A 229,947-nucleotide genomic window follows, 5' to 3' on the forward strand; every position below is an offset into this window, starting at 1 on the left:
CGGGCGCGGTGAAGAGGCAGACAGAATCAAGCGGGAAGAATTCCGGGCGCGTCGCTGGGTGCTCGAACGTACCCACAGTTGGATCAACCGGTTCCGTGGGCTGCTCGTTCGCTGGTCCAAGAAAGCGGAAAACTATCTTGGGCTCCTGCACTTTGCTTGTGGCCTCATTGCTTGGCGTGCAACGGGGCTACTGGGATAGGCTCTAAGTGGCATGTAGCCGAAATAGAGTTCCCTCACCAAGGCACTGGCATCGTCAGCCGTCACAAGCAGTAAAAACTCCCCACGTACTATTACGCCGACGATACGGCGCGGTATCAAAAGTGCCTGATCCTGCCTGGGCGGCTCCAGCGCCACAGGCCAAGTAACACGCTTACAAGCAATAAAATAATCAATCCGATCAGCTCATGGCGGATTTCCTGCAAAGACGCGCCCAGTTGATTCAAGGCGATGAATCCCTGTATGCCGGCGGTCGATGGGATCAGCCAGCGCAGCCATGACAATACCGGCGCCAAGGCCGTGTCCGGCCAGGTCAACCCGGCCAGGAACATGACCGGCATCGAGGTGGCGATCAGCAATTGCATGCCGCGTTCTCGGGTGCGAAATAACATGCCGAGCAGCATGCCAAAGGCCGCCAGCGTCAGGGAAAACAACACGATCAGCAAGGCCAGTCCGCCGGGATTGCCGCCGCGCGGATAGTCTTGCCACCAAAAGACGAAGCCGAAAAAATAGGCGCAATTGATCGCGGCCACCGACGCATACGCCAGCAACATGCCGCAATAGGCCGCGCCGTCGCGCGCCAATGGAAAGGTTTGACGCTGGAACCAGGTGCCGAACATCATGGTGATCGCCATCAACAAGGTTTGCTGGATGATCAGCGTCGCCACGCCCGGCACCACATACGCGCCATAACCTTCGCGCACATTGAATAAGGGCACCGGATTGACGCCGATCGGCTGGCGCTGACCGGCCGCCTGCGCGACCGATGGCGTGGCGGCGCCCAGCCGCTTGATTTCAATGCCGGCCGATACCGTGCCGATCACTTCCGCCAAGCCGTTCAGCGCGGCTTTGTTGAGCATCAGATACAAACCGTTGCCAGCCACTTCCACGTCGGCGCTGCGTCCGGACAGCACCTTGCTTTGCAAACCGGATGGGATGAACAAGATACCGGCGATATCGTTACGCCAGATTAAATCTTGCGCGACATTCAAATCCGGCGTCACGGCCACCACCTTGACCGACGGATGCGCCATCGCGTAGCGCGTGATCTGGCGCGACATGGCGCTGCGGTCCTGGTCGACCACCGCTACCGGCACTTGCTGCACGCTTTCGCGGGTATAAGGCAGCGGATAAAAAAAGGAATAGATGATGCCGCCGGCAAACAGCAAGGTCAGCGCACCCTTATCGGACAGCATCGCGCGCCAGGTCAGCAAGAATGCCTGGGACAAACGTGTGAGCCAGTTCATGTCTTGCCCCACGCAGTTGCAACACCGCCGCGCTTGCTCAACAACAGCAGGCCGATAGCCCCGCAGCCGAGCGCAAAACCTGCCAGCGCCAGCAAATCGGGCACGCCGTAGGTCCATGGTGCGCCGGCCAGCCAATGGCGGCTTTGCAATTGTAAATAATGGGTCAGCGGCAAGGCTTCAGCCCAGGTCCGCGCCAGCGGCGGCATCGCCAGCAATGGAAAACCTTGGCCGGCGTAGGCAAATGCCGGCGCGGTAATAAACGCCGCCGCCGACAAGGCGTTCCTCAGCGATAAGGTAATGCCGATCAACAACAAGCCGACGCCCAGATAAGCGAGCACCAGCAGCAACAGGCCGGCGCTCAGCGCGGCGATACTACCGGCCACCGCCCAGCCGCGCAACACGCTGAAGAACAACAGGAACAACAGCGCTTGCAAGCAAAAAGCGGCCAGTGGAAAAACCAGCTTGGCCGCCACCGCGGCCGGCCAGCTGCCTTGCGCGGCGGCCAGCCATTGCGGCACCGTGCCGTCACGCAACTCGCGGCCGATGGTGGTGACCACCGCCACCACGACGAAGATTTGCAGCATCGATGGAATCAGGGCCAGCGTCAAAAAGGATTCATAGCTGGTATGTTCATTGAACAAGGTGACCAGTTTGCTGCGCAGCGGCTCGAATTGCTGTGCCGCTTGCACTGGCGCCGCGCCGCGTTTGCCGCGCGCCGTTATTTCGATGCCAGCCGACAAGGTCGTGGTCACGCTGCGCACGTCGCGCAGCAAGCCGCCGGCATGGGATGAAAACTGGGCGTTGTAAAACCATTGCGCGCTGGCGGAGCGGCCACCCAGCAAGTCGGCCTGGAAACCGCGCGGTATCAGCAGGAAACCGTAGGCGGACCGTTCGCGCAGCAAGTGCAGCGCTTGCGGGCCGCTATCGACTTTCTCCGCCACGGCAATCCCGGGGGATGCGTCCAGCCAGCGTATCAATTGACGCGACATCGACGATTGATCTTGATCGATGATGGCGATTGGAATGTCACGCGCGATGCCGCTGGAAAAGGTCAGCCAGATCAAGCCGTATAGCAACAGCGGAATCCAGCTCAGCATGCCCATGTCCCAGCAATCGGCGCGCAAGCGCGACCATTCCCGGGACAGTCCGGTCGACAAGCGATGGCGCATGACGATCAGAACGCCGCAAACACGACCGACATGCCAGGACGCAATCCATCGACCTTGGTTGTCGGACGCAAGCGGATTTCGAAGGTCCGCAAATCGGTACCGCCCGGCCGCGCCGCGCGCCAGGTGGCGAAGTCCGGCATCAGCGCGACCGAACTGACCTTGAACGTTACTTGCCGCTTTAATGCCGGCACCTCGGCGCCATGTGTGGTGCCCATTGTAAACGCGGCCATCTCATCTTCGCGCACTTGCAGCACGGCCCATGCATCGTCCAGGTTCACCAGGGTGATGACGGGGAAACCTTGCGGCGCCAATTCGCCGGGCTGTATCTGGATCTTGCTGACTTGCCCGGCAGCGGGCGCCACGATACGGGTTTCGCTCAAGGCGATTTCCGCCTCGCTCAACACGCCGGCCACTTGCCGTACCTGCGCCTGGGCCGCCTGTTTGTCTTCGCTGCGGGCGCCCTTGCGCGCCATGTCGTATTGCGCTTTTGCGGCGGCCGCCAATTGATCTGCGGCACGCCATTGCGCCTCGGCCTCATCGCGTTTCTGGCGCGCCAGCACGCCTTGCTCGAACATTGCATCGACCCGGCCAAAGGTAGTCCTGGCCATCGTCGCGCCAGTGACGGCGCGCTGCCAGTTCAGCCGTGCCGCTTCGATTTCTTCCGGACGCGCGCCGGCCTCGGCCTTCGATGCGACCGCCTGCGCCGCCTGTTCGGCCGCCGTCGCCTGGACGATCCTGGCGTGCACTTCGGGGCTGCTCAATTCAAACAGCAGATCGCCCTGCCGCACCGCTTGTCCCAGCCGCACGTGCAGCGCGCCGACCCGGCCCGGCACCTTGGACGACACATTGACCTCCTGTGCATCCATTTGTCCTTGCAACGGCAAACGCTGCGGCTGGAACGCTTGATACAATCCCCAGCCGAGGAAAGCGGCAACGATCACCATCGCCAGTCCGGCCAGCAACGGTTTTTTCTTGGCAGTCGTACTCATATCAATGTCCATCCACGGGGAAGAGAATGTCGGCGGAGTTCGCCAGCCCGGATAATTGCCGCGGCTGGCCGCTCGCTTCCAGCAATTGGGCCAGCGCCATCACATAGTGGTAGGCGGTTTGCGCGCGCTGGGTTTCGATCCTGGCCAGGTTCAGGCGGGCGTCGATTTCATCGAGCGACGTCGCCTGCCCTTGCTTGAAAGCCGCCGCTTGCAGTTTGATGTTTTCACGCGCCAACTCCACCGACGAAGCACTGGACATGAACTGGATGCGGGCGTTTTCCAGCGCGCGCCACTGTTTTTCGATCAGCGTCGGAATATCGCGCCCGGCTTGCTGCGCCGTCACTTCCACCCTCTCCTGGTCCAGTTTGGCGGCTTGTATCATTTTTCCGGTATCGATGCGCCCCACCAGCGGCACGCTGACGGCGACCCCGACCATCCAGTTCGATTGCACCAGTTTTTCACTGCCGCGATTCAAGTTGTAATTCCCGACCGCGAACACGGTCGGGCTGTATTCCTTGCCTTGCAGCTTCAGCGATTCTTGCGCCTGATGACGCTTGCTATCGATCTTCTTCCAGGCCGCATTCTGGCGCATGCCGGTATCGATGAACGATTGCAGCGAACCGACCGGCAAGCTATGCACGAACAAGGGTGTACCCGGCTGCACGGTGGCAGTCACATTCAACAAGCGGTTCAGTGCGACCTGGGCGATTTCAAGGTCGCTGCGCGCCTGCGCCTCGTCACTGCGGGCGCCAGCCAGCGCCACATCGGCACGCAATCGTTCGGCCCGTGAAATCAAGCCGCCCAGCTCCAGCTTGCGGGCATTGCCTTGATGTTCGGCAATGCCGGCCGTCGCCTCGGCCCGTACGGCGACGACGCGCTGGGCCAGCAATAGTTGGAAATAGCGTTGCGCCACCGAGGTCGCCAATTTCTCTTCGGCATCGATCTGTTCGGCCTCGGCTTCCTGGCCCAAGCCGGCCGCCAAGCCCTTGATCGCGTCGAGCCTGCCGCCGGTGTAGAGCGGCCAGATGCTGCGCAAGCCGAACGATGACAAATTCACGGCGACATTGCGGTCGATGGCATTGGGAATGTCCGGCACCGGCAAGCCGGGCAGCGCCGCCTCGACGCCGCCCGCAATGCCGGACAAGCGGCTGGTATCGAGATTGACGTCGGTCGACAGACGGCCGCGAAAACCGGTCAAGTCCAGCGACGGACCATCGATGCGCGACAACGCTTGCGCTTTCAAGGTCTTGGCGCGGGCATCCAGCGCCGCGCCCTGCACCGCGCCGGAAGCGGCGCTGGCTTGCTCCAGCGCATCGGCAAAGCTGAGTCGTACTGTTGGTGCGCCCGCCATCGCCGGCGCCGGCATGATGGCGATGGCGCCCAAGAACGCGATTTTTCCGTACCGTGCAAGCATCCAGGCATCCCTGTTCAACGAACGTTTATTATTTCGCAATAGTAATATAAAGCAGGCGGACACTCCCGTTCGATAGCGTCGGGCCAATGTTGCAGCTGGCAATAGTTGGTGAGATTTGGCAAAGGTAAATGTGAGTAAGATGCAACGGCCGAGGCCGTCGTGATGACAACGCTAGCGGCGCACATTCCGCGAGGTCATGCAATGCGCAGCAATAAAAATTTCCCGCATTCGGTACATTTCCTCACTCGTAATAAGGTGCAAAACAGGGCTTGCTTGCTGTAAGGTGTAGGCTGTGCGCGTTGTGTCGAATTTCTTCATGACAAAGACGCGTGCAGGCAGTCCGATTCAACCGATAAAGCGTCACACATGAATGATTTCACCCCGCAACAACCAGTACCACAAGCACTACACTCCGACATCTTGTACGGGCCGGCCCAGCCGGAATTGCTGCGTGAAGAAGTACTGGCCGATTTGCTGGAAAACACGGCAAGACTCACCCCGGACCACCTTGCGCTGATCGATGGCGCACAACGTCTCAGTTACCGCGAACTCGATCAGCAAGCCAGCCTGGCCGCCGGCCGCCTGATCGATGCCGGCGTAAAACCCGGCGACATCGTCGGTTTATGGTTGCCGCGCGGCATTACCTTACTGGTGATGCAGGCCGCCATCGCCAAGGCCGGCGCGGCCTGGCTGCCAGTCGATGAAGATACTCCTGTCGAACGCCTGCAAGTCTGCCTGGACGACGCCAGTGGCGCCGGCCTGGTCAGTTGCGAACAATTTTTGCCGCGCCTGAACGCATTGGCCGTCCCGCTGGCACGCCCGGTATGGACCGCAGAAAGCTTGCTGGCGACGCCTTGCGCAAACCACCAGGTGACGCGGCGCGGTCTCGTCTCGCCCGATCAGCCTGCCTATGTGATTTACACATCCGGTTCGACCGGCAAGCCGAAAGGCATCTTGATTTCGCAGCGCAGCATTTGCCATTTCTTGCGCAGCGAAAACGCGGTGCTCGGCATCCGCAGCGACGACCGCGTGTATCAAGGGTTCTCGGTCGCGTTCGACATGTCGTTCGAGGAAATCTGGATCGCCTACCTGGTCGGCGCCACCTTGTGGATAGGCGCCAAGGAAATCAGTGGCGATCCGGAAACACTGCCGCGCATGCTGCAAGCCAACAATGTGACGGTGATCCACGCGGTGCCAACCTTGCTGGCCCTGTTCAGCAGCGACGTGCCGAGCTTGCGCCTGATTAACCTGGGGGGCGAAATGTGCCCGGAATCGCTGGTCGAGCGCTGGGCCAGCCCGGGTCGCTTGATGTTCAACACTTATGGCCCGACCGAAGCAACGGTGTCGTGCAGCCTGGCGCAACTGGTGCCGGGCCAGCCGGTGACGATCGGCACGCCGTTGCCGAATTACGGTTTATTGGTGATCGCCACGCCGGACGACAGCCACCCCGGACAAGCATTGAGACTGCTGCCGCGCGGCGACACGGGAGAGCTGTGCATCACCGGGCCGGGCCTTGCAGCAGGCTACCTCGGGCGGCCGGATCTGACGGTGGAAAAATTCCTGCCCAATCCATGGCGCAGCGGCGCCCACGACGCGCGCCTGTACCGCACCGGCGACCTGGCGCGCATCGATGCCGACGGACAAGTCTTGTGCCTGGGCCGCGCCGACGACCAGGTCAAGATCCGCGGTTTCCGCGTCGAGCTGGGAGAGATCGAAGCCTTGCTGGCGCAACAAGCCGGCATCGGCACCGTCGCGGTGTTGCTGCGTAAGGATGACGGCATCGACCAGTTGGTCGCCTACCTGGTGCCGGAAGCGGCAGCGGCCGACGATGCCGTTTCCGCCAAGACCTTGCGCCATGCGCTGAACCAGCACTTGCCGCCGTATATGGTGCCGGGCCGCTTCGAAGTGCTCGACAGCATGCCGCGCTTAACCTCCGGCAAGATCGACCGCAAGGCATTAAAGGCGATGCCGCTCAGCGCGCCGCCGGCCGGCAGCGCGGGCGATTCCGATATGGCCGAAACGCCTGCCGAAGCGGCGCTGTTCGCGGCACTGGCGACGCTGTTTCCCGGCCAGCCTATCGTGCGCAACGCCGATTTTTTCAGCGACCTGGGCGGCCACTCGTTCTTTGCCGCCCGGCTCGCCTCGACGCTACGCGCCGACCCGCGTTTTGCCCACATCACCGTGCGCGACATTTATCATAACCGGCAAATCGGCCGCATCGCCGCCGCGCTGGCCGATGCGCCCGAAACCCAAACCGCGCAAGCCGACTGGACGCCGCCGTCAAGCGTCAAACGGTGGCTGTGCGGCCTGGCGCAGGCAGTGGCCGTGCCGGGCCTGGTCACCTTGCGCATGGCGCAATGGATGGCGCCGTTTTTCACGTACCACTTCTTTACCGGCGATCCCGGCGACTCGGTGCCGCGCGCAATCGCCGCCTCGCTCCTGATCTTCATGCTGGCCACGGTGATGGAATTTGTAATTGCCATCGCCGGCAAATGGCTGATCGCCGGGCGCCTCAAGGCTGGCAATTACCCGCTGTGGGGCTGGACTTATTTCCGCTGGTGGCTGGCCGACCGCCTGGTCGAAACGGCGCCGATCTACCTGCTCAGCGGCTCGTCGCTGTATAGCTGGTGGCTGCGCGCCTTGGGCGCCAGGATAGGCAGCGAAGTCATCATCGGTTCGGTCACGCTGCGCTCGCCGGATCTGCTAACCATCGGCAACAACGTCAGCATCGGCAACGCCGTCAATTTTGAAAACGCGCGAGTTGAACGGGGCCGCTTGCTGCTGGGCCAGATCACGCTGGGCGACGATAGCTGCATCAGCTCTTTTGCAGTGCTTGAAGGCAATACCACGATCGGCCAGGCCGGCCATCTGGAAGGCCAGTCGGCGTTGGCCGATGGCGCCAGCGTGCCGGCCGGACGCCTATGGGGCGGTTCGCCGGCGCGCGACAACGGCGCTTTCGATGCAAGTGTGCAAGCGCCACGGCCACCGGTGACGCGCTTGCGGCTGGCGGGCGAAGCGTTGTTCTTCCTGTTCGGCATCGTGCTGATCAATGTGCTGTTCTTCATGCCGGTATTCCCGAGTTTTGTGCTGATCGACTGGTTCGACGAACACGACTACATGCCCTGGCTGCAAGGCAATGACATCAGCGTGCAACTGACGCGTTATTTTATCCTGGCCTTCCCTGCCAGCGCGGTGCTGATCGTCTTGACGGCGCTGGTGTCGGCCGGCATCCGCTGGAGCGCCTTGCCGCGGCTAAAACCGGGCCGCTCACCAGTACACAGCAATCTGTATTGCGCCAAATGGCTGGTCAGCCACATCCAGGAAGCCAGCTTGAACGTGCTGCACGGTATCTATGCAACCGTTTTCGCGCCCTACTGGTATCGCTTGCTGGGCGCCAAGGTCGGTCGCGGCGCCGAAATTTCGACCGCGCTCGGCGTGGTGCCGGACATGCTGACGCTGGGCGATGAAACCTTCATCGCCGACGCCGTCATGCTGGGCGACGAACACATCGACGGCGGCTGGATGACGATGCGTCCAACCGTGATTTCGCACCGCAGCTTTGTCGGCAACGGCAGTTATATTCCAGACGGCACCACCCTGCCGGAACATGTGCTGATCGGCGTGCACTCGTACGCGCCGACCAATACCCAGATGCAGAGCGGCGACACCTGGCTCGGTTCGCCGCCTATCCATTTGCCGGCGCGCGAGCAAGTCAGCGGTTATCCGGAAAAACTGACGTTCCGGCCGTCGCTGATGCGCCGTATCGGACGCAGCCTGATCGAAGCGTTCCGCATCGTCGCGCCGCACGCGGTGGTGATCGCGGTCGGCTACACGCTGGTGCTGGACGTAATGCCGCTGGCCGGCGCCGGACGCTGGGGCGAAGTGGTGGCCGACCTGGCGATTGCCGGCCTGGCCTACGGCATCGGTAATTACATCGTCGTGTTGCTGCTCAAATGGCTGCTGCTGGGACGCTACAAAAAACACGCGGCGCCGATGTGGACGCCGTTTGTCTGGTTGTCCGAAGGCGTGACCAATTTGTACGAAGGGATCGCGATACCGAACTTCATGCGCTACCTGCGCGGCACGCCGATGTTGCCGGTAGCGTTCAACTTAATGGGTTGCAAGATCGGCCGCGGCGTTTACCTGGACACCACCGACATCACCGAATTCGATTGCGTGACCATCGGCGACTACAGCGAATTGAATGCGCTGTGCTGCCCGCAAACCCATTTATTCGAAGACCGCGTCATGAAGATCGACCATGTCGACATCGGCAGCAAGGTGTATATGGGACCGCGCAGTGCGGTGTTGTACAGCGCCAAGGTCGGCGATAACGCCAGGCTGGGGCCATTGACGCTGGTGATGAAGGGCGAACACATTCCAGCCTCCGGCAACTGGGCCGGCTGCCCGGCGGCGCCGGTGCGTTAAAAGTCAGGCCGGCTGGATCGCAATCGTGCGCGCGGGGTTGATGGCGGCGCGGGCGCGCAACTGGCCGCAGCCGCCCTCCACGTCTTGCCCGGCCGAATCGCGCAACTTGGTCAGCACGCCACGGCTGTGCAACTCGGCCGCAATCGCCCGGGCCCGCTCCCAGCTTGGCCGTTTAAAGGGCAAATCGTCGATGGTATTGTAGGGAATCATGTTCAACACCGCATACTTCCCCTTGAGCAGTTCGACAATGCCATCCAGCTCATCCGCGCCATCGTTGATGCCGTCGAGCAAAGTCCACTGATATTGCACCGGATATGCGGTCAAGCGCGCATACCGCTCGCCCAGCTCGACCAATTCGCGCGGCGCCAGACGCGGCGCGCGTGGCAATAATTGGGCGCGCAATTCCGGCTTGGTGGTGTGCAAGGACAAGGCCAGCGCCGGCTTGACCGGCCCTAGCGGCAAGCGTTCAAACACGCGCGGATCGCCGACCGTCGAAAAGACCAGGTTCTTGTGCCCGATATTGCCCTCGGTACCCAACAGGTCGATGGCTTCCATCACATTCTGCAAATTATGGGCCGGTTCGCCCATGCCCATGAATACCACCTTCTTGACCGGCCGCATGGTGCGCGCCAGCACCACTTGGGCGACGATCTCGCCGCTGCTGACCTGGCGTATCAACCCATCGCGGCCCGTCATGCAAAACTGGCAGCCGACCGCGCAACCGACCTGGCTCGACACGCACAAGCCATCGCGCGGCAGCAACACACTTTCGACCGTCTGGCCGTCATGCAAGCCGACCAGCAGCCGCGCCGAACCGTCTTCGCCGGGATGCGAACTGATCAGCCGCACCATGCCTTGCATCTCGGCATCGAGCTGCGGCAAGATGTCGCGCACCGCCTGCGGCAGGAAATCATCGGCGCGGCGCCGGCCCTGGTCGTGCGGCATGGCGCGTATCCAGTCGCGCAACACGCGCTGTTCGTGCAGGGGTTTGGCGCCCAAGGCGCGCAGGCGCTGGCGCAGAGTATCGATTTGCATAGGGGATCATCAAAGACTGGCTGCCGGCATACGGGACCGCAGCGAAAGGCCGCAGTATACCGCCTGGCGGCGCAGGCTGGCTTTTTTGGCTGGCTTGGCTGGCTGGAATGTGATACCGCCGAGGTCGGAAATGGAGCGCCAGCGTTATCTCAATGGCGCATCGGAAGAAAGCCCCGGCGTCGGCTGCGCCAGTGGGAACACCCACGTACCATCGAGGATTTCGGCACGTGGACGGAACATGCGCACGACATAACTCCAGCCGTCCGTGATCGGCAGGCAGTTCGGCATGCCGCCGTCGCAAGCGCCCAACTGAATCGAAACGTTACCATCCGCCCCGGCCTGCGCCGTGATGCTGTTCAAGGAATAGGCCTGATGGCTGTTCGGCACCAGATAGCCGTCGCTGTTATAAACCGTCAGCGACCAAAAGCCGTCGACAGGCACCTCCCCGACCGTGAGCTGGTAGACGGTCCTGCCGTCATTCTGTGCCGGCGTGATCGGCAGGTAGAGCGCATCCTTCTCGGGATTGCCGCCCCATAACATCGCACTGCCAATCAGGTGCGTCACGGGATTCACCTGCTGCGCGTTGGCGCCGAACATGCCGCGCGTGTCGGACAGCGTGCTGCCAAGCTGCTGCAGCGCGGTCCGCACCTTCTTCAGGCTCGGCTCATCCCAGTGCGGCATATCGAGTGTTCCGGCCGTCTTTTGGCTGAACTGAATCGCATCCTGCAATGCATGGACCTGGCGGACGTCGTCCTGGTCCGAAAAATCGACCAGGAAACGCACGATGGCAACCGCGTAGCGCGTGCCGATCTTCTCCCGTGTCAACGTATGCGTGCCGGCGCCATAATAGGTGCCGAAAGTATATTGATCCTGGTCGACCACCTGCATGCCCATGAAGCGCTGGCCGGCGTCCGGCGTCGTGATCCTGGCCGGCCCGGCGTCGAGATCGATCAGTACAAACGAATACAGGGTGTCGCGGTTGGGGCGAACGATACCCTGCTGGACCGGGGCAGACAGTTCTCGCCCATGGCTGAATTTGCCGAAACCGCCACTTTTCGCGATCCCGGCGAAATTGACATCGGTTTGCGCGCGGTTGTAGTTATTGACGGTGACCAGCGCAGGCGTGACGTCGGGTGTCTGGGCCAGGGCGGCCGGACTGGCCGCGATTGCGATCAAAACCGCCGAGATTTTCGCAAGATTCTTTTTCATAATGCTCCGAATGAGAGAGTGATCAATTTGTCACACCCGATTATAGGTTGGTCAAAAATGGAAGAGAATGGCCTATTTTGGCAAGTAGCCAACCATATATGGTAATCTCTGCCGATGGATCTCAACGCAGCCCAAATGTTCGTGGTAGTCGTCCAGGCGGGCAGCCTGTCGGCGGCGGCAGTCCGCCTCGGCGTGCCGCTTACCACGCTGAGCCGCCGGATTCGCGATCTGGAACGGCAATTGAATGTGCAGTTGCTGGAACGGTCGGCGCGAGGAACCAAGCTGACGCACGCCGGCACCAAACTGTACGAGCATGCCAGCCTCGGCATCGAAGCATTGCGCGAGGCGGAGCAAGCCGTCATCAACGACCAGGCCCAACTGAACGGACGCCTGCGGCTGTCGCTGCCCCAGTCGCTCGAACCATGGTGGGATTTGCTGGCGGCTTTCCAGCGCCGCTATCCTGGCGTCGAAATCAGCATCCACTCGACCGAGCGGCGCATGGATCTGATCGAAGACGGCATCGACGTCGCGGTTCGTGTCGGCACCATCGTTCACGAAACGATGGTGGCGCGGCGCCTGATGTCCTGGCGCCACATTCTGGTGGCCAGTCCGGCATTGATAGAGCGATATGGCATGCCGGCACAACCAGACACGCTGCATCAATTTCCATGCGCCGCGTGGGCGTCGCGCATTGATGACGTAGCCCGATGGAAATTAGGCAGCCATACCGTCGCGCCAAAGATGATGCTGCGTGTCAATGACTACCAACACTTATGCCATTGGGCGCTCGACGGTCATGTGATCACCGAGCTGCCGCCATTCCTGGCCGCCCCTCACATCAAGGCGAAACGCCTGCTGCCATTACTGACGCAGCACCCGCTTCCCGAGGTCGACATCAACTTGCTTTATCCATCCCATCGCCACCCATCTGCCATCGTGCTGGCGTATCTCGATTTTTGCCGGATCTATTTACCGAATATCTTGCGCAGCTGTGACATCGACTCAGCCTGTTGATCGCACAGGTCCTCGATCGGGAGGGTATTACTGCCGCTCCCGAATAAACCTCGCTACAGGCATGAGCAACACGCGAAAAGCTGGCGATATCTCGAAGTCACCCGTGGTTTATCCTCGCAGGCGCGGGGAACACAACAACGTCAACAATTTGTCCGCGATACGGCGCGGTTCATCCCCGCAGGCGCGGGGAACACGATGGCGCGCCTCGCATGGATACGTCATCAATAGGTTCATCCCCGCAGGCGCGGGGAACACCGGCACCAACGGATTATGAGACACATCATCTGCGGTTCATCCCCGCAGGCGCGGGGAACACAAAAAACGCGGAGGCGCGCAATGATTATCTGGCGGTTCATCCCCGCAGGCGCGGGGAACACGTCAGGCAGGCGACCACCGATGGCCTTCATGACGGTTCATCCCCGCAGGCGCGGGGAACACGGTGTTTCGTCTATATCGTCCAGCCATCCTAACGGTTCATCCCCGCAGGCGCGGGGAACACATTTGCGAGCCGAGATAAGGGAATACGCCAACCGGTTCATCCCCGCAGGCGCGGGGAACACCTATTAGGCTGCGTTTCCGCTATTTGAATGGCCGGTTCATCCCCGCAGGCGCGGGGAACACGCAATGATACAAACACCAGCTACATCACGCGACGGTTCATCCCCGCAGGCGCGGGGAACACACCAATTATAAGTCATTGATTACAATGGCTTAAACGACAGGTGAATTTTCTACCGATTTCAGGGGGGAGATTTTGATTGTTAGAGAGCGGTGCGATTGGCGCGTTGGACTACTCTGACAAGCCATCGTCAACCGGGAAAAACGACACCAGTTTGGCGCCATCCATTTCGGCGGTCATGCGCCGATTTTCGCCGAGGGTGACGAAGTCGAAGCCCGCTTCGTTGCTGGCGCGCCATGCCATCACGGCGTTGCCGGTTTCCAGGCCTTGCTCGACTTGCAGCCACATCTGCTCGCGCAATTTCCTTGAATAGTTGCCGACGTAGACGCCGGCGCGAATTTCCAGCAGCCAGATGGCCAGCCTGCCGCGCAGGCGTGGCGGCGCGTTTTCAAGAACGATGACCAGCATCGCCGATACTTTCAGGATTGGGGATGGCTGGCGGCATCGATTCTTCGGACGGCTCGGGCGCCGTCAAACCACCTGCCGCGAGGATGGTTTCAATATCGGGGATGATGCGGTCAAGTAATTTGCTTTGCCTGAACGCGTCGCGGCAGCGTATCCGCACTTCACGTTCGATGTTTTGCACCGGTTTGGCGGCCACGCTGAACGCAATCGGCACCACGGTGTCGAATTTGTACAAGTCGGCGATATCGTAGACAAAGGACAGCGGCTTGCCGCTATGAATAAAGCCGATGGCGGGTGCATAACCGGCCGCCAGCACCGCCGCCTCGGTAACGCCGTACAGGCAGGAAGTCGCGGCCGACAGGCAACGGTTGGGAATATCCGCCGCATCCCAGTCTTGCCGGTCGTAATTGCGCGCAGTCCATTCCACGCCATATTGTTGCGCCAACAATTGGTACATTGAACGCACCCGGGCGCCTTCAATGCCGCGCAATTGTTCTACGCTGCGCCGCAACGGCGGCTCTTCCTGGAAGCGCAGTTTGTACATGGCGCGCACCACTTTCAAACGCGCCTCATCGTCGAGCGCCAGTCTGGCCTGGTACAACAGGCGGTCCGCGCGCGCACCGCCCGGCTGGCCGGACGAATACACCCGCACTCCGCCCTCGCCGACCCAGACCAGCAAGGTGCCGACCCGCGCCGCCAGCGCACATGCCGCGTGCGACACCCGCACACCCGGTTCAAGCATCAAACACGCCACGCCGCCAACCGGGATATGCATGCGCACGCCGGTGACATCGACGGCGACAAAAGCGCCATCGATGACATCAAGCTGGCAGCGTTCGACAAACAAGACCGACAGGCGCTCCTTGATCGGTATCGGTTTTAAGGGCAGCAGCATGCTTTAATCCAGGACACTTCTCTTGACCAGCAACAAGCCGCAGCCAAACGCCTTCGCATGACCCAGCCCCTGCCGCAAGGTTTGCAAGAACAAGGCCACATCCGTCACCTCCAGTTCGCCGGAAAAATCGACGGTGCTGAACTCGATTGGCTTGTCAGCCCCCTTCTTTTTTTCTTTCTGCTGCCGGTAGGAATCGACATCGGCGGCCAGCACCTTGAAACCGCTATCGGGCGCGCGTCTGTTCAGCCATTCCAGGCAAGTTTCCCGGGCCAGTGCATACAGGCCCGGCTTGTCTTCGCTATCTTTCCAGTCGCGCCATTTGGCATCAGGGGAAAAACCTTTTTCAAGTAACAACCTTTTTTTCGCATCGATAACCACGTCATGACGACGGGATTTTCCGGCCGCATTTTTTTTACTGACGACCGGGTTGGCGCGCAATTCAAACGACAGCTTCTGGCCGGACTGTAATTTTGGATCATAGCTGCGGCTGTCAACCAGCCACGCATCGCTGAATGCGACCGGAGGACGCGCCGAGACGACATAAAAGCGCGGAATCAGCAGCGGCTCATGGCTGCGCGTACTCTCGACCTGATGGCGCCGAAAAATGAAATCGCGGGCTTGGTCTTTTGCGCTCGGGAAAAATTGCCACAACCATTGATGTTCGGTATACGGCTGTTGCGCCAATTCATGGCCCGCTTGCCGCAACAAATCTTCTTGCGGGGTAATCACACTAAAATACATGGCGTTTATTCCTCTTCTAACACGGCGATGTGTTCATACCGGTCGGCAAATTGCCATCCCTGACGGCTGATTACCTGGTCTTTGCGGAGAATGCTGAGCGTGCGTTGTTTGCCGATCGTCGCCGTGTCTGCACCGACAAAGTCATCGCCCCAGGCAATTTTCTGAACCGGCAAACTTTCCGGCACCAACTGGTCTGGCAATTTTTCTTTCAGCAGCGATCTCAGTTGCTGCTGGTAATCGGCAAAGGCGGCGCTGACGGTGCCGGCCTGCGAAATGCGGGGATGCAGCGGCACGGCCAGCGGACACGCTTTACGTCCCAGGTACAGCACGAATTTCGGCGCTTTCAAGGCGGCAATCAATTGTTCCAGCGAGTATGGCGCGCCGGTATTGGCTTGCAACGCCACCAGTGCCGACGCATCCTGCCGATAATCGCGGCTCGACAAAATCGTATTCAAGTCGTGCTTGGGCAACGACAATTCATCGCGGCGGGTGGCGTGCGGCCGCTTTTTCATGTCGGCGCGGCTCGGCACCTGCGCCGTATGGTAGTCGCGCAACAGGCGTCCCGGACTCAGCACGCCGACAGCCAGGCGATAAGCGGCACGCAAGTCCGCTTGCCCCGCACCGTCGTTGCGGTCGACGCCCAGCGCGGCGCCCAGCAAACCGTGCAGCGCGGACTGGCTCGGATAGTCAAAGCTGGGCCGGTATTCGCCGACCGCCGCCTCGCCCCACGACGACAGCGGCGCTTGCAATTGGAAAATCAGGGTTTCCATGGTATTTATTTCGCGACAAATGCAATCAGCTCGTCGAGACTGCCTTGCGCCGTTTCCACATTCAGGAATTCGCTGCTATCGGCGCATGCGCCATATACCTTGTCGAAGTTGTCGCGCCGGTCAGTCAATGCTTTTATCGCGCTGCCCAGGATATCGCTTCCGTGGATCGGTTTCAAAAAGGCTTGCGCCAGGGTGCGTGGTTGCTGATCGCCTTTTTCAGCCAGGATATAACCGGCATAGGCGCGCGAAGCAAAACTGTTTTGCTTGCCCGACGGCGCCACCTTGGCGGCCGCATTCAACAAGGCCGCCAGTGTTTTTTCGGTCAATGCCGCATCGCCGCCCAGGTTATGCCGCAGTAAATCGCGGTCGATGCACAGATAAAGATAAAACACGCCGGCGCCAAAACCGAGTTCGCCGATATGCGCGGCGCCGCGGTCGGTCTGGCCATCGTTCAAATCATCGACGGCGATAAAATAATCGTCTTCCACCGCCGCCTTATGCACGGTGATCGCATGCGCGACTTGCACCGCCGCTTCGGTATTGAGTCCCGGCGAACCGGCCAGCATGCGGCCGAACATCGCGATATCGGCGGCGCTATGCTTTTTGCGCAGCAGATTCAGATCGGTTTCAGTCGGCTCCGTACCGCTCGCCGCCAGTTGCTCCACCAGCGCATCGATCGCGATGCGTTCATCCGGACTGAAATGCACCAATTGTTCGACGTGCAGGTCTTCGTCGTTCGCGGTCTTTTTTTCGGACTTCAATTTGCCAAACTTGATGGCGATCTTCTTGGTCCATTCCCGCGCATTTTTCTCGCTGACGCCTTTTGCCAGCAGCGCCTTATAGATGTCGATACCGATTTCCTTGGTGCGCGTACCGATATGGCCTTTCAAGCTGGACTCGAAGGTATCGGAGGTACGCCAGGCGCGCTTCAGGCTTTGCGAAGAAATGCGCAAACGGGTGCAATCGCCGACCAGCGCCGTTTTCGGACGGCCGGTATCGTCGCGGTTCAAGTTCGATGGCGGATAGCTGGTCAGGATGTGCAACTGGATAAAACGGGACATGGGGTTTCCTTAAATGGGATGGCAATAAAATCAGGTCGACTGTTTGGCTGGCCAACGATAGGCATATGCCCATTTCTTGCGGGTTTGATCGCTCCACCAATACACATCGTTCACAAGATGCTTGATGTGGGCTTGATGCTTAATCAGCGGCAAGACGCTACGTAAGCCACGATAGACCTCGTCGGTAGTTTCCACTCTTAACAGATTGCGGAAACGCAATTCCGATACCAGCGGTTTGTCTCCGTCCAACTGCGACATAGTTACCGGCAAACGCTCATCATCCGTCTTCTTGACATGGACAAGCAAACCGGCAATGGCCGCCAATTTGTCGTTCTTCCACGACGACGCATCTTCCGGCCATGCCTTGCAAGCCAGCAGATAACGATAAAACTGCTGGTACGCCGGACTGAGCACTACTTCATCCAGCGTGGCGCAGCGCCGTAATATGGCGCGGCTGGCGCGGCCGTTGCCGGTCTCGTCCAGCGTGGACCACCATTCTTTGAGCGTTTCAAAAAAATGCTCGCTGAGCAGATTCTCTTTTTCTTGCATGACATCCTCCTACACGTTCGAATGAGCTTGCGGTTCAACCAGGGATTGCTTTTTCCTGGCGCCGGCCTTGCTGGCCTTTTCCTCTTGTTCAGGCAATGGCAGGCGCAGAATCGTCCTGATCGCCTTGCCGTCGAAGTTACGCTTCAATTGGTTATGCGCTTCAGCAATACGGCGCGGGTCTTGCTGGGAAAAAGAAGAGGCGCCGACGATATCGGCATCGAACAATCTCATGCCGGCCGAACGCAACGCATTCAGCCACGCTGTCCCGTACTCTTCAAGCAATTTGCTGTCATCCATATCGATGCCGCCATCCTGCTTGGCCAGCTCGACCCATTTCAGTAATTGCTTATAAAAAAGCGGCTCGGTACTATCCCAGAAAGCCTTGTCGATAAAACTCAAGTCGCCGCGCATATCGGCCTCGCCAAACCACGCTTGCTTGACAGCTTGCCGCGTATAAAAAACCGCCTGCTCGGACGCTTCGATCATGTTCTTGACCAAACCTTGCAGGTTTTCACGCGCAGCCGGCCTGGCGGCTCCCAACGCATACAAGGGGAACGTGGTTTCATACCAGCAACGCGCTTTCATATTGTCGAGATCGTATCCAAACATCCATAAGCTCAACTCACGAGTGCCTGCCAGCGCATGCCCGACCACCGACGCGGCTTGCACTTTCTTCTTGTTTTGTTCGCTGCCGAATACCCAGCCCAGCCAATTTTTATAACTGAATCCGCCAGGCTGCGGATGCACCGGCAACCAGCCTTCCTTGGTTTCGTAATACGGCGAAAACGGATGGCGCCACGGCCCCTTGTAATTCAAGCCTTGCGGCCGGCTGATATAACGGTGCAGCAATTGGGTCGACGCGCGTTTGCAGATGTCGCAATTTCCCGTTTTTACATCGGCAAAATCCAGGCGGATGCGGCGCGGCATGGCCCAAAACACATGATGCGGATGCACTTGCACAGGCTGCGTTTCGCCGCCGCCGGCCTGGATTTTGGTGATGTCTGCCAGCCACGGAAACGTAAAATGCCGGTCCGTCTTCCTGGCGTCGCCGCCATGCTGTAAAAAGGCACGCTGCGGTTTGACGTTCAGCCATAAGTCGTGCCACAGGCTGATCGGTTTTGCGGCCACCACCAAGGTCGTCAACGGCCCGCCGCCGCGCAAGCTGGTGCGGTTACCGGCCCCTCCCGCCGGCGCATTGGTTTGCAGGGTGAACAAGGCGATCGCGGCGCAATGCGGGCACATGGCGCCGACCGTGCCGCGTTTGACAAAATGATCGGTATTTTTATCGATGGTGGAACTGCCCGGCGCGTCGATCAGCAAGGCATCGATCGTCGTTTCAACGCCTTCGGCCAGGCTGAAGTCCTGCATGAAACGGGCCTTGTCGCCATCGAGCACAAACGCATCGGCATGCGGCGCAAACCAGCGCTGCAATTCGGCCGGCGACGGCGGCGCGTCCAGCGCATCTTCCCAGGCGCCATCAGTAGTGAGCGGCGTACTGGTTTGCAGCCAGCCAATCATCATTTGCGCCAAGGCGCCATTAAAATCGGCGCGGCTGGCGGCAAAACCGACGATGTCCGGCTCAACGATTTGGTGTGGAGCAACCCAGTCCAACTGCCCGGAGCGGCGTCGAACGGGCAGCCATTTTTCTTCAAGCAAGGAAATCATGCCTTCTCCATCAAGCGAATTGCGATTAGTCCGGGGTGGTTGCGCTGTCAGTCGATTCCTGCAGCCGCAAGCCAAAATCGGCGTCGTACAGCCAAGTCAGCAGCTTGGGCGATTCTTTCTTTTTCTCATTACCGGCAGTCCATCCCTGCCCTTGCCACACACCATCGGCACCCGGCGACAAGGGCAGTAAAACGCACCACTCGCCCTGGCTCGGTAAAGTTTGCTTCAAAGCAAGGTAGGCGGCTTCTTGAGCAGCCTGCGACGGCAGCTCCGCCTTGGCTAACAGGTGCGCGGCGACTTTCACCATGCTGTAGGGCCAAGGGCCTGCGTCCCAGCGCAGCAATTTGCCATCGGCCCACTTCGCCAGCATCACGTCCATCGTCGCCGCGCCCAGGCGCGACGGGGTCTTGGCTTCACTCCACCAATCGCCGATCTCGCCCCGTTGATAACCATTCTCCAGGTTCAAGGTATTTTGCTGTGCGATGCTGGCTTCGGACATCTCCTGCCCTTGCGCCTTGGAAGCATTCTTGAGCAGCGAGTCGGGCAACATCTCGGCATCCGAATACACGGCCTCAATCAACTCCCTGCCCTGCGCGGGCATGCTGAAGCTACCTTTTTGCAATACCTTGGCGCTCAGCCATAGTTGCCCGTGATGGTCATAGACATATTGGCCTTTTTTAAACACCGCGCCGTACCAGTCTGCCGGTGGCTGCTCCGTCCATGACGGACCGTAGACCCACAAACATGGCGCAGCACGCTGATCCAGCGCATCTTTTTCACGCAGGCGATTGCCGTATTTGTCACGCACATGACGCTGCAAACGCCCGGCCCGTTGCAATACCCGGTCGATCGGCGCCAGATCGGTAATCAATACATCGAAGTCCACATCCAGGGATTGTTCCGCAACTTGGGTCGCGATCATCAACCGCCCCTTGCGCTGGTCCGCCGTGCTGTTATTGCCGAAACAGGCAAGTACCTGCTCCTCTTTATTCAAGCGGTCCCGCAACGCAAAACGGGCATGGAACAAGGTGATTTTCTCGGGCTCAACGTTAAGCGATAAGCGCGCATACGCCTCCATGGCGTCCGCCACCGTATTGCGTATCCAGCCGACGCACAGCCCTTGCTGTAACGCTGCATTGATATGCGCAAAGATTTTTTCCGGATCGGCTTCATAGTGCACCTGGACAGTCCTGGAAACATTGTCGCGCGACTTCAGCGGCGCTTCCAGCAAATCGGGCTGGCCATCGTGCCAGCGGGTTGCCAACGGATAAGCACTGGACGACACGGCCGGTGCGCTGGCTTGATTGCGGCCAACGGCATAAGCGTCAAGCAAAGTTTGTTTCATCGCATTCGGCAACGTGGCCGACAGCAAGATGACCGATCCACCACTGCGCGCATGGAATTGCAACACAATGCACAGCACACGCAACATATAGGCATCGCAGGCGTGTACTTCATCGATGATCAGTACCTTGCCGAACAATCCCAGCAACCGCAAGGACTGGTGCTTGCTATGCAAAACAGCCAGCAAGACTTGATCGACGGTGCCGACGCCCGCCGGCGCCAGCAGCGTGCGCTTGTTATGGTCTGCCAACCATGCCGTGCAACGAGCGGTCGCGGTTTCATCCAGCTGGGCCTTGTCATTTTCCGGCGTGTCCGCCGGCAAAACCGATGCCGCAAATTCCTCTACCAGCTTTTTAAAGCCATGACCGAGACTTAAACTGGCGTCACCGGCAAACAATTGGCGATATACGTCGCTGACACGCTGATACATCGCGTTCGCGGTGGACATGGTCGGTAATCCGATAAAGAATCCATCGGCCAAACCTTGCGCCATCAAACGGTAGGCCAATATCATGGCGGCTTCCGTTTTGCCGGCGCCGGTCACGTCTTCCATCAGATACAGTTGCGGAACGACGGGAATGTCCACCGACGCGGCCCAGGCCTGCAATGGTGAAGCCTCCTTGATGTAAGGAAAAAAGTCGGTCAACCGCTTGCCTGTCGCCGTACCGCTGCGCAATACGCCGGAATGCTGCAACGCCTTGCCTGCTATTTTCTGGACAGCGCGCCAATACTGATCCAGATCGGAGGGCTGGTCATGATATTGAAAGAAATTGGTATCCGAACCTATCCAGTCGGCCAATATCGTCACGCCGGAAAACCACCACGACAGCATCTGGCTGATCTGCTCAAACCTGTCACCGGCTGTCAGTGGAATTTGGCGAGCTTCATCGGTCAGCAATAAAGACGCCAGCCTCCGGACAAAATCACTGACAGCAGCTTTATCTTCCTTGCAAAAGAAAAAATCGACAGTCCCGCTGGGTTTGGGAGGCATTCCATGATGGCCTGTTACGGCTTGCATCCAATAACGAATAGCCCGTTGATTAGATTTGGAAGAAAAATTGGAGATTCCAATTTCCTTTAATATGTCATCGTCCAGCAGCAGCCGCTGCCACAGCCAGAATCCGAGGGAGTCGTGACGTTCACTATATATTTTATTAGAATGGCATGGACGGCCCTTCAAATCTTTGACCAGATCGCCGCGTTGCGATTGAAATGCCTCGCTGAATTTTCCCAAATCATGCAAGGCGATGAAAAAAGCCGACCACGATAAGAAAGCCGATTCAGAGCAATTCAACAAATCGGTAAATGGCTTCAGCAGAGACGGAGATTTTTCAAGATAAACGCGACCAACCGCGGCTACATCAAGGCAGTGAAAAATCAACAAATGAAAATCGGCTTGTCCTGCCTCGGACGGTTTTGCCTTACCCCAATAAGGGTAATACAACGCTTCCCTGTTCAATGGCTTGCTCTCTCATTTAAAATCAGCAATCGATATTAAACGATTGCCAATCAAATCATCAAGCAAATAAAATATTAGGGCTATTGATATATATCACTACAAATGCTTTTACTGACTGCACCGAGAATGTTTAGACATGCATCAATATTCTGCTGAGGAATGCATACTGTCCGAAAAAATCTCGATATGGCGCCTCTGCACCTCAGTACCATTGCATAAAAATTTAGAGCCTATCCCAGTAGTGAGCGTCTTCTGCTGGCAGCGCATCAGCAGCGCGGACCAGGCGTGAGGAGGAAGCGTGGCGAGCCACGCGACGACGAGCAACGCAGTCCCCGCTACTGAGGGGCGCCAGAAGAGGGCGTATTCATCTACTGGGATAGGCTCTTAGTGTAGCGGTGGTACTCGAACTCGCGGCCGATTCATCCCTGCAATCGCAGGGAACACCGTATGGACCGTATCCAAACCATACTTTCCCTCGGTTCATCCCCGCAATCGCTGGGAACATATAACGATTACAGATCATAGCGGTTTGTCCTCGCTTACGCGGAGGACACTTGCTGGTTTGCCGAGCTGCATCAAAGATGGTTGGTTCATCCTCGCAGAAACGGGAACACATCACGTCGGCGGCGTAGGCATCGCTACTGCCCGGTTCATCCCTGCCTGCGCGGGGAACACGCGGAACGATTGATGGACAACTCCGATTACCACGGTTCATCCCCGCCTGCGCGGGGAACACTTTGGGTGATGACGCTGAGCGCATGGTTTTGACGGTTCATCCCCGCCTGCGCGGGGAACACGCCGACGCTTCGACGTGCTCGATGGCCTGGGCCGGTTCATCCCCGCCTGCGCGGGGAACACTCGTTGTAGACCCACAGGTCGTACTGACCCCACGGTTCATCCCCGCCTGCGCGGGGAACACGTGCAGGTGCCTTATTTTCCTGATGATGCCGCCGGTTCATCCCCGCCTGCGCGGGGAACACCGCATCAACGCGCAGTTGGGCGGCGTCCAGTACGGTTCATCCCCGCCTGCGCGGGGAACACCACCAGGCGGCCGTGGAAGACAAGCCGGACAACGGTTCATCCCCGCCTGCGCGGGGAACACATTGCGCGACCTACGTTCCGACATACCGCCATACGGTTCATCCCCGCCTGCGCGGGGAACACACCAATTATAAGTCATTGATTACAATGATTTATATGACAGGTGAATTTTCTACCGATTTTTCAGGGGGTTTAAATCATTAAAGAAGCACGCCACTTTGATCACCAAAAACAAGCACCCGCCCATAATGAAATTTGTCAATAAATAAAATAATTTCATATAATCAATCATGCAACGGCACATTGGTATGCCGTGAAAACAATAATCTCACGATGAACCTGCGCCGCCTGCTTGTCATACTGCTGCTTGTCTTTTCTCCTTATTCCCTATCGTCAGTCGAAGCCAGGGACAGTAAATCACCTGCTTACGCGCAAAAGGCCGAACCCAACGAGGCCGACTTGCAGCAGCATGGTCATTACAGGAATAAGGATGGCGAGGAAGTACATTCGCCGGCAAAAAGCAAGACCGGCAAAGTGCCACAGGGAGCGTCGGCCTTATGCCGCGACGGGTCGTATAGTTTCAGTAAAAGCGCACGGGGAACTTGCTCGCACCATGGCGGCGTTGCGTCGTGGCTTTAAGCTGACGGATTAACCCCACGGTGCAAATCCGCCAGCAGGCTGGCGTGCAATGCAGGCGTATGTTGCGACAAGCCAAATCCGCGCAACACGCCCTGCTCATCGATAAAACGCGACACCGTGCGCTCGCCATCGTGCTCATCGCTCCAGCGGCCATTGACACCAGGCAGCGGCGGCGACAAGGCCAGTGTATAGCTCGGCGTCTTGACGATCACCGCTTCGGCCTTGAATGCGATCGCCGTTGCCGTGCCGGACAAGGTCGCGGCAATCGCCCGCGCCGCCGTCATCAGCGGCGCCACATACGGCAGCACCGCGCTGCCGCCGGCGCTCGCATATTCGGCGCAATCGCCAAGCGCATAAATGCCGGGCACGCTGGTTTGCCCGAATTGATCCACGATAATGCCGCGTCCGGTAGACAAGCCGGCCGCTTGCGCCAAGGCGATAGCGGGACGCAAGCCGACCGCCGACAGCACGATATCGGCATCAATTTTTTCGCCATTTCCCAAGGTAACTTCCAGCATGCCGGATGGTGTCCGGTACACGCCGCTGGCGCTGGTGTTCAGTTGCAAGGCAATCGACCGGCCACGCCACGCCGCCGTCAATCCCAGTGACAAGGCCGGTGCGGCCAGCGCCGACAACGGCCGCGGATTCGGATCGACCAGCGTCACGTGATGGCCGGCCGACGATAAGTCTTCGGCAAATTCGGAACCGATCAGTCCGGCGCCCAGGATGGCGATGCGCGCCGGACGGCCCAGCTTGGCCAGTTGCGCGCGGAACCCGGCGTAATCGTCCAGGTGGTTGATCGACAGCACTTGATCGGCGCCATCACCGGCCAGCGGCAAACGGATCGCTTGCGCCCCCAGCGCCAGCACCAATTTCTCATACGCATATTCGCCGCGTTCGGTACGGATGATTTGCCGGGCGCTGTCGATCGCCGTGACCCGGGTGTGGTCCAGGATTTCTGCATCAAGTTGGGCCGCCATTTGGGCGGCGCTGTGCGACACCAGTTGCTGCGCTTCTTTGTTTAAGGCAAAGGCGTTCGACAGCATCGGCTTGGGGTAGGCATCGGCGCTATCGGCCGAGACGATCAGCAGCCGGGTGGTCTGGTCGCGTTTGCGCACTTCGCGCGCCAGGCTGTAGGCGGCCATGCCGGCGCCGATGATGACGATGGGAAACGTAGCCATTCAGAGCTCGACCATGTCGAAGTCGGCCTTGGCGATACCGCAATCCGGACACGCCCAGTCGTCCACGATATCGGCCCATTGGGTGCCGGCGGCAATGCCCTCTTCCGGCAAGCCCAGGCTTTCATCATAGATAAAACCGCAAACGAGGCACACATAAGTTTTCATGGCGAAACTTTCTGATAAGTGGAGAACAATAGGAAAACAGTAGTTCTGTGCTGATAAGAAAGTATAGTGTGCGGCCATAAAAAGTCGCAGCTTGATGTCCGGGCATTTCTGCCAATCGGGCCGGATAGTCGGCCAAGCATGCACCTGCCGCGCGCGGCAATGACGCCGCTGCGCGGGCAAGGTTTCTGCTACTGTCAATGCGCCAACAGTCGGCTCAATTGTTGTTCAAGCTGGCTATGCGACGCATAGCCCGGGCTGACAGGGATGAATTCCTTGCCGGTATCGAGCAGCAGCGCCGGGAAACTGCGCACGCCGATGGCACGCGCGCGAGAAAAGTCGGCGTGTGTTTCAGCAATAACTTCCGGCGTTTCCCATGTCGCGTGGAACAAGCCGGCATCGATCGCATACCCCGCCGCGTTCAGTGCCGCGGCAGCGATGTCGGCCAGCACACGGCCATCGGTGGTATCGCGGCCATCGACATAAAACCCTTGTTGCAAGGCACGGAACACCGCCAGCAAGTCCGCTTGCGGGACCAGTTTGCGGGTAGTGACGACGGCGCGGCATACCGGTTCGGTGTCGTAGACAAAGTTTTCCAATGCCATGAAGGCCGCGCGGTTAAACGGCAAACCGCTGTTTTCCTCGACGCGCGCCCAGTGGCCAAGCCGGAATTGCTTGCCGCTATCATCGAGCACATCCTTGGCGCCGGCACGGACACCGCCGACAATAATTTGCAGCGGCAATTCCGGATGTTGTTGCATCAAGGCAGTTAATTCTTTGCCGAAGCCGTAGCACCACGAACACATCGGGTCGCCCACATAGACCAGCTTCATTGCGGAATTCACCTTGGCTGGAGGCAAAGTGTCGGTATGGTTGATGCGGACAGGTATCGATGTCATGGCGAAGTCTTTCAGATCAATATGATGGGGTGGGTTCAACAGGGGATGTTATGTATCCCGCTGTGAAACATCATACTGATGCGAAACAGCATCAAAAAGACTGGTTTTCGCAAATCATTCCATACATGGTGTAATCAATCCAAGGTACCGGATCAGGTGCGCGGCGCCAGCCTGGAGGTCAGGAAATCGACAAAGGTCCGCACCCTCAGCGACAGATGGCGCGCATGCGGATACAGCAGGATGAACGGCCGCGAAGTGCCGCCATGTTGCGGCAGCAACTCGACCAAGCGCCCGTCCGCCAGGTCGCGCTCGACGATAAAACGGTAGGTTTGCACCAGGCCGGCGCCATTCAGCGCCAGCGTGACGATCGCCAGCACATCTTCGGAACAGGTATAACCGCCTTGCGTGGCCACATCGACCGGCTTGCCATCGATGTTAAATGGCCATGGTATCTTGCGGCCCGTGCTGGGCAGCTCGAACTGTATGCATTCATGTTTTTGCAAATCATCCAGCGATTGCGGCGTGCCGGCCCGTTTCAGGTAAGAAGGCGCCGCCACCAGTACCAGTTCGGCATCTTCCAGCTTGCGCGCGATCAGCGACGAATCGGCCGGATCGCGGCCGCGCACCACCATGTCGTAGCTTTCGCCGACGAAATCGATATTGCGGTTGCTGACGTGAATTTCGACGGTCACGTCGGGATACAGCTGGCGGAACTCCGGCAGCAAGGGCAACAAGCGGTAATGGCCATACGGCGTCGGCACGCTGATGCGCAGCGGACCGGCCGGCGCGGCCTGGCCGCCGGTCACTTCGCGTTCGGCTTCCACCAGTTGCGACAATGCTTGCCGGCATTGCTCGTAATAAATGCGGCCGCCGTCGGTCAGGCGGATCTGGCGCGTGGTGCGCACGAACATGCGCACGCCCAGCCGCTCTTCCAGCCGCGAGACCGAACGGCTCACCGCCGCCGGCGTCACGCCGGCGATACTGGCGGCAACGGTAAAGCTGGCCGATTCCGCCGCCAGGCAAAACAGTTCGATGCTGCCCAGCTGCATATCGTCAAAGTTACGCTTCATTGTTTTTCCAAATGTGATCTGTGGCCGCGAGTGCAGGCCAGATTAGCGCGCAGCGCGTAATCCGGCCCCGCCAACCGGGCTTGCCGGCTTACGCTGCCTTACGGTATTTTTGCGTCATTATGCTTGAAATGCTGGCGCAAGGCCTGCGAAATCCACTGTCCCCGCCTGGTCGCATTGCCAGGCAAGGGTTCCCGTCTTGGCCGGCGCTAAAGTCACCTGCCAGGCTTCCGCCTGCGCCAACTGATGATGCACTGGCGACGGGCTACATCGCCGTGGGTGGCTGTTGCGAAATAAGAATCGATGCGGCTAAAACAGCACCCAGCAACAAGAAACTTTCAATCCGCAGCGCCGTGCGCACCAGCCTCAGGCCGCGCTGCGAACGGCTGGCGGCGGGCAAGCCGATAAATTTGTTATAGCCCCCCAGCAGCAGCGCGGCCAGTACCAGCGCGGCCTTGGCCAGCAGTGTCATGCCATACACGGTATGCAACAGATGGTCGGCCGTGCCGACCCTGTGCCATGCGCTGTACATGCCAGTGACGGCAATGCCAGCCACTGCGGCCAGCGCGGCTTGCGACATCAAGTCCAGGTAGCGGTCGGCCGCGCCTATGCCAAAGGCGGCGATCCGCGTGTCATTCAGGGCGAACCAGGCCGAGACCAGCACGGCGCCGCTCCATAATCCGATGGCGGAAAAATGGACGGCTTCCGCCAGCAGGGGCATGCTCCAGAATCCCTCTTCGCCGGCGTGTCCCATCGATGCGCGCGTCACTGCGAATGCAAGCAAGGCCAGCGCCACCGCCATGTCGCTGGCGCGCGTGGCGCCGCCGCTCCAGCGGATAATGAACAGGATGATCATCGCCGCCGTTGTGACGCAGCCGGCGTGTCCGTAGTCGGTACTGGAGATCATCATCCACAACATCGGGCAAGCCTCGCGCAGGCCGACGCCGCCCATCACTTCCGTGGCGGCCAGCATCGCCGCTGCGCTGCCGGCCGCGCCCAGTCCCGCCGCACACAAGTCGAGCTTGCGCAGGACCGGCTCGACATCGCCGCGGCTGCCGCCGTTGGACTGTATCCAGTAGCGCGCACACCACGACCCGAGCAGCCAGGCAAAGCCGAGGTTCAGCAAAAATGCCGACGCTGCCTGCAGCAGCGAGACCTCATCCATTCATTTCACCGTAAATTTGAAATCGCCCTTGCGGCGGTGGCCGTCATGGCCGGCAACGGCCCACGTCACGCTGTAGGCGCCGGCCGGCAATGGCGGCACTTCCAGGCGCAGGATCGCCGGGTTGGTCGCGTCGATCCTGGCCTTTTCCGCAACTACTGCCTTGCCCTGCGCATCGGCCAGCGTCATCGTGCTGAAGGCCTCTTCAATTTTTTCGTTGAAGGTCAGCGTAATGTCACGCGGCGCCGCGGCCAGGACCGCGCCCGCCTCCGGGCTGGCGCTTTTCAGGCTGGCGTGCGCCGCAGCAAACGGGCTGGCCAACGTCGCCGCCGCCATGGCGCCGGCAAGAATCATGGTGTGCACTGCTTTCATCTTCAACTCCCCTTGTTAAGATTACTTGACTGCTACGATTGAGGTGACCATCAGCACGCCGCCTACCTTGTCTGCGACAAAACGGACTTTGTCGCCCTGCTTGACCTTGTCGAGCATTGCCGGGTCCTGGACCTTGAACACCATCGTCATGCCCGGCATGCCCAGGTTTTTCAATTCGCCATGCTTGATGGTGAGCTTGCCGGCCTCTTGGTCGACTTTCCTGATTTCGCCATCGCTCATCGCCGCCTGGGCGCTTGACGCGGGCGCCTGCTGTGCGTGGGCCAGGCCGCCGGCCGAGACGAACGAAAAGCCGATGGCGGCGGCGAGGATAATTTTGTGCAGTGCATTCATGATGCTTCCTTTCAGGTGAATAAAAAATTAGTGCTCGCCATGTCCCGACGGTTTGCGGACCGTCATCTCGACATTGGGCTGATGAATGACCGGCATCGACTGGCCGCCGGCGCCGCTGCTGCGCTCGGGCTGCGGCAGCGCGCCGGTCCATTCGCAGGCCAGTGTGCCAGCCGGATGCCGGTACCAGCCAGGATCCGAATAATCGCCGCGCGGCTGGTCCTTGCGCACCTTCAGCACGGTAAACATGCCGCCCATTTCGACCCCGCCGAACGGCCCTTCCCCCATCATCATCGGCAGCGTATTTTCCGGAAGCGGCATCTCCATGCCGCCCATCGAGCCGCCCTTGTCACCCATCACCATATAGTCGGGCACGATCTTGCTGATCCTCTCGGCCACGCCGCGCTGGTCGGCCCCTATCATGGTCGGGACGGAATGCCCCATCGCGTTCATCGTGTGATGCGACTTGTGGCAATGGCAGGCCCAGTCGCCCAGGTCGGTGGCGATAAACTCAAGCGCCCGCATCTGTCCGACGGCGACGTCGGCAGTCACTTCCGGCCAGCGCGATGCGGCAGGCGTCCAGCCGCCATCGGTGCCGGCCACCACGAACTCGTGGCCGTGCAAATGAATCGGGTGATTCGTCATCGTCAGATTGCCGACCCGGATGCGCACCTTGTCGCCCTGCCGCACGGGCATCGAGTCGATGCCCGGGAACACCCTGCTATTGAAGGTCCACAGATTAAAGTCCGTCATCGTGTTGATCTTGGGCGTATAGGTTCCAGGATCGATGTCATATGCATTCAGCAGGAAGACGAAGTCGCGGTCCACCGCATGCAGCGCCGGGTTCTTCGGGTGCGTGACCCAGAAGCCCATCATCCCCATCGCCATCTGCACCATCTCGTCGGCGTGCGGGTGGTACATGAAGGTGCCTGGACGCTTGGCGACGAACTCGTAGACGAAGGTCTTGCCCGGCGCAATCCCCGGCTGGGTCAGGCCCGTGACGCCATCCATGCCGTTCGGCAGCCGCTGTCCATGCCAATGCACGCTGGTGTGCTCGGGCAGCTTGTTGGTCACGAATATGCGCACCCGGTCGCCCTCCACCACCTCGATGGTCGGCCCGGGCGACTGGCCGTTATAGCCCCACAGGTTGGCCTTCATGCCGGGCGCGAATTCGCGCACCACCGGTTCGGCGACCAGGTGAAACTCCTTGACGCCGTTATTCACCCGCCATGGCAGCGACCAGCCATTCAGCGTGACGACCGGATTGAACGGCCGGCCATTCGGCGGTGGCGGCGGAACGTGCGTATTCGCGCTATTCATCAGCATCGCTTCGGGCAGCGACGCCGCGCCGGCCTTGCTGACAGCCGCGGCGCTGACCGCAACCGCGCCGGCGCCTTTAAAAAAGTCTCTCCGTGAAATCATGGCTTGCTCCTTGTGTCGGTATTGCCGCCGCCGTTGATGGCACTTTGCAGCCTGGTCTCGGCGATCCAGAAATCACGCTGGGTTTCGATCGCGGCATTGACGCTCGCAAGCTGCTCGCGCGAGTCGGCCAGCAGTTCAAATACGCTGGCCAGCATGCCGTTGTAGCGGCTCAGCACCTGGTCCGAAATTTCCTTGCGCAGCGGGACCACGTCGTCGCGGTAGTGGCGCGCGATGTCATACGTGGTGCGGTACGAGGAATAGGCTTCGCGGACTTCGGAACGGGCGCGCACCGCGGCGTCGGTGGTGCGGTGCACCGACTGCATGTACACCGCCTCGGCGCGGGCCACCTTGGCGCCGCCCCAATCGAAAATGGGCAACTCAAGAGCAACCTGGTAGCCATTCTGGCGCGGCAGCCCCGCCTCATTCTTGTTTGCATAACCGGCGTCGAAGACATTGATAAACGCGGTCGCCTTGGTCAAGCCCAGCGCCGACGCCGTCGCGTCGATGTCGCGCCGGGCCGCCAGGATATCGAGGCGCTGCGCCATCGCCTGCGCTTCGGCATCGTTCATCTCTTGCGGCCGGGAAGGCAGCTCGGGCAAATGGTCAGGCAAGACGAATTCCTGCCGCGCGCCCCACAGGCCCAGCAGCCGGACCAGCTGTTCGCGGCTGGCGCTTGCCACGTGCCGGGTACGGGCCAGCTGGATCAGGGCATCCTGGTAAAAGGCCTGCTCGCGGGCCTGGTCCAGCTTGCTCCAGTTACCGACCTTGGCCATGCTTGCCGCCAGTGCCGACGACGCCTCCGCGGCGCCGCGCACTTGTTCCGCGAACGCAGCGGATTGGGCCGCGGCCACCGCGGTGAAATACGCGCCGCGCGTGTCTGCCGCCAGTTGCACGGCCTGCGCCGCGGCTTGCAGCTTGGCTTGCTCGTAACGTCCATGCTCAATGCGCTTGCGGGCCGGCAGCGTCAACAGTCCGACGACGTCGAATACGACGCTGCGCTCGATTTCTCCCTCGCCGGCGCCGCTCACGCGGCTAAAGCTGAAGCTCGGATTGCGCATCCGGCCGGCCTGGACAAAATCGGCTTCCGCCACGCCCAGCTCGGCGAACGAAGCCTTCAGGCCCGCGTTATTGAGCAGTGCAATCTGCACCGCCGATTCAGCCGTCAATGGCTGGCCCAAAAGCTCTTGCAGCTTCGGCTGATTGCCGCCGGCGTCCTTGGTGAAGTGCGCAGCCTGGCCTATCCGCTCTTGCGTCAGCGAGGATACGTCGTTCAGCCCGCCATCGGACGACAGGCTGGCGCACCCGGCAAGGAATACGACGCAGAGTCCGGCCGCAGCCCTGCCGAAGCCCGGCATAGGTAGTCTCGGCATGTGATTGCCCCTTCTTGATCATGTGATGCGCTGGCCGCGGCGCGGCGGAAGCCTGCCGCCATCGGCAAGCCTGGCTGCCAGCTGGCGGCCAGCGGCCAGCGCGAATGTTAGTTGCGATAAAGGGGATTCTGCGCCACGTAGATCCGCACGCCATGGGTATGCACGCCCTCTGGCGCGATGGCGGACAGTTCGAAGCGCTCGCTGTCGCGCAGCGTGCCGAACTGCCAGGTGAAGGTTTTTCCATCGACCTCGAAGGTGACGACGTCGCCGTTATCGACATTGACGGCTTTGGTCGCCGGCGAAATCAGCACCGTGCGGGTAGCGGCAACAGCCGGCGCGGTACTGCCGAACGCCTGCTTCGCCTGCGTCCCGCCTTGATGGGCCATGGCGGCGAGCGGCGCCAGCGTAGCGGCGATGAACATTGCTGCGATGTTGTTTTTGATCGATTGCATGATAAGGTCCTGTTCAGGGTTGGCTGGCTGCGTTTGTGCAGTCAATGAAGCTATTCTACGGAGCCAAGCCGCACGCCCGCATGACCCGAACATTACATTTACATTGCAGGATTTTTTGCCAATAATTCGCCGGTTTTCGCTGCACGGCGTGGCGCGCAGTGCAGCATCCGTCCGGTCCCCGGGAACAGCAGCGAGAAGCTGGTCACGCCGCCTGGAGTGCTGCTGACGCCGGCGCTGCCGCCATGCAGCGCCATGATCGACTTGACGATCGCCAGCCCCAATCCCGCCGACGACGACTTGGTGGACCTGGACTGGTCGGAGCGGTAGAAGCGGTCAAATAGCCGCGGCAAGTGCAACGCATCGATGCCCGGCCCCGGATTGCTCACCACTATCGTGGTGCCGGCGGCGTGCTGCAGCGCCGCCAGCGAAATCACCGCGCCGCGCGGCGTGTAGCGCACGGCGTTCGCCACCAGATTGCCGACCGCCCGCCGCAACAGGTGCGCATCGGCCAGCACCTCGCCAGTCGCGGCAATTTCGAATGCAACGCCCGCCTCGGAGGCCGGCCCTTCGAAATATTCGGCAATGCGCGCCAGTTCAGTGGCGGCGTCGAGCGCTTCGGTGCTCAGCGCAATCTGGTCATGGTCGGCGCGGGCCAGGAACAGCATGCTCTCGACCATCCGCGCCAGGCGTCCGAACTCTTCGTAATTGGAGGACAGCAGATGTTGATACTCTTCCGATTCGCGCGGCTGGGACAGCGCGACTTCGGTCTGCACCATCAAGTTGTTGAGCGGCGTGCGCAAATCATGTGCGAGGTCGTCGGCGAACTGGGACAGGTTGTTGAAGCTGCTCTGCAAGCGGTCGAGCACTTCATTAAACGAATCCGCCAATACCCGCAGCTCGGCCGGCGCCAACGCTGCATTCAGGCGCATTTCCAGGTTGTGGGCGCTGACCTGGCGGGCTTGCGCAGCCAGGTCCCGCACTCTGCGCAAGCCCTGGCGAGACAGCAGGAAGCCAAACAGGGCGGTCAGGGCCGCGCCCGCGAATGCCGCCGCCAGCACCTTCATCCGATAGGCGGCCAGCACCGCGGCGCGGTCGTCGGCGGTGCGCGCCAGCGTGACGCGCACCGCCACGCCGCTGGCGCCGACCAGGCCCATCGCGGAGATCAGGCGCAGCCGGTCGCCATTGGCCAGCGCCGCGGGCCTGACGTCGGCGGTCGACAGCTGCGCCCCGGCCGCCAATGAGCTTCTGGCGTGGCGCAGCGGGCGCTGTTCCGTGTTCCGCATCAGCAGACGTCCATCCTGGCGCTCGATGACGAGCAGCAGGCCCCGCCGCAGATCAACCGCATCCAGGAAGCGATGCGGCTCGGCGCGGATCGATTCCAGGTCCGGCGTCTCTTCCAGCAAATGCCTGATGTGCAAGACCCGGTCGACCAGGTCAGCGTCATCGTGCTCTTGCAGTTGTATCACCAGCGCCTGGTACAAATAAAATCCGACTATCGAAAAGACCACCACCGCCACGCAGGCGAACAACGCGCCCAGTTGCGCCGTCAGGGAGCGGCCGGCCTTGCTCATCCGCGGTCTTCCAGCACGTAGCCCATGCTGCGGATGGTGTGGATCAGCTTGAGCGGGAAAGGGTCGTCGATTTTTGCGCGCAGCCGGCGCACCGCGACGTCCACGACATTGGTGTCGCTGTCAAAATTCATGTCCCACACCTGGGAGGCGATCAGCGGCCGCGACAAGACCTGCCCAGGCCGCCGCGCCATCAGATGAAGGAGCGCAAACTCTTTCGCCGTCAAGTCGATCCGATTGCCGGCCCGCGTCACGCGGCGTTTCGGGACATCGATTTCCAGGTCGGCGATGTGCACCACGTCGGCTTCCTTGATCGGACCGCGGCGCAGCAGGGTACGAATGCGTATCAGCAGTTCGGCGAACGCGAACGGCTTGAGCAGATAGTCGTCGGCCCCCAGTTCCAGCCCTTTTATGCGGTCGTCCAGCGCGTCGCGCGCGGTCAGGAACAACACCGGTGTTTCCACCGTCTTGCGCAGCTCGGTCACGATTTGCCAGCCATCGAGACCCGGCAGCATCACATCGAGCACAATCAGATCATAGTAGGCGCTGGTGGCCGCATGCAGCCCCTCGGGCCCGGTCTGCGCCCAATCGACGATAAAACCGGACTCGGTCAGGCCCTTCTGGATATATTCCCCCGCCTTTTGCTCGTCTTCCACCACCAGTAATCTCATGTCGCCCTTCCGCTTCCATAAACTTTCACCAGTCCCAGGATGGCAAAATGCCATTGCCGGGCAGCGGTCAGTCTACCTTGGAAAGATGACGCCAGCCTAACGCCAGCATTACATTCGTGTCAGAATCGGGCACGAGTCGGGCACGAGCCTGACAAAAAGCGGTCTCGCGCAGCAAGCTTATTGTCTAGACCACGATGGATGGAATATGCTGGCCTGCCCAACAGGAATCGAACCTGTGACCCTCAGCTTAGAAGGCTGATGCTCTATCCAACTGAGCTATGGGCAGTGTTTGTAAAACACGCGAAGTATGAAGAGCTGGAATGCTTCATACAAATGAAAATGGGCTGTCATCGCTGACAGCCCATTTAGAACTTGGTCGGAGTACAAGGATTCGAACCTTGGACCCCCTGGTCCCAAACCAGGTGCGCTACCGGGCTGCGCCACACTCCGAAGACAGGATAATAACGCTACGCGCGATTTTCGTCAATTGCCGGCAGCGAATTTAAGCGAAATAACTATCGCAACGATACTCTGTCATCCCCTTCCTCATCCTGCCGGCCAGGCTCAGGCCGCAACCTTGTCGGCGATGCGGCGCGCCATCGTCGCGGCGTCGCTGGCGTCCTTGGCCTCGACCATCACGCGTATCAATGGTTCCGTGCCGGAAGCGCGTATCAATACGCGGCCCCGGTCGCCCAATTCCTTTTCCACCAGCTCTTTTTCCGCCACGATGGCGGGATGCTTGAGCCAGTCGAAACCGGCCGCCACTTTCAGGTTGATCAGGGTTTGCGGGAACAGCACCAGTTCGCTGGCGCATTGCTGCAAGCTTTGGCCGCTACGCTTGAGCGCGGACAATACTTGCAAGGCAGAGACGATACCGTCGCCGGTGGTGTGTTTATCGAGGCACAGCAAATGGCCGGAACCCTCGCCGCCCAGGATCCAGCCGCGCTCTTTCATCACTTCCAGCACGTAGCGGTCGCCGACCTTGGCGCGCGCAAAGCCGATGTTCATTTCCTTGAACGCCACTTCCAGCGCCATATTGGTCATCAGCGTGCCCACCGCGCCCGACACCGGACCGGTCGCCATGCGGTCCTTGACCATTACGTACAGCAGCTCATCGCCATTGTAGACGCGGCCGGTGGCGTCGCACATGATCAGCCGGTCGGCGTCGCCATCAAGCGCGATGCCGAGGTCGGCCTTGTGTTCGCGCACGGCAGCCGACATCGCGCCCGGTGCGGTGGCGCCAAAACCGGCGTTGATGTTGAAGCCGTCCGGCTTATTGCCGATAGCGATCACTTCGGCGCCCAGCTCGTGGAACACATGCGGCGCAATGTTGTAGGCGGCGCCGTGGGCGCAATCGACGACGATTTTCAAGCCGCGCAGGTCGAGTTCGTTCGGGAAGGTGCTCTTGCAAAATTCGATGTAACGGCCCTGGGCGTCGTCCAGGCGCTTGGCGCGGCCCAGCTTTTCGGACGGGACGCAATCCATGGCCAAATCCAGCTGCGCTTCGATGGCGTGCTCGACCGTATCCGGCAACTTGGTGCCCTGGTCGGAAAAGAATTTGATGCCATTGTCATGGAACGGGTTGTGCGAGGCCGAAATGACGACCCCGGCCGACAGGCGCAGCGCGCGCGTCAGGTAGGCAATCGCCGGGGTCGGCATCGGTCCGGCCAGCATCACGTCGACGCCGGCGGCGGAAAAGCCGGCTTCCAGCGCCGCTTCCAGCATATAGCCGGAAATGCGCGTGTCCTTGCCGATCAAGACGGTCGGCTTGACGGTGGCGCCCTGGGCATTGGCCAGCACCTTGCCGGCGGCATAACCGAGCCGCATGACGAAGTCGGGCGTGATCGGGGATGCGCCTACCAGGCCGCGGATGCCATCGGTACCAAAATATTTACGTGCCATATTATTCTCTTATAGTTGTATGTCTGCTGAATGTGATTCTTAATGCGCCGCGCGCCATACCTTCAGCGCATCGGCGGTCTCCGCTACATCATGCACCCGGATAATTTCGGCGCCATGCGCTACCGCAGCCAATGCGCCTGCGATGCTGCCGGCCAGGCGCTGCTCCACTGGTTTCCCGGTGACCGCGCCTATCATCGATTTGCGCGACAAGCCGGCCAGCAACGGCAAACCCAATTCTTCGCGGATACGGGAAGTGGCTTTGAGCAAAGCGTAATTATGCTCTACCGTCTTGCCAAAACCATAGCCGGGGTCGATACAAAGACGTTCGCGCTCGATACCGGCAGCCATCATTTCCTCGACGCGCTGGCGCAGGAAGGCGATCACTTCGGCCACCACGTCATCGTAGTGCGGTTGCCGCTGCATGGTTGCAGGCACGCTTTGCATATGCATGATGCACAGCGCACAATCGCTATCCTTGACGGCGGCAATCGCGCCAGGGGCGCGGAAACCGTTGATATCGTTGATCATGTCGGCGCCGGCCAGGATCGCTTCGCGCATCACCTCGGGTTTATAGGTATCGACCGACAACGGCTTGCCGCAATCGCGCAACGCATACAGCACCGGCATCACGCGGTCCAGTTCTTGCTGCAAAGGCAGGCTGGGCGCCCCCGGACGGCTCGACTCGCCGCCGATATCGATCAGGTCGGCGCCATCGGCGATCATTTGCTCGGCGCGCGACAAGGCGAATTCCAGCGACTGGAAACGGCCGCCATCGGAAAACGAGTCCGGCGTGATGTTCAGGATGCCCATCACCAGCGCATGCCGGCCCGGCCCGGACAGATTGTAGCCAAATCGGCCACATTGAAGATAGTGTCGCATTGGAACTCAATGAGTGTCAAAGTAAGGCGGCCCACAAGTAAAAAAGGGGCAAGGATTACTCCTCGCCCCTTTTTTACTGTGCCGCCGGAGCTGAATCAGGCCGGTGCAGTGACGTTGGGCGAAATGCCGCCGGTACCGCTGTCGCCGGAATTGCGGCGCGGTGGCACGCCGGCTTTCGGCAGGCGCGGTTCCAGGCCAGCCATGATGTCGTTGATCTGGTCGGCGTCGATGGTTTCCCATTCGAGCAAGGCCTTGGTCATCACTTCGACTTTGTCACGGTTTTCTTCCAGCAACTTACGCGACAGCGCATATTGCGTGTCGAGGATGCTGCGAATCTCGGCATCGACCTTTTGCTGGGTCGCTTCGGAAATCGTCTTGGTCGCGCCACCGAAGAACCCTTCGTTTTCGCTGTCTTCGTACACCATCACGCCCATGCTGTCGGACATGCCGAAGCGGGTCACCATCGAGCGTGCCAGCTTGGTGGCGCGCGAAAAGTCGTTCGATGCGCCGGTCGACATCTGGCCGACAAAAATTTCTTCTGCAATACGACCGCCGAACAAGATCGAAATCTCTTCCAGCATCTTGTCTTTATAGGCCGACAGATTGTCATGTTCCGGCAATTGCCAGGTCAGGCCCAAGGCCCAGCCGCGCGGCATGATGGTCACTTTATGCACCGGATCTGCTTTCGGCAGCAACTTCGCCACCACCGCGTGACCCGACTCATGGTAAGCGGTATTACGGCGCTCTTCTTCGCGGATGATCATCGACTTGCGCTCAGGGCCCATGTAGATCTTGTCCTTGGCGTCTTCGAAGTCCGACATTTCCACCAGGCGCTTGCTGCGGCGCGCGGCGAACAAGGCGGCTTCGTTGACCAGGTTGGCCAGGTCGGCGCCCGAGAAACCAGGGGTGCCGCGGGCCAGGATGTCGGCTTTCACATCGGTACCGATAGGCACTTTGCGCATGTGCACGTTCAAGATCTGTTCGCGGCCGCGGATGTCCGGCAAGCCGACCGACACCTGGCGGTCGAAACGGCCCGGACGCAGCAGCGCTTTGTCCAGTACGTCGGCGCGGTTGGTGGCGGCCACGACGATGACGCCGGAGTTCGCTTCAAAACCGTCCATCTCGACCAGCAACTGGTTCAAGGTTTGTTCGCGTTCGTCATTGCCGCCGCCCATGCCGGCGCCGCGGTGGCGGCCGACAGCGTCGATCTCATCGATGAAGATGATGCAAGGGGAATGCTTTTTGGCGTTTTCAAACATGTCGCGCACACGGCTGGCGCCGACGCCGACAAACATTTCCACGAAGTCCGAACCGGAAATCGAAAAGAACGGCACTTTGGCTTCGCCGGCGATGGCGCGCGCCAGCAAGGTTTTACCGGTACCCGGAGGACCGACCATCAGCACGCCGCGTGGAATGCGGCCGCCCAGTTTCTGGAATTTGCTTGGATCCTTGAGGAAGTCGACCACTTCGTTGACTTCTTCCTTCGCTTCGTCGCAACCGGCGACGTCGGCAAAAGTGACGGTATTGCTCGCCTCATCCATCATGCGGGCTTTCGACTTGCCGAACGAGAACGCCCCGCCCTTGCCGCCGCCCTGCATTTGACGCATGAAGAAAATCCAGACGCCGATCAGCAACAGCATCGGGAACCAGGAAACGAAAATTTGTTGCAGGAACGATGGTTCCTCAGGCGGACGCACATCGAAATGCACGCCGTTGTCGCGCAAGTCGCCGATCAGGCCCTTGTCGAGCACGGTCGCAGTGGTGCGGACCTTGGTATCGTCGATGCGGGTGGCCGTGATGGCGCCGCCTTCGATGACGACATCCTTGATGCGCTTGGCCTTGACGTCATCGAGCAAATCGGAATAAGCGATAGGCTTGCTGCCGCCCGCGGCGCCGTGATTTTCAAACTGCTTGAACAGCATGAACAGCAGCAGCGCGACGACTACCCAGATGGCAGATTTGGAAAACATGTTATTCACGAAGACTCCTTGGATGCTGTGCGCATCTTTTACCTATAGCTAGAAACACGATTTTACTCGCAATAAGCGGGCCGTGCCAAAGGCCGCCGATCCGTGCGCGCAAAAAAATACTGCGTCCTGGCCGCAAAACACCTAATTATTTATACGTTTTGCGGCCTTCAGGCCAGGCAGCTTGCCCTATACTTCTTTATCCATGTGTGGCTTGCCTGTTAAATATCAAGAGCCGAATCATCCGCAAGCGCATTATTTTGCACCGGATGCTTCACGCCGCGCCCCAGCAGGAAGATTTCCGACGACTTGTCGCGGCTGGCTTTCGGCTTTTTCTGCACTACCACCTTGAATTCGGCGCGGAACTTTTCAACGATCTGGCTGTAACCCATGCCATTAAAACACTTCACCAGCAACGCGCCGGACGGTTTGAGGTGCAGTTGAGAAAACTCAATCGCCAAATCGATCAAGTGTTCCATCCGCGCCGCATCCGCGGTAGCGATACCGGACAGATTAGGCGCCATATCCGATAATACAAGGTCGGCTTTGCGTCCTTGCAACACTACTTCCAGTTGACGCAAGATTCTTGCCTCACGGAAATCCCCCTGGATGAAGTGAAAATCGGCGATCGGCTCCATTTCCAGCATGTCCAGCCCGATCAGGGTGCCGTCGATGCCGCCGCCATCCTTGCCGGCCAGCTTGCGCCGGGTGTACTGAGCCCAGCTACCGGGCGTACAGCCGAGGTCGACGATGACCTGGCCCGGCTTGATCAATTTCTCGTCTTCATCGATTTCTTTGAGCTTGTATGCGGCCCGGGCGCGGTAGCCCTCTTTCTGCGCCAACTTCACATAAGGATCATTTATGTGGTCGTGCAACCAGTTTTTGTTTAATTTCTTCTTTGCCATTCGCGTAGAATACTGCTTTTAAGGGAATTACTAAAAATTATTATGCTAAAACTTACACCCGTAGAGCGCAGCGCACTGCGCGCCGAAGCACACGCGCTGAAGCCTATCGTCATCATTGGCGAAGCGGGCTTGACACCTGCTGTACTCAAAGAAATCGACCTGGGCCTGGATTCGCATGGCTTGATTAAAGTTCGCGTGTTCGGCGACGACCGCGAAGCCCGCGTCGGGATGTACGAGACCATTTGCGGCAATCTCGGCGCCGCCCCGGTACAACATATAGGCAAACTGCTGGTAATCTACCGTCCGAAAAAAGAAGTGATTAAGGAACGTGTCAGCTCCGGCAAAGGCTTGCGCGAAGTCACGATCGTCAAGGCCAGCGCCAGTGGCACCAAGCGCCCTTCCGTGACCAAGGTCATGATCAAGGGCAATGAACGGGTGACCGAAGGCGGTTCCATCAAGCGCGCCAAGCCGCGTCAAAAGAGCGCCAAGAAAAGCGCGCTCGGCAGCAAGTAAGCACCCCTGAACCGGGGACCGGCCACGATTAACAGGCAAGAGATTGCTGCGTCATCGTGGTCGGTTCCCGGTTTTTTATTGCAGCTTCCAGATCAGCAAACCGGCCAGCAAGCTTTGTAGTAAATAAATCACACTGGAAATACCGTGCAACATGCCGAAACGGCTTTTGGCGGCGGATTCCATCACACCGCCCGGCCCGGCCGCGGCGCGCAAGTCCGCCATCAGCGGTTGCAGGCCGAAATGGCTGATCAATGTGCACAACAGCATCAGGAGCACCGTCACCAGCAGCAGGCGGCGCCGTTTTGCGTCGATTTGTTTCGCTGCCGACAACAAGCCCAGCAACAGCAGCCCGCACACGATAGCCAGCCACGCCTGGCGATGGAACATGGCGCCGGCGATGCTGCCCGCCAGCACCCGGTCGGAGAGGGTGACGAACAAGGTCGGCGCCACCAGATAGCCGACAGTCCACTGGCTGCCTGCCCACAGGGTGGCGATCAACAGGCGGATGCGGGCCGGGCTGTTCATCAGATGTACAGTACTTCCAGGATTTCGTATTCGCGCGGGCCGGACGGCGCTTGCACCTCGACCACATCGCCGGCGTATTTACCGATCAATGCACGTGCGATCGGCGACGTTACCGATACTTTATTCAATTTCAAGTCAGCCTCATCGAGGCCGACGATCTGGTACGTTACCTTGGCGCCCGATTCCAGGTCTTCCAGGTTGACGGTCGACGCGAACACCACGCGGCCTTCCGCGTCGAGGCTGGCCGGGTCGATGATTTGGGCCGCGCCCAGCTTGCCTTCCAGCTCGGCGATGCGGCCTTCGACAAACGCCTGGCGTTCCTTGGCCGCGTCGTATTCTGCATTTTCCGACAAGTCACCGTGCGAACGCGCCTCGGCGATCGCATCGATGACGATGCGGCGCTCTTTGGTCTTCAAATGATGCAGCTCTTCCTTCAAAAGTTCTGCGCCGAATTTGGTAAGTGGGACTGTGGTCATGTTTTCTCTGCTATCTGCTAAACGTAACCGGTGCAAGCCTCGGCGCGGCCCAACCGCAACCGCGCCCATGCAACCGGTCTAACAAGTGAAAACCACAGAGGCCGCGCGGTGTTTTGCGCGGGACTCTGTGGTTAAAAGGTACTACCTGATGTTGCCAATAGCCTTAGTGTAAGGTTTTATGCAGACCTTGTAAATCATACACACGCAACTCGTCCAGATGGCGGATGCCTTCGACCGCCGCTTCGGCGCCGGCGATGGTGGTATACGTCGTCACGCGCGCGGCCAGCGCCGAGGTGCGGATCGCCCGCGAATCGACGATGGCGCTGCGTTTTTCTTCGACGGTATTGACCACCAGCACGATCTCATGGTTCTTGATCATGTCGACCACGTGCGGACGGCCTTCGATGACCTTGTTCACCGGCGTGACCGGAATACCCGCTGCGGCGATGACCGCGGCGGTGCCCTTGCTGGCCACCAGCGAGAAGCCGGAATCGACCAGGTCGCGTGCCACCTGCACGGCGCGCGGCTTGTCGGATGCCTTGACGCTCAGGAACACTTTGCCGGACTTCGGCAAGTTGACGCCGGCGCCCAGTTGCGACTTGACGAACGCTTCGCCGAAGGTCGTGCCCACGCCCATCACTTCGCCGGTCGATTTCATTTCCGGTCCGAGGATGGTGTCGACGCCAGGGAATTTAACGAAGGGGAATACCGCTTCCTTGACGCTGAAGTATGGCGGCACCACTTCCCTGGTAATGCCTTGCGACGCCAGCGACTGGCCGACCATGCAGCGTGCGGCAATCTTGGCCAATTGCAAGCCGGTGGCTTTCGACACGAAAGGCACGGTCCGCGACGCGCGTGGATTGACTTCCAGCACATAGACTACGTCGCGCAACTGGCCTTCAACTTCCTGCTTCTGGATCGCAAACTGCACGTTCATCAAGCCGACCACATTCAAGCCCTTGGCCATCAGCGAAGTCTGGCGCTTCAATTCATCGATGGTTTCCGGCGACAGCGAGTACGGCGGCAGCGAGCAAGCCGAGTCGCCCGAGTGGACGCCGGCCTGTTCGATATGCTCCATCACGCCGCCGATGAAGGTGGTTTCACCGTCGGAAATGCAATCGACGTCGCACTCGATCGCGTCGTTCAGGAAGCGGTCCAGCAGCACTGGCGAATCGTGCGACACTTTGACCGCTTCGCGCATGTAACGCTCCAGGTCGCGCTGTTCGTGGACGATTTCCATCGCCCGGCCGCCCAGTACGTAGGAAGGACGCACCACCAGCGGATAACCGATTTCCTGTGCCAGTTGCAAGGCATCGGCTTCGGTGCGCGCGGTGCGGTTAGGCGGCTGGCGCAATTCCAGCTTGTGCAGCATTTGCTGGAAACGCTCGCGGTCTTCGGCGGCGTCGATCATGTCCGGCGACGTGCCGATGATCGGCACGCCGTTCGCCTCCAGGTCCAGCGCCAGTTTCAGCGGCGTCTGGCCGCCGTACTGGACGATCACGCCGACCGGTTTTTCGATGGCGACGATTTCCAGCACGTCTTCCAGCGTCAGCGATTCGAAATACAGGCGGTCCGAGGTGTCATAGTCGGTCGATACAGTTTCAGGGTTGCAATTGACCATGATGGTCTCGTAACCGTCTTCGCGCATCGCCAGCGCCGCGTGCACGCAGCAATAGTCGAATTCGATACCCTGGCCGATACGGTTCGGGCCACCGCCCAGCACCATGATCTTTTTCTTGTCGGTCGGGTTCGATTCGCATTCTTCGTCATAGGTCGAATACATGTACGCGGTGTCGGTCGAGAATTCGGCCGCGCAGGTATCGACGCGCTTGTAGACGGGACGGATGTTCAAGGCATGGCGCTGCTGGCGCACGGCCGTATCGGTGGTTTGCAGCAAGAAACCCAGGCGACGGTCGGAAAAACCTTTTTGCTTCAACTTGTACAGCGTGGTCTTGTCCAGACTTTCCAGCTTCTGGGTGTCCAGCCACAGTTCCAGGTCGACGATTTCCTTGATCTGGATCAGGAACCACGGGTCGATCTTGGTCAACTGGTGCACTTCTTCCAAAGTGAAACCTTGGGCAAACGCATCGCCGACGTACCAGATGCGCTCAGGACCAGGCTCGCCCAGTTCTTCTTCGATCTTTTCGCGGTCCTTGGTTTTTTCATTCATGCCGTCGACGCCGACTTCCAGGCCGCGCAACGCTTTCTGGAACGATTCCTGGAAGGTGCGGCCGATCGCCATCACCTCGCCGACCGATTTCATCTGGGTGGTCAGATGGTGGTCGGCGGTCGGGAATTTCTCGAACGTGAAACGTGGAATCTTGGTGACCACGTAGTCGATCGACGGTTCGAACGAGGCCGGGGTCGCGCCGCCGGTGATTTCGTTGCGCAATTCGTCCAGGGTGAAACCCACGGCCAGCTTGGCCGCGATCTTGGCGATCGGGAAGCCGGTGGCTTTCGACGCCAGCGCCGACGAACGCGACACGCGCGGATTCATTTCGATGACGATCATGCGGCCATCGACCGGGTTGATCGAGAATTGCACGTTGGAACCGCCGGTGTCGACGCCGATCTCGCGCAGCACCGCCAGCGAGGCATTGCGCATGATCTGGTATTCCTTGTCGGTCAGCGTTTGCGCCGGCGCCACGGTGATCGAGTCGCCGGTATGCACGCCCATCGGGTCCAGGTTTTCGATCGAGCAAATGATGATGCAGTTGTCCGCCTTGTCGCGCACCACTTCCATCTCGTACTCTTTCCAGCCCAGCAGCGATTCTTCGATCAGCAGCTCTTTGGTCGGCGAGGCTTCCAGGCCGCGCTTGCAGATGGTTTCGAATTCTTCTTCGTTGTAGGCGATGCCGCCGCCGCTGCCGCCCATGGTGAACGATGGGCGGATAATGGTCGGGAAACCCACTTCGCGCTGCACCGCCCACGACTCTTCCATCGAGTGCGCCACGCCGGAACGGGCCGAACCGAGGCCGATCCTGGTCATCGCGTCCTTGAATTTCGAACGGTCTTCGGCCTTGTCGATGGCTTCAGGCGACGCGCCGATCAGCTCGACATTGTATTTCGCCAGCACGCCATTGTTGTGCAAGTCCAGCGCGCAGTTCAGCGCGGTCTGGCCGCCCATGGTCGGCAAGATCGCGTCCGGACGTTCCTTGGCGATGATGCGCTCGACTACCGACCAGGTGATCGGTTCGATGTAGGTGACGTCGGCCATTTCCGGGTCGGTCATGATGGTCGCAGGGTTGCTGTTGACCAGAATGACTTTATAACCCTCTTCGCGCAGGGCCTTGCACGCTTGCGCGCCGGAATAGTCGAATTCGCAGGCCTGGCCGATCACGATCGGGCCGGCGCCAATAATCAGAATACTTTTAATATCTAAACGTTTAGGCATTTTTCTTTTTCTCCTCCGCAGCCATCAAGTTGATGAAGCGGTCAAACAGGTAAGCAACATCCATCGGGCCAGGCGACGCTTCAGGGTGGCCCTGGAAGCAGAACGCCGGCTTGTCCGTGCGGGCAAAGCCTTGCAGGGAACCGTCGAACAGCGATTCGTGGGTGACCCGGCAATTGGCTGGCAAGGTCGCCGCATCCACCGCGAAACCGTGGTTTTGCGACGTGATCAGCACTTGTTTCGTGTCCAGGTCTTGCACCGGATGGTTGGCGCCGTGGTGGCCGAATTTCATTTTCAGCGTCTTGGCGCCGGAAGCGAGCGCCATGATCTGGTGGCCGAGGCAAATGCCGAACACTGGAATGCCGCGTTCGATCAATTCCTTGGTCGCTGCAATCGCGTAATCGCATGGTTCCGGATCGCCGGGACCATTTGACAGGAAGATGCCGTCCGGATTCAAGGCCAGCGCATCGGCGGCCGATGCCTGGGCCGGCAATACGGTGACTTTGCAACCGCGCGCGGTCAGCATGCGCAAGATATTGCGCTTGACGCCATAGTCGAACGCCACCACGTGGTATTTCGCGTCAGCATCTTCCAGCTTGCCGTAACCTTCACCGAGTTTCCACTCGGTTTCGCGGTATTCATACGCCGCCTTGGCCGACACCACCTTGGCCAGGTCCATGCCGGACAGGCCGGGGAAGGAACGCGCCAACTCCACCGCTTGCGCGGCGGATGGCTCATTGCCTTGCGTACCGACCAGGATGGCGCCGCTTTGCGCACCTTTTTCGCGCAGGATGCGGGTCAGCTTGCGCGTGTCGATGCCGGCGATGGCCACCACGTTTTCAGCTTTGAGGTAATCGGACAGGGACTGGGTGGAACGGAAATTGGATGCCAGCAAAGGCAGATCGCGGATGATGAGGCCGGCGGCGTGGACTTTGGAAGATTCAACGTCTTCCGGGTTGACGCCGGTATTGCCGATATGCGGATACGTCAGCGTGACCATCTGGCGGCAATAACTTGGGTCGGTGAGGATTTCCTGATAACCGGTCATCGAGGTATTGAATACCACCTCGCCAGTCGTATGACCGGGGGCACCGATGGAAAAACCTTTAAAGATCGTTCCATCAGCAAGCGCTAGAATGGCTGGAACGGCAGGGCCAGAAAAAAATGGCGGCAAGGGCAACTCCTGATAAAGTTACCGTAGCTGCGCCACGTCAGACCGACCGTCAGACAACCCGAGCAGGTGCGCTCACGGGCAGTTGACGATCATTTTGAATGAGGGGATGGGTAGTCGCTACGGTATATGTGTGATTGGCTAAACCTTTGAATTATAACCAAAAGGAAGCTTTTCGGCAAGGACGAAAAAGCGGAAGGGGGGCGAAAATTTTGCTCTTGCGCAGCTGATATGCCGCGCCGTACAACAGCGTTAACATTGATGCAAAAGAAATGCCGCCGGACTGGCGTCGGGCGGCATCGGTATGACTTGCACTACGATATCAAGGCATTTCAGCCCAGCGCGGCGATCCCCGCCTTGGCGATTTGCGCATCTTCCGCCGATTTGACGCCGGATACGCCAACCGCGCCGACACAATGGCCGTCGACAATAATCGGCACGCCGCCTTCCAGCAAGCCATCGATTTCAGGCGCGCTGAGGAACGATACGCGGCCGCCATTGATCATTTCTTCGTAGATCCGCGATTCGCGGCGGCCCAGCGCGGCGGTCTTGGCCTTGGCCGGCGCGATGTGCGCGCTGATCGGCGCCACGCCGTCCAGGCGTTGCAGCCACAGCAAGTGACCGCCATCGTCGACGATCGAAATAGTCACCGCCCATTTGTTGGCAACAGCTTCCGCTTCAGCGGCGGCCGCGATTTTTTTAATGTCTTCCAGCGTCAAGATTGGTTTCGATTGCATCATGCATCCTTATTAGATTGAATGTGAATTGTACGACAGCAACATGCCTCTCGCCTATGGCGCCGGCGCTTCGCGCCTGGCCTTCAATTTTTCCTTGATTTGCGCCATCACGGCAAAGGTCGCCTGCTCGCCCGCCAGGATCGCCTGGTTGCGGCTGTTGAAATCGTTGCCCTTCATGGTGCCCAGGCTCGGCTGTATCACCACGTCGGCGTCCTTCAGCTCGAACTGATTGATGCGCTGGCCCATGATGGCGAAGGTTTGCATGATCACTTCCATCGAGCTGATGGCTTTTTGCGCTTCCGTTTGCGACGAAATATTGACCGCGATAATAAAATCGGCGCCCATCTCGCGCGCGGCGCGCACCGGCACCGGTGCCACCAGCCCGCCATCGACATAGGTACGGCCGGCGATCGTCACCGGCTGGAACACGCCCGGCACCGACGACGACGCGCGCACCGCCATGCCGGTATTGCCACGTTGGAACAGGATCGCCTGGCCATTCTTCAAATCGGTGGCGACCACCCCGAATGGGATTTTCAGTTTTTCCAGCGGCACATTGTTGACCGCCTTATTCATATAGCTTTGCAGCGCCTCGCCCTTCAGCACGCCGGACGATTTGCCGAACAGCGGCATGGCCCAGTCGGAAATCGCCGCTTCATCCATGTCGAAGGCCATCTTTTGCAAGGCGAAGCCGGAATTACCCGCCGCATACAGCGCGCCGACCACGCTGCCGGCGCTGGTGCCGGTAACGATATCGGCATCGATGCCTTGCGATTCAAGCGCCTTGATCACGCCGATATGCGCGAAGCCGCGCGCCGCGCCGCCGCCCAGCGCCAAGCCGATCCTGATCTTGCGCGGCACCGGCGCCGGCAGTACCGCGGGCGTCAGGACAGGCGTGATTTTGGGCGCGGTGGCTTCGCAGCCGGCCAGCACGAAGGCTGCGATGGCAATCAGGGAAAGGCGTTTTGGGTGCATGGTGTCGTAACGATGGGAGAATCTGCGCAAAATAGCGACGCCGATTGTAACGTACTTGTGCACGAGCCTGGTGCATTGCGCCACCGCAATCCAAGTCTGCCCCGCCAACGGCGATGAGAGGCACGCCGGCCTCCCATACGAGCCCATGAACCGGCTTCATCAATTACTTTCCAGAAATACCCTTGACAAGCAGTCGCCCGATCCCTTACATTAAAGCCATGTCCTCCTTCCAACATCCAACCTCTTCCCTGCTGTCGCTATCGCGACTACTAGCACGCGCATAAATTTGCCGCAGTGTTACGCCAGCCATACGCCGGCGCGTTTTAAACCTCAGGAAGGTTATCCGATGTTTGCACCATCCCGTTTCGATCACCTTATTCACGTTATGGCCATGCGCACCGGCGCACGTCCTGGCTGCGTCCGCGCTTGCGCCCGCCTGTCGCCGCTACTGCTATCGCTAATGACCGGTTGCCTGGCCTAGCGTAACGTGGCCGCCCGGCAGCCTGTCGCCACACTCTTCGCTTTACCGATTTCCACCTCATTTCAGGAGTACCCGATCATGATGTTGCAAAACCCAGCTTCCAAATACCGCGCCTTTCCACCTGTGCAATTGAGCGACCGCCAGTGGCCGAACAACATCATCAGCAAACCGCCGATCTGGATGAGCACCGATTTGCGCGACGGCAATCAGTCGCTGATCGAACCGATGAGCGCGGAAAAGAAACTGCGCTTTTTCGAGATGCTGATCCAGATCGGCTTGAAGGAAATCGAAGTAGGCTTCCCTTCGGCGTCGCAAACCGATTTTGACTTCGTGCGCAAGCTGGTCGAGGAAAACCGCATTCCGGACGATGTCACCATCATCGTGCTGACACAGTCGCGTGAAGAATTGATACGCCGCACGGTCGACTCGGTGGTCGGCGCCAAGCGCGCCATCATCCACTTGTATAACTCGGTGGCGCCGGTGTTCCGCAAGGTGGTGTTCGGCATGTCGCGCGAGGAAATCACGCAAATCGCCACCACCGGCACCACGCTGGTCAAGCAACTGGTGGCGCAGCATCCGGAAACCGAATGGGGTTTCGAATACACGCCGGAATCGTTTTCGACCACCGAACTGGATTTCTCCAAACACATCTGCGACGCCGTCAGCGCGATCTGGAAGCCGACTCCGGCCAACAAGATGATCATCAACTTGCCGTCGACCGTGGAATGCAGCACGCCGAACGTATATGCCGACCAGATCGAATGGATGTCGCGCAAGCTGGCGCGACGCGACTCCATCATCATCAGCGTGCACCCGCACAATGACCGCGGCACCGCGATCGCCTCCGCCGAACTGGCCGTGATGGCCGGCGCCGACCGCGTCGAAGGCTGCCTGTTCGGCAATGGCGAACGCACCGGCAACGTCGACCTGGTGACACTGGCGATGAATTTGTATACCCAGGGCGTGCATCCGGGCCTGGATTTTTCGGATATCGACACGGTCCGTAAATGCGTCGAGGAATGCAACCAGTTGCCGGTCCATCCGCGCCACCCGTACGCCGGCGACCTGGTGTTCACCGCGTTCTCCGGTTCGCATCAAGATGCCATCAAGAAAGGTTTTGCCAAACAGCAAGCAAACTCGATCTGGGAAGTGCCTTACCTGCCGATCGATCCGGCCGACCTGGGCCGCAGCTACGATGCGGTGATCCGCGTCAACAGCCAGTCCGGCAAGGGCGGCATGGCGTATTTGCTGGAACAGGAATACGGCCTGGTGTTGCCGCGTCGCTTGCAAATCGAATTCTCGCGCGCCGTGCAGGCGGTCGCCGATGAAACCGGACGTGAAATCGCCGCCAAGGATATTCATGAGATTTTCGCCAAGGAATATTTAGAACAGACTATTCCTTACGCCTACGGTTCGCACCGCATGGTGGAAGACACCAGCAGCGACGAATCGGTACAGATCGACATCAGCCTGACCCACCGCCAGTCGCCGCTGGCGCTGCAAGGCGGCGGCAATGGCCCGATCGACGCCTTCGTCAACGCGCTGGGACTGGATATCAAGCTGATGGATTACCATGAGCACTCGATCGGCACGGGCGCCAATGCACAGGCGGCCTGCTACGTCGAATTGCGCCTGGACAATGGTCCGACGCTGTTCGGCGCGGCCATCGACAGCAATATCGTCACCGCCTCGTTCAAGGCGGTGCTGAGCGCGGTCAACCGCCAGTTGAAAATCAATCAGAACACCGGCACCACAACGGCCCAGGTCGCGGCTTAAGCAGCGACCTCGGTTCAGCGCGCCAGCCGTATCCCTGAAAACTGCCAGCGTGCGCCGGCCGGAAAGAAATTCCGGTAACTGGCGCGCGCATGGCCGGCCGGCGTGACGCACGACGAACCGCGCAGCACATACTGGTTCAGCATGAACTTGCCGTTGTATTCCCCCAATGCCCCCGGCGCCGTGCGGTAGCCGGGATACGGCCCATAACTGCTGCTGGTCCATTGCCAGCAAGTACCAAACATTTGTTGCAACCCACTCGATGGCTGCGCAGCGGACGGATGCAATTGCCCGCAATCGATGGCCAGTCCCTGCGCCGCGCATTCCCATTCCGCCTCGGTTGGCAGCCGCGCGCCGGCCCAGTGGGCGTAGGCGTCCGCTTCGAATAGCGACAGATGGGTGGCCGGCCGCTGCAAGTCCAGCGGCAACAAGCCGAACAGCGTGAATTCCAGCCATTGCCCCTGCTCATCCTGTTGCCAGTACAGCGGACACGTCAGCCGCTGGCTGCGCACCCAGTCCCAGCCCTCGGCCAGCCACAGTCCGGCATCCTGGTATCCGCCAGCCTGGATGAAGGCCAGGTATTCGCCGTTGCTGACCAGGCGCGCCGCCAGAGAGAATGGCGCCACGTATTGCGGGTGGCGTGGCAATTCATTGTCGAAGCAAAAGCCGTCGCCATGGTAGCCGATCTCGGCCAGGCCGCCGTCGAAGGGCAGCCATTGCAGCGCCGGGGCGGTGGCCGCCACATCAAAAGGCACATCGAAATAGGCTGGAAACAAAGCGCTTTGCGCCAGCAAATGCTTGACGTCGGTCAGCAGCAGTTCTTGATGCTGCTGTTCATGTTCCAGGCCCAGCGCCAGCAGCAGCGTCAATTGCTTGCGCCGCTGCAGCGGCAAATTACTGGACAGCAAACGTCCGATGCGGGCATCGACATCGGCGCGGTAGGCGCGCACCTGTTCCATGCCGGGCCGGGTCAGCAAGCCGCGTTGCGTGCGCGGGTGTTTTTCGCCGATGCCGTTGTAATAAGAATTGAACAAGACCCGGAACGCCGGATGGAAAGGCGTGAAATCCGTCTCCATCGTTTCCAGAATAAACGTTTCGAAAAACCAGGTGGTGTGCGCCAGATGCCATTTGACCGGGCTGGCGTCGGGCATCGACTGGGCGCCGCAATCCTCGTCGCTCAACGGCTCGGCCAGCGCCAGCGAACGCTGGCGCACAGTGTGGTAATGAGTATCCATAAGTGATCGTTAATCGCGGTTGACGCGGGCGTGGATGACGGCGAACCACTGCTGCGTATCGGTCCACATGTTGTTGGCAGAAAAGCCCGCCTGTTCCAGCAAGCTGACAAAACCTTCCCTGCTATATTTATAACTGTCTTCGGTATGAATCCGCTCGCCCCGTTCGAAACGCCGCCGCCCGCCCTGCCAGTTGACGGTCAGGCTGCTGCGCGCTTCGAGGTGCATTTCAACCCGGCTCTGCGCGGCGTTGAAAAAGCCGTGGTGCGCCCACTGGCGCACGTCGAAGTCGGCGCCGATCAGCTGGTTCACATGGCGCAGCAGGTTCAGGTTGAAGGCGGCGGTGACGCCCAGCGCATCGTCGTAGGCGTCGTCGAGGATGGCGCTGTCCTTGATCAGGTCGACGCCGATCAGCAAGCCGCCGTCCGGCCCGGAATTGGCCCGCAGGCGGCGCAGGAAATCCACCGCCTGTTGCGGCGCAAAATTGCCGATCGATGAACCAGGATAAAAGAACACCCGTTGCGCGGCGCGCACAGTGCCGGGCAAGTCGAGCCGGCTGGAAAAATCCAGCCCCAGCCCGGTCATTTCAATGTGCGGAAAGCGTTGCTGCAAACGGCTCAACGATTCCCTGAGGAAATCGTAGGAAATATCGACCGCCACGTATTGCGCCGGATGCAACAAGGGAAACAGGCTGGCGGCCTTGGCGCAATTGCCGGCCCCCAGGTCGATCAGCGTGCTGCCCGGCCCGACCGCGCGGGCGATCTCGGCGCCGTATTGCGCGAAGATGCCCGCCTCGGTGCGCGTCGGATAGTATTCCGGCAATTCGCAAATGGCTTCGAACAGCTTGGAGCCGAGCGCGTCATATAAATACTTGGGCGACGTGCTGGCGTTGAGGGCCGTCAAACCGGCGCCGATTTCGGTGAAATCGGAGACTGGCTGGCCGGCATCCGGCCCATGCTGAGAGAGTGGCGCAGGAGAGAGTGGCGTAGTCATGGCTGGCAGTCGATGGCTCGCAATGGTGGGTAGGTAACCGCCATGCGGCAATCCAGCAGCTTGCCGCACCACTTGGCATGGTCCAGGTCGCTTTTGCCGATGACATTTTTTCCATCATAGCCGATTATCACAATCGCGGAGGCACGCCTGAGCATCCGCCTGTAAAATGGCGCCTTGCAATACCACTTTCTTGATTTTCAGACAAAGGCTCCCATCATGCACCGTTCTCCCCTCAAATCCTGGCTATCGGCCGGTCTCGCCGCGCTGATGATGTTAGTCGCCAGCACTACCCATGCGCAAACCCCGGCCGTGTTCCGCGTGTCGGCGATTCCGGATGAAAATCCGACCGAATTGCAGCGCAAGTTCAAGCCGCTCGGCGACTACCTGGAAAAGAAGATCGGTATCAAGGTGGAATTCACTCCGGTCACCGATTACGCCGCCTCGGTCGAGGCGCTGATCAACAAGAAAGTGGACATGGTGTGGTTCGGCGGTTTTACCTTCGTACAAGCGAAGGACCGCAGCAAGAACCAGATCACGCCGCTGGTGCAGCGCGCCGAAGATGAAAAATTCCAGTCGGTCTTCATCACCACCAATAAAAACATCAACAAGCTGGAAGACTTGAAAGGCAAGACGCTGAGCTTCGGTTCCGAATCGTCGACCTCCGGTCACTTGATGCCGCGCTCTTACCTGCTGGCCGCGCACATCAATCCGGACACCGACTTGAAGCGCATCGCGTTCTCGGGCGCGCATGACGCGACCGTCGCGGCGGTGGCGGGCGGCAAGGTCGATGCCGGCGCGTTGAATATTTCCGTTTGGCAAAAATTGGTCGCCGAGAAAAAAGTCGATCCTGCGCTCGTGCGCGTGTTTTATACCACGCCGGGTTATTACGATTACAACTGGAGCGTGCGTTCCGACATGGACCCGGTCCTGCGTAAAAAGCTGACCGACGCCTTCCTGGCGCTGGACCCGAAAAATCCGCAAGACAAGGCGATTCTCGACTTGCAGCGCGCCAGCAAATTCATCCTGACCAAGCCTGAAAACTATGGCGCGATCGAGGCGGCGGCGCACAACGCCGGTTTGCTGAAAAAGTAATCTCGCACAATAAAAAACACGCATGACAACTTATAGCTTGCAACAATTGACGGTGCGCCATTTGGCCGCCGGCAAGCCGGCCGCGCTGCACCAGATCGACTTGCTGGTGGCGCAGGGCGAGCAACTGGCATTGATCGGCCCATCCGGCGCCGGCAAGACCACCTTGCTGGCGACACTGGCGTGCGCGCACCGCCCTGCGTCCGGGGCGTTTGCCCTATTCGGCATCGATCCGTGGGCGTTGCCGGAACGCCAGCGCCATCGCATGCGCGCACGGCTGTTCCTGGCGCCGCAGACGCCGCCGCTGCCGCCGCGCCAGCGCGTGGTGACGACGGTGCTGGCGGCGCGCTTGCCGGCCTGGAGCTTGTGGCGCGCGCTGCTGTCGCTGATCAAGCCGCGCGAAACGGAAGCGGCCTGGCAAGCATTGCAGCGCTTCCAGCTCGGCGATAAATTGTATGCGCGGGTCGACCGGCTGTCCGGCGGCGAGCGCCAGCGTTGCGGCCTGGCGCGCCTGCTGCTGTCGTCGGCGCAGGCGATGCTGGTCGATGAACCGTTGTCGGCGCTCGATCCGAGCCTGTCCGAACTGACGCTGACTGTGTTACAACAGGAAGCGGCGGCGCGCGGCGCGACGCTGATTTGCAGCCTGCACCAGGTCGAGCTGGCGCGCGCCCATTTCAACCGCATCGTGGCGCTGAAAGACGGCCGCATCGTGTTCGACTTGCCGCGTGAAGCTGTCACCGACGCGATGATCGCGGCGCTGTATCACAATGCAGTGCAAACGCCTGAGCCCGCTCCAGTGGCGCACAGCTGCGTCGACATGCCGGCCGGCGTCTGCTTTTAATCCGATGCCGCAGACACATACATCGATGGCCGCGCGCCATCCCGATCCGGCGTGGTCCGGCCGCGTGGGCTGGACCTTGCTGGCCCTGGTCCTGCTGTGGCCGATGCTGGTGGCCAGCGAATTCAAGCCGTTCACCTTGCTCGACAGGCAAAGCCTGAGCGCGACCTGGCAATTCCTGTCCACCTTCTTTCCACCGGCCCACTCCGCCGACTTCCTGTGGCTGCTGTTGCGCGAAACCTGGCTGACCATCGCCATCGCCACCGCCGGCCTCAGCCTGGCCTTGCTGGGCGCGATACCGGCCACGCTGATCGTCACCGAACGGCTGTCGATTTCCCGGCTCGGCAGCGGCCGCATGCGGCCCTTGTCGGCGGCGTTGCGCCAGCTGGTGCGCTGGCTGCTGGTATTGCTGCGCAGCGTGCCGGAACTGGTGTGGGCGCTGCTGTTCGTGCGCATCATCGGCCTGGGGCCGACCGCCGGCGTGCTGGCCATCGCGCTGACCTATGCCGGCATGCTGGGCAAGGTCTACGCCGAAATCCTCGAATCGTCGGAAGCGCACGCCAGCAATGCGCTGCTGGCCAACGGCAGCGGCCGGCTCGCGGCGCTGTTGTACGGCGCCTTGCCGGAAGCGGCCTCGGAACTGGTGTCGTACACCGTCTACCGCTGGGAATGCGCGATCCGCGGTTCGGTGGTGATGGGCTTTGTCGGCGCCGGCGGACTGGGCCAGCGCATGGATGAATCGATGAAGATGCTGGCCGGCGATGAAGTGTCCGCCATGCTGCTGGTATTCGTGCTGCTGGTGGCCGGCGCCGACCTGGTCTCGACAATACTCAGGAAGAAACTCGCATGACGACCCGCCTCTCCGTTCCCGAGTCGCCGATGCCGGCCGCGCCGGCCCGCTCCTGGTCCGGCTTGCTGCTGGCCGGCGCCCTGCTGCTGCTGATCATCGCCAGTTTCGCCAGCCTGCCGCTGCAATGGGCGGCGTTTTTCAGCAGCGACGCGGTCTCGGGCAGCGTGGAATTCCTGGCCGGTTTTACGCCGCCCGAGTTTTCCGCAACATTCCTCGGCAAGACCGCGTGGGCCACGCTGGAAACGCTGGCCATGTCGGCGCTGGGCACCTTGCTGGCGGTGGCGGCAGGCATGCTGTTCGCGCTGCCGGCCGCCGGACGCTTCGGTCCGCTGCTCCGCGCGCCGGTGCGCATGCTGCTCAATTTTCTGCGTTCGGTGCCTGAGCTGGTATGGGCGTCTATCTTGCTGATAGCCGCCGGACTGGGTCCGTTCGCCGGTACGATGGCGCTGGCGTTTCACACCGCCGGCGTGCTCGGAAGGCTGTTTGCCGAGGTGCTGGAAAATGTGGTACCGCTTCCAGAACAAAGCTTGCGCGCCAACGGCGCGACGCCCCTTGCGGCTTTTTTCTACGCAACATTGCCGCAAGCATTAGCGCAAATGCTGTCATATACTTTATATCGTTGGGAAAACAATATTCGCGCCGCGGCCATCCTCGGCGTGGTCGGTGCAGGCGGACTCGGCCAAATGCTGAAATACCATCTGTCGCTGTTCCAGATGCAGCAGGCGGCCACCGTCATCATCGCCATGCTGTTGCTGGTCGCCCTGGTCGATGCACTCAGTTTTGCCATGCGGCGCGGCTTGACGCGCTGAAACGTAGTTACTGTTACCGTGAAGTGTCCCATGCTTGAATTACGCCACCTGTCGAAATCGTATGCCAGCGGCCGCCCGGTCCTGGCCAACCTGTCGTGCCGTTTCAAGGCCGGCGAATTCATTGCCATCATGGGCGATTCGGGAGTCGGCAAATCGACCTTGCTGAACTTGATCGCCGGGCTCGATGCGCCCGACGCCGGCCCGGAAACGAGCCCGATCCTGATCGACGGCATCGCCATGTCGGGGCTCGACGACGCGGCCGCGACGCGCTTGCGGCGGGCCCGCATGGGCTTTATCTTCCAGGCCTTCCACGTGCTGCCGCATTTGACGCTGCTGCAAAACGTCGCCCTGCCGCTGCTGTTGAACGGCTTGCCGCAGGAGCGCGCCGAAAAGATGCTGGAAGCGGTCGGCTTGAAGGGCCGCGGCGGCGATTTCCCGCATCAATTGTCGGGCGGTGAAATGCAACGCGTGGCGATCGCCCGCGCGCTGGTGCATAAACCGGCGCTGGTGCTGGCCGATGAACCGACCGGCAACCTCGATCCGGATACGGCGCAAGGCATCCTGGCATTGCTGCGCAATGAAATCAAGGCCAACGGCAGCTGCGCCATCATGGTCACCCATTCGCACGCGGCCGCGGAAATGGCGGACCGGACCATGGTGCTCACAAAAAGCGGACTTCAAAATACAACAGACGTCAACCAGATTGGACAAACAAACGTTATATTTAATTAAGAAGGTTGTTTAAATATTTTTTATCGTAGTATTATTGAAACATCTTGCTTGGTTATCAATATTATTGGATACGCGCTACGCCAAAAGCTGAATCGTGTTGGTTGACTAGGTTGCCGTGGAGAAATAATTGTAAGGCTGCGTTTTTGACGCTGCTGTCAGTTGTTTTTTTACGGTGACTTATAACCGGGGCACCCGCCCCGTCACTTTCCATAACCTGAAGGAGGAGTAAATGAACGTACGGCAAAAGAAGTTGGAAATGATCGAGGCGATGAACCGGGCTCGCGCGCTGGAGCCATCGAGTTTTGTTCCTAACAAGCTACTCGACACGCTGATCGAAAAGATGAACTTGAAAAACGACGCCGAACTGTGCCGCGTCCTCGAAGTTCAGCCGCCGATCATCAGCAAGATCCGGCACCGGAAACTGGCGGTGGGAGCGACGATTTTATTGCGCATGCATGAAAAATCGGAACTCAGCATCCGTGAATTGAAGGAATTGTCGCTCACCGCGACGCACTGACCAGATCTGCCCGATCCATCACAGGCATTGCAGCATGCCAGCAAGCGCCATGCAACCGCGCTGACTGAACCATCTCCTGCCACAGCCTGGCCCCTCACAGAAGCTCAGCCCAAACCACGCTGAACGTTTCTACCTCGCCCTCCCCTGTCCTTGCTCCCTACTGACTAGATTCTCGCTAGCGTGTTTTGTCGCGCCGCGTAAAGATTGATGCGCCTCAAGGCGTCGGCCCGCATCTCGCGCCAAGGTCATCTTTTAAGCCGCACTCGACCCGCATGGACATTCCCGACGACTCCGCGTCGCCAGCATCGCTGTTATTACGGTTGACACGCGACCCGCACGCCAGCCTGAAGACCAGCCATGCGGCCCCGGAATGGCAAGTATCGACCTATGTGCTGTCGGGCGCGCGCGGTTTCGGCAGCGACCAGCTGACGGTGGCGCTGGGCCCGCTCGACGTGACCGAACTGATACTGGCCGACGGCAGCAGCCTGCTGGCCAGCTGCGACAGCCTGCCGCGCTACCTCGGCACGCCTAGCGCCGCCGGCAACGGCGCTGCGCCGCTGATCGAGGTCGGCCAGGCGCTGCGTCCGTCGGGTCCGCGCTTGCCGCCCGGCGCCAGCGGCGACGGCGTCGGTGCATGGATGCTGAAAGCGCTGCGGATTTATCGCGGCGGCGGCAGCGGCATGACGGCGCTGGCCGCCGCCGGCGCCTTCCAGGACCGCCAGCTGGATCACCGGCTCGGCCTGTACCGCTGCGCCACCGAACGCTGGGAATTGACGCCGGCGGCGCCGCTGGCGCCCGCCAGGGAGCCGCTGTTGCTGCTGCTGCACGGCAGCGCCTCGTCGACCGAGCGCTGCTTTCGCGGCCTGTGGGACAACGGCCTCGGGCCGCAACTGGCGGCGTTGTACGGCAACCGCATCTACGGCTACGAACACCGCACGCTGAGCGAAGGGCCGATCCACAACGCGCTGGAACTGGTGCGCCTGCTGCCGCAAGGCGCGCTGCTGCATGTGCTGAGCCACGGCAGCGGCGGCCTGGTCGGCGAATTGCTGGCGCGCGCCCAGCGCAGCGCCAGCCGCGGCGCGGCCGACCTGGCCGGCGACGGCATCGAGCGGCTCAGCGAAAACACGGTTGGCGGCGAGCCGTTCAACCGCCACGACATCGACCATTTCACGTCCCAGGCGATGCTGACCGGACGGCTCGGGTATGCGGCGGACGCGGCGCGGCTGGAACAGCTGAACCTGGAATTGAAGTCGCGCGCGATCCGGATCGAGCGTTTTGTGCGGGTCGCCTGCCCGGCGCGCGGCAGCACGCTGGTGTCGGGCCGGCTGGAGCGCTGGGCCAGCGTGATGTTCAACCTGCTCGGTTCCGGGGCGACAGCGGCGCCGCCGCGCGCATCGGGCGAAATCGTCGACGCCGGCGCCTCGTTTTTCCTGGCGCTGGTGCAGCAGCGCTGCGACGCCCGCCTGCTGCCCGGCATCGAGGCGATGATGCCCGATTCGCCGCTGGTGGCGCTGCTCAACGCGCCCGACGTGCGCATCGACGCCAGCCTGCATGTGCTGGCCGGCGATTGCAGCGGCCACGGCTTGCTGAAATGGCTGGGCGACAGCCTGTCCGGTCTCGATTACGGCGGCCAGAGCGACCTGCTGGTGAACAGCGCGTCGATGAGCGGCGGCGCGGCGCGCCAGCCGCCGCTGCGGCAGGTCTTCCTGCGCGGCCCGCACGTGCACCACTTGAATTATTTCGAGCGGCCGCACTCGGCCGCGCTGCTGCTGCGCGCGCTGGCCGGCGTGCCCGAGGTCCAGTTCCAGCCGCTGGCAGGCATCGAACACGGCGCCGTGGCGCGCGGCGGCGAAGCGCCGAAGCGGCGCGACGGCGCACCGATCGTCTTGCTGCTGCCGGGCGTGATGGGCAGCCACCTGCAAGTCGGCAACAGCCGGGTCTGGTTCGATCCGGTCAACCTGGTCGAAGGGCAGATCGAACGGCTGGCCGTCGGCCAGCCGCACATCGTCAGCGCCGGCTGGGTCGAGCCGTATTACGAACCGTTCGCGCAATTCCTCGCGCAAAGCCACGAAGTGCGGCCGTTCACCTACGACTGGCGGCTGTCGCTGCTGGACAGCGGCGCCGCCTTCGAGACGGTGCTGGACGCGGCGATGGACGACGCCGAACGGCGCGGCCAGCCGCTGCGCATCGTCGGCCACGGCATGGGCGGCCTGCTGGCGCGCTGGGCGCTGCGCGAGCGCTGGCCGCGTTTCACGGCGATTTCCGGCAGCCGGCTGCTGCAGGTCGGCACGCCCAACCGGGGCACGCATGCGATGGCCGCCGTGCTGCTGGGGCGCGACGAACTGGTGCAAATGCTGATCAGCTGGATCGGCTGGAAACACACGGCGCGCCAGTTCCTCGGCTTTATCCGCGCTTTCCCCGGCGTGCTGGAAATGCTGCCATGGCCAGCCGACGGCCAGACGCCGCTGGCCAACGACGGCATCGATTATTTCGACCCGGCTACCTGGAAGCTGTGGCAGCAGGACGACCGCGAAGCCGGACTGGCCAACGGCTGGCACGCGCCGCTGGCGGCCGCGCTGCAACAGGCGCGCAGCAGCGCCGCGCTGATCGCCGCCACGCCGCTCAATGCGCGCCACACCAGCTACCTGGCCGGCTGCGCCGCGACGCCGCTGGCGGTGCGGGTGCGCGCCGGCCGGCTGGAAATCGCCTACGGCATCGAAGGCGACGGCCGGGTCGCGTGGGACGGCGGCATACCGGCCGGCATCAAGGCCTGGTATGTGGCGGCGGCGCATGGCGACCTGCTGCGCCAGCAGGCCTTATTTCCCGCTTACCGGCAATTGCTGGAAAACGGCCATTGCACGCAGCTGGCCGACAGTCCGCCGAACTTGCGCGGCAAGCACCCGCCGCAATTCCATGCCCGCGAGCCGGAAGCGTTTCCCCTATTTCCGACGCCGCAAGAAACGCTGGCGGCGGCGATCGGCGGCGCCCGTCCGTCGGTGCCGCCGCCGCTGCTGGCGGCGCCGCGGGTGACGCTGGAAATCATCCACGGCAGCATGGCCTCGGCCGACGCGCCGGTAATGACCGGCAGCTACGCCTATGAATCGCTGCGCGGCAGCATGACTTTCCTCGACCGGCTGCTCGATGGCCGGCTGCAGGAAATCCATGCGCTCGGCCGTTACCCGCAGCGGCCCGACGAGGCGCTGGTAGTGCTGCAGCCGGAACTGGCGCGCCGGCCCGGCGGCGCGATCGTCATCGGCCTCGGCGCGCTGGGCGAATTGACGCCGGGCGAACTGACGCGCGCGTTCGCCGGCGGCTTGCTGGAGTATGCCTGCGTGCGCGAACAATTGCTGGCCGCCGGCCAGCGCAACGCGCCCTGCCCGCCGTCGCGCCAGGAAGCGGCCGGGCATGGCACCGACAGCCTGCGGGTGGCCAGCCTGCTGTCCGGTTCCGGTTACGGCGGCCTGTCGATCGCGCTGTGCATACGCTCGCTGATCGACGGCGTGCGCAGCGCCAACCGGCGCCTCGAAGACGCCGGCCTGCGCAGCCGCATCCACCACATCAGCATTTATGAACAGTCGGAGGCGCGCGCCATCGCGGCCGCCATCGCGATCGAACAGGTGATGTGCGAAACGCGCTACCAGAGCGCGCTGCACTTCGACCGGCGCATCAAGCACAGCCCCGGCGGCTACCGGCGGGTGCTGCCGGTGCTGAGCGGCGACAATGGCTGGCGCCGGGTGCACATCGTCGCCGCCGACCTGTCCGGCGCATTGCGGTTTACCCTCGTCACCGACCGCGCCCACAACAGCGTCGATGAAGAACCGAACCAGCGCCAGGCGGTCGACGGCCTGATCATGGACGCCACCGACAACACCACCGACCAGCCCGGCCTGTCGCGCGCGCTGTACGAACTGATGCTGCCGAACGGCTTGAAGGCGGCGATTCCGGAAATGCGCGGCCTGATCCTGGCGGTCGACCAGAGCGCCGCGATCTATCCGTGGGAATTGATGCGCGACGAGGCCGACCGCGAAGAAAGCCCGCTGTCGACCCGCATCGGCATGGTGCGCCAGCTGGCCTCGCCGCGCGAACTGCCGCGCGGCATCAGCCCGGCCAGCAACAGCGTGCTGGTGGTCGGCGACACCGATTCCGGGCTGGCCGAACTGCCGGCCGCGCAAGCCGAGGCGCAACAGGTGGCGCGCATGTTCGGCGCCAGCGGCTACCACGTGGTCGACCTGTACCGGCCCAAGGCGCAACAAGTGCTGGTGCACCTGTTCGATGAAAAATACTTCGCCATCCACCTGGCCGGCCACGGCGAAGTCGAAGGCGCCAGCACGCCGCTGACCGGCCTGGTGCTGGGGCCGAAAACCCGGCTGACGGCGGCCCAGATCAGCAAGCTGAAACGGGTGCCGCAATTCGTCTTCATCAATTGCTGCCACCTGGGCGACATGCGCCCGGACGCGGCGGCGCCATGGTCCAAGCTGGCCGCCAACCTGGCCACCGCCTTCATCGAAATGGGTTCCCAGGCGGTCATCGCGGCCGGCTGGCGCATCGACGACCAGGCCGCCAGCACCTTTGCGCGCAGCTTTTACAAGGGCATGATGAGCGGCGAATATTTCGGCGACGCGGTGCGGCTGGCGCGCGAGGCGACCTTCCTCGGCTTCCCGGCGTCGAACACCTGGGGCGCCTACCAGGCCTACGGCGACGACCGCTACCGCTTCCCGAACACCGAGACCAAGCAATGGCTGGCGCCGGACTATCACTACCACGGCCAGTTGCTGGCCGACCTGGAAACGCTGCATGCGCGCATCGCCGGCGCCGATGCGGCGCGCCGCAAGAGCATCCAGGACAAGGTCGGCGCGATCGAGGAATCGGCGCGGCTGCGCTTTTACGGCTACGCCGACATCCGCGAAAAAATGGCCGACACGCGGGCCGGGCTGGGCGGCATCGACAATACGCTGCGCGCGATCGAGCATTACCGCGCCGCGCAAAGCGCCACCGACGGCCAGGTCAGCATGCGCGCGCTGGAACGGCTGGCCACGCTCGAAGTCAGGCAGGGTGCGGCGCTGCTCGGCATCGCCGCCGGCGATGCCGTCGAACAGCCGGCCGAGCCGGCACAAGGCGCGGCCTTGATGGACAGCGGCCGGCGCCGGCTGGAATTGCTGATCGAACTGGCGCCGACCGCGCAGCGCCTGTCGCTGCTGGGCGAATACTGGAAGCTGCAGGCCCGGCTGGCGCGGTTGCACGGCGCACCGGCCGAAGCGGCGCTGCTGGAAATGACGGCCGCCTACCGCCGCGCGCTGGACGAGTCGGCGCTGCGCAGCGGTTCGGCCGACTATGAAATCGTCTTCAACGCGCTGGCCGGCGCTTTCCTGCTGAAGGCCGCCGGCCATGGCGACGCATGGTCGGTGCTGCATCCGGTGCTGGCCGACGTGCTGCAAAGCGCGATCGCCAACGCGCACCAGCGTTACGCCGAGGAGCGCAAGTCGGCCGATATTTGCGTCGAGGTGCAAGGCGCGCTGATCGCCACGCTGTGGGCCTGTTATGAAGCGCCGCCCACGCCCGCGTCCAGCGTGTTCGGCGCGGCCCAGCGCGACCAGATCATCGCCTTGTACCACGACGCGCTGCGCCGTTTCGGCTCGATCGGCGAACCGGAAGCGCTGCTCCTGCCGGTGCGCTTCATGCTGGAAATGATGCCGCCGGGCGCACCCGAAGGCAGCCTCGAAGCCCGCTTGCGGGCCTCGCTGCAAGCATTCGTGGCGCAACTGCCGGCACTGGCCTGACGGATTTACCGCGCCGCGGTCTCGACCCCGTAATGCCTGGCGTAGCGGCCATCCAGGTTGGCCAGCGGCATCATCAGGAAAATGTCGGCGCTTTCGAAATCGGGGTCCCAGGCCGGTTCGCCGCACAGCCACGCGCCGGAACGCATATAACCCTTGATCAGCTGCGGCACTTGCGGTGTCAGCGCCGCTACGACCTGCTGGATCGGGAACGGCAAATGCGGCGTGACGCGGTATTCGGCCAGTCCCTGCCACAGCAGCATGATCACGCTGCCGCCGCGGTATTTCGGATGGATGCAGGCGCGCCCCGCTTCGACCATGCGGCCGCGCACATTGTTCAGCCGCCCCAGGTCGAATTCGTTTTCCGAATACAGGCGGCCGATCTTGCGCGAACGGGACGCGCTCAGCACGCGGTAAGTGCCGACCACCTTCAGCGTGTCGGCGTCGCGCACGATCAAATGATCGCAATGCTCGTCGAATTCATCGCTGTCGAGGCCATCGGCGCGTGCCAGCGCCGACAAACCCATGTTCTCGATAAACACTTTATAACGCAGGCGCTGCACTTCGCGCAGCTCTTCGGGCGTGCTGGCCAGGCTGGGCACCAGCTTGACCGGATTGGCCTTGACGTCGGCCGAGGTTATCAGGTTTTGCATGCTTCATCCTAAATCCTGGCGGCGCCACGCCTGTGGCGCAACGCCGAATTCAGGCATAATCAATCCAGGCTATCGTTGGGATCATCATGGACAAGCACAATACCGAAGGACATATCGCCGCCTACCCGCACGCGGCGGCCGGCTGGGGCGCGCTGAAATACGTCGCGCTGAACCTGCTGAAGGAAAAGGTCGAACCCGGCAAGCTGAAAGCGCTATTGGCGCAAAACCAGCCGGACGGGTTCGATTGCCCCGGCTGCGCCTGGCCCGACCGCGAACACACGTCGACCTTCGAATTCTGCGAAAACGGCGCCAAGGCGGTGGCCGCCGAAGCCACCAGCAAGCGCGCCGGACCGGAGCTGTTCGCCCGCTACACGGTATCGGAACTGCTGCAGCAATCCGATTATGAGCTGGAGCGGCATGGCCGGCTGACCGACCCGCTGGTGTACGATCCGGCCAGCGACCGCTATCGGCTGATCGGCTGGGACGCCGCGTTCGCGCTGGTGGCGCGCCACTTGCACGCGCTCGACAGCCCGCACCAGGCCGCCTTTTACACGTCCGGGCGGGCCAGCAATGAAGCGGCGTTTTTGTACCAGCTGATGGTGCGCATGTACGGCACCAACAATTTTCCCGATTGCTCGAATATGTGCCACGAAGCGACCAGCCGCGGTTTGCCGGCCACGGTCGGCATCGGCAAGGGCACGGTCACGCTGGACGATTTCGAGCATGCCGACACGCTGCTGATCTTTGGCCAGAATCCGGCCACCAACCATCCGCGCATGATGGGCGAATTGCGCGAATGCGCCAGGCGCGGCGCGGCGATCGTGTCGATCAATCCGCTGCGCGAACGGGGCCTGGAACGGTTTACCGATCCGCAAAGCGCGCTGGAAATGATCAGCAACGGCAGTACCCGCATCAGCTCGATGTTCGTGCAGCCGGCGCTGAGCGGCGACTTTGCGCTGCTCAAGGCGCTCGCCAAGCGCGTGCTCGAACTGGACGACGCGGCCCTGGCGAGCGGCGCCCCGGCCGTGATCGACCATGGCTTCATCGCCGAACATACCAGCGGTTTTAGCGCATTCGCGGCCGACCTGCGCGCCGAAAGCTGGGACTTGCTGCTGCGCGAATCGGGCGTGGCGCGCGACAAGATCGAAGACCTGTGCCAGGTCTACGTCAACGGCCAGCGCGTCATCGCGACCTGGGGCATGGGCCTGACCCAGCACAAGAATTCGGTCGCGGCGATCCGCATGCTGTCGAATTTGATGATGTTGCGCGGTAATATCGGCCGCCTCGGCGCCGGCCTGTGCCCGGTGCGCGGCCATTCCAACGTGCAGGGCGACCGCACCGTCGGCATCGAGGAAAAGCCGGCGCCAGCCTTCCTCGACCGGCTCGGCAAGGTATTCGGTTTCGAGCCGCCGCGCGAGCATGGCTACGACGTGGTCGAAACCATCGCCGCGATGCTAGACGGCCGGGTCAAGGTATTCGTCGGCCTGGGCGGCAATTTCGCGGTGGCGACGCCGGATACGCCGTTGACCGGACAAGGCTTGCGCAGCTGCGCGCTGACGGTGCAGATCGCCACCAAGCTGAACCGCAGCCACCTGGTGCATGGCAAGCAGGCACTGCTGCTGCCGACGCTGGGCCGCACCGAAATCGACCTGCGCGGCGGCCGGCCGCAAGGCGTGACGGTCGAGGATTCGATGAGCATGGTGCATATCTCGTTCGGCAGGAACCAGCCGGCCTCGCCGAACCTGCTGTCGGAAACCGCGATCGTGGCCGGCATCGCCCAAGCGACGCTGGGCAGCAAACTGGTCGACTGGCACTGGTACGCCGACGATTACGCGCGCATCCGCGATGCGATCGAAAGCGTGTTCGACGATTTCTACGATTACAACGCCCGGGTGGCCGAACCGGGCGGCTTCCACCTGGACGTCGCGTCGCGCCGGCGCGCATGGCGCACCGCCAGCGGCAAGGCACAATTCCTGGTCGCGCAAATCGACCTCGACAGCCCGCTGCACCGCGCCAGGGCCAAATACGGCGCGCGCCTGATGACGTTGATGACGACCCGCTCGCACGACCAGTACAACACCACCATCTACGGCATGGACGACCGCTACCGGGGCGTGTTCGGCATGCGCCGGGTGCTGTTCGCCAACCGGCTCGACCTCGGCATGCTGGGGTTCAAGGCCGGAGAATGGGTCGACTTGACGAGTGTCTGGGAGGACGGCGTCGAGCGCCGCGCCGAGCGTTTCCTGCTGGTCGATTACGATATCCCGCGCGGCTGCCTGGGCGCGTATTATCCGGAAACCAATACGCTGCTGCCGCTGGCCAGCGTGGCCGACGGCGCCGGCACGCCAACCTCGAAATCGATTCCGGTGCTATTAAGCCTGTCGGCGCATCAAACGCCGAACGCCAGCGCCGGCGTGTAATCGACAAAACCGTCCTTGCGGCAAAAGCTGACCAGCTTCATGCCGGCCCGCTGCGCGATATCGATGGCCAGCGAACTGGGCGCCGATATCGTCGCCAGCATCGGAATGTGCATGCGGCTGGCCTTGCGCGCCAGTTCATAACTGGCGCGGCTGGACATGAACACAAAACCCTGGCGCATGTCGATCCGCTCGCGCGCCAGGTGGCCGATCAGTTTATCCATCGCGTTGTGGCGGCCGACGTCCTCGAACAGTTTCACGATGGCGCCGTCGGCGGCGCACCACGCGGCGCCGTGCACCCCGCCGGTGAGCGACATCAGCGCCTGGTGCGACGCCAGTTCGGCGCTGGCGCGCGCCAGCGCCGGCGCCAGCGTTATCGGCAAGCCGGAAGCAGACATCGGTTCGGGGTGCAGGTCGAGCAATTCGAGGCTGTCGATGCCGCACACGCCGCAGCCGGTGCGGCCGGCAAGCGTGCGGCGGTGCTGCTTCAGGCGCATGAAGTCTTGCTGCGCGATCGTCACGATCACGGCGGCGCTGGCGGCGCCCAGCTCCACCTCGATATCGTAGACATCGGCAGCCTGGCGCACCACGCCCTCGGTCAGCGCGAAGCCGAGCGCGAACTGTTCCAGGTCGCGCGGCGTGGCCATCATCACGGCATGCGAAATACCGTTGAACACCAGCGCCACCGGGACTTCTTCGGCGACCGTATCAAGACCGGCCGATTGCGCGCCGCCGCGATGGCGGGCGATGGGACGCGCGACGTGGCCGTCGCGCTGCGGGTCTGGATCGGCGGGCATAATTTCCATCAAAAAAACAAAAGTCAGGGAAGAAACCCTTGATTTTAATCTTTTTTCGGACGGCCGGTTTTCAGCTGCGGCAAACCGGCCAGCACGCTTTGCAGCGTGGCCAGGTCGATCTGGCTGATCAGCGCCACGCCGATGCGCAGCAATTCGCTTTTCTTGATTTCGAAACCGGCTTTCAGGCAGGCTTTCTTGACCTGGCCCAGCACTTCATATTCGGCTTCCGGCATCGTGAAGCTGTCGCGCACCAGTTTCGGCTTGCGGGCTTTTTCCCTGGCGGCGACAGCGGCGTCGACCTTGGCCGGCGCCTTGGCGGCTGGCTTGGCTGGCGCCTTGGCTACCGGCTTGGCTACCGGCTTGGCGGCGGCTTTGGGGGCTGCCTTGGCCACGGCTTTCGCCTTGACGGCAGGCTTGGCCTTGGCCACGGCCTTGGCCGGCGCGGCTTTGGCAACGGCGGCCTTGGCCGCAGGCTTGGCCCGGGCTGGTGCGGCAGCCTTGGCGGCGGCTTTTACCGGCGCAGGCTTGGCGGCGGCGGTTTTCCGGGCTTGCGCCTTGACCGATGCGGTGGTAGGGAAAGGCGACGCCGGCACGTCGGCGGCTGGAGCTTTTGGCGGGGTGGCTTTGGTCATCATGGGTCCAATTCAATAAACAATATAAACAATATATACCATACTCGGATAAATTGCTTGACTCTCATCAACATTAAAAATCGCTGCAACCGGCTCAGGCACTGGCGCGGATGCTGAAATCGACCCCTACGTCATCCCAGAATTCCTGCTCTTTCTCCATCCAGAACGACACCGTCGGATGGTGCGCCACCCAGTCGCGCTTGATGTCGAGCTCGATGCGGCTTTTCATGCGCAGGCGCAGTTCGCTGAAATCGGCTTCGATGCGCGCGTGCATGAACAGGATCGCCAGCCGCAGCGCCAGCACCGCCTTGGCGAAGTCCGGTTCGGCCAGCGCTTCGCCGATCTTGCGCAGGTTGCCCTTCTGCGCCATGATCAATTTGCTCATGGTGCGCTGTTCGCGGGTGGTAAAACCCGGCAAATCGGCGTTTTCTATGATGTAGGCCGCGTGCTTGTGATACCCGGTCTGCGACACCACCAGCCCCACTTCGTGCAGCAAGCCGCTCCAGCGCAGGCATTTGCTGAGTCCGTCCGAAGCCGGCTTCAATTGCGCGTACATGGCCAACGCGTGTTCGGCGACCCGGCTGGCGCGGCCTTGGTCGACGTGGAATTTTTCCATATAGCCGCGCACCGACTGTTCGCGCCGGTCGCGCTTGGTCGAGCGCAGGTACAAATCCCACATCACGCCCATGCGCAAGCCCGCCTCGATCGGCTGCATGACCTGGATATCGAGCTCGCGCACCAGGCCGATCAGGATCGCCAGGCCGCCGACGATGGTGCTGGCGCGGTCCGGCCGCAAGCCCGGCATGTCGATCTTGCCGACGTGGCCGAATTCGATGAAGCGCTGTTTTAATGCATCCAGGCTCGGGCCGGACAAGTCCCCGCGTCCCAGGCTGTTGCGGGCGATGATGTCGGCGATGGTGCGGATGGTGCCGGACGAGCCGTAGGCGCTTTTCCAGTGCTGCGGATGGTAAGGCGGTGCGGCGTCCTCGAAATGGCTGCGCGCCGACAGGATCGCCGCCTCGAACGACGGGCCGTCGATACGGCCGCCGATGAAAAACGACAAACTTTGTTTGACGGTGCCGAGGCTGAACGATTCGACCCGCTCGATATCCTGGCCGCGGCCCAGTATCAGCTCGGTCGAACCGCCGCCGATATCCATCACCAGGCGCCGCTCGCCGGGAATGACCAGCGCGTTCGCGACGCCCATGTAGATCAAACGGCCCTCTTCTTCACCGGAAATGATTTCGATCGGGTAGCCAATCGCCTGTTCGGCGGCCGGCAGGAAGGCCGAGCCGTTGCGCGCCACCCGCATCGCCGACGTGGCGACCACGCGCACCGCGTCGAGCTGGTGGCCGGCCAGGATGGCGCGGAAATTCTTCAGGCAATTGAGCGCGGATGACATCGCCGCGTCGGTCAGGTTGCCGTCGGCATCGAGGCCGGCGGCCAGGCGTATCGGGTCGCGCACGCTTTTCAGCACGCGGATGGTTTCGCCATCGTGCTTGCCGATGTGCAGACGAAAACTATTGGAACCCAGATCAACCGCAGCGTACATATTTATAAGCCTTTCATTAAACTTCACCGCGAAGGCTTTCACTTCTTTCCAGTCCACCGGACCTTGATATATATCAAAAATCCTATCACACTACAGGGAATTTATGACCGGCCGATGACAATTTAACCGTCGAGCGTGACAGCAAGGGCTTCGGCCACTTGATTGCGGCCTTTTTGCTTCGCTTGCTGCAACGCTTCATCGGCGCGCTTGAACAGGCTGACGGTGCTGTCTTCGGCGCGGATGACGGTCACGCCGAGGCTGGCGGTCAGGTTGATCACCGCCTTGCCGGTCTTGACCGGCAGGTTTTCGATCGCGGCGCGTATCCGTTCGGCCACCAGCAGCGCGTCGCCCAGGCCGGTGCGCGGCAACTGGATGGCGAATTCGGCGCCGCCGAGGCGGCCCATCATATCGCTGTCGCGCAATTGTTTTTTGCACACGTCGACCATCGCCTTCAACACCATGTCGCCGGCCGAATGACCATAACTGTCATTGATGCGCTTGAAATGGTCGAGGTTCAGCACGATCAGCGCGGTCGGCAAGCCGGGCCGCCGCGCCAGCGCCATCCACGGCGCCAGTGCATTATAAAAGCCGCGCCGGTTCGGCACGTGGGTGACCACGTCGATCATTTCCAGCCGTTCCATGTCGCGCTGCAATTTCTCGCGCGACAACAGCAAATAACCGAAGGCGTTGCACAGCATCATCAAATACAGCGCGCCGAAACCGGTCGCCTGCATCAAGTCCGGATCGAATTGCGGATCGATCGCCGTGAACAGGCCGCGCGCGGCGATGGCCAGCGTCAGCACGCTCATGCTGACGATCAGGAAACGCCGCAACATGCTGCCGCCGCGCCAGCCCTTGCCGACCAGCAGCGCGGCGATGCCGGCCGCGAAAAAGCCGCTGACGATCAGCGAACCGGCGCCGCTGCGCAAGGCCGGTGCGATATCGAAGCCGTAGCAACAGGCAAACAGCGCCAGCGCCAGACCCAGCGCGTAACACATCGGCCGGCGCCACGCCATGCGCCTGGCGCTGTCCCACAAGGCGCCGGCGTCCAGCGCCATGCCGGTGAAAAGCAGCGCATTGCCGAGCAACACGGAAAGAAAATCGGGGATGACGCCACGGAAATACAGCAAGCACCAGGCCGCCGCCTGGCATTGCTTGGCCACCGCCCAGGTCGACATGCTGAGCGACTTCTTATGCTCGTATTCGAAAAAGAACAAGGCCGCGCACAGGCTCAAATTACCCAGCGCCAAAGCGAGTACCAGCGTTTTAATATCCATGAGCGATCGTGTCAGCTATCGTATTAGCGGGGCGTCAAGGGCAGCCATCAGATTTCATGCTCGACATTCAAACTGCCGTCGCCGATCTTGCTGGCCCACGCCAGCACAAAGAAATTCTTTTCATCTTCCGTCGGCGCTTCATGCCAGAACACGATCAGCGTCCCCTTGTGGTCGTGAATCTGGGCAACTTTTTCAATGAAGTGCCGGTTGCCGGCCCGGTCGGCCAGCGCCGCCGTGTAGCCATACACGCGGGTCAGGCGCTCGATACGGTCAGGCTCGGTAAAACTGTTGGTTGCGGTAATCGTCGGGTGATCCAAAAACATAGTTACTTCTCTCCATGGTGACCGCCAGTGCAAGACGCCGTTTTCTGCTGCGGCGCACACCGTTGATCGTTGTCCCACCATGCAGTACGGCATGTATCTAGACCATCGGCATGCCGAAATCAGGTATGCTCAGGGGCATCTGGTCAGCTGTCGTGGAGCTTATCAGAATTCTTTAGCGGCAACAAAATATCCACCCCATTCACGCCCCTGAACCAGCCCCAGAGCCATGCCCCGTTGCGCCGATCAAACTTGCCCGCCGCCCCTGGTGCTGACCCGGGGCGACCGCCGTTCACTGGAATTCAAGCCGGGCATGATTCAGAGCGAAATGCGGCTGTCGCGCCCCGACCAGCTGGTGCTGCGCTATGCGCGCGCGATGATGTGTTTTGCGCTATTCAATCCGCAGCCGCGCCATATCGTCATGGTCGGGCTGGGCGGCGGTTCGCTGGCCAAGTTTTGCCACCGCCATTTCCCATCGGCCCGCATCACGGTACTGGAATTGCGCGCCGACGTGATCGCGCTGCGCGACCATTTCATGATCCCGCCCGACGACGCCCGTTTTCGCGTGATCCATACCGACGCGGTGACGTATATCCGGCGCCATCCGGGCAGCGCCGACGTGCTGCTGGTCGATGGTTTTGACGAAAGCGGCTTGCCGCCGGCGCTGGGCAGCGCCCGCTTTTACGCCGATTGCCGGCGCGCGCTGGTGGCCGGCGGCGTGCTGGCCGCCAATATCTTCAGCTATGACCCGCATTACGCGGCCATGCTGGACCGGCTGGAAGTGGTGTTCCGGCGCCGCGTGTGCGCGCTGGATGGCATCGCCGGCAATAACCACATCATTTTTGCGGTCAGGCAGGATGCCGGCGCCGCAGCAACCCGGGCCGGCAAGACGCAGCGCCTGCTCGCCTTGCGGCGCCGCGTCGGCCTGCACTGGCTGAACCGCATCCTGGTGCGGCTGTTGATACTCCAGCTATCGAGGCGCCGTTAAGCCTTCTTGCCGCTGTGCAGCCGGTGCATTTGCTGCCGGGTCTGCTTGCGCAGCTTGGCTTGCTCGAAGCGCGCCACCTGTTCCGGCGTCGCCAATTCCAGCGGCGGCACGGCCACCGGCTTGCGGTTGGCATCCACCGCCACCATCGTGAAGTAACAGCTGTTGGCGTGGCGCACCAGGCGCTGCTGGATGTTTTCAGTCACCACGCGGATCCCCACTTCCATCGACGTGGTGCCGGTATAGTTGACCGACGCGAGGAACGTCACCAGTTCGCCGACATGGATCGGCTGCAAAAACATCACCTGGTCGACCGACAAGGTCACCACATAGCTGCCCGAATAACGGCTGGCGCACGCATACGCGACGCTGTCGAGGTATTTCAAGATGGTGCCGCCATGCACATTGCCGGAAAAATTGGCCATGTCGGGCGTCATCAGGACCGTCATGGTCAGCTCGTGAGCCGACCAGTTCATTGCGTTTTCCAAGCTGACTCTCCACAGTGGGAAGGTAAATAAAAACCGGCGCCGTGATTACGGCGCCGGTGGTCGGCATTACAGTCCGAGGGTGTCGATATCGGCCAGCGAAGCGCTGCCTTTTTCCGAGATGTCATAACCGTCGCCGGCGTCGCGCGCAATGATGTGGGCTTTCTTGCCGAGGAAATAAGCCACGTCGTCGTCCAGCCTGGCGGCCGGATTGTCGGCGATCGCGCGCAAGCCGTTGATGCAGCGGCGCACGAACAGCAATTGTTTGGCTTTGTCGGTGATGGATAAACGGCCGTCCTTGCTAAAACTAAATAGTTTCAAGCCAGACAAGCGTTTGGTATTGCGCGCCACGCAAGCGGTGACGCGGTCACCTCTGATACCACGCGCAACTTGTTCCAGCGCATCGTATTCATCGGTCGTTAATTTCTCGTTCTTCATTACTTTTCCATAAGAGGCCAGGTGTTCGGCCCCCATGGTACGCGCCCGGCGGCGCATCGGCAACAGGCAACGCCTTTTATCAGCGGCGGCCGGCCCCCGGCCACGCCGCTTATATGGCTTATTTCAGCGTGCGCAGCACCAGCCAGACCAGGCCGGCGCTGGCCACGCCGGACAGCAGCACCAGCGCGGCGAGACCACGCGCATTCCAGCCGGGAGAACGGCGTCCGAGATAAATTTTGTTATGCAAGGAATTGCCCATGACGGTCTCCTGTACAAGAATTATTGTGATGACTCATTATAAGAATAGTTTCATGACGACTGCATGACACTCGACAGTTCGGGTATCTTTTGTGTCCACAAAGCAACAATTTTGTTGTTGAAATGTCTCAGCTGAAAAACAATCGGTGACTATCGTTTTCATAGGGAAACGCGCGCCACCCGCGCGGGGCATTTGCTAGCATCAGCGATATCGAGCAACACACTCTGGAGGCTTGGATGGCCCAGCAAAAACAGCCGCGGCAAGACCCGCGGCACCTGTCGGACGAAGCCGATATCGGCAGCGGCGAAGCAACGCCGGGCCAGCACGATACCGAAGAATGGATACGCCAGATTCCACCGCTGCCGCCGCGCCATGACGCGCCACCGCCCGGTCCCGGGCGGGCGCCGGAAAAACTCAAGCCTTGATCGGCACCTGGTGCGGTATCGGTTCCTGGATCGGCACCGGGTCGATTTGCGGCACTTCCTCGGGCTGTTTCGGCGGGTCGGGATCGCCCGCGGGCGGCGGCGGGATATCCGGCTCCGGCGTAGTATGGGCGCGCAGCAAGCCGGGCTGATGCAGGTCATGGTGCATGTGTGGGTTCATGTGTGCCTCCTGATTTTACGCAACGTAAAAAATCATCATACGAGACGCAGATAGGGCGCGCTTGTGAATTATCAAGCGTGCGGAACGTGCGTTGGCGCACACAAAACCGGTATTCCTAGCGCCGCCATGGAACCAGGCGATAGCGCCGAGGTCGAATCCATTCCAGCCCGGATCGTGCTGCAGCGAGCTGAGATGGGAGGAAATCATGATGGCGCGCAAAAAAATCCTGTTCCTCGCCGAAGCGGTGACGCTGGCCCATGTCGGCCGCCCGCTGGCGCTGGCCGCGCTGCTCGACGCGCAGCGTTTCGCAATCGAATTCGCCTGCAGTCCAGGCTGCGATGCCTGGTTCAGGGATAGCGGCTGGGTGCGCCATGACGTGCACAGTATTTCTAGCGCGCAATTCTTGAAGGCCTTGGCCGATGGCAAGCCCGTGTATGACGCGGCCACCCTCGCCGCCTACGTCGAAGACGACTTGCGGCTGCTGGACACGCTGCGGCCGGATATCGTCATCGGCGATTTCCGCCTGTCGCTGTCGGTCAGCGCGCGGCTGGCCAAGGTGCCGTATGTCGCGCTGATCAATGCCTATTGGAGCCCGTATGTACGGCAGCATTACAGCGTGCCCAGCCTGCCGCTGAGCGCGCTGCTGCCGATTCCGCTGGCCAACGCCCTGTTCAAGCTGGCCCGTCCGCTGGCCTTCGCCGCCCATACGCTGCCGCTGAACCAGGTGCGGCGGCGCTATGGCCTGGCGCCGCTGGGCCCGGATTTGCGGCGCATCTACACCGATGCCGACCGCACGTTATATGCCGACGTTCCCGAGTTGTTTCCGCCGCAGGCGATGCCGGCCAGCCACTCCTACCTTGGCCCGGTGACCTGGTCGCCGCCCTGGGCCGAACCCGGCTGGTGGCATCAATTGCCGTCGGACAAGCCGCTGGTCTATGTCACGCTGGGAAGTTCCGGCCAGGGCCAATTGCTGCCGCTGGTGCTGCGCGCGCTGGCGTCGCTGCCGGTCAGCGTGATGGCCGCCACCGCCAACACCGTCGAGCTGGGCGACGTACCGCCGAACGCCCATGTCGCGCCATTCCTGCCCGGCGAGACGGCGGCGCGCCGGGCCAACCTGGTGATTTGCAACGGCGGCAGCCCGACCAGCCAGCAAGCGCTGTCGGCCGGCGTCCCGGTGATCGGCATTTGCGGCAACCTCGACCAGTTCCTCAACATGCACGGCATCGCCGCGGCCGGCGCCGGCACGCTGCTGCGCGCCGACCGTTTCAGCGAAACGGCGTTGCGCAACGCCACGCAACGCATGTTGAACGATGCAGCAAGCAAACAGGCGGCACAACGGATTGCCGGCTGGTTCGCCAGCTATCCGGCCGGCCCTCGGCTGAGCAAGGCGCTCGACCAGCTACTGCGCTAGAGCCCGCGTCGGCTTTTTTTACAGGGACCGGCAGGAATTCTGAAAAAAATCAACATTTTAAAGTCAAGTCGTTGATTCATAAGGGAATACAGCACGTGGCACGGGAGTTGCTGAGTAATCGTCGTGGCACCGTCCTATCGGCGCCAGGAAAACAACTCTTGATTAACCAAAATCCAAGTGAGGTATCCCAAATGAAACTCTTGAAACTCGTTCCGCTGCTGGCAACGCTGGCCATGCTGGGCGCGGCCGGCAGCGCCAGTGCCGGAGGCTACGGTTATTCCTACAATAACATCTTTGGCTTGACGATTACCAATCCGACCGGCGTTATCACGGTAGCCAGCACCACCAATATTTCGCGCTCCACCGCCACGTTGAATGGCGTCAGCGTCATCAATGGCGGCACCGGCGTGCTCGACTCGCCGCAAGCGGCGGTCGGCGCCGTCACCAAGGGGGAAAACGACTTCACCCAGCAAGGGCCGACCGGCACTTACTCGCGCGGCGATGCGCAAATCGTCAGCACCCAGTTCCCGCCCTTCCCGCCCGGCGCCACCAGCACCCAGGCCGTCAATGCGGCCGAAGTCCACCTGGGCACTACCGGCACCGGCGATGCGTCGGGCCGCAACGGTTCGACCACCGGCTTCTCGGTCAACTTCGTCGTCGGTTCGCCCACCGCATCGCTACTGTTCGATTTCCAGGCCGATCCTTTCATGCAAGTATTCCTGCAATCGAACGTCGGCGCCGGCTCGTCGTCCACTGCCAACCTGGTGGTGACGTTCACCATCACCGATGCGACTGGCGCCACCGTGTTCAACTGGGCGCCGGACGGCTTGCTCGGTTCGGGTATCGCCGGCGGCACTGAACTGGCCGACGCCGCCAACCTGAATACCGGCCTGGCAACCAATACGCTGACCAAAGGCACGCTGTTTACCTATGATCCGACCGGTTGCGGCGCGCCGACCGGCACCGGCATCGGCACCGGCTGCGGCGGCACGTTCACCGCGCTGACCAATGCGCTGGCTGCTGGCAACTATACCTTGACGCTGAACGCGGTCGAAAGCGTCGATGTGATCAAAACCATACCGGAACCGACTACGCTGGCCTTGCTGGGCCTCGGCCTGGCCGGCCTGTGCTTCGGCAGCCGCCGCAAGGAAACCGTATAAGAACATGAGTTAGCTGGGCGGGGAGTCCATCGGCACTGGCGGGGAGCGATCCCCGCTTTTTTTCGTCCATCTTTTTAGATATGCGGCTGGGCATGCTGTCGGAATACTTTACAGTCACGGCCGATATGCACGGCTTTTCAAAATTTTTCGGATGTAAATGCTTGATTCAAAAGAAAATATTCCTTCTGGCAAGGAAGTTGCTAAGTAAAGCGTACAGCCCCGTTTTGACAGGCTGACCCGCTTACTCCCCGACTCACCTCACCAGAAGAGGATCATCATGAAACTGTCCTACCTTCATGCGTTTTTCGCGGCGGCGCTGGCCATCATGCTGCTCGGCTCCAGCAATGGCGCCCATGCTACAGCCTACGGTTATTCGCACAACAACATCTTTGGCTTGAGCATCACCAATCCGACCGGCGTGATTTCAATCGCCGGCAATACCGATATCTCGCGCGCCACCGCGACGCTGAACAACGCCAGCATGATTACCGGCGGCGCCGGCTTCATCGATGCGCCGCAAGCGAAAATGGGCGCCGTCACCAAGGGGCAAAACGATTTCACGCAGCAGGGCCAGGGCGGGCCCGCTTATTCGCGCGGCGATGCGCAAATCGTCAGCAGCCAGTTTCCGCCCAATCCGCCGGGTGCGACCACGACCCAGGCGGTCAATTCGGCCGAAGCGTTCCTGAACAATTCCGGCACCGCCGATGCTTCCGGGCGCAATGGTTCGACCACCGGCTTTTCAGTCGACTTCGTGGTCGGTTCGCCCAGCGCGACGATCTTGTTCAACTTTAGCGCCGATCCATACATGCAAGTATTCCTGAACGCGCTGGCCGGCCCCGGTTCGGCGGCGACCGCCAATCTGTCGGTGACCTTCACCATCACCAACGCGGCCGGCGCCACCGTCTTCAACTGGGCGCCGGACGGCACGCTCGGCTCGGGCATCAGCGGCGGCCTCGAAATCCTCGACGGCGCCAACCTGAATACCAATCTGTCGACCAATACGCTGACCAAGGGCACGCTGTTCACCTACGATCCCAACGGTTGCGGCGCACCGGCCGGCACCGGCATCGGCACCGGCTGCGGCAGCGCCTTCGCGGCGCGCACCAATCCGCTGGTGGCGGGTAATTACACGTTGACCTTGAATTCGGTCAACAGCGTCGACTTGGTCACCACGCCGCTGCAAGTCATTCCCGAACCGGCCACGCTGGCCTTGCTGGGGCTGGGCCTGGCCGGCCTGTGCCTGAACAGCCGCCGCAAGCCTGTGTGACGGCAGCCGGGGCCGCGCGTGCTTGAACGTTCAAGCCGCCGCGGCGCTGGCGCCTTTTCTTTTCAGCAACCGTGCCGGTATGCCGCCCCAGATTTCATCGGCGCCGATGCGGCTATCCTTGGTCACCACCGCGCCGACCGAGACAATCGCGCCATTGCCTATCGTCACGCCCGCCATCACCACCGCCGTCGCGCCTATCGTGACGTTGTCGCCGATATGCACCGACTTCAATTCCAGTCGCTGTCCCTCGATCACATGCGCAAAGATCACCGCGTCATGGCCGATGATGGTGTTGCTGCCGATATGGGTCAGCGGCGGATCGAGCAGTACGCCCGCGCTGTAGGTATTGCGCCCCAGCCGCGCCCCCAGCGCCAGGTAAATCAGGCGCAGCAAGGGCACTGGAATGAAATGGGTGCGGATCAGCGAATTGAACAGCAACAAATAAAACAGGATATTCACATTCGCCACCAATTCCGCCCGCGTGCCATGCGGCACCACGCCTTCACGCAGCGGCATCAGCAGCAAGAACAAGCGGTACACGATCAAGGCATAGCCATACAGCAACAGCAACGCGACCACGAATAACAGCACGCCGCGAAACTCTCCCAGCGGCAGCGACGACAAGCATGCCTCGCTGGCGATCACCAGCACCACGATCAAGGCCAGCAGTGCGATGAAAAAAGCGATATGCGCCGGTTTGATTTCTCGCATGATATCTCTCCCCTGGAGTCCGCTTAGCGGATCGCGTCCTGGCCGCTATCGTGATAGTGATCCGGCTCCGCTTTCGGCCCCGGCCCGAGGTTCTTGCTCAAGATTAAATCGGCCAGCGGGCGCCGCGTCGACCGCGCCCTGGCCGCCGGGCCGGCGCCGATGCGCCCCATGAACACTGCCCGCTCCAGCCGTTCCGCGCCGATCAGCGCGGCGCACTGCTGCGATAATTCGCGCGCATCTTCCTGCATGCCTTCGGTCGCCGAAAAGATCCGCGCATCGCGCACGTAGCGCGAAAAGATCAGCGGCGTCAGTTCCGGCTGCAATTGCAAGCCGAGCTGGGTCGCAGTCAGCCAGAAGCGCTGCACCGCGCGGCCGGCCGCGACATAATCGTCGATGCCGTACGGACGTTCTTCGGCCAGCAGCACAAAATGCGCCGCGCACGACAAGCCCGGTATCACATCCATTTGCAGCCGCGGCGCCACGGTGCCGGCCAGGAAGGTATTGAAAAAATCGACGCGGCGCCAGCTTTGCATGATCCAGCGCATCAGCCTGGCGGTCAGCGGATCGACGCCCAGCGCCTGGTCGGGAATCCGGTCGCGGCTGAACTGGGCGTTCCATTCGATCACGGCGCGGTGTACTTTGTGGGCCTCGGGCATGGTCAGCCGCAGCCGGGCATTGTTCGACATCAGCATCGCGCTCGCCCACCGTTTGCGGAAACCTTCCAGCCACAAGACCCGGAAATCCACCGGCAGCGCCGCGGCCAGCGCGTTTTTCTCGCTGCTGCGCAAGCTGCGCGTGCTGAGCTTGCGGCGCTGCACGCTGCGCTGCAAGATGAACGCGGCCAGCGGATCGGCAACCAGTCCGGCCTGCTCGCTAAAAACGATGTCGAAGGTCGGCCGGGTATCGGGCAGGCTGGCGCGCCGCTGCGCCTGCATGACCAGGCCGAAGGCGCTGGCGGCAATCGCCATGCTTTCCAGCAATGCGCCCAGCGAAATCTGGCTCGGGTGGCCATCCAGGTCATACACGCAGTGGCTGCGCGTATCGAAGCCATGCACCACCAGCCGCCGCGCATCGAGGATTTCAAAGCGCCAGGGCTGGGTGTTGTCGCCGCTGGGCGCCCAGCGCGCCAGCTCGAGTATCTGTTCCAGCACGGTATCGATCGTCATCTTGATTCCCCTTGCGCGGCCCAGCGCCGCTTGACGATGGCGATCGCCAGCCGCTGCAGCGGATGCCGGTTGCCGCCGGGACGCCAGGTATGCACCAGCCGGTTGCGGTAAGCGTCGAAATGCCAGCCGTGCGGCGCGGCCCACACCTTGCCGCGCGCCAGCAATATTTTCAACGCCTCGGTGGCGGCCACGCCGGCGCACAACTGGCAGCCCATGATGGTCGACGGCCCGCGCTGCTCCTTCAAATTGATCGCCGACGGATCGACCAGGTAGGCGCCATGCAAGCGCGACGGCGCCAGGCCGACCAGGAAACGCAGTGCCTTGTCGGCGTCCGGCAAAGCGCCCCAGCCGAAATACTCTTCGAACGTCATCTTGCCAGGCAAGAAATTGAGCAGCGCCGCGCCCATGCCCAGCGGCGCGGCGGTGATCGCCGGGATGCCGAGCCGGGCGCACATGGCGAACGTCGACTGGCGCGCCGCGAAGGCAAAAAAATCCAGGCCGTCGACATACAGGTCGACGCCCTGGAAAAACGCCGCCAGGTTAGCGTCGTTGATGCCGTCGGGAAAACGCTGGATCAGCAGTTCCGGATTGATATCCTTGGCCATCTGGGCCAGCACGTCGACCTTGGGCTGGCCCAGCGTGGACACGGTGGCGCCGACCTGGCGGTTGAAATTGGCGATGTCGAAGCGGTCGAAGTCGGCGAGATGGAAGGCGCCGATGCCGAGCCGGACCAGGGTCAGCAGATGCACGCCGCCGACCCCGCCCATGCCGGCGATGGCGATGCATTTGCCGCGCAATATCTCTTGCTCGGCTTGCGTGACCCAGCCGATATTGCGCGCAAATGCGGCGTGGTATGAAAAACTGTCTGTCATGGTCACCTCGTTTGGTGCAAACGCTAGGCTGATGCTCCTTGTGCTGCCGAGGCTGGCGCCCGGCCTAAGGAGTTTTGACAGAGAATTTTGAGGGAAGTTCCGTAAATGAATAAAGAGCGTTTGCGCGATGGCAAACGAGGCAAACGCCCTGGGCGATTAATTCAGAAGAGTCCGCTTAACACCCGCTTGCACCGTATGGCCATGCTTGCCGGCAAGCTGGTCCAGCTTGAACACGCTGACAATCTGCGCCAGGCCGGCGGCCTGGTCGTTCATCGCCTGCGCGGCGGCCGAAGCCTGCTCCACCAGCGCCGAATTTTGCTGCGTCATATTATCCATGTCGACGATGGCATGGTTGATTTGCTCGATGCCGGCACTCTGCTCCTGGCTGGCCGATGCGATCTCGGCCACGATATCGGTCACCTGCCTGACGCTGGCCACCACCTTGTCCATCGTCGCGCCGGCCAGCGCGACCAGTTTTTCGCCCGCTTCGACTTGCTCGGCCGAACTGTCGATCAACTGCTTGATTTCCTTGGCCGCCGCGGCCGAGCGGTGCGCCAGGTTGCGCACCTCGGTCGCCACCACCGCGAAGCCACGGCCCTGCTCGCCTGCCCGGGCCGCTTCCACCGCCGCGTTCAAGGCCAGGATATTGGTCTGGAACGCAATGCCGTCGATGACGCTGATGATGTCGCCGATTTTCTTCGACGACGCATTGATCGAGCCCATGGTATTGACCACCTGGCCGACCACGCCGCCAGCCTGGCTCGCCACCTCGGACGCGGAAATCGCCAACTGGTTGGCTTGCCGCGCATTGTCGGCGTTCTGGCGCACGGTGGACGTCATTTGTTCCATCGTCGAAGCAGTCTCTTCCAGCGAACCGGCTTGCTGTTCGGTGCGCGACGACAAGTCATGGTTGCCTGAGGCAATTTCGGCCGACGCGGTGGAAATCCCATCGGCGTCGCGCCGCACCTGGCCGACGATGGACGCCAGGTTGTCGCGCATCGCCTTGATCGCAAACAGCAGGCTGGCATTGTCCTCGGGCCGGGTCTCGATATGGGTGGTCAAGTCGCCGTTGGCGATCTGGCCGACGATCGCCGCAGCATGGTCGGGCTCGCCACCCAGCTGGGCCACGATGCGGCGCAGCATATGCCAGGCCAGGCCGCCGACCACCACCATCAGCGCAACGCCGATGGCCAGCAAGGTCAAGGCATGGCGCCAGAATTCATGGTTGATGTCGTCGATATAGGTGCCGGTGCCGACCAGCCAGTCCCACGGCGCGAACTTGATCACCGCATACATCTTGGCCACCGGCCCCTGCACATTCGGCCGGGTACCATCGGCCTGCACCACCCCGATGCGGCTATGGGCCAGCGACGCGCGGTAGCGGTCGCCCGATTCCTTCATATTCTTTTGCGGCGTGCCGACCCGCGCCGGGTTCGGATGCACATACAGTAAATCGGTACTGTAATCGCGCACGAAATAATACATTTCATCCTTGACGAAGCTGCCGATCGCTTGCTTGGCTTGCTGTTGCGCCTGTTCGCGCGTCAGCTTGCCGGATTGCTCCAGCGCATAAGCTTTTTCGATCGCCGCATTGGCCAGCTCGACCATGGTGGTGATCTGTTCGGTGCGCTCCGTCATCATGGTCTGGCGCAGCGAGTACAAGGAAACCGAGGCGATGCAAATAATGCCCAGTAAGGTGCTGACGCATAACAACAGAATACGGGAACGGAGTTTCATAGGCTTTTTAATACACGCAATTTTATTGTTATAAAAAAATGGCGGCGCCTCGGCGCCGCCTCTTTCATTTATTGCATCAGGCCAAGGCTTCCTTGGCGGCTTCCTGCGGCGTCAAACCATCATAGAATTGGTCGGTGAACCACTCGACCTGCTCTTCGATATGTTCTTGCGCCTGCTCCAGGGTCGCCCCGCCGGCCACCAGAAAGCCTTCCACTTCGATACACCAGTGAATCAACGCCAGGGTTTCTGGATCGAGTTCTTCTTTCTTCTTAGCCATCTTGCTGCCTTTACAAGTTGTTATCAGTTACCTGTAATAGTTTAGCAGCAAGCAATACAGTTTCCACAAGATACCTTATTTTGCCTTGGCCAACGCCATTATTTTCTTTTCCGGATACAACACTACCTGCACATAATTATCCAGATTAAAATAGTGACGCGCCGCCTGCCTCAAGTCGTCGGTGCTGATCGCATTGACCCGCTGCGCATAATCGAGGATGGAACGGGGATCGGTGCCTTGCTGCACCGCGCCTTGCAAACGGTTCAGCCAATAACTGTTTTCGCGCAGCGACTTGCCCTGGTTCTTGATCCAGTTTTCCTTGACCTTGTCGAGATCCGAGGCCAGCGGACCGTCGGCCTGCATTTGCCGGATCACGTCGAACGTGGAAGCGATCACCTGATCGACCTTTTCCGGTCCGGTCGGCAAGTTGGCGCTGATGGTGTAGTGGCCATACGGGAATTTCGACAAGTCGGCGCGCAAGCCGCCGCCATAGATCAAGCCCCGTTTCTCGCGCAACTCTTCGATCAGGCGGATATTCATCACCTCGGTCAGCGCCATCAGCTTCATATTCGCGTCTTCGCCATACGCGGCATTGCCGGTGAAGGTGATCGATACATCGCTCTTCGCTTCGGCGCCGGCGAATACCTGTTTCTTGACCACGCCTTCGACCGGGCGCACGCCCAAGTCCTGGTAGGTGGTGCGGATATTGCCGGCCGGCAAGCTGGCCAGATAGGTCGCGATCAGCGGCTTGATGCGGGCCAGGTCAAAACTGCCGACGATAAAGAAGGTCATGTCCTTGGCGCTGGAAAAGCGCTGGCGGTAGATTTCCAGCGTGCGGTCCAGGCCGACCTTGTCGAAATCTTCCGGACGCGCCACTTTCGCCACCCGCGGATTGTCATTGAACAGCGCGCTTTGCACGGTATCGGCAAACACCGCTTCCGGCTGCGCCATATTGTTCCTCGCCATATCCTGCTGCCTGCTGATGAAGGATTGATACACCGCGCTATCCTTGCGCGGCGCCGTGAAATTCAGGTACACCAGTTGCAGCATGGTTTCAATGTCGGCGCTGCTGGAGCCGCCGCGCAAGCTTTCGCTCAAGTTACCCAGCGACGCGCCCAGGTAAACGGTTTTACCAGCCAGCATCTTTTGCAAATCGAATGGCGAGAAAGTCTTCAAGCCCATCTGGCCCGCGATCGAAGCGGCGTAGCGCGCATTGAACACATCGGCATCCGGAAACAGCGACTGGCCGCCGAAGCGCGTCGCGCTCATCAAGACCTGGTCGTTCTGGAAGTCGGTCGGTTTCAGCATCACCTTGACGCCATTGCTCAGGGTCAATTCGGTGACCCCGAGTTCCGCGATGGTTTTTTCCGATGCGATGGCGCCAGCCGGCGGCGGTGCATCCATCAGCTGCTTGCTAAGCACTTTTTCTTGCCGGGCGACTAGCGGCAAGCGTTCGGCGGCATCCACCGCGGCCAGCAGCGACGCGCTGCCCGGCACGCCATCGCTATTGGCGCCGTGCTCGGTGCCCATATACACCACCAGCTTTTTCTGGCCGGCCGGAATTTGCGTCGCCGCCACCTGGTTGACTTCGGCCAAGCTCACTTGCGGCAGCAATTCGCGGGCATAGCTGTATTCGTTGGCGATGCCCGGGATCGATTCGCGCTCCAGGAAGTTGCGCATGAATTCCGCCACATAAGCCGAAGAATCGGACTTGTCGCGCTCCTTGTACATGCGTTCATAGTTGCGCAGCATATTGGCGCGCGCCCGGTCCAGCTCGGCCTGGCTGAAACCGAAACGGCGCGCCCGCTCATCCTCTTGCACCAGCGCATTGATAGCAGGCACCACCCCCGCCTTGCCGATCATCGCGTAGGCGCTGAACGATTCATAACCGCGCACCAGCTTGCCGATCCCGCCGCCGCCCTGGATGAACGGCGGATTGGCTTGCTGCGTCAATTCCTGCATGCGCGCGCCCAGCATGCCGCCATACAGGTTTTCGATCATTTTCTGGCGGTAATCGGCGATCGTCACCGGCTCCCTGGCCTCCCGGATCGGGTAGCGGATGAACACGCTGTTGCTGTCGGCTTCCTTGTCGGTGATCACCAGCGCCTCGGTCTGGTCGCGCACCGGCACCTTGGCGTACAGCCGCGGCCGCTCATTGACCGGATTGGTCAATTTGCCGAAATGTGCCTGGATCATTTTTTCAGCGGCGGCCGGTTCGATATCGCCGACCACCACCACCGCCATCAAGTCGGGCCGGTACCAATCCCTGTAAAAGCGCCTGATCGCATCGTAGTGAAAATGCTGGATGATGTCTTCCTTGCCGATCGGCATGCGCTCGGCATAACGCGAGCCGTTCAGCAATTTCGGCAGCAAGACCTTGTTCATGCGGTCGCCGGCGCCCTTGCCGAGGCGCGCCTCTTCCAGGATGATGGCACGCTCGCTGTCGATGTCGGCGTCGTTGAACGACAAGCCGTGCGCCCAGTCTTCCAGCACCAGGAAACCGCGCTCCAGGTTTTCCTTCTTGTCGGTTGGAATCGGCAACACATACACGGTTTCATCGAAGCTGGTGTAGGCGTTCAAGTCGGCGCCGAATTTGACGCCGATCGATTGCAAGTAAGAAATCAATTCATTGCGCTTGAAATGGGTCGAACCGTTAAACGCCATGTGCTCGGTAAAGTGCGCCAAGCCTTGCTGGTCTTCATCTTCCAGGATCGAGCCAGCCTTGACCACCAGCCGCAGCTCGACCTTCTTTTCCGGCTTGCCATTCTTTTGTATGTAATACGTCAAGCCATTCGCCAGCTTGCCGACCGTGACGTCCGACGACAGCGGCAGCGGATCGCCGAGGCGCACCTCGGCATGGGCCAGCAGCGCACAGGCCAATAACAAGGCGCCGGCAATCGTTTTGAGGGGGCTGGATTTCATGTTGTCTCGTGAAAACTAAAATTAGCCATACAGTACACCGATTTCCCTGTGCTCATCCTTAAAACAAACTGATGATGGCGGTCTTGATGCCGGCCTGTGCCGGATTTTTCGGTTTCTGCTACACTGGCGGCGCCGGTCGAGTGACCGGTAACCATACGTCTTCGGGGCGGGGTGCGATTCCCCACCGGCGGTAAAACCGGCAACGGTTGAGCCCGCGAGCGCTTGCGGTGCGATATTAATACGGCAAGGTCAGCAGATCTGGTGCGAAACCAGGGCCGACGGTATAGTCCGGATGAAAGAAGATGTGCAGTAAACGTGGACACCGCTGACAGCGGTGCGGCCTGGGGCACTTGCGCCATGGCCGGACTCGTCTATTCGCTTGCCCTGGAGCGTTTTTCGCCTGTGCGAGGAGCGTTTCTTTATGTTAGTCAACAACACCAGTCCTACCCTCATCTCCACCGACCTGGAAGGCCGCATCCATGCGGCGCTGGACGCGATGCGCGCCGGCACCCCGGTGATCCTGCTCGATGATTTCGACCGTGAAAACGAGGCCGACCTGATCGTCGCCGCCGACCAGCTGACCGTCGAAACGATGGCGCTGATGATACGCGAGTGCAGCGGCATCGTTTGCCTGTGCCTGCCGGCCGACACGGTGCGCGCATTGGAATTGGCGCCGATGACGCAAGACAACCAGAGCAGCTACGGCACGCCGTTCACCGTGTCGATCGAAGCGCGCCACGGCGTGACCACCGGCGTGTCGGCGGCCGACCGCGTCACCACCATCCGCGCGGCGGTGGCCAAGGACGCCAAGCCGGGCGACCTGGTCAGCCCGGGCCACGTATTCCCGCTGCGCGCCACGCCGGGCGGCGTGCTGGCCCGCAAGGGCCACACCGAAGGCTCGGTCGACCTGGCCACGATGGCCGGTCTGAACCCGGCGGCGGTCCTGTGCGAATTGATGAATCCGGACGGCACCATGATGCGCGGCGAAGACATCGAACGCTTCGCCGCCTTGCACGGCATGCCGATCCTGACCATCGCCGAAATGATCGCATGGCGCAGCCGCTGATATATCATGCCGAGATGAAGCCGTATCACTCTCGCTGCGGCCTTATTCCGGCGTAAGCATTGCCCCGCCAGCCGCCGGCTGCGATGCCGGCATGCTGATATGCCGATACACCAGCCACGCGCCGGCCAGATAGACCAGGCCGATGAGGCTGAACGCCAGCGGCAGCCGCAAGGTCCAGTCCGGTACGCTGTGCAACACCGTGCCGATCACGGCCACGCCGACCAGCGCGCCGACTTGCCGGTTGGCGTTCAAGGCGGCCGCCGCGCTGTTCGCATAGGTCCGTCCCGCCACTTGCATCACCGTCGCCGTCATCGCCGGGATCGCTATCCCGATCGATACATTCATCAGCGCCGTACCGAGCGCCAGCAAGGCAAACGGCGTATGCGGTGTCAAGCGGGTCAAGACGAGCGCCATCAGCGCCGCAGACAGCAGACCGAACAGCATCGGCTTGCGCTTGCCGGCGCGCGCCGAAATCGGCCCCGACATGAAGTTGCCGACCGTGAACGCGGCCATCATCGGCAGCAATTTCAGGCCAGAATGCAAGGCGTCCGCCCCGCCCGCCTGCTGCAAGAATAAACTGAGCAAGAACAATTGGCCGAACACGGCAAAGTTGATCATGAAGCCGACCCCATTGGCGGCCGCGAAACTGCTGGTGTCAAACAAGGCGTGCGGCAACAAGGGATGTTTGCCGGCCCGTTCGCGCGCGAGCAGCGCCAGCACCGCACACACCGTCAGCACGGCGGCGGTCATTACCTGGCGCGAGGTCCAGCCCAGCGCAGGTCCTTCGATCAGCACAAAACTGAGCCCGGCCAGCGCGGCCACGCCCAGCGCATGGCTCAGCAGCGACAAGTCGCGCGGCTGTTTCGGCGGCGCCGCTATCAGCACTTGCGCCAGCACGATGCCCAGCAGGCCGATCGGGATATTCACCCAGAACACGCTGCGCCAGCCGAACTGGTGCACCAGCAAGCCGCCGATCAGCGGTCCGCTGGCGCCGGCGATGCCGACCAGCGCCGACCAACTGCCCAGCATCCTGGTGCGGGTGCGCTCGTCTTCATAAGCATGGGTCAGCAAGCTCAGCGAACTGGGCATGAACAGCGCCGCGCCGGCGCCCTGCAACAGGCGCGACGCGATCAGCGCATTGCCGCCCGGCGCCGCGCCGCACAAAATCGATCCCAGGATAAATAGCGCCAGGCCGCCCTGGTACACCGTTTTCGGGCCGAAACGGTCGGCCAGCGCGCCGCCGGCCAGCAGCAAGGCGGCAAACGTCAGCGTGTAGCCGTCGATCACCCACACCAGACCGGTCAGCGGGATATCCAGGCTCAACGCGATATCGGACAAGGCGACGTTGACGGCGGTGACGTCGATCATCGCCATCACAAAGCCGACCGCCAGCGTGGCCAGCACCAGCATGCCGGCCGGCTGTTGTTTATTCAAAGAAGTAGACACGATCATCCTTGCTGCCAGGTACGAGTAAATAGGCATTGTAGGACCGCTTGCGCAATGCAGTAAAGACGCATAATATCGGCACACCGATGCAAAAATGCATGGCGCTTGATTCGGGAGGAAACCTGTGGAGTGGAATAATTGATGGATTGGGACAATTGATGGATTGGGACAACGCCCGCATCTTTCTCGCCATTTACCGCGCCGGCACGCTGCGCGGCGCGGCGTCGCTGCTGCATATCGACCAGGCCACCGCCGGCCGGCGCCTGGCCGCGCTGGAAGATTCGCTCGGTGCGCGGCTGTTCCTGCGCACGCCTAGCGGCTACGTCGCCACCACCGCCGGCGAACTGGCGCTGACCGCCGCCGAATTGATGGAGCGCGCCGCCGACCAGTTGCAGCGCGAAATGCAAGGCATCGACAACCGCCTGTCCGGCACCGTGCGGGTAGCCACTACCGACACCATGGCCAGCCATTTTGTGATTGCCGCGATGCAGCGCCTGCATGCCAGCCATCCCGACATCCGCATCGTACTGATGGTCGGCACGCAAACCACCAGCCTGACCCGGCGCGAAGCGGACCTGGCCGTGCGTTCGCCGCGGCCGACCGATCCCGACCTGATTTCGCGCCACCTGGCCAAGCGCGGCCTGGGCTTGTACGCGGCCAAAAGTTATTTGGAAAAACATGGCGAACCGCAAGCCGGCGCTGGCTTGGCCGGGCATGACATCGTGATCTATCACCACTCGGTGGCGCCGCGCCATGCCGAAAAAATTTGCGGCGTGCCGGTGGCCAAGGCGCGCGTGGTCATGGAAGTCAATACCGGCATCATGCTGCAGGAAGCATGCGCGGCCGGACTGGGCATCGCCGAACTGGCGACCCACCTGGGCGATATCGATCCGCGGCTGCAACGCATCTGTCCCGAGCGTATCGAATATTACGATGTGTGGCTGGTCATGCACAGCGACTTGAGCCGCTCGGCGCGGGTGCGCGCGGCTGCCGACGCGATTGTCGCCTCGTTTCCTGGAAAGTAACTACAATGCAAACCAGCGTATCGCTCCAGCCGGCCCGCACAATTGACCGTGCCTGTCTGGTAGCGAGTGATAAGATGCCAACATGATTTCACCTGTCTCGCTACTACCCGGTTTGCGCCGCGTGCACCGCGGCGCCATGTTATGGCTCTACAGCTGGTGGCGCCTGGTGCATTTCGCCGTGCTGATTTTCTCGCTGGGCCTGTCGCCATCCAGTTTCAGCAAGTCCCACCGTCCTGTGCTGGCGCGCCGCATCGTGCTCAGCACCACCCCCAATTTGCTGTGGTTCACCGTGCTGACGGCGCTGGTCAGCCTGGTGCTGATACGCATCGTGGTGGTCACCGCCCTCAGCTACGGCTTGTCGCGTTATGCGCTGGAAATGGTGGTGCGCGTGCTGGTGCTGGAATTGATACCGCTGACGGCCGCGCTATTCGTCGCGCTGCGCATCACCTTGCCGGACGGAATCGCATTTGCCCAGCTACGCGCCAGCGGCGCGCTGACCACGCTGCAACGCCAGGGCGCCGACTTGCTGCGCCGCGAGTTTTTCCCGCGCGTCATGTCCGGCATCTTCGCGGTATGGATGCTGGCCGCCGTCAGTTGCGTAATGTCGCTGATCCTGGCCTATCTGACCATCTACGGTTTTACGCCGTGGGCGCTGCAAGGCTATACCCGGGTGGTCGGGCAGATCTTCAATCCGGCGGTGGCGCTGATCCTGATGCTGAAAGTAGTATTTTTCAGTTTCGCGGTCGGTTTGATCCCGATGGCGTCGTCGTTTTATGACGATGCATCCGGCGGACGCTACCAGCGCCTGATGGCGGCGCATGGCTTGTCCGAAATGCTGCGCCTGTTTTCCGTGATATTGATCATCGAGATTGCCTCGCTGATCAGTAATTACTATTAATAATAAAGACGCCAGACCATGACTGAAAAAATCCCTACGCCCGCTGAAATCCCGGACGCCGCGCTGCCGGCCGCGCCGCCGGTGCGCAACGCTGAATTGAAGGCCGGCATCTTGCTGGTGCTGATGTTCGTGCTGGTGGCCGGTTCGGTACTGTATCTGATGTATGCGCGCGGCGCCTTCGAAGCGACCCAGCGGCTGATCTTGAAGGCCGACGATTCGGACGGCGTGGTGGTCGGCATGGACGTGACCTTTTCCGGCTTCCCGGTCGGCCGCGTGCGGCGCATCGAACTGGGGCCGGACGGCAAGGCGCGGGTGCTGATCGACGTGCCGCGCAGCGATGCGCACTGGTTGCGCAGCAGCAGCATCTTTACGCTGGAACGGGGCCTGGTCGGCGGCGCCAAGCTGCGCGCCTTCAGCGGCATCCCGGACGATCCGCCGCTGCAAGACGGCGCCTCGCGCGACTTGCTGATCGGCGACCCCGGCGCGGAAATTCCGAAATTGCTGGCCGCCGCCAAGGATTTGCTGGCCAACCTGGGCAATTTGACCGCCGCCGATTCTTCGCTCGACAAGGCCTTGCACAATGTGCAGGACGTCACCGGCAAGCTGAATGGCCCGGCCGGCGCGATGGGCCTGATCGCCGGCGACGACAAGAATTCGCAGCAACTGATGACTCGTGCCAACACCTTGCTGGTGACGGTCGACCAGTTGGCCCTGAAAGCGGACCGGCTGATCGGCAACGCCAACCAGCGCGTGTTCGGCGACAAGGGCGTGATGACCGACGCCCAGGCCACCATCGTGCAATTGAATGCCTTGCTGGCCGACACCCGCAACAGCATGAAGAAACTGGACGCGGTGCTGGTCGAGGCGCAAGCCGTCGGCGCCAACGCCAGGGCCGCCACCGCCGACCTGGGGCCGCTGCGCGCCGACGTCGAAACCAATTTGCGCAAGGTCGAACAGCTGGTCAATGAAATCAACCGCAAATGGCCGTTCAAACGCGATCCGGAGATCAAACTGCCATGAAAAAAGTGTCACTCACGTCGCGCCTGTTGATCAGCGCAGCCATCAGCGCCGCGCTGGCCGGCTGCTCCAGCGGCCCGCCGGTACCCGACTGGAAAATGAATGCGCAAAGTTCGATCGAGCGTTTTGAAGCGGCCTACCTGAACGGCAAGGCGCTGGTCGAAACCAGCGAATTCAAGCGCGCCCGCGATGCCATCTCCGCCACCGGCAAGATCGAGCTGGTGGCGCGCCTGGAGCTGGTGCGCTGCGCCACCCGCGTGGCCAGCCTGGTCTTCGACGATTGCGGCGGATTCGACCAACTGAACCAGGACGCCGCTCCGGCCGACCGCGCGTATGCCGCCTATCTGGCCGGCAAGGCGCAAGCGGGCGATATCGCGCTGCTGCCGGAACCGCATCGCGCGGCCGCCGGCGCCGGCTCGGAGCCGGCCGCCGCCGCCGCGGTGGCGGCCATCAAGGACCCGCTGGCGCAACTGGTCGCGGCCGGCGTGCTGTTCCGCAGTAACCGGGCCAGCCCGGCCTTGCTGGCCACGGCGGTCGACACCGCATCGGCGCAGGGCTGGTCGCGTCCGCTGCTGGCCTGGCTGGGCGTGCAGGCGCTGCGCGCCCGGCAAGCCGGCGATACGCAGGAAGCGCAACGCTTGCGGCGGCGCATGGATTTGGTGGCAGGCAAGGACAGCGCGAGTTAATTCGGGCAGGCAATCTTTCGATAGAAAACAAAACCGCCAAAATGCAGCGTGTCGGTTTCCGGACCTACCGCATAGACCAGCGTGCGTTTGGCGGCGTCGATCCGCAGCAGCGATCCGGCATGCTGCTGTAGCTGGTATTGCGCCGTTTCCAGCGGAAATGCCTGATTGCCGCCCAGTTGTATGCGCAGTTCGGACTTGGCCGCGTCGTACGACCAATGGCCGGGGTTATAAAAAGTAAACCCGCCAACAAAATGCAAGGCGCCGCTGTTGGCCAGCTTCATGCAAATACCGGGAAATTCGGCTGGCGGATTAAACCAGGTCGCGGCCAGGTCATCGCCACCCGGCTTGACCGGGGCGCCGGCGGCATCATGCGGCGCATTGCCGCCGGCACCCGCTGGCGGCTTGACGGTCTGGCATCCCGCCAGCGCCAGGCACATCAGCGTCATCCAGGCCAGGCCGCTTATTATCCGCCTCCTCATCCGCATCACCATTGCATGTCCCCGTTTATTGTAATTGCAGCGTCATCAACTGTTCGTCATAAAATTGGTCGCCAAGCCGCAATGCACGCGGTTCGATACCGAAGGCGACAAAACCCAGCGACTCATACAATTTCCTGGGCGCCGCATTGTCGGCGTTCACGCCCAGGTACAGCTGGAACAAGCCCTGGTCGGCGCGGGCGCGGGCGATTTGCGCCCGCATCAACTCGCCGGCGATGCCCTTGCCGCGATAAGCGGGATCGACAAACACACCCCAGATGGTCGCCTTGTGCAGCGTCTTTTTCAAGTCGCCGCGCTTCAAGCCGACGATGCCGATCAATTGTTCCCCGTCAAAAGCGCCGAACACCGCCTGGCTGGCATCCGGCGTAATGCGCTGGGCGATCTGCTGCAGCGTGCGCGCTTCTTTTTCGTCCCGCGAAAACACGATCGCACCGGGATCGCTGTCGATCGCCAGCAAGCGCAAGGCCTTGAATGCGCCGGCGTCGTCCGCGGTCAATAGCCTGATGGTGATAGCTTGAGTAGCCATGCTGTCCAATCCATCTTACTCAACCGGATCATTCTTTGCCGCCGCTTCGCGCAATTTATCCTTCTTGCTCTTGCGCGCCCCCTTGATGCCGCCATTGACGGTATCGGTCACCGATGTCACCGCCCTGGCCACTGCCACCGGCTCGAAACCGGCGATCTGTTCGCGGGCCAGACGCAGGCCGTTGCGGTTTTCGATCAGGCGCCAATGCGCTTCGGTATCGGCCGATACAAAGCTGATGGCGACGCCGCTTTCGCCGGCGCGGCCGGTACGTCCGATGCGATGTATGTAATCTACCGCGGAACGGGGCAAGTCGTAATTGACGACGGCCGGTAGTTGAGCGATATCAATCCCGCGCGCGGCAACGTCGGTCGCCACCAACACTTGCAAGCGGCCAGCCTTGAAGTCGGCCAGCACCTGGCTGCGCGTGCCCTGGCTGAATTCGCCGTGCAATGCGCCGACATGCAAGCCGCCGCGCTGCAATTTGCCGGCCACGTGTTCGGCCGCGTATTTGGTCGCGACGAAGACCAGCACCCGGTCCCAGTGGTTTTGCAGAATCAGATACTTGAGCAGCTGGGTGCGGCGCGCCACGTCGACCTTGATGACGCGCTGCACGATGTCGGGCGCGTTGTGCGGCTCGGCGGCCACTTCGATGCGCACCGGATCACGCAGCATGGTGTCGGCCAGCGCCTGCACGTCTGGCGGAAAGGTGGCCGAGAAAAACAGGTTCTGGCGCCTGGCCGGCATCAGCGACAGGATGCGTTTTAATTCTTCGCTGAAACCCAGGTCCAGCAAGCGGTCGGCTTCATCCAGCACCAGCATGGCGACGCCGGACAATGTCAAGGCATTGTGGTCGATCAAGTCGAGCAAGCGGCCCGGCGTGGCGACGACGATGTCGGCGCCGCCGCGCAAGCCCATCATTTGCGGATTGATCGATACGCCGCCGAACAGCACGGCGATTTTCAGGCGCAGCGGCAAGTGCCTGGCCAGCGCGGTGAGCGTGTCGCCCACCTGGACCGCCAGTTCGCGGGTCGGCACCAGGATCAGCGCGCGCACCTGGCGCGGGCCGTTCGCGGGCGCCATCAGCGCTTGCAGCAGCGGCAGAGAATACGCGGCGGTCTTGCCCGAGCCGGTCTGCGCCGCGCCCAGCACATCGCTGCCGCGCAAAATGGCGGGAATGGCGCCGGCCTGGATCGCGGTCGGCGCGGTGTAAGCGGCCTTGTCGACAGCGCGGACCAGCGCGGGAATCAGACCCAGTGAAGAAAATGGCATAACGGGCCTTAACAGATATCAGACCCGCCAGTATAAAGCAGGCCATGCCCGCGGTGTGTTATTGCTTGACTGCCGGCGCCAGCGGCATGCCGGCGCGTATCGCTTGCGAAAAGTTAGGGGTCTCGTTGGCGGCGCGCGCGCGGGCCGTGATATGGCCCGCCGCGCGCAATTGGCTGAAGGTGTAGCCTGGTACCAATGCGCCGACGTCGAACAGGTAGCGGTCCAGGTAGCCCGAGGCCAGCAGCCGGTAATCCATCGGCAGGCCCGGCACGATGCGGCGCGCCATTTCGAAAATGATGGTGGTGCAATTGGCCGTCAACGTATTGTAGAAACGCGGCGCGCGCTGCAGTTCGTAGCCCTCGTCCACATAGGCCATGAACAGCGAACGCATCGCCGCGCGCGGCATCATGGCGCGGTACAGCTGCATGTCTTCGCCCCGTACATTGGTGCGCACGCGCAAGATATCGCGTTCGTCGGCGGCAATCAAACTGGTTTCGAAATGCTTGAAGAAACCGCCGATGGCGGAAAAACTTTCGCCGCGCTGCTTGCGGATTTCAATCGAAAACGTCAGGTAGCGGCCATCGTCGAAACCGAACGACACCAGCGTGTGCGCGATCAGCGGCCCGGTCCAGTACGACAGCGCCACATCGACCGTTTTCAAGCGATCCAGGTCATACGTGCGCGATTCCCAGCGCGCGGTGTAATCGGTATCGCTGCGCCAGTCGAAATTGCGCACGTTATCCAGCGTCACCAGGCTGCCATTGACCCTGCCGCTGACCATGCGCGACACGTCGTCGGCCCAGACCCGGTCTTGCGACGGCGCAATGAGACTCCACCAGCCCAGCATCAACACAAAGCCCGCGCCATACGGCAGCAAGGCGCGGGCCGAACCGCGCTGCCACCACAGCAGCACCGAACCGATGCCCAGCGCGGCCCACAAGACGGCGCCGATCGATTGGGCCGCGAGACCGCCCGCCAGGTGATACCACAAGGCCAGCGCGCCCCACGCCGCCGACAGCAGCACCAGCAACGAACCGAGCACGCGGCCGCTCATCGTCAGCCAGGTTGATGTCCAAAGTTTAGTCATGCGGCTACCGTTTCATCAGGAAATAGTGTGATAAAAAATTCATGATGGCGAGATTATAGGGGAAGCGCCGATTTGCCGGTGATCGCACAGTTAAAGCACAGAACTAGGCCAGCCGCGCCGTCAAATAACTCGACAGCACCAGCTTGAACTCGGCCACCAGCGCGCGCCGCTCGGCCGCACCGGCCGGCGACAGCAAGGGATTCAGGCTTTTCACCACTTGCAACACGACATTGGCCATGCGCAAGGCTTGCTCATCGTTCAAGGCCGGCTGTTTTTGCTGGAAGGCACGGCCGAATTTTTCGCGCAGCCGATGGCGCGCATCGGCGTCGCGCTGGTAATTCAGCGGCGCATTCAAGACCGCGAAATAACCCGGCCGTTCGATGACAAAGCCCACCATCAAATCGATGATGCGTTCGGACAATTCCAACACGCCGAGCGGGGCCGCATCGGCGATCAAGCCATCCCAGCGGCGCTCCATTTCCTCGCCATACATGGAGCGCAAGGCGCGCACGATGGCGTCCTTGTTCGGGAAGTATTGATATACGGCGCCGATCGACGACGCCGAGCGCGCGGCGATCGCCGTCATCGTCGCGGCATCATAGCCGACCTCGCCCATCACCTCGGCGGCTGCTTCCAGCATCGCGCGCACGCGCAAGGCGCCGCGCCGCTGCTGGGGTTTGCGCCGGACGGCGGAAGAGGATGGCATGGTATCTGAGGACATGCTCAGATTATAACGTATAATATCTGAGTACACCCTCACATATAGGAGCCGGCATGAACCCGATTTCGTTTGACCCCAGCCGCACCGCGCTGGTGCTGATCGACCTGCAGCACAGCAATGTGGCGCGCGAACTGGCGCCCCACTCCGCGCAGCAAGTGCTGGACCATAGCGTGCAACTGGCTGCAGCGATGCGCCGGCGCGGCGGCACGGTGGTGTATGTGCGGGTACTGGTGAAAGAGTTGCTGCATCTGCCGGCCGATGTCGCGCTGTCGCGTCCGCCATCCGCGCCGCCGCTGCCCGAGAACGCCGCCGAACTGGTGCCGCAAGCGGGTTACCAGCCAGGCGATATCGTCATCGCCAAGCGCCAGTGGGGTGCGTTCCAGGGTACCGACCTGGACCAGCAATTGCGCCGGCGCGGCATCGGCACCATCATCCTGACCGGCATCGCGACCAATTTCGGCATCGAATCGACGGCCCGCGCGGCCGCCGACCAGGGTTATGCGGTGATTTTTGCCGAAGATGCGATGACCAGCCTGCGGGCGGATTTGCACGAATTTTCCATCAAGAATGTGTTCCCCTTCATCGGCAAGGTGCGCTCGAGCGCCGACCTGACGGCGTTCCTGGCAAGCGATGCTGCTTGACGCTGATCGTCCACAGCCCGTCCAGGACTTGCACATAGCAAGCCCTGGACAATACAATTGTGATGGCAGGCCCTCAATCACATTGCAAAAGGTGGAACATCATCGTCACCAAGAATAAAATCGACGCTTTATATGTGAAGTTCAAAGCAAACTCTCCCATTACCGTCAACCGAGACACCGTCAACGCCATGGCGCAGCATTTCGCCCAGGACACCACTTTCGTGACGCACCTTGCGCTGGCCCGGCTGCGCGACGACATTGCCGCCGGACGGCTGGACATGGCGCATGCGCTGCCGCTGGCCGGCGCCGAATGGAGCCCGCCGGCCAACCCGGTGCGCGAACGCGGCGGACATCCATTGAAGTCCGCCGAACTGGCGTGGCAAGAAGATATCCAGCAACTGGCCGACGCCTTCAACAAGATGTAATCAACAATGCAGCGGCCGGCATCACTGGCCGCTCAGCGCCCGCATTTCACTGTACAGATTGGCCTTGCCTTCAAAACCGATGCCGACCAGCTTGGGCATGGTGATATAACCTTGCTCGACCGATACGCCATCCGGGAAACCGCCGAAAGGCTGGAATAAATCCGGATAGGATTCATTGCCACCCAAGCCCAATCCGGCCGCGATATTGAGCGACATCTGGTGGCCGCCGTGCGGAATGCAGCGGCTGCGCGACCAGCCGTGCTGCTGCAGCATGTCCAGCGTGCGCAAGTATTCCACCAGGCCATAACTCAAGGCGCAATCGAATTGCAGCCAGTCGCGGTCGGCGCGCATGCCGCCGTAACGGATCAGGTTGCGCGCATCTTGCATCGAGAACAGGTTCTCGCCGGTCGCCATCGGTTTGTCGTAATAGTTGCGCAAAGTGGCTTGCAATTCGAAGTCGAGCGGATCGCCCGCCTCTTCATACCAGAACAGGTCGTACTGGCGCAGCGCCTTGGCGTAGGCAATCGAGGTGTCGAGGTCGAAACGGCCATTGGCGTCGACGCACAGTTTCTGGCCGTCCTGCAATACTTCCATGATGGAATCGATGCGCCGCAAATCCTCGTCCAGCGAGGCGCCGCCGATCTTTTTCTTGACCACCGTGTAGCCGCGGTCGATATAGCTGCGCATTTCATCCTTCAGCGCGTCATGGCTTTGGCCCGGATAATAATAACCGCCAGCCGCGTAGACGAAAATTTTCTTGTCCGGCGTGCCGGTGCCGTAGCGTTCCGACAGCAACTGGTACAAGGGCTGGCCGGCGATCTTGGCCACCGCATCCCAGATCGCCATGTCGATGGTGCCGATCGCCACCGAACGTTCGCCGTGGCCGCCCGGCTTTTCATTGGTGTACATGCAATCCCAGATCTTGTGCGGGTCGAGGTTGCCGCCGTCATCGCTGACCAGGCTGGCCGGGTCGGCTTCGAGGATGCGCGGAATGAAGCGTTCGCGCATCAGCATGCCCTGGCCGTAGCGGCCATTCGAATTAAAACCGTAGCCGACCACCGGCTTGCCGTCGCGGATCACATCGGTGATCACCGCCACCAGGCTCAAGGTCATTTTGCTGAAATCGATGTAGGCGTTGCGGATCGGCGAGCTGATCGGGATGGTTTTTTCGCGGATGTCGACGATTTTCATGATGGGCTTTCTTAAGGAAGAAGGAATGCCGCAAGCATACTATTCAAACATAGTCGTATAATTTACCGCAATGAAAACCATTATTAACTTCAAGTGAAAAATGATATCCAGTCGGAATTGGCGTTCTTTGTCTTGCTGGCCAAGCTGGGCAGCCTGTCGGCCACCGCGCGCGAACTGGGCGTCACGCCGCCGGCGGTGACCAAGCGCTTGATGCTGATGGAACAACGGCTCGGCGTGCGCCTGGTCAACCGCACTACCCGGCGCATCAGCCTCAGCGCCGAAGGCGAAACCTATCTGCAGCAAGCCACCCGGATTCTCGACGCAATCCGCGACATGGAAGAATCGGTGTCCAGCGGCCGCGCCGAACCGAAGGGCTTGCTGAAGGTCAACTCCACGCTGGGTTTCGGGCGCACCGTGATCGCGCCGCTGGTATCGCGTTTCGCGCAGCGCCATCCCGACGTCGAAGTGCGGCTGCAATTGACCGACCGGCCGATCAACCTGGTCGAGGAAGCGTATGACCTGGCCATCCGCTTCGGTGAATTGCCGGACACGCGGCTCAGTGCGCGCAAGATCATGTCGAACCGGCGTTTCCTGTGCGCCTCCCCGGCCTATCTGCAACAGGCCGGCGTGCCGCAGGTGGCCGACGACTTGACGCGTCACCGCTGCATCTTGCACCGCCAAAACGACGACGCCTACGGCATCTGGCGGCTCGAAAAAGGCCGCAAGGTGGACACCGTCAAAGTGCGCGGCGCGGTGGCCAGCAACGATGGCGACGTGGTGCTGGGCTGGGCGCTCGACGGCCACGGCATCTTGCCGCGCTCCGAATGGGACCTGGCCAAATATCTCGATAGCGGCCGCCTGCAAGTCGTGTTGCCCGACTACACGCTGGAGCCGGCCGACCTGTACGTGTATTATCCCAGCCGCGCGCATTTGCCGGCACGGATGCGGACCTTCATCGACTTCCTGGTGGCCAGCCTGACGCAGAAATAGTCTGCTGCACCGCAAAAAATCTTGCATTAAACTGCCGCGCCGCTGGCTAAGCCACCCAGAACAAGAGTAACATTGCGACACAGCAATATTACTGCAGGAGTAAGGTTTTGTTAGTTATTCTCGGATTTCTCGTCGTCTTATTATCCGTTTTTGGCGGATTTGCCATGCAGGGCGGCCACTTGGCCGCGCTGTTCCAACCGCTGGAATTGCTGATGATAGGCGGCGCCGCGGTCGGCACCTTTATCGTCGCCAATGACGGCAAGGCCATCAAGGCCACGCTGAACGCGCTGCCGACCTTGCTGCAAGGCTCGAAATACACCAAGGCGCTGTATATGGAATTGATGGGGCTGATGTATGAAATCCTCAGCAAAATCCGCAAGGAAGGCTTGATGTCGATCGAGGACGATATCGACGATCCCTACCGCAGCCCGCTGTTCGTCAAATATCCGTACACCTTGTCGGATGAACATATCCTGGAATTCATCACCGATTATTTGCGCTTGATGGTGTCCGGCAATATGGATGCTTACCAGATCGAAAACCTGATGGATAACGAAATCGAGACCCATCATGAAGACGCCGAAATGCCGATCCAGACCATTTCGCAACTGGCCGAAGCGATGCCGGCGTTCGGCATCGTCGCGGCGGTGATGGGCGTGGTGCATACGATGGCGTCGGTCGGCTTGCCGCCGGCGGAACTGGGGGTGCTGGTGGCGCAGGCGCTGGTCGGCACCTTCATCGGCATCTTGCTGGCCTACGGTTTTGTCGCGCCGCTGGCCAGCCTGTTAAAACGCAAGCACCATGAAACGTCGAAGATGTTCCAGTGCGTCAAGGTCACGCTGCTGGCCAGCCTGAACGGCTATGCACCGGCGCTGGCGGTGGAATTCGGCCGCAAGGTCATTTCAGCGACCGAGCGGCCCTCGTTCAACGAGCTGGAACGGCATGTGCGGCAAGTCAAGATCCGCCATTGAATCCCGCCCGGAATGCCTGACTCAAGGCGCGGCCGAGTCCGCGTCATGATCGTCCTTGACGCACTTTTCAGCGTCGTCGGCATCGTTAACATCGCTCAACAGACTCAGGCGCAAACGCTTGCCGCCGATCTCCAGTTCCTTGAGCCGCGGCGCGACCAGCCGGAAGTCGCCGGCGCGCAGTTGTTCGCGCAGCGGCTTGCAGCGCAGCAGGGAGGAATTGATATGACCGTAGGCCTGCCAACTGCCATCGGCCTTTTCCATCAGCAGCAGCGCCTCGCTGCCCGGCTCGCTGGAAACCAGTAATACCTCCGGCTTGCCGTCGCCATTAAAGTCGAGCGGATAGGCGTCGCAATGCTTGCCGACTTGCTTCATACAGTCGGGCAAATACCAGGTCTGTTTCGGCACGCTCCAATCCTGGCGCAAAAAACTGTCGGGCAATTGCGCGGTTGCCGGCCGCACCGTCAGATTGAACGCCACATTCTTCAGCCGCACCTCGTCGCTCCAGCGGCTGGCGCGTTTTAATATGGCGTCGGCGCCGGCCCTGACCAGCGCCGCATCGGCGCCGCTGCTGCGCACCTTCAACTGTTCCAGCGCCGCGCGGCCGTAACGGGCGCCCTCGAAACGCAGGTACGCAAAATCGAACTTGTCGAGGCTGGTCTTGCCGGCCTCGAAACGCGCCATCTGGCTGGCGACCGCCAGCCGGGCCGGATCGGCCAGCGGCGAAAACAGCGCGAACAGCACGGCCAGCACGACAAAGGCGGTGGCCACGTTGACCTCGGCGATCTGGCTCAGCCAACTGCTGTTCTGGCGCGCCGCCCACGCATAGCCCAGCGCATAACAGGTGGCGACCACCAGGCAGGCGCAGGCGATGATGCGGTCCGAGGTCCAGCCATATTCGATCACGCGCACCGCCAGGGCGTAGATCGCGATGCCGACCACCAGCGGCAGCAGCAAGGCGGCCAGCCGGGTGCTGAGCTTGATCACCCGGGCCACACCCTGCCCCACTTGGCCATTCTGGAACGCGGCATTGATCAGCAGCACCAGCACGGCGGCCGTGCCGAGCAATACCGAGGTGGCGCGGCGCGTGGCCCACAGCTTTTCGATGCCGGTAAAAGGCAGGCTGAGCAGGAAGCCGGCCACCAGCAGCGCCGTCACCGGCAACAGCCACGACATAAGCACCAGCAACAAGGTGCGGATACCGCGCACGATCGCCGGCCGCACGTCGGTGATGTGGATCGCGCACGAAAAGGCGAAACACGTCACCGGGATCACGAACCACGAGTGGCCGATCAATTCTTTCAAGAAGTTCAGCTTGATCAGCAGGAAAAGCTGGGCGCCCATCCACAGCACCAGCCACAGCACGCCGACGAAGAATGCCGAAAACAGCAACTGGATGCCGAGCTTCCAGGCGGTTTCAAAATGGGTCGGATAGGTGGCGATGCGGCGCTGGTCCAGTCCGCCGGCCAGCACCAGCGTGTGGGCGATGAAAAAGCCGGCGATGCTGAACACTATCAGCAAGCCCGACAGCACCGACATCGGACCGGTGTTACGGTAAACGCTCCATGGTTCAAGGCCGCCGCTGCGCCAGATATCGTGCACCGCCAGCATCACCATGATCACTGCGGCGCTGGCCATCCACAGCGCGATGCGGCGGGCCGCCATATGGCCCAGGCTGGAAATCAGCAATACCGGCAAGATCACACTCATCAGCAGCAACGGCCCCAATACATACGGATCGCTGGCCGGCCAGGTTTTGCCCAGCATGGCGCTGGACAGGAAATACAGCGTTATGCCTTGCAGCAATCCGATCAGCAGCCGCGCGGCGGCAATCCGCGGCGCCACCACCGGATCAAGTAATACCGAGTCTTTTCCAGCGTTTGCCTGCTGCATGATTATCCTTGTATGAGCCGGGGAAATGCCTCACCCGTATCGGGGCATTATCACACTTCATTGCCTTCCTCTCAACGGTGATTCGATTGTCAATTCCAGCACGATGGCCCATGGATCGGCGACCGCACAAACGAAAAAACCGCGCCGGGATCGCCGGCGCGGCTTGATGGTCAGGAATATTCCCCTGCCCGGTGCCCTCTACGCATACAGTATCAGGCGACTTTTTTGGCGTCGAAGAATTGTTCGTCTTCGGTTGAGCCGTGCAGAGCTGTGGTCGAGCTTTGTCCTTGCTGGATGGCCTGGGTGACCGCATCGAAATAACCGGTACCGACTTCGCGCTGGTGCTTGACGGCGGTAAAGCCTTTTTCGGCGGCGGCGAATTCGGCTTCCTGCAATTCCACGAAGGCCGACATCTGATTGCGGGCATAACCGTGGGCCAGGTTGAACATGCCGTAGTTCAAGGCATGGAAACCGGCCAATGTGATGAACTGGAATTTGTAGCCCATCGCGCCCAGTTCTTTTTGGAACTTGGCGATGGTCGCATCGTCCAGGTTCTTTTTCCAGTTGAACGATGGCGAGCAATTGTAGGCCAGCAATTTGCCGGGGAACCTGGCATGCACCGCGTCGGCGAATTTCTTCGCGAATTCCAGGTCCGGCTTGCCGGTTTCGCACCACACCAGGTCGGCGTACGGCGCATACGCCAGCGCGCGCGAAATCGCCTGCTCGATGCCGGGACGGGTTTTGTAAAAACCTTCGACGGTGCGCTCGCCGGTACAGAATGGCCGGTCGTTGGTATCGACGTCGGACGTCAGCAAGTCGGCCGCTTCGGCGTCGGTGCGGGCAATCACCAGCGTCGAGGTACCCATGACGTCGGCCGCCAGGCGCGCGGCGGTCAGTTTTTCCACCGCTTCGCGCGACGGCACCAGCACCTTGCCGCCCATGTGGCCGCATTTCTTGACCGACGCCAGCTGGTCTTCGAAGTGAACCCCGGCAGCGCCGGCGTCGATCATCGATTTCATCAACTCATAGGCATTGAGCACGCCGCCGAAACCGGCTTCCGCATCGGCCACGATCGGTGCAAAGAAATCGATATCGTCCTTGCCTTCCGACCATTGAATCTGGTCGGCGCGGGTGAAGGTATTGTTGATGCGCTTGACCACGGTCGGCACCGAGTTGGCCGGATACAGCGATTGGTCGGGATACATTTCACCGGCGTTGTTGGCGTCGCCGGCTACTTGCCAGCCCGACAGGTAGATCGCTTTCAAGCCGGCCTTGACTTGCTGCATGGCCTGGTTGCCGGTCAGCGCGCCCAGCGCATTGACGAAGGGCTCATGATTGACCAGGTCCCACAATTTTTCGGCGCCGCGCTTGGCCAGCGTATGCTCGACTTGCAAGGAGCCGCGCAGACGAACCACGTCTTCGGCGGTGTAATTGCGCACGACGCCCTTCCAGCGCGGATTGGTATCCCAGTCTTTTTGCAGCGCTGCGACTTGCTGTTCACGAGTTGCCATGGTGCTCTCCTATTGACATTCAAGTTAAAAAACGACATCCGTTAAACAAATAGTAGGCTCATTTGTGCAAGGCAGCAAGAGTCTTATATAAGACACATGAGTAAATTTTAATCGTTTAATTTCAAATACTTAAATATAAAATCCCATGATACGGAACGAAATTTCTCTGCGTGAGACGAGATGGATACACAAGCTGGTCACGTCATTTCACGATGCAAAATGCAATACGCGATGGTGAAAAAAGACGTGGAAAATGGCGCGTGGCGCAAAAATATAATACCTGCGAGCAAGTCAGCAAAACTTGTGAGATAGCAAGAAAACCAGGGACAGGCCTCGATTACCGGGCAATATATTGCCGGTTAATCGTAGCCTGTCCGTCCCGGCTTATGCCAGTTGCCGCGCACGGGTGTTACCGCCCACGCCGACCGCGGTGGCGATTGCCAGCGCCTGGAAGGCGCCGATCAGGATGAATACCAGCGATGGATGATTGCCATCCATCAGGGCGCCAAACAACAGCGGGCCGACCGCCAGGCCGCTGTCCAGCCCGGAATACACCACGCCATACACGCGGCCGGTGGCGTTTTTCGGCGCGGCGGCGCGTATCATCAAGTCGCGCGACGGCCCCGCCACGCCGGACGCCAGGCCAATCGCGCCCATCAGCACCAGTGCCGCCCAGGCCGGCACCGCGGCGAACGCCAGCAGTACCGCCAGCAAGGCGGCGACTGCAAACGCCAGCGCGATATTGCGGTCGTGCCGCTGGCTGCGCGCACCGACAAAACCGCCGAATGCCATGCCGACCGCGGACGCCAGCATGTACGCGGTGTAGGCGCTGGTGGCCAGCGCCAGGCTCATGTCATACAGCTTCACCAGCGCCACCGTGGCGAAACTCTGGATGCCGCCCAGCGCGATCGCGGTAATGAAGAAGAATGCAAAACACATCCACACCGACGGCAGACGCAAGAAGTCCAGCGTGTTGCCGCCCGCCGCTACGCTCTGGTGCACCGCCAACGGATCGGGCCGCAATGCATGCCGGTTCAGGAACAGGATCAGCAGCACGGCAAACGGCAGCACGGCGGCGCACAGCAGCGCGGTGCGCCAGTCGGAACGGGTGGCGACAAACGTCATGAACAGCGGCGACAAGGCCCAGCCGATATTGCCGCTGATGCCATGCACCGAAAAACCGTGCGCCAGGCGCGCCGCCGACACGCGCTGGGACAGCAAGGTGTAGTCGGCCGGATGAAACACGCTGTTGCCGACGCCGGCCAGCATGGCGCCTGCCATCAGCATGCCGTAGCTGTGGGCGCTGGCCAGCAGCAGCGCCGACAGGCCCAGTAGCGAGATGCCGGAAAACAAGACGGCGCGCGCGCCAAAACGGTCGACCACAAAACCGGCCAGCGCCTGGCCGATCCCGGAAATGATGAAAAACACCGTCATCAGCATGCCCAGCTCGGCATACGATAAATCGAAGGCCGGTTTCAGCCAGACGAACAGCGCCGCCAGGATCAAATGGTAAAAATGCGAAACGCCATGCGCCAGGCCAACCAGGCCGATCACGCGCGCATCCTGGCGCAAGGTAAGGTCGTTCATCATGCTCCCTGTACTTATGATAGATAAACAGTCTACACAAATAACATCGGCCGGTGCATACGAACCGGCCTGAGGCGGATTATTCGAGAATAAAGCGGGGAATCAGTTCTGGCCAGTGGCGCCGCAAGGGGCGGCCAGCCAAGTCGTTCAAGAAGACTTCCGGCAGCTCGCCGCCGGCGTTTTTCGCCGGCCGCGGCCCGCCGCTACATCACGCCATGAAATCGAACAGCGATTTTCCGCCGCCGGCAAAGCCCGGCAAGCCGCTGTTGCCCGCCGCCTCTTGCTGCGAGTAAAGCTTCACCAGCGCATTGGCTTGCGTTGTCAACGCCTTCGAGATTTCAGCTTTCTTGCTGGTCAAGCTGGTGATGTCCTTGTTGACCGCCGTAACTTCACGCCGCAACGTGCCTTTGTCGCCGGTCAGCTCGGCAACCTTGGCGGCGAACTTGTCCGCCACGCCGTTGCCGTTATCGGTAAACAACTTGCTGATGCCTTCCGGATCGGCCTCGATGGCGCTTTTCAGTTTTTTATCGTCCAGCGCCAGGCTGCCATCCTTGCCAAAGGTGATGCCGGCCTTGGCCAGTACCGACGTCGGCACGCCATTGGTGGCGGCGCGCAGCACCTGTTGCATCTGGCTGGTCACCTGGTTGAGCGCGGTATCCGATTTCAACGCGCCTTTTTGCAGGCTTTGCATCTTGGTGTTCAGTTCATTGTAGGCATCGATCAGCTTGCCGACGTTGGCCGCGATCTCTTTCGGGTCCCTGGCGATGGTCAGGCTGGTCTTGCCGGCGCCGGTCAATTCAACCTTGACGCCTTCGATGGCCTTGTCCAGCGTATTGCTGGCGCTCTTGACCTCCTTGCCATTGACCGTCAACAAGGCATCCTGCGCCTTCTGGTTCTGGGTCATGCCCTTGGCGCTGCCCGGGCTGTAGGTCAGCAAATCGGATACCGCGGCATCGCCGGTGACGCTGATGCGCATGCTGTTTTCAGCGCCGGTCTTGCCATTGATCGCCAGCGTGTAGCCGCTGTCGCCCTTGACCACGCTGGCGTCGATGCCGGCTTCCTTCATCGCGGCGGCAATGCCCTGCAAGGTATTGTTGCCGCTTTTAATCGTGATGGTTTGCGACTTGCCTTCGCCCGGCTTGAAATCCTTGCCGTCATTGGTGCCAAACTCGATCTTGATGACGGCCGGCGCGCCGGTGCCGATCACCGTGTCGGCGGCCTTTTGCGGACCGCTGGTCAGCGTCTGGCCTTGCGCCAATTGTTTGACGTCAATATCGTAAGTGCCGGCAACGCTCTTGCCGCCCGTGATGGCGTTCAGGATGCCCTTGGTCGACGACGAGGCCGACGTGGCCAGGCCATTGCCGGACAAGCCTTGCGCAATCGACTGGAACTTGGCCAGCGCGGCTTGCAATTGTCCCAGTCCGGACAGCTTGGTCTGGTCGCGCGTCAAGGCATCGTTGACTTTGGAGACACCCTTGGTCTGGGTCGACATCACGCGTTCGACTTTAGCGTAGACATCGGCGGAAATCTGCGACTGCGGTTGCGGCGTATTCTGGGCCGAGTATTTATTGATAGTGGAGTTAAACATGGCGCGTTCCATCCCGGTTTGACGATATGGCGCCCGAATCGCCGGCACGCCCCGCAAGAGATGGCGCGGCAGCGCGTGGCATGGCGGGCGTCGATCTCTTCATGGACAATTATCTACTGTTACTGAAAGATCAAAACGTCGAGCAAGCCCGGTTTTACCCGTCTATATCAGGCATCAACTTGCCTGACCAGCCGCCATCTTACCTCATGTACTTCGAAATTGCGCTCATTACCGCCATATCGAGGTTAACGAACGTCAAACCGACCTTGAAACCGGCACTGCTGAAGATGCAATGCGACACTAAAATCTTTGCTTCGATGATATTCAATTTACCATCGTAAAACATTTCAAACAGAATCTTACCCTTGGCCCCACCCTTGACCGGCTGCGCCACCAGTGCCGACAAGCCACCGTGGCCGATATCCATCACACGCGCTGCAACCGGGTCGTCACCATCGATCACCAACATTCCCTTGGAGCGCAAGATCTTGCGCGCCGCCTGCCTTTGCTCAACTGACAATTTTAAATCCGATAACAAATAATTCTAAAAATGCGGCAATCTTGATCCAGCCCATTGCCAAAGGCGAATATTATAGTTCCAAAAGACAATTACGTTTGCGCCGGCGACGCCATCAAAACAGTTATTCGTGATCGCGCAATTTGTTGAATGCTTCCTCGATGCGCTCGACGGCGATGATGGTCATGCCTTCGATGGCCTGTTTCGGCATATTCGATTTCGGGATCATTGCCAGCGAGAAACCCAGCTTGGCGGCTTCGCGCAAGCGCTCCTGCCCACGCGGCGCCGGGCGGATTTCGCCGGCCAGGCCGACTTCGCCAAACACCACCAGGCCGCGCGGCAACGGCTTGCTGCGCATCGACGAGTTGATCGCTAGTAATACCGCCAAGTCGGCCGCCGGTTCGGTGATCTTGACGCCGCCCACCGCATTGATGAACACATCCTGGTCGAACGCCGCGATACCGGCGTGGCGGTGCGCCACCGCCAGCAGCATCGCCAGCCGGTTTTGCTCCAGGCCGACCGACAGCCGGCGCGCATTCGGCAAATGGCTGGTGTCGACCAGCGCCTGGATTTCCACCAGCAATGGCCGGGTACCTTCCTGCGTCACCATCACACAAGAGCCGGCGACCTGGTTATCGTGTTGCGACAGGAACAGCGCGGATGGATTCGAGACCCCCTTCAAGCCCTTTTCCGTCATCGCGAACACGCCCAGCTCATTGACGGCGCCGAAACGGTTCTTGATCGCGCGCACCAGCCGGAAGCTGGAATGCGCATCGCCCTCGAAATACAGCACGGTATCGACGATATGCTCCAGCACGCGCGGCCCGGCCAGCGCGCCCTCCTTGGTCACATGGCCGACCAGGATGATGGTGATGCCGGTCTGCTTGGCGACCCGCGTCAATTGCGCCGCGCATTCGCGCACTTGCGACACCGAACCGGGCGCGGCCGTCAGCGCATCGGAATACACGGTCTGGATCGAATCGATGACGGCCACGTCGGGTTTCAGGTCGGCCAGCGTGCCGAGGATTTTTTCCAGCTGGATTTCCGCCTGCAGCTTCAAATCCTTGGCGTCGATCATCAGCCGCTTGGCGCGCAGCGCGATCTGGGCGCCGGATTCCTCGCCGCTGACATACAGCACGCTTTTCTGGTGCGACATATTCGCCAGCGCCTGCAACAGCAGCGTCGACTTGCCGATGCCCGGATCGCCGCCGATCAGCACCACCCCGCCGGACACCATGCCGCCGCCCAGCACCCGGTCGAATTCCTCGATGCCGGTGCCGAAGCGCGGCACGTCGATCGCATCGATATCGGCCAGCGACAGCACCGGCGCGGTCTGCGCCAGCGACATATGCTGCGGCGGATTCGAATAGCGGTTATTGCCGGCGCCGGGCGCCTCGACCAGCGTTTCGACCATGGTATTCCATTGATTACAGGAGGAACACTGGCCGGTCCACTTATTGCTGATGGCGCCGCACTCGCTGCACGTGTAATGGGTTTTTGCTTTGGCCATGGATAGACTAACTAATAGAAGAGAGAATGAATCCGGTATCGGACATCAGGCTTCGCCGATGCGCACGCGCGGCGCCACCGCGCACATCAGCTCGTAGCCGATGGTGCCGGCGGCCTGGGCCACTTCGTCGATCGGCAAGCCGCGTCCCCACAATACCACCTTGCTGCCGACCTGCGCAGCGGGAATATCGGTCAGGTCGACCGTCATCATGTCCATCGACACCCGTCCGATCAAAGTAGTGCGTACGCCATCGACCAGCACCGGCGTGCCGTGTTCCGCATGGCGCGGATAACCGTCGGCATAACCGCAGGCGACCACGCCGACGCGGGTCGGTTTGTCGGCCAGGAAACGGCTGCCGTAACCGACCGTTTCGCCGGCGGCAATCTGCTGGATCGCGATGATTTCACTGTTCAAGGTCATGGTCGGCAACAGGCCGAATGTATCGGCGCTGTTGCCGCCCGGCGTGCCGCCGTACAGCATGATGCCGGGACGCACCCAGTCGCTGGCCAGGCCATGCCGCAGCAAGCCTGCCGAATTGGACAGGCTGCGCGGCGCGGCGATGCCGGCCGCGCCCAGTTGAAAGCGGCGGATCTGCTCGCTCAGCGGCAAACGCGGATGCACGGTTTCATCGGCGTTCGCAAAATGCGTCATCAGCGTGATGGCGCCGACCGAGGGTATCGCGCGCAGCCGCGCGTAGGCGCCGGCAAATACCTGCGGCATGAAGCCGAGCCGGTTCATGCCGGTATTCATTTTTAAATTGATATTAATCTTGCCGGGCCAGCGCGCCGCTTCCAGCAACGCCATCTGCTCCAGATTGTGCACCGCGCCATCGAGGCCGTAGTGAAACATGGTTGCCAGGTCGCTCGCATCGAAGCATCCTTCCAGCATCAGGATCGGCTTGTTCCAGCCCAGCTCGCGCAAGCGCACCGCATTGTCGAATTCGACCAGCGCCAAACCGTCGGCAGCGGCGAAACCGCGCATGGCCCGTTCCAGCCCATGGCCATACCCATTGGCCTTGACCACCGCCCATACCTTGGCGGAAGGCGCGCAGGCCCGGGCACGCGCCAGATTTTGCTGCATGGCGTCAAGATGAATGGTTGCGGTAATCGGCCTCGGCATAACGTTTCTACAGCGTAATATGAAAGCCGTATTTTACCGGACGCGCTCCGCTGCACAGGGTTCAATTCTTAGGAATTGCCGGTAATTCATGGTATAAAGCAATCCAGATATGATTTCAGGCTCTAAGAATGAATCGTGGTTTTTACACCATCATGGCGGCGCAGTTCTTTTCTTCGCTGGCCGATAACGCCCTGCTCTTCGTCGCAATCGACTTGCTTATTTCCATGCAATCGCCTGCATGGATCACGCCGCTGCTGAAATTATCGTTCGTCCTGTTTTATGTCTTGCTGGCCGCCTTTGTCGGCGCCTTCGCCGACGCGCTGCCCAAGGGCCGCGTGATGTTCATCGCTAACCTGATCAAGATTTTCGGTTGCGGCCTGATTTTCTTCCATGTCCACCCGCTGCTGGCCTACGCCGTGGTCGGCTTCGGCGCGGCAATCTACTCGCCGGCCAAGTACGGCATCCTGACCGAATTGCTGCCGGCTGAAAAACTGGTCGCCGCGAATGGCTGGATCGAAGGCCTGACCGTCACGTCGATCATACTCGGCACCGTCATGGGCGGCGCGCTGGTCAGCGCCAAGGTGTCCGGCATGCTGCTCCATTTCGACTTGCCGCTGGTCGACACCGGCATCGCCACGCCGACCGAAGCGGCGCTGTGCGTGGTGGTCGCCACCTATATATTGGGCGCGCTGTTCAACTTGCGCATTCCGTTGACCGGTTGTGTCTACCCGCACCAGGAACGCAATCCGATCAAGCTGATCACCGACTTCGCCAATTGCTACAGCATCTTGTGGAAAGACAAGCTGGGCCAGATCACGCTGGCCGTGACGACGCTGTTCTGGGGCGCCGGCGCCACCTTGCAGCTGATCGTGCTGGAATGGGCCAAACAATCGCTGAACATGCCGTTCGACAAAGCCACCAGCCTGGTCGGCGTGGTCGCCATCGGCGTCGCGCTGGGCGCGGTCTTGTCGGCGCGCTTCATTCCGCTGCGCAAATCGCTGACCGTGATCCCGCTGGGCATCGCCATGGGCGTCATCGTCATGCTGATGACGCAAGTGCATTCGGTGTGGCTGGCCTATCCGCTGCTGGTGCTGATCGGCGCGCTGTCGGGTTTCTTCGTGGTGCCGATGAATGCGCTGCTACAACATCGCGGCCACGTGCTGATGAGCGCCGGCCACTCGATCGCGGTACAGAATTTTAATGAAAACCTGTCGATCCTGACCATGCTGGCCGTGTATTCGATCATGATCCGCATGCACCTGAACCTGAACGTCATCATCGTGCTGTTCGGCCTGTTCGTCGCCGGCACCATGTACATGATCATGCGCAAGCACGCCGCCAGCCAGCGCGAACACGATTCGCTGTCGCTGATCGGCGAGCAAAAGCATTAACCACGAAAGAATTTTCCGGTAAGCCCCGGCATCAGGCTAAGCCGGCAGCTTGCCAGATAATCGCCGCTCGGCGGCTTGCCTCTGCCAGTCATCCGGCACCACGAAGCCACGCGCCGCTTCCACTTCCCAGCCATCGTGTTGCATCACGGCGGCGACCATCACCGGCGCTGCCGCGCCGGCCAAATGCGCCTGCAACTCTTGCCGGCTCAACACTTGCCCCTGAGTCAGCTTCAACGGCGCCAGCCATAACAGTTTCGGCATCACGATAAAGCGCTCGAAGGACAAGGCCGCCACTTGGGCCAGGGCGCACCAAAAGCCATGGTTATGCCGCGGCGAAATGCCTTCCATCGCCGGCACCGTGCCGCCAGGATAAAACAGCCAGCCCTTGACCAGCGCCTGCGCCCGCTCGACCGGCTGCGGCAGCCAGCGTTGCGCGGCCGGATGCAGCGCCAGCGACAGTTGCTTGTCGAGTATCTTGCGCATCTTCAAACCCAGCGTGTCGGCCAGGTTCGGTCCGACCAGGCTGTTAAACCTCCCTGCGTCGGGCGCACCTTCCAGCAAGTAAAACTTGGTCGCGAATTCCCAGTGCAGCAAGGCATCGCCCTGGCGCAACAGGAAATCGAATTCGCCGATGGTGTCGTTGCGGCTGGCTTGCACTTGCAAGCCGTGCGCGGCCAGCAAGCCATGCTGTTCGAAATAAAACGCCATCAGCTTTTCAGCGTACAGGCCCAGGCGGGAATAAAAGCGGCTGCCCAGCGCGGCATCCAGCGGCGCCGGATCGTCTTGCAGCGCCGCCAGCCAGCCGCTCGTGTGTTGCGTGACAGGGCCGAGGCTGGCGATCTGGCCATGCCAGTGCGGGCTCTCCGGCGCCAGCAAGTCGGGCGCATCCAGCAACCACGCCAGTGCGCGCACATGGGGGTTATTCAAATGCCCCCAGCGGCGCTCAAATTGCATCTGGAAACTATCAGCCGGGATCGGCATTGGTAGCGGCATGGCTAGCGGCGTGGGTATTCCTGGCCAGGCACAAATCGCCCCAGGCGCGGGCCTTGGGCGCCGCCTTGCCCATCATATCGTCCGGATGGTAGGTGGCGATCACGGCGACCGCTCCCAGATGGCGCACCTTGCCGCGCGCCGGCGCCGGGCTGGACATCAAGCCGGCCGCCGCGGCCTGGCCCAGCGTCAGCATGGTGCGGCCCCGGGTCAGCGCGATTTCGCGTTCCAGGTACGGCCGGCAGGCGGCCACTTCTTGCTCGGTCGGCACGCGCTCGGCGCCGCTGGCATCGACCGGGCGGCATTTGACCAGATTCGTCACGTAGACATTGGCATCCGGCTGCAAGCCGATCGCCAACAGCATATTATCGAGCAACTGGCCGGCCTCGCCAGTAAGCGGGCGGGTGTCCCGTTCATCGGTCCGGTTCGGCGCGCTGCCGACCACCAGCCATTCGGCATGCTGGTCGCCACGGCCGAACACGCTGCCCTTGCGCCCACGGCACAATTCGCAACGGGTGCATTTGGCGGCAGCCGATTTCAATTCAAGCCAATCCATCGCGGCAATCGCCGCAGCGCTGACCGGCGCCAATGGCGGCGGCGCGGGCGCGTCGTCGAACCAGGCGGTCGAGGCGTCATCGGCAAGCGCTGCGGGAGCTTCGACGATGGCAGCGGCAACGGGTTCAGGCTCAGGCGTTGCAACGCTTTGCACCGCAACTGCCTCAGCCACCTCAACCACCTCCGCCACGACAGCCACGACAGCCACGGCGTCAACAACGGACGCCACCGGCTCGACCACCGGCGCGTCAAGCTCAACGGCGCCATGGCGCAAGCGCCACAAGGGACCGACACCCATTTCTTCCAGGAAAACCACGCTGCGGCCAGAATGCAGGCTCATATTCCCAAACGCATCACGATGGCGTCCTCACGTTGCTGGTTGGCTGCCGGATAATATCCCCTGCGCCGCCCGATTTTCTGAAAACCGTAACGCTGGTAAATGTCGAGCGCCCGTAGATTCGACGGCCGCACTTCCAGCAACACCGACACCATGCCCAAGCCGCGCGCGCAGGCCACCGACTGGTTCAGTAAAAAGCGTCCCAGCCCCTGCCCTTGCATATCGGCATCGACCGCGACATTCAGCAAATGCGCCTCATCGACGATCGGCATCAAAAAGAAATACCCGAGCAGCCTGGCATCGGGGCCGCGCACGATCCAGCATTGATAGCCACTGGCCAGCGAATCGAGAAAATTGCCACGGGTCCAGGGATGCGGATAAACGCGCTCTTCCAGCGCCACCACATCGTCCACATCGCTCTCGGTCATCGGCTGGTAATCCAGCCGGGACACATCCCATTGCCGCGTCATGCCGCGGCCTCCGTGGCGGCCTTCGCGATTTGCATGTCGCGCCGCTCGGCGCTGGTGTAGGCGATCTTGTTGCGCAGATACAGCGGCTGCGCGTCGGCGGCCGCGACAAATTTTCCTTCGGCAAACGCAATGCGCGCCAGCTGGCCGACCTGCACCGCGTGCGGCATGATATCGGCCAGCGCGCCGGCGGCGAAATCCTGTCCCGCGAATTCGGCCTCATAAGCGGAAAAACCGTTGCCGCAAGCGGTGACGGCGCCGCACGGCCGCACCGCCCCGGGCGCGCACAAGGCCGGCGCGGACACCGTCGTCAATCCATCGTCATAACGGTATTGCGCCCAATACACTTCGCCCATGCGCGCGTCGAGCACCGCCAATATATCCTTCCCGGAGCCTTGCCGATGGCAAGCCAATGCCATCGCATCGAGCGTGACCACCGGCACCACCGGCAAACTGGCGCCGAACGCCAGGCCCTGGGCAATGCCGCAAGCGGTGCGCACGCCGGTGAAGGAACCGGGGCCGGAACCGTAGGCGATCGCATCGCAGTCGGACAAGGCGATGCCGGCTTCGGCCAGCAAACTTTGCACCATCGGCAAGATCGATTGCGAATGGGTGCGTACGCCGGACGAATCGCGGCTGATGACTATCTCGCCGCGCAACAAGGCGCAAGAGGCGAGTTCGGAAGAGGTTTCAATGGCAAGAATGGTAGACATCCCGTATTTTAACCCGCCCGGCGGCGGCTGGACATCATCCAGGCAGCATGATCACTGCCGCAATCCACTATTGCACTCCAACAACGCTATAATGTCAGCCCGAACTTCGTCTTCTTTTGTCTGTCTTCTCTATCGCTTCAGGCGGCCACCCACGTGAATCCACATCTCGACAAACTGCAACCTTATCCATTTGAAAAGCTGCGTCAATTATTTGCCGGCGTGACGGTCAATCCTGACTATGCCCCGATCAGCCTGGGCATGGGCGAACCGAAACATCCGACACCTTCCTTCATCCAGCAAGCGCTGGTCGACCATATCGGCGGACTGGCCAGCTATCCGACCACCATCGGTTCGGAGGCCCTGCGCGGCGCCATCGCCGGCTGGCTGGAACGGCGCTACGGCATCCCGGCACTGAATCCGGCCACCCAGATCCTGCCGGTGAACGGTTCGCGCGAAGCGTTGTTCGCACTGGCGCAAACCGTCATCGACCCGGCCGCCAGGTCGCTGGTGATCAGCCCGAACCCGTTTTACCAGATTTATGAGGGCGCGGCCTACCTGGCCGGCGCCGAGCCGTATTTCGTCAATTCCGATCCGAGCCGCAACTTCGGCTGCGATTACGACAGCGTGCCGGCCGACGTCTGGCAGCGCGTCAAATTGCTGTTCCTGTGCTCGCCGGGCAACCCGACCGGCGCCACGTTGACGCTGACCGACTGGGAACATTTGTTCGCACTGTCCGAGCGCTACGATTTCGTGATCGCCGCCGACGAATGTTATTCCGAGATTTACCATGGCGACCATGCCCCGCTGGGTGCGCTGGAAGCGGCCCACACGCTGGGCCTGTCCAGCGTCGAGCGGCCGTATGCGCGGCTGGTGGTGTTTTCCAGCCTGTCGAAACGCTCCAACGTGCCGGGCATGCGCTCCGGCTTCGTGGCCGGCGACGCTGAAATATTGAAGAAATTCCTGTTGTACCGTACCTATCACGGCGGCGCCATGAGCCCCGCCGTGCAAATGGCCTCTATCGCGGCCTGGAACGACGAAACCCACGTCGAACAAAACCGTAGCCAATACCGCGCCAAGTTCGCCGCCATCACGCCGCTGCTGCAACAAGTGATGCAAGTCGAATTGCCCGACGCCGGCTTTTACCTGTGGGCCGACGTCAGCCGGACCGGCTTGTCCGACACCGAGTTCGCGCAACGCCTGTACGCCGAATATAATGTCACCGTCTTGCCAGGCAGCTACCTGGCGCGCGACGCGCACGGCATCAACCCGGGCCGCAACCGCATCCGCATGGCGCTGGTCGCCGAAGCGGCGGAAGGCCTGGAAGCCGCGCAGCGCATCGTCCGATTCTGCAAAACCCTCAACCAATAAGAGCACACCATCATGACGCAACAACTTCAGCAAATCATCGACCAGGCCTGGGAAAACCGCGCCGACATCAACCCGGCCAACGGCAGCGCCGAATTGCGCGACGCCGTGGCCCACGTCATTAACGGCCTCGACAACGGCAGCATCCGCGTTGCCGAAAAGACCGGCGCCGACTGGGTGGTCAACCAGTGGGTCAAGAAAGCCGTGTTGCTGTCTTTCCGCCTGGAAAACAATAGCGTGATGACGTCCGACGGCACCATGCAGTTCTACGACAAGGTCCCGACCAAGTTCGCCAACTACAGCGCCGACGACTTCGCCAAGGGCGGTTTCCGCGTGGTGCCGCCGGCCGTGGCGCGCCGCGGCAGCTTCATCGCCAGGAACGTGGTGCTGATGCCGTCCTACGTCAACATCGGCGCCTACGTCGATGAAGGCGCGATGGTCGATACCTGGGCCACCGTCGGTTCCTGCGCCCAGATCGGCAAGAACGTCCACCTGTCCGGCGGCGTCGGCATCGGCGGCGTGCTGGAGCCGATGCAGGCCAATCCGACCATCATCGAAGACAATTGCTTCATCGGCGCCCGTTCGGAAATCGTCGAAGGCGTCATCGTCGAAGAAAACTCGGTCATCTCGATGGGCGTGTACATCGGCCAATCGACCAAGATCTACGACCGCGCCACCGGCGAAGTGAGCTACGGCCGCGTGCCAGCCGGCTCGGTCGTGGTATCGGGCAACCTGCCATCGGAAGACGGCAGCTACAGCCTGTACTGCGCCGTCATCGTCAAGCGCGTGGACGCCAAGACCCGCGCCAAGACCGGCATCAACGAACTGTTGCGCGGCATCTAAGCAGATAGCGTAACGTGAACTGGCCGGAACAACTCCGGCTAGTTGACCATCACGACAAAGGAAATTCAGATGGCAATGGACCGCTTGTTCCAGCTCATGCAAGAGAAAAACGCGTCGGACATGTTTTTCGCGGTCAACTCTCCAGTCCATCTGAAAATCAACGGCACGCTGATGCCCGTCAATCAGCAAGCCCTGACCACCGAAAACATCCACGCGCTGCTGTCCGAAGTCTGCCTGCCGGCCGAACTGGCCGAGCTGGAACGCGAAAACGAGCTGAACCTGGGTATTTCAGTCCCGGCGCTGGGCCGTTTCCGGCTCTCCGCCTTCCGTCAGCGCGGCAGTATTTCCGCCGTATTCCGCTACGTGCCGGTCAACATTCCGCCGCTGTCGCAACTGGGCTTGCCGCCGGTATTGGCCGAGCTGATCATGGAAAAGCGCGGCTTGATGCTGATCGTCGGCGCCACCGGTTCCGGCAAATCGACCACCATCGCGGCAATGCTGGATCATCGTAATGAATTGCGCTCAGGCCACATCCTGACGCTGGAAGACCCGATCGAATACCTGTTCAAGAACAAGCGTTCGATCGTCAACCAGCGCGAAATCGGCAGCGATGCGCGCGATTTCCATACCGCGCTGCGCAATTCGATGCGCCAGGCACCCGATTGCATCCTGATCGGCGAAATCCGCGACAAGGAAACCATGGCGGCGGCGCTGGCCTACGCCCAATCGGGCCACCTGGTGCTGGCGACCTTGCATGCCAACAATAGCTACAATGCCTTGAACCGCATCATCGGTTTTTACCCGCTGGAAAACCGCAGCGCCCTGCTGCAAGATTTATCGTCGACCGTCAAAGCCATCGTGTCGCAACGGCTGGTGCCGTCGCTGCAAGCGGGCGGGCGCACGGCGGCGGTCGAAATCATGGTCAATACGCGCCATATCGCCGACTTGATCGAGCAAGGCGATATCGGCCAGATCAAGGAAGCGATCGAAAAAAGCATGTCACCCGGTTCGCAATCGTTCGAACTGGCGCTGCTGCAACTGTTCCGCGATGGCAAAATCAGCCAGGAAGAAGCGCTGGCCAACGCCGATTCGGCGTCCAACCTGATGTGGCTGCTGAACAATGGACCGGACGGCAAGAAGGCCGAGGCCGACACCCAGCCGGCGCCGGCTGCCCCGTTCACGTCATTTACGCTCGATACCTGATTCCGCGGCGCTGGCCAGCAGGGTTGCACGGAAGATCCCGACCAGCGGGCGCAGGTTGACCTTGTGCCACGCGGCCCACATCTGGGTCCGGTAAGTGAACCACGGTAACTCGCGCAACACCACCCCGGCCGGCGCATGACGGCGCAGGCTGCTCTGTATCATCGCGATGCCCAGCCCGGCCGCCACCAGACCCAGCGTCGAAAACTGTTCGGCGCAAGCGCTGACAAACACGTTATGCCTCAGCTTGGTTTCCTTGTGTCCCATGGCGATCCATTCCTGGTCGCGCAGATCCGCTTCCGTCAATTGCGCACATGTCGCCAGCGGATGGTTTTCTGGCAGCGCCAGCAACATTTGATCGCTGAGCACCAGCGCGCACTCCAGGTCGGGGTCGTCCGGCGCCGGCGGTTCGCATACCAGCGCAATGTCCAGGCTACGCTGGCGCAAGCCTTCCAGTTGCTCGGCAGAATCCATGTTGTACAGCGCGATATGCACGGTCGGCCGGCTCACCCGCAAGGCGCGCAAGCCGTTCGGCAGCAAACCGGAATACATGGCATTCTCTATATGGCCGATGCACAAGCCGCCCTCATCGCCCTTGCCCAGCCGTTTGGCCATCGCCTCCAGCCGGCTCGCATGGGTCAGGAAGGCCCGCGTTTCGGCCAGGAAGATGTGGCCATCGCTGGTCAGCCGGATGCGCTGCTGGCTACGCTCGAACAAGGTCAGCCCCAGCCGTTCTTCCAGTTGCGCAATCTGTCGGCTCAGCGGCGATTGCGAGATATGCAGCCGCTCGGCGGCGCGTCCAACGTGCTCTTCTTCGGCGACGGCGACGAAATAATGTAATTGACGTAGCTCCAGCATATCAGACCCCACAGGACTCAAGTTAAGCCAATTATGTCTTAGACAGGCTTAACTTGGCAAGCTACACTGCTCTCACTTACTCGCAACTCACTCAAGGACACACCATGAGCATCAAAGACAAACTGACCGGCAAACTGGGTTTCGGCACTGCGCCACTGGGCAATATGTTCCGCAACATTCCTGAACCAGAAGCCATGGCGACGGTCGACGCGGCCTGGCAACACGGCATCCGTTATTTCGACACCGCACCGTTCTACGGCGCCGGCCTGGCGGAAATCCGCCTGGGCCAGGCATTGGCCAGGCACCAGCGCGACGATTACGTGCTGAGCACCAAGGTCGGCCGCGTCATCCTCGACCAGCTGGAAGATCCGGCCAGCCGCGACCTGGGTGAAAAAGGCGGCCTGTTCGAATTCGGCCGCCCGAACAAGATGATCAACGATTACAGCGCCGACGCCACGCTGCGCTCGATCGAAGACAGCCTGAAACGTTTAAAAACCGACCGCCTCGACATCGTCTGGGTACATGACATCGCGCAAGATTTTTATGGCGACGACTGGCTGGCGCAATTCGATATCGCCCGCAAAGGCGCGTTCCGCGTATTGACACGCTTGCGCGAAGAAGGCGTCATCAAGGCCTGGGGCCTGGGCGTGAACCGGGTCGAACCGTGCGAATTGACGCTGGACCTGAGCGAAGCGCAACCGGACGGCTTTTTGCTGGCCGGCCGCTACACCCTGCTCGACCATGAACGCGCCTTGCAGCGCCTGCTGCCGGAAGCGGCCAGGCAACATGTCGATATCGTCGTCGGCGGTCCGTACAGCTCGGGCATCCTGGCCGGCGGCACGCATTTCGAATACCAGAAGGCACAGCCGGACATCATCGCCAAGGTCGAACAGATCAAGGCGATCGCCCAGCGCCATGGCGTCGGCATCAAGGCTGCCGCGCTGCAATTCTCGCTGGCCAACCCGGCCGTCGCGGCCGTGATTCCAGGCGCCAGCCGCCCGGACCGCATCGCCGAAGACCAGGCCGCGCTGAACGCGATTATTCCAGCCGCATTCTGGGACGAGATGCGCGCCCAGCAACTGGTGGCGCCGAACGCGCCGCTGCCGTCCAGCACGCAACAGGGCCAATAAAAGGAGCGACAAGATGGCGCACACCACGGTATCGCTGGAAATCCCGGCCACGCCCGAGCGCGTATGGCAATTGATCGGCGGCTTCAATTCGCTGCCGGACTGGCTGCCCTATATTCCCAGCAGCGTGCCAAGCGAAGGCGGCCGGGTACGCTCGCTGCAAACGCCAGGCGGCGAGGTCATCGTCGAGCGGCTGGAAGCGTTCGACCAGCCTGGCCGCAGCTACACCTATTCGATTGTGCAGGCGCCGTTTCCGGTGACCGGCTATCAATCGACGATCAAGGTCGGCGCCGGCGGCACCCCAGCCAGCGCGCTGGTGACCTGGTCGGGCAGCTTTATACCGCTCCATGTCAGCGACGATGAAGCGGTCCAACTGTTTCATGGCATCTACACCGATGGCCTGGCAGCCCTGAAACAGGCTTTCAGCTGCTGATTGCCGTACTGATAACATCCAGTACCCGCCCGCATCATCGATGCCGGCGGGTTTTCTTTTTAGCAGCCATCCCATGGTATGCTATCGCGCTTGCGCAACTTTTCCGCGTAACATTTTTCGCCTGACACGTCACAGCGCGCAGACTCCCACCCACCCCGTTGCAGATTTTTACTATGACCATCACCCTCTACGGCATCCCTAACTGCGATACCGTCAAAAAAGCCCGCGTCTGGCTGGCAGAGCAACAACAAGAATTCACTTTCCACGATTTCAAGAAGCAGGGTTTGACGCGAGAAATCGTTGCGGAGTGGCAAAAACACCTGCAGTGGGATGTGCTGGTCAACAAGAAGGGCACCACCTGGCGCGGTTTGCCGGATGAGCGCAAGGCGGCCGTGGTCGATGCCGGCAGCGCGCTGCAAGTGATGCTGGAATTTCCATCGGTGATCAAGCGCCCGGTGCTGCACAAAGACGATCAATTCAGCGTCGGTTTTTCCGATGCGCAATATCGCGCCCTCTTTTCCCTTTGATCCCCGTCACCCTCCAAGCCGCGTTCCACGACCATGACAACTTCCAAAACCCTTGCGCTGACAGAAAAACTGATCGCCCTGTCTTCTGTCACCCCTGACGACAAGGGTTGCCAACAACACTTGATCGACTTGCTGACGCCGCTGGGCTTCGTCTGCGAAACCATGATTTCCAACGGCGTCACCAACCTGTGGGCGCGCAAAGGCGCCAGCGCGCCGCTGCTGGTGTTCGCCGGCCATACCGACGTGGTGCCGACCGGCCCGGTCGAGCAATGGCGCTCGCAACCGTTCACGCCGACCCACCGCGACGGCAAGCTGTACGGCCGCGGCGCCGCCGACATGAAAACCTCGATCGCGGCGATGGTCGTCGCTTGCGAGGAATTCATCGCCGCCCATCCGGACCATGCCGGCTCGGTCGGCTTCCTGATCACCAGCGATGAAGAAGGCCCGGCCACCGATGGCACGGTCATCGTCTGCAATCAACTGCGCGAACGCGGCGTACACATCGACTATTGCATCGTCGGCGAACCGACGTCCAGCGGTACGCTGGGCGACATGATCAAGAACGGCCGCCGCGGTTCGCTGTCCGGCCATTTGGTCATCAAGGGCGTCCAGGGCCATATCGCCTACCCGCAACTGGCGAAGAATCCGATCCACGTGGCCGCGCCCGCGCTGGCCGAACTGGTGGCCGAGCAATGGGATGAGGGCAATGAGTATTACTTGCCGACGTCGTGGCAAATGTCGAACATCCATGCCGGCACCGGCGCGAATAACGTGATTCCGGGCAGCATGGCCATCGATTTCAATTTCCGCTTTTCGACCGCCAGCACGCATCAAGAGTTGCAGCGCCGCGTGCAGGCGATCCTCGACAAGCATGACCTGGAATACGAGCTGAAGTGGACCTTGAGCGGCTTGCCGTTCCTGACGCCGCGCGGCGCCTTGAGCGATGCGCTGTCGCAAGCGATCCACGCCGAAACGGGCGTGGAAACCGAATTATCGACTACCGGCGGGACCTCGGATGGCCGTTTCATCGCGCAGATCTGCCCGCAAGTGATAGAATTCGGGCCGCCCAATGCCAGTATCCACAAGATCGACGAGCACATCGAATTGCGTTTTATCGATCCGCTGAAGAATATTTATCGGCGTACGCTGGAAAATTTGCTGCGCTGACGCTAATACAGGCAATCAAGAAACAATCAGAACCACCGGGGTCCGCGCGTCGCGGATCCGGATACCGCTTTTTCGAGAACACATCATGACCCCGACCGCATTCACCACGCCACGCGACTTGCTGCGCTACGCCGTGACCCGTTTCAACACCGCCAAGCTGTTTTTTGGCCACGGCAGCGCCGAAGCCTTCGACGAAGCGGCCTATCTGATCTTGCATACGCTGAAATTGCCGCTGGATAAGCTGGAACCCTTCCTCGACGCCTGCTTGCTGCCGGAAGAAGTCGCCTCGGTGCTGGCCGTGATCGAACGCCGCAGCGTGGACCGCGTGCCGGCCGCCTACCTCACCAATGAAGGCTGGCTCGGCACCTACAACTTTTATGTCGACGAGCGTGTCATCGTGCCGCGTTCCTTCATCGCCGAATTGATCCCGGAATACTTTTCGCCATGGGTGCCGGAGCCGGTCGAGGTGGAAAACATCCTGGAACTGTGCACCGGTTCCGGCTGCCTGTCCATCATGCTGGCCGACGCCTTCCCGAACGCACAGGTCGACGCGGTCGATATTTCGGCCGATGCGCTGGCCGTGGCGCGTCGCAACGTCGAGACCTACAAACTGGAATCGCGCGTGACGCTGATCGAATCGGACCTGTACCAGAATGTGCCTGCCAAGAAATACGACTTGATCATCACCAATCCGCCCTACGTCAATTCGGCATCGATGGGTGCCTTGCCGCAAGAATACCTGGCGGAACCGCAAATCGCCCTCGACGGCGGCAGCGACGGCATGGACCTGGTGCGCAAGATCATCGCCGGCGCGGCCGAACGGCTGACCGACGACGGTATCTTGATGATTGAAATCGGCAACGAACGCGCATACGCCGAAGCCGCCTTCGGTCAACTGGGCCTGACCTGGCTGACCACCAGCGCCGGCGACGACATGGTGTTCCTGTTGACCGCCGACCAGTTGAAACTGTAAGGACCCGTACGACATTCCGGCAACGCCAGTATTCATATCGGGGTTGGGTAAGCACCCTACAATTTAAAAGCAAAAAATGATACGTTTTATACAAGTAAGCCTGATGCGCGGCATCAAACCGTTGCTGGAACAAGTCGACGTGACCCTCAATCCTGGCGACAAGATCGGCTTGATCGGCGCCAATGGCGCCGGCAAGTCGAGCCTGTTCGCGATGATGCGCGGCGAGCTGCACCCCGACCAGGGCGAGATCGATTTCCCGGCCAAGTGGCGCGTGGCTTACGTGGCGCAGGAAACCCCGCCGCTGGATCGCGCGGCGCTCGACTACGCCATCGACGGCGACGTCACGCTGCGCAAGCTGGAAGCGGAACTGGCGCGCCTGGAAGCGGAGCCGGAAAGCTCGGAAAACGGCATCGCCATCGGTGAAATCTATAGCGCGCTGGCCGACGCCGACGCCTATACCGTACAGTCGCGCGGCGAACAATTGCTGCTTGGCCTGGGTTTTACGCTGGACCAGATGCAGCAGCCAGTCGCCAGCTTCTCGGGCGGCTGGCGCATGCGCCTGAACCTGGCGCAAGCGCTGATGTGCCCGTCCGACCTGTTGCTGCTCGATGAACCGACCAACCATCTGGACCTGGACGCGATCATCTGGCTGGAAGACTGGCTGAAACGTTATGCCGGCACGCTGCTGATCATTTCGCATGACCGCGACTTCCTCGATGAAGTGGTCAACGTGGTGGTGCATATCGACGAGCGCAAGCTGAAGCGCTACTCGGGCAACTATTCGAGCTTCGAGCGTCAGCGCGCGGCGCAAATGATACTGGCCGCCGGCGCGCTGGAAAAGCAACAGCGCAAGCGGGCCCACCTGGAATCGTTCGTCAACCGCTTCAAGGCGCAAGCCTCGAAGGCGCGCCAGGCGCAAAGCCGCATGAAGGCGCTGGCCAAGATGGAAGAACTGGCGCCGCTGCGCGCCGCCGCGGAGTTCTCGTTTGAGTTCCGCGAGCCGCTCAGCGCGCCGAATCCGCTGCTGGTGATGGAAGACGTCGACGCCGGCTACCAGATCGAAAACGAGAGCACCGGCGAAATCAGCCACAAGACCATCGTCAACGGCATCAAGTTCTCGCTGCAGATCGGCCAGCGCATCGGCTTGCTGGGCCAGAACGGCGCCGGCAAATCGACCTTGATCAAGACCATCGCCGGCGAGCTGACGCCGCTGACCGGCGACGCCACCATCGGCAAGGGCTTGAACATCGGCTACTTCGCCCAGCACCAGGTGGAAATGCTGCGCCATGACGAATCGCCGCTATGGCATCTGGCCAAGATTGCGCCTACCGTGCGCGAGCAAGAGTTGCGCAATTTCCTGGGCGGCTTCAACTTCCCCGGCACCATGGTGACCAGTTCCATCGCGCCCTTCTCCGGCGGCGAAAAGGCGCGCCTGGCGCTGGCCCTGATCGTCTGGCAGCGTCCCAACCTGCTGCTGCTCGATGAACCGACCAACCATCTGGACCTGGAAACGCGCGAAGCGCTGACCGAAGCGCTGGCGCAGTTCGAAGGCACGCTGGTGGTGGTCTCGCATGATCGCCACTTGCTGCGCGCCACCACCGACGAATTCATCATCGTTGCCGACGGCAAGCTGCAGCCGTTCGACGGCGACCTGGACGACTACAAGGACTGGCTGTTCAAGACCAAGCTGGGCAAAGGCACCGATGTGCTGCCGGCGGCCGGCAAGGCCAACAAGACTGACTTCCCGGTCACCTCGCCGGTCGCATCGCCAGCGGCCCCGGCCGCACCGGCGGTCGACAAGCGCGACCAGAAGCGCCTCGACGCCGAGCAGCGCCAGCGCGTGGCGGCCTTGCGCAAGCCGATCGAAAACAAGATCAAGCGCCAGGAAGAGCAAATCGCCAAACGCAATGCGCAAAAGGAAGAAGTCGACGCCAAGCTGGCGCAACCGGGTATCTACGATGCGGCCAACAAAGCCAAGTTGAAACAGTTACTGGCTGATCAAACCTTCTTCACCAAGGATTTGGCGCAACTGGAAGCAGAATGGCTGGACTTGCAGGAGCAGCTGGAAAAGCTGGGCAATTAAGTAGCCCAGGCGGCCTGGGCCGCTTGCCTGGCGCCGCTGCCGACCTTGCGTATCGCCATCAGTTTATCGATGTCGATCAAGATCAGCCGGCGCCCGCCGACCTGTCCCATGCCCAGTAAATACTCGACGTCGGACGCCCCTTCGGTACCCGGCACCGGCACGATATCGGCACTGTCGAGCGTGACGATATCAGTCACGCCATCGACCACCATGCCCATCACGCAATGACTCAGTTTCAAGATGATCACGTCGGTCAGCGGATCGGTCGTATCCGGCTTGCTGCCGAACGCCAGCCGCATGTCGACGATCGGCATGATCACGCCGCGCGACACCACCACGCCGCTGACGACCGCGCCTTCCGAAGTCAGCCGCTCCAGCGCATTGAACGGACGCAACTCCTGTACCGTGCGGAAATCGAGGCCGTACTCCAGGCCGCCTAGCTGGAAACTCAGATACTGTTGCCTGGCGCCAGCCATAGATGCTGTGGAAATTGCCTGCATGGTGCTCCTTCAATGTTGCGGAAAGGTAAGAGACTAAAACCATGCTAACCAGCCTGCTCGCAAGCAGCGTTGACAGGCATCAACCTTGCCGAAAAACCCGCTAAAATCGCCGATTCCGAGCCTTTAAAACGACAAAAACCACGACAAACGCTACAATGGCGCTCGCGCCACTTTATCCGACAAGGCTTTATCCATGCAGGTCCAGCACATCCTCAATCCCGCTGAAGTCGAATTCAGTGCGATCCGGGCCCAGGGGCCCGGCGGCCAGAACGTCAACAAGGTGTCGAGCGCCATCCACTTGCGCTTCGACATCGCCCATTCCTCGCTGCCGGAAGCGTACAAGGAACGGCTGCTGGCCTTGCGCGACCAGCGCATCACCAAGGATGGCGTAATCGTGCTGAAGGCGCAGCAATCGCGCAGCCAGGAACAAAACAAGGAAGAAGCGTTGCGGCGCTTGCAGGAAATGATCGACAGCATCACCTTCTTGCCGGCGCTGCGGCGCGCCACCAGGCCGACCCGCGGTTCGCAACGGCGCCGCCTCGACAGCAAAAGCACCCATGGCGCGCAGAAACAGTTGCGCGGCAAGGTCAGTCTGTAAGACCGGCTAATCCTCCGGCGCCTGGTAGGTCCAGTCCAGCTCGCGCCGCTGGCGCCGGTAAAAATCACGTCGATCTCCGAATTAACGCTGCGCAACAGGGCCTTGATGTCGCGCTGCGGTTTTTGATAGACCTTGGCGGCGCTGGCCGCTTCCATGGTGCGCACCACGGTGTCGCCATCGACCAGGCGGATACGGCAGCGCGACTGGCTGGCGCTGTGTTTTCTCTCTTGTACCGCCTGGCGCGCCAATGCAAACGCGCGCGTCAACACGCGGTAGCGCGGTAGTCGAGGCCGGAGAAATAGGCGCCGCACCGGAATACCTGGTCCAGCGCGGCTTGCAAGTCCGAAGCTGCCATTTTGATATTGAAAAACAGGCCATCGGCGCGCCGCTGCAAGCCTTGCGGCAAGGCAATACCACTAGCTGGTACAGCAGCGACTGCGGCATGCGCCATGACACGCTTAGCTGACACCGGCATGCTCCACATTCAATGCTGGCCTGGCGGCCGCCGGCGTGCGCGCAGCAGAACACGGCGGGGGCCAGACTATGGGTTAGAATTTATTCTTACACACAGGTTAATGCAAGCTGGAAATATTGACACATTGCGAGGTTTTGAAACGACACTGGCTTGCGCCCGGTCAAAGCCGGAGGCAAGCCAGCGTGCAAATGCGGCCAGGAGCGTATCAGCGGCGCGGCGGATTGGCGTAGATATCCTGGCCGGCTTCGTTGATCTGGCGGCGCAGGTCGCGCCGTTCGTCCGGGGTCAAACGGCCATTGCGGCGCGACGACTCGGCGCGGTCTTGCTGCGCACGGCGCTGGTCTTCGGCGCGGCTGTCGAAGGCGCGCGTGTCACCCTGGCCCTGCTCGGAAAAATGCTTTTCGCTGAGGCGGGCCGGCTCGAAACGCTGCTGTTGCATTTGCGGCGCTTCGTCGCGCCGCTGCGGCGGTTCGGCCAGTGCAACGCCGCTGGCGCCCAGTGCGCCCAACAGGAAACCGCTTGCCATAACCGTGGTAAAGGACGAACGAATACTAAAAGATGCGCTGCAAGCGGCGTGATGTTTTAGGGGGATGATATTCATTGTTTTCCTCTTCCGCGATGCCGTATAAACATAAAAGCTTAATTCCACTGATGCCCCAGTGTATGATGCTTTACACGGTGCTGTAAGAGTAATTGGGTAAAGTTTGTAACAGTTTGTAATGCCTTGGCGCAGCCATTTGCCAGCTTGCGAAGAGACGTTACCATAGCAACCTATATAAGATAACACGACCCCTCAAATGACGACAATATCGACGACCAATTCCGGCGGCAATACAACGGCGCAGTCCAACCATGGCCACCAGGCAAAGATTATGGTAGTGGACGACGACGTGCGTTTGCGCGATTTGCTGCGCCGCTATCTGACCGAACAAGGCTTTAATGTGTTCACCGCCGAAAGTGCGCCGGCGATGAATAAACTGTGGCTGCGCGAGCGCTACGACTTGCTGGTGCTCGATTTGATGCTGCCGGGCGAAGACGGCCTGTCGATCTGCCGCCGCCTGCGCGGCGCCGGCGACCAGACCCCGATCATCATGCTGACCGCCAAGGGCGAAGACGTGGACCGCATCGTCGGCCTCGAAATGGGCGCCGACGATTACCTGCCGAAACCATTCAACCCGCGCGAACTGGTGGCGCGCATCGGCGCCGTGCTGCGCCGCAAGGGTCCGGATGAAATTCCGGGCGCGCCGTCGGAAACGCCGCAATCGTTCGAGTTCGGCCAGTTCGTGCTCGACCTCGGCACCCGCACGCTGAAGAAAAATGGCGAAACCGTGCCGCTGACGACCGGCGAATTTTCAGTGCTGAAAGTGTTTGCGCGCCACGCGCGGCAACCGCTGTCGCGCGAAAAATTGATGGAACTGGCGCGCGGCCGCGAATACGAAGTGTTCGACCGCAGCCTCGACGTGCAAATTTCACGGCTGCGCAAATTGATCGAACCCGATCCATCGAGCCCGCTGTACATCCAGACCGTATGGGGCCTCGGCTACGTCTTCATTCCAGAGGGACAGCCGCGCTGATCGGGCGGGCAGGCACGCATGAAGTTTTTCCCGGAAATCAGCCTGGCCCGGCTTAAAAGCGGCCTGTTCTGGCGGACCTTTTTATTACTCGGCCTGCTCACCACGATGAGCATCGCCGCGTGGATCGGCATGATCAGCGTGACGCAGCGCGAACCGCAGGCGCAGCAGATCGCGGCGCGCATCATTTCGGTGGTGACCATTACCCACGCCGCGCTGACCCACTCGGCGCCGGAATTGCGGCGCGAGCTGCTGTTCGACCTGGTCAGCCACGAAGGCATCCGCATTTTATTGCGCGAAGACGACGACCGCATCGAGCAGGCGCCGGACAGCTGGCTGATGCCCGAAATCGAGGCGCTGGTCAAGGCCAAGCTCGGCAACGACACGCTGTTTTCGGCGCGCGTCAACGGCGTGTCCGGCTTCTGGGTCAGCTTCAAGATCGACGGCGACGACTATTGGCTGATGCTGGAACGCGAACCGATCCGCGGCCTGACCGGCATCCAGTGGCTGGGCTGGGCCAGCCTGGTGTCGCTGCTGTCGCTGATCGGCGCGGCCATCATTTCCAACCTGATCAACCGTCCGCTGTCGCGCCTGACGGCGGCCGCGCGCGATATCGCCAAGGGCAAGCAGCCGGCGCCGCTGCCGGAACGCGGCGCGATCGAAATCATCGAAGCGAACCGCAGTTTCAACCAGATGGTCGATGACTTGAAACAGGTCGAATCGGACCGCGCGGTGATCCTGGCCGGCATTTCGCACGACTTGCGCACGCCGCTGGCGCGCATGCAGCTGGAAATCGAAATGGCCCGCCTGCCCGACGATGCGCGCATCGGCATGCAATCGGACATCGGCCAGATGGACGCCATCATCGGCCAGTTCCTCGACTACGCCAAACCGACCGACGCATCGAGCTTCACCAGCATCGATATCAGCGGCTTGCTGGGCGACAGCACGCGCGAAGCGATGCGCCTGCCGGACGTGATCGTCAACGCCGACATCGCCGACGGCGCCCACGTGATGGGCAATGGCACCGACTTGAAACGGGTGATCAACAACCTGATCGAGAACGCGCGGCGCTACGGCAAGACGGAAGGAACGGAACACACCGAAATCGACATCGCTTGCTACGTCAAGGGCAGCAATGCGGCACGGCGGGTGGTGATCGAAGTGAGCGACCATGGCCAGGGCGTGCCGGAACAGCAGATCGATCAATTGCTGAAGCCGTTCACCCGCCTCGACAGCGCGCGCGGCCAGGCCAACGGCGCCGGACTGGGGCTGGCCATCGTCGACCGGGTGCTGCTGCGCCACGGCGCCGAACTGCACGTGCGCAACCGCGAACGCGGCGGCCTGGCGATCCAGATCGTGATGCAGGCGGTGTAGGCTTCACTACCGCGCCACTGGAGAAATAAAGTACGGCAGCGCGTAACAGTAGATCCCGCCTACGTCAGCAACTTGCTCATCAATAATTCCGTCGCGCCATAACCGTACAGCGAATCGCTTTCCAGTCCTTCGGTATCGTAGGGGACCGATTCTTCGCGCTCCAGCTTGGCCGGATCGGCGTCGGAATAGGTGGCGCACCAGGCCCGCCTCAACGCGTCGGCGCGGCGGATAAAGGATGGCATCGGCCACGCATGGCGATCCCATGACGGCGCGTCGCCGATCACCGGCCAGCGCTCATTGATCAAGCCCATGTCGCCGGTGCGCAAGCGCCGTACCGCGTCGCTGGCGCGCAAGGAGACCAGGTCGGCCAGCGACGGCAGCGCGGCCCGCTTCGGCCCGAACATGTACGCCAAAATAATGCGCCCCGACGGCGCGGTGCGCGCCACCAGCCCCGCCGCATAACCGCCGCCCTGCAATGGCACCGCGAACCAGCTGCCTTCGCGGTATGGTAACAACTTCATGCATTCCCCTTCCGTGATGATGCGTTTTCAAACACCGATAACGAACCATACGCGAGGATGGAAAATCGCGGCGCAGGCTAGCCGCAGGCGCCTTCACTATTCGTAATGAAACTGCGCCACGATCGGACCGGCCTTGAACAGCGCCTCCTTCATTTCCTTGTCCATCCGGCTGTCGCGCCGGCGCATCCATTCGAGCAGCATCGCGATATCCTTGCGGCCGGTGTCGGCGCGGTGCGCCAGCAGGCGCTTTAATTCGGGATCGGTGCAGGCCTCGAAACGCTGGCTGTTGGCGTCCAGCGCCCTGAGCGCCTCGACCAGCGCGTTGATGGCGCGGTGCATATCGATCGCCGGCGCCGGCAAGCCGGCGGCGTTTTCCTGCAATTCATCTGGTGGCATGGTGCTTCCCTGGTTGACGGTTGTGCGCATTCTGCTCCCGCGGCGGCAAAATCTCAAGCGGCGTCCGGCGCGTTTTGACTGCTTCGGACATAATGACCGTACTGAAGCATTTTTCTGCCGGGAGCCATCTTGCTTAACTTCGATTTCTACAATCCGACCCGTATCCTGTTTGGCCAGGGCCAGATCGCCGCGCTGTCGCGGCTGGTGCCGGCCGAGGCGCGCGTGCTGCTGGTCTATGGCGGCGGCAGCATCAAGCGCAATGGCGTGTATGACCAGGTGCGGGCCGCGCTGAAAAACCATACCGTGCTGGAATTTTCCGGCATCGAACCGAATCCGACCTATGAAAACCTGCTGCGGGCGGTCGAGCAAGCCAAGGCCGGCCAGATCGACTTCCTGCTCGCGGTCGGCGGCGGCTCGGTCATCGACGGCGCCAAATTCATTGCCGCGGCGGCGCTGCATGACGGCGAGCCATGGGATATTCTGGCCATCGGCGGCAAGATCGTCGACGCCGCGCTGCCGTTCGGCTGCGTGCTGACCTTGCCGGCCACCGGTTCCGAAATGAATTCGGGCTCGGTCGTGACGCGCAAGTCGACGCTGGAAAAACGTTCCTTCAACAGCCGCAAGGTATTCCCGAAATTCTCCATCCTCGATCCGGACACCACCGTCACGCTGCCGCTGCGCCAGGTCGGCAACGGCGTGGTCGACGCCTATGCGCATGTGATGGAACAGTATATGACCTACCCGGTCAATGCGGCGGTGCAAGACCGCTTTGCCGAAGGCTTGCTGCTGACGCTGATCGAAGAAGGCCCGAAAGCGCTGTCGATGCCGGATGACTACGATGTGCGCGCCAACGTCATGTGGAGCGCGACGCTGGCCTTGAACGGCTTGATCGGCGCCGGCGTGCCGCAAGACTGGGCCACCCACGCGGTCGGCCATGAATTGACCGCGCTGTACGACCTGGACCATGCGCAAACGCTGGCCATCGTCTTGCCGAGCATGCTGCGGGTACGCAAGCAGAGCAAGCGCGCCAAGCTGCTGCAATACGCGGCGCGGGTGTGGAACCTGACCGGCGGCGACGAAGACAGCCGCATCGAAGCGGCCATCGTGCGCACCGAGCAATTCTTTGAACAGATGGGCGTCAAGACCCGGCTCGCCGATTACGGCCTGCACCGCGGCAGCATCGACGCGGTGGTGGCAGCGCTGGAAGCGCACGGCAGGACCAGCCTCGGCGAACAGCGCGAAGTGAACGCCGGGGTGAGCCGGAAAGTGCTGGAAATGAGTTTGTAACTGCGTTGCTGATTACTTGCCGTCGCGCTTGCCATACGACAGCGTGTCCAGCATGTGTTCGACGAAGGCGCTGAACACCGCATATTTGCTGTCCGGCGCATGGCGGCTGGCGCTGACGACGCTGAGGCTGCGCGTCTCCAGCGCATGATCGGCCAGCAGCCGCAGCACACGCCCGTCCTCCAGTTCGGCGCGCCAAAACCACTCCGGCATGATGGCGATGCCCAAGCCTGCCAGTACCGCGTCCTGGATCGCATCGAGCGTGGAAATGCGCAGCCGGCTGACGACCTCGACCGTCACCTCGCTGGCGCCCTGGCCAAAACGCCAGCTGGCCGGCTGCTCCCACCCTGAAAACAGGATGCATTGATGGGCCGCCAGTTGCCGCGGCGCGAGCGGCACGCCATGCCGGCGCAGATAAGCCGGCGCGGCCACCACGATGTGCTCGAAGGCGCCGACCTGGCGCGCCACCAGGCCCGATTCCCGCAAGCGGCCGCTACGGAAGGCCAGGTCCACCCGTTCCACCACCACCGGCAACACATTATCGGCGAGCAATAATTCGATCTCCACTTCGGGATGTAAGCGCTGCCATTCCGGCAACATCGGTATCAACAGTTTTTTGGCGAAACCATGCGAACACGCGACCCGTATGCGCCCGCGCAAGGTGCCGTTTTCACGCGGCGCCGCCTGCGCTTGCTGCATCAGTTCGCGCAACCGCAGCGCATGCTCGCGGAACGTTTCGCCCCGTTCGGTCAGGCTGATGGCGCGGGTGGAGCGCAGAAACAGCCGGCCGCCCAGGTGTGCCTCCAGCGCGGCCAACTGGCGGCTGATGGTGGCCTGGCCGATGCCGGTGGTGATCGCGGCGCCGGTCAGGCTGCCCGCCTGGACGATCGCCAAAAACACCTCGATATGTTCGTACAAGCCGTTATTCATGCTTTTCCCTCATAAGTGTTTCTTATTCTCTCCGTAGTATAGCGCCGCACACCGCCCTAGACTGGTAAGCGCTCATACGCATCCGGCATCAATGCAGGCTGCCCCATCCACCGCTACCAGGAAGCAACATGACCAAACAAGATTCCACGATAACCTTTTACGGCTACCCCTTGTCCGGGCACACGCACCGCGTCGAGCTGATGCTCAGCATGCTGGGACTGCGCTACGCCAAGGTCGAGATCGACCTGGGAAGCCGCCAGCAAAAGAGTCCGGAATTCCTGCAGAAAAATCGGTTCGGGCAAGTTCCCGTGATCGACGACAACGGCGCCGTGATCAGCGATTCGGCCGCCATCCTGGTCTACCTGGCGGAACGCTACGGCGCCGGAGCATGGCTGCCGGCCGACCCGCTCGGCCGCGCCGAAGTACAGCGCTGGCTGTCGGTCGCCGCCGGCCAGCTGGCGCAGGGCCCGGCGCTGGCGCGGGTCGGCCTGGTGTTCAAGAAACCGGTCGATATGGCGCAGGCGCATGCGGTGGCGGCGCAACTGTTCGCTACCATGGACGCTGTACTGGCCAAGCAAGACTACCTGGCGGCGCCGCGCCTGACCATTGCCGACCTGGCGCTCTACGCCTATACCGCCCACGCCCCCGAAGGCGGGATCGACCTGGCGCCGTATCCGCACCTGCAAGACTGGCTGGCCCGCATCGAAGCGGCGCCGGGTTTCGTCGCCATGCGGCGCAGCAACACCGGCCTGTGGGCAGCCTGAGGAGCACGCCACGGAACACGCCACTAGGCAAGCCTGGCCGCACGCAGCCTCCCCTTTCCGGCCGGCCTCGCTGGCCATCCAGCGCCAGTTGGGGATCGCCGGGCGGCTGGCAGCAAGTGGCCCAGGCACTATTGTAAAACCGCCAGCACTTTTTGTGAGGACGGCCCGGTTCGTGGTAAGCTTCGCTTTCGCTAGGGGTCCTGGAAACGTACATACTGTTTCCGGGTGAGAGATACCCTTCGTACCTGATCTGGATAATGCCAGCGAAGGAAAGCGCAAAGTTTCTTCCCTTTGATTGCTCCTGCGTTGGCGCCAGCCGAACAAGCAGCATATCGGCACGCCGATATGAAACAAGAGCAGCCATGTCCATTATTTCCACACCTAATTTATCGATCGCCGCCTTGGCAGTGCTGCAGGCATTTTCCGCGTCCGCCGCGCAGCCAGCCGCCGCCAATGGCGACGCCAATGCCGATACCGCCATGACCGAAGTGCTGGTGACCGGCACCAGGATCGCCGCCGCCAACCGCGCCTCGGTGGCCGGCTTTTCCGATGCGCCGCTGTTGCAGACGCCGGCCTCGGTCAGCGTGCTGACCCGCGAACAAATGCAGGACCTGCAAATCCGCTCCGTCAGCGATGCGGTTCAATACGACGCCAGCATCAGCGACGCGTATAACGCGGTCGGTTACTCGGAGCAATTCTCGATCCGCGGTTTTGCGCTGGATAATAATTCCAGCTACCGCAAGGATGGCCTGGCGATTCCCGGCGATACCCAGATTCCGCTGGAAAACAAGGAGCGCATCGAAGTCTTGAAAGGCTTGTCGGGCTTCCAGTCGGGCATCGCGGCGCCGGGCGGCATCGTCGATTTCATCGTCAAGCGCCCGACCGCCACGCCGCTGCGCACGGTCACCGTGGAAACCCGCGAACGCGGCACGCTGTATGGCGCGCTCGATGTGGGCGGCCGCTTCGAAGACACGCGTTTCGGCTACCGTATCAACGTCGCGGCCGAACGCCTGCGCTCCTACATCAAGGGCGCCGACGGCAACCGCAAATTCATTTCCGGCGCGTTCGACTGGCAAATCTCGCCACAAGCGCTGCTGCAAATCGACGCCGATTATCAAAAGAAATCGCAAGTGACGGCGCCCGGTTTCCAATTGCTGAACGGTACCACGCTGCCGACCGGCATCAAGGCCGACAATATGCTGAACAAGCAGCCGTGGAGCTTGCCGGTGCAAACCAGCAGCAGCAATATCGGGCTGCGCTTCCAGTATCAATTCAACCCGGAATGGCACGCCACGCTGTCGGCCAACCGCCATTCGTTCAAGCGCGACGATTACACCGCCTTCCCTTACGGTTGCAGCGCGCAAAACCTGTTCCCCGGCTTTTGCGGCAATGGCGATTACGACGTCTACGATTACCAAAGCCTGGGCGAATCGAAATCGCCGCTGGCTGGCCAGGCTGTAATCCAGGGTAAATTCGCGACCGGCGGATTGCGCCACGATTTCAGTGCCGGCCTGTCGTATTTCCACCGCCGCGACGACGCCGGCAACTATCTGTACGAGTATGCGGGCGGCAGCAATATCTATCAGCCGGTGATCGTGCAGCCGACCGGCCTGAGCTCCGGCCCGGTGCGCGAAGTGCGCAATGAAAAGGAAAGCGCCGCCTTCGTGCAAGACATCCTGCACTTGTCGGGCAACTGGACCTTGCATGGCGGCCTGCGCTACGTGCAAACCGAGCGCAGCCAGTATGTGTTTAAAAGTGCCTCGCAAGTCAGCGAGCCGCAGAAGGATTTCCTGCTGCCAAACTTTGCGCTGGTCTATAACCCGCTCGACAATGTGTCGCTGTATGGTGCGTATTCACAGGGGCTGGAACATGGCGGCGTGGCCTCGGTCACGGCCAGCAACCCGAATGCCGTGCTCGACCCGAACCGCTCGAAACAGGTGGAACTCGGCGCCAAGGCCGACCTGACGCCGGAACTGATGGTCGCGGCCAGCCTGTTCCAGATCCGCAAGGGCCTGGAATATATCGACGCAAGCAATACCTTCGTCAGGCATGGCGTGATCCAGCACCGCGGCCTGGAATTGTCGGCGCAAGGCAAGGCCAGCCGCGACCTGTCGATCGGCGTCTCGGCGATGGCGCTCAACAGCCGGCAATCGGGCACCGGCGACGACACGATCGACGGCAAGCGCTTGCCGAACGTGGCGGCGTTCAAGTCGTCGGTGTACGCCGACTACAGCGTGCCGCAAGTGGCCGGCCTGAAGCTCAACGCGACCTGGCAGTATTCCGGCAAAAAAGCCTTCGACAATGCCAACCAGGTATTCGTGCCGGCCTATCATGTGGCCAACCTGGGCGCGGCCTACGCCACCCGCATCGGCGCCACGCCGGCCACGCTGCGCTTTGCGATCAACAATGTATTCGATAAATTCTACTGGCGCGACGCCGCGCCGGACTCGGGCGGCTACCTGTTCCCGGGCGCCAGCCGCACCTTCAAGGCGTCGGCCCAGTTCGACTTTTAAGCAGTTGTTACAAGCAAAGCATCAAAGCAGGCTGGACAGCAATTGCCCGGCCTGTTCCATACGCCGTTCCAGGCTGCCGTCCACCATCAGGTAGGGAATCTGCCGCCGCGCCAATTCCAGCAATAATTGGCGGTGGATGGCCTGGCGCACGCTTTCCGATTCGCGTTGCAAACCATCGGCCACCCACGGGCTGTCGGGCGCCGTCACCAGCGTCGCATCGTAGCGGCTGCTCGCAGTCAGCGCCGCCAGTTGCCGGTCGGCGCCGCCAAAATAAAAACCGCTGTAGATCGCCGTCATCAATGGCGTGGTGTCGCAAAACAGGAAATCCCTGGCGGACGCCTCGGCCAGCCGCTCGCGCTCGAGCTGCATGCTGGCGATGAAAAACTGGTCGCTGTCGAACGGCACGCGCTGCCGGGTTTCGACAAATTCGCGCAGGTATTCCGGCACCCAGACGGTGTCGTAACGCTGCGCCAGCGCCGCCGCCAGCGTCGATTTGCCGGACGATTCGGCGCCCAGTATCGCAATCCGCTTCATTTCAAGACCATCGCATCCGGCGCCGCGGGCGCGGCCTTTTTCCAGGCCAGCAAGCCGATCACCGCCATCGCCACGAACACCGCGTACAGCAGCGCCGTCAGGGTCAGGTTTTTATACAGGTACAAGCCGACATACAGCAGATCGACGACGATCCACACATGCCAGTTTTCCAGCTTCTTGCGCGATAGCAGCAACTGGCCCAGCAAGCTGCCGGCCGTCAGGAAACCGTCGGCATGCGGCACGTCGGTATCGGTCCAGGTTTTCAAGAACCACGACAGGATCACAAAGCCGGCCAGCCACGCGCCCGCCGACCAGCCCCAGCCGCGCAGCGACAAGCGCGTCACCGGCAACGGTTCCGTGGCGGCATTGCCGGCGCCAGCAAACAGCCACTGGTACCAGCCCCACACGGACACGGCGATGAACACCAGTTGCAAGCCCATGTCGCCATACAGCCGCGATTCGTAAAACACCAGCGCGTAGGTGGCCGACGAAATGATCGAAAACAGCCAGGCCCAGTGGCACTGGCGGATGTTGAGCAGCACCGTGATCAAGGCCAGCACAAAGCCGATCAATTCCAGCGGCGTGGTAGCCAGGCCCATCAGGGCCAGCGGCGCATTGACAAAGCCGAGGAAGGCGAGCGTATCGTTCATGAAATAGGCGAAGGTGGCAACGGCAATTCCTGGCCGCCGCCTGGATGGATGGCTTGTGCGCAGGTGCGGCAGTATGCGAGTTTTCGCGTCAACATGCAAGATGTTGCAATGTGTATCAAAGATGCTGCACTTTAATTAATTGAGATTAAAAATAAACAATAATAATAGATGGAAAGATTTTTATATGGCAATATTATTCAGAGTAACAAGATTGCTCAATCATCTATCCGCAACTCCAGTACAAATTATTTTCCTTAGGAATGTTCATGCGTAAATTCGTTTTCGTGGCGGCAGCATTGGTCAGTGGCAGCGCGCACGCCGATTGGGTGCCGAAGTTTATCAGCCAGGACAATGTCGTCACGGTTAATCTTGGCGGCGGCACCTTGTCTTACCGGGAAGGCAGGAATGATACCAGCAGCACACTGTTCTCCGTGTCGGCCGACATGCGCAATATCCAGCCTAATTTGCAGCAAAGCCTGAACAATGTCATGGCGCAAGAAGCCGGCAAGAACGGCGTCAAGTTTCTCGACGGCACATTAAGCGGCAATCTGCACGCCAGCCTGCAACCGCAGGCTTCCGGCGTGGTGTTCATGACGCTGGACGGGATTAACTACCAGGCCCGCAACAGCTATTCCGGCAAAAAATTCGGCGTCATCAGTTTTACGTGCGTCAATACCGCCGCGCTGAATAATATGTCGATCACCGGCCAATACGGCGCGGTCGGCGGCGCACTGATCTCGGACCAGGTCGGCATGACCGGCAATCCGACCTCCTCCACCGACTGCGATTCCAATCTGTCGTGGATCTTGCCGGTGGTCGGTTCATGGATCATCAACAAGGCCGAAGGCGCCATCGATAGCCGTATCGCCGATGGCGTCAAAGGCGCGATGAATGGCGTCAAGGATAAATTACTCTTTGGCCGTGACCAGAACTGGCTGGTCGGCCTGAACCGCCTGGTTCCACCAGGAAAAACGGTCACCTTGCCGGATGGCCGGACTTTCCCGATCGGCCAATACATCAATGACAACCTGCAATACCTGATTGCGAATAGCCGGATGGATATCCAGCTCGGCACGGGCCTGGATATCAAGGGTGTGCGCGGTATTTCAGAACCGCAGCAAGAGAACTATGCCGCCAACCTGGTCACCATTTCGATTAATTCGCCAGCCCTTGCATTTTCCGTGCAATTGCGCGAAGAAGCGCGCGTGCAGTGGAAATGGCAATGCCAGATCGGCAATCCGAGCAAGATCTGCCCGATTCCTTGACGCGCTTGCGATCACAAGCCGGCGACAACAAAGCCGCGGCGCCATCACTGGCGGCCGCGGCTTTTTTTGACTGCGCTGCTTCGGAGTGCGCTTATTTACGCGGATACTTGATCGTCATTTCCTTGAGCACATTATCCGCATGGTCGACTTCTTTCATGACCCATAGCATGTAGCGGATATCCAGGTGGATCGCGCGCGTGATGGCGGTGTCGAAGTACCAGTCCTTGGTGATCGACTCATAGGTCGAATCGAAGTTCAGGCCGATCAGCTCGCCATTGCGGTTCATCACCGCCGAACCGGAATTGCCGCCGGTGGTGTCGGCGCTGGTCAGGAAGTTGACCGGCACGGTGCCGAGCAGCGTATCCCTGAACTGGCCGTAACGTTTGGCCTTGATGGCTTCGAGCAAGGCTGGCGGCGCCTCGAACGGCGCCTTGCCGGTGTATTTCTCGACGATGCCTTCGACTGTCGTGAACGGACCCTTGGTGACGCCATCGCGCGGCGCATACGGCGCCACCGTGCCGTAGGTGACGCGCAGCGTCGAGTTGGCGTCGGCATACACCGGCTTGCCTTGCGATTTCTTCCAGGCGATCACCGCTTGCATGTATTGCGGAATCACGCGCTCCAGGTTGCCGTTGACTTCCTTGCGGCGGTTTTCGAGCACCAGGCCGACCGTGTTCAGCTTGATCGCCAGCTTGATGAAGGCATCATCCGACTTGGCCATCCCGGCCAGGTCCTGGTCCATCCAGGCCAGCCGCGTGCTGGTGTCGGCCAGCTGGGTGTGCTGGTACAGCGCGGCCACGCTGTCCGGCGCCGGCAGCAAGCCGTCCAGTCCTTGCGGATGCCGCTTGGCCGCCAGTGTAGCGTAACGCTGCAAGCCGCCGATGAAGCGCGCCTGGTCGACCTTGCCGACAAACGATTGTTCCAGCCGCGCCAGACGGGCCTTGATGAAGGCCAGGTCGCGTTCCTGGTAGCCCGATGCGCGCTGCTGGTTCGGTTTCTGGCGCTCTTGCGCCAGGCGGTACAGCGTGCGCGCGCTTGTCAGCAAATCGCTGTTGGTGGCCACCGACCAGGCGAACTCTTCTTCGCTGAGCGCCATGTCGGACGCGATCACCGCATCCAGGTCGGCCAGCAAGGCCGGCGACTGGCCCGGCTGGCGTACGTACCAGGCGCGGAATTCGGCGTCCTGCACATCCTTGATCGCGGCGATATCCTTGCGCGCGAAGCCTTCCAGCAAGCCCTGGGTTTTCTTCAGCACATTGCTGCTGCTCTTGACCACCTTGGCGTAACGCACGTCGGCGGCCGCATCGCCGGCGGTGGCGCCGGCAATCACGGCCAGGTCGGCTTGCAACTCAGCCACTTTGAGCGGGAACATCACATCGCGCGCGGCGCGGATCTCGGCCGGCAGCTTGTAGCGGCTGGTGCGTCCCGGGTAGCCGGCCAGCAAGATCGGATCGCCGGCCTTCAAGCCCGCCGCCGACACCACCAGGAAGTCTTTCGATTTGTACGGCACATTGTCCGGCGACGGATCGGCCGGACGGCCATCCTTGCCGACGTAGGCACGCAGGAAGGCATAGTCGCCGGTGTGGCGTGGCCACTCGTAATTGTCGACGTCGCCGCCGTAATTGCCGATCGTCTCGGACGGCGCATACACCAGGCGCACGTCGCGTATCATCATCTGGCGGATCCGGTAGTATTCCAGGCCGCGGTGGAAAGCCGGCACCGAGCAGCGGTACATCTGGTCGGTTTCGCATTCGGCGATCAGCGCCTTGATGCGCTTCTCCACTTCTTCATGGCGCGCGCTGCCGGACATCACCGAGCTCAAGCCCTTGAGCACGCGGTCGCTGACGTTTTCCACCTTGTCGGTGACGTAGATCAGGCTGTTGGGGCCGCCCGGTAACTCTTCGGCGCGGGTCTTGGCCAGGAAGCCATTGCTGATGTAATTGTGTTCAGGGGTCGCATTGCGCTGGATCGCACCGTAGGCGCAATGGTGGTTGGTCACCACCAGGCCGGCGTCGGAAACGAACGAGGCCGAGCAGCCGCCCAGCGAGACGATGGCGCTCATCGGATGCTTGCCCAGGTCGGCCAGCTTGTCAGCCGGGATGGCGATGCCGATGCGCTTCAATTCGGTTTTCAGCTCCGGCAACTGGTATGGCTGCCACTGCCCTTCATCGGCATGCGCGCCGGCAAAGGCGCCGATCAAGGCAATCGGCAAAACAATGTATTTAAACAAAATAAATCCCTTAACAAAAAAACAGGCGCAGTATATCTCCTATTAACGTCGTCAGGGGCTTTTCTCGGCCAGCGCGCCTGGTCTCAAGCGGCGCCAGCCTCCGGCAATGGAATCCGCATGCTCAGGCAGCAACCTTCGCCATGACCGCCGGCGCCCAGTGCCGGGGCGCGGCCGGGACCGACGATAAACTCGCCGCCCAGCGCGCTGACCCGTTCGGCAATGCCGATCAGGCCGAAACACTGTTTCTTGCCGCGCTGTTCAGGCGTGATGCCGATGCCATCGTCGGAAATGAGCAGGCTCAAGCCGTCGGCGTCCAGGCTCAGCTCGATTTCCGCACTGGAAGCGCGGGCGTGGCGCGTAACGTTGCTGAGCGCTTCTTGCACGATGCGGAACAGCACGATGGCGGTGGCGCTGCCGACCGCGCCGAAAATCGCTTCATCGCGCACTTTCAAGCGGCAGGCGATGCCGCTGCGCTTGTTAAAATCCTGGATTTGCCACTCGATCGCCGCCTGCAACCCCAGGTCCAGCGCCATCGGCCGTAATTCATTCATGATGCCGCGCACGCTTTTGATGGTGGTGTCGACATTGTCGAGCACCGCCGCGACGCGCCGGTGCAAGCGTGGATGGGATTGCTCGGTGCGCGCGCCCAGCATCGAGATATCGATCCGCAGCGCCAGCAGGTTTTGCCCCAGCTCATCATGGATATCGCGCGAAATGCGTTGCCGCTCGTCTTCCTTGGCCGTCTCCAGGTGCAGCGCCAACTGGCGCAACTGGGCATGCGACTTCAACAGCGCGCTTTCCATGCTCTTGCGTTCGGTAATGTCGGTATGCGACACCACCACCCGCAAAACGCCGGCCTCGGAAAAGCGGCTGACCTTGGCTTGCGACCAGCGCGGTCCGGTATGGGTCAGGAATTCGTATTCGACAGTGAAGGTGTCCAGCGCACCACGGCAGACGCTGCGTATGCCGGCCGCCAGGTCGTGGCCGGCCCCGTGCTGCCAGCGCGGATCGGTTTCGCAATGGCGCAGATAATGAATTTCTGTGCCGACATGGCCAGCAAACGCATAACACGCCTGGTTGGCGTACACCACGGCGCCGCTGTCGTCGAGCACCAGCACGCGGTCCGACAGCGAATCGATGGTCGAGTGAAAAAAACGCTCGGCCTGGCGCAGCGCCACTTCGGCCCGTTCGCGTTCGGCGATTTCCTGTTGCAGCAACTGGTTGGCTTGCAGCAATTCGGCGGTGCGCTCGATGACCCGCACATCCAGTTCATGGTGCAATTCGCGCAGCGAGGTTTCCGCCAGCTTGCGTTCGGTGATATCGGAAAACACGCCGACGAAATTGGCCACGCCGCCCTCCGGCGTGCGCATCTGGGTGATCGACAGCCATTCGACGTAGCGTTCGCCGCTCTTGCGCCGGTTCACCAGTTCGCCCTGCCAGCTGCCGTCGCGCGTCAAGCCGGTCCACATATCGTGGTACAAAGGCGCCATGTCGCTGGCGCCGCCGAGGAAGGACGGATCGCGGCCGATCGCCTCTTCCGCCAGGTAGCCGGTGATACTGGTGAATGCCGGGTTGACCGAGATGATGCGGTTGGCGGCGTCGGTCACCAGCACGCCTTCCTTGATGCTGTCGAGTATCACAAAGGCCTGGCGCAACGCCGATTCGCGCACATCCTGGTCGCCCAGGTCGGTGACGATCATGCGCACGCTGCCGCCGTCCGGATCGACATTGGCTTCGATCCGCACCGCGCCGTTCGGCACACTGTCCGCCCCGTCGAACAAGCTGGTTTCCAGCACTTGCCGCACGCCGCTGTGATACACCGTGTCGATGAACTGGCGGAAGCGCGCCTGGCCTTGCGGCGCAATGAATTGCTCGAACGATAAATCCAGCAATTGCTGCTGCACCCGTTTCAGCAACGTTGCGGCAGCCACGTTGGCGCGCGAAATGCGGCCGGCCCGGTCGATCGAAAAATACGCCATCGGCGCCAATTCATACAATTGCGCATACATGGCCCAGCCGTTTTCAAACTCTTCGTTGATTTGCTGCAGTTCGGCCAGCGCGGCGCCCTGCATTTCCAGTTCGATCTGGCTGACTTGCAGTTCATGCCATTGTTTCAATACATCCTGATTCGACTTGCCCGCCATGATAGCTCTTTCGGAAAGCAGCACTTCCGCCTGTTCCCGCAAGCGCGCCGTATTCAAGGCAGGGTCGAATGCATCATTCATTTTTCGTTTTCCGTAGGTAACTGGCCCTGGGCTTGCATCAAGCGCCATTGCGCTTCTATTAGTTTTGATTCAGTAATATTAATGAACGTTACCACTACCCCGTCAATCACGTTTTCAATCGTGCGGTAGGGCATGATGCGCACGTTGTACCAGCGCCCGTTGCGGGTCGGCACCTGGCGCTCGGAAAACACCAGGCTGCGCATCACTTCCAGCGCATCGGTTTCCAGGTCGGGATAGTCGAGTTCGTGCACGATATCGCTCAGCGGACGCCGCAAATCGCTCTGGATCAGCTTGTAGATTTGCGTGGCCGGCGCCGTGAAACGGCGGATCCGCAAGCCGCTGTCGAGGAAAATGGTAGCGATGTCCGTGCTGTTGAGCAAGTTTTTCATGTCGCTGTTCACCAGCGATAAATCGTCGACTTTCGATTGCAGCTCGGCATTGACCGTATACAACTCCTCATTCAGCGACTGCATTTCCTCTTTCGAGGTGGTCAATTCCTCATTAGCGGACTGCAATTCTTCATTGGTCGACTGCAATTCCTCGTTGGCCGACTTGAGTTCTTCGCGCGAGGTTTGCATTTCATCGCGCACCGCCTGGATTTCCAGACGCGCCTGGGCCAGCTGTTGTTCCAGCTCCAGCACCTTCGGATTCGGCGAACGCCCGCTTTTCACTTCCGGCAACATCGGCGCGCTGGAAAAGGTCAGGAATACCATGCCTTGCAGGGATTCCGGCTGGGTCAGCGCTTCGGCGCTCAATTCCACGCCCTGCGACAAGCCGAGATGATCCTTGACCACCAGCCCCTTCAGGCGCACCACGCCCTCGGTTTGCAAGGCTTGCTTGATCAGGCCGGCCAGCTCGTAGCGCATGCCGTCGCGCGCCATCGCGTGGATATTCCAGTTGGCCTTGCCGGCCGCCGGTTCCAGGAAGGCGCCGGTGCGGCCATTGATGAACAGGATATCGCCATCCTGGTTTAGCAAGGCGGCAGCTGGAGAATATTTCTGGAGCAACAGTTGCTCGACATGGGATTGGATCTTGCCAGGCATAGTGGTCTCTCTCGATTCGCTGGGTGTAGGGGGGGACGCCGCCGACAGCTTGGTCGGAAAATAGGTCGGCAAGCGCTGCCGCGCCAGGTTATCGAGGCGCCGGTACAAACGGGTCGAGGTGGTCAGCGGCGCGAACAGGTCCGAAAAATGACCGGGCGTGTCTGCACTGCCCAGCAATAACAGCCCGTCGCGGTTCAACGCATAATGGAACAAGGGTATCAGACGCTGCTGCAACTTGACGTTCAGGTAAATCAGTAAATTACGGCAGCACAGGATATCCAGCTTGGTGAACGGCGGATCGGAAATCACATTTTGCTGGGCAAAGATGATGGTGTTGCGGATTTCCTTCTTGACGTGATAACCGTTTTTTTCAAACACGAAAAACCGTTTCAGGCGCTCCGCCGACACGTCGCTGTTGATATTTTGCGAGAAACGTCCCTGGCGCGCGCGGTCGATCGCATCGTCCGACAAGTCGGTGGCGAAAATCTGCAGCGAATACTTGGAGGGCGGATTGATCGCCGCCACCACTTCGCTGAACACCATCGCCAGCGAATACGCTTCTTCGCCGGTGGAACAGGCCGGTATCCACGCCTTGAAAGCGCCCCCTTCGGGATGCGACGCCAGCAGTTGCGGCAAGGCGACGATTTTCAAATAATCCCACACCTTGGAGTCGCGGAAAAAGCTGGTCACGCCGATCAGCAATTCCTTGAACAAGAGGTCGATTTCACCGGAATTGAGCCGCAAATACGGCACGTACTGTTCCATCGACTCCATTTGAAACAAACTCATGCGCCGTTCGATGCGGCGCAACACGGTATTCAATTTGTAGTCGCTGAAACTGTTGCCGGTATGTTCGCTCAACAAGGACATGATTTCTTGCAGCGAGTTCTTGTCGCTGGCGTCGTCGCGCAAGGCCAGGAAACTGCTGCGCGACAGATAGGCGATGATTTTTTCCGGCATCTTGTCCGGCAATTCCACCACATCGACCACCTCGGCGCTGATCGCGCTTTGCGGCATATGGTCGAACTTGGCCGAATCGGGCAATTGCGCCAGCGTCAAGCCGCCCTGCTCGCGGATCGCCTTCAAGCCCGCCGTGCCGTCGGCGCCCATGCCGGAAAACACCGCGCCAACCGCCAGTTCGCCGCGTTCGCTGGCCAGCGCCGTGAAAAACAGATCGATCGGCAAGCGGTGGCCGCGCTTGCGCACCGGCTCGCTGACGACAAAGCGGTTATTGGCGATGCCCAGGTCGGCATTCGGCGGGATCACATAGATATTATTGGGCCGCAACTCGGTCTGGTGCGTAATCTCCGCCACCGGGATGCTGGTGGCGCGCCGCAGCAATTCCGCCAGCATCGCCTTGTGGGTCGGATCCAGGTGCTGGATCACCACATACGCCACGCCGCTGGTTTGCGACACATTGGACAGGAAAGCGATGATCGGATCCAGGCCGCCGGCCGACGCGCCGATCGCCACCACCGGGAACAGTACCGGCGGCGTTTCCTTGGCGCGGCTGGCGCGTGGCGCGGCCGGGCGTTTAGCGGGAGCCTTGCTGCGCTTGATGCTGGTCATGGTGCAAACATCCGGTGTAGCCTGTAAAAAATGCAATTTCACATTTTACACGCGCGCCGCACCGGCCAGTCCCCAGCCTGCCGATTTAAGGCTAAATTCACGCTAAATATTCACACTATTGCGGCGCATGCCAGCCGCCGCCCAGCGCCTGGATCAGGAGCACCGCCGCGTTCTGGCGGTCGGCTTGCGACTGCACCAGCGCGCGGCGCGCCGACAAGGCCGTCACCTGGGCCGCCACCACGTCGGAATAACTGACCTGGCCGGCGCGGTAGCGGTTCAGCAATTGCACCTCGACTTCATCGGCCGCGCTGGACGCCTGTTGCAGGAACACTTGCTGTTCGTTCAGCACGCGGGTCGCCGTCAACTGGTCTTCCACCGCGCCGAAGGCGGTCAGCACCGTTTGCCGGTAACGCGCCACCGCGCCATCGTAGGCGGCCTTGGCCGAATCGACGCCCGCCTCGGTGGCGCCGGCATTGAAGATCGTTTGCGCGGCCGACACGCCGAGCGACCACAGGCTGTTCGATGCATTCAACAAGTCGCCGACCCGGCTCGCGCCGCTGCCGTAGGAACCGGTCAGGTTCAGGCTCGGAAAGTAGGCGGCGCGGGCGATGCCGATCTGTTCGTTGGCGGCCGCCACGCGGCGCTCGGCGGCGGCGATGTCGGGACGGCGCTGCAGCAGCGCCGAAGGCACGCCCGGCGGCACTTCCGGCACCACCACCTTCCACGGCGCGGCGGCCAGGCTGAACTCGGCCGGCGCCTTGCCCAGCAATAAGGCGATCGCATGTTCCAGCTGGGCCCGCTGGCGGGTCTGGGCCAGGCTGTCGTTTTGCGCATTGGCCAGCTGGGTTTGCGCTTGCAGCAGGTCCGACTTGGCGGCGATGCCGGCCTCGAAACGGTTGCGCGTGATGTCCAGCACGCGGCGGTAGCCGGCGATGGTTTGATCGAGCAGCGCCAATTGGGCGTCAGCCTGGCGCAGCGAAAAATAATTGGTCGCCAGCTCGCCCTGGGCCGACAAACGCGCCGCCGCCAGGTCGGCCGCGCTGGCTTGCGCGCTGGCCTCGGCGTTGCCGACACCGGCGCCCAGACGGCCCCAGAGATCCGGTTCCCAGCTGGCGCCCAGCGCCGCCTTGAAGTTATTACCGGTCTCCTGCACCGCATTGCCGCCGGAACGGGCGGCGCTGCCGCTCAGGCTGACGCTCGGGAACAGCCCGGCGCGCTGCTGGCGCACCAGCGCGCGCGCCTGCTGATACGCGGCGACCGAGGCGGCCACGTTCTGGTTCGAGATATCGATCCCCTCGGCCAGCTGGTTCAGCAGCGGATCGCCGAACAGCGTCCACCACGGCCCGCGCTCCAGCGCATCGGCCGGCGCGGCGGCGACCCAGCCCTCGGCTTCCTTGTACACCACCGGCGCGGCGGCGGCCGGCAATTGGTAGGCCGGGCCGACGGCGCAGCCGGCCAGCAGGATGGCGCTGGCCAGGGCCAGCAAATGGGGACGCAATGGAGTCGGATGCATGGTTTGTTTCATGATGGTGTGGCAGGCGCGCTGCCCTGCGGATCGGATGGATGGATGCGGCTCAGTTGCTGCTCGCCGGCGCCGCGGCGGCGCAGCTTGTCGAGCAGGATGTACACCACCGGGGTGGTCAGCAAGGTCAGCACCTGGCTGGCGACCAGGCCGCCGATGATGGCGATGCCCAGCGGCTGGCGCAATTCGGAACCTTCGCCGAAACCGATCGCCAGCGGCAAGGCGCCCAGCGCCGCCGCCAGCGTGGTCATCAAAATAGGCCGGAAGCGCAGCAGGCACGCTTCGCGCACCGCTTCCAGCGCACCCAGGCCGCGCGAACGCTCCGCCTCCAGCGCGAAGTCGATGATCAGGATGGCGTTTTTCTTGACGATGCCGATCAGCAGGAATACCCCGATCAGCGCGATGATCGAAAACTCCATCTTGAACAGCAGCAGCGCCAGCACCGCGCCGACGCCGGCCGACGGCAGCGTCGACAGCACCGTCACCGGGTGCACCAGGCTTTCATACAAAATGCCCAGCACGATATAGATCACCACGATGGCGGCCAGGATCAGCAGCGGCTGTTCCTTGTTGCTGTCTTGCGCGCTGCGCGCCGTGCCCTGGAAGCTGCCGCGCACGTTTTGCGGCATGCCGATGTCGGCCTCGGCCTGGCGCACCGCCGCTTCGCCGTCGCTCAGGCTGTAGCCGTCGACCAGGTTGAACGACACCGTGGTCGCCAGTTCCGCATCCTGGTGGTTGACCGAGGTCGGCGTCGAGCGTTCGGCGAAACTGCTGATCGCCGACAGCGGCACCATGGTGGTGGCCGCCGTGCTCAGCGCCTGGCCGCTGGACGGGTCGCGCAAGGCGGTGGTATTGACCGAGGTCGGCGCCGCCGTGCCCTTGGCCGGCACGTACACGTCGCGCAGCGCTTCCGGGCTTTGCGCATAGGCCGGCGCCACTTCCATGATCACGTGGTACTGGTTCAATTCGCTGTAGATGGTCGCCACCTGGCGCTGGCCGAAGCTGTTGTACAGCGCATTGTCGACGTCGCGCACCTGTACCCCGAGCCGGGTGGCGCTTTGCTTGTCGATGTCGACGAAGGTTTCCACGCCGTTCTCGGCCTGGTCGGTATCGACGTCGATCAAGGCCGGCTGGGTCTTCATGCTGTCGGCCAGCTTGCCGGCCCAGCGTTTCAGGTCGGCCGCGTTATCGCTCTTCAGCGTGTATTGATAGGTCGAATTGCTTTGCCGCCCGCCCATGCGCAAATCCTGCACCGGGTTCAGGAACAGCGACACGCCGGTCACTTTCGCCAGTTGCGGACGCAGCCGGGCGATCACCGCCTGGCCCTTGTCGCTGCGCTCGGACGCCGGTTTCAAATTGATGAACATGAAACCGCCGCCGGCCCTTGAACCGCCGGTAAAACCGACCACCGTGGCCACCGCCGGATCGGCCTTGATGATCTCGACCAGCTGGCGCAATTTGACTTGCATGGCCTGGAACGAGATGCTCTGGTCGGCGCGCAAGCCGCCGTTGATCTGGCCGGTATCCTGCTGCGGGAAAAAGCCCTTCGGCGCGGCCGAGAACAGGTACACGTTCAAGCCGACCACGAACACCAGGATCGCCATCACCAGCCAGACGCTGGACAAGGCCCAGTCCAGGCAATGCTCGTAACCGCGCAGCAGCGCCGCGAAACCCCGCTCGAAGGCGCGCGCGACGCGGCCTTGCGGAGCGTGTTCCTGGCCGGGTTTCAGCAGCCAGGCGCACATCATCGGCGTGGTGGTCAGCGAAATCAGCAGCGAAATCATCACCGCCGCCGACAGCGTCACGGCGAATTCGCGGAACAGCCGGCCGACCTGGCCGCCCATGAACAGCAGCGGAATGAACACCGCCACCAGCGACAGGCTGATCGACAGCACGGTGAAGCCCACTTCGCGCGCCCCCAGCAGCGCCGCCTCGAAACGGCTCATGCCGGCCTCGATATGGCGCGCGGTGTTTTCCAGCACCACGATGGCGTCGTCGACCACGAAGCCGGTGGCCACCGTCAGCGCCATCAGGCTCAGGTTGTTCAGGCTGAAGCCCAGCAGATACATCACGCCGAAGGTGCCCAGCAGCGACACCACGGTGGCTACCGCCGGCACGATGGTGGCGCGCACGCTGCGCAGGAAGGCCGACACCACCAGCACCACCAGCAGGATGGAAATGAGCAGCGTGACTTCGATTTCATGCAGCGACGAGCGGATCGAATTGGTGCTGTCGGTGGCCACCGACAGCTTGATGTCGGGCGGCAGCTGGGCCTGCAATTGCGGCAGCAAGGCGCGCACGCCGTCGACCGTGGCGATCACGTTGGCGCCCGGCTGGCGCGTGATCAGCACGATCACCGCCGGGTCGCCGTTGAACAGCCCCAGCGTATTGGTGTTTTCGACGCCGTCCTTGACTTGCGCCACGTCGTCGAGGCGGATCGCGGCGCCGTCGCGCCAGGCCACCACCAGGCTGCGGTAATCGGCCGCGCTGCGCCCGCCGGTGGCGGTGCTGGCGGCGGAATAAATCTGCAAACGCCGCTCGTCGCCCTCGATCGCGCCCTTGGGCCGGTTGGCGTTGGTGGCCTGGATCGCGGCACGCACGTCTTCCATCGACACGCCGTAGCGGTTCAGCGCATACGGCAGCAATTCGACGCGCACCGCCGGCAGCGAGCCGCCGCCCAGCTCGACGTCGCCGACGCCCTTGACCTGGGCCAGCTTTTGCTGCACCAGGTTCGACACCGCGTCGTACACCTGGCCCGGGGTGCGGGTTTTCGAGGTCAGCGCCAGGATGATGGCCGGCGCGTCGGACGGATTGGCCTTGCGGTAGGTCGGGTTGCTGCGCAAGGTGGCCGGCAAGTCGACCCGGGTGGCGTTGATCGCCGCCTGCACTTCGCGCGCGGCGGCGTCGATATTGCGGCTCAGGTCGAATTGCAGGCTGATGCGGGCCGAGCCGGTGCCGGAGCTCGACGTCATTTCATTGACGCCGGCAATCACCCCGAGGCGCCGCTCGAGCGGCGTGGCGACGCTGGTGGCCATGGTTGCCGGACTGGCGCCGGGCAGGCTGGCGCTGACCGAAATGCTCGGATAATCGACTTGCGGCAGCGGCGACACCGGCAGCACGAAAAACGCGCCGATGCCGGCCAGCGCGACGCCGATGGTCAGCAGCACGGTGGCGATCGGACGCCGGACGAAAGGGAGCGACAGGTTCATGCCGCGCTTCCGCCGTCGGTTTCCAGTCCGGCCCGCGCCTTGGCCCTGCGGCCGAAGCGCTGGCCCAGGCGGTCGAAGCCGAGGTAAATCACCGGCGTGGTGAACAGCGTCAGCAGCTGGCTGACGATCAGGCCGCCGAAAATGGCCAGGCCCAGCGGACGGCGCAATTCGGCGCCCTCGCCCCAGCCCAGCATCAGCGGCACCGCCGCGAACAGCGCCGCCAGCGTGGTCATCAGGATCGGCCGGAAGCGCAGCAGCGCGGCCTGGTGGATCGCTTCGCGCGGGCTCTTGCCCTGCTCGCGTTCGGCCTCGATGGCGAAGTCGATCATCATGATGGCGTTTTTCTTGACGATGCCGATCAGCAGGATGATGCCGATGATGCCGATCACGCCCAGGTCCTGGCCGCTGATCATCAGCGCCAGCAGCGCGCCGACGCCGGCCGACGGCAAGGTCGACAGGATCGTCAGCGGGTGGATATAACTTTCATACAGCACGCCCAGCACGATGTAGACGCAGACCACCGCCGCCAGGATCAGCCACAGCTGGCTGGACAGCGAGTTTTCATAGGCGCCGGCGGCGCCCAGGAAGGTCATGCTGACCGAGGCCGGCAAGTTGATGTCCCTGGCGGCCTGGCGGATCACATCGACCGCCTTGCCCAGCGCCACCCCGGAGGCGGTATCGAAGCCCAAGGTGGTGGCCGGATACTGCGCCACGTGGGTGATTTGCAGCGGCGCCTGTTTTTCGCTGATGCCGGCGATCGCCGACAGCGGCGTCGACTTGCCGGAACCGGTGCGCACCTGCAAATCGCCGAGCGATGCGACGGTGGTCAGGGTGCCGGGCTGCGCTTCCAGGATCACCCGATACTGGTTGGTCTCGGTGAAGATGGTCGACACGATGCGCTGGCCGAAGGCGTTGTACAGCGCGTCGTCGATGGCGGCGGCGGTGATCGACAGCCGCGACGCGCTGTCGCGGTCGATGCGGATGTCGGCCGCGGCGCCGGTGGCGCCGGCATCCGACACCACATTGCGCAATTGCGGCTGGCGCTTCAATTGCGCCACCAGCTTGTCGGACCATTCCTTGATGGTGGCGTTGTCGGCCGCTTCCAGCGACACCCGGTACTGGGTCGGGCCGGTTTCGGCGTCGATCGTCAAGTCCTGGGTCGGCTGCAGGTACAGCGTCACGCCGGCCACGTCGGCGACCCGGCTGCGCAAGCGCTCCATGATGTCGGCCTGGCCGGCGCTGCGCGAATTTTTCAGGTTGATCAGCATGCTGCCGGTATGCAGCATGGTGTTATTGGCCGCATCGACGCCGACCAGCGAACTGAGGGTATCGACGTCCGGGTCGGCCAGGATGGCCCTGGCGGCGGCTTGCTGCAAGTCGGCCATGCGCGCGAACGACACCGCCTGCGACGCCACCAGCCGCGCCTGCAACTGGCCGGTATCCTGGGTCGGGAACAAGCCTTTCGGGATCGCCACATACAGCAGCACGGTCAGCGCCATGGTGCCCAGCGCCACCAGCAAGGTCAGGCCCTGGCGCTGCAATACCCAGATCAGCGCGCGGTCGTAATGGCCGATCACGTTGTCGAAAAACGCCTGGGTGCGGCGGCTCAAGGCGCCCGGCTGTTCATCGGCGTGGCCCTTCAGCCAGCGGCCCGACATCATCGGCACCAGCGTCAGCGAGACCAGCGCCGAAATCAGGATCGTGATCGCCAGCGTGACGGCGAATTCGCGGAACAGCCGGCCCACCACGTCGCCCATGAACAGCAGCGGGATCAGCACCGCGATCAGCGACACCGTCAGCGAAATGATGGTGAAACCGATTTGCGAGGCGCCCTTGATGGCGGCCGCCATCGGGGTTTCGCCCTCTTCGATGTAGCGCGCGATATTCTCGATCATGACGATCGCGTCGTCGACCACGAAGCCGGTGGCGATGGTCAGCGCCATCAGGCTCAGGTTGTTCAGGCTGTAGCCCATCAGGTACATCACGCCGCAGGCGCCGATCAGCGAAATCGGCACCGACAGGCTGGCGATGACGGTGGCGCGCAGGCTGTGCAGGAAGGCGAAGATCACCAGCACCACCAGCAGCACCGACAGCAGCAATTCCATTTCGACGTGTTCGACCGAGGCGCGGATGCCGGTGGTGCGGTCGCTCAGCACGTCGACCTTCAGCGCCGCCGGCAAGCCGGCCTGCAATTCCGGCAGGCGCTTCCTGATCGCGTCGACGGTGGCGATCACGTTGGCGCCGGGCTGGCGCTGCACGTTCAGGATGATCGCCGGCTTCAGGCCGGACCAGGCGCCCAGCTTGACGTTTTCGGCGCTGTCGACCACCTGCGCGACGTCCGACAGGAATACCGGCGCGCCGTTCTTATACGACACGATCAGGCTTTTATAGTCTTGCGCGGTGAGCAGCTGGTCGTTGGCGTTGATCGAAAACGAACGGCTCGGGCCGTCGAAACTGCCCTTGGCGCTGTTGGCGTTGGCGCCGGTGATGGCGCTGCGCAGCGTGTCGAGGCCCAGGCCGTAGGAAGCGAGCGCCTTGGTGTCGCCCTGGATCCGCACGGCCGGACGCTGGCCGCCGCTGAGCGACACCAGGCCGACCCCGTTGACCTGGCTGATCTTCAGCGCCAGCCGGGTGTTGACGATATTCTGCACTTCGGTCAGCGGCATGGTGTCCGACGTGATCGCCAGCGTCAGCACCGGCGCATCGGCCGGGTTGACCTTGGCGTACACCGGCGGCGCCGGCAAGTCGGTCGGCAGCAGCGAGCCGCCGGCGTTGATCGCCGCCTGCACTTCCTGCTCGGCCACGTCGAGCGTCTGGCCCAGCGTGAATTGCAGCGTGATGATGGAGACGCCGGACGCGCTGGTGGAACTCATGCGCTGCAAGCCGGCCATCTGGCCGAACTGGCCTTCCAGCGGCGCCGTCACGGTTTGTCCCATCACTTCCGGACTGGCGCCCGGATACAGGGTTTGCACCTGGATGGTCGGGAAATCGACTTGCGGCAAGGCCGACAGCGGCAGGAACTTGAAGCCCACCAGGCCGGCCAGCACGATCGCCAGCATCAGCAGCGCGGTGGCGACCGGCCGCTGGATAAAAGGGCCGGACGGGCTCATCGCGGCGCACTCCCACAATTAGTAGTCAGGCGCTTCATTGCGCGGCACCTTGCGCCGGACGGCGCGGCGCGGCAGCCGGGGCGCTGGCCGGCGCGCTGGCGCCATCGGCCGGCGCGCCATCCTGGCGGTGGCGGCGGTGCTCGCCGGGGGCGGAGCCTTCGCCGGCGGCGCCGCCATGACGGCGGCCGCCACCCGTGCCCGCGCCGGCTCCGCCCCAGGCCGGTTTATCGCCCGGCAGCACCACCTTGCCGCCATCCTTCAAGCGGTCGGCGCCTTCGGTAATCACTTTTTCGCCCGCTTGCAGGCCGGTCTTGATCTGCACCTGGTCGGTGGTGGCCTGGCCGCGCGTGACGGCGCGCACGCTGACGGTGCGCTCGGCGCCGTTCAATACATACACGAAGTCGCCGCTGCTGCCGTGGCGCAGCGCGGTCACCGGTATCATCACGGCGTCCTTGATGGTGCGCAGTTCCAGCCGCACGTTGACGAACTGGCTGGGGAACAGCGTCGCCCTGGCGTTGGTGTAGCGGGCCTTGGCGCGCACCGTGCCGGTCTGCACGTCGACCTGGTTGTCCAGCGCCGAGAAGGTGCCGCTGTCGAGCGTGTCGCTGCGGGTGCGGTCCAGCGCGACGGCCGGCAGCGCGGCGCCTTCGGCCAGGCGGGCCTGCACCTCCGACACTTTATCTTGCGGCACCGCGAATTCGACGTCGATCGGCGACAGTTGCGTGACCACCGCGATGCCGGCCGTGTCGCCGGTGCTGACCAGGTTGCCGGCGTCGACCGCGCGCAAGCCGACCCGTCCGCTGACCGGCGCCAGCACCCTGGTATAACCGAGGTTCAGGCGCGCCGTGCCTTCGGCGGCGCGGTCGGTCATGACGGTGCCTTCCAGCTGCTTGACCAGCGCGGCCTGGGTGTCGACATCCTGGCGCGCGATCGAATCCTGCTTCAGCAGGGTCTGGTAGCGCTCCAGCGTCAGGCGCGCATTATCGAGCTGCGCTTCGTCGCGCTGGCGCTGGCCGGACGCTTGCAGCAGCGCCATCTCGAACTGGCGCGGATCGATCTGCGCCAGCACGTCGCCGGCCTTGACCATCTGGCCTTCCTTGAACAGGATCTTTTGCAGGATGCCCGACACTTGCGCGCGCACCGTCACGTTGGCCACCGGGGTCACCGTGCCGAGCGCATCGAGCAGCACCGGAATGTCGGCCTTGAGCGCCGTGGCGACGCCGACCGTGGTGGCCGGCCCGCCCCTGCCGCCGCCGAAACCGCCGGGCCCGCCCGGTCCGCCGCCTGCGCCGCGCGCGCCGGCCGCGCCGGTGGCTGGATGGGTCAGGTGCCAGGCCAGGCCGCCCAGCGCCGCCATGGCGGCCACCGCGATGATACCGCCGATGAATCTGGAGCGGCGGCTGCGCCGTGGAGAGGTGCTCTTAACAGTCTGCGAATCCATCGCTTATCCTTGTTCAGGCCGGAGCTGTCCGGCGATTCGATACCGGCCGGTTATGCCGGGGTAACAGTCATCTGGGCAGGCCACGCGCATCGGCGCCGCCATCGTCTGGACGACTCTAGCATAGTCATGTAAATAAATAGCGGGGCCATTGTTACAAACCGGGCCAGGAAAAAGGGCGATCGGCACGGCGCGGTCGCGCCGCGCATGGCGCCGCGATCCGGGCATGCCGGGGCGGCGCAGGAAGAATCAGGGATGCGGACGGGCCAGCAGTTGCACAAAGCTGGCCCGGAAACCGTTGACGGCGGCGGCAAGGCAGATACAAACTCGCTACAAATCTCTTGCCGCAACCCTTGCCAGGCAGCTCACGAATTGATAGCGGGCGGCCCTGTCAGCGCGAGCCGAGCGGCGACTCGCACAGGCAATGGGTCAGCGCCATGAACGGCCGGTGTTCGCGGGCCAGGCCGGACAGCCAGCTGATGTCGCCGGCGATGCCCAGCGCCGCGTCCGGCGGCAAGCCGCTGCCGGCCAGGCCCAGCTTGACGTGCTCCCCGAGGCTGGCCCCGATCGTGGCGCCCAGCGCCTGCGCCGCCGAACCGCCGACCAGGTCGATCAGGCGGTCGACCCTGGAGCCTTCGCGTTCGATGTAGGCGACCCGGTAATCGCCCTTCAAATGGGCGCGCCTGGCGGCCGAGGCGATCGCATCGCCGTAGCTGCCGATGGTGTCGACCAGGCCCCGGTCCTTGGCCTGCTGGCCGGTCCAGACCCGGCCCTGCGCCACTTCATTGATTTTTTCCGGCGTGGTTTTGCGCGCCTGCGCGGCCTTGCCGGTGAACTCGGCATACACATGGTTGATGCTGCTCTGGATCACTTGCGCAAAGCGCGGGTCGAGCGGACGCAGCGGATTGGTGGCGTCGCCCAGCCAGGTGGTCGGCGCGCCGGCCGTGTGGATGCCCAGCTTGTCGATCACCTTGTCGGCGGTCGGCAAGATCGCGAACACGCCGATCGAACCGGTGATGGTGCTGGCGTCGGCGATCACTTCATCGGACGACATCGACACCCAGTAACCGCCGGACGCGGCCACGTCGCCCATCGACACCACCACCGGCTTGCCGGCGGCGCGCGTCAACTCCAGCTCGCGCCGTATCAGCTCGGAGGCGAACGCGCTGCCGCCGGGCGAATCGACGCGCAGCACCACGGCCTTGATGCGGTCGTCTTCGCGCGCCTGGCGTATCAATTTCGAGGTCGACAAGCCGCCGATGGCGCCCGGCGCCGCATTGCCGTCGCCGATTTCGCCTTCGGCGACCACCACGCCGACCGCGTCGCCGGTGTAGCTGCTGCGCTGGCGCGCCAGGTAATCGCCGAACGCCACCTGGCGGAAGCTCTTGCCGTCGTCATCCGGGGCGCCGCGCTTGATCATCAGCTCGCGGACCTGGTCGAGCGTCTTCAAGCCGTCGACCAGTTTGGCATTCACGGCCAGCTTGGCCAGGTCGCCATTGGCCGCCGCGATCAGCGCCGGCAAATCGTCGATGCCCTTCATGATGGCGCCGGCCGGCAGCTTGCGCGCCTTTTCGACTTCGCCGGTGTAGGCCGACCACAGCGCGTTGTTCAGGTAGCTTTCCGCTTCGGCCGCGGCGCTCGACGGGCCGTTGGCGATATACGGTTCGGCGAAGCTTTTATAGGTGCCGACCTTGAGCAGGTTGACCGTGACGCCCAGCTTGTCGAGCGCATCGCGGTAGTAATTGCGGTAGCGGCCGAAACCTTCCAGCATCACGCCGCCCATCGGGTGCACAAACACTTCATCGGCGTGCGCGGCGACCAGGTATTGCCGCTGGTTGTAGCTGGAACCCCAGGCGGTGACTTTCTTGCCGCTGGCGCGGAAGCGGTCCAGCGCGGCGCCGACTTCGCGCAGCGAGGCCAGGCCGCCGCCCTGCAAATCGTCGAGGATCAGGACGGCGCCGCCGATACTGGCGTCCTTGCCGGCCGCGTCCAGCACTTTCAGCACGTCGCGCAATTGCACTGTTTTCTTGCCGTCGCCGCCGATATTGGCCAGCAGCGCTTCGCGCGCGCCGCCGGGATGCTGCTCGACCAGCTGGCCCTGCAGATTGAGCACCAAGGTGGTTTTTTGCTGCAACGGCTTCAAGCCGCCGCCGAATATGCCATACACGATGGCCAGCACGATCAGCAGGAAGATCAGGTTGAACACGAGGCGCCGGCTAAAATCGAGCGCGCGCCAAAAATGGCCAAAACCGCGGCGCAGCGGCGGAAACGGGTTGAGTGACATGAGGACTCCGTAGTGGTTGGCGGACAAAGTAGCAATTCATTTGCTTGCAAGTTACTTGAAGCAAACACCCACTGTAGCCGAAAATCCGTACAAATACTAATTTTGCAAGACCGGCAATGAATAGTCGGCCGGCCGCGAAATCAGCAGCAGGCCGGCCAGCACCAGCAAGCCATTGAGGATCAGCAATTCCAGCCCCAGGCGGTAGGCGCCGAACAGCGCGGCCTGGCAGTAATCGATGGCGTAGCACAGCAGCGGCCCGGCCACGACCACCAGCGGCACCCAGCGCTCATGCAAGCGGCGCCGGGTCAGCAAGCCGAAGGCGAACAGGCCCAGCAACGGACCATAGGTATAACTGGCCAGTTTCAGGATCACGCCGATCATGCTCGGGCTGTCGACCCATTTGAAGGCCAGGATCAGCAGCAGGAACAGCGCGGCGAAGCTCAGGTGGACCCGCTGGCGCCAGCGTTTTTGCAGGTGCTCCGGCAAGTCCGGGCGGCGCTGCAAGCCCAGCAAGTCGATGCAAAAAGTCGACGTCAGCGCGGTGATCGCGCCATCGACGCTGGGAAACAGCGCCGAAATCAGCGCAATGAAAAAGATCAGTTGCAAGACCGCCGGGAAATGGCCCAGCACCACCGCCGGGAACAGCTGGTCGCCGCTGGCGCCGACGCCGGCCAGCGGCGCGTACAGGTGCAGCAAGCCACCGAGGAACAGGAACAGCAGCAGCACGCCGGTCAGGATCACGGTCAGCGCCAGCATATTCTTTTGCGAATTGCGCAGCGTGCGCACCGAGATATTCTTTTGCATCATTTCCTGGTCCATGCCGGTCATCGCGATGGTGATGAACATGCCGGCCAGCACGTGTTTCCAGAAGTAAGCGGGACTGTCGATGTCCCACGTAAAGACCCGCGCCAGGCCGTGCGAGCGCAGTTGCTCCAGGCTGCCGGCCAGCGACAAGTCCATCTTGTCGAGCAAGAACACGGTGCAAATGACCAGCCCCAGCAGCATGCAGCCGGTTTGCAGCATATCGGTCCAGACAATGGTCTTGACCCCGCCTTCATAGGTGTACAGCAAGATCATCAGCAGCACCGCCATGCTGGTCAGCCAGAATGGCACACCGAAGCCGTCGAGGATTGTCGCTTGCAGGATATTCACCACCAGATATAAGCGGGCGCTGGCGCCCAGCAGCCGCGACAGGATGAAAAACGCCGCCCCGCTCTGGCAGGAACGGCGCCCCAGCCGCACCTCGAGGTAATGGTAGATCGAGGTCAACTTCAAGCGGTAATACAGCGGCAGCAACACCAAGGCAATCACCAGATAACCGAGCACATAACCGATCATCAATTGAATATAGCCAAAACCGTCGCGCCCGACCGCTCCCGGCACGCTGATGAACGTGACGCCGGTCAGCGTGGTGCCGACCATGCCGAAGGCGACCAGCGCCCAGTGGCTGTTTTTATTGCCGATGAAAAAACTGTGATTGGTGGCGTGGCGCGAGGTGCGCCAGGCAACGCCCAGCAACAGCGCAAAATAGGCAATGACGAAGGAAAACAGGACGGCTGGGGACATGGCTGGAATCAGGGATGGCAAGGCAAGCGCAAGAATATACACGCAGATGCGCGCGCATGCACGCTTGCCGCCCTCATCAGCACGATGACGGCCGGGCCGGAGCAGCGCTCAGATTTGCGCCAGGCCGCCATCGGCCTGAATGTCGGCGCCGTTGATATAACTGGCGGCGTCGGACGCCAGGAACGTCACCACGCCGGCGATTTCGCGCGCATCGGCATTGCGGCCCAGCGGCACCAGCCCGCCCAGGTAAGCGTAAAAACCGTCCAGGTCGGCCCCGCTGCCGGCCAGTCCCGCCAGGCCGGGGGTTTCGGTGTTGCCGGGGCTGACCGCGTTGATGCGGATGCCGCGCCCTTGCAAGTCCAGCACCCAGCTGCGCACCAGGCTGCGGATCGCCGCCTTGGTCGCCGAATACACGCCCAGGCCGCCCTGGCCCTTGATGCCGGAAATCGACGACGTGACGATCACCGAGGCGCCCTGCGCCAGCAAGGGCAACGCTTTTTGCACGGTAAACAAGGTGCCCTTGATATTGATATCGAGATGCCGGTCGACATGGTCTTCAGTGACTTGTTCCAGCGTCGCGATTTCCGCGATCGCCGCATTGGCGAACAGGATGTCGAGCCGGCCTTTTTCAGCCTGGACGATGGCGTACAAACGGTCCAGGTCGGCCAGCCGGGCCACATCGCCGCGCACGCCGGTCGCGTTGGGGCCGAGCTCGGCCACGGCGGCGTCCAGTTCGGCCTGGCGCCGGCCGGTGATGAATACATAGGCGCCTTCGGCGATGAATGCCTTGGCGGTGGCCAGCCCGATGCCGCTGGTGCCGCCGGTAATGACGGCGACTTTACCTTCGAGTAACTTGCTCATGCTGTGCTTCCTTTGGTGAAGGGTGAAATGGAACTGCTCTTCTACGATCATGTGCATATGCACATATCAGGTGAAATAAAAAGCGCCGCGGCGCTGCCGATCATGGCAACCCTACAGCGCTCCGGTGATGCTTAAAAAATCATGGCGCAAGATGCGCGCGTGCTGCGCCCCGACCAAGGCCTCATATTCGGCTTGCGCCGCTAGCCACAGCGGCCTGGCTTGGTCGATCTTGGCCAGCCCGGCCGCCGAAATCGACAAGACATGGCGGCGCCGCTCTTCCGGGTGGGCCGTGCTGATGACCAGTTCTTTTTGCAGCAACGGTTTCAGCGCGCGCAGCAAGGTGGTGCGGTCGGTCAGCAAGAGCGCCGCCAACTCGTTCATGCCCATGCCCTGTTCCCTGTGCTGCTCAAGGAAATTCAAGATTCCATACTGGGTCGTGGTAATGTTCGACGGCGCAAAATGCCGCTCGTATAACTTCGAGATATAACGCGACATTTGGCGGGTGGCCGAGCAGTGGCAAGCGAGAGGTCCGAGATCTTCCATGCGCTTATTATAGGAGTGCATATGCACAATTACAATGAGCAGCGGACAAATTTAATGGGAACAAAGGTGAAATACGATGCAAGCGGGCGATCTGGAATTACTGGTCAAGCTGGAAATGCCGTATGGCAAATACAAAGGCCGGCTGCTGGCCGACCTGCCCGGCCACTACCTGGGCTGGTTCGCGCGTGAAGGTTTTCCTGCGGGGCAACTGGGCGCGCTGATCGCGCTGATGTATGAACTGGACCATAACAATCTGCGCACCCTGCTCGACCCGCTGCGCACCCGGCCACGGCAATATTAGAAGGCGCTGACTTTTTTGGCCAGCAAGCGGCTCAATTCTCCATTGTCGAGCAACGCCTTGAGTTCGGTCGCGCCGCCGACCAGCACGCCGTTGACGAAGACCATCGGAAAGGTCGGCCAGCCGGTCCACATCTTCAGCGCCGCGCGGCGCCGCCACTGGCTGACATAACTGCCGTATTGCAGATAGTGATAAGGCGTGCCCAGCACGTCGAAAATCTTGCGCGCCTTGGGCGGGAATGGATTCAGTGCCATGCCGACGATCACCACCGGGTGGGCGGCGACGGCGTCCTGCACTTCCCGCACGATATCGGCATGGCTGTCGGAAATCTGTTGGCGGATCGCCGGGTGGATCTGTGCTTCGTCGAAAATATTACGGCTCATGTCAGGGTTCCCAATGATGGTTGCATAGCGGATGCAGCAATGTAGCCGCTATGCAACCATTTGGGAAGGAACATCTTAATGTACCGTAGCGCCCTCGACATGTTGCGCCAGATTCTTGCTGGCCAGCCATGCCAGCGGCAGCAGTGCGAATAGCGCGGCGGCCACGCCGGCCCACGGCGTCGACGCCATCAAGCGGTGCGACACCATCAGCGCGCCCATCATCGAACCGCTGGAAATGCCCAGGTTGAAGGCCGAGATATTCAGGCCGGATGCAAAATCGACGGCTTTCGGGGTGTAGCGCTCGGCGGTCGCCAGCATGCCGGCTTGCAAGGCTGGCGACAGGCCGAAGGCGAACAAGCCCCACACGAACAGCATCAGCACCATCATGACCTGTCCGTGGATGGTCAGCGCCAGCACCAGCTGGGTCAGCGCCAGCGCGACCAGCATCATGCGCAAGGCGCGTTGCCAACCGTAATGGCTGGTCAGGTAGCCACCGGCCAGGTTGCCGGCGAAGGTCGCCGCGCCGAACACGATCAGCAAGGCGCTGGCCGTGGTCGCGGAAAAGCCGGTGATGTCGGTCAGGATCGGCGTGACGAAGGTGAACGCGGCAAAGCTGCTGCCGAAACCGAAGGTGGTGATCGCCATCATGGTGACGATCGGCAAGCTGCCCAGTGCCGCCAACTGGGTCGATGCCCTGGCGCCGCCGCCATGCGCCAGGCCGGACGGCAGCCAGCGCAGCATCGCGCCCAATCCCAGCGCGGCCAGCAAGACCACCGCGAAGAACGGCAAACGCCAGCCCATCAAATTGCCGAGGAAACTGCCAAGTGGCACGCCGATCACCATCGCCAGCGTCAAGCCGGCGAACATCACGGAAATCGCCCGGCCGGCCTGCCCTTTCGGCACCAGGCTGGCGGCCACGGTGGCGCCGATGGCAAAGAACGTGCCATGCGCCACGGCGGTGATGATGCGGCCGAACAGCAACACTTGATAGCTGCCGGACAAGGCGGCCAGCAAGTTGCCGGCCAAAAATACCGACATCAAGCCCAGCAACGCGGCCTTGCGCGGCAAGCGCGACAGGCCGATCACCAGCAATGGCGTGCCGATCGCCAGCGCCAGCGCATACAGGCTGACCAGCGCGCCGGCCGATTCCAGCGAGATCGCCAAATCCCTGGCGATGGCCGGCAAGATGCCGACCACGATAAATTCCGTGACGCCGATGGCAAAGGCGGACACCGCCAGCGACAGGACGGCGGGCGGCATGGAGGTTTTGACTGCGGTGTTCATGAGGTGCTCCAACAAGATTTCAAGATGCCAGTGTATAGAACAGCGCACTTTTGATATAGACTCCATCTATGAAAACACTTATGAAATGGATTCACCATGTCACGCCAGGATATCAACCGCTCCGCTGAAATGGCGGTGTTTGTCGAAGTCGTCGAATGGTCGGGTTTCAGCGCCGCGGCGCGGCGGCTGGACATGACGCCTTCGGCGGTCAGCAAGCTGATCGGGCGGCTGGAAACGCGGCTCGGCGCGCGCCTGCTGAACCGCACCACCCGCCAGTTGCAAACCACGCCGGAAGGCGCGGCCTTTTATGCGCAGTGCAAGCGCATCCTGGAAGATATCGACTGCGCCGAGCGTGAAGCGTCGCAAGGCGCGGCGCCGCGCGGCAGCCTGCGCGTGAATTGCTTTTCGCCGTTCGGGATATTGTATTTCCTGCCGATCTTGCCGGAATTCATGCAGCGTTATCCCGACATCACGGTCGATGTCGCCGTCAACGATATCGTCATCGACTTGCTGGCCGACCGCGCCGACCTGGCGATCCGCACCGGCAAGCTGAAGGAATCGAACCTGATCGCCCGCAAACTCGGCGCCGGGCCGATGGTGGTGGTGGCCGCGCCAGCCTACCTGGCGCGGCATGGGGTGCCAGCCACCCCGGCAGAACTGGCCAGCCACAATCTGCTGGAATTCAGCTTTACGCGGCACATGGAAGCGTGGCCGTTCCTCGATGGCGGCCACCAGGTCATGGTGCAGCCGCAAGGCAACGCCATGCTCAGCGACGGCGAAAGCATGCGCCACGCGGTGCTGGCCGGCCTCGGACTGGCGCGGCTGTCGCGCATGCACGTGCAGCACGATATCGACGCCGGCCGGCTGGTGGCGTTGCTGGAACCGTACAATCCCGGCGATATCGAAGAAGTCCACGCGGTGTTTGTCGGCCCCGGCACCCAATTGCCGGCCAGGGTGCGGGTGATGCTGGATTTCTTATTAGAAAAAATCAGATTCCCGGGCGCCCAACATTAAAAGCGACGCTTATCAATCAACCTGCATGCGCTTGCCGGCGCTGAACATGGCCTCGAACTCATCGGCCGGCACCGCCGGGCTGAACAGATAACCCTGCAACTGGTCGCAACCCAGTTCGCGCAGGAACAGCATTTGCTCGACCGTCTCGACGCCTTCGGCGACGATTTCCTGGCGCATTTGCTGCGCCATCGTCACGATGGCCTGGGCGATCGCGCAATCGTTTTCTTCATCCGGCAAGCCGATGACAAACGAGCGGTCGATCTTGAGCGTGCTGATCGGGAATTTCTTCAGGTAGGCAAGGCTGGAATAACCGGTGCCGAAATCGTCCAGCGCCAGCGCCAGTCCCATCGCCACCAATTCATTCATGATCACGATCACCGTGTCGGCGCCGCGCATCAGCAAGCTTTCGGTGATCTCCAGCATGATTTGCCGGGGCTGCACATCGTAGCGCTGCAATACCGCCGCTATGCGCGCCGGCAAATGCTGGTCGAATTGCCTCGCCGACAGGTTAACCGCGATCGGCGGCATCACCAGGCCGGCGTCGCGCCAGGCGCGAATCTGGCGGCACGCCTCTTCCAGCACCCAGGTGCCGAGGTCGAGGATCAAACTGGTTTCTTCGGCGACCGGGATGAACAGGCCGGGCGACACCATGCCGTACACCGGGTGCTTCCAACGCAACAGCGCTTCGGCGCCGACGATGCTGCCGGTGCTCAGGCTGACCTTGGGCTGGTAATGCAGCTGCAATTCATTGTCGCCCAGCGCCAGCCGCATCTCGCTTTCCAGCCGCAAATGCTCCTTGGCGCGCCGGTTCATGTCTTCGCGGTAAAACAGGAACGTCGGTTCGATGTTTTGCACCGCCTTGGCCACCGCCACGTCGGCAAAGCGGAATAGCGAGGTGGTATCGAGTCCGTCTTCCGGAAACACGGTGATGCCGATGCCGGCGCCGACATGCAAATTGTGCGTATCGATGCGGATCGGCGTTTCCAGCAAGGTCAGCAGCTTTTGCGCGACATGCGCCGCGTGTTCGCGCTTTTCAATCTGCAGCAAGGCGACGACAAATTTACTGCCGTCGACCCGCGCCAGGATGTCGGCGTCGCGCAGCGCGGTGCGGAACAGGCGGCTGATTTCCACCAGCAGCTGGTCGCCCACTTCATGGCCCAGCGTATCGCTGATCGAACCGACCCGGCTGATGTCGATCACCATCAATGCGCCATGGCTGAGCTTGCGGCGCGCCTCGGTCAGGGCCTGGTCGACCAGCTGGTTCAGCAAGCCGCGGTTCGGCAAGCCGGTCAGGCTGTCGTAATTGGCCATGCGCTGCATGCGCGCCTCGGCGTCCTTGTGCACGCTGATGTCGGAAAACAGCGAGAAGGTATGGCTGATCTGGCCGTCGTCGTCGCGCACCACGCTGATCGTCACCGATTGCGGAAACAGTTCGCCATTCTTCCTGCGGCCGATAATTTCACCGCGCCACGAACCGTCGCCGCGCATCGCGCCACGCACCTTGGCGCGGAATTCGGCGTCATGCACGCCGGAACGCAGCAAGTCCGGCGTATGGCCGATCGATTCGGACGGCGAATAACCGGTGATGCGGCTGAACGAGCTGTTGACCGAGACGATGCGTTCATCGGCGTCGGTGATCAGCATGCCTTGTTCGCTGTCTTCGATCATGCGTGCATGCAGGCGCACCTTGTCGTACGGCGACAGCGGTTCATTGACGCTGGAAAACGAGACATGCATGCCGCACGCTTCGGCGCTGGCGTCGAGGATGGTCGAACAGGTCAGGCGCAGCCAGAATACCCCGCCCGACTTCTTGCGGCGCCGCACTTCGGTGGTCACGCTGCCGCTGTCGACAAACAATTCGGCGATGCGCGCGTCGTCATCGTCGTCGGCGTACAGGAACAGGATGTGCTGGCCCAGCGCTTCGCGGCTGGAATAGCCGAACATTTGCTCCGCGCCATGGTCCCAGGCGGTCACGAAGCCGTCCAGGTCGAGCTCGATCAAGGCCGGCGCCGGCGTCGAAAACACCGGCAGCGACGCGATATCGACTTCGCGCAATTGACCCAGCGCCGCGTCGAGTTGTCCAAGGGTACGCTCAAGCGCGGCGCCTTGCTGGGAGCGCGCGGCGCGGCTGAGTTCCAGGCATTGCTGGATGGTGCTGTCAAACATGGTTACGGTCCGCCATTTCAGTCGTTTCAGCAATTACGTCCAGCATCCACAGGTGGGCCGCCAGCACGCTGCGGCCCCACTCTTCAGCCGGTAATTGCAAGGCTTTCAAATGTTGTCCTAGCACTTCAAAATCTCCCGCCTCGGCCGCTTCTATCGTCAGCAGCAAGGCGCCCAACTCGCCTTCACGGGCCAGCAACGCCGTTTGCACCGTCTGGCACAAGGCCAGCACCGGCAGCAATTGCGCCAGCGGCGTACCGAACAACACGCCCAGCAAGGAAAACAAGCCGCTGATAAAAGCTTGCTCCTGATGCATTTTATCCAGGCCCAGGACGCCGGCCAACGCCTCCATCAGGCGCGCCCGCACCGCCGCCCTCGCCAGCAGCATACCAGAGCGCGGATCGCCATCACGCGCGGCGAACAGCATCAGGTTGAGCCAGCGCCGCAATTGCTGGCGGCCGAGCAACATGATGGCGTGGTTGACACTGGTCACGCGGCGACCGCCGCCGACGCCAGCGGAATTAACCAGACGCAGCAAATGATACGACAGGCGCGGGTCGCGCCGCAGCAAAGTTTCAATCTCATCGGTGGGACCGTCGCTGGCCACCAATTCCATCAGCCGCAGCGCCAAGGCGCGCGACGCGGCCTGGTTGGCCGCCGCAGCCGGCGCCGGCATCAGATACCAGTTGCCGCGCACCCAGCCTGCCCGTGGCGCCCAGTCGCCGCTGAATACCTCACCGGCATCGGCCAGTTGATCGATGGAAAGCGCCGACCAGCCATGGACGGACCATGCGGCGGCCGCTTCGGCGCTGCTATTGTCGGGAAAAAAACAGGGATAACGCTGCGCCAGTTCCGGGCACGCGGCACAGCCGGCCTGGCCGGCCGGCGGCAAAGCTGTGCCGGCCAGCAGCAAGGCGGCCGGCCGGCCTTGACGGTCGGCCAACAGATCGAAAAATACCAGGGATGCTGTACTCAATATGATCATCGAAAAAAATCAGGTCGCGGGCCGGCATACGCCAAAATCGGTGAGATAGCGATCGCAGCAATGTTTATGGTACTCTGAAATTGTTGGCTTATGTCAACATTTTGCCACTGGCCGCCACGCTGGCCACCACGCCGCCGGCCACTATTTTAACCAATTACTGGCAATACTCCCGGCAAGTAGCGGCTCAAGCGGCCCAGCAAGCCCGGTTGTCCCAAACGCTCGGTCCACCAGCGCAACGCCGCCCCGCCCTGGCCGACCCGCCACGCCAGATAAAAAGTTTCCGCAGGCTTCGGCTCTTCGACCGCTTTTTCCACCAGCAAGCCCCGCGCGATGGCCGCCCGCGCCGATGGTTCCGGCAAGAAACCAAAGCCCAGGCCCGCCACCTGGTAATCGAACTTTCCTTGCATGCCAGGCACGGTCAGGCTGTCTTGCCCGAGCACCACGCCGACGGTGCGCGGCGCCATCTGGCGCGCCGAATCGGCCACCACCACGGCGCGGTGATGCTGCAAATGATTGCGGCTCAGCGGTTCCTGCACCGCGGCCAGCGGATGGCCGGGCGCCACCGTAAACACAAACGCCAGGCTGCCGATCGCCTGCGATACATACCCGCCGCCGGCCGGACCGTCGCCGGGCGCGCCGACCAGCAAGTCGACCCGGTGCTCCAGCAACGCTTCCCACGTGCCGGACAAGGTTTCCTGCACCAGGCGCAGCCGGGTTTGCCGCGCCACGTCGCAAAAGGCGGCCACGTCGTCTTGCAGCGCCAGCACCGGAAACATGCTATCGAGGCCGATCGCCAGTTCGGTTTCCCAGCCGGACGCAACCCGGCGCACCCGGTGCTCCAGGTCGTGCGCCGCTTTCAGCAAGTAGCGCCCTTCCTTCAGCAATTCGTGGCCGGCCCGGGTCAGCAGCACGCGCGGTCCGTTGCGCTCGAATACTTGCACGCCCAAGTCTTCTTCCAGCTTGGCGACGGTATAGGAAATGGTCGACGGTACTTTGTGCAATTCCTTGCCGGCGGCGGAAAAGGAACCGCGGCGATCGATCGCATCGACGATGTGCAACGCTTCCAGGCTGAGTCTGAGCATTCGAATTTTTCGATCATAAGCCACTAAATTTTCCGTTTTTCATTTCAAAAAACGGCGCCTATACTGCTTTCCATCGGTGCAACAGCGGGGCGAAGCGGAAAACATCTTGCCCTTTTCGAAATTATCGCACATTAACTTTCAGCAGAATCGAGGACATCATGTTGCAAATACGTAAAAGCGAAGAACGCGGCATTGCCAACCACGGCTGGCTGCATTCGCAGCACAGCTTTTCCTTCGGCAGCTACCACGACCCGAAACATGTCGGTTTTGGTCCCTTGCTGGTGATTAATGAAGACCGCGTCGCGCCGGCCCAGGGTTTTGGCACCCACGGCCACCGCGACATGGAAATCATTTCCTATGTGCTGGAAGGCGCACTGGCACACAAGGACAGCATGGGCACCGGGTCGGTCTTGCATTACGGCGATGTGCAGCGCATGAGCGCCGGCCATGGCGTGCGGCATAGCGAATTCAACCATTCGGAAACGGACGGCGTGCACTTCCTGCAAATCTGGATCGCGCCCAGCGCCAGCGCCATCGGCATCGCCCCCAGCTATGAAGAGAAACATTTCACTCAAGAAAGCAAATCCGGCAAGCTGCGCCTGATCGCCTCCAGCGACGGCCGCCAGGGTTCGGTGCTGATCCACCAGGATGCGGCGCTGTACGCCAGCATCATGGATGAAGGGCAACGCCTGGAACATGCGCTGGGCGCCGGCCGGCTCGGCTATGTGCACCTGATCCGCGGCAGCCTGGTGGTCAACGGCACGCCGCTGAAAGGCGGCGACGCGCTGAAAGTGACGCAGGAAAGCCTGATCACGCTGGAGCAGGCGGAACAAGCAGAACTGCTGCTGTTCGACTTGCCGGCCTGAGCCGTCCAGCCATCCCTTGTGAAACCCCAGCCAGTCCCAACCTGACGGGCAGAGCAGGAAAATACAGGCAAGAAATAGTTTTTCCCAAGTTTTGGTATGATGGCATGGCGCGCCGGCTCTGATTTCAGGCCGGCGCGCCTTTTACTTTGATCCTGACGATCCCGACAATTTTATGAGCACAACCATGCAGACCGCCGCCGACCTTCCGGTTACCGAAGAACTGGAATACGCCACCTCTTGCGCGCTGCCGACGCCGTGGGCGCAGTTCACGCTGCACGCCTTTATCGAACACGCCACTGGCAAGGAACACCTGGCGATGACGCTGGGCGACATCGGCGATGGCCAGCCGGTGCTGGCGCGCGTGCATTCCGAATGCCTGACCGGCGACGTGCTGTTTTCGCAGCGCTGCGATTGCGGCGCGCAACTGGAAGGCGCGCTGAAACGCATCGCCGCCGAAGGCCGCGGCATCTTGCTGTACCTGCGCCAGGAAGGCCGCGGCATCGGCTTGATCAACAAGATCCGCGCCTACCGCCTGCAAGAAGCGGGCGCCGACACGGTGCAAGCCAATGAACAGCTGGGTTTCAAGGCCGATGCGCGCAATTACGCGCTGTGCAAGCCGATGTTCGGCCAGTTCGGCATCAAGAGCCTGCGCCTGATGACCAATAACCCGCGTAAGATCGACGCGATGGAAAAAATCGGCGTCACGGTGGCCGAGCGGGTGCCGCTGCTGGTCAACCGCAACGCCTTCAACCAGCATTACCTGAATACCAAGGCAAGCAAGCTGGGTCACATGATGACCCCGGTCACCCCGCCTGCCGTCGAGGATGGCGCACTGTAAGTATCAGCAAAGGGCTGCATGAAATCCTCCAAGTTTGTCCGGCTGCTTGCCTTCGGCGGCGCGCTGGCGCTGACGGCCGGCGCCGCGCTGGCCGCGCCGTCCGCGGCTACCAGCGGCACCGCCGCCAATAGCGCCGCCCTGCCGGCGCCGTCCAGCGCCGCGCAAAAACTGTATACGTCGGCCCGCGACGATATCCTGCAAATCCGCGTGCTGCTGAAAAACGGCCGCACCCAGTCGTCGGTCGGTTCCGGTTTCCTGATCGGCACCGGCAACCTGGTGCTGACCAATTACCACGTGGTGTCGCAATTCGCGCTCGATCCGGATACCTATGTCGGCGAATGGGTCGATACCGGCGGCAAGCGCGGCAACGTCGAATTGCTGGCGGTGGATGTGCTGCACGACCTGGCCGTGGTGCGCGTCAGCCGCAACGGCACCGGCTTTTTCAAGATGCCGGCCACGCTGGCGCCGCTGACCCAGGGGCAATATTTGTATTCGCTGGGCAATCCGCTGGACCTCGGCTTCGCGATTTCCGAAGGCGCGTACAACGGCGTGATCACGCGCAGCTTTTACGACCAGCTGATGTTTACCGGCCCGATCAACGCCGGCATGAGCGGCGGCCCCAATGTCACCGCCAACGGCGACGTGGCCGGCATCAATGTCTCGAAACGGCTGGACGGCGAATTGGTCAGCTTCCTGGTGCCGGCCCGCTACGCCCAGGACTTGTTGAACAGGGTGGCGCGGCAAAACAAGCCGCCCAAGGATTTCAAGCCGCTGGTGACCGAGCAATTGCTGGTGCACCAGCAACGCATGATCGACAGCTTGCTGGCCACGCCGCTGACCTTGAAGGCGATGGGCCCGTACCGGGTGCCGGTGCGCGATTCGGACCAGATGCGTTGCTGGGGCTCGTCCAACGCCAAGGCCGATAAACCGTATATGGTCGACAACACCAACTGCGCCATGGAATCGGCGATCTTCATTTCCGAAGCGCTGCAGACCGGGCAAGTATCGATACGCCATCAATTCTTGCGCAGCAGCAGGCTCGGTCCGCTGCGCTTTGCCGAATTGGCCGGCGCATCGTTCAAGAATGAAAATTTCGGCAGCGCCAAGAGCAGCCACCTGACCGGCCCGCTGTGCACCGAACAATTTGTCCAGAACAAGACCCTGCCCTTGCGCGCCGTGATGTGCGTGCGCGCCTACCGCAAGTTCCCCGGGCTGTATAACTTTTCGCTGCTGACCGCCAGCACCGACAGCGGCCAGATGAGCTTGCAAAGCCGGATCGACGTGCGCGGCGTTTCCTACGACAATGGCTTGCGCAGCACCCGCGCCTTCCTCGATGCGCTGGCGCGCGACGGGAGCAAGCCATGAAAGCGCCCTACTTCATTGAAACCCTGGCGCGCAACGGCGACGTCTTGAACCGCCAGCAAGTGGCCAGCCTGCCGATACGGCTGGGACGCGCGTATGACAACGACGTCATCCTCGACGACTTGCATACCGCGCCGCAACACGCGCTGATCGAAGACGACGGCGCCGGTGGACTGGTGCTGCGCGACCTCGGCAGCCTGAACGGCAGTATTCATCACGGCAAACGCGAAGCCAGCATTGCCTTGAGCGGCCATACCGTGGTGCGCCTGGGACACACCAGCCTGCGCGTGCGCGGCGCCGACCACGCGGTGCCGGCCGAATTGACCGACACCGCCATCCATAGCTGGGAAGGCCGCACGCCGGCCTTGCTGGGCTTGGCCATGGTCGCGCTGGCGGCGCTGGTCAGCAACTGGATCGGCGATGTCGACAGTTTCGATCCGATCAACTACCTGCTGGTGATCGCCGGCGGACTGGGCGGCGCGCTGGTGTGGGGCGGCGTCTGGGCCGTCGCCAACCGGCTGTTCGGCAGCCTGGCGCGCTTCGGCCGCCACCTGTTCATCCTCGGTTGCGGACTGGTGGCGATGGAAGTGTGGATCGGTCTCAGCAGCGCCATCGCTTATGCCTATTCGCAAGAATGGCTGACGCGCTTCGGCAGCCATGTGGTGGTCGCCATCATCTGCTGCATGATTTTCTTCCACCTGTGCACCATCAAGGCCCGGCATGCGCGCCGTTTCGCGGCCGCCAGCGCGATCTTGCTGATACTGATTTCCGGCTTGAACTTGATGAGCGGCTTGCAGCGCAGCGGCCGCCTCGGCAACGAACTGTATATGTCGGTCTTGCTGCCGCCCGCCTTCAGGCTCAGCGCCAACCATGGACCGGACGAATTCTTCGCCAACGCGGCCAGGCTGAAAGCCAGGGTCGACGCCGACCGCAACAAGCATGTCGGCGACGATATCTCCGGCGAAGATGACGATGGCGGCGAGGATGAGTGACAAAAAAAGCCCGCTTGAAGCGGGCTTATGAATTACCGGTAAGTAATCATGAAATACAACAAGAACACCAGGGGGAGATTCGTTTATGCACGCACACCCTGCGCCGCAAACTTGTCCGACCTGCCGCGCGTTTCGCGCCGCGCGCTGAAAGCCAGCAAACCCATGCCGATCAATAACATCGCATAGATGCCGGGTTCCGGTACCGGCGACACCAGGTTGTCGGTATTGCTGAAAGTGGTGAAGCTGGCGCTGCTGCCAGCCTTGAACTGGGCTTGCTGCAAACCGCCGCAGCAGGCTTCCAGGCCATAGATGTTCAAGGTGTGGTTGCCGGCGGCCAGGTTCAGCGCGATATTGAAGTACTGTCCGGGCGTATTGTACGCACCGGCCCAGTACATATCGCTGCTGCTGTAGCCATAGGCGACGCCATCGACGAAGATCGCGCCGCCCTTGCTAAAGTCGACGCCGGAACGGATCGTCCACAAGCCCGCATTGGCGGCACTGACGCCGAAGTCGACGGTCGATTTGAAGGCGATACTCGACAGGCTGCCGCCCAACAGCGACTGGCTGGCAATATTGTCATAAATGGCCACCGTCTTGCTGGTAGCGGCCCCAGCCGGGCTGGCCAGCGCGGCGTCGACCACCGAACGGTAAGCGGCCGCCGAATTTTGCGCGGCGGCGTTGGAATTGGCGGTCTGGATGGTGATCGTGCTCGCTTGTGCCGCACTGGACACCAGCACGGCGGAACCCATCATGGCGAAGGCGAGCGATAAAGTCGTGGTACGTTTCATAAATTTCTCCGGAAATCAAAAAGATCTGGCGGCGGGCGCCGGAGTTAAATTCACGCTACGTCTTGGCGTGCTGGCGGCATCGACTGCATGCCTGGGGCGGAGACCGGCCGTTTATTCAAGTTCACCTGAACCTCCAGGATTGCGGCGGCGCACATTGCGTGGCGGCGGCAACTGCCTTGAAAAGATTTTTGGTTTTCAAGGCAAAACATCGAAAGAGTGGCGGATCGCTACATCACTGAAAACAATTCTATACCAATTTTCCGCAAAGAAAAATATTTTTCTTTTTTACCATCTAAGATTACTCAATAACAAGAGCAAGCCTGGCGGTTTGTGCCGTATGACAAGGCGATTTTGTCTCACTATCACCACGCAGGACACCCGTTCATCTGTTGCAATAATGCCACGCCGGCACGCACATAAAGACCGGTCTATCGACGGCGATCATGGACAGCGCCTGGTTTGCGTTTCTTTTCATATCGGGTACACCACACCGCCGGGCGACATGGCAAAATGCAGACATGCATCTAATGTCTTCATGGAGATCAGGACATGGTTGATTTGAACGAGCTCAGGTATCTGGCGCTGTCATTTCCCGATACCACCGAGGAAGAACATCACGACCGCCCGTCATTCCGGGTCGGCGGCAAGATTTTCGCGACCTTGCCGGACGATGAGCATATCAATGTCATGCTGGACGCCGAAGCCGCCCATATCGCCACCGTCATCACGCCGGACGCCTGCGAAAAACTGCTGTGGGGAGAACGGCTGGCAGGCATCACGGTCAAGCTGGCCGCGGCCGAGCTGGACATGCTGGCCGCCGTGCTGACCGCGGCCTGGCGCCGCAAGGCTCCCGGCGACCTGGCCCGCTCGATCGATCCGGCAACCTTATGACCGCAATGACGGCCTGATGACGACGGCGGCATCAGCACGGACAGTGGCGCAACAGCATCGTCACCAATTGCTGCCATTGTTCGCGCGAAACGCCCGCCGCCGCCTGCACCGCCATGCCTTGCGACAAGGTCATCACATAACGCGCCGGCTGTTCCGATCGGCAACATCATCGGCGGCTGGGCGGTCGGCAAGAGCGAACGCGGCGCGCTGTTCGCGCTCGGCTGCTCGGCGACGATCTGTCCGACTCGACGGCGACTTGCCGCCAGGTATCAATACGGGCCGTCGCTCTGTCCGGCATACAACGGTCCTCTTGTGCGATGGGCGGAGAAATCGATTATAGTTTCTGTCTCTCAACATCACGGAAAACCGCACCATGGAAGCATCCGACACCCTGCAAACCTGGTTAACTGAAGAAGCGGCGATCCGCGCCAGGCTGGGCCCCGCGGGCGTGGTCGGCCGCGATCAGTTACGTGAAAATAATGGCCTGGATTTCATGAACGGCATCACGGCAGGGAAATTTCCATCGGCTCCGATTGCCGAATTGCTGGGTTTTATCCCGGTCAGCATGGAAGCCGGCAGGGTGGTGCTCCAGGGTACGCCGCGCTTCGACCATTACAACCCCAGCGGCAGCGTGCACGGCGGGTATGCGGCGACCCTGCTCGATACGGCGCTTGGTTGCGCAATCCACACGATGCTGCCGGCCGGCAAAGGCTTCAGCACGCTGGAATTGAAAGTGAACTACATCCGCGCGATGAGCGACCAGACCGGCCCGGTACGCGCGGAAGGCAAGGTCATCAGCGTCGGCGGCCAGGTCGGCATCGCCGAAGGCCGCATCACCGACGCCAATGGCAAGCTGTACGCGTTTGCCACCACCACTTGCCTGATTTTCCCCATCTAGAGCCTATCCCAGTAGTGAGCGTCGTCAGCTGGCCGCGCATCAGCAGCGCGGACCAGGCGTGAGGAGCAAGCCAGTCCCCGCTGCTGAGGGGCGCCAGAAGAGGGCGTATTCATCTACTGGGATAGGCTCTTAATTACTCGGCGACGATACGCAGCAAGCGGCCATTGCTTTCATCGGTCAGCGCATACAGCTGGCCATCCGGCCCTTGCCGCACGTCGCGCACGCGGGCACCGATGGCCAGCCGTTCCTGGCCGGTGACGTTGCCGTTGGCGTCGAGCGCGATGCGGCGGATATCCTGCGCCGCCAGCCCGCCGCTGAAGACGCTGCCGTTCCATGCCGCGATCTTGCCGCCGTTATACACCGCCAGGCCGGACGGCGCCGGCGACGGCACCCACGCCACTTTCGGATTGATCATGCCGGGCACTTCATGCTTGCCGACCGGCTGGTGGGTCTGGTAATCGGCGCCGTAGGTTTGCAAGGGCCAGCCGTAATTGCCGCCGCCTTCGACCAGGTTCAGCTCATCGCCGCCATAGGGACCGTGTTCGGTGGCCCAGACCCGTCCGGAGACCGGATCGCGCGCCAGTCCCTGCACGTTACGGTGGCCGTAGGACCAGATTTCCGGCAGCGCGCCCTGTCTTGCCGCCAGCGGATTGCCGGGCGCGGCCTTGCCCTGGTCGGTCAGCCGCAAGATCGAACCGAGGTGGCTGCCCAGGTTCTGGGCCTGGTCGCGCGCCAGCATATTGCCGATGCGCAGCGGCGGATTGCCGCCATCGGCGACGCTCATCAACAGGCTACCGTCCGGCAAGAACAACAGGCGCGAACCGAAATGCTGGCCGCCGCTCTTGTCGGGTATCGCCTTGAACAGCGTCCTGATGCTGTGCACCCGCTTGCCGTCGAACAGGCCCTGAACCAGCGTGCTGCGGTTATTCTGGTTATCGCCGGTCGACATGGTCATATACACCCGCACATTATTCGGATCCTTGTCTTGCGGATGCAGCGCGATATCGAGCAAACCACCCTGCCCACCGGAAAATACGGCCGGCAAGCCATCCAGCGCGACCGTGTCGAAACGCTGGCCGTTCAACACATGCAGCGTGCCGTATTTGCCGGTGACCAGCGCGCGGCCATCCGGCAGCCAGGCCAGGCCCCACGGATTGGGAATGCCGCCGGCCACGGTGACGGCGCGCCACGCCTGCTGCGCGGCCGGCGGCTGTCCGCTGGCCGGCAATTCGGCGTGGACAAGGGGAACGGCCAGCAGCAGCGCGAGCGCGGCGGCGAGTTGGCGGCGGATGGACTTGATCGGGCTGGTTCGGTGCATGGGGTTCTCCTGTCGTTTCAAAGCGGCATGATTGCATCGCATGCCTATTTGACCATATTTCCACCAAGACAGCGCCGCGCACGCATGAAAGGCCCAATAAAACACGCACATTAACTGGATTTAATGATTTGCAAAGGCTGACTTAAGCCGCGTAGTCGCATAGTGCAATGTAACAAACACTCTCACGGTCCGACTATGGAAACGCACCATGCCTAATCAATGCCTGCCTGACTTCCCCCCTACTCCCTTAGAACCTATCCCAGTAGAGAATACATCGCCTGCTGGCAGCCCCTCAACAGCGTGGATCGGCGTTGTTCGTCGTAGCATGGCTCGCCATGCGTCCTCCTCACGCCTTGCCCACGCTGCTGAGGAGCAGCCATCCGGCGACGCTCCCTACTGGAATAGGTTCTTATTACGCCATGTCGCCGCGATTGCCGTGGCCAGCCTCGGTTTGGCGGCCTGTGGCGAGGCCAGCAAACCCGCGCCCGCCACCGTGCCGCAAGTGAGCGTGCAAACGGTGCGCCATGGCGGCGTGCCGCTCAGCGTCGAATTGCCCGGCCGTACCGCCGCCTTCCTGGTGGCCGAAGTCCGCGCGCGCGTCGATGGCGTGGTGCTGAAACGCAGTTTCGACGAAGGCGCCGATGTGCGCGCCGGCCAGCCGCTATACCAGATCGACCCGGCGCCGTTCCGCGCCGCGCTGGCCAACGCCGAAGCGTCGCTGCAGCGGGCCCAGGCCAACCTGGTCGCCAATAACGCGCAGCTGGAACGCTACAAGATCCTGATCACCGGCAACGCGGTCAGCAAGCAGGCCTACGACAACGCGCTGGCGGCGCAATTGCAGTCGGCCGCCGACGTCGCCGCCGCCAGGGCCAGCGTCACCACCGCCGGCATCAACCTGGCCTACACCAGCGTGACGGCGCCGATCGCCGGCCGCTCCAGCGTGTCGCAAGTGACCCAGGGCGGGTATGTGCAAGGCGGCGCGGCCACGCTGCTGACCACGGTGCAGCAAATCGATCCGATGTATGTCGACTTGCAGCAGTCGAGCGCCGAGGGCCTGGCCTTGCGCCGCCAGCTGGCCGAGGGCAGCCTGAAAAGCGGCGGCCCGGAACAGGCCAGCGTGACGCTGAAGCTGGAAGACGGCAGCACCTATGCACAAGCGGGCACGCTGGAATTTTCCGGCGTCACGGTGAACCAGGCCACCGGCTCGGTGACCTTGCGGGCGCGCTTCCCGAACCCGCAGCATTTGCTGTTGCCGGGCATGTTCGTGCGCGCCTCGGTGAACCAGGGCGTGCGCCAGAATGCGCTGCTGGTGCCGGTACAGGCAATCACCCGCAATCCGCTGGGCGAAGCGACGGTGATGCTGGCCGGCACCGATGGCAAGACCGAATTGCGCAAGGTTAACGCCGGCACGCTGTTGCACGGCAATTGGGTGATCGACGCCGGCTTGAAGGATGGCGAGCGGGTGATCGTCAGCGGCGTGCAAAAAATCAAGCCCGGCACGACGGTCAAGGCGGTCGAGGCGGATGCCGCCCCCTCCGCCCAGGCCGCCAGCCAGCCGGCCGCCCAGTCCGCGCTGGCGCAACGCTCATAAAGGATAAGCTCCATGTCCCGATTTTTCATCCGGCGGCCGATCTTTGCGATCGTCATTTCGCTGATCATCATGCTGGCCGGCGGCATCGCGGTATTCCGCCTGCCGATCGAACAATTTCCGCCGGTATCGCCGCCGGTGGTGCAGATTGCCGCCACCTTCCCCGGCGCTTCCGCCGAAACCATGCAAAACACGGTGATCCAGGTCATCGAGCAGCAAATGAGCGCGATCGACAACTTGCTGTACATGTCGTCGATCAGCGACGACACCGGCCAGTCGACCACCACGCTGACCTTTGCGCCCGGCACCGATCCGGACATCGCGCAAGTGCAGGTACAAAACAAGCTGCAGGTGGCGGTGGCGCGCCTGCCGAACGAAGTGCAGCAATCCGGCTTGAAAGTCAGCAAGTCCACCAGCGACTTCCTGATGGTGGCCGGTTTTGTGTCGAACGATAACAGCATGAGCAAGTTCGACATCGCCGATTACGTCGCGTCGAACGTGCAGGATCCGATCAGCCGGATTCCCGGCGTCGGCGCGCTGAACCTGTTCGGCACCCAGTTCGCGATGCGCATCTGGCTCGACCCGGTCAGGCTGACCTCGTATTCGCTGACGCCGATCGACGTCAACCAGGCCATCGCCGCGCAAAACGTGCAGATTTCCGGCGGCCAGCTGGGCGGTTCGCCGGCCGTCGCCGGCCAGCGCCTGAGCGCCACCATCACCGAGGCGAGCCTGATGCGCACGCCGGAGCAATTCGAAAAGATCTTGCTGAAAGTGCTGCCGGACGGCTCGCGCGTGCGCCTCGGCGACGTGGCGCGCATCGCGCGCGGCGCCGAAAACTATAACGTCGACATCCGCTACAACGGCAAGCCGGCGTCCGGCCTCGGCATCCAGCTGGCGCCCGGCGCCAACGCGCTGGTGACGGCCGATGCGGTGCGCGCGCGGCTCAAGGAACTGGCGCCGTATTTCCCGCACGGCCTGGAAGTGACCTATCCGAACGATGTGACGCCGTTCATCAAGGTGTCGATCCATGAAGTGCTCAAGACGCTCATCGAAGGCATCGTGCTGGTGTTCCTGGTGATGTACCTGTTCCTGCAAAACCTGCGCGCCACGCTGATCCCGTCGATCACCGTGCCGGTGGTCTTGCTGGGCACCTTCGGCGTGATGTCGGCGATCGGCTTCACCATCAATACGCTGTCGATGTTCGGCCTGGTGCTGGCCATCGGCCTGCTGGTCGACGACGCCATCGTGGTGGTCGAAAACGTCGAACGGGTAATGCATGAGGAAGGCCTCGGACCGTACGAAGCGACCCGCAAGGCGATGGGCCAGATCAGCAGCGCGCTGATCGGCGTGGCGCTGGTGCTGTGCGCGGTGTTCGTGCCGGTGGCGTTTTCCAGCGGCACGGTGGGCGCGATCTACCGCGAATTCTCGCTGACGGTGGTGTCGTCGATGCTGCTGTCGGTGTTCGTCGCGCTGACGCTGACGCCGGCGCTGTGCGCCACCGTGCTGCAACGCCCGGCGCCGGGCCATGACCAGAAAAAAGGCTTTTTCGGCTGGTTCAACCGCGGTTTCGACCGCAACCGCGACCGCTACCTGGGCGGCGTGTCCGGCATCCTCGGTTCCAGGCGCCGCTGGATGGTGCTGTACGGCGCGCTGGTGCTGGCCGTGATTTACCTGTTCATCCGCTTGCCGGGCGGCTTCCTGCCGAACGAAGACCAGGGCTTTACGTTTGTCCAGGTTGAAACGCCGGCCGGCAGCACGCTGGAAGTCACCGGCAAGGTGCTCGACGACATCAGCAACTATATGCTGAAGGACGAAAGCGCGATGGTCGACGCCACCTTCATCCTGAACGGCGTCAACTCGACCGGCCGCGGCCAGAACCTGGGACGCGTGTTCATCCACCTGAAACCGTGGGAAGAACGCCCGGGCAAGGAACTCAGCGTCTCGGCGCTGGGCGCCCGCGTCGCCGCCCGTTATGCGTCGTACCAGGGCGCGCTGATCACGCCGGTCGAACCGCCGCCGATCCGCGGCCTCGGTTCCGCTTCCGGCTTTTCGTTCCAGCTGGAGGACCGCGGCAACCTCGGCCACGCGGCATTGGCCAAGGCGCGCGACAACTTGCTGGAACTGGCCCGCAAGGACCCGGACCTGCTGCAGGTACGCTACACCGGCCAGGTCGACAATCCGACCTACAAGATCGATATCGACCATGAAAAGGCCGCCGCGCTGGGCGTGTCGCTGAGCGACGTCGACCAGACTTTCTCGACCGCCTGGGGGGCGCGCTACATCAACAATTTCTTCGACGCCGACAACCGCATCAAGCGCGTGTATGTGCAGGCCGATGCGCAATTCCGCATGAACCCGGACGACTTGAAGCTGCTGTATGTGCGCAACAAGGAAGGCGGCATGGTGCCGTTCTCGTCGTTCGCCACGGCCAAATGGTCGTGGGGCGCGCCGGCGATGCAGCGTTATAACGGCATCGAGGCGGCCGAGATCCTCGGCAAGCCGGCGCCGGGCAAGAGCACCGGCCAGGCGATGCAGGCGATGGAACGGCTGGCCAAACAGCTGCCGGAAGGCATAGGCTACGAATGGAGCGGCATCTCGCTGCAGGAATCGCAAGCCGGCTCGCAGGCGCCGCTGCTGTATGCGCTGTCGATCCTGGTGGTGTTCCTGAGCCTGGCCGCGCTGTATGAAAGCTGGTCGGTGCCGCTGTCGGTGATCATGGTGGTGCCGATCGGCGTGCTGGGCGCGCTCGGCGCGGCCAGCCTGTTCGGCATGTCGAACGATGTGTACTTCCAGGTCGGCTTGCTGACCACCATCGGCCTGTCGGCCAAGAACGCGATCCTGATCGTCGAATTCGCCCGCGAATTGCAGCAGCACCAGGGCTACAGCGCGATGGCGGCGGCGCTGGAAGCGGCCAAGCTGCGGCTGCGTCCGATCATCATGACCTCGATGGCCTTCGTGCTGGGCGTGCTGCCGCTGGCGCTGGCCAGCGGCGCCGGCGCGGCCAGCCAGAAGGCGCTGGGCATCGGCGTGATCGGCGGCATGATCACCGCCACTTTCCTGGCGACGTTCATGATCCCGCTGTTTTATGTGCTGATCGCCGGCCGCATGAAACCGGCCCGGCCGCAAGATGCCGGGCACTCCACCGAAACCGTCCAGGGAGCGCACTGATATGCACCATGTAAAAACCGTGCTGGCCGCCGCCGCGGCCGTCCTGCTGGCCGGCTGCGCGCTGCGGGAACCGTACACCCGGCCGCAAGCGGCGCCGGACGCCTACCCGGCCGGCGCCGCCTATGCCGCGCCGGCCGAACACGGCCTGGCCGCGGCCGATACCGGCTGGGCCGAGTTCCTGCTCGACCCGCGCCTGAAACGGCTGGTGCGGGTCGCGCTCGACAATAACCAGGATTTGCGGGTCGCGCTGCTGCGCATCGGCCAGGCCCGCGCCCAGCTGCAGCTGCAGCAGTCGGCGCTGCTGCCGCAAGTCGGACTGGCGGCCGGCGGTTCGGCCAGCAAGAACAACTCGGCCAGCGCCGGCGACGACAACCGCAACCACGGTGCGATCCGCAGCGACACGGCCGGCCTGTCCGGCAGCTGGGAAGTGGATTTCTTCGGCCGCCTGCAAAGCCTCGACGACGCGGCGCGCGAACAATACCTGGCCACTGCGTATGCGCGCCAGGCGGCCCAGCTGCTGCTGGTCGGACAAGTCGCCAGCCAGTACTTCAGCATGCTGGCCTACGACGAGCAACTGGCCATCAGCGGCGCAACGCTGGCCGCGGCGCAGGCGTCGTACCGCATCGTCAAGCTGCGCTACGACACCGGCACCGGTTCGGAACTCGATGAAACGCTGGCGGCCGGCACGCTGCAGCAGGCGCAAGCCAATCAGGCCGCCCAGGTGCGGCTGCGGGCGCAGGCCGAAAACGGCCTGGTGCTGCTGCTGGGCCAGGCTATGCCGGCCGACTTGCCGGCCAGCGTGCCGCTGCATGCGCTGGCCATCCGGCACGACATCCCGGCCGGCTTGCCGTCCGACTTGCTGCTGCGCCGCCCCGACCTGCTGCAGGCGGAAGCGTCGCTGCGCGCCGAAAACGCCAATATCGGCGCCGCGCGCGCCGCCTTTTTCCCGCGCATCGCACTGACCGCCACGCTGGGCAGCGCCAGTTCCACGCTGGGCGGCCTGTTCGCCGCCGGTTCCGGCGCGTGGACCTTCGCGCCCAACCTGCTGCTGCCGCTGTTCGACGGCGGCGCCAACCAGGCCCGGCTGGATGCGGCGCGGATCGGCAAGGACATCGGCGTGGCGCAATACCGCAAGAGCGTGCAAAGCGCATTCCGCGAAGTGGCGGACGGCCTGGCGGCGCGCGGCACCTTCGATACCGAACTGGCGGCGCGCCAGCGTTATCGCGAGGTCCAGCAGCGGCGCCTGGAATTGTCGGAGCTGCGTTATGACAATGGCGTCGACGATTACCTGAGCGTGCTCAATGCCCGGACTGACCTGTACAATGCGCAAATCGCCCTGGTCGGCGCGCGCCTGAACCAGCTGGACAGCACGGTCGACCTGTACCGCGCGCTGGGCGGCGGCTGGCTGGAGCACAGCGGAGAAACGCCGAGACAGGCGGATGATGCGGCAAGCAGGATAGCCAAAAACATAACGGAGACACGAGGTGGGCAGTGAAACTATTACTGGTGGAAGACAATGAAAGAGTGGCGCGCTTCGTCAAGAAGGGCTTGACCGAGGCCGGCCACACGGTCGACCACGCCGACAATGGCCGCGACGGCATGTACCACGCCGTCAGCATGAGTTATGACGCGATCATCATGGACCGCATGCTGCCCGGCGGCATAGACGGGCTGGCCATCGTCGAAACGCTGCGCGGCGCCGGCAACCGGGTGCCGATCCTGATCCTCAGCGCGCTCGACGGCGTCGACGAGCGCATCCGCGGCTTGAAAAGCGGCGGCGACGATTACCTGATCAAGCCGTTCGCGTTCGGCGAATTGCTGGCCCGGCTCGACGCGCTGCTGCGCCGCACCCATGAAAAAGCGGCGATCACCAGTCTGGTGCTGGGCGACCTCAGCGTCGACCTGCTGGCCCACAAGGTGACCCGCGCCGGCCGCCTGCTGTCCTTGCAGCCGCGCGAATTCAAGCTGCTGGAATACCTGCTGCGCCATGCCAACCAGGTGGTGACACGCACCATGTTGCTGGAAAACGTGTGGGATTACCATTTCGACCCGCAGACCAATGTCATCGACGTCCATATCAGCAAGCTGCGCCAAAAGATCGACGCCGGCTTCCCGCTGCAATTGCTGCGCACCGTGCGCAACGCCGGCTACATGCTGAGCGACCATGTTTAAAGTCAGGGCGCCGGGATTTTCGGCCAGCACCATCGCCATCGGCTACGCCGTGGTCAGCCTGCTGGTGCTGGCCATGTTCGCCGCGCCGCTGTGGTTTGCGTGGGATACCAATATCGAGCGCGCCCGCACCGAGCTGCTGATGGCCGACACCAACCGCCTGAGCCGCATCTTCGCGCGGCGCGGGCCGGAAGCGCTGGCCGAGGCGATCGATGTACAAGCCGGCAACGCCTATGAAGGCATCGGCAAGATCCTGATGCTGGGCGACGTCAACAGCGTCAAGCTGGCCGGCAACCTGGAGTCATGGCCGACCGGCGTGCCGCAGCCCGCCCCGGGCGAAGCGCCCGGCCGCGTCAAGGCGGCCACCATCGAGGTCCGCGGCGTCAAGCGGCGCGTGGAATTGATACTGACCAGGCTGCCGGGCGGTTACCAGTTGCTGGTAGCGAGTAACCTGAACCGTTTTGAACGGCTGGAATCGCTGTTCGTGTATGGCTTGCTGGGCTGCGCCGCCACCGTGCTGATGGTCGCGGTGCTGGGCGGCTTGCTGATACGGCGCGCGATATTGAACAAGGTCGACAGCATCAGCCAGACCACCGCCGCCATCATCGAAGGCAAGCTGACGCGGCGCCTGCCGGAGCCGGAGCGCGGCGACGAGCTGGAAATGCTGACCCACACCGTGAACCGCATGCTGGACCAGATCGAGCACCTGGTGCACAGCGTGCAGAATGTGTCGAACGCCATCGCGCACGACTTGCGCACGCCGCTGTCCGAATTGCGCGCGCGCCTGGAAGAATTGTCGGTGGCGCGCCCGCCGGAAACGGAAACCTTCGCCGAAGTCGACGCCGCGATCAACGACGTCGACCGCGTGATGGCGATCTTCAACGCGCTGCTGCGGCTGGCCGACATCGACAGCGGCATGCGCCGCGGCGGTTTTGTGCAGGTCGACCTGGCGCGGCTGGCCGCCGAAGTGGCGGAGTTCTACCTGCCGGTGGCCGAACTGAAGGATATCGCGCTGACGTTCCAGCCGGACGGCAACCTGTTCACGTCCGGCGACCCGCTGCTGCTGGCGCAGGCGCTCGGCAACCTGGTCGAAAACGCCCTCAAGTACGCGCCGGAACAGGGCGTGATCGCGATCCACGCGCGGCGCAGTTCGCCGCAGCAGATCGAATTGACGGTGGCCGACGACGGCCCCGGCGTGCCGGACCAGGAAAAACGCAAGGTAGTGGAACGTTTCTATCGCGGCGACGCCAGCCGCGGCACGCCGGGCGTCGGGCTGGGCCTGAGCCTGGTGTCGGCGGTGGCCCAGCTCCATGGCGGCAAGCTGGTGCTGGCCGATAACAAGCCCGGCCTGCGCGCGGTGATCAGCATCGATGTGCAGGGTGTATCGGCCGAGGCGGATGCTTGAATTACGTGCGCAGCAACAAGGCCACCGCTTCGGCCGCGATGCCCTCTTCGCGCCCCAGGTAGCCCAGTTTTTCATTGGTCTTGGCCTTGATGTTGACCTGGCCGATCGCCAGGCCCAGGTCGGCGGCGACGTTGGCGCACATGGCGCCGATGTGCGGCGCCATCTTCGGGCGCTGGGCAATGATCGTCGCGTCGATATTGCCGATGCTGTAGCCGGTGGCCAGCACGCGGCGCGCCGCCTCGCGCAGCAGCGTGCGCGAATCGGCGCCCTTGAATTGCGGGTCGGTGTCCGGGAAATGCCTGCCGATGTCGCCCAGCGCGGCGGCGCCGAGGATCGCGTCGGTGATCGCATGCAGCAGCACGTCGGCGTCGGAATGGCCCAATAAGCCGAGGTGGTGCGGGATCTTGATACCGCCGATGATCAGGTCGCGCTGTTCGACCAGCGCGTGGCAATCGTAGCCCTGGCCGATACGGAATGGCAAGATAGGTGTCGTGGTCATGCTGTGAGCTTTCTGTTGAAGAGAATTACTGGCCGTGGGCCAGGTACATTTCGGCGATGGCGATATCGGCCGGCAAGGTGACTTTCAGGTTGCGCGGATGCCCTTCGATCAATTTCGGCGTGTAGCCCAGCGCTTCGACGGCGCTGGCGTCGTCGGTGATCGCGCCGGGATCCGGCGCCTCGCCCAGCGCGCGGCCCAGCAACTGGCAGCGGAACATTTGCGGGGTTTGCGCCAGCCACAAGCCGTCGCGCGGCACCGTGCCGAGGCCCTGCCCGTTCGCGCCGGTGCGCTTGACGGTATCGACCACCGGCAGCGCCAACAGGCCGCCGCCATCGTGCTGGCCGACGCCGGCAATCAGCTTGTCGATCAGCGCGACCGTCAGGCCGGGCCGCGCCGCGTCGTGCACCAGTATCCAGTCGCTGCCGGCCACCTGGCCGTGCAAGGCGCGCAAGGCGTTTTGCACCGTCTCCATGCGGGTCGCGCCGCCGCAGCGCAGCACCGTCACGCCCGGCTGCGGCGGCACCGCCGCGTCGATGAAGCCGTCGCCGGCGCTGACCACCACATAGGTATGGGCGATCAGCGGGCTGGCCAGGAACGCGTCGAGCGCGTGGCGCAGCATCGGCTTGCCGCCCAGCGCCAGGTATTGCTTGGGACTGCCGGCGGCCAGCCGCGCACCGACGCCGGCGGCCGGGATCAGCGCAAAATAAGAGGGTTTGATCGGCAAAATTTCTTGATTCATGGTTCGCTTCTATTCAATTATCCGGGGCGCCGGCTGGCGCTCACGATGCGCGCGATCTCGCCGTCGCACGCCTTGCCGAGCCCCGCATATTCCTGCGGCGAGTCGATCGCCGCCTGCGCCGCTTCGACCTTGGCCATTTCCGCGTTGATATACGGCAGCCAGCCGGCATGGACTTCCTGCGCCAGCGCCGCCCTGGCAGTGCCGCGCGGCGCATACAGCGGCCGCGCCTCGAAGCGCCTGGCCAGCGCCGCGCGCACCAGCACTTCGACTTTCGGCAAGTGGTCCATATACGCTTTCAGGTGGCGCTGTTCGTGCGCCATCACTTCATCATACGCGCAGCTGCCGGGCGGGAATTCGCGGCCGATGTAGATCACCACCGGCGCATAAAACAGCTGCACCGAAATCTGCGGCGCCACGCATTCGTAGCCGCTGACCGGGTCTTGCAGCATCGGACCGTCGAGTCCGATGGCGACCTTGGACTCGGTCCTGGTCAAGCCCAGCACATAGGTATTGGGGCGCGCCATGCCCTTCATCGCGGTCAGCGCCTGGTACGACAGATGGGTATCGACGCTGTAGCCGTTTTGCCGGGTGTTCAAGACCGACACCGTCTTGGTCAACTCATCTTCGCAGCGGATCTGGAACGGCGTGCGCGCCAGCGCGCCGCCGGAGACCAGCAAGAGCAAGGCCAGCAGCATCGGGCCGCGTCCCGTCAACATCGCTTATGCCGGGCTCCAGGCGCCGGAGGTGATCTTGTCGAGCCAAAAGGCGCCGATGATGGTCTTGACGTCGGTAATCGTGCCATCCCTGACCCAGGCCATCAGTTGCGGCACGGTGGCCGTGAAGGTTTCCAGGAATTCGCCGTCGTCGAGCTGGCTTTCGCCGGCCACCAGGCCGCGCGCCAAAAACAGTTCCAGGTGTTCGTCGGAATAGGCGATGGCGTTGTGTATCGTCGACACGAAGGACCAGTCGCTGGCGGTATAGCCGGTTTCTTCCAGCAGTTCGCGCCGGGCGCAGGCCAGCGCCGCTTCGCCGGCGTCGATTTTACCGGCCGGGAATTCGATGAAGACCCGGTCCAGCGGGTAGCGGAACTGGCGCTCCAGCAACAGCGTGCCATCGTCCAGCAGCGGCAGGATCACTACCGCGCCCGGATGGCGGATATATTCGCGCTGGGTGATCTTGCCGTCCGGCAGCGTCACACGGTCGCGTTGCACGGTCAGGAAACCGCCTTCATACACCACCTGGCCATCGACCCTGGTTTCTTTCAAATGCACATCCATGCGCGCTCCAATGATGAAGAGTATCTGACAAAATGCCCATGGTAGCCGGATGAGGGGCTGACCATGGGCATTTTCTTAGAGACTCTTAGATTACTCTAAGACATTATTTTTTTCGCAAATAGCGTACCACGAAGCCCGGGAACGCCAGCACCAGGAACAGGCAGCCGGTGATCGCGTAGAATTCCCAGGTTTGCTGGAAGGTATTGCCGAGACGCGCTTCGAGACCGAACGCGGCGGCGCCGACGATGAAATACAGTACCAGCATTTCCATCAGGCGCAGGAAGAACGGCTTGCGCCGCGCCTCCCCGTCCTTGCCCTGTTTCAATGCAACCAGGGCGAACACCTTTTCATTGAAAAAAGGAAGATTAGCGGTGATCAGCGCAAGGGCGACCACTATCCAGCTCGAAGCGGCGGCGTCCATGATCAGGTCGCCAAGGTTTTGGTGATTGCCGTCAGGCAAACAGCCAGCAAGGCGCCAGGATAGGCACCCAGGGCCAGCACCAGCACGCCGTTCAGGCTCAGCACGATGCGCATGTCCGCCTTGACGGCCAGCGGCGCGCTGTCGGTCGGCTCGTCGAACCACATCATCTTGACCACGCGCAGGTAGTAGAACGCGCCGATCAGCGAGAACATCACCGCCACGATGGTCAGCCAGATCTGGCCGGTGCCCAGCACGGCCTGCAGCACCGAGAACTTGGCGGCGAAGCCGATCATCGGCGGCACGCCGGCCAGCGAAAACATCATGATCGACATGACGACCGCGAACCATGGGCTGCGTTTGGCAAGGCCCTTGAAGTCGGCCAGTTCTTCCGCTTCGAAACCGGCGCGTGCCAGCAGCATGATGACACCGAAGCTGCCCAGCGTGGTCAGCACGTAGGCGATGATGTAGTACATCGCCGAACTGTAGGCATTGGCTGCGCCGGTGGTCACGCCGCCGACGGTGCCGGCCATCAGGCCCAGCAGCACAAAGCCCATTTGCGCGATGGTCGAATAGGCCAGCATGCGTTTCAGGTTGGTTTGCGCGATGGCGGTCAGGTTACCGATCGCCAGCGACATCACGGCCAGGATCATCAGCATTTGCTGCCAGTCCTTTGCCATCGGCAGCAAGCCTTCGACCAGCAGGCGGATGCAGATCGCGAACGCGGCCAGTTTCGGCGCCGCGCCCAGCAACAGCGTGACGGCGGTCGGCGAACCTTGATACACGTCAGGCACCCACATGTGGAATGGCACGACGCCCAGTTTGAAGGCCAGGCCGGCAACCAAGAACACGATGCCGAATACCATGATGGTCGGATTGGCGGTGCCGCCGTCCAATGCCTGGCGCACCAGGCTCAGGTCCAGCGTGCCGGTGGCGCCGTACAGCATCGAGATACCGTACAACATGAAGCCGGACGCCAGCGCGCCGAGGATGAAGTATTTCATCGCCGCTTCGGTGGCCTTGCTATTGTCGCGGCGCAGCGCGATCAGGGCATACAGCGACAGCGACATCAATTCCAGGCCCAGGTAGATCGACAGGAAGTTATTCCCGGAAATCATGACCATCTGGCCCAGCATCGCGAACAATGCCAGCACATAGAATTCGCCGCCCAGGTTGCCGGACAACATATTGCGGTCGCCGGCATACGAACGCGAGTAGATCAGCGTCAGCGCCACGGCGCCGTAGGTGCACAGCTTCAGCAGGTTCGACATCGGGTCCGACACGAACATATTGTTGAAGGTATAGACGGTGGTGCCGGCATTGAAGTCGACCAGCGTCAGGCCGGCGCAAACCGCCAGCGTCAGCAACGACAGGACGTAAGTGATCGAACGCTTGCCCTCGGACAGGAACATATCGATCAGCAAGATCGCCGAGGCGGCGATCAGCAGAAAGATTTCTGCGTAGAGCGGGATCAGGTTGGTGTTATTCATGTAAGTATGTTCCGTCTTTTTTTAAGGCAGCTTGGTCGTGGCGACATGCTTGAGCAGGTCGGCGACCGAAGTTTGCATCGTGTCGGTGAACGGCGCCGGGTACAGGCCCATCACGAGTACGGCAATCGCCAACACGGCAAGGATGAAGAATTCACGCTTGTTGACGTCGGTCAGCTCGGACACATGGTGGTTGGTGATCTTGCCGAAGATGACGCGCTTGCCCATCCACAGCGAGTAGGCCGCGCCCAGGATCAGGGCGGTCGCGGCCAGCATGCCGATCCAGAAATTGTATTGCACCGCACCGAGGATCACCATGAATTCGCCGACGAAACCGGAAGTCGCCGGCAAGCCGCAGTTGGCCATCGAGAAGAAGATGAAGAAGGCGGCAAATTTCGGCATGCGGTTCACGACGCCGCCGTAGTCGGCGATGTTACGGGTATGCATGCGGTCGTACAGCACGCCGATCGACAGGAACATCGCACCGGAAATGAAACCGTGCGAAATCATTTGGGCGATACCGCCCTGCACCGAGATGTCGTTGAACATGAAGAAGCCCAGCGTGACGAAACCCATGTGGGCGATCGACGAGTAGGCCACCAGTTTTTTCATGTCGGTCTGGACCAGCGCCACCAGGCCGATGTAGATCACGGCGATCAGCGACAGCGCGATCATGAAGCCGGCCAGGTAGTGGCTGGCGTCCGGCGCGATCGGCAGGGAGAAACGCAGGAAACCGTAGGCGCCCAGCTTCAGCATGATCGCGGCCAGCACGGCGGAACCGCCGGTCGGCGCTTCGACGTGGACGTCCGGCAACCAGGTGTGCACCGGGAACATCGGCACCTTGACGGCAAACGCCATCAGGAAGGCCAGGAAGATGAAGATCTGTTCCTTCATCGTCAGCGTTTTCGCATGCCACGCCAGGATGTCGAAGGTATCGGTCTGGTTGTACAGGTAGATGATGGCGACCAGCGTCAGCAGCGAGCCGAAAAAGGTGTACAGGAAGAACTTGAACGAGGCGTAGACCCGGTTGTAACCGCCCCACACGCCGATGATGATGAACATCGGGATCAGCGTCGCTTCAAAGAAGAAGTAGAACAGCAGGCCGTCCATCGCGGCGAACACGCCGATCATCAGGCCGGACAGGATCAGGAACGCGCCCATGTACTGGGCGATGCGCTTCTCGATCACCTGCCATGCCGCGATCACCACGATCACCGAGATGAACGCGGTCAGCGGAATGAACCACAGCGACAGGCCATCGATGCCGAGCGAGTAGAAAATGTTGAAACGCGCGATCCACGGCGCTTTTTCAACGAATTGCAAGCCGTGCGCGGCATTGTCGAAGTTCTGTATCAGCGGCAAGGTGACCAGCAAGCCGGCCAGCGAGCCGACCAGCGACAGCACGCGGGTGAAACCCGGCTTGTTATCGCGGCCGAGCGCCAGCACCAGGACGCCGAACAGGATCGGCACCCAGATCGCCAGGCTCAGGTAAGGAGGTAGTGTAGAAATCGTTGACTGCATCATGGTTCTCAGTATTCTTATCAGGTCAGCTTACTTAGCGGGCCAGAATGGCAGGAAATAGATCAGAGCGCCGAGCACGCCGAGTATCATCACGAAGGCATAGTGATAGATGTACCCGGTTTGCAGGATGCGCGACAAGGCCGAGATCCAGCCCACCAGCTTGGCGCTGCCGTTCACCACGAAGCCGTCGATCAGTTTTTTGTCGCCGATGTTCCACAGGCCGTTACCCAGCAAACGGGCGCCGCCGGCGAACACGACTTCATTGAACTTGTCCATGTAGTACTTATTGTCCAGCAAGGTATGGATCGCCTTGAATTTCGCAAAGAACCAGGCCGGCACGCGCGGATTGACCATGTAGCAGTAGTACGCCGATACCACGCCGGCCAGGGCCAGCCAGAACGGCAAGGTGGTCAGGCCGTGGATCGCCATCGCCAGCGGGCCATGGAATTCATGCGCCAGCTCTTCCATCGCATGGTGGTTTTCGCCGACGAAGATCACGCCCTTGAAGAAATCGCCGAACAGCATCGGGCCGATCGCCAGGTAGCCGATGATCACCGAAGGGATTGCCAGCATCACCAGCGGGAACCAGACCACGAATGGCGATTCATGCGGTTTCTGGCCTGGCGCCAGGCCGTGATGGGCGTGCTCGTCTTCTTCGTCGTCATGGTGCGCATCGTGGTCGTCGTGGGCGCCATGGGCAGCCGCGTGATGATCGTCATGCGCATCGTGCGCGTGGGCCTGGCCGAAACGCTCCTTGCCGTGGAATACCAGGAAGTACATGCGGAACGAATAGAACGCGGTCACGAACACGCCGGCCAGCACCGCGAAGTTGGCGAAACCGGCACCCCAGATATGGGTTTCGGCAACGGCTTCGATGATGCTGTCCTTCGAGTAGAAACCGGCGAAGAACGGCGTGCCGATCAGGGCCAGCGAACCGAGCAAGGAAGTGATCCAGGTGATCGGCATGTATTTGCGCAGGCCGCCCATGTTGCGGATGTCCTGGTCGTGGTGCATGCCGATGATGACCGAACCGGCGCCGAGGAACAGCAGCGCCTTGAAGAATGCGTGGGTCATCAGGTGGAATACCGCCACCGAGTACGCCGACGAACCCAGCGCCACCGTCATGTAGCCCAGCTGCGACAGCGTCGAGTAAGCGACCACGCGCTTGATGTCGTTCTGGATGATGCCCAGGAAACCCATGAACAGCGCCGTGATCGAACCGATCACCAGGATGAACGACAAGGCGGTATCGGACAATTCAAACAGCGGCGACATGCGCGACACCATGAAGATGCCGGCGGTAACCATGGTTGCGGCATGGATCAGCGCCGAAATCGGGGTCGGGCCTTCCATCGAATCGGGCAGCCATACGTGCAGCGGGAATTGCGCCGACTTGCCCATCGCGCCGATGAACAGGCAGATGCAGGCCACGGTCAGCAAGGCCCAGTCGGTGCCTGGCAAGGTCAGCAGCGACAGTGCTTCGCGCTTGGCGAATACTTCCTGGTAATTCATGCTGCCGGCGTAGGCCAGCAGCAGGCCGATGCCGAGGATGAAACCGAAGTCGCCGACGCGGTTGACCAGGAACGCCTTCATGTTCGCCACGATCGCGGTCGGGCGGGTGTACCAGAAGCCGATCAGCAGGTACGAGACCAGGCCCACCGCTTCCCAACCGAAGAACAGTTGCAGGAAGTTATTGGCCATCACCAGCATCAGCATCGAGAAGGTGAACAGCGAGATGTAGGAAAAGAAGCGGTTGTAGCCTTCGTCGTCCTTCATGTAGCCGATCGTGTAAATGTGCACCATCAGCGAGACGAACGTGACCACGCACATCATCATCGCCGACAGCGCATCAATCTGGAATCCGATTTCGAATTTCAGGGTGCCGACCGTCATCCAGTGATAGATGGTGCCGTTGAAACTGTCGCCGTCGAGCACGCCGAGCAGCGTCTGCACCGACAGGATCAGTGCAATCAGTACGCCCAGGATCGTCGCGGTATGCGACGTCTTGCGTCCGACCAAATTACCCAGGAACTGGGTGCCAAGCAAGCCTGCAATCGCGGCACCGGCCAGCGGCGCCAGCGGTACGGCAAGAAGGAGGTTAGGGTTGAGTATTTGCCCCGCCATGATGAACCTTAATCGTTATTATTCGAGGAGATCGAGTGTGAAAATCATCAGCCTTTGAGGCTGTCCAGGTCTTCCACATTGATGGTGTCCAGATTACGGAACATCACCACCAGAATCGCCAGTCCGATCGCCGATTCAGCGGCGGCTACCGTCAGGATGAAGAAAACGAAGATCTGCCCGGCCGCGTCGCCCAGGTAATGCGAAAACGCGATGAAATTCATGTTCACCGCCAGCAGCATCAATTCGATGGCCATCAGCAGTACGATGATGTTCTTGCGGTTCAGGAAAATCCCGACGATCGAGATCGCGAACAGGATCGCGCCCAGGATCAGGTAGTGTGCGAGCGATAGTGTCATGGTGCCTCCTTAACTTCTGCAGCCGGCGCAGGGCGCTCGACCACCGCATCCATCTTGACGATTTTCAGGCGGTCGTTGCGGCGTACGCGTACCGCGTCGCCCGGTTGGAAATACTTGGTGTCCTTGCGCTTGCGCAGTGTCAGCGCGACGGCCGCGACGATCGCCACCAGCAATACCACCGCCGCGATTTCAAACGCGTAGACGTATTTGGTGTAGATCAGCATGCCCAGTTCCTTGGTGCCGCCGATATTGCCGCCAGCGGCGGCGCGCGGTTCGAATTCCAGGAAACCGCGCCACAGCACCGCCGCCATTTCCAGCACGATGACGACGCCGACGCAGGCCGCCAGCGGCAGGTAGCCCCAGAAACCTTCGCGCATCTTGTCTGTATTTATATCCAACATCATGACCACGAACAGGAACAGCACCATCACGGCGCCCACGTAGACCAGTACCAGCACGATGGCCAGGAATTCAGCTTGCAGCAGCATCCAGATGCCGGCGGCGGAAAAGAACGACAGCACCAGGAACAGCACGGCGTGAACCGGGTTGCGGGCCGTGATTACGCGGGTCGCGGCCAGGATCAGCACCACCGAGAATGCGTAAAACAGAAAAGTTTTAAAGTCCATAAAAAACCCAATAGACGTACAGATGAACGACAGTTGCGCCGCGGTCTACACCGCGGCGCAGCGGTCAGCGATAAGGTGCGTCGACAGCGCGCGCGGCGGCGATTTCGTTTTCATAACGATCGCCCACGGCCAGCAACATCTCTTTCGTGTAATACAGGTCGCCGCGTTTTTCGCCGTGGTATTCCAGCACGTGGGTCTCGACGATCGAATCGACCGGGCAAGACTCTTCGCAGAAACCGCAGAAGATGCACTTGGTCAGATCGATGTCGTAGCGGGTGGTACGGCGCGAACCGTCGTCGCGCTGTTCCGATTCGATCGTGATGGCCATCGCCGGGCACACCGCTTCGCACAATTTGCAGGCGATGCAGCGCTCTTCCCCGTTCGGGTAGCGGCGCAGCGCGTGCAAGCCGCGGAAGCGTGGCGAGATCGGCGTTTTCTCTTCCGGGAATTGCACCGTAATCTTGCGGGAAAACATGTATTTCCCTGTCAGGGCCATGCCCTTGATCAACTCGCCCAATAACAGGCTGCTGAAAAAATCTTTTACCTTGTCCATTCTATCGCTCTCTTACTTCCAAATATTCCAGGATGTCTGCATCCAGATAGCGACGATAACCAGGTAGGCCAGCGTCAACGGGATAAACACTTTCCAGCCCAGTCGCATGATCTGGTCATAACGGTAGCGTGGGAAAGTACCGCGCACCCAGATGAACACCGACACGATCAGGAAGGTTTTTGCAAACAGCCAGAAGAAGCCGCCGAAACCGCCCCAGAATTCGAGGAACTTGAATGGCGCGGCCCAGCCGCCGAGGAACATGATCGAACCCAGCGCGCCGATCAGTATCATGTTGGCGTATTCGGCCAGCATGAACATGGCATAGGCCATGCCCGAGTACTCGACCATGTGGCCGGCGACGATTTCCGATTCGCCTTCGACGACGTCGAACGGATGGCGGTTGGTTTCAGCCAGGCCCGAGGTCAGGTAGATCACGAACAGCGGCAGCAATGGCAGCCAGTTCCACGACAGCAGGCTGGCGCCATGGTCGGCGAAGTAACCCTTGCCCTGGCCGGCGACGATATCGATGAAGTTCAGCGAACCGGACACCATCAGCACCACCACCAGCACGAAACCCATCGGGATTTCGTAGGAAATCATTTGCGCCGAGGCGCGCATCGCCCCCATGAACGAGTACTTCGAGTTCGAGGCCCAGCCGGCGATGATGATGCCGTAGACTTCCAGCGAAGTGATCGCCAGCAACAGCAGCAAGCCGGCATTGACGTTAGCCAATACCGCTTCCGGACCGAACGGCACCACCGACCAGGCGGCCAGCGCCGGCATAATGGTCATGATCGGACCCAGCACGAACAAACCCTTGCTCGACTTGGCTGGAACGATGATTTCCTTCAACAGCAATTTCAGCGCATCGGCGATCGGCTGCAGCAAGCCCAGCGGGCCGACCCGGTTCGGGCCGACGCGGATCTGGATCCAGCCGATCAGCTTGCGTTCCCACAAGGTGGCGTAAGCTACCAGGCCCATCAACGGCAGCAGCACGCAGACGATCTTGATCATGGTCCAGATCAGCGGCCACACCGGCGCCAGGAAGCTGCTCGCGCCGGCTTGGTTGATGACGGTAACGAATTCAGGCAGAGCCATCAGATATTCCCCTCTGCTTTTTCAACGGTGATGGCGCCAAACATGCCACCCAGGGTCGACGTCGAGACATGCGCCGCCGCTACCCGCACCACATTGGCCGGCAAGCCGGCATGAATCGACGCCACCAGGATCGCGCTGCCGGAGCCTTGCGATACCTTGACTTTGTCGCCCGATTTGACATTAATCCGTTGCGCCAGGGCGGCTGGCAAGTGGGCCAGCGGAGCGGCGCCGTCGACCGTGCGCTGCAGCGGTTCGGAGCGGCGCACCAGTGCGTCGGCGAAATAGATCGGCACGTCGGCCAGGCGTTCCAGCGCAGCGGAAGGCGCGGCGTAGCCGGCGGCTTGCAACGAGGCCTTGGCAACGTTGTTCAACTGCTGCGACAGGTCGGTGGTGCCGGCGCCGAACGCTTCGTCGCGGACCGCTTCCGAAGTGTCGTAGTCGAAACCGCTCAAGCCGAGGATGTTGCCCAATACGCGCAACACTTTCCAGGCCGGGCGGGTTTCAGCCAACGGCTTGACGGTGCCGTTGAAACTTTGCAGGCGGCCTTCGCAATTGACGAAGGAACCCGAGGTTTCAGCGAACGGCGCGACCGGCAGCAATACGTCGGCGTAATCCATGCCGTGCTTGAACGACGACATGACCACCACCATCTCGGCCTGTTTCAGGGCGGCGCTGGCGGCTTGCGGGTTGGCGCTGTCGAGTTCCGGCTCGGCGTGCAGCAGCAGGTACGCTTTTTTCGGCGCGCTGAATGCCGGCGCGGCGTGTTTCGCGGTGGCCTTGACCAGGTGCGCGCCGACGGTGTTGGCGGCTTCGGTCAGGTAGCCCAGCTTGGCGCCGGTCTGTTCGGCGATCCACTGTGCGGCGGCGTGCAATTGCGACGCTTGCGGGTGTTGCGTTGCCGCGTTACCCAGCAAGACCGCGCCATGGTCGCCGGCCATCAGGCTGGCGGCGATCGCGATGGCCGTGTCGGAAGCGGCAATCGCTTCGAAACCGGCTGGTACGGCAATTTCTTTCGCTTGCGCCACTGCCACGACCACTTCCGACAAGGCCGCCAGCCAGTCGCCCGGCGCGACGATCAGCTTGTTGGCCACGTTGATCAATTGATCGTCGTCGGACGCGTGCAGGATCGACAGCTTGGCGCCGCCCTTGACGGACGCGCGCAAACGGGTCGCCAGCAATGGATGGTCCTTGCGCAGGAACGAGCCGATGACGAAGGCGCGCTTGATTTGCGCGAATTCGGTGATCGGCATGCCCAGCCACGGCGTGACTTGACCGTCCAGCGCGAAGTCGGTTTGACGCAGGCGGAAATCGATGTTGTCGCTGCCGATGCCGCTGGTCAGTTTTTTCAGCAATACCAGTTCTTCGACGGTCGAATGCGGCGTCGCCAGTGCGGCGATGGCGTCGGCGCCATGTTCATGCTTGATGTTTTTCAAGCCGTGGGCCACGTATTCGAGCGCGGTTTGCCAATCGACTTCTTTCCACTCGTTGCCTTGTTTCAGCATCGGCGAGGTCAGGCGTTCGGCACTGTCCAGCGCTTCGTACGAGAAACGGTCCTTGTCGGAAATCCAGCACTCGTTGACGTCTTCGTTTTCCAGCGGCAGTACGCGCTTGACCTTGCCAGCCTTGACTTGCACGATCAGGTTCGCGCCCAGGCCGTCATGCGGGCTGACCGATTTGCGGCGCGACAATTCCCAGGTACGGGCGCTGTAGCGGAACGGTTTCGAGGTCAGTGCGCCGACCGGGCACAGGTCGATCATATTGCCCGACAGTTCGGAATCGACCGATTGGCCGACAAACGAGACGATTTCGGAATGTTCGCCGCGGCCGATCATGCCCAGCTCCATCACGCCGGCCACTTCCTGGCCAAAACGTACGCAACGGGTGCACTGGATGCAACGGGCCATCTCTTGCATCGACACCAGCGGACCGGCTTCCTTCGGCTTGACGACGCGCTTGTCTTCCTTGTAGCGCGATTCGCCGCTGCCGTAGCCGACCGCCAGATCCTGCAATTGGCACTCGCCGCCCTGATCGCAGATAGGGCAATCGAGCGGGTGGTTAATCAACAGGAATTCCATTACCGACTTTTGCGCCTGCACCGCCTTGTCGCTGGCGGAGCGCACGATCATGCCGGCGCTGACCGGGGTCGCGCAAGCTGGCAAAGGCTTGGGCGCCTTTTCCACTTCGACCAGGCACATGCGGCAGTTCGCTGCGATCGACAATTTCTTGTGATAGCAGAAGTGCGGAATGTAAGTTCCCAATTTGTTGGCGGCGTCCATCACCATGCTGCCAGCAGGGACTTCGACTTTTTTGCCGTCTATTTCGATTTCAACCATGGATCGTTACCTGACGCGCTTAAATGTAGGCGGGCACCAAGCAATGCTTGTGCTCGATGTGATATTCAAATTCTTCACGGAAATTCTTGATGAAGGCCCGTACCGGCATCGCCGCGGCATCGCCCAGCGCGCAAATGGTGCGGCCCTGGATGTTGTCGGCAACCGAGTTGAGCATGTCGAGATCTTCCGGACGACCCTGGCCCTGTTCGATGCGATGCACCATGCGGTACATCCAGCCGGTGCCTTCACGGCACGGCGTGCACTGGCCGCACGATTCTTCGAAGTAGAAGTACGACAGGCGCTCCAGCGCCTTGACCATGCAGCGCGTCTCGTCCATCACGATGACGGCGCCCGAACCGAGCATCGAGCCCGCCTTGGCGATCGAATCGTAATCGAGATCGGTTTGCATCATGATGTCGCCGCGCACCACCGGTGCGGACGAACCGCCAGGGATGACTGCCTTGATCTTCTTGCCGCCACGCATTCCGCCCGCCAATTCCAGCAACTTGGCGAATGGCGTACCGAGCGGCACTTCGTAATTGCCCGGCAATTCGACGTCGCCGGAAATCGAGAAAATCTTCGAACCGCCATTGTTCGGCTTGCCCATCGCCAGGTATTTCTCCGGACCGATGTTCAGCACGAATGGCACGGCCGCGAAGGTTTCCGTGTTGTTGATGGTGGTCGGCTTGCCGTACAGGCCGAACGACGCCGGGAAAGGCGGCTTGAAGCGCGGCTGGCCTTTTTTGCCTTCCAGCGATTCCAGCAAGGCGGTTTCTTCACCGCAAATGTACGCGCCGTAACCGTGATGCGCGTGCAGCTGGAACGAGAATTCGCTGCCCATGATCTTGTCGCCCAGGAAACCGGCGGCGCGCGCCTCTTCCAGCGCTTCCTCGAAGCGCAGGTATTCCTGGAAAATTTCGCCGTGGATATAGTTATAGCCGACGGTGATGCCCATCGCATACGCGCCGATGGCCATGCCTTCGATCAGCGCATGCGGATTGTAGCGAATGATGTCGCGGTCCTTGAAAGTGCCCGGTTCGCCTTCATCTGTATTGCAGACGAGGTATTTTTGACCCGGGAACTGGCGCGGCATGAAGCTCCACTTCAAGCCGGTCGGAAAACCCGCGCCGCCGCGGCCGCGCAGCGACGAGGCTTTCAAGTCGGCGATGATTTGTTCCGGCGTAATTTTTTCTTCCAGGATACGACGCAGCGCCGTGTAGCCGCCGCGGTTGACGTAGTCCTGCAAGTGCCAGTTCTTGCCGTCCAGGTCCTTCAGGATCAATGGATCGATGTGACGATTATGCAGCGATGTCATTTCTTGAGTTCCTCCAACATGGCATCGATCTTGTCGTTCGACATCCAGCTGCACATGGTTTTATTACTGACCAACAACACCGGCGCATCGCCGCACGCGCCCATGCACTCGCCTTCGACCAGCGTGAACTGGCCGTCGGCGGTGGTTTCGCGGAAATCGATACCCAGCTTCTGCTTCAGGTATTCGGCCGCGCGCACGCCGCCCGACAAGGCGCATGGCAAGTTGGTGCACACGGTGATCTTGTGCTTGCCGACCGGCTTGACGTTGTACATATTGTAGAACGTGGCAACTTCCTGCACGGCAATCGCCGGCATGCCGATATAGTCGGCCAGTTCTTTCATGGTTTCCGGCGACAGCCAGCCCAGTTCATCCTGGGCGTGGGCCAGCGCGGCCATCACGGCCGACTGGCGCTGGTCGGCCGGATACTTGGCCAACTCGCGGTCGATTTTTTTGTATGACTGCTCTGATAACAACATGTTTATGCCTCTAAGGACTTATCTGTCGATTTCGCCAAAGACGATATCTTGTGTACCAATGATAGTAACGGCGTCGGCCAGCATGTGCCCGCGCGCCATTTCATCGAGCGCTTGCAGGTGCGGATAACCAGGCGCACGGATTTTCATGCGGTAAGGCTTGTTGGCGCCATCGGAAACCAGGTAGATGCCGAACTCGCCTTTCGGATGTTCCACCGCGCTGTACGCTTCGCCTGGCGGCACGTGGAAGCCTTCGGTAAACAACTTGAAATGGTGAATCAGCGATTCCATGTTGGTCTTCATGTCGACCCGTCCCGGCGGCGCAACCTTGCGGTTATCGGTCATCACCGGACCATTGTTGTTACGCAGCCATTCAACGCATTGCTTGATGATGCGGTTCGACTGGCGCATCTCTTCGACGCGCACCAGGTAGCGGTCGTAGCAATCGCCGTTGGTGCCGACAGGAATGTCGAAATCCATCAGGTCGTACACTTCGTAGGGCTGCTTCTTGCGCAAATCCCAGGCGATGCCGGAACCGCGCAGCATGGCGCCGGTAAAGCCCATCGCCAGCGCATCTTCCGGCGCCACCACGCCGACGCCGACGGTACGCTGTTTCCAGATACGGTTGTCGGTCAGCAGCGTTTCGTATTCGTCGACATAGGTCGGGAAACGGCGCGTGAAGTCTTCGATGAAGTCGAGCAGGGAACCCTGGCGGTTTTCATTGAGCTTGTCGATCGCCTTGGCGTTGCGTACCAGCGAAGCCTTGTGTTTCGGCATCGCGTCCGGCAAGTCGCGGTACACGCCGCCCGGACGGTAGTAGGCCGCGTGCATGCGCGCGCCGGATACCGCTTCGTAGCAGTCGAGCAAGTCTTCGCGGTCGCGGAAGGCGTACAGGAACGGGCCCATCGCACCGACGTCGAGCGCATGCGCGCCCAGCCACATCAGGTGGTTCAGCAAGCGCGTGATTTCATCGAACATGACGCGGATGTACTGGGCGCGCAGCGGCACTTCCAGGTTCAGCAGCTTTTCGATCGCCATCACATACGCGTGTTCGTTACACATCATCGACACATAGTCGAGACGGTCCATATACGGCACGGATTGCAGATAGGTTTTTTGCTCGGCCAGTTTTTCGGTGGCGCGGTGCAGCAAGCCGATATGCGGATCGGCGCGCTGTATCACTTCGCCGTCCATCTCCAGCACCAGGCGCAACACGCCGTGGGCGGCCGGATGCTGGGGACCAAAGTTGAGGGTGTAATTCTTAATTTCAGCCATTATTTCATCCCGTAATGTTCTTCGCGGATCACGCGCGGCACGTTTTCACGCGGGTCGATCGTCACAGGCTGGTAAATCACGCGTTTCTGTTCAGGGTCGTAGCGCATTTCGACATAGCCCGACACCGGGAAGTCCTTGCGGAACGGATGGCCGATGAAACCGTAGTCGGTCAGCAGGCGGCGCAAGTCGTTGTGGCCTTCAAACAGGATGCCCAGCAAGTCGAACGCTTCGCGCTCGTACCAGTTGGCGGTGCGCCACAGGCCCATCACCGACGGCAGCAACGGCATGTCGTCGTCCGGCGCGAAAGCGCGCACGCGCACGCGCCAGTTGTGTTTTACGGACAGCAAATGCGAAACGGCCGCAAAACGCAGCCCATCCCATGCACCTTCGCCATAATTGAGGTAATCGACGCCGCACAGGTCGATCATTTGATCGAACGCCAGGCTCGGGTCGTCGCGCAGCGTTTGCATCACGCTGAAATAATCGTCGGCTTTGACGACGAGGGTGATTTCGCCCAGCGCCACCGTGGTGACGACGCGCTCGCCGAGGCGCGCGGCCAGGGCGTTTTGCAGTACTTCTAAATGTGTAGTCATAATCTGAAGCGGCCCGGTTAGCGTGCGATCGTGCTGGTACGCTTGATCTTGTTTTGCAACTGCAAAATACCGTACAGCAACGCTTCCGCCGTCGGCGGGCAGCCTGGCACGTACACGTCGACCGGGACGATGCGGTCGCAGCCGCGCACCACGGAATAGGAGTAGTGATAATAGCCGCCGCCGTTGGCGCAGGAACCCATCGAGATGACCCAGCGCGGCTCGGCCATCTGATCGTAAACCTTGCGCAAGGCAGGCGCCATTTTGTTGCACAGCGTGCCTGCCACGATCATCACGTCGGACTGACGCGGCGACGGACGGAACACGACGCCAAAACGGTCCAGATCGTAACGGGCTGCGCCCGCGTGCATCATTTCTACCGCACAGCATGCCAAACCGAACGTCATCGGGAACATCGACCCGGTACGCGCCCAGTTGATCAGCTTGTCGGCCGAGGTGGTGATGAAACCTTCGCTTAATACGCCTTCAATAGCCATGGCTTATTCCCAATCAAGGGCACCTTTCTTCCAAATGTACCAAAATCCGACCACGAATTCCGCGATGAACACCATCATCGTCACGAAACCGGACCAGCCCAGGTCACGCATCGACACGCCCCATGGGAAAAAGAATGCCGTTTCCAGATCGAACAAAATAAAAAGGATAGCGACCAGATAGTAACGCACGTCAAATTTCATGCGTGCGTCTTCGAATGCCTCAAAGCCACATTCGTAAGGGGAGAGTTTTGCGGCGTCAGGCTTGTTGGGGCCTAACAGACGCCCCAGGACTTGGGGCACGATACCTACGCCGATGCCGACGAGGATGAACAACAGGACGGGGAAGTAATTTTCGAGGTTCACGGTTGATGAGCTTATGTTGAACGTTCGGTTAAATGAGGACGCCGCGGTGTTTTGCGGCGTACTTAACGTTACGATCCCAATCAAAGCTTAGACCAGGATCAAACGACAATTATCCTCGTAAAAAAGCCAGCTTAGGCGCAGCCCATGCTGGCTTCTGATTTCTGGTGCCGACGACGAGACTCGAACTCGTACAGCTTTCGCCACTACCCCCTCAAGATAGCGTGTCTACCAATTTCACCACGTCGGCGGTAAGGCCCGTATTCTACTCCGTTTTGGACAGCTTGTTAATGCAGAATTGCGCCAAAACAATAAGAAAACGGATAAAACTTTACTTCTTTTTCACTCTGTTCGAGATTTTTTGCTGCAACTGCAAAAACAATGAGCAAGCCGCAGCGGTAATGAGAATTACTTCGGAATCTGACCCGCTGGCGCACTGGCCGCCGGCGCAACCGAAGCCGCCGGAGTTGCCGCCGCCGGCGCGGCAGGAGCCGCTGGCGTGGCGGTCGGGATCGCGCCGGCGCCGCTCACTGGCGCTGGGGCAACTACCTTGTCCATCACGCCGGCATTGACGTTGCTGGAGTGCTGATTGGCCAGCAGCGACAGGCCGAGGGTCGCGGCAAAGAAAATCGCCGCCGCCACGCCGGTCGACTTCGACATGAAGTTGGATGAACCGGTGGCGCCGAATAAACTGCCCGACGCGCCCGAACCAAATGCCGCACCCATATCAGCGCCTTTGCCGTGTTGCAGCAAAACCAGCGCAATGATACTCAAAGCCGACACAACCTGCACAACCACAATCAGATTAAACAACATGCTTATTCCATTCTCAGTTTAAATTAATTCAATCGGCGGCGTGTACTATCGCCAGAAATTCCGCCGCCTTCAATGCCGCCCCGCCGATCAAACCGCCATCGATATCCGGCATCGCCATCAATTCTTTCGCGTTGTCCGGCTTCATGCTGCCGCCGTACAAAATCTGTACGCCAACCGCCGCTACCGCATTCTTTTGGACCACCAGTGCGCGCACCATGGCGTGCACTTCCTGCGCCATGTCCGGCGTCGCGGTCTGGCCGGTGCCGATGGCCCATACCGGCTCGTAAGCCAGCACGATCTTCGCCACATCCGACACCTCGATCGCCGCCAGCAGCGCGCCGACCTGGGCTTGCACTACCGCCCCGGTCTGGCCCGCCTCGCGCTGGGCCAGCGTCTCGCCGAAACAGACGATGGGCGTCAATCCCGCCGCCAGCGCCACCACGGCTTTTTGCGCCACCAGTTCGTCGCTTTCCGCATGATACGCGCGGCGCTCCGAATGCCCGACGATCACGTAGCGGCTGCCAAAATCGCGCAACATGCCGCCCGCCACTTCGCCGGTGTAGGCGCCGCCGGCATGCAGCGACAGATCCTGTCCGCCCCACGCCACCGGCGAGCCCGTCAATTCGGCCTGACACTGCGCCAGGTACGGCGCAGGCACGCACACCGCCGCTGCCGCGCCCGTTGTCTTCAAGCCAGCCACTATCGCCGGCAGCAGCACCGAATTCATGGCGCGGCTCCCGTTCATCTTCCAGTTTCCAACAACGAGTTTTCGACGCATAGTAGCCTAATTCCTAATAACCCATCATTTTAACGCGCTGTGACAACACTGGTCAAACGCAGATGGGCAGTCTAGGCTAAAAGGCAATAAATCGTTGCCTATGGCGCAGACTGGTTAATTATTCATCTTTTTCCGCTCAACACACCTGCAGCATGATTTTGCCGGTATGCGCGCTGCTTTCCATCAGCGCATGCGCCTCGGCAGCTTGCTCCAATGGGAAAGTTTGATAAATCACCGGCTTGATCTTGCGCGCCTCCAGCAACGGCCAGACCACGGCTTTTAATTGCGCGGCGATGGCGGCCTTGAAGGCCACCGGACGGGGCCGCAGCGTGGACCCGCTGATGCTCAGGCGGCGGCGCAGGATCTGGCCCAGTTCAAGCTGCGCCTTGGCGCCGCCCAGCAAGGCGATCAAGCCGATGCGGCCATCGTCGGCCAGGCAATTGATTTCGCGCGATACATAATCGCCGCCCACCATATCCAGGATCACGTCGACCCCACGGCCATCGGTCAATTGCTGGACCACGGCCGTAAAATCCTGGTCGCGGTAATTGATGCCGCGCTCGGCGCCCAATGCTTCGCAGGCACGCGCCTTGGTGTCGCTGCCGGCGGTGGCGAATACCCGATGTCCCAGCGCCGCGGCCAGCTGGATCGCGGTCACGCCGATACCCGACGTGCCGCCCTGCACCAGCAAGGTTTCGCCGGCGGCCAGGCGGCAACGGTCGAATACATTGCTCCACACGGTAAACAAATTTTCAGGCAGCGAGGCCGCCTCCAGCGCCGACCAGCCGGCCGGCAGCGGCAGGCACTGGCCGGCCGGCGCGGCGCAATATTCGGCGTAGCCGCCGCCCTGCACCAGCGCGCAGACCAGCTCGCCTTGTTTGAATGACGTGCCGGACAGGTCGCCGCCGACGATTTCGCCCGCCACTTCCAGGCCCGGAATGTCGGAAGCGCCCGGCGGCGGCGCGTATTGCCCCAGCCGCTGGAATACGTCGGGCCGGTTGATGCCCGCCGCATGCACCTTGATCAGCACTTCGCCCGGCTGCCATACCGGCATGGCACGCTCGGCAAGTTTCAAGACATCGGACGCTCCGGGCCGGCTGATTTCAATAACGCGCATGGGATCGTTAAATAAACGGAAAAATAGATTGTACGCCAAGCAGCCCCACCCTGCCTGGCCTTCCTGCAATCAGCGCGCCGGCATCAGCCGCCGCCGGTTTTCGACCTGGCGGGCAACGGCGTGCCAGGCTTCCACCCGGCCGACAGCGCCTGCCCTTCCTCGATCTGTTCCTGGGTCATCTTGCGCACCACCACCGCGCGCTGCTCGACCGCATTGGCCGAGCCGTTGGCCGCCGCCAGGTTCCACAGCATATAGGCGATCACCACATCCTGCGGCATGCCGCCGATATGGTAGCGGTACATCAGGCCCAGCACTTGCTGCGCTTCGGCATGGCCTTGCTCGGCCGCCTTGCGGAACCAGACCACCGCCTGCTTGTGATCCTGGATCACCGCATTGCCGGTGTAATACATGGCGCCGACCACATATTGCGCATCGGCCTTGCCTTGCACGGCGGCCTTGCGGTGCCAGTTCATGGCCTGTTTGTAATCTTGCGGCACGCCACGGCCCATGTAATACATCAAGCCCATCAAATGTTCGGCGTCGGCATTGCCGGCCTTGGCCAATGGCAAGATTTCGCGGTAAGCCACGGCGTAGTTTTTATTATTGTAGGCGGTTGCCCCTTCGGCGAAACCTGCCTGCGCGGCCTGTTGCAGGCCGCATGCGAATATGATCGCTAGAATTATTTTTTTCATGTCGCGTAAGAAAATGGAAAACGGTCAGACTGCAAGTCCATCCTGAAAACAGGACGCCATTTACTTCCAGCTCACTTTACCCAGGCCATCGACACTGACGTCGCGGTTGGCCGGCTTGCCATAGACCGTGACCGAGCCAAGGCCGCTCAGGTTCAGCCTGGCGTTCGTGCGCGCAGTGACGGTCGCGTTGCCCAGGCCGCTCAATTCGAGATCCACCGCATCGGCCTGGAATTGCTGCGCATTCAAGCCGCCCAGCCCGCCCAGCGTCGCGCTCAGTTTCTTGCCGCGCCCGCCCAGCGTAACATAGCCGGCGCCCTGCAAATCGAGGTCCACATTATTGTTTTCGCTGACCCAGATATTCATGCTGCCGACGCCGCCGAGACTGGCCTTGACCTTTTTGTAGTCGGCCACGATCTTCATCGAACCGGCACCCTCCAGCGACAAGGTCAGGTCGTCGCCGGTGAAGCCGCTGATATCGGTGCTGCCGACGCCATCCGACGTCACTTCGCGCAAGGCCGGCAAGACCAGCTCGGCGCGCACCGAGGAACGAGCGACTTTACCGGAACCGCTCTCGGTATCGATATGCAAGGTATCGCCGCTTTGGGCGCTGGTCACTTTGCCGGTGTAGCGCTTGTCGATGACGATGACCAGCGATGGCGTGCTGCCCTGGCGCAGGCGCAGGTCGATCATGCCGTCGAGCTTGACGCGCACCACCCGCGCATCGATGGTGCGCGTATCGCCCGAGACTTCCTCGGCGCATGCGGTACGCGCCACAACAAAGGCGGTCGCAAACATCAAGGCAAGCTGGAGTGTCTTTTTCATATGAATTCCTTGGTATATTGTTCTTTTTAGCCAGCGGCTACCGTAACAATGGAGTGTATCCCGAAGCAATTATTCATCCTATAATTTTTCTGTTTTGCTGCGGCCAAAGACCGATTTTGGCATGCCATCACTATACTAAGCGCCCTGGCAAGACTGAGTCGAATTGCGACGAACCGCCATTTTGGCGCGCCAGCCTGACGGATTCGGGGAATCAAGAGAGAACCATGAAGGCGGGAGCCGCCAAGTGGCTGCGGCAAGATGACGATGCGCTAATCGCGCGGGAATCCGGGCCAGCCGATATGGCGCTTGCCCCCTGGACCAGTCTTGCTGGGGGGCAAGCTCATCGAAGGTGCTTCATTTCGGCGTCATTTTGGCGCGCAAATCACGCAACACGGGCGATACGCCGCCGGTCAGTTCAATTTTGAATGCGGCATAAGCCCGTTCCAGGTCGCTGAATTGACGCAAGGTGCCCTCGGTAAAATAATATCCTCCGGGTATCTCCCCCCCATTCCAGCGGCGCGGCCAGCGTTCCCGCCAAAGCCTGGCCGATCAAACTGCCCAGGGAACGGTGCAAGCTGGCGGCTTCCGCATCCGTTTGTCCATAACGCGCCAGCAATTGATCCAGCTCGCTGGCGCAGGTCTTTAACAATGCCTGATCCATTACACCTCCCTAATTTTCTATCGTGCCGATCAATACCGGACTGGACCACAAGCGCCGGTTGGGCAACAGGTGTTGCCGCGCACCGCCGGCATGCCGCACCAGGCCGCCCAATTCCTCGGTCGGCGCGACCACGCTGATGAAGACCTTGACCGTGCCATTCGGCGTGATCTGATAGATATCATACAGCTCGGCCTCGCTTTTCAGGGGCAAGCCAAAGCACTCGGCCAGCGTCGGACAATTGGCGGCAGCCTCCTCCAGCTCCAGGCTGGTGGTGAAGTACGGCGAATACGGCGACACGCCCTGGCCGTGCGGCACGATCTTGACCAGCGGCGCGCTGCTGGGCGCCAAAACTGGCAAGGTGGAGCCGGCCGCCAGTTGCTCGGCCGCGCGGGTATAGATGACGTCGGCGCTGGCGCCCGGGTCGGCGCTGCCCAATTCTGCCAGGAATTGCCGGCCCTCGTCGCCCGCCAGATACGCATCGATGACCTGGCGCTCCAGTCCCAGCGTCCTGAACGTGCTGAGGTCGTTGATTTCCGCGGCATGGGCGGTGCGCAGCGCGGCCTGGTCCCGGGCCACAGCGGCTACTTCCGGCGGCCCGGCATCGGCTTGCGCCGACACCGGGCCGGACAAGCCCATCAACAGAGCCAAGGCCAGCAATAATCTATGCGACATATTCAAGCTCCCCTTGTGAGTTTTAATATGGAAGAGAGTGATTTCCCTTACCGCTACCGACTCTACAAGGGGATTTTTACCGCGCCACCGCCTGCATCAAACCGATGCATGGCGTTCGCTTCAAAGATGCCGTCGTTTAGGAATACATCAAATAACAGGCATAAAAAAAACCGCCAGGCTCACGCTCTGGCGGTTTTTATCAGCACTGACCCGGCATTACTGGGCTGCCGGCGCTTCGTTGCCTTCAGCTGCCTTCATCGACAGTTTCAAACGGCCGCGGTCGTCTGTTTCCAGTACTTTGACGCGCACCAGCTGGCCCTCTTTCAGGTAATCGGCGACCGCGTTGACGCGCTCGTTGGCGATTTGGCTGATGTGCAGCAAGCCGTCCTTGCCTGGCATGACTTGCACGATGGCGCCGAAGTCCAGCAATTTCAGCACGGTGCCTTCGTAGGTCTTGCCCACTTCGACCGAGGCGGTCAATTCTTCGATGCGGCGCTTGGCTTCCTGGCCGGCGGCGGCGTCGACCGACGCGATGGTGACCACGCCTTCGTCGCTGATGTCGATCTGGGTGCCGGTTTCTTCGGTCAGCGCGCGAATCACGGCGCCGCCCTTGCCGATCACGTCACGGATTTTTTCCGGATTGATCTTGATGGTGATCAGGCGCGGCGCGAAATCGGACAGTTCGGTTTTAACATGCGGCATGGCTTTTTGCATTTCGCCCAGGATGTGCTCGCGGCCTTCCTTGGCTTGCGCCAGCGCCACTTGCATGATTTCCTTGGTGATGCCCATGATCTTGATATCCATCTGCAATGCAGTGATACCCGTCGACGTGCCGGCAACCTTGAAGTCCATGTCGCCCAGGTGATCTTCATCGCCCAGGATGTCGGACAACACGGCGAACTTGCCGCCTTCCTTGATCAAGCCCATCGCGATACCGGCAACGTGCGATTTCATCGGCACGCCGGCATCCATCAGCGCCAGACAGCCGCCGCAGACCGACGCCATCGACGAAGAACCGTTCGATTCGGTGATTTCCGATACCAGGCGTACCGAGTAGCTGAAATCTTCCGGCGCCGGCAAGGCGGCCAGCAAGGCGCGCTTGGCCAGGCGGCCGTGACCGATTTCGCGGCGTTTCGGGGTACCGACGCGGCCGGTTTCGCCGGTGGCGAACGGAGGCATGTTGTAATGCAGCATGAAGCTGTCGGTGAACTCGCCCATCAGCGCATCGATCTTCTGGCTGTCGCGCGCGGTGCCCAGCGTGGCCACCACCAACGCCTGGGTTTCGCCACGGGTGAACAAGGCCGAACCGTGAGTACGCGGCAAGACGCTGGTGCGGATCGCGATCGGACGCACGGTGCGGGTGTCGCGGCCGTCGATGCGCGGTTCGCCGTCGAGGATTTGCGAACGGACGATCTTCGCTTCGATATCGAACAGGATGTTGTTCACTTCGGCGGCGTCGATCGCGGCGGCGCCGGCGGTCGCGGCTTCAGCCGACAAATCGGCCAGCACCTCGGCGGTCGCGGTTTTCAGCTTTGCGGTACGCTCTTGCTTATCCTTGGTTTGATAAGCGTCGCGGATTTTGACGTCGGCGAAATGCGCCACGCGCGCGATCAGCGCTTCATTCTTCGGCGCAGGCGCCCATTCGACTTCAGGCTTGCCGCCGTCGCGCACCAGGTCGTGGATGGCGTCGATGACAACCTTCATCTGGTCGTGGCCGAATACCACCGCGCCCAGCATGATTTCTTCCGACAATTGCTGGGCTTCCGATTCCACCATCAGCACGGCGGTTTCGGTACCGGCGACCACCAGGTCCATTTGCGACGTCTTCAGTTGCTGAACCGTCGGGTTCAAGATGTACTGGCCATTGGCGTAACCGACGCGGGCGGCGCCGATCGGGCCATTGAATGGCACGCCGGAAACGCACAACGCGGCCGAAGCGCCGATCATGGCGGCGATATCCGGATCGATTTCAGGGTTGACCGACAACACGTGTATGATGACTTGCACTTCATTCAGGTAGCCCTCTGGGAACAGAGGACGGATAGGACGGTCGATCAGGCGGGATGTCAGTGTTTCTTTTTCCGAAGGACGGCCTTCGCGTTTGAAAAAACCGCCCGGGATTTTACCGGCAGCATAGGTTTTTTCAACGTAATCAACGGTCAACGGGAAGAAGTCCTGGCCAGGCTTGGCGTCTTTGCGCGCCACGACCGTTGCCAGGATGACGGTATCTTCGATCGATACCAGCACTGCGCCGGATGCCTGGCGAGCGATTTCGCCGGTTTCCAGGGTCACTTGATGTTGGCCGTATTGGAAGGTTTTCGTAACTTTATTAAACATGGGTAATCCCTTTCTATTTGCCGACAGATTTTCAGGGGCTGTCGTTCACCTCACCACAGGCAATATAAGTACTGCCTTACTGCTGATTTACTGCAAAAAAACAAAATCCAAATGACAAAATGCCCGCGTCAGCGAACTGGCGCAGGCATTTCTGTATAAACCGTGTGACGCAAAAATTACTTGCGCAGACCGAGTTTAGCGATCAGGTCGCGATAACGGGTAGCGTCTTTAGCCTTCAGGTACGACAACAGGCTCTTGCGACGGTTGACCATCATGATCAGGCCGCGGCGGGAGTGGTGATCTTTCGAGTGGGCTTTGAAGTGGCCGTTCAGTTCGTTGATACGAGCTGTCAGCAAAGCAACTTGCACTTCTGGGGAGCCGGTGTCGTTTTGACCACGTGCGTTGTCCGCGATGATAGCGGCTTTGTTGATGTTTTCTACTGTCATGATAAACCTTTCACATGCGGTGCAAAGAGAATCAACCCAAGGCACCGTGAACTACGATTAAAAAAACTGGTCACTAAAGACCAGACCCCGGAGTATATCGGAAAAAAGGTGCGCTGTACCCTGTCGTGCGGGCTTTTGTTTGGTGCATCATATGATTTTCATGCTTTTAAGGGTGTTTCCGTGAAAACCATACAAAAAATAACAACACTTTTACTGGCGCTGGGCTTGAGCGCCTGCGCCAGCTGGCGTACGCCGCCGCCAATGCCGGGCCAAGCGCGCGCCGCCGTCGAAGCCCGGCTGGGGCGGCCAACCGCGATCTACCAGCTGGCCAGCGGACCGGAACTGGAATACGCCACCGGCCCCTACGGCCAATTCACGTATATGGCGAAATTCGGCCCGGACCAGCGCCTGATCTCATACGAGCAAGTACTCGATACCCCCGGCTTTGCTCAAGTCAAGATCGGCATTTCAAACGAGCAAGATGTGCTGCATACCCTGGGCCGGCCGACCGAAACTTCCTACCTGCCGCTGACCAGGCTGCATGTCTGGTCTTACCGCTACAAGGAATCCGGCGCATGGGATTCGATGATGCACGTCCATTTCGACGATGCCGGCATCGTGCGCATGATGCTGAACGGCCCGGATCCGGACCGCGACACGCGCGACCATTTCCGCTAAAGTGTACAGAGTCCGGGAAGGCCGGGGCAGCGAGCAACGCAGTTCCGCAAGCGTGCCGCGCTGCTCTTATTTTTCAGTCTGAATGATGCTGACCGGCTTGCCTTTCGCCAGCCGCCACAGATAAACCGCATAACCGGACAAGCCATACACGACAAAAATCGGGAACAGCACTTTCGGCGGATCGATCGATACCAGCGCGAACGCCAATGCCAGCAGGAACACCACGATGAACGGCACCGACTTGCGGAAATTGACATCCTTGAAGCTGTAGAATGGCACATTGGTGACCATGGTCAGGCCGGCGAACAGCGCGATCGCCCACGACACCCACGCCAACTGGTTGCCGGACACTTGCAGGTCGTTCATCATCAAGATGAAACCGGCCACCATCGCCGCCGCCGCCGGGCTCGGCAAGCCCTGGAAGAAGCGCTTGTCGACCACTTCGATATTGGTATTAAAACGGGCCAGGCGCAAGGCGCCGCCGGCGCAATACACGAACGCCGCCAGCCAGCCCAGCTTGCCGAGGCCGCGCAACGACCATTCGTAAATCACCAGCGCCGGCGCGGCGCCGAACGACACCATGTCCGACAGGCTGTCGTACTGGGCGCCGAATTCGCTTTGGGTATTGGTCAGGCGGGCGATGCGGCCATCCAGGCCGTCGAGGATCATGGCGATGAAAATCGCCCACGCCGCGTGTTCGAATTTCTGGTTCATCGCCATGACGATGGCGTAAAACCCGCAAAACAATGCCGCTGTCGTGAATGCATTGGGCAACAAATAGATACCGCGACGGCGCAAGGTTTTCTTGCCAGCCACATCCACGCCCGGCTGCAGCGCGAATTTACTGAAGCGGGAAGCTTTTGCTACCGATGGTGTTCCATTCTTGGCCCGACGGCGGGGAAAGTTTGCCATATGTTTCCATTTCTATTTACTGCGGTCTGATCAAACCGGCCGGCCCACTACCGGCCATATCGTTGCAACGGCGGGCAGGCGCACGTGTCGCCTGCCCGCCGTCGTTCTCCACCATTATAGTGGAGCGGGAAGTAAATAAAAGAGAAAGAGATTTACTTGAACTTGACCTTGCCCACCAGGCGCATCTGCAAGGTGGTTTCACCAGGCTCGAAACTCGGCTCTGCGACTTGCGACGAATCGCTGGCCGCCTTGAAGCTGCGCGCCATCATCATTTCGGGGCGAGCGCCGCCTTCGTTGGCGTAATTGCCGGAACCTTCGAAGTCGACGGTGTCGAGCACGGCGTCGGAAACATTGCGGCCCATCGCACTGGCGATCGATGTGATGCGCTGGTTCAGGTTCTTATAGGTGGCGGCGATGCGCTGATCGTCGAGCTGCCTGGTGGTTTCCGGCTTCAGGCCGAAATTCAGGCTGTTCAGCGACAGCACGGCTTGCGCGGCGGCCACGGTTTTCGGCAGGGCCGTCAAATTGGTGGTGGTCACTTCCAGGTATTGGCCGACGCGCCATGCGGTCGGCACCCGCGGCTTGGCCACGGCGCCGCTCGGCAGGGGACGGTCTTCCGGATACACCGGATAGGTGTAATAACCCTGGGTTTTCAGCGAGGCTTGCGGATCTTCCTGCTTCACCAGCGCAATGCCTTTATTCATTTTCTGGTTGACGCGCGACGCGGCGGCGGCCTTGTCCTTGTCTTGCTCTTCAATCGCCAGGGTCGCAACGACTTGATCATTGACGTGTTTGACTTCGCCAAACGCCGGCACGATCACCAGGGTACCGCTGGTCGGCAAGGATTGGGCTTGTGCCTGGGCGGATAAAGCAACAGTAGCGGCTGCGGCGACAAGCATTGTTTTCATAACGGCCATATAGATCTCCATGATGGATAAAAGTGCAAATGGGGCAACCAGTGCCCCATTTCATTCGAGAAACTTGTCAAACTGTATGCATTCTAACTGCTCATTAATTTGCGTGGCGCAAATTAACAAATCGTCACAATTGAAGCAATTTGACACGTCTTCGATTCATCGACCATCGAAGAAATACCGTTATTAATTCTTCGATTGATCCACCAGTTTGTTTTTGGCGATCCACGGCATCATCGAACGCAGCTTGGCGCCAACTTCTTCGATTTGATGCTCGGCGGTCAAGCGGCGGCGCGAAATCAAGGTCGGTGCGCCGGCCTTGTTTTCCAGGATGAAGCTCTTGGCGTATTCGCCGGTCTGGATATCTTTCAGGCATTGACGCATCGCGTTCTTGGTATCTTCGGTCACGATGCGCGGGCCGGTGACGTATTCGCCGTATTCCGCATTGTTCGAGATCGAGTAATTCATGTTGGCGATACCGCCTTCATAGATCAGGTCGACGATCAGTTTCAATTCGTGCAAGCACTCGAAGTATGCCATTTCCGGAGCATAGCCAGCTTCGGTCAAGGTTTCGAAACCAGCCTTGATCAGTTCGACGGCGCCGCCGCACAGCACGGCCTGTTCGCCGAACAAGTCGGTTTCGGTTTCTTCGCGGAAGTTGGTTTCGATAATGCCGGCGCGGCCGCCGCCGTTGGCCGAAGCGTACGACAAGGCGATATCGCGGGCGATGCCGGATTTATCCTGGTACACGGCGATCAGGTGCGGCACGCCGCCACCCTGGGTGTAGGTGCCGCGCACGGTGTGGCCTGGCGCTTTCGGCGCAACCATGATGACGTCCAGGTCGGCGCGCGGCACGACCTGGCCGTAATGCACGTTGAAACCGTGGGCGAACGCCAGTACCGCGCCTTGCTTGGCGTGCGGCGCGATATTTTCATTGTAAACCTGGGCGATGTTTTCATCCGGCAGCAAGATCATGATGACGTCGGCGGCCTTGACCGCGTCGTTCACTTCCGCCACTTTCAAGCCGGCTTTTTCAACCTTGGTCCACGAAGCGCCGCCTTTGCGCAGGCCGACGGTGACGTTGACGCCCGAATCGTTCAAGTTTTGTGCATGGGCATGACCTTGCGAACCGTAGCCGATGATGGCAACGTTTTTACCTTTGATCAAGGAGAGGTCGGCGTCTTTGTCGTAAAAAACTTTCATGGTATTTCCTATGTATTTTCAGTAAGTTGTATGGGTGTTGCCACTGCAATGTATTGCTGCGCTTCAGACCTTCAGGATGCGCTCGCCACGGCCAATGCCCGAACCGCCGGTACGCACGGTTTCCAGGATCGCGGCGCGGTCGATCGAATCGATGAACGCATCCAGCTTGACCTTGTTGCCGGTCAACTCAATCGTATACGTTTTTTCAGTCACGTCGATGATGCGTCCGCGGAAAATGTCGGCGGTACGCTTCATTTCTTCACGTTCCTTGCCGACCGCGCGCACTTTGATTAACATTAATTCACGTTCGATGTGCTGGCCTTCGGTCAGGTCGACCACCTTGACGACTTCGATCAGCCGGTTCAAGTGCTTGGTGATCTGTTCGATGATGTCGTCCGAGCCGCTGGTGACGATGGTCATCCGCGACAGCGTCGCATCTTCGGTCGGCGCCACGGTCAGCGTTTCAATGTTGTAACCACGGGCCGAGAACAGGCCGACCACGCGCGACAAGGCGCCGGCTTCGTTTTCCAGCAAGACAGAAATAATATGGCGCATGATTACAAGTCCTCCGAACCGAGCATCATTTCGGAAAGGCCCTTGCCCGCTTTCACCATCGGCCAGACGTTTTCCGACTGATCGGTGATGAAGTTCATGAATACCAGCCTGTCTTTCATGCCAAACGCCTCTTTCAAGGCGCCATCGACGTCGCCCGGTTTTTCAATTTTCATGCCCACGTGGCCGTAGGCTTCCGCCAGCTTCTCAAAGTCCGGCAACGAATCCATATACGATTCCGAATACCGCGAGCCGTAATCGATCTCTTGCCATTGGCGCACCATGCCGAGGAAACGGTTGTTCAACATGATGATCTTCGGCGTCAAATGGTATTGCTTGCAAGTCGCCAATTCCTGGATGCACATCTGGATCGAGCCTTCGCCGGTGATGCAGGCGACGGTGGCGTCCGGATTGGCCATTTGCACGCCCATGGCGTACGGCAAGCCGACCCCCATGGTGCCCAGGCCGCCGGAATTGATCCAGCGGCGCGGCTGGTCGAAGCGATAGTATTGCGCGGCCCACATCTGATGCTGGCCCACGTCGGACGTGATGAAAGCGTCGCCCTTGGTGATCTGGAATACTTTTTCCACCACCGATTGCGGCTTGATGACCAGCTCGGAGCCCGGATATTTCAGGCAATCGCGGCCGCGCCACTCGGTGATCTGCTGCCACCAGTTTTTCAGGGCGGGCGCATTCGGCTTCGCATCCGACGCGTCCAGCTGCGCCAGGAACTCGATCAGCACATCCTTGACGTTGCCGACGATCGGGATATCGACCTTGACGCGCTTCGAAATCGACGACGGGTCGATATCGACGTGGATGATCTTGCGCGGATGGGAAGCAAAGTGTTTCGGGTTGCCGATCACGCGGTCGTCGAAACGGGCGCCGATGGCGATCAGCACGTCGCAATTTTGCATCGCCATGTTCGCTTCATAGGTGCCGTGCATGCCCGGCATGCCGACGAAATGGTCGCTGGAAGCGCGGTAAGCGCCCAAGCCCATCAGCGTGTTGGTGCAAGGGAAACCCAGCTTGTCGACCAGCTTGTTCAGCTCGGGCGCCGCATTGGCCAGGATCACGCCGCCGCCGGTATAAATCATCGGCCGTTCGGCTTGCAGCAGCAATTGCACCGCCTTGCGGATCTGGCCGGAATGGCCCTTGTCGACCGGACGGTAGGAGCGCATTTCGATCTCTTTCGGATACTCGAAATGGCATTTGTGCATGCTGATATCTTTCGGGATATCGACCAGCACCGGGCCCGGACGGCCGGTCCTGGCAATAAAGAATGCCTTCTTGATGGTCGCCGCCAAATCCTTGACGTCCTTGACCAGGAAGTTGTGCTTGACCACCGGACGGGTGATGCCGACCGTATCGCATTCCTGGAACGCGTCCTGGCCGATCGCGTGGCTCGGCACTTGGCCGGAAATCACCACCATCGGGATCGAATCCATGTAGGCGGTCGACAAGCCGGTGACGGCATTGGTGACGCCCGGACCGGACGTGACGAGCGCGACGCCGACCTTGTTCGAGCTGCGCGAGTAAGCGTCGGCGGCATGCACCGCGGCTTGCTCATGGCGTACCAGGATATGCTGGAATTTGTTTTGCTGGAAAATGGCGTCGTAGATATACAGCACCGCTCCGCCCGGATAGCCAAAGACGTGCTCGACGCCTTCCTCTGCCAGGCAGCGCACCACGATTTCCGCGCCGGTGATAGGTCCTGACGGGCCTGCTGATCCTGCTGTTGCCTCGGTATTCATGAAACATTCCTTTCAAGGTCCATTGGAGATTGATCGGATGCTCTTTCCTGACGAAGTACGTGCTGCGCGACAGCGCTCCTGCGTCCCTTCTTTCTGCGGTCACGCCCGTTCTTCAGGTACCCGTAGATACCTTACAAAAAGACGCTAAACGCAACTCGTTCGGCTGGAGTTTCTGTGGCGACTGCACGAACCGCTCGCGCTTGTGGCGCGGGTTAGAGCAAACTGCCTACATATGAAAGCGCGTCGTGCCGCTGCTGGCCTTGTGTGCCGGTCGCGACCTGACCATAAAGCTTCGGGATGTTCAAAGCGTCCCATACGTTACTGCCTGCCACCCTTTCGGTCAAGGATAATTGCATGATCCATTATCTTTTTACTCAGAAACGATGTAAAACCGATGCGGGAACAGCCAAATTTTGCTAGGATGCGCTCAGTTTGTATCCGCTTTGTATACACGGATCATCGTCAGGCAAGCATTCCATAGTCTTTTTTATACGTTAGCTTCTTTTTTTCTGGCGCCCCGGCGCCATCACTATCACTCCGCAGCCCCGGCAGCTCGCTCCACATCGCATGGCAACAGACAAAGAATTATCCGATTTTCTAGAAAATGTCGAGCGGCGCGCCTTCAAACAAGCCGTGTACGCGGTACGCAAGGATGAAGCCGCGCTCGATATCGTGCAAGACGCGATGATCAAACTCGCCGAAAAATACGGCGACAAACCGGCCGCCGAATTGCCGATGCTATTCCAACGCATCTTGCAAAACACCATACTCGATTTCTTCCGGCGCGAAAAAGTGCGCAATACCTGGGTCAGCCTGTTCTCGGGCATGAAGCCCGCTGGCGACGACCATGAAGATTTTGATATACTTGACACTTATGAATCGGAACAGGGTTCAGCGGCTTCCGAATCGAGCGCCGACCAGGTCGAGCGCGCGCAAATCCTCGACTTAATCGACGAAGAGGTACAAAAGCTCCCGGCGCGTCAACGGGAAGCGTTCCTCATGCGTTACTGGCAGGACATGGATGTGGCTGAAACAGCGGAAGCAATGGGCTGTTCCGAGGGCAGCGTGAAAACACATTGCTCAAGAGCGACGCACACCCTCGCCGACGCGCTCAAAGCCAAGGGAATAAAACTATGAATACCGATGATCTCAACTTCGCGTACAAAGTACGCCATGCGCTCAACGAAAAACTGGACGACTTGCCGGCATCGACCACCGATCGCCTCGCATCCGCGCGTCAACTGGCCTTGGCGCGCAAGAAAGCCCACGTGCCGGTGCCGGTCGCGCAAGTGGCCGTGGCCGGCAATGCCGGCGGCTTTTTCTCGCAACCGTTTTCATGGCTGGGCAAAATGAGCGTGGTGATTCCGCTGCTGGTGATGGCGGCCGGCCTGGTCGGCATCTACCAGTTCGAGCAAGAACAGCATATCGCTGAACTGGCGGAACTGGACGCGGCCGTGCTGTCCGACGAATTGCCGCTGTCGGCCTACCTGGACCATGGTTTCAACGCCTACTTGACGAAACGCGAGCAATAAACATGGCGCGTATCAGCGTTCGCAATGGCTTGATCGGCCTGGGCGTTGTCGCCATCGCCGGCGCCTCGTGGGTCAACGCCAACCAGCATGGCACGGAGCCAGCCGCGCCGGCGGCGCCCGCCGCCAGCGCGGCCGCGGCTACCGCAAGCGTGGCCGCCGCGCCTGGCAAGACCCTGACCGCCGGCCGCCAGGCCGTGCCCAAGGCTGGCGCCAAGCCGGTGGAAAAACCGTTGTGGACGCAACTGACGCCGCCGCAACAGGCTGCGCTGGAGCCGCTGGTCGGCGAGTGGAACAAGCTCAGTGCCGTGCACAAACAAAAATGGCTGGAAATCGTGCCGCGCTACACCTCGATGAAGCCGGAAGAGCAGCAGCGCATGCATGAACGGATGCGCGAATGGATCAAACTGACGCCGGACCAGCGCCGCCTGGTACGCGAAAATTACACCCGCTCGAAAAAGATCCAGCCGGGCCTGCAGCCGGGTCAAAAGTCGGCGCAGTGGGAGCAGTACCAGCAATTGCCTGAAGAGCAAAAGAAAAAACTGGCGGCCGATGCCGACAGCAAGACCAAGCGTCCGTTGGCACACTTGCCGACGCCGAGTCAAAGCAAGGCATTCAAGCCGATGACCATTACGCCGATCGCGCCGATGCCGATACCGCCGGCTACCGCGCCGGCTACCGCGCCGGCAGCGGCATTGCCAGCCGCCCCGGCAGGAGCACCGGATGCGGCGGCACCCGCCGCTCCGGCAAACGCCGTCCCGGCGACGCCTGCCAATGTCAAATAAGCAGCCTGGCATCAGCATCACCACTCCCACCATCAAGCGCCGCTTGATCTGCATCATCTATGAAGCGCTGCTGGTGGCGGCGGTGGTGTTGCTGGCGGCGGCCTTGTTCACGCTGGTCACGCTGAACAGCAAATCGCCGCTGGCGCAACATGGCATGCAATGCACCATGTTCCTCGTATCGGCCGCGTACTTCATTCATTTCTGGACCGATAGCGGCCATACGCTGGCGATGAAAACCTGGCGCATCAAGGTGGTGATGCCGGGTTATGCGACAGTACCGGCCAGGGCGGCGACGATCCGTTTCCTGCTGGCCTGGGGCTGGTTCTTGCCGGCCTTGTTCATTTGCCACGCGCTAGGCAAAACCTCGCCAGCCCAGCTGGGCATGGCGCTCGCCATCAATATCGCGGCATGGGCGATGACGGCCTTGCTGGACAAGGACCGTCAATTCCTGCATGACAAGCTGGCCGGCACGCGCTTGATTCAATTACCCAAGCCAGCCAAGAAAATTTAACGCCCATGGCGGCGTTGCATTGTCTTGTCGACCATTCGCACTGGCTACGGCAATGCGCCTTGCCCTGAACGTTTTGCCAGGCGCTCTTATACTTTTAGAAACGCTCGTAACCGGTCAGGTAACGCCATTGCCCGGAAGGCAAGGCCGCCATCGAGATGCGGCCGATGCGCAAGCGTTTCATCGCCACCACCGTCAAGCCGACCAGGCCACACATGTGTACGATCTGGCCCGGCTGCACATTCTTCAACGCAAACCGCAAACGCGTTTCATTTTGCCAGCTGACCTTGATCGGCGGCAAAGGCTTGCCATTGAATGGCAAGCCGTGATTCAACAGCTTCAAGCCATCCGGCGCGATGGCGCCCGACACCTCGACGATGAATTCCTGTTCGACGATCTTTGCTTCATCGACCAGCTTGCGCACTACCCGGAAGTCTTGCGTAAACACCAGCAAGCCGCTGGCCATCGTGTCGAGCGGATTGGTCAGCGTCAAGCCAGCCAGGTGGCGTTTCAGGAAACGCTGGCCCGCATGTTCGACGAGCAATAAATTGTCTTGATTCAGACAAGCCAGCGCCGGTTTGCCTTCGCTGCCGATAGCGCCGTTAACACCCGCAGGTTTGTGCAGCAAGATCGTCACGGGCGGAATCTCATCGAGCTTGGCGCCGGCGGCCAGCACCACCGCCTGCTCGGCAGAGACGCGGGCGCCGGCCTCTTCCACCAGCACGCCATCCACGCTGACCCAGCCGCCCTCGATATACAACTCGGCCTCGCGGCGCGAACATGGGAGCTGTTCCGCCAGGCGCTTGGCGAGGCGGACGGTATTATCTTGCGTGGAATCGGTCATTGAATGCGGAAGTGAGGAAGAAAAGCGGTATTGTAACCGGGACCGCGGCAGAGAAATACCGGATTGGCGCAGTGCGCCGATCCGGCTGACGACAAATCAGGCTGCCTTGGCGGCTTGCTCGGCAAAAAAACGGTGGCCCATTTCTTCCAGGCCCAGGGTTGCCAGCACTTCTTGCAAGCGCTCGGTCGGCCGCTGGCGCGGCAAGTTTTTGTAGCTGGCGACGATCAGCTCGTTTTTCATCGAGTGTTCCCAGCCGACCAGTTCGGTCACGCTGACCTGGTAGCCATGGGCTTCCAGTTGCAAGCAGCGCAGCACGTTGGTGATCTGGCTGCCGAACTCGCGCGTATGCAGCGGGTGGCGCCAGATTTCCGTCAGCGCATTGCTGGCCAGCGTCTTGCCCTTGTTTTTCTTCAACACGGACGCGACCTCGGCCTGGCAGCACGGCACCAGCACCATGAATTTGGCGCGCTTTTTCAAGGCGAACTGGATTGCATCGTCGGTCGCGGTATTGCAAGCGTGCAAGGCCGTGACCACGTCGATTTGCGCCGGCAACTGGTTCGACTCGGTCGATTCGGCCACCGACAGATTCAGGAAACTCATGCCCGGGAATGCCAGCTTCTTCGCCAGTTCCTGCGACTTTTGCACCAGCTCCTCACGGGTTTCGATGCCGTAGATGCGCGAACCGTCGTTCAAGCCCTTGAAGAACAGGTCGTACAAGATGAAACCCAGGTAGGATTTTCCGGCGCCATGGTCGACCAGCGAAATGGCCGGATGATCTTGCTGGATCTCCTTCAGCAGCGGCTCGATGAATTGCACCAGGTGATATACCTGTTTCAATTTGCGGCGGCTGTCCTGGTTCATCTTGCCGTCGCGGGTCAAGATATGCAGTTCTTGCAGCAAGGCGATCGACTGACCCGGCTTGACTTCCGGCATGTCAGTCGCATTGGTGGTGGTCGGGCGGGCGGCGGCAGGCGCCGCTTTCTTAGCGTGCTTCATCGATCCACGCCATCTGTATGGCTTCCAGTACTTTTTCGCCGCCACGGCTGTGGTCGTCGTCGAAGCCTTCCAGGCTGACCACCCAGTTATGCAAGTCGGTAAACCGCACGGTCAGCGGATCGATGTCCGGCAAGGTGTCGTACAGCGCTTCGGCAATCGCCGCGATATCAGTCCATTTCATGTCAGGCTCCAGGATTTAATGACTGCCTTCGCTTGCATGGTTGATGGTGTATTTCGGGATTTCCACCACCAGGTCGACGTCGCCGACGATGGATTGGCACGACAGGCGCGACACGGCTTCCAGGCCCCACGCTTTGTCGAGCAAGTCTTCTTCGGTTTCGCCCGCTTCGCTGAGCGAATTGAAACCTTCGCGCACCAGCACGTGGCAAGTGGTGCAGGCGCACGATTTCTCGCAGGCGTGCTCGATGTCGATATCATTTTCCAGCATGATGTCGCAGATCGACTTGCCGGCTGGAGCGTCGATGACAGCGCCTTCGGGACACAGGCGGGCGTGGGGCAGGAATACGATTTGTGGCACTTGTTTACCTCTGTATTAAATGTTGTTCAGGCGACCTGGTCGAGCGTCTTGCCGGTCAGGGCGCTGCGCACGCTGCGGTCCATGCGGCGCGATGCGAATTCTTCGGTGCCGTCGGCCAGCGCTTCGATGACGCGCTTCAAGGCCTGGTGATCGACCGTGCCGGCTTGTGACTGGGCAATCGTCTGGCGCACCGCCTGCATCAGCGCAGTCACCGCCGCCAGTTCATCCGCGTCCAGCAGCGCGCCGTCTTCATCGAGCGCCGACTGGGTCGCCAGCAAGATGCGTTCGGCTTCGACCTGCTCTTCGCGCAAGGCGCGCTGGGTCATGTCGACATCGGCCGACGTGAACGAATCTTGCAGCATGCGCGCGATATCGTCGTCTTCCAGGCCGTAGGCCGGCTTGACGCTGATCGACGCTTCGACGCCGGAGCGCAATTCGCGCGCCGATACCGACAGCAAGCCGTCGGCGTCAACCTGATAAGTGATGCGGATGCGCGCCGCGCCGGCCACCATCGGCGGAATGCCGCGCAGCTCGAAACGCGCCAGCGAACGGCAATCGCTGACCAGTTCGCGCTCGCCCTGCAGCACATGCACCGCCAGCGCGGTCTGGCCATCCTTGAAGGTCGTGAATTCCTGGGCGCGGGCGCACGGGATGGTCGAATTGCGCGGAATGATTTTCTCGACCAGGCCGCCCATGGTTTCGATGCCCAGCGACAGCGGGATCACGTCCAGCAACAGCCAGTCGTCGCCGGCCGCGCGGTTACCGGCCAGCAAGTTGGCCTGGATCGCGGCGCCCAGCGCCACTACTTTATCAGGATCGATATTGGCGTGCGGAATGGTATGGAAAAACTCGCTGACCGCGCGCTGCACGTGCGGCATGCGCGTCGCGCCGCCGACCATCACCACGCCATCGACGTCGTCGCTATCGACGTCGGCGTCGCGCAAGGCTTTCTTGATCGCATTCATGGTCTTGGCAACCAGGTGCTGGGTCATCTTGGCGAAATCCTCGGCGGTGATGCGCAAATGGATTTCCTCGCCCGAATTCAAGACCGCGTCGATCGTCGTTTCCGACTTGGTCGACAGCAATTCCTTGATTTCCCGGGCCTTGACCATCAGGATCGCCGTATCTTCGTCGGACAACGGCGCCAGCTTTTCCTGTTCGCTGATCCAGCAAAACAGGCGCCGGTCGAAGTCGTCGCCGCCCAGCGCGGAATCGCCGCCGGTGGACAGCACTTCGAACACGCCCTTGCTCAGTTTCAGGATCGAAATATCGAAAGTACCGCCGCCCAGGTCGTAGACCGCGTAAATGCCTTCGGACGCATTGTCCAGGCCGTAGGCGATCGCGGCGGCGGTCGGTTCGCTCAGCAGGCGCAGCACATTGATGCCGGCCAATTGCGCGGCATCCTTGGTGGCCTGGCGCTGCGCGTCGTCGAAGTACGCCGGCACGGTGATCACGGCGCCGACCAGGTCATCGCCGAGCGAATCTTCGGCGCGCTGGCGCAGCGTGGCCAGGATCTGGGCCGAGATTTCAACCGGGCTTTTAATGCCGGCCACGGTTTTCAATTGCACCATGCCAGGAGTGTCCTGGAAATCGTAGGGCAGGTTTTCAGCGTAGGCGATATCGGCCAGGCCGCGGCCCATGAAACGCTTGACCGACACCACCGTGTTCTTCGGGTCGGTGGTTTGCGCGGCTTGCGCCTTGTAGCCGATATTCGCGTGGCCATTCGGCAGGTAGCGCACGACGGACGGCAGCAGCGAGCGGCCGTCTTCATCGTTCAATACCTCGGGGATGCTGTTGCGCACGGTGGCGACCAGCGAATTGGTCGTACCCAGGTCGATACCCACCGCCAGACGGTGCTGGTGCGGTGCGGTCGACATGCCCGGTTCGGAAATTTGCAAGAGTGCCATTGAGTGTCTTGTGCCTTGTGGCTCTGATATGGGTGTAAATAACTGCGAGGTGTAAATAACTGCAAGAATGCGATATTTTAGACGGTATCCGGCTACGCCGCCGAAATGCAGCCAGCGTCACCATGCCGCAGTGGCGGCGGGATTACGCTTCGACGGCTTCGAAGGCGAAGCGCACTTCTTCGGCGAATTTATCGAGGAACATCAAAGCGCGCACGGTCAGCGCCGCTTCGGCAAAATCGCCGCTGTCCAGTTGCGCCGCGACGGCCGCCAGGCGGGCCTGGCGCTCGGCCTTCAATTGCCGCTCCAGCGCTTCCAGCGCAGCGATATCTTTAGCGGCGCGGGCGTCGCCCAATTCTTCGCGCCACTCCATTTGCTGCATCAGGAAGGCCATCGGCATCGCGGTGTTCGACTCGACCTGCAAATCGACGCCATTGATTTCGCATAAATACTGGGCGCGTTTTTGCGGGTGTTTCAGGGTCTGGTACGCTTCATTGGCGCGGGTCGCCCATTGCATCGCGACGCGCTTTTCAGCGTCGGTCGCGTTGATGAAACGGTCCGGGTGCACCCGTCCCTGGACGTCGCGGTAAGCCGCGTCGAGCGCGTTCGCATCGAGCGCGAACTGCGCCGGCAGCTGGAATAATTGGAAATGGTTTTGCATGGGCTACGTGTCTCTGTTCGCTGGGGATTCAATCAGATGACCGCGGCGCATCGACTGGTAAAAAATAAAACTCAGATGCGGAAGCTTTCACCGCAACCACAGGCATCTTTTTCATGCGGATTATTGAACTTGAAGCCTTCGTTCAAGCCTTCGCGCGTGAAATCGAGTTCGGTGCCGTCGATGTAAGGCAAGCTTTTCGGATCGACAAACACTTTGACGCCATGCGATTCGAAAACGCTGTCTTCGTCGGCCACGTCATCGACGTATTCCAGCTTGTACGCCAGGCCGGAACAACCGGTGGTGCGCACGCCAAAACGCAGGCCGATGCCCTTGCCGCGGCGCTCGATGTAACGGTTGATGTGTTTCGCCGCTTTTTCGGTCAGTGTGATCATTTATTTCTCCGCGCCTGTCCCCAGCCGGGGACAGGTATCAAAATACAACTCAGGCTGCTGCAGGATGACGGGTCTTGTAATCCAGCACCGCTGCCTTGATGGCGTCTTCCGCCAGGATCGAGCAGTGGATTTTCACTGGCGGCAAGGCCAGTTCTTCGGCGATCTGGGTATTCTTGATCGACAACGCCTGATCCAGCGTCTTGCCCTTGACCCACTCGGTCACCAGCGAGCTCGACGCGATGGCCGAACCGCAGCCATAGGTCTTGAATTTTGCGTCTTCGATCAAGCCGTCCGCGCCGACCTTGATCTGCAATTTCATCACGTCGCCGCAGGCCGGCGCGCCGACCATGCCGGTGCCGATGGTTTCATCGCCCTTGTCGAAGGCGCCCACGTTGCGCGGGTTTTCGTAATGATCGAGTACTTTGTCCGAATATGCCATGTTAATGCTCCTGAATGTATAAACCGGGCTCCGTCAACGGAGCCATCGGCGCAAGTCTTTTGTACGGCTTAGTGCGCCGCCCACTGGATCGAATTGATGTCGATCCCTTCCTTGAACATGTCCCACAGCGGCGACAGGTCACGCAATTTGGTCACTTTCGATTTCAGCAGGTTGATCGCGAAATCGATGTCTTCTTCGGTCGAGAAACGGCCGATGGTGAAACGGATCGAGCTATGCGCCAGTTCGTCGCTGCGGCCCAGCGCGCGCAGCACGTACGACGGCTCCAGGCTGGCCGAGGTACAGGCCGAGCCGGACGAGACCGCGATATCCTTGATCGCCATGATCAGCGATTCGCCTTCGACGTAGTTGAAGCTGACGTTCAGGTTGTGCGGCACGCGGTGATCCATGTCGCCGTTGATGTAGGTTTCCTCGATTTCCTGCAAGCCTTTGGCGAGGCGGTCACGCAAGCCCTTGATGCGGGCGATTTCGCTCTCCATTTCTTCCTTGGCGAGGCGGAACGCTTCGCCCATGCCGACGATCTGGTGGGTTGGCAAGGTGCCGGAACGCAAGCCTCGCTCGTGGCCGCCGCCGTGCATTTGCGCTTCGATGCGCACCCGCGGCTTGCGGCACACGTACAACGCGCCGACGCCTTTCGGGCCGTAGGTCTTGTGCGCGGTGAAGGTCATCAGGTCGACCTTGGTCTTTTGCAGGTCGATCACCATCTTGCCGGTCGCTTGCGCGGCGTCGCAATGGAAAATGATGCCTTTCGAGCGGCACAGTTCGCCGATCTCGGCGATCGGCTGGATCACGCCGATTTCATTGTTGACCAGCATCACCGAAATCAAAATGGTGTCCGGGCGGATCGCCGCGGTCAGTTGTTCGATAGTGATCAAGCCATTGTCTTGCGGTTCCAGGTAGGTCGCGTCGAAACCGACCCGTTCCAGTTCGCGCACCGTGTCCAGCACCGCCTTGTGCTCGGTCTTGACGGTGATGATGTGCTTGCCCTTGGTCTTGTAGAATTGCGCCGCGCCCTTGATCGCCAGGTTGTTGCTTTCGGTTGCGCCGGAGGTCCAGATGATTTCGCGCGGATCGGCATTGACCAGCGCCGCCACGTGGCCGCGCGCCTCTTCCACCGCTTTTTCCGCGCTCCAGCCATACATGTGGCTGCGCGACGCCGGATTGCCGAACTGCTCGCGCAGGTAAGGAATCATCTTGTCGGCAACACGCGGATCGATCGGCGTGGTGGCCGAGTAATCCATGTAGATCGGGAAATGCGGCGCAGTTTCAAAATGCACTAGGCCTACGTTTTTTTCAGGGGCGTTCATCAATAACTCCAATGCAATCAAGCGGACTATATTCTTAATTCTTAACCGAGCGCGGCGTGGTTACGGTGCATCACCATCACGTTTTGCTCGGCATTCTTTTGCCTCTGCTGGTCGACCAGGTCCTGCAGCGACACAGAATCCAGGTAATCGACCATTTTTTCATTCAATGTTGCCCACAGCTCATGCGTCATGCAGCGCGCGCCGGTCGCGGCGTCGGCGCCGTGGCAATGCTCCTTGCCGCCGCACTGGGTCGCATCGAGCGGTTCATCGACGGCGATGATGATGTCGGCCACCGTCACCTTGTCGGCGCGGCGCGCCAGGCTGTAGCCGCCGCCCGGGCCGCGGATCGACTCGACGATCTCGTGGCGCCGCAACTTGCCGAACAGCTGCTCCAGGTACGACAGGGAGATAGCCTGACGCTGGCTGATTCCGGATAAGGTGACCGGTCCCTTGCCCTGGCGCAGGGCGAGATCGATCATCGCGGTCACAGCAAAACGGCCTTTGGTAGTCAGACGCATACAACCTCGGTTCAACTAAGTTAAAATATTGCGTGTTCAACCGCGAGGGCAGCAAGCTTAAACCCCGATTAGTTGAATGATTTAGTCAAGTATAACAAATCCGCGCAGGTTTGTCAGAGAGGCCCCTGAAACGCAAGGGCTATGCAGGCATGCGCCCTGGAAGGCGCCATGCGGCGGAAAATATCAGCGCTCAAACCTGCAACAAATGCATCGGCCCGAACAGCTCTTGCATGGTGGTATTGTTGATGAAGGTCAAGTTATACGGATGTTCGGCGGCCACTTGCGGCAGACGGGCCGTCACCGGCAATTTTTTCAGCAATTCGGCGATCTTGCCCCACAACACCAGGGTCGGCGCGGTCCTGCCAGCCGACTCGCTCCGTTCAGCCAGCGCGGCCAGCACCACTTGCAGGAACGGCAGCCAGCCGCGCGCATCGTGCACCGGCGCTACGTGGGCGCGGAATACCAGCGCGGCGTTGAGCAGCAAGAAACCCTGATGGCTCAGGTTATGCTGCAAATCCGGCAAGGTCTGGATCGTGCCGCTGCCATTGCCGCGCGCCCTGGCCGATACCGGCGCCATGGCGGCGCCGGAAGTATCGCCGGCCGTCAATTGCCCATCGGCGACCAGCAGCATCTTCATGAAATTGCGCAAGGACGTGGCGCGGTTGACCTGTTTCGACAAGCCCGCTTCCGACCACAGGCTGCCGACCGCGCCATCCATGAAGCACACGCCGGTGGCGCTGGCGGCGCGCGGATATGGCCCCTCGCCGACCAGCACATACCTGACCGCATCGATCGGCAAGGCGAACGCGGCGAACAGCCGTTGTTCGGTCGGCAAATAGTCGTCGATCGCCAGCGCCGGCAAATAGGCCGGATCGGCGCTTGCCACCGCTTGCAATCCTTGCTGCAAGATCGGCCGCCAGGAAACATCGGCCAGGGCCAGCGCCTCGAGGATGCTGGCGGGAATTAAGGAATGCGGGGAAGTCGACATCGTGGCAGCTCAAAACGGAAAGGCGAAATTGTAGCGCAAGGCTTAGAGCCTATCCCAGTAGATGAATACGCCCTCTTCTGGCGCCCCTCAGGAACGGGGACTGCGTTGATCGTCGTCGCGTGGCTCGCCACGCTTGCTCCTCACGCCTGGTCCGCGCTCCTGATGCGCGGCCAGTAGACGACGCTCACTACTGGGATAGGCTCTTAGAGCGTCGAACAAAATGTTCAGGGCAAGGCGCATTGCCGTAGACAGTACAGATGTACGACAAGGCAATGCAACGCCGCCATGGATGTTTTGTCAGACGCTCTTGATCGCCGCCGGATACTTTCACCTGGCTGCCGGACTTTCGGGGGAGGTACGCAACAAACGCAACAATTAAGCTGTCACGCTTTGGACAGATCGTAGATATCGCCAGTTTCCATCACGCCGCCGGCACGTTTGCCACGCGCCGCCGCCAGCATCGCCTGGCCGACGATTTCCGTGCTGAGCACGGAACGCGGCCACCATTTGCGCATCAGCGGCATGAAAGGCCAGCTCACCGCGTAAATAAAACGATACGGCAAGGTTTTCGAACGGGTGCCATTGAGCGGCTCGATCGCCCCGGCACGGAACAGGTAAACCGCCTTGAACGGCAGGCGCTGCAACGCATTTTCAGTGCGGCCCTTGACCCGCGCCCACATGCTGCCGCCCTTTTCAGTACTGTCGGTGCCGGCGCCGGATACATAGACAAAGGCCATGTTCGGGTTGTGCTGCGCCAAAGGCTGCGCCGCCGCCATCGTGTAATCGTAGGTCAGGCGCGCATAGCGGGCCTCGCTCCTGCCGATTGCGGAAACGCCGAGGCAAAAGAAACAGGCGTCATAACCGGATAAGCGCTCTTCCAGGCCGCCATAATTCATCATGTCGGTGTGCATCAGTTGCTGCAATTTGGCATGCTGCTGGGGCACGGCCGTGCGCCCGACCAGCAACACTTGCTCCACATCGGGAGCCAGCAGCGCCTCGCGCAGCACGCCCTGCCCGACCATGCCGCTGGCGCCAAAGATAATGATTTTCATACGCTTGCTTTCAAATGTGATGAGTACTCACTTAAGCATAAAGTGAGCCTCCCTGAAAAAGCAAGCTGGAATTACTCGGCGTCGCTTTGCTGCGCCGGATGCGCCGCGATGAAGGCCGACAAGCTGACGCAGTGCTGGTTGATGCGCACCAGCGTCGGATACGGCGCCAGGTCGATATGAAAACGCTCGGCATTGAAGATTTGCGGCACCAGGCAGCAATCGGCTTGCGTCGGCGTATCGCCATGGCAAAACAGCCCGCTGCGGCCATCGCGCGCCAACTGCGCCTCCAGCGTCGCCAGCCCGTCGGCGGTCCAGTGCCGATACCATTCCTGCTTGGCTTCCTCGCTGACACCCAACTCCCCCTTCAGGTATTTCAGCACCCGCAGATTGGTCAGCGGATGGGTGTCGCAAGCGAGTATCATCGCCAGCGCGCGCACCCGCGCCCGGCCCGCCGCATCGGCCGGCAACAGCGGCACGGCGGGATGCGCGTCATCGAGGTACTCCAGCAGCGCCAGCGACTGGGTCAGGATGACGCCGCCATCGTCCAGCGACGGCACCAGCGCGGCCGGATTGATGTTGCGGTACGACTCCAGCAATTGCTCGCCGCCGCTGCGCAGCAAGTGCACCGGAATGCTCTCGTAAGGCAAGCCCTTCAGGTTCAGTCCGATCCGCACCCGGTACGCGGCGGAACTGCGGAAGTAGGTATACAGCTTCATGTCAGGCACGCCCCCGGTACGGCGCGACGGTCTGCTCGATGGCGCCGAAAATGCTGACGCCGTCCGTATCCAGCATTTCGATGCGCACGCTGTCGCCGAATTTCAGGAAGGAAGTTTTGGGTGCGCCATGTTCGATGGTTTCATACATGCGCACTTCGGCCAGGCAGCAATAACCGACGCCGCCGTTGTCGATGCTGGAACCAAACAGGCTGCCCTGCTTGTTCGACACCGTGCCGGAACCGACAATGGTGCCGGCGATCAATTCGCGGGTCGCGGCGGCATGCGCCACCAACTGGCCAAAATCGAAGGTCATGTCCTCGCCGGCGTTCGGCTTGCCGAACGGCTGCCGGTTCAATTGCACCAGCAATGGCAAGTGCACTTTATTATCGGCCCAGTGCCGCCCCAATTCATCGGGCGTGACCGCCACCGGCGAAAACGCGCTGGCCGCCTTCGACTGGAAGAAGCCGAAACCCTTGGCCAGTTCTCCGGGAATCAAATTGCGCAGCGACACATCGTTGACCAGCATCACCAGCCGGATCGCCGCGGCCGCATCGGCCACGCCGGCTCCCATCGCCACGTCGCCGGTGATCACCGCCACTTCCGCCTCCAGGTCGATGCCCCACGCTTCCGACAAGGCGAAGATCGGATCGCGCGGACCGATAAAGCTGTCCGAACCGCCCTGGTACATCAGCGGATCGGTATAAAACGAGGCCGGCACTTCGGCGTTGCGCGCCTTGCGCACCAGCTCGACGTGATTGATGTAGGCCGAGCCGTCGGCCCACTGGTAGGCGCGCGGCAACGGCGAATGGCACAGGGCCTCGTCGAATGGCCGGGCGTCCGGCGCGTTGCCGCTATTCAACGCGGCATACACCTGCTCCAGTTGCGGGGCCAGCGCATCCCAGTGGTCGAGCGCGGCTTGCAGGCTGGCCGCGATGGCCGGCACGGCTTGATATTGCGTCAGGTCGCGGCTGACCACCACCAGCGCGCCGTCGCGGCTGCCGCTTTTTAATGTTGCCAATTTCATGCTAAATCCTTGACGTATGATTGCTTGACGATTGCTTTATTTACTTAAGCAGACTGATGCATCCAGGCCGCATGCTTGGGCGCGCGGCGGGTCAAGGACCACTCTTCCAGCATCGCCCATTTGACATCGTCCAGTTGCTTTTTCATTTGCGGCGTGGCGGTATTGGCCGCCAATTCCAGGCGGTGGCCGTTCGGGTCGAAGAAATAGATCGACTGGAAGATCGTGTGATTGACGGGACCCAGCACCTCGATGCCGCCCGCCAGCAGGCGTTCCTTGGCGGCCAGCAAGTCATCCATGCTGTCGACTTCCAGCGCCAGATGCTGCACCCAGGCCGGGGTGTTGCGGTCGCGGTCCATCGGCGCCTGGGTCGGCAATTCGAAAAACGCCAGCACATTGCCGTGGCCGGCGTCGAGGAACACGTGCATGTACGGGTCCGGCGCCTTGGTCGACGGCACCCGGTCTTCGGCGATGGCCAGCACAAAGTCCATATTCAAGTGTTTGCCATACCACTCGACGGTTTGCCTGGCGTCGATGCAGCGGTAAGCCACATGGTGGATTTGCTTGATTTTCATAGAAGTCTCCAATGATGCGGCCGAGACAGGACCAGCCGCTGGTTTTACACCATTAGAGTCGAGTTCCAGCTATCATACAAACAATATTTACCTATCGATTTATCGGATTACCTTATGAGTCCCAGCCTGCGCCAGATGCGCGCCCTTGTCGCGCTCGCCAAGAGCGGCAGTTTTACGCTGGCCGCCGAACACTTGCACATCACCCAATCGGCGCTGAGCGGCTTGATCAAGGAACTGGAACAAGTCACCGGCGTGCGTGTCGTCGAGCGTAGCACGCGCAAGATGCAGCTGTCTGAAATCGGCCGCGAACTGTATCCGCTGTTCGACAAGATGATCCAGGACCTCGATGGCGCGATGGCCGACATCGCCAGCCGCAAGGCGCTGAAAAAAGGCATGGTGCGCATCGCGGCGCCGCAAATGATGGCGTGCACGCTGTTGCCCGAAGTCATAGCCGCGTACCGCCAGCACTAC

Annotated in this window: 211 protein-coding genes, 3 tRNA genes, 1 pseudogene, 2 CRISPR repeat arrays and 2 riboswitches (1 of these 219 cut by a window edge); of the genes and pseudogenes, 65 read left to right on the top strand and 150 right to left on the bottom strand. The window is 61.4% G+C overall.

Translation table 11 applies throughout. The annotated features are described in order from the left end of the window. Positions 1–4: 4 nt before the first annotated feature. A pseudogene (locus tag GJA_RS26780) lies at positions 5–199 on the top strand (IS5/IS1182 family transposase); the annotation flags it as partial. Between the two features lie 115 nt (positions 200–314). On the opposite strand, the gene GJA_RS14650 reads toward GJA_RS26780, so the two are convergent. The 4 genes from GJA_RS14650 to GJA_RS14665 are packed head-to-tail and all read right to left on the bottom strand — an operon-like array spanning position 315 to position 5,035. After that, a complete protein-coding gene (locus GJA_RS14650) occupies positions 315–1,463 on the bottom strand; it encodes an ABC transporter permease (RefSeq protein ID WP_038493391.1) in 1,149 nt (382 codons plus the stop codon). Beyond that, the gene (locus GJA_RS14655; RefSeq protein ID WP_038493393.1) at positions 1,460–2,632 is read right to left on the bottom strand and encodes an ABC transporter permease; all 1,173 of its coding nucleotides are present in this window, start codon (positions 2,630–2,632) and stop codon (positions 1,460–1,462) included. Before GJA_RS14655 ends, GJA_RS14650 begins: the two co-directional genes overlap by 4 nt. Before the next feature lie 5 nt (positions 2,633–2,637). Next, complete coding sequence (locus GJA_RS14660; protein ID WP_038493396.1) at positions 2,638–3,621, bottom strand: HlyD family secretion protein; 984 nt, start codon at positions 3,619–3,621, stop codon at positions 2,638–2,640. 1 nt (position 3,622) lies between these two features. Next, positions 3,623–5,035 carry a TolC family protein gene (locus GJA_RS14665; RefSeq protein ID WP_038493398.1) on the bottom strand — a complete coding sequence of 471 codons (1,413 nt, stop codon included), beginning with the start codon at positions 5,033–5,035 and terminating at the stop codon, positions 3,623–3,625. 366 nt (positions 5,036–5,401) lie between these two features. Between GJA_RS14665 and GJA_RS14670 the strand changes: the two genes are divergently transcribed. After that, on the top strand, positions 5,402–9,463 hold the full coding sequence (locus GJA_RS14670) for a Pls/PosA family non-ribosomal peptide synthetase (protein WP_038493401.1): 4,062 nt from the start codon (positions 5,402–5,404) through the stop codon (positions 9,461–9,463). 3 nt (positions 9,464–9,466) lie between these two features. On the opposite strand, the gene GJA_RS14675 is transcribed toward GJA_RS14670, so the two are convergent. Together GJA_RS14675 and GJA_RS14680 are read right to left on the bottom strand one after the other, a co-directional pair. After that, complete coding sequence (locus tag GJA_RS14675; RefSeq protein ID WP_038493403.1) at positions 9,467–10,498, bottom strand: RNA methyltransferase; 1,032 nt, start codon at positions 10,496–10,498, stop codon at positions 9,467–9,469. A gap of 144 nt (positions 10,499–10,642) precedes the next feature. After that, entirely contained in the window at positions 10,643–11,707 is a 1,065-nt protein-coding gene (locus tag GJA_RS14680; RefSeq protein ID WP_081905427.1) for a DUF1254 domain-containing protein, read from the bottom strand. 114 nt (positions 11,708–11,821) lie between these two features. Between GJA_RS14680 and GJA_RS14685 the strand changes: the two genes are divergently transcribed. Continuing rightward, the gene (locus tag GJA_RS14685; RefSeq protein WP_038493405.1) at positions 11,822–12,721 is read left to right on the top strand and encodes a LysR family transcriptional regulator; all 900 of its coding nucleotides are present in this window, start codon (positions 11,822–11,824) and stop codon (positions 12,719–12,721) included. A gap of 105 nt (positions 12,722–12,826) precedes the next feature. After that, a CRISPR array of direct repeats spans positions 12,827–13,403; the repeat unit is 28 nt; unit sequence GGTTCATCCCCGCAGGCGCGGGGAACAC. Between the two features lie 108 nt (positions 13,404–13,511). On the opposite strand, the gene cas2e is transcribed toward GJA_RS14685, so the two are convergent. Genes cas2e through GJA_RS14725 form a run of 8 tightly spaced genes read right to left on the bottom strand, consistent with a single transcriptional unit; the run spans position 13,512 to position 22,274 of the window. Beyond that, complete coding sequence (cas2e, locus tag GJA_RS14690; RefSeq protein WP_038493407.1) at positions 13,512–13,808, bottom strand: type I-E CRISPR-associated endoribonuclease Cas2e; 297 nt, start codon at positions 13,806–13,808, stop codon at positions 13,512–13,514. Beyond that, positions 13,789–14,700, bottom strand: a complete 912-nt coding sequence (cas1e, locus tag GJA_RS14695) for a type I-E CRISPR-associated endonuclease Cas1e (RefSeq protein WP_038493410.1) — start codon at positions 14,698–14,700, stop codon at positions 13,789–13,791. Before cas1e ends, cas2e begins: the two co-directional genes overlap by 20 nt. A gap of 3 nt (positions 14,701–14,703) precedes the next feature. Then, complete coding sequence (gene cas6e, locus GJA_RS14700) at positions 14,704–15,441, bottom strand: type I-E CRISPR-associated protein Cas6/Cse3/CasE (RefSeq protein ID WP_038493413.1); 738 nt, start codon at positions 15,439–15,441, stop codon at positions 14,704–14,706. Between the two features lie 5 nt (positions 15,442–15,446). After that, on the bottom strand, positions 15,447–16,211 hold the full coding sequence (gene cas5e / locus GJA_RS14705) for a type I-E CRISPR-associated protein Cas5/CasD (RefSeq protein WP_038493415.1): 765 nt from the start codon (positions 16,209–16,211) through the stop codon (positions 15,447–15,449). 5 nt (positions 16,212–16,216) lie between these two features. Continuing rightward, positions 16,217–17,272 carry a type I-E CRISPR-associated protein Cas7/Cse4/CasC gene (gene cas7e, locus GJA_RS14710; protein WP_038493419.1) on the bottom strand — a complete coding sequence of 352 codons (1,056 nt, stop codon included), beginning with the start codon at positions 17,270–17,272 and terminating at the stop codon, positions 16,217–16,219. Positions 17,273–17,302: 30 nt separating this feature from the next. Further along, positions 17,303–17,821 carry a type I-E CRISPR-associated protein Cse2/CasB gene (gene casB, locus GJA_RS14715; protein WP_038493423.1) on the bottom strand — a complete coding sequence of 173 codons (519 nt, stop codon included), beginning with the start codon at positions 17,819–17,821 and terminating at the stop codon, positions 17,303–17,305. 9 nt (positions 17,822–17,830) lie between these two features. Further along, on the bottom strand, positions 17,831–19,486 hold the full coding sequence (gene casA, locus GJA_RS14720; protein ID WP_081905428.1) for a type I-E CRISPR-associated protein Cse1/CasA: 1,656 nt from the start codon (positions 19,484–19,486) through the stop codon (positions 17,831–17,833). 25 nt (positions 19,487–19,511) lie between these two features. Further along, positions 19,512–22,274 carry a CRISPR-associated helicase/endonuclease Cas3 gene (locus tag GJA_RS14725; protein WP_038493426.1) on the bottom strand — a complete coding sequence of 921 codons (2,763 nt, stop codon included), beginning with the start codon at positions 22,272–22,274 and terminating at the stop codon, positions 19,512–19,514. Positions 22,275–22,935: 661 nt separating this feature from the next. Then, positions 22,936–23,453: direct repeats of the CRISPR family, unit length 29 nt; unit sequence CGGTTCATCCCCGCCTGCGCGGGGAACAC. Between the two features lie 210 nt (positions 23,454–23,663). Between GJA_RS14725 and GJA_RS26785 the strand changes: the two genes are divergently transcribed. Further along, the gene (locus GJA_RS26785; protein WP_081905430.1) at positions 23,664–23,969 is read left to right on the top strand and encodes a DUF3761 domain-containing protein; all 306 of its coding nucleotides are present in this window, start codon (positions 23,664–23,666) and stop codon (positions 23,967–23,969) included. Here the strand turns inward: GJA_RS26785 and GJA_RS14730 are convergent. The 18 genes from GJA_RS14730 to GJA_RS14815 all read right to left on the bottom strand — a co-directional run bounded on the left by GJA_RS14730 (position 23,966) and on the right by GJA_RS14815 (position 40,296). Beyond that, positions 23,966–25,150 (bottom strand): FAD-dependent oxidoreductase, encoded by a 1,185-nt coding sequence (locus GJA_RS14730; protein ID WP_038493428.1) that lies wholly within the window; start codon positions 25,148–25,150, stop codon positions 23,966–23,968. The genes GJA_RS26785 and GJA_RS14730 overlap by 4 nt on opposite strands. Continuing rightward, positions 25,151–25,315 (bottom strand): rubredoxin, encoded by a 165-nt coding sequence (locus GJA_RS14735; protein WP_038493431.1) that lies wholly within the window; start codon positions 25,313–25,315, stop codon positions 25,151–25,153. A 194-nt stretch (positions 25,316–25,509) separates the two neighbouring features. Next, a complete protein-coding gene (locus tag GJA_RS14740) occupies positions 25,510–26,211 on the bottom strand; it encodes a DsbA family protein (protein ID WP_339325660.1) in 702 nt (233 codons plus the stop codon). A gap of 152 nt (positions 26,212–26,363) precedes the next feature. Beyond that, positions 26,364–27,281 (bottom strand): LysR family transcriptional regulator, encoded by a 918-nt coding sequence (locus tag GJA_RS14745; RefSeq protein ID WP_038493436.1) that lies wholly within the window; start codon positions 27,279–27,281, stop codon positions 26,364–26,366. Between the two features lie 262 nt (positions 27,282–27,543). Beyond that, complete coding sequence (locus tag GJA_RS14750; protein ID WP_038493439.1) at positions 27,544–28,443, bottom strand: copper resistance D family protein; 900 nt, start codon at positions 28,441–28,443, stop codon at positions 27,544–27,546. Beyond that, on the bottom strand, positions 28,444–28,812 hold the full coding sequence (gene copC, locus GJA_RS14755) for a copper homeostasis periplasmic binding protein CopC (protein ID WP_038493442.1): 369 nt from the start codon (positions 28,810–28,812) through the stop codon (positions 28,444–28,446). 21 nt (positions 28,813–28,833) lie between these two features. Then, positions 28,834–29,163: a copper-binding protein gene (locus GJA_RS14760; RefSeq protein ID WP_038493445.1), complete on the bottom strand. Its 330-nt coding sequence runs from the start codon at positions 29,161–29,163 to the stop codon at positions 28,834–28,836. 27 nt (positions 29,164–29,190) lie between these two features. After that, complete coding sequence (locus tag GJA_RS14765; protein ID WP_038493448.1) at positions 29,191–30,582, bottom strand: multicopper oxidase family protein; 1,392 nt, start codon at positions 30,580–30,582, stop codon at positions 29,191–29,193. Then, the gene (locus tag GJA_RS14770) at positions 30,579–31,952 is read right to left on the bottom strand and encodes a TolC family protein (protein ID WP_038493450.1); all 1,374 of its coding nucleotides are present in this window, start codon (positions 31,950–31,952) and stop codon (positions 30,579–30,581) included. The genes GJA_RS14765 and GJA_RS14770 overlap by 4 nt, the downstream gene beginning before the upstream one ends. Before the next feature lie 107 nt (positions 31,953–32,059). Next, on the bottom strand, positions 32,060–32,404 hold the full coding sequence (locus tag GJA_RS14775; RefSeq protein WP_051780914.1) for a CzcE family metal-binding protein: 345 nt from the start codon (positions 32,402–32,404) through the stop codon (positions 32,060–32,062). A 98-nt stretch (positions 32,405–32,502) separates the two neighbouring features. Next, positions 32,503–33,975, bottom strand: a complete 1,473-nt coding sequence (locus tag GJA_RS14780; protein WP_051780916.1) for a heavy metal sensor histidine kinase — start codon at positions 33,973–33,975, stop codon at positions 32,503–32,505. Next, positions 33,972–34,643, bottom strand: a complete 672-nt coding sequence (locus tag GJA_RS14785) for a heavy metal response regulator transcription factor (RefSeq protein ID WP_038493453.1) — start codon at positions 34,641–34,643, stop codon at positions 33,972–33,974. Before GJA_RS14785 ends, GJA_RS14780 begins: the two co-directional genes overlap by 4 nt. Positions 34,644–34,852: 209 nt before the next feature. Further along, a tRNA-Arg gene (locus GJA_RS14790) sits at positions 34,853–34,929 on the bottom strand. Between the two features lie 87 nt (positions 34,930–35,016). Further along, positions 35,017–35,093 (bottom strand) — tRNA-Pro (locus GJA_RS14795). 114 nt (positions 35,094–35,207) lie between these two features. Beyond that, positions 35,208–36,545, bottom strand: a complete 1,338-nt coding sequence (gene glmM, locus GJA_RS14800; protein ID WP_038493456.1) for a phosphoglucosamine mutase — start codon at positions 36,543–36,545, stop codon at positions 35,208–35,210. Between the two features lie 39 nt (positions 36,546–36,584). After that, complete coding sequence (gene folP, locus GJA_RS14805) at positions 36,585–37,424, bottom strand: dihydropteroate synthase (protein ID WP_038493458.1); 840 nt, start codon at positions 37,422–37,424, stop codon at positions 36,585–36,587. 95 nt (positions 37,425–37,519) lie between these two features. Next, positions 37,520–39,403 (bottom strand): ATP-dependent zinc metalloprotease FtsH, encoded by a 1,884-nt coding sequence (gene ftsH / locus GJA_RS14810; RefSeq protein WP_038493461.1) that lies wholly within the window; start codon positions 39,401–39,403, stop codon positions 37,520–37,522. Positions 39,404–39,612: 209 nt separating this feature from the next. Further along, entirely contained in the window at positions 39,613–40,296 is a 684-nt protein-coding gene (locus tag GJA_RS14815) for an RlmE family RNA methyltransferase (protein WP_038493464.1), read from the bottom strand. A 42-nt stretch (positions 40,297–40,338) separates the two neighbouring features. On the opposite strand from GJA_RS14815, the gene GJA_RS14820 reads away from it, so the two are divergent. Continuing rightward, entirely contained in the window at positions 40,339–40,809 is a 471-nt protein-coding gene (locus GJA_RS14820) for a YhbY family RNA-binding protein (protein WP_038493467.1), read from the top strand. Positions 40,810–40,884: 75 nt separating this feature from the next. Here GJA_RS14820 and GJA_RS14825 read toward each other — a convergent pair whose 3' ends face one another. The 6 genes from GJA_RS14825 to GJA_RS14850 form a co-directional block, all read right to left on the bottom strand. Then, positions 40,885–41,334, bottom strand: coding sequence for a DUF4149 domain-containing protein (locus GJA_RS14825; protein ID WP_038493469.1), 450 nt, complete (start codon positions 41,332–41,334; stop codon positions 40,885–40,887). After that, on the bottom strand, positions 41,334–41,810 hold the full coding sequence (greA, locus tag GJA_RS14830) for a transcription elongation factor GreA (RefSeq protein WP_038493472.1): 477 nt from the start codon (positions 41,808–41,810) through the stop codon (positions 41,334–41,336). Before greA ends, GJA_RS14825 begins: the two co-directional genes overlap by 1 nt. 163 nt (positions 41,811–41,973) lie before the next feature. After that, positions 41,974–45,204, bottom strand: coding sequence for a carbamoyl-phosphate synthase large subunit (gene carB, locus GJA_RS14835; protein ID WP_038493475.1), 3,231 nt, complete (start codon positions 45,202–45,204; stop codon positions 41,974–41,976). Next, on the bottom strand, positions 45,197–46,375 hold the full coding sequence (gene carA, locus GJA_RS14840) for a glutamine-hydrolyzing carbamoyl-phosphate synthase small subunit (protein ID WP_038493478.1): 1,179 nt from the start codon (positions 46,373–46,375) through the stop codon (positions 45,197–45,199). The genes carB and carA overlap by 8 nt, the downstream gene beginning before the upstream one ends. A 329-nt stretch (positions 46,376–46,704) precedes the next feature. Further along, positions 46,705–47,109: a GlcG/HbpS family heme-binding protein gene (locus tag GJA_RS14845; protein WP_038493493.1), complete on the bottom strand. Its 405-nt coding sequence runs from the start codon at positions 47,107–47,109 to the stop codon at positions 46,705–46,707. Between the two features lie 54 nt (positions 47,110–47,163). Further along, entirely contained in the window at positions 47,164–48,084 is a 921-nt protein-coding gene (locus tag GJA_RS14850) for a patatin-like phospholipase family protein (protein WP_038493496.1), read from the bottom strand. A 559-nt stretch (positions 48,085–48,643) separates the two neighbouring features. On the opposite strand from GJA_RS14850, the gene leuA reads away from it, so the two are divergent. Further along, the gene (leuA, locus tag GJA_RS14855; RefSeq protein ID WP_038493499.1) at positions 48,644–50,341 is read left to right on the top strand and encodes a 2-isopropylmalate synthase; all 1,698 of its coding nucleotides are present in this window, start codon (positions 48,644–48,646) and stop codon (positions 50,339–50,341) included. A gap of 14 nt (positions 50,342–50,355) precedes the next feature. Here the strand turns inward: leuA and egtB are convergent, their stop codons facing one another. Both egtB and egtD read right to left on the bottom strand, forming a co-directional pair. After that, a complete protein-coding gene (gene egtB, locus GJA_RS14860; protein ID WP_038493502.1) occupies positions 50,356–51,573 on the bottom strand; it encodes an ergothioneine biosynthesis protein EgtB in 1,218 nt (405 codons plus the stop codon). Positions 51,574–51,582: 9 nt separating this feature from the next. Next, positions 51,583–52,563, bottom strand: a complete 981-nt coding sequence (egtD, locus tag GJA_RS14865) for an L-histidine N(alpha)-methyltransferase (RefSeq protein WP_051780918.1) — start codon at positions 52,561–52,563, stop codon at positions 51,583–51,585. Between the two features lie 216 nt (positions 52,564–52,779). On the opposite strand from egtD, the gene GJA_RS14870 reads away from it, so the two are divergent. From GJA_RS14870 to GJA_RS14900, 7 genes are all read left to right on the top strand, one after another. Beyond that, on the top strand, positions 52,780–53,655 hold the full coding sequence (locus GJA_RS14870; protein WP_051780921.1) for a putative selenate ABC transporter substrate-binding protein: 876 nt from the start codon (positions 52,780–52,782) through the stop codon (positions 53,653–53,655). 22 nt (positions 53,656–53,677) lie between these two features. Next, positions 53,678–54,493: a phosphonate ABC transporter ATP-binding protein gene (locus GJA_RS14875; protein WP_051780923.1), complete on the top strand. Its 816-nt coding sequence runs from the start codon at positions 53,678–53,680 to the stop codon at positions 54,491–54,493. Positions 54,494–54,497: 4 nt separating this feature from the next. Then, entirely contained in the window at positions 54,498–55,340 is an 843-nt protein-coding gene (locus tag GJA_RS14880; protein WP_051780925.1) for a PhnE/PtxC family ABC transporter permease, read from the top strand. Next, positions 55,337–56,149: a phosphonate ABC transporter, permease protein PhnE gene (gene phnE / locus GJA_RS14885; protein ID WP_051780927.1), complete on the top strand. Its 813-nt coding sequence runs from the start codon at positions 55,337–55,339 to the stop codon at positions 56,147–56,149. Before GJA_RS14880 ends, phnE begins: the two co-directional genes overlap by 4 nt. A gap of 30 nt (positions 56,150–56,179) precedes the next feature. Then, entirely contained in the window at positions 56,180–56,881 is a 702-nt protein-coding gene (locus GJA_RS14890; protein ID WP_038493511.1) for an ABC transporter ATP-binding protein, read from the top strand. Positions 56,882–57,110: 229 nt separating this feature from the next. Further along, on the top strand, positions 57,111–57,398 hold the full coding sequence (locus tag GJA_RS14895; protein ID WP_038493514.1) for a hypothetical protein: 288 nt from the start codon (positions 57,111–57,113) through the stop codon (positions 57,396–57,398). Between the two features lie 272 nt (positions 57,399–57,670). Beyond that, positions 57,671–63,175, top strand: a complete 5,505-nt coding sequence (locus tag GJA_RS14900) for a CHAT domain-containing protein (RefSeq protein WP_038493517.1) — start codon at positions 57,671–57,673, stop codon at positions 63,173–63,175. Positions 63,176–63,180: 5 nt separating this feature from the next. On the opposite strand, the gene GJA_RS14905 is transcribed toward GJA_RS14900, so the two are convergent. Further along, positions 63,181–63,825 (bottom strand): GNAT family N-acetyltransferase, encoded by a 645-nt coding sequence (locus GJA_RS14905; RefSeq protein WP_038493519.1) that lies wholly within the window; start codon positions 63,823–63,825, stop codon positions 63,181–63,183. 86 nt (positions 63,826–63,911) lie between these two features. Between GJA_RS14905 and GJA_RS14910 the strand changes: the two genes are divergently transcribed. Then, positions 63,912–66,245: an FdhF/YdeP family oxidoreductase gene (locus GJA_RS14910; RefSeq protein ID WP_038493522.1), complete on the top strand. Its 2,334-nt coding sequence runs from the start codon at positions 63,912–63,914 to the stop codon at positions 66,243–66,245. Here the strand turns inward: GJA_RS14910 and fdhD are convergent. The 5 genes from fdhD to GJA_RS14935 all read right to left on the bottom strand — a co-directional run bounded on the left by fdhD (position 66,215) and on the right by GJA_RS14935 (position 70,823). Continuing rightward, complete coding sequence (fdhD, locus tag GJA_RS14915; protein ID WP_038493525.1) at positions 66,215–67,048, bottom strand: formate dehydrogenase accessory sulfurtransferase FdhD; 834 nt, start codon at positions 67,046–67,048, stop codon at positions 66,215–66,217. The two genes, GJA_RS14910 and fdhD, sit on opposite strands and share 31 nt — an antisense overlap. 35 nt (positions 67,049–67,083) lie before the next feature. Next, entirely contained in the window at positions 67,084–67,674 is a 591-nt protein-coding gene (locus GJA_RS14920) for a hypothetical protein (protein ID WP_242404550.1), read from the bottom strand. Positions 67,675–67,765: 91 nt separating this feature from the next. Further along, positions 67,766–69,223: a Ppx/GppA phosphatase family protein gene (locus GJA_RS14925; protein ID WP_038493528.1), complete on the bottom strand. Its 1,458-nt coding sequence runs from the start codon at positions 69,221–69,223 to the stop codon at positions 67,766–67,768. A 122-nt stretch (positions 69,224–69,345) separates the two neighbouring features. Beyond that, a complete protein-coding gene (locus GJA_RS14930; RefSeq protein ID WP_038493531.1) occupies positions 69,346–70,500 on the bottom strand; it encodes a GGDEF domain-containing protein in 1,155 nt (384 codons plus the stop codon). A gap of 47 nt (positions 70,501–70,547) precedes the next feature. Next, a complete protein-coding gene (locus GJA_RS14935; RefSeq protein ID WP_038493534.1) occupies positions 70,548–70,823 on the bottom strand; it encodes a hypothetical protein in 276 nt (91 codons plus the stop codon). A 310-nt stretch (positions 70,824–71,133) separates the two neighbouring features. Between GJA_RS14935 and GJA_RS14940 the strand changes: the two genes are divergently transcribed. Then, on the top strand, positions 71,134–71,808 hold the full coding sequence (locus tag GJA_RS14940) for a spermine/spermidine synthase domain-containing protein (protein WP_144241549.1): 675 nt from the start codon (positions 71,134–71,136) through the stop codon (positions 71,806–71,808). Here the strand turns inward: GJA_RS14940 and GJA_RS14945 are convergent. The 3 genes from GJA_RS14945 to GJA_RS27855 all read right to left on the bottom strand — a co-directional run bounded on the left by GJA_RS14945 (position 71,805) and on the right by GJA_RS27855 (position 72,987). Beyond that, positions 71,805–72,281, bottom strand: coding sequence for an acyl-CoA thioesterase (locus GJA_RS14945; protein WP_038493540.1), 477 nt, complete (start codon positions 72,279–72,281; stop codon positions 71,805–71,807). The two genes, GJA_RS14940 and GJA_RS14945, sit on opposite strands and share 4 nt — an antisense overlap. A 78-nt stretch (positions 72,282–72,359) precedes the next feature. Continuing rightward, the gene (locus GJA_RS14950) at positions 72,360–72,728 is read right to left on the bottom strand and encodes a hypothetical protein (RefSeq protein WP_038493543.1); all 369 of its coding nucleotides are present in this window, start codon (positions 72,726–72,728) and stop codon (positions 72,360–72,362) included. Positions 72,729–72,846: 118 nt separating this feature from the next. After that, on the bottom strand, positions 72,847–72,987 hold the full coding sequence (locus GJA_RS27855) for a hypothetical protein (protein WP_167541124.1): 141 nt from the start codon (positions 72,985–72,987) through the stop codon (positions 72,847–72,849). Between the two features lie 236 nt (positions 72,988–73,223). Between GJA_RS27855 and GJA_RS14955 the strand changes: the two genes are divergently transcribed. Then, on the top strand, positions 73,224–73,412 hold the full coding sequence (locus tag GJA_RS14955; protein ID WP_038493546.1) for a hypothetical protein: 189 nt from the start codon (positions 73,224–73,226) through the stop codon (positions 73,410–73,412). On the opposite strand, the gene GJA_RS27390 is transcribed toward GJA_RS14955, so the two are convergent. Then, positions 73,402–73,590 carry a hypothetical protein gene (locus tag GJA_RS27390; RefSeq protein WP_144241550.1) on the bottom strand — a complete coding sequence of 63 codons (189 nt, stop codon included), beginning with the start codon at positions 73,588–73,590 and terminating at the stop codon, positions 73,402–73,404. The two genes, GJA_RS14955 and GJA_RS27390, sit on opposite strands and share 11 nt — an antisense overlap. A gap of 205 nt (positions 73,591–73,795) precedes the next feature. Here GJA_RS27390 and GJA_RS14960 point away from each other — a divergent pair, with 205 nt between their 5' ends. The 3 genes from GJA_RS14960 (at position 73,796) to GJA_RS14970 (ending at position 77,428) form a co-directional block, all read left to right on the top strand. Next, on the top strand, positions 73,796–75,001 hold the full coding sequence (locus tag GJA_RS14960) for a glycosyltransferase (protein WP_038493550.1): 1,206 nt from the start codon (positions 73,796–73,798) through the stop codon (positions 74,999–75,001). A gap of 191 nt (positions 75,002–75,192) precedes the next feature. Beyond that, complete coding sequence (locus GJA_RS14965; RefSeq protein ID WP_061301572.1) at positions 75,193–76,161, top strand: EDSAP-1 family PEP-CTERM protein; 969 nt, start codon at positions 75,193–75,195, stop codon at positions 76,159–76,161. Between the two features lie 277 nt (positions 76,162–76,438). Beyond that, positions 76,439–77,428, top strand: a complete 990-nt coding sequence (locus GJA_RS14970; protein ID WP_038493556.1) for an EDSAP-1 family PEP-CTERM protein — start codon at positions 76,439–76,441, stop codon at positions 77,426–77,428. A 30-nt stretch (positions 77,429–77,458) separates the two neighbouring features. Here the strand turns inward: GJA_RS14970 and GJA_RS14975 are convergent, their stop codons facing one another. From GJA_RS14975 to GJA_RS15000, 6 genes are all read right to left on the bottom strand, one after another. Then, positions 77,459–78,139 carry an acyltransferase gene (locus tag GJA_RS14975; protein ID WP_038493559.1) on the bottom strand — a complete coding sequence of 227 codons (681 nt, stop codon included), beginning with the start codon at positions 78,137–78,139 and terminating at the stop codon, positions 77,459–77,461. A gap of 23 nt (positions 78,140–78,162) precedes the next feature. Continuing rightward, complete coding sequence (locus tag GJA_RS14980; protein ID WP_051780931.1) at positions 78,163–79,305, bottom strand: nitroreductase family protein; 1,143 nt, start codon at positions 79,303–79,305, stop codon at positions 78,163–78,165. Continuing rightward, positions 79,302–80,177: a ThiF family adenylyltransferase gene (locus tag GJA_RS14985; protein ID WP_038493562.1), complete on the bottom strand. Its 876-nt coding sequence runs from the start codon at positions 80,175–80,177 to the stop codon at positions 79,302–79,304. Before GJA_RS14985 ends, GJA_RS14980 begins: the two co-directional genes overlap by 4 nt. A gap of 156 nt (positions 80,178–80,333) precedes the next feature. Then, a complete protein-coding gene (locus GJA_RS14990; RefSeq protein WP_051780933.1) occupies positions 80,334–81,914 on the bottom strand; it encodes a methyl-accepting chemotaxis protein in 1,581 nt (526 codons plus the stop codon). Between the two features lie 76 nt (positions 81,915–81,990). Continuing rightward, positions 81,991–82,191, bottom strand: a complete 201-nt coding sequence (locus GJA_RS14995) for a hypothetical protein (RefSeq protein WP_038493565.1) — start codon at positions 82,189–82,191, stop codon at positions 81,991–81,993. A 75-nt stretch (positions 82,192–82,266) separates the two neighbouring features. Further along, entirely contained in the window at positions 82,267–85,113 is a 2,847-nt protein-coding gene (locus GJA_RS15000) for a M16 family metallopeptidase (RefSeq protein ID WP_038493568.1), read from the bottom strand. Positions 85,114–85,266: 153 nt separating this feature from the next. Further along, positions 85,267–85,421: riboswitch (FMN riboswitch) on the top strand. A 113-nt stretch (positions 85,422–85,534) separates the two neighbouring features. Here GJA_RS15000 and ribB point away from each other — a divergent pair. Beyond that, positions 85,535–86,179 (top strand): 3,4-dihydroxy-2-butanone-4-phosphate synthase, encoded by a 645-nt coding sequence (gene ribB / locus GJA_RS15005; protein WP_038493570.1) that lies wholly within the window; start codon positions 85,535–85,537, stop codon positions 86,177–86,179. Between the two features lie 42 nt (positions 86,180–86,221). Here ribB and GJA_RS15010 read toward each other — a convergent pair whose 3' ends face one another. Continuing rightward, positions 86,222–87,631 (bottom strand): MFS transporter, encoded by a 1,410-nt coding sequence (locus GJA_RS15010; RefSeq protein WP_038493573.1) that lies wholly within the window; start codon positions 87,629–87,631, stop codon positions 86,222–86,224. 152 nt (positions 87,632–87,783) lie between these two features. Between GJA_RS15010 and GJA_RS15015 the strand changes: the two genes are divergently transcribed. The 4 genes from GJA_RS15015 to GJA_RS15030 all read left to right on the top strand — a co-directional run bounded on the left by GJA_RS15015 (position 87,784) and on the right by GJA_RS15030 (position 91,251). Continuing rightward, the gene (locus GJA_RS15015) at positions 87,784–88,650 is read left to right on the top strand and encodes a LysR family transcriptional regulator (RefSeq protein WP_038493576.1); all 867 of its coding nucleotides are present in this window, start codon (positions 87,784–87,786) and stop codon (positions 88,648–88,650) included. Between the two features lie 82 nt (positions 88,651–88,732). Then, the gene (locus tag GJA_RS15020; RefSeq protein ID WP_038493579.1) at positions 88,733–89,548 is read left to right on the top strand and encodes an MlaE family ABC transporter permease; all 816 of its coding nucleotides are present in this window, start codon (positions 88,733–88,735) and stop codon (positions 89,546–89,548) included. Between the two features lie 18 nt (positions 89,549–89,566). Further along, positions 89,567–90,568, top strand: a complete 1,002-nt coding sequence (locus tag GJA_RS15025) for an MlaD family protein (RefSeq protein ID WP_038493582.1) — start codon at positions 89,567–89,569, stop codon at positions 90,566–90,568. Then, positions 90,565–91,251, top strand: a complete 687-nt coding sequence (locus GJA_RS15030) for a hypothetical protein (protein ID WP_038493585.1) — start codon at positions 90,565–90,567, stop codon at positions 91,249–91,251. Before GJA_RS15025 ends, GJA_RS15030 begins: the two co-directional genes overlap by 4 nt. Here GJA_RS15030 and GJA_RS15035 read toward each other — a convergent pair. The 5 genes from GJA_RS15035 to GJA_RS15055 form a co-directional block, all read right to left on the bottom strand. Next, positions 91,248–91,697 carry a hypothetical protein gene (locus GJA_RS15035; RefSeq protein ID WP_038493588.1) on the bottom strand — a complete coding sequence of 150 codons (450 nt, stop codon included), beginning with the start codon at positions 91,695–91,697 and terminating at the stop codon, positions 91,248–91,250. The genes GJA_RS15030 and GJA_RS15035 overlap by 4 nt on opposite strands. Before the next feature lie 58 nt (positions 91,698–91,755). Next, a complete protein-coding gene (locus GJA_RS15040) occupies positions 91,756–92,274 on the bottom strand; it encodes a GNAT family N-acetyltransferase (RefSeq protein WP_038499966.1) in 519 nt (172 codons plus the stop codon). A gap of 15 nt (positions 92,275–92,289) precedes the next feature. Next, positions 92,290–93,543: a DEAD/DEAH box helicase gene (locus tag GJA_RS15045; protein WP_038493591.1), complete on the bottom strand. Its 1,254-nt coding sequence runs from the start codon at positions 93,541–93,543 to the stop codon at positions 92,290–92,292. Positions 93,544–93,601: 58 nt separating this feature from the next. Continuing rightward, positions 93,602–94,630 carry an Lnb N-terminal periplasmic domain-containing protein gene (locus GJA_RS15050; protein ID WP_081905434.1) on the bottom strand — a complete coding sequence of 343 codons (1,029 nt, stop codon included), beginning with the start codon at positions 94,628–94,630 and terminating at the stop codon, positions 93,602–93,604. Between the two features lie 103 nt (positions 94,631–94,733). After that, a complete protein-coding gene (locus GJA_RS15055; protein ID WP_242404551.1) occupies positions 94,734–95,336 on the bottom strand; it encodes a TetR/AcrR family transcriptional regulator in 603 nt (200 codons plus the stop codon). Between the two features lie 68 nt (positions 95,337–95,404). Between GJA_RS15055 and GJA_RS15060 the strand changes: the two genes are divergently transcribed. Together GJA_RS15060 and GJA_RS15065 are read left to right on the top strand one after the other, a co-directional pair. After that, a complete protein-coding gene (locus tag GJA_RS15060) occupies positions 95,405–95,992 on the top strand; it encodes an isochorismatase family protein (RefSeq protein ID WP_038493597.1) in 588 nt (195 codons plus the stop codon). Positions 95,993–96,126: 134 nt separating this feature from the next. Continuing rightward, a complete protein-coding gene (locus GJA_RS15065; RefSeq protein WP_144241552.1) occupies positions 96,127–96,417 on the top strand; it encodes a hypothetical protein in 291 nt (96 codons plus the stop codon). A 21-nt stretch (positions 96,418–96,438) separates the two neighbouring features. On the opposite strand, the gene GJA_RS15070 is transcribed toward GJA_RS15065, so the two are convergent. Then, the gene (locus GJA_RS15070; protein ID WP_038493603.1) at positions 96,439–97,608 is read right to left on the bottom strand and encodes a mandelate racemase/muconate lactonizing enzyme family protein; all 1,170 of its coding nucleotides are present in this window, start codon (positions 97,606–97,608) and stop codon (positions 96,439–96,441) included. A 93-nt stretch (positions 97,609–97,701) separates the two neighbouring features. Between GJA_RS15070 and GJA_RS15075 the strand changes: the two genes are divergently transcribed. After that, the gene (locus GJA_RS15075) at positions 97,702–98,598 is read left to right on the top strand and encodes a LysR family transcriptional regulator (RefSeq protein ID WP_038493606.1); all 897 of its coding nucleotides are present in this window, start codon (positions 97,702–97,704) and stop codon (positions 98,596–98,598) included. A gap of 107 nt (positions 98,599–98,705) precedes the next feature. Then, positions 98,706–99,569 (top strand): flagellar motor stator protein MotA, encoded by an 864-nt coding sequence (motA, locus tag GJA_RS15080; RefSeq protein WP_038493608.1) that lies wholly within the window; start codon positions 98,706–98,708, stop codon positions 99,567–99,569. A 21-nt stretch (positions 99,570–99,590) separates the two neighbouring features. Here motA and GJA_RS15085 read toward each other — a convergent pair whose 3' ends face one another. The 7 genes from GJA_RS15085 to alr form a co-directional block, all read right to left on the bottom strand. Next, on the bottom strand, positions 99,591–101,459 hold the full coding sequence (locus GJA_RS15085) for a DUF4153 domain-containing protein (protein ID WP_051780935.1): 1,869 nt from the start codon (positions 101,457–101,459) through the stop codon (positions 99,591–99,593). Between the two features lie 212 nt (positions 101,460–101,671). Then, on the bottom strand, positions 101,672–102,970 hold the full coding sequence (gene aceA / locus GJA_RS15090; RefSeq protein ID WP_038493611.1) for an isocitrate lyase: 1,299 nt from the start codon (positions 102,968–102,970) through the stop codon (positions 101,672–101,674). 384 nt (positions 102,971–103,354) lie between these two features. Next, positions 103,355–104,557 carry an MFS transporter gene (locus GJA_RS15095; protein WP_038499976.1) on the bottom strand — a complete coding sequence of 401 codons (1,203 nt, stop codon included), beginning with the start codon at positions 104,555–104,557 and terminating at the stop codon, positions 103,355–103,357. Positions 104,558–104,765: 208 nt separating this feature from the next. Continuing rightward, positions 104,766–106,145, bottom strand: coding sequence for a flagellar filament capping protein FliD (gene fliD / locus GJA_RS15100; protein ID WP_038493614.1), 1,380 nt, complete (start codon positions 106,143–106,145; stop codon positions 104,766–104,768). Between the two features lie 199 nt (positions 106,146–106,344). Beyond that, on the bottom strand, positions 106,345–106,665 hold the full coding sequence (locus GJA_RS15105) for a PilZ domain-containing protein (RefSeq protein WP_242404552.1): 321 nt from the start codon (positions 106,663–106,665) through the stop codon (positions 106,345–106,347). Between the two features lie 121 nt (positions 106,666–106,786). Then, positions 106,787–108,172: a DNA repair protein RadA gene (radA, locus tag GJA_RS15110; RefSeq protein ID WP_038493617.1), complete on the bottom strand. Its 1,386-nt coding sequence runs from the start codon at positions 108,170–108,172 to the stop codon at positions 106,787–106,789. A gap of 45 nt (positions 108,173–108,217) precedes the next feature. Next, entirely contained in the window at positions 108,218–109,291 is a 1,074-nt protein-coding gene (gene alr / locus GJA_RS15115; protein WP_038493620.1) for an alanine racemase, read from the bottom strand. A gap of 128 nt (positions 109,292–109,419) precedes the next feature. Between alr and lplT the strand changes: the two genes are divergently transcribed. Further along, positions 109,420–110,682, top strand: coding sequence for a lysophospholipid transporter LplT (lplT, locus tag GJA_RS15120; RefSeq protein ID WP_038493622.1), 1,263 nt, complete (start codon positions 109,420–109,422; stop codon positions 110,680–110,682). 36 nt (positions 110,683–110,718) lie between these two features. Here the strand turns inward: lplT and GJA_RS15125 are convergent, their stop codons facing one another. From GJA_RS15125 to tsaB, 4 genes are read right to left on the bottom strand one after another with little or no spacing between them, the layout of a single operon-like run. After that, entirely contained in the window at positions 110,719–111,675 is a 957-nt protein-coding gene (locus GJA_RS15125) for a DUF1853 family protein (RefSeq protein ID WP_422567913.1), read from the bottom strand. Beyond that, on the bottom strand, positions 111,647–112,567 hold the full coding sequence (locus GJA_RS15130) for a uracil-DNA glycosylase (protein ID WP_038493628.1): 921 nt from the start codon (positions 112,565–112,567) through the stop codon (positions 111,647–111,649). Before GJA_RS15130 ends, GJA_RS15125 begins: the two co-directional genes overlap by 29 nt. Beyond that, on the bottom strand, positions 112,564–113,034 hold the full coding sequence (rimI, locus tag GJA_RS15135) for a ribosomal protein S18-alanine N-acetyltransferase (protein WP_038493631.1): 471 nt from the start codon (positions 113,032–113,034) through the stop codon (positions 112,564–112,566). Before rimI ends, GJA_RS15130 begins: the two co-directional genes overlap by 4 nt. Next, positions 113,031–113,744: a tRNA (adenosine(37)-N6)-threonylcarbamoyltransferase complex dimerization subunit type 1 TsaB gene (gene tsaB / locus GJA_RS15140; RefSeq protein WP_038493634.1), complete on the bottom strand. Its 714-nt coding sequence runs from the start codon at positions 113,742–113,744 to the stop codon at positions 113,031–113,033. Before tsaB ends, rimI begins: the two co-directional genes overlap by 4 nt. 153 nt (positions 113,745–113,897) lie before the next feature. Between tsaB and dapC the strand changes: the two genes are divergently transcribed. From dapC to GJA_RS15155, 3 genes are all read left to right on the top strand, one after another. After that, positions 113,898–115,112, top strand: a complete 1,215-nt coding sequence (gene dapC, locus GJA_RS15145; protein ID WP_038493637.1) for a succinyldiaminopimelate transaminase — start codon at positions 113,898–113,900, stop codon at positions 115,110–115,112. Positions 115,113–115,124: 12 nt separating this feature from the next. Next, entirely contained in the window at positions 115,125–115,952 is an 828-nt protein-coding gene (gene dapD, locus GJA_RS15150) for a 2,3,4,5-tetrahydropyridine-2,6-dicarboxylate N-succinyltransferase (RefSeq protein ID WP_038493640.1), read from the top strand. A 69-nt stretch (positions 115,953–116,021) separates the two neighbouring features. Further along, entirely contained in the window at positions 116,022–117,155 is a 1,134-nt protein-coding gene (locus GJA_RS15155) for a PilT/PilU family type 4a pilus ATPase (protein WP_038493644.1), read from the top strand. Here GJA_RS15155 and GJA_RS15160 read toward each other — a convergent pair. Next, positions 117,135–118,010: a LysR family transcriptional regulator gene (locus GJA_RS15160; protein ID WP_038493647.1), complete on the bottom strand. Its 876-nt coding sequence runs from the start codon at positions 118,008–118,010 to the stop codon at positions 117,135–117,137. The two genes, GJA_RS15155 and GJA_RS15160, sit on opposite strands and share 21 nt — an antisense overlap. Before the next feature lie 104 nt (positions 118,011–118,114). Between GJA_RS15160 and GJA_RS15165 the strand changes: the two genes are divergently transcribed. The 6 genes from GJA_RS15165 (at position 118,115) to GJA_RS15190 (ending at position 124,320) form a co-directional block, all read left to right on the top strand. Further along, positions 118,115–119,140, top strand: coding sequence for an aldo/keto reductase (locus tag GJA_RS15165; RefSeq protein WP_038493650.1), 1,026 nt, complete (start codon positions 118,115–118,117; stop codon positions 119,138–119,140). Between the two features lie 13 nt (positions 119,141–119,153). Further along, the gene (locus tag GJA_RS15170) at positions 119,154–119,570 is read left to right on the top strand and encodes an SRPBCC family protein (RefSeq protein WP_038493651.1); all 417 of its coding nucleotides are present in this window, start codon (positions 119,154–119,156) and stop codon (positions 119,568–119,570) included. Positions 119,571–119,743: 173 nt separating this feature from the next. Further along, positions 119,744–120,097: an ArsC family reductase gene (locus tag GJA_RS15175; protein ID WP_038493654.1), complete on the top strand. Its 354-nt coding sequence runs from the start codon at positions 119,744–119,746 to the stop codon at positions 120,095–120,097. A 33-nt stretch (positions 120,098–120,130) separates the two neighbouring features. Beyond that, positions 120,131–121,264, top strand: coding sequence for a succinyl-diaminopimelate desuccinylase (gene dapE, locus GJA_RS15180; RefSeq protein WP_038493657.1), 1,134 nt, complete (start codon positions 120,131–120,133; stop codon positions 121,262–121,264). Positions 121,265–121,349: 85 nt separating this feature from the next. Then, positions 121,350–122,237: a 50S ribosomal protein L3 N(5)-glutamine methyltransferase gene (prmB, locus tag GJA_RS15185; RefSeq protein ID WP_038493660.1), complete on the top strand. Its 888-nt coding sequence runs from the start codon at positions 121,350–121,352 to the stop codon at positions 122,235–122,237. A 76-nt stretch (positions 122,238–122,313) separates the two neighbouring features. After that, positions 122,314–124,320, top strand: a complete 2,007-nt coding sequence (locus GJA_RS15190; RefSeq protein WP_038493663.1) for an ATP-binding cassette domain-containing protein — start codon at positions 122,314–122,316, stop codon at positions 124,318–124,320. Here GJA_RS15190 and GJA_RS15195 read toward each other — a convergent pair. Next, positions 124,317–124,820: a chemotaxis protein CheW gene (locus GJA_RS15195; protein ID WP_038493666.1), complete on the bottom strand. Its 504-nt coding sequence runs from the start codon at positions 124,818–124,820 to the stop codon at positions 124,317–124,319. The two genes, GJA_RS15190 and GJA_RS15195, sit on opposite strands and share 4 nt — an antisense overlap. Before the next feature lie 193 nt (positions 124,821–125,013). Between GJA_RS15195 and arfB the strand changes: the two genes are divergently transcribed. Next, positions 125,014–125,418 carry an alternative ribosome rescue aminoacyl-tRNA hydrolase ArfB gene (arfB, locus tag GJA_RS15200; protein ID WP_038493669.1) on the top strand — a complete coding sequence of 135 codons (405 nt, stop codon included), beginning with the start codon at positions 125,014–125,016 and terminating at the stop codon, positions 125,416–125,418. 262 nt (positions 125,419–125,680) lie between these two features. Here arfB and GJA_RS27395 read toward each other — a convergent pair whose 3' ends face one another. After that, positions 125,681–125,887 (bottom strand): hypothetical protein, encoded by a 207-nt coding sequence (locus GJA_RS27395; RefSeq protein ID WP_144241553.1) that lies wholly within the window; start codon positions 125,885–125,887, stop codon positions 125,681–125,683. A gap of 211 nt (positions 125,888–126,098) precedes the next feature. After that, positions 126,099–126,419: a hypothetical protein gene (locus tag GJA_RS15205; RefSeq protein ID WP_242404553.1), complete on the bottom strand. Its 321-nt coding sequence runs from the start codon at positions 126,417–126,419 to the stop codon at positions 126,099–126,101. A gap of 346 nt (positions 126,420–126,765) precedes the next feature. Between GJA_RS15205 and ompR the strand changes: the two genes are divergently transcribed. Next, positions 126,766–127,467: an osmolarity response regulator transcription factor OmpR gene (gene ompR / locus GJA_RS15210; RefSeq protein ID WP_242404668.1), complete on the top strand. Its 702-nt coding sequence runs from the start codon at positions 126,766–126,768 to the stop codon at positions 127,465–127,467. 18 nt (positions 127,468–127,485) lie between these two features. Next, positions 127,486–128,841: a sensor histidine kinase gene (locus tag GJA_RS15215; RefSeq protein WP_038493675.1), complete on the top strand. Its 1,356-nt coding sequence runs from the start codon at positions 127,486–127,488 to the stop codon at positions 128,839–128,841. A gap of 59 nt (positions 128,842–128,900) precedes the next feature. Here GJA_RS15215 and GJA_RS15220 read toward each other — a convergent pair whose 3' ends face one another. Both GJA_RS15220 and GJA_RS15225 read right to left on the bottom strand, forming a co-directional pair. Beyond that, positions 128,901–129,362: an Imm26 family immunity protein gene (locus tag GJA_RS15220; RefSeq protein WP_038493678.1), complete on the bottom strand. Its 462-nt coding sequence runs from the start codon at positions 129,360–129,362 to the stop codon at positions 128,901–128,903. A 96-nt stretch (positions 129,363–129,458) separates the two neighbouring features. Then, on the bottom strand, positions 129,459–129,788 hold the full coding sequence (locus GJA_RS15225) for a ferritin family protein (protein ID WP_242404554.1): 330 nt from the start codon (positions 129,786–129,788) through the stop codon (positions 129,459–129,461). Between the two features lie 99 nt (positions 129,789–129,887). Between GJA_RS15225 and GJA_RS15230 the strand changes: the two genes are divergently transcribed. Further along, positions 129,888–131,045 (top strand): iron-containing alcohol dehydrogenase, encoded by a 1,158-nt coding sequence (locus GJA_RS15230; protein WP_038493681.1) that lies wholly within the window; start codon positions 129,888–129,890, stop codon positions 131,043–131,045. 12 nt (positions 131,046–131,057) lie between these two features. Here the strand turns inward: GJA_RS15230 and GJA_RS15235 are convergent, their stop codons facing one another. Continuing rightward, entirely contained in the window at positions 131,058–131,972 is a 915-nt protein-coding gene (locus tag GJA_RS15235) for a LysR family transcriptional regulator (protein WP_051780937.1), read from the bottom strand. Between the two features lie 128 nt (positions 131,973–132,100). On the opposite strand from GJA_RS15235, the gene GJA_RS15240 reads away from it, so the two are divergent. After that, positions 132,101–132,736 (top strand): glutathione S-transferase family protein, encoded by a 636-nt coding sequence (locus GJA_RS15240; protein ID WP_038493684.1) that lies wholly within the window; start codon positions 132,101–132,103, stop codon positions 132,734–132,736. Positions 132,737–132,919: 183 nt separating this feature from the next. Further along, a riboswitch (TPP riboswitch) is annotated at positions 132,920–133,025 on the top strand. 73 nt (positions 133,026–133,098) lie between these two features. Further along, positions 133,099–135,249, top strand: coding sequence for a TonB-dependent siderophore receptor (locus tag GJA_RS15245; protein WP_038493686.1), 2,151 nt, complete (start codon positions 133,099–133,101; stop codon positions 135,247–135,249). A gap of 21 nt (positions 135,250–135,270) precedes the next feature. On the opposite strand, the gene GJA_RS15250 is transcribed toward GJA_RS15245, so the two are convergent. Together GJA_RS15250 and pnuC are read right to left on the bottom strand one after the other, a co-directional pair. Next, positions 135,271–135,783: an AAA family ATPase gene (locus tag GJA_RS15250; RefSeq protein ID WP_038493689.1), complete on the bottom strand. Its 513-nt coding sequence runs from the start codon at positions 135,781–135,783 to the stop codon at positions 135,271–135,273. Further along, the gene (gene pnuC, locus GJA_RS15255; RefSeq protein WP_038493692.1) at positions 135,780–136,433 is read right to left on the bottom strand and encodes a nicotinamide riboside transporter PnuC; all 654 of its coding nucleotides are present in this window, start codon (positions 136,431–136,433) and stop codon (positions 135,780–135,782) included. The genes GJA_RS15250 and pnuC overlap by 4 nt, the downstream gene beginning before the upstream one ends. A gap of 266 nt (positions 136,434–136,699) precedes the next feature. On the opposite strand from pnuC, the gene GJA_RS15260 reads away from it, so the two are divergent. Then, entirely contained in the window at positions 136,700–137,698 is a 999-nt protein-coding gene (locus tag GJA_RS15260) for a hypothetical protein (RefSeq protein ID WP_038493695.1), read from the top strand. 91 nt (positions 137,699–137,789) lie between these two features. Here the strand turns inward: GJA_RS15260 and GJA_RS15265 are convergent, their stop codons facing one another. From GJA_RS15265 to GJA_RS26790, 11 genes are all read right to left on the bottom strand, one after another. Next, a complete protein-coding gene (locus GJA_RS15265) occupies positions 137,790–139,928 on the bottom strand; it encodes a S46 family peptidase (RefSeq protein WP_038493698.1) in 2,139 nt (712 codons plus the stop codon). 83 nt (positions 139,929–140,011) lie between these two features. Continuing rightward, entirely contained in the window at positions 140,012–142,153 is a 2,142-nt protein-coding gene (locus GJA_RS15270; RefSeq protein ID WP_081905435.1) for a sensor histidine kinase, read from the bottom strand. Then, positions 142,150–144,765, bottom strand: a complete 2,616-nt coding sequence (locus GJA_RS15275; protein ID WP_081905436.1) for a chemotaxis protein CheB — start codon at positions 144,763–144,765, stop codon at positions 142,150–142,152. Before GJA_RS15275 ends, GJA_RS15270 begins: the two co-directional genes overlap by 4 nt. 115 nt (positions 144,766–144,880) lie before the next feature. Continuing rightward, positions 144,881–146,278 carry an efflux transporter outer membrane subunit gene (locus GJA_RS15280; protein ID WP_038499997.1) on the bottom strand — a complete coding sequence of 466 codons (1,398 nt, stop codon included), beginning with the start codon at positions 146,276–146,278 and terminating at the stop codon, positions 144,881–144,883. An 8-nt stretch (positions 146,279–146,286) separates the two neighbouring features. Next, on the bottom strand, positions 146,287–149,496 hold the full coding sequence (locus tag GJA_RS15285; RefSeq protein ID WP_038493700.1) for an efflux RND transporter permease subunit: 3,210 nt from the start codon (positions 149,494–149,496) through the stop codon (positions 146,287–146,289). Next, complete coding sequence (locus GJA_RS15290; RefSeq protein ID WP_038493703.1) at positions 149,493–152,606, bottom strand: efflux RND transporter permease subunit; 3,114 nt, start codon at positions 152,604–152,606, stop codon at positions 149,493–149,495. The genes GJA_RS15285 and GJA_RS15290 overlap by 4 nt, the downstream gene beginning before the upstream one ends. A 34-nt stretch (positions 152,607–152,640) precedes the next feature. After that, positions 152,641–154,047, bottom strand: coding sequence for an efflux RND transporter periplasmic adaptor subunit (locus tag GJA_RS15295; RefSeq protein ID WP_038493705.1), 1,407 nt, complete (start codon positions 154,045–154,047; stop codon positions 152,641–152,643). Positions 154,048–154,435: 388 nt separating this feature from the next. Beyond that, positions 154,436–156,328, bottom strand: a complete 1,893-nt coding sequence (sppA, locus tag GJA_RS15300) for a signal peptide peptidase SppA (RefSeq protein WP_038493708.1) — start codon at positions 156,326–156,328, stop codon at positions 154,436–154,438. 96 nt (positions 156,329–156,424) lie between these two features. Then, on the bottom strand, positions 156,425–157,894 hold the full coding sequence (locus GJA_RS15305; protein ID WP_038493711.1) for a sodium:solute symporter: 1,470 nt from the start codon (positions 157,892–157,894) through the stop codon (positions 156,425–156,427). A gap of 108 nt (positions 157,895–158,002) precedes the next feature. After that, positions 158,003–158,755 (bottom strand): SDR family oxidoreductase, encoded by a 753-nt coding sequence (locus GJA_RS15310; protein WP_038493714.1) that lies wholly within the window; start codon positions 158,753–158,755, stop codon positions 158,003–158,005. A gap of 111 nt (positions 158,756–158,866) precedes the next feature. Then, entirely contained in the window at positions 158,867–159,298 is a 432-nt protein-coding gene (locus GJA_RS26790; protein WP_038493717.1) for a MarR family winged helix-turn-helix transcriptional regulator, read from the bottom strand. A 76-nt stretch (positions 159,299–159,374) separates the two neighbouring features. Here GJA_RS26790 and GJA_RS15320 point away from each other — a divergent pair, with 76 nt between their 5' ends. Further along, positions 159,375–159,599, top strand: a complete 225-nt coding sequence (locus GJA_RS15320; protein WP_038493720.1) for a DUF3820 family protein — start codon at positions 159,375–159,377, stop codon at positions 159,597–159,599. Here GJA_RS15320 and GJA_RS15325 read toward each other — a convergent pair. After that, positions 159,596–159,979 carry a glutaredoxin domain-containing protein gene (locus GJA_RS15325; RefSeq protein ID WP_038493723.1) on the bottom strand — a complete coding sequence of 128 codons (384 nt, stop codon included), beginning with the start codon at positions 159,977–159,979 and terminating at the stop codon, positions 159,596–159,598. The genes GJA_RS15320 and GJA_RS15325 overlap by 4 nt on opposite strands. Positions 159,980–160,054: 75 nt before the next feature. Next, on the bottom strand, positions 160,055–161,263 hold the full coding sequence (locus tag GJA_RS15330; protein WP_051780944.1) for an MFS transporter: 1,209 nt from the start codon (positions 161,261–161,263) through the stop codon (positions 160,055–160,057). Positions 161,264–161,359: 96 nt separating this feature from the next. On the opposite strand from GJA_RS15330, the gene GJA_RS15335 reads away from it, so the two are divergent. Further along, on the top strand, positions 161,360–162,277 hold the full coding sequence (locus GJA_RS15335; protein WP_038493725.1) for a LysR family transcriptional regulator: 918 nt from the start codon (positions 161,360–161,362) through the stop codon (positions 162,275–162,277). 12 nt (positions 162,278–162,289) lie between these two features. Here the strand turns inward: GJA_RS15335 and GJA_RS15340 are convergent, their stop codons facing one another. The 3 genes from GJA_RS15340 to GJA_RS15350 form a co-directional block, all read right to left on the bottom strand. Continuing rightward, the gene (locus GJA_RS15340; protein WP_038493728.1) at positions 162,290–164,443 is read right to left on the bottom strand and encodes a putative bifunctional diguanylate cyclase/phosphodiesterase; all 2,154 of its coding nucleotides are present in this window, start codon (positions 164,441–164,443) and stop codon (positions 162,290–162,292) included. After that, on the bottom strand, positions 164,436–165,416 hold the full coding sequence (locus tag GJA_RS26255; RefSeq protein ID WP_167541125.1) for an EAL and HDOD domain-containing protein: 981 nt from the start codon (positions 165,414–165,416) through the stop codon (positions 164,436–164,438). Before GJA_RS26255 ends, GJA_RS15340 begins: the two co-directional genes overlap by 8 nt. A gap of 155 nt (positions 165,417–165,571) precedes the next feature. Next, positions 165,572–166,507 carry a LysR family transcriptional regulator gene (locus GJA_RS15350; RefSeq protein WP_038493731.1) on the bottom strand — a complete coding sequence of 312 codons (936 nt, stop codon included), beginning with the start codon at positions 166,505–166,507 and terminating at the stop codon, positions 165,572–165,574. A gap of 158 nt (positions 166,508–166,665) precedes the next feature. On the opposite strand from GJA_RS15350, the gene GJA_RS15355 reads away from it, so the two are divergent. From GJA_RS15355 to GJA_RS15370, 4 genes are all read left to right on the top strand, one after another. Then, positions 166,666–167,373 carry a pirin family protein gene (locus GJA_RS15355; protein ID WP_038493734.1) on the top strand — a complete coding sequence of 236 codons (708 nt, stop codon included), beginning with the start codon at positions 166,666–166,668 and terminating at the stop codon, positions 167,371–167,373. Positions 167,374–167,545: 172 nt separating this feature from the next. Next, entirely contained in the window at positions 167,546–168,211 is a 666-nt protein-coding gene (ribA, locus tag GJA_RS15360) for a GTP cyclohydrolase II (RefSeq protein ID WP_174525972.1), read from the top strand. A gap of 18 nt (positions 168,212–168,229) precedes the next feature. Continuing rightward, on the top strand, positions 168,230–169,576 hold the full coding sequence (locus tag GJA_RS15365; RefSeq protein WP_051780948.1) for a S1 family peptidase: 1,347 nt from the start codon (positions 168,230–168,232) through the stop codon (positions 169,574–169,576). Further along, entirely contained in the window at positions 169,573–170,565 is a 993-nt protein-coding gene (locus GJA_RS15370; RefSeq protein ID WP_038493738.1) for an FHA domain-containing protein, read from the top strand. The genes GJA_RS15365 and GJA_RS15370 overlap by 4 nt, the downstream gene beginning before the upstream one ends. Positions 170,566–170,648: 83 nt before the next feature. Here the strand turns inward: GJA_RS15370 and GJA_RS15375 are convergent, their stop codons facing one another. Next, positions 170,649–171,353, bottom strand: coding sequence for a CCXG family PEP-CTERM protein (locus GJA_RS15375; RefSeq protein WP_038493741.1), 705 nt, complete (start codon positions 171,351–171,353; stop codon positions 170,649–170,651). On the opposite strand from GJA_RS15375, the gene GJA_RS27400 reads away from it, so the two are divergent. The 3 genes from GJA_RS27400 to GJA_RS15385 all read left to right on the top strand — a co-directional run bounded on the left by GJA_RS27400 (position 171,316) and on the right by GJA_RS15385 (position 173,142). After that, on the top strand, positions 171,316–171,915 hold the full coding sequence (locus GJA_RS27400; RefSeq protein ID WP_144241555.1) for a hypothetical protein: 600 nt from the start codon (positions 171,316–171,318) through the stop codon (positions 171,913–171,915). The genes GJA_RS15375 and GJA_RS27400 overlap by 38 nt on opposite strands. Beyond that, positions 171,903–172,244 carry an MmcQ/YjbR family DNA-binding protein gene (locus tag GJA_RS15380; RefSeq protein ID WP_038493745.1) on the top strand — a complete coding sequence of 114 codons (342 nt, stop codon included), beginning with the start codon at positions 171,903–171,905 and terminating at the stop codon, positions 172,242–172,244. The genes GJA_RS27400 and GJA_RS15380 overlap by 13 nt, the downstream gene beginning before the upstream one ends. A gap of 373 nt (positions 172,245–172,617) precedes the next feature. Beyond that, positions 172,618–173,142: a PaaI family thioesterase gene (locus GJA_RS15385; protein WP_038493748.1), complete on the top strand. Its 525-nt coding sequence runs from the start codon at positions 172,618–172,620 to the stop codon at positions 173,140–173,142. A gap of 133 nt (positions 173,143–173,275) precedes the next feature. Here the strand turns inward: GJA_RS15385 and GJA_RS15390 are convergent, their stop codons facing one another. Next, a complete protein-coding gene (locus tag GJA_RS15390; protein ID WP_051780949.1) occupies positions 173,276–174,460 on the bottom strand; it encodes a PQQ-dependent sugar dehydrogenase in 1,185 nt (394 codons plus the stop codon). Positions 174,461–174,896: 436 nt separating this feature from the next. On the opposite strand from GJA_RS15390, the gene GJA_RS15395 reads away from it, so the two are divergent. The 5 genes from GJA_RS15395 to GJA_RS15415 are packed head-to-tail and all read left to right on the top strand — an operon-like array spanning position 174,897 to position 182,790. After that, positions 174,897–176,051 carry an efflux RND transporter periplasmic adaptor subunit gene (locus GJA_RS15395; RefSeq protein WP_038493751.1) on the top strand — a complete coding sequence of 385 codons (1,155 nt, stop codon included), beginning with the start codon at positions 174,897–174,899 and terminating at the stop codon, positions 176,049–176,051. A 12-nt stretch (positions 176,052–176,063) separates the two neighbouring features. Next, positions 176,064–179,216, top strand: a complete 3,153-nt coding sequence (locus tag GJA_RS15400) for an efflux RND transporter permease subunit (protein ID WP_038493754.1) — start codon at positions 176,064–176,066, stop codon at positions 179,214–179,216. 1 nt (position 179,217) lies between these two features. Continuing rightward, positions 179,218–180,711, top strand: a complete 1,494-nt coding sequence (locus GJA_RS15405; RefSeq protein WP_051780951.1) for an efflux transporter outer membrane subunit — start codon at positions 179,218–179,220, stop codon at positions 180,709–180,711. Continuing rightward, positions 180,708–181,388: a winged helix-turn-helix domain-containing protein gene (locus GJA_RS15410; RefSeq protein ID WP_038493757.1), complete on the top strand. Its 681-nt coding sequence runs from the start codon at positions 180,708–180,710 to the stop codon at positions 181,386–181,388. Before GJA_RS15405 ends, GJA_RS15410 begins: the two co-directional genes overlap by 4 nt. Further along, complete coding sequence (locus GJA_RS15415) at positions 181,381–182,790, top strand: sensor histidine kinase (protein ID WP_038493760.1); 1,410 nt, start codon at positions 181,381–181,383, stop codon at positions 182,788–182,790. Before GJA_RS15410 ends, GJA_RS15415 begins: the two co-directional genes overlap by 8 nt. A 1-nt stretch (position 182,791) precedes the next feature. Here GJA_RS15415 and ispF read toward each other — a convergent pair whose 3' ends face one another. The 29 genes from ispF to rpsO all read right to left on the bottom strand — a co-directional run bounded on the left by ispF (position 182,792) and on the right by rpsO (position 208,672). Next, the gene (gene ispF, locus GJA_RS15420) at positions 182,792–183,289 is read right to left on the bottom strand and encodes a 2-C-methyl-D-erythritol 2,4-cyclodiphosphate synthase (RefSeq protein ID WP_038493763.1); all 498 of its coding nucleotides are present in this window, start codon (positions 183,287–183,289) and stop codon (positions 182,792–182,794) included. Positions 183,290–183,314: 25 nt separating this feature from the next. Continuing rightward, positions 183,315–184,028, bottom strand: coding sequence for a 2-C-methyl-D-erythritol 4-phosphate cytidylyltransferase (gene ispD, locus GJA_RS15425; protein ID WP_038493765.1), 714 nt, complete (start codon positions 184,026–184,028; stop codon positions 183,315–183,317). A gap of 17 nt (positions 184,029–184,045) precedes the next feature. After that, entirely contained in the window at positions 184,046–184,744 is a 699-nt protein-coding gene (locus GJA_RS15430; protein WP_081905439.1) for a hypothetical protein, read from the bottom strand. A 3-nt stretch (positions 184,745–184,747) separates the two neighbouring features. Beyond that, positions 184,748–185,305, bottom strand: a complete 558-nt coding sequence (locus GJA_RS15435) for an NUDIX domain-containing protein (RefSeq protein WP_038493767.1) — start codon at positions 185,303–185,305, stop codon at positions 184,748–184,750. 103 nt (positions 185,306–185,408) lie between these two features. Continuing rightward, positions 185,409–185,726: a DUF2818 family protein gene (locus tag GJA_RS15440; RefSeq protein ID WP_038493770.1), complete on the bottom strand. Its 318-nt coding sequence runs from the start codon at positions 185,724–185,726 to the stop codon at positions 185,409–185,411. 2 nt (positions 185,727–185,728) lie between these two features. Continuing rightward, positions 185,729–187,213, bottom strand: a complete 1,485-nt coding sequence (nuoN, locus tag GJA_RS15445; RefSeq protein WP_038493773.1) for an NADH-quinone oxidoreductase subunit NuoN — start codon at positions 187,211–187,213, stop codon at positions 185,729–185,731. Positions 187,214–187,234: 21 nt separating this feature from the next. Beyond that, a complete protein-coding gene (locus tag GJA_RS15450; RefSeq protein WP_038493776.1) occupies positions 187,235–188,734 on the bottom strand; it encodes an NADH-quinone oxidoreductase subunit M in 1,500 nt (499 codons plus the stop codon). 27 nt (positions 188,735–188,761) lie between these two features. Further along, positions 188,762–190,855: an NADH-quinone oxidoreductase subunit L gene (gene nuoL / locus GJA_RS15455; protein WP_038493778.1), complete on the bottom strand. Its 2,094-nt coding sequence runs from the start codon at positions 190,853–190,855 to the stop codon at positions 188,762–188,764. A gap of 47 nt (positions 190,856–190,902) precedes the next feature. Then, positions 190,903–191,211, bottom strand: a complete 309-nt coding sequence (nuoK, locus tag GJA_RS15460) for an NADH-quinone oxidoreductase subunit NuoK (protein ID WP_038493781.1) — start codon at positions 191,209–191,211, stop codon at positions 190,903–190,905. Beyond that, positions 191,208–191,837 (bottom strand): NADH-quinone oxidoreductase subunit J, encoded by a 630-nt coding sequence (locus GJA_RS15465; RefSeq protein ID WP_038493784.1) that lies wholly within the window; start codon positions 191,835–191,837, stop codon positions 191,208–191,210. The genes nuoK and GJA_RS15465 overlap by 4 nt, the downstream gene beginning before the upstream one ends. Before the next feature lie 64 nt (positions 191,838–191,901). After that, positions 191,902–192,390, bottom strand: coding sequence for an NADH-quinone oxidoreductase subunit NuoI (gene nuoI, locus GJA_RS15470; protein ID WP_038493787.1), 489 nt, complete (start codon positions 192,388–192,390; stop codon positions 191,902–191,904). 12 nt (positions 192,391–192,402) lie between these two features. Next, entirely contained in the window at positions 192,403–193,488 is a 1,086-nt protein-coding gene (gene nuoH / locus GJA_RS15475; RefSeq protein WP_038493789.1) for an NADH-quinone oxidoreductase subunit NuoH, read from the bottom strand. After that, positions 193,488–195,821 (bottom strand): NADH-quinone oxidoreductase subunit NuoG, encoded by a 2,334-nt coding sequence (gene nuoG, locus GJA_RS15480; RefSeq protein WP_038493792.1) that lies wholly within the window; start codon positions 195,819–195,821, stop codon positions 193,488–193,490. The genes nuoH and nuoG overlap by 1 nt, the downstream gene beginning before the upstream one ends. 19 nt (positions 195,822–195,840) lie before the next feature. Continuing rightward, on the bottom strand, positions 195,841–197,136 hold the full coding sequence (gene nuoF / locus GJA_RS15485; RefSeq protein ID WP_038493794.1) for an NADH-quinone oxidoreductase subunit NuoF: 1,296 nt from the start codon (positions 197,134–197,136) through the stop codon (positions 195,841–195,843). Next, positions 197,133–197,612 (bottom strand): NADH-quinone oxidoreductase subunit NuoE, encoded by a 480-nt coding sequence (gene nuoE, locus GJA_RS15490; protein ID WP_038493797.1) that lies wholly within the window; start codon positions 197,610–197,612, stop codon positions 197,133–197,135. Before nuoE ends, nuoF begins: the two co-directional genes overlap by 4 nt. An 18-nt stretch (positions 197,613–197,630) precedes the next feature. Continuing rightward, positions 197,631–198,884, bottom strand: a complete 1,254-nt coding sequence (locus GJA_RS15495) for an NADH-quinone oxidoreductase subunit D (RefSeq protein WP_038493800.1) — start codon at positions 198,882–198,884, stop codon at positions 197,631–197,633. Continuing rightward, on the bottom strand, positions 198,884–199,477 hold the full coding sequence (locus GJA_RS15500; protein WP_038493803.1) for an NADH-quinone oxidoreductase subunit C: 594 nt from the start codon (positions 199,475–199,477) through the stop codon (positions 198,884–198,886). The genes GJA_RS15495 and GJA_RS15500 overlap by 1 nt, the downstream gene beginning before the upstream one ends. Before the next feature lie 17 nt (positions 199,478–199,494). Next, the gene (locus tag GJA_RS15505) at positions 199,495–199,971 is read right to left on the bottom strand and encodes a NuoB/complex I 20 kDa subunit family protein (protein WP_038493806.1); all 477 of its coding nucleotides are present in this window, start codon (positions 199,969–199,971) and stop codon (positions 199,495–199,497) included. A gap of 3 nt (positions 199,972–199,974) precedes the next feature. After that, complete coding sequence (locus GJA_RS15510; RefSeq protein ID WP_038493809.1) at positions 199,975–200,334, bottom strand: NADH-quinone oxidoreductase subunit A; 360 nt, start codon at positions 200,332–200,334, stop codon at positions 199,975–199,977. A gap of 162 nt (positions 200,335–200,496) precedes the next feature. Next, positions 200,497–200,581 (bottom strand) — tRNA-Leu (locus tag GJA_RS15515). Positions 200,582–200,739: 158 nt separating this feature from the next. Further along, the gene (secG, locus tag GJA_RS15520; RefSeq protein WP_038493813.1) at positions 200,740–201,153 is read right to left on the bottom strand and encodes a preprotein translocase subunit SecG; all 414 of its coding nucleotides are present in this window, start codon (positions 201,151–201,153) and stop codon (positions 200,740–200,742) included. A gap of 22 nt (positions 201,154–201,175) precedes the next feature. After that, a complete protein-coding gene (tpiA, locus tag GJA_RS15525) occupies positions 201,176–201,925 on the bottom strand; it encodes a triose-phosphate isomerase (RefSeq protein ID WP_081905440.1) in 750 nt (249 codons plus the stop codon). A 136-nt stretch (positions 201,926–202,061) separates the two neighbouring features. Next, the gene (locus tag GJA_RS15530) at positions 202,062–203,042 is read right to left on the bottom strand and encodes an NAD(P)H-quinone oxidoreductase (protein ID WP_038500017.1); all 981 of its coding nucleotides are present in this window, start codon (positions 203,040–203,042) and stop codon (positions 202,062–202,064) included. 83 nt (positions 203,043–203,125) lie between these two features. Then, positions 203,126–203,734, bottom strand: a complete 609-nt coding sequence (locus GJA_RS15535; RefSeq protein WP_038493819.1) for a tetratricopeptide repeat protein — start codon at positions 203,732–203,734, stop codon at positions 203,126–203,128. A 60-nt stretch (positions 203,735–203,794) separates the two neighbouring features. Then, entirely contained in the window at positions 203,795–204,556 is a 762-nt protein-coding gene (locus tag GJA_RS15540) for a GIN domain-containing protein (protein WP_038493822.1), read from the bottom strand. A gap of 415 nt (positions 204,557–204,971) precedes the next feature. After that, on the bottom strand, positions 204,972–205,217 hold the full coding sequence (locus GJA_RS27405) for a hypothetical protein (RefSeq protein ID WP_144241557.1): 246 nt from the start codon (positions 205,215–205,217) through the stop codon (positions 204,972–204,974). A gap of 9 nt (positions 205,218–205,226) precedes the next feature. Continuing rightward, a complete protein-coding gene (locus tag GJA_RS15550; RefSeq protein ID WP_144241558.1) occupies positions 205,227–205,889 on the bottom strand; it encodes a hypothetical protein in 663 nt (220 codons plus the stop codon). A 216-nt stretch (positions 205,890–206,105) separates the two neighbouring features. Continuing rightward, positions 206,106–208,226 (bottom strand): polyribonucleotide nucleotidyltransferase, encoded by a 2,121-nt coding sequence (pnp, locus tag GJA_RS15555; RefSeq protein ID WP_038493825.1) that lies wholly within the window; start codon positions 208,224–208,226, stop codon positions 206,106–206,108. Positions 208,227–208,402: 176 nt separating this feature from the next. Beyond that, positions 208,403–208,672 carry a 30S ribosomal protein S15 gene (gene rpsO / locus GJA_RS15560; protein ID WP_010399743.1) on the bottom strand — a complete coding sequence of 90 codons (270 nt, stop codon included), beginning with the start codon at positions 208,670–208,672 and terminating at the stop codon, positions 208,403–208,405. 180 nt (positions 208,673–208,852) lie between these two features. Between rpsO and bamE the strand changes: the two genes are divergently transcribed. Beyond that, complete coding sequence (gene bamE, locus GJA_RS15565; protein WP_081905441.1) at positions 208,853–209,350, top strand: outer membrane protein assembly factor BamE domain-containing protein; 498 nt, start codon at positions 208,853–208,855, stop codon at positions 209,348–209,350. Between the two features lie 66 nt (positions 209,351–209,416). Here the strand turns inward: bamE and pssA are convergent, their stop codons facing one another. The 5 genes from pssA to GJA_RS15590 form a co-directional block, all read right to left on the bottom strand. Beyond that, positions 209,417–210,262, bottom strand: coding sequence for a CDP-diacylglycerol--serine O-phosphatidyltransferase (pssA, locus tag GJA_RS15570; RefSeq protein WP_038493830.1), 846 nt, complete (start codon positions 210,260–210,262; stop codon positions 209,417–209,419). Positions 210,263–210,414: 152 nt separating this feature from the next. Then, entirely contained in the window at positions 210,415–211,179 is a 765-nt protein-coding gene (locus GJA_RS15575) for an SIMPL domain-containing protein (protein ID WP_038493833.1), read from the bottom strand. A 183-nt stretch (positions 211,180–211,362) separates the two neighbouring features. After that, positions 211,363–212,379 carry a ketol-acid reductoisomerase gene (gene ilvC / locus GJA_RS15580; RefSeq protein ID WP_038493836.1) on the bottom strand — a complete coding sequence of 339 codons (1,017 nt, stop codon included), beginning with the start codon at positions 212,377–212,379 and terminating at the stop codon, positions 211,363–211,365. A gap of 63 nt (positions 212,380–212,442) precedes the next feature. Beyond that, positions 212,443–212,934 carry an acetolactate synthase small subunit gene (ilvN, locus tag GJA_RS15585; protein WP_038493839.1) on the bottom strand — a complete coding sequence of 164 codons (492 nt, stop codon included), beginning with the start codon at positions 212,932–212,934 and terminating at the stop codon, positions 212,443–212,445. Positions 212,935–212,936: 2 nt separating this feature from the next. Next, the gene (locus GJA_RS15590; RefSeq protein WP_081905442.1) at positions 212,937–214,685 is read right to left on the bottom strand and encodes an acetolactate synthase 3 catalytic subunit; all 1,749 of its coding nucleotides are present in this window, start codon (positions 214,683–214,685) and stop codon (positions 212,937–212,939) included. 567 nt (positions 214,686–215,252) lie between these two features. Here GJA_RS15590 and GJA_RS15595 point away from each other — a divergent pair. From GJA_RS15595 to GJA_RS15610, 4 genes are read left to right on the top strand one after another with little or no spacing between them, the layout of a single operon-like run. Continuing rightward, complete coding sequence (locus GJA_RS15595) at positions 215,253–215,822, top strand: RNA polymerase sigma factor (RefSeq protein WP_038493843.1); 570 nt, start codon at positions 215,253–215,255, stop codon at positions 215,820–215,822. Continuing rightward, complete coding sequence (locus GJA_RS15600) at positions 215,819–216,217, top strand: DUF3619 family protein (RefSeq protein ID WP_038493846.1); 399 nt, start codon at positions 215,819–215,821, stop codon at positions 216,215–216,217. The genes GJA_RS15595 and GJA_RS15600 overlap by 4 nt, the downstream gene beginning before the upstream one ends. A gap of 2 nt (positions 216,218–216,219) precedes the next feature. Next, positions 216,220–216,999 (top strand): DUF3106 domain-containing protein, encoded by a 780-nt coding sequence (locus GJA_RS15605; protein ID WP_038493849.1) that lies wholly within the window; start codon positions 216,220–216,222, stop codon positions 216,997–216,999. After that, positions 216,989–217,510, top strand: a complete 522-nt coding sequence (locus tag GJA_RS15610; RefSeq protein WP_038493852.1) for an RDD family protein — start codon at positions 216,989–216,991, stop codon at positions 217,508–217,510. Before GJA_RS15605 ends, GJA_RS15610 begins: the two co-directional genes overlap by 11 nt. Before the next feature lie 94 nt (positions 217,511–217,604). Here the strand turns inward: GJA_RS15610 and GJA_RS15615 are convergent, their stop codons facing one another. The 15 genes from GJA_RS15615 to GJA_RS15685 all read right to left on the bottom strand — a co-directional run bounded on the left by GJA_RS15615 (position 217,605) and on the right by GJA_RS15685 (position 229,476). Then, on the bottom strand, positions 217,605–218,351 hold the full coding sequence (locus tag GJA_RS15615; RefSeq protein WP_038493855.1) for an rRNA pseudouridine synthase: 747 nt from the start codon (positions 218,349–218,351) through the stop codon (positions 217,605–217,607). A 96-nt stretch (positions 218,352–218,447) separates the two neighbouring features. Beyond that, positions 218,448–219,347, bottom strand: a complete 900-nt coding sequence (locus tag GJA_RS15620) for a class I SAM-dependent methyltransferase (RefSeq protein ID WP_038493858.1) — start codon at positions 219,345–219,347, stop codon at positions 218,448–218,450. Next, positions 219,334–219,528, bottom strand: a complete 195-nt coding sequence (iscX, locus tag GJA_RS15625; protein ID WP_038493860.1) for a Fe-S cluster assembly protein IscX — start codon at positions 219,526–219,528, stop codon at positions 219,334–219,336. The genes GJA_RS15620 and iscX overlap by 14 nt, the downstream gene beginning before the upstream one ends. Positions 219,529–219,543: 15 nt before the next feature. Then, the gene (fdx, locus tag GJA_RS15630) at positions 219,544–219,885 is read right to left on the bottom strand and encodes an ISC system 2Fe-2S type ferredoxin (RefSeq protein WP_038493863.1); all 342 of its coding nucleotides are present in this window, start codon (positions 219,883–219,885) and stop codon (positions 219,544–219,546) included. Between the two features lie 26 nt (positions 219,886–219,911). Beyond that, positions 219,912–221,792: a Fe-S protein assembly chaperone HscA gene (gene hscA, locus GJA_RS15635; RefSeq protein WP_038493865.1), complete on the bottom strand. Its 1,881-nt coding sequence runs from the start codon at positions 221,790–221,792 to the stop codon at positions 219,912–219,914. A gap of 142 nt (positions 221,793–221,934) precedes the next feature. Then, positions 221,935–222,450, bottom strand: a complete 516-nt coding sequence (gene hscB / locus GJA_RS15640; protein WP_038493867.1) for a Fe-S protein assembly co-chaperone HscB — start codon at positions 222,448–222,450, stop codon at positions 221,935–221,937. A 71-nt stretch (positions 222,451–222,521) separates the two neighbouring features. Beyond that, positions 222,522–222,842: an iron-sulfur cluster assembly protein IscA gene (iscA, locus tag GJA_RS15645; protein ID WP_038493868.1), complete on the bottom strand. Its 321-nt coding sequence runs from the start codon at positions 222,840–222,842 to the stop codon at positions 222,522–222,524. A gap of 49 nt (positions 222,843–222,891) precedes the next feature. After that, positions 222,892–223,281 (bottom strand): Fe-S cluster assembly scaffold IscU, encoded by a 390-nt coding sequence (iscU, locus tag GJA_RS15650; protein ID WP_038493869.1) that lies wholly within the window; start codon positions 223,279–223,281, stop codon positions 222,892–222,894. Positions 223,282–223,349: 68 nt separating this feature from the next. Next, the gene (locus GJA_RS15655) at positions 223,350–224,606 is read right to left on the bottom strand and encodes an IscS subfamily cysteine desulfurase (protein WP_038493872.1); all 1,257 of its coding nucleotides are present in this window, start codon (positions 224,604–224,606) and stop codon (positions 223,350–223,352) included. A gap of 41 nt (positions 224,607–224,647) precedes the next feature. Beyond that, positions 224,648–225,124 (bottom strand): Fe-S cluster assembly transcriptional regulator IscR, encoded by a 477-nt coding sequence (iscR, locus tag GJA_RS15660; protein ID WP_038493875.1) that lies wholly within the window; start codon positions 225,122–225,124, stop codon positions 224,648–224,650. Between the two features lie 190 nt (positions 225,125–225,314). Then, a complete protein-coding gene (locus GJA_RS15665; RefSeq protein WP_038493878.1) occupies positions 225,315–226,112 on the bottom strand; it encodes a uracil-DNA glycosylase family protein in 798 nt (265 codons plus the stop codon). Positions 226,113–226,495: 383 nt separating this feature from the next. Next, positions 226,496–227,164 (bottom strand): NAD-dependent epimerase/dehydratase family protein, encoded by a 669-nt coding sequence (locus GJA_RS15670; RefSeq protein WP_038493881.1) that lies wholly within the window; start codon positions 227,162–227,164, stop codon positions 226,496–226,498. 71 nt (positions 227,165–227,235) lie between these two features. Continuing rightward, a complete protein-coding gene (gene maiA, locus GJA_RS15675) occupies positions 227,236–227,880 on the bottom strand; it encodes a maleylacetoacetate isomerase (protein ID WP_038493884.1) in 645 nt (214 codons plus the stop codon). Between the two features lies 1 nt (position 227,881). After that, a complete protein-coding gene (locus GJA_RS15680) occupies positions 227,882–228,904 on the bottom strand; it encodes a fumarylacetoacetate hydrolase family protein (protein ID WP_038493887.1) in 1,023 nt (340 codons plus the stop codon). A gap of 44 nt (positions 228,905–228,948) precedes the next feature. Continuing rightward, positions 228,949–229,476 carry a VOC family protein gene (locus GJA_RS15685; protein ID WP_038493888.1) on the bottom strand — a complete coding sequence of 176 codons (528 nt, stop codon included), beginning with the start codon at positions 229,474–229,476 and terminating at the stop codon, positions 228,949–228,951. A gap of 114 nt (positions 229,477–229,590) precedes the next feature. Here GJA_RS15685 and GJA_RS15690 point away from each other — a divergent pair, with 114 nt between their 5' ends. Continuing rightward, positions 229,591–229,947 carry the 5' end (the start) of a LysR family transcriptional regulator gene (locus GJA_RS15690; protein ID WP_038493891.1) on the top strand. 585 nt of this gene lie beyond the right edge of the window, so the window shows 357 of its 942 coding nt (coding positions 1–357); the start codon lies at positions 229,591–229,593; its stop codon lies beyond the right edge, outside the window.

This window comes from Janthinobacterium agaricidamnosum NBRC 102515 = DSM 9628, assembly GCF_000723165.1.
GTDB classification, from domain to species: domain Bacteria; phylum Pseudomonadota; class Gammaproteobacteria; order Burkholderiales; family Burkholderiaceae_D; genus Janthinobacterium; species Janthinobacterium agaricidamnosum.

Excerpts from the sequence above, each read along its gene's own strand:
- GJA_RS14650 (WP_038493391.1), bottom strand. The coding sequence starts at position 1,463 with ATGAACTGGCTCACACGTTTGTCCCAGGCATTCTTGCTGACCTGGCGC.
- GJA_RS14655 (WP_038493393.1), bottom strand. The coding sequence starts at position 2,632 with ATGCGCCATCGCTTGTCGACCGGACTGTCCCGGGAATGGTCGCGCTTG.
- GJA_RS14660 (WP_038493396.1), bottom strand. The coding sequence starts at position 3,621 with ATGAGTACGACTGCCAAGAAAAAACCGTTGCTGGCCGGACTGGCGATG.
- GJA_RS14665 (WP_038493398.1), bottom strand. The coding sequence starts at position 5,035 with ATGCTTGCACGGTACGGAAAAATCGCGTTCTTGGGCGCCATCGCCATC.
- GJA_RS14670 (WP_038493401.1), top strand. The coding sequence starts at position 5,402 with ATGAATGATTTCACCCCGCAACAACCAGTACCACAAGCACTACACTCC.
- GJA_RS14675 (WP_038493403.1), bottom strand. The coding sequence starts at position 10,498 with ATGCAAATCGATACTCTGCGCCAGCGCCTGCGCGCCTTGGGCGCCAAA.
- GJA_RS14680 (WP_081905427.1), bottom strand. The coding sequence starts at position 11,707 with ATGAAAAAGAATCTTGCGAAAATCTCGGCGGTTTTGATCGCAATCGCG.
- GJA_RS14685 (WP_038493405.1), top strand. The coding sequence starts at position 11,822 with ATGGATCTCAACGCAGCCCAAATGTTCGTGGTAGTCGTCCAGGCGGGC.
- cas2e (WP_038493407.1), bottom strand. The coding sequence starts at position 13,808 with ATGCTGGTCATCGTTCTTGAAAACGCGCCGCCACGCCTGCGCGGCAGG.
- cas1e (WP_038493410.1), bottom strand. The coding sequence starts at position 14,700 with ATGCTGCTGCCCTTAAAACCGATACCGATCAAGGAGCGCCTGTCGGTC.
- cas6e (WP_038493413.1), bottom strand. The coding sequence starts at position 15,441 with ATGTATTTTAGTGTGATTACCCCGCAAGAAGATTTGTTGCGGCAAGCG.
- cas5e (WP_038493415.1), bottom strand. The coding sequence starts at position 16,211 with ATGGAAACCCTGATTTTCCAATTGCAAGCGCCGCTGTCGTCGTGGGGC.
- cas7e (WP_038493419.1), bottom strand. The coding sequence starts at position 17,272 with ATGTCCCGTTTTATCCAGTTGCACATCCTGACCAGCTATCCGCCATCG.
- casB (WP_038493423.1), bottom strand. The coding sequence starts at position 17,821 with ATGCAAGAAAAAGAGAATCTGCTCAGCGAGCATTTTTTTGAAACGCTC.
- casA (WP_081905428.1), bottom strand. The coding sequence starts at position 19,486 with ATGATTTCCTTGCTTGAAGAAAAATGGCTGCCCGTTCGACGCCGCTCC.
- GJA_RS26785 (WP_081905430.1), top strand. The coding sequence starts at position 23,664 with ATGAACCTGCGCCGCCTGCTTGTCATACTGCTGCTTGTCTTTTCTCCT.
- GJA_RS14730 (WP_038493428.1), bottom strand. The coding sequence starts at position 25,150 with ATGGCTACGTTTCCCATCGTCATCATCGGCGCCGGCATGGCCGCCTAC.
- GJA_RS14735 (WP_038493431.1), bottom strand. The coding sequence starts at position 25,315 with ATGAAAACTTATGTGTGCCTCGTTTGCGGTTTTATCTATGATGAAAGC.
- GJA_RS14740 (WP_339325660.1), bottom strand. The coding sequence starts at position 26,211 with ATGACATCGATACCTGTCCGCATCAACCATACCGACACTTTGCCTCCA.
- GJA_RS14745 (WP_038493436.1), bottom strand. The coding sequence starts at position 27,281 with ATGAAGCGTAACTTTGACGATATGCAGCTGGGCAGCATCGAACTGTTT.
- GJA_RS14750 (WP_038493439.1), bottom strand. The coding sequence starts at position 28,443 with ATGGATGAGGTCTCGCTGCTGCAGGCAGCGTCGGCATTTTTGCTGAAC.
- copC (WP_038493442.1), bottom strand. The coding sequence starts at position 28,812 with ATGAAAGCAGTGCACACCATGATTCTTGCCGGCGCCATGGCGGCGGCG.
- GJA_RS14760 (WP_038493445.1), bottom strand. The coding sequence starts at position 29,163 with ATGAATGCACTGCACAAAATTATCCTCGCCGCCGCCATCGGCTTTTCG.
- GJA_RS14765 (WP_038493448.1), bottom strand. The coding sequence starts at position 30,582 with ATGATTTCACGGAGAGACTTTTTTAAAGGCGCCGGCGCGGTTGCGGTC.
- GJA_RS14770 (WP_038493450.1), bottom strand. The coding sequence starts at position 31,952 with ATGCCGAGACTACCTATGCCGGGCTTCGGCAGGGCTGCGGCCGGACTC.
- GJA_RS14775 (WP_051780914.1), bottom strand. The coding sequence starts at position 32,404 with ATGCAATCGATCAAAAACAACATCGCAGCAATGTTCATCGCCGCTACG.
- GJA_RS14780 (WP_051780916.1), bottom strand. The coding sequence starts at position 33,975 with ATGAGCAAGGCCGGCCGCTCCCTGACGGCGCAACTGGGCGCGTTGTTC.
- GJA_RS14785 (WP_038493453.1), bottom strand. The coding sequence starts at position 34,643 with ATGAGATTACTGGTGGTGGAAGACGAGCAAAAGGCGGGGGAATATATC.
- glmM (WP_038493456.1), bottom strand. The coding sequence starts at position 36,545 with ATGGCACGTAAATATTTTGGTACCGATGGCATCCGCGGCCTGGTAGGC.
- folP (WP_038493458.1), bottom strand. The coding sequence starts at position 37,424 with ATGCGACACTATCTTCAATGTGGCCGATTTGGCTACAATCTGTCCGGG.
- GJA_RS14815 (WP_038493464.1), bottom strand. The coding sequence starts at position 40,296 with ATGGCAAAGAAGAAATTAAACAAAAACTGGTTGCACGACCACATAAAT.
- GJA_RS14820 (WP_038493467.1), top strand. The coding sequence starts at position 40,339 with ATGCTAAAACTTACACCCGTAGAGCGCAGCGCACTGCGCGCCGAAGCA.
- GJA_RS14825 (WP_038493469.1), bottom strand. The coding sequence starts at position 41,334 with ATGAACAGCCCGGCCCGCATCCGCCTGTTGATCGCCACCCTGTGGGCA.
- greA (WP_038493472.1), bottom strand. The coding sequence starts at position 41,810 with ATGACCACAGTCCCACTTACCAAATTCGGCGCAGAACTTTTGAAGGAA.
- carB (WP_038493475.1), bottom strand. The coding sequence starts at position 45,204 with ATGCCTAAACGTTTAGATATTAAAAGTATTCTGATTATTGGCGCCGGC.
- GJA_RS14845 (WP_038493493.1), bottom strand. The coding sequence starts at position 47,109 with ATGCAATCGAAACCAATCTTGACGCTGGAAGACATTAAAAAAATCGCG.
- GJA_RS14850 (WP_038493496.1), bottom strand. The coding sequence starts at position 48,084 with ATGCACCCAAAACGCCTTTCCCTGATTGCCATCGCAGCCTTCGTGCTG.
- leuA (WP_038493499.1), top strand. The coding sequence starts at position 48,644 with ATGATGTTGCAAAACCCAGCTTCCAAATACCGCGCCTTTCCACCTGTG.
- egtB (WP_038493502.1), bottom strand. The coding sequence starts at position 51,573 with ATGGATACTCATTACCACACTGTGCGCCAGCGTTCGCTGGCGCTGGCC.
- egtD (WP_051780918.1), bottom strand. The coding sequence starts at position 52,563 with ATGACTACGCCACTCTCTCCTGCGCCACTCTCTCAGCATGGGCCGGAT.
- GJA_RS14870 (WP_051780921.1), top strand. The coding sequence starts at position 52,780 with ATGCACCGTTCTCCCCTCAAATCCTGGCTATCGGCCGGTCTCGCCGCG.
- GJA_RS14875 (WP_051780923.1), top strand. The coding sequence starts at position 53,678 with ATGACAACTTATAGCTTGCAACAATTGACGGTGCGCCATTTGGCCGCC.
- GJA_RS14880 (WP_051780925.1), top strand. The coding sequence starts at position 54,498 with ATGCCGCAGACACATACATCGATGGCCGCGCGCCATCCCGATCCGGCG.
- phnE (WP_051780927.1), top strand. The coding sequence starts at position 55,337 with ATGACGACCCGCCTCTCCGTTCCCGAGTCGCCGATGCCGGCCGCGCCG.
- GJA_RS14890 (WP_038493511.1), top strand. The coding sequence starts at position 56,180 with ATGCTTGAATTACGCCACCTGTCGAAATCGTATGCCAGCGGCCGCCCG.
- GJA_RS14895 (WP_038493514.1), top strand. The coding sequence starts at position 57,111 with ATGAACGTACGGCAAAAGAAGTTGGAAATGATCGAGGCGATGAACCGG.
- GJA_RS14900 (WP_038493517.1), top strand. The coding sequence starts at position 57,671 with ATGGACATTCCCGACGACTCCGCGTCGCCAGCATCGCTGTTATTACGG.
- GJA_RS14905 (WP_038493519.1), bottom strand. The coding sequence starts at position 63,825 with ATGCAAAACCTGATAACCTCGGCCGACGTCAAGGCCAATCCGGTCAAG.
- GJA_RS14910 (WP_038493522.1), top strand. The coding sequence starts at position 63,912 with ATGGACAAGCACAATACCGAAGGACATATCGCCGCCTACCCGCACGCG.
- fdhD (WP_038493525.1), bottom strand. The coding sequence starts at position 67,048 with ATGGAAATTATGCCCGCCGATCCAGACCCGCAGCGCGACGGCCACGTC.
- GJA_RS14920 (WP_242404550.1), bottom strand. The coding sequence starts at position 67,674 with ATGATGACCAAAGCCACCCCGCCAAAAGCTCCAGCCGCCGACGTGCCG.
- GJA_RS14925 (WP_038493528.1), bottom strand. The coding sequence starts at position 69,223 with ATGTACGCTGCGGTTGATCTGGGTTCCAATAGTTTTCGTCTGCACATC.
- GJA_RS14930 (WP_038493531.1), bottom strand. The coding sequence starts at position 70,500 with ATGGATATTAAAACGCTGGTACTCGCTTTGGCGCTGGGTAATTTGAGC.
- GJA_RS14935 (WP_038493534.1), bottom strand. The coding sequence starts at position 70,823 with ATGTTTTTGGATCACCCGACGATTACCGCAACCAACAGTTTTACCGAG.
- GJA_RS14940 (WP_144241549.1), top strand. The coding sequence starts at position 71,134 with ATGATTCAGAGCGAAATGCGGCTGTCGCGCCCCGACCAGCTGGTGCTG.
- GJA_RS14945 (WP_038493540.1), bottom strand. The coding sequence starts at position 72,281 with ATGAACTGGTCGGCTCACGAGCTGACCATGACGGTCCTGATGACGCCC.
- GJA_RS14950 (WP_038493543.1), bottom strand. The coding sequence starts at position 72,728 with ATGAAGAACGAGAAATTAACGACCGATGAATACGATGCGCTGGAACAA.
- GJA_RS27855 (WP_167541124.1), bottom strand. The coding sequence starts at position 72,987 with ATGGGCAATTCCTTGCATAACAAAATTTATCTCGGACGCCGTTCTCCC.
- GJA_RS14955 (WP_038493546.1), top strand. The coding sequence starts at position 73,224 with ATGGCCCAGCAAAAACAGCCGCGGCAAGACCCGCGGCACCTGTCGGAC.
- GJA_RS27390 (WP_144241550.1), bottom strand. The coding sequence starts at position 73,590 with ATGAACCCACACATGCACCATGACCTGCATCAGCCCGGCTTGCTGCGC.
- GJA_RS14960 (WP_038493550.1), top strand. The coding sequence starts at position 73,796 with ATGATGGCGCGCAAAAAAATCCTGTTCCTCGCCGAAGCGGTGACGCTG.
- GJA_RS14965 (WP_061301572.1), top strand. The coding sequence starts at position 75,193 with ATGAAACTCTTGAAACTCGTTCCGCTGCTGGCAACGCTGGCCATGCTG.
- GJA_RS14970 (WP_038493556.1), top strand. The coding sequence starts at position 76,439 with ATGAAACTGTCCTACCTTCATGCGTTTTTCGCGGCGGCGCTGGCCATC.
- GJA_RS14975 (WP_038493559.1), bottom strand. The coding sequence starts at position 78,139 with ATGCGAGAAATCAAACCGGCGCATATCGCTTTTTTCATCGCACTGCTG.
- GJA_RS14980 (WP_051780931.1), bottom strand. The coding sequence starts at position 79,305 with ATGACGATCGATACCGTGCTGGAACAGATACTCGAGCTGGCGCGCTGG.
- GJA_RS14985 (WP_038493562.1), bottom strand. The coding sequence starts at position 80,177 with ATGACAGACAGTTTTTCATACCACGCCGCATTTGCGCGCAATATCGGC.
- GJA_RS14990 (WP_051780933.1), bottom strand. The coding sequence starts at position 81,914 with ATGAAACTCCGTTCCCGTATTCTGTTGTTATGCGTCAGCACCTTACTG.
- GJA_RS14995 (WP_038493565.1), bottom strand. The coding sequence starts at position 82,191 with ATGGCTAAGAAGAAAGAAGAACTCGATCCAGAAACCCTGGCGTTGATT.
- GJA_RS15000 (WP_038493568.1), bottom strand. The coding sequence starts at position 85,113 with ATGAAATCCAGCCCCCTCAAAACGATTGCCGGCGCCTTGTTATTGGCC.
- ribB (WP_038493570.1), top strand. The coding sequence starts at position 85,535 with ATGTTAGTCAACAACACCAGTCCTACCCTCATCTCCACCGACCTGGAA.
- GJA_RS15010 (WP_038493573.1), bottom strand. The coding sequence starts at position 87,631 with ATGATCGTGTCTACTTCTTTGAATAAACAACAGCCGGCCGGCATGCTG.
- GJA_RS15015 (WP_038493576.1), top strand. The coding sequence starts at position 87,784 with ATGGATTGGGACAACGCCCGCATCTTTCTCGCCATTTACCGCGCCGGC.
- GJA_RS15020 (WP_038493579.1), top strand. The coding sequence starts at position 88,733 with ATGATTTCACCTGTCTCGCTACTACCCGGTTTGCGCCGCGTGCACCGC.
- GJA_RS15025 (WP_038493582.1), top strand. The coding sequence starts at position 89,567 with ATGACTGAAAAAATCCCTACGCCCGCTGAAATCCCGGACGCCGCGCTG.
- GJA_RS15030 (WP_038493585.1), top strand. The coding sequence starts at position 90,565 with ATGAAAAAAGTGTCACTCACGTCGCGCCTGTTGATCAGCGCAGCCATC.
- GJA_RS15035 (WP_038493588.1), bottom strand. The coding sequence starts at position 91,697 with ATGACGCTGATGTGCCTGGCGCTGGCGGGATGCCAGACCGTCAAGCCG.
- GJA_RS15040 (WP_038499966.1), bottom strand. The coding sequence starts at position 92,274 with ATGGCTACTCAAGCTATCACCATCAGGCTATTGACCGCGGACGACGCC.
- GJA_RS15045 (WP_038493591.1), bottom strand. The coding sequence starts at position 93,543 with ATGCCATTTTCTTCACTGGGTCTGATTCCCGCGCTGGTCCGCGCTGTC.
- GJA_RS15050 (WP_081905434.1), bottom strand. The coding sequence starts at position 94,630 with ATGACTAAACTTTGGACATCAACCTGGCTGACGATGAGCGGCCGCGTG.
- GJA_RS15055 (WP_242404551.1), bottom strand. The coding sequence starts at position 95,336 with ATGCCATCCTCTTCCGCCGTCCGGCGCAAACCCCAGCAGCGGCGCGGC.
- GJA_RS15060 (WP_038493597.1), top strand. The coding sequence starts at position 95,405 with ATGAACCCGATTTCGTTTGACCCCAGCCGCACCGCGCTGGTGCTGATC.
- GJA_RS15070 (WP_038493603.1), bottom strand. The coding sequence starts at position 97,608 with ATGAAAATCGTCGACATCCGCGAAAAAACCATCCCGATCAGCTCGCCG.
- GJA_RS15085 (WP_051780935.1), bottom strand. The coding sequence starts at position 101,459 with ATGCAGCAGGCAAACGCTGGAAAAGACTCGGTATTACTTGATCCGGTG.
- aceA (WP_038493611.1), bottom strand. The coding sequence starts at position 102,970 with ATGGCAACTCGTGAACAGCAAGTCGCAGCGCTGCAAAAAGACTGGGAT.
- GJA_RS15095 (WP_038499976.1), bottom strand. The coding sequence starts at position 104,557 with ATGAACGACCTTACCTTGCGCCAGGATGCGCGCGTGATCGGCCTGGTT.
- fliD (WP_038493614.1), bottom strand. The coding sequence starts at position 106,145 with ATGTTTAACTCCACTATCAATAAATACTCGGCCCAGAATACGCCGCAA.
- radA (WP_038493617.1), bottom strand. The coding sequence starts at position 108,172 with ATGGCCAAAGCAAAAACCCATTACACGTGCAGCGAGTGCGGCGCCATC.
- alr (WP_038493620.1), bottom strand. The coding sequence starts at position 109,291 with ATGCCGAGGCCGATTACCGCAACCATTCATCTTGACGCCATGCAGCAA.
- lplT (WP_038493622.1), top strand. The coding sequence starts at position 109,420 with ATGAATCGTGGTTTTTACACCATCATGGCGGCGCAGTTCTTTTCTTCG.
- GJA_RS15125 (WP_422567913.1), bottom strand. The coding sequence starts at position 111,675 with ATGCCGCTACCAATGCCGATCCCGGCTGATAGTTTCCAGATGCAATTT.
- GJA_RS15130 (WP_038493628.1), bottom strand. The coding sequence starts at position 112,567 with ATGAGCCTGCATTCTGGCCGCAGCGTGGTTTTCCTGGAAGAAATGGGT.
- rimI (WP_038493631.1), bottom strand. The coding sequence starts at position 113,034 with ATGACGCGGCAATGGGATGTGTCCCGGCTGGATTACCAGCCGATGACC.
- tsaB (WP_038493634.1), bottom strand. The coding sequence starts at position 113,744 with ATGTCTACCATTCTTGCCATTGAAACCTCTTCCGAACTCGCCTCTTGC.
- dapD (WP_038493640.1), top strand. The coding sequence starts at position 115,125 with ATGACGCAACAACTTCAGCAAATCATCGACCAGGCCTGGGAAAACCGC.
- GJA_RS15155 (WP_038493644.1), top strand. The coding sequence starts at position 116,022 with ATGGCAATGGACCGCTTGTTCCAGCTCATGCAAGAGAAAAACGCGTCG.
- GJA_RS15160 (WP_038493647.1), bottom strand. The coding sequence starts at position 118,010 with ATGCTGGAGCTACGTCAATTACATTATTTCGTCGCCGTCGCCGAAGAA.
- GJA_RS15165 (WP_038493650.1), top strand. The coding sequence starts at position 118,115 with ATGAGCATCAAAGACAAACTGACCGGCAAACTGGGTTTCGGCACTGCG.
- GJA_RS15170 (WP_038493651.1), top strand. The coding sequence starts at position 119,154 with ATGGCGCACACCACGGTATCGCTGGAAATCCCGGCCACGCCCGAGCGC.
- GJA_RS15175 (WP_038493654.1), top strand. The coding sequence starts at position 119,744 with ATGACCATCACCCTCTACGGCATCCCTAACTGCGATACCGTCAAAAAA.
- dapE (WP_038493657.1), top strand. The coding sequence starts at position 120,131 with ATGACAACTTCCAAAACCCTTGCGCTGACAGAAAAACTGATCGCCCTG.
- prmB (WP_038493660.1), top strand. The coding sequence starts at position 121,350 with ATGACCCCGACCGCATTCACCACGCCACGCGACTTGCTGCGCTACGCC.
- GJA_RS15190 (WP_038493663.1), top strand. The coding sequence starts at position 122,314 with ATGATACGTTTTATACAAGTAAGCCTGATGCGCGGCATCAAACCGTTG.
- GJA_RS15195 (WP_038493666.1), bottom strand. The coding sequence starts at position 124,820 with ATGCAGGCAATTTCCACAGCATCTATGGCTGGCGCCAGGCAACAGTAT.
- arfB (WP_038493669.1), top strand. The coding sequence starts at position 125,014 with ATGCAGGTCCAGCACATCCTCAATCCCGCTGAAGTCGAATTCAGTGCG.
- GJA_RS15205 (WP_242404553.1), bottom strand. The coding sequence starts at position 126,419 with ATGGCAAGCGGTTTCCTGTTGGGCGCACTGGGCGCCAGCGGCGTTGCA.
- ompR (WP_242404668.1), top strand. The coding sequence starts at position 126,766 with ATGGTAGTGGACGACGACGTGCGTTTGCGCGATTTGCTGCGCCGCTAT.
- GJA_RS15215 (WP_038493675.1), top strand. The coding sequence starts at position 127,486 with ATGAAGTTTTTCCCGGAAATCAGCCTGGCCCGGCTTAAAAGCGGCCTG.
- GJA_RS15220 (WP_038493678.1), bottom strand. The coding sequence starts at position 129,362 with ATGAAGTTGTTACCATACCGCGAAGGCAGCTGGTTCGCGGTGCCATTG.
- GJA_RS15225 (WP_242404554.1), bottom strand. The coding sequence starts at position 129,788 with ATGCGCACAACCGTCAACCAGGGAAGCACCATGCCACCAGATGAATTG.
- GJA_RS15235 (WP_051780937.1), bottom strand. The coding sequence starts at position 131,972 with ATGAATAACGGCTTGTACGAACATATCGAGGTGTTTTTGGCGATCGTC.
- GJA_RS15240 (WP_038493684.1), top strand. The coding sequence starts at position 132,101 with ATGACCAAACAAGATTCCACGATAACCTTTTACGGCTACCCCTTGTCC.
- GJA_RS15245 (WP_038493686.1), top strand. The coding sequence starts at position 133,099 with ATGTCCATTATTTCCACACCTAATTTATCGATCGCCGCCTTGGCAGTG.
- GJA_RS15250 (WP_038493689.1), bottom strand. The coding sequence starts at position 135,783 with ATGAAGCGGATTGCGATACTGGGCGCCGAATCGTCCGGCAAATCGACG.
- pnuC (WP_038493692.1), bottom strand. The coding sequence starts at position 136,433 with ATGAACGATACGCTCGCCTTCCTCGGCTTTGTCAATGCGCCGCTGGCC.
- GJA_RS15260 (WP_038493695.1), top strand. The coding sequence starts at position 136,700 with ATGCGTAAATTCGTTTTCGTGGCGGCAGCATTGGTCAGTGGCAGCGCG.
- GJA_RS15270 (WP_081905435.1), bottom strand. The coding sequence starts at position 142,153 with ATGAATGATGCATTCGACCCTGCCTTGAATACGGCGCGCTTGCGGGAA.
- GJA_RS15275 (WP_081905436.1), bottom strand. The coding sequence starts at position 144,765 with ATGACCAGCATCAAGCGCAGCAAGGCTCCCGCTAAACGCCCGGCCGCG.
- GJA_RS15280 (WP_038499997.1), bottom strand. The coding sequence starts at position 146,278 with ATGCATCCGACTCCATTGCGTCCCCATTTGCTGGCCCTGGCCAGCGCC.
- GJA_RS15285 (WP_038493700.1), bottom strand. The coding sequence starts at position 149,496 with ATGAACCTGTCGCTCCCTTTCGTCCGGCGTCCGATCGCCACCGTGCTG.
- GJA_RS15290 (WP_038493703.1), bottom strand. The coding sequence starts at position 152,606 with ATGAGCCCGTCCGGCCCTTTTATCCAGCGGCCGGTCGCCACCGCGCTG.
- GJA_RS15295 (WP_038493705.1), bottom strand. The coding sequence starts at position 154,047 with ATGGATTCGCAGACTGTTAAGAGCACCTCTCCACGGCGCAGCCGCCGC.
- sppA (WP_038493708.1), bottom strand. The coding sequence starts at position 156,328 with ATGTCACTCAACCCGTTTCCGCCGCTGCGCCGCGGTTTTGGCCATTTT.
- GJA_RS15305 (WP_038493711.1), bottom strand. The coding sequence starts at position 157,894 with ATGTCCCCAGCCGTCCTGTTTTCCTTCGTCATTGCCTATTTTGCGCTG.
- GJA_RS15310 (WP_038493714.1), bottom strand. The coding sequence starts at position 158,755 with ATGAGCAAGTTACTCGAAGGTAAAGTCGCCGTCATTACCGGCGGCACC.
- GJA_RS26790 (WP_038493717.1), bottom strand. The coding sequence starts at position 159,298 with ATGGAAGATCTCGGACCTCTCGCTTGCCACTGCTCGGCCACCCGCCAA.
- GJA_RS15320 (WP_038493720.1), top strand. The coding sequence starts at position 159,375 with ATGCAAGCGGGCGATCTGGAATTACTGGTCAAGCTGGAAATGCCGTAT.
- GJA_RS15325 (WP_038493723.1), bottom strand. The coding sequence starts at position 159,979 with ATGAGCCGTAATATTTTCGACGAAGCACAGATCCACCCGGCGATCCGC.
- GJA_RS15330 (WP_051780944.1), bottom strand. The coding sequence starts at position 161,263 with ATGAACACCGCAGTCAAAACCTCCATGCCGCCCGCCGTCCTGTCGCTG.
- GJA_RS15335 (WP_038493725.1), top strand. The coding sequence starts at position 161,360 with ATGTCACGCCAGGATATCAACCGCTCCGCTGAAATGGCGGTGTTTGTC.
- GJA_RS15340 (WP_038493728.1), bottom strand. The coding sequence starts at position 164,443 with ATGTTTGACAGCACCATCCAGCAATGCCTGGAACTCAGCCGCGCCGCG.
- GJA_RS15350 (WP_038493731.1), bottom strand. The coding sequence starts at position 166,507 with ATGCTCAGACTCAGCCTGGAAGCGTTGCACATCGTCGATGCGATCGAT.
- GJA_RS15355 (WP_038493734.1), top strand. The coding sequence starts at position 166,666 with ATGTTGCAAATACGTAAAAGCGAAGAACGCGGCATTGCCAACCACGGC.
- ribA (WP_174525972.1), top strand. The coding sequence starts at position 167,546 with ATGAGCACAACCATGCAGACCGCCGCCGACCTTCCGGTTACCGAAGAA.
- GJA_RS15365 (WP_051780948.1), top strand. The coding sequence starts at position 168,230 with ATGAAATCCTCCAAGTTTGTCCGGCTGCTTGCCTTCGGCGGCGCGCTG.
- GJA_RS15370 (WP_038493738.1), top strand. The coding sequence starts at position 169,573 with ATGAAAGCGCCCTACTTCATTGAAACCCTGGCGCGCAACGGCGACGTC.
- GJA_RS27400 (WP_144241555.1), top strand. The coding sequence starts at position 171,316 with ATGGCGAAGGCGAGCGATAAAGTCGTGGTACGTTTCATAAATTTCTCC.
- GJA_RS15375 (WP_038493741.1), bottom strand. The coding sequence starts at position 171,353 with ATGAAACGTACCACGACTTTATCGCTCGCCTTCGCCATGATGGGTTCC.
- GJA_RS15380 (WP_038493745.1), top strand. The coding sequence starts at position 171,903 with ATGGTTGATTTGAACGAGCTCAGGTATCTGGCGCTGTCATTTCCCGAT.
- GJA_RS15385 (WP_038493748.1), top strand. The coding sequence starts at position 172,618 with ATGGAAGCATCCGACACCCTGCAAACCTGGTTAACTGAAGAAGCGGCG.
- GJA_RS15390 (WP_051780949.1), bottom strand. The coding sequence starts at position 174,460 with ATGCACCGAACCAGCCCGATCAAGTCCATCCGCCGCCAACTCGCCGCC.
- GJA_RS15400 (WP_038493754.1), top strand. The coding sequence starts at position 176,064 with ATGTCCCGATTTTTCATCCGGCGGCCGATCTTTGCGATCGTCATTTCG.
- GJA_RS15405 (WP_051780951.1), top strand. The coding sequence starts at position 179,218 with ATGCACCATGTAAAAACCGTGCTGGCCGCCGCCGCGGCCGTCCTGCTG.
- GJA_RS15415 (WP_038493760.1), top strand. The coding sequence starts at position 181,381 with ATGTTTAAAGTCAGGGCGCCGGGATTTTCGGCCAGCACCATCGCCATC.
- ispF (WP_038493763.1), bottom strand. The coding sequence starts at position 183,289 with ATGACCACGACACCTATCTTGCCATTCCGTATCGGCCAGGGCTACGAT.
- ispD (WP_038493765.1), bottom strand. The coding sequence starts at position 184,028 with ATGAATCAAGAAATTTTGCCGATCAAACCCTCTTATTTTGCGCTGATC.
- GJA_RS15430 (WP_081905439.1), bottom strand. The coding sequence starts at position 184,744 with ATGTTGACGGGACGCGGCCCGATGCTGCTGGCCTTGCTCTTGCTGGTC.
- GJA_RS15435 (WP_038493767.1), bottom strand. The coding sequence starts at position 185,305 with ATGGATGTGCATTTGAAAGAAACCAGGGTCGATGGCCAGGTGGTGTAT.
- GJA_RS15440 (WP_038493770.1), bottom strand. The coding sequence starts at position 185,726 with ATGGACGCCGCCGCTTCGAGCTGGATAGTGGTCGCCCTTGCGCTGATC.
- nuoN (WP_038493773.1), bottom strand. The coding sequence starts at position 187,213 with ATGAATAACACCAACCTGATCCCGCTCTACGCAGAAATCTTTCTGCTG.
- GJA_RS15450 (WP_038493776.1), bottom strand. The coding sequence starts at position 188,734 with ATGATGCAGTCAACGATTTCTACACTACCTCCTTACCTGAGCCTGGCG.
- nuoL (WP_038493778.1), bottom strand. The coding sequence starts at position 190,855 with ATGGCGGGGCAAATACTCAACCCTAACCTCCTTCTTGCCGTACCGCTG.
- nuoK (WP_038493781.1), bottom strand. The coding sequence starts at position 191,211 with ATGACACTATCGCTCGCACACTACCTGATCCTGGGCGCGATCCTGTTC.
- GJA_RS15465 (WP_038493784.1), bottom strand. The coding sequence starts at position 191,837 with ATGGACTTTAAAACTTTTCTGTTTTACGCATTCTCGGTGGTGCTGATC.
- nuoI (WP_038493787.1), bottom strand. The coding sequence starts at position 192,390 with ATGGACAAGGTAAAAGATTTTTTCAGCAGCCTGTTATTGGGCGAGTTG.
- nuoH (WP_038493789.1), bottom strand. The coding sequence starts at position 193,488 with ATGGCTCTGCCTGAATTCGTTACCGTCATCAACCAAGCCGGCGCGAGC.
- nuoG (WP_038493792.1), bottom strand. The coding sequence starts at position 195,821 with ATGGTTGAAATCGAAATAGACGGCAAAAAAGTCGAAGTCCCTGCTGGC.
- nuoF (WP_038493794.1), bottom strand. The coding sequence starts at position 197,136 with ATGACATCGCTGCATAATCGTCACATCGATCCATTGATCCTGAAGGAC.
- nuoE (WP_038493797.1), bottom strand. The coding sequence starts at position 197,612 with ATGTTGTTATCAGAGCAGTCATACAAAAAAATCGACCGCGAGTTGGCC.
- GJA_RS15495 (WP_038493800.1), bottom strand. The coding sequence starts at position 198,884 with ATGGCTGAAATTAAGAATTACACCCTCAACTTTGGTCCCCAGCATCCG.
- GJA_RS15500 (WP_038493803.1), bottom strand. The coding sequence starts at position 199,477 with ATGACTACACATTTAGAAGTACTGCAAAACGCCCTGGCCGCGCGCCTC.
- GJA_RS15505 (WP_038493806.1), bottom strand. The coding sequence starts at position 199,971 with ATGGCTATTGAAGGCGTATTAAGCGAAGGTTTCATCACCACCTCGGCC.
- tpiA (WP_081905440.1), bottom strand. The coding sequence starts at position 201,925 with ATGCGTCGAAAACTCGTTGTTGGAAACTGGAAGATGAACGGGAGCCGC.
- GJA_RS15530 (WP_038500017.1), bottom strand. The coding sequence starts at position 203,042 with ATGCGCGTTATTGAAATCAGCCGGCCCGGAGCGTCCGATGTCTTGAAA.
- GJA_RS15535 (WP_038493819.1), bottom strand. The coding sequence starts at position 203,734 with ATGAAAAAAATAATTCTAGCGATCATATTCGCATGCGGCCTGCAACAG.
- GJA_RS15540 (WP_038493822.1), bottom strand. The coding sequence starts at position 204,556 with ATGAAAAAGACACTCCAGCTTGCCTTGATGTTTGCGACCGCCTTTGTT.
- GJA_RS27405 (WP_144241557.1), bottom strand. The coding sequence starts at position 205,217 with ATGGATCAGGCATTGTTAAAGACCTGCGCCAGCGAGCTGGATCAATTG.
- GJA_RS15550 (WP_144241558.1), bottom strand. The coding sequence starts at position 205,889 with ATGTCGCATAGATTATTGCTGGCCTTGGCTCTGTTGATGGGCTTGTCC.
- pnp (WP_038493825.1), bottom strand. The coding sequence starts at position 208,226 with ATGTTTAATAAAGTTACGAAAACCTTCCAATACGGCCAACATCAAGTG.
- rpsO (WP_010399743.1), bottom strand. The coding sequence starts at position 208,672 with ATGACAGTAGAAAACATCAACAAAGCCGCTATCATCGCGGACAACGCA.
- pssA (WP_038493830.1), bottom strand. The coding sequence starts at position 210,262 with ATGGCAAACTTTCCCCGCCGTCGGGCCAAGAATGGAACACCATCGGTA.
- GJA_RS15575 (WP_038493833.1), bottom strand. The coding sequence starts at position 211,179 with ATGGCCGTTATGAAAACAATGCTTGTCGCCGCAGCCGCTACTGTTGCT.
- ilvC (WP_038493836.1), bottom strand. The coding sequence starts at position 212,379 with ATGAAAGTTTTTTACGACAAAGACGCCGACCTCTCCTTGATCAAAGGT.
- ilvN (WP_038493839.1), bottom strand. The coding sequence starts at position 212,934 with ATGCGCCATATTATTTCTGTCTTGCTGGAAAACGAAGCCGGCGCCTTG.
- GJA_RS15590 (WP_081905442.1), bottom strand. The coding sequence starts at position 214,685 with ATGAATACCGAGGCAACAGCAGGATCAGCAGGCCCGTCAGGACCTATC.
- GJA_RS15595 (WP_038493843.1), top strand. The coding sequence starts at position 215,253 with ATGGCAACAGACAAAGAATTATCCGATTTTCTAGAAAATGTCGAGCGG.
- GJA_RS15600 (WP_038493846.1), top strand. The coding sequence starts at position 215,819 with ATGAATACCGATGATCTCAACTTCGCGTACAAAGTACGCCATGCGCTC.
- GJA_RS15605 (WP_038493849.1), top strand. The coding sequence starts at position 216,220 with ATGGCGCGTATCAGCGTTCGCAATGGCTTGATCGGCCTGGGCGTTGTC.
- GJA_RS15610 (WP_038493852.1), top strand. The coding sequence starts at position 216,989 with ATGTCAAATAAGCAGCCTGGCATCAGCATCACCACTCCCACCATCAAG.
- GJA_RS15615 (WP_038493855.1), bottom strand. The coding sequence starts at position 218,351 with ATGACCGATTCCACGCAAGATAATACCGTCCGCCTCGCCAAGCGCCTG.
- GJA_RS15620 (WP_038493858.1), bottom strand. The coding sequence starts at position 219,347 with ATGAAGCACGCTAAGAAAGCGGCGCCTGCCGCCGCCCGCCCGACCACC.
- iscX (WP_038493860.1), bottom strand. The coding sequence starts at position 219,528 with ATGAAATGGACTGATATCGCGGCGATTGCCGAAGCGCTGTACGACACC.
- hscA (WP_038493865.1), bottom strand. The coding sequence starts at position 221,792 with ATGGCACTCTTGCAAATTTCCGAACCGGGCATGTCGACCGCACCGCAC.
- hscB (WP_038493867.1), bottom strand. The coding sequence starts at position 222,450 with ATGCAAAACCATTTCCAATTATTCCAGCTGCCGGCGCAGTTCGCGCTC.
- iscA (WP_038493868.1), bottom strand. The coding sequence starts at position 222,842 with ATGATCACACTGACCGAAAAAGCGGCGAAACACATCAACCGTTACATC.
- iscU (WP_038493869.1), bottom strand. The coding sequence starts at position 223,281 with ATGGCATATTCGGACAAAGTACTCGATCATTACGAAAACCCGCGCAAC.
- GJA_RS15655 (WP_038493872.1), bottom strand. The coding sequence starts at position 224,606 with ATGAACGCCCCTGAAAAAAACGTAGGCCTAGTGCATTTTGAAACTGCG.
- iscR (WP_038493875.1), bottom strand. The coding sequence starts at position 225,124 with ATGCGTCTGACTACCAAAGGCCGTTTTGCTGTGACCGCGATGATCGAT.
- GJA_RS15665 (WP_038493878.1), bottom strand. The coding sequence starts at position 226,112 with ATGTCGACTTCCCCGCATTCCTTAATTCCCGCCAGCATCCTCGAGGCG.
- GJA_RS15670 (WP_038493881.1), bottom strand. The coding sequence starts at position 227,164 with ATGAAAATCATTATCTTTGGCGCCAGCGGCATGGTCGGGCAGGGCGTG.
- maiA (WP_038493884.1), bottom strand. The coding sequence starts at position 227,880 with ATGAAGCTGTATACCTACTTCCGCAGTTCCGCCGCGTACCGGGTGCGG.
- GJA_RS15680 (WP_038493887.1), bottom strand. The coding sequence starts at position 228,904 with ATGAAATTGGCAACATTAAAAAGCGGCAGCCGCGACGGCGCGCTGGTG.
- GJA_RS15685 (WP_038493888.1), bottom strand. The coding sequence starts at position 229,476 with ATGAAAATCAAGCAAATCCACCATGTGGCTTACCGCTGCATCGACGCC.